Here is a 230686-nt window from a genome sequence, read left to right on the forward strand (position 1 = left end):
AACTGAACAACAAAAATAAGCGCTTCATAGTGATATGATTGTAGTGAAATGCTGGCAAAAAAAAAGCCCGCAGAGGCGGGCTTTAGGTATTTCACTTAATACAATGTTTTATACACTGTAGTACATGTCAAACTCAACCGGGTGAGTTGTCATGTTAAGTTTGGTCACTTCTTCCATTTTCAGCTCGATGTAGGCATCGATCATGTCGTCAGACATTACGCCGCCGGCAGTCAGGAATTCACGGTCGTTATCCAGTGCTTCCAGGGCCATATCCAGTGAACTTGCCACAGTAGGAATTGCCAGTGCTTCTTCTGCTGGTAAGTCGTACAAGTCTTTATCCGCTGCATCACCAGGGTGGATTTTGTTTTTGATCCCGTCAAGGCCGGCCATCAACATAGCGGTAAACGCCAGGTAAGGGTTAGCTGTTGGGTCAGGGAAACGAACCTCGATACGACGAGCTTTATCGCTGGTTACGTATGGAATACGGATTGATGCAGAACGGTTACGGGCTGAGTATGCCAGCATAACCGGCGCTTCAAAGCCAGGAACCAAACGCTTGTAAGAGTTAGTAGAAGCGTTGGTAAATGCATTGATTGCACGCGCGTGCTTGATGATACCGCCAATGTAGTACAGCGCTTCTTCAGACAGGCCTGCATACTTGTCACCCGCAAAGATGTTTTTGCCATCTTTACCGATAGATTGGTGGCAATGCATACCAGAGCCATTGTCGCCAACCAGAGGCTTAGGCATAAAGGTTGCTGTTTGGCCGTAGGCGTGAGCAACGTTGTGCACAACATACTTGTAAATTTGAATTTCGTCGGCCTTTTCAACCATGGTGTTGAACTGGCAAGCAATTTCGTTTTGACCGGCAGTGGCAACTTCGTGGTGATGCGCTTCAATTACCAGGCCCATCTCTTCCATTACCAGACACATTGCAGCACGAATGTCATGCGCTGAGTCTACTGGTGGAACCGGGAAGTACCCGCCTTTCACACCAGGACGGTGACCCATGTTGCCGCCTTCGTAGTCGGCATTTGAGTTCCACTTCGCTTCAGCAGCATCAATCTTGTACATTGAGCCTGACATATCAGTGTGGAATTTGATGTCGTCAAACAGGAAAAACTCTGGCTCAGGACCAAATAGAACAGTGTCACCAATACCGGTAGATTTCAGATACTCTTCTGCGCGACGAGCGATAGAGCGAGGATCACGATCGTAGCCTTCCATGGTTGAAGGTTCTACGATATCACAGCGGATGTTAACCTGTGTTTCTTCAGCAAACGGGTCAACTACTGCAGTGGAAGGATCTGGCATCAGGATCATGTCTGATTCGTTAATTCCTTTCCAGCCAGCAATTGATGAACCATCGAACATTTTTCCTTCTTCAAAGAAATCGTCATCGACACAAGAAACAGGAATTGAAACGTGCTGCTCTTTACCCTTGGTATCAGTAAAGCGAAGATCAACAAACTTTGCTTCGCTTGATTTAATTAGTTCTAATGCCTTCTCAATTGACATCGTGTCCTCCAGGTTGTTTCGAAAATTGTGGATCGGTGTTCGACCCATCAGGTTAAAATTCTAAGCGATATTCATGCCAGCTACTTGTGACGGCTGAACAGCACAGAATTCCGAGTTGTCGTTATTATAAAAACCTGACTTTGCACTGTTATGGTGATTTTGTGTATTATTATGGTGCATTATCATGATTAAGGCGCCCTGTGTTGCCTTAGGCTATTCTTCCACCGTAGTGAGTCCTAATCAACCGATTAATTTTTTATTTAAACCTAAAAAACCTGCGCAAAGTCATTCGAATTTCTGTACAATCCGCGCTCATTTCCTTTTATCTGTACGAGAAAATTGCAGGGCCTGCCTGCTTTAGCCCATTGGCTAAGGCGTTAAAGCGCTCTGCGGGTTGACTATCAATGAATGTAACTGACATTAATAAGCTAAGAAATATCGCGATCATCGCGCACGTTGACCATGGTAAAACTACCCTGGTAGATAAGCTGCTGCAGCAGTCTGGTACCCTTGAGACCAGGGGCGAAGCACAAGAGCGCGTGATGGACTCTAACGATATTGAGAAAGAACGTGGTATTACCATACTAGCCAAAAACACGGCTATTAACTGGAATGACTACCGAATCAACATCGTGGACACGCCCGGGCACGCCGACTTTGGCGGTGAGGTAGAGCGGGTCATGTCAATGGCTGATTCTGTACTGCTGCTTGTTGATGCGCAGGAAGGTCCAATGCCACAAACCCGCTTTGTAACGCAAAAAGCGTTTGCGCAAGGCCTGAAACCTATTGTTGTTATCAACAAAATCGACAAGCCTGGTGCCCGCCCTGATTGGGTAATGGATCAGGTATTTGATTTGTTCGACAACCTCGGCGCCACCGACGACCAACTGGATTTTCAGGTGGTTTATGCGTCGGCTCTGAATGGTTGGGCGTCACTGGACGCTGATCAGAGTGGTGAGGATATGACGCCATTGTTCCAGATGATCGTGGATCAGGTTTCACCACCAGATGCAGACATCGACGGTGGCTTCCAAATGCAAATTTCGCAGCTCGATTACAACTCTTACGTTGGTGTAATCGGTGTTGGCCGTATCAAGCGTGGTAGCGTTAAGCTTAACCAGCAGGTCACTATCGTTGGTGCTGATGGCAAAAAACGCAACGGTAAAGTCGGTCTGGTGTATGGCTACCTCGGTTTGCAGCGCCATGAAGTTGAAAAGGCTAATGCAGGCGACATTATCGCTATCTCTGGCCTTGGCGAGCTTAAAATCTCTGACACCATCTGTGATGTAAACAACGTTGAAGCGTTGCCGCCACTGAGTGTCGACGAGCCGACCGTAACCATGACCTTCCAGGTTAATACGTCACCTTTTGCAGGTAAAGAAGGTAAGTACGTTACCTCACGTAACATCCTCGAACGTTTACAGGACGAATTAGTGCATAACGTTGCACTGCGTGTAGAAGAAACCGCCGATCCGGACAAATTCCGCGTGTCGGGCCGTGGTGAACTGCACTTAGGTATTCTGATTGAAAACATGCGTCGTGAAGGTTACGAACTGGCGGTATCCCGTCCGGAAGTTATCTTAAAAGAAGAGAACGGCCAAACCTTTGAACCCTTTGAAACACTGACCGTTGACTGTGAAGAGCAACATCAGGGTTCAATTATGGAACAACTTGGTTTGCGTAAAGCCGAGATGACCGACATGTCGCCAGACGGTAAAGGCCGTGTGCGTATCGACTTCGTGATCCCGAGTCGTGGTTTGATTGGTTTCCAGACTGAGTTCATGACCTTGACCTCAGGCTCAGGTTTGCTGTACCACTCATTTGATCATTACGGCCCGCATAAAGGCGGTATTATCGGCAAACGTAAAAACGGTGTGCTGATTGCCAATGCGAACGGTAAAGCCCTGACTAACGCGCTGTTTAACCTGCAAGAGCGTGGTCGTTTGTTTATCGGCCATGGTGTTGAAGTGTACGAAGGTATGGTTATCGGTATTCACAGCCGCGACAACGACCTGACTGTTAATGCGCTGAAAGGTAAGCAGCTGACTAACGTTCGCGCGTCAGGTACCGATGAAGCACAAACACTGGTACCACCAATCAGAATGTCACTCGAGCAGGCGCTTGAGTTTATTGATGACGATGAACTGGTAGAAGTTACCCCACAGAGCATTCGTATTCGTAAGAAGCTACTGACTGAGAACGATCGTAAGCGGGCATCACGCGCGCCGAAGTAATTCGCTGCTTGCCAGTGAAACGTTGAATTGTTCAAGTAAAAAGGCCGGTTGTTAACACAACCGGCCTTTTTTCTATTAAAATCGTCTTAGATAGCTTATTACTGAGCAGGTTATGTCACTACTGAATATTGTGGTCATAGATGATGATGAGATCACCTTGGAGCTTATCGTTAACTTTCTGGAGTCTGACCTTCAGTGTAACGTTGTGAGCTTTTCCAACAGCGCACTGGCGCGACAATTTTTGTTGCAGCAAACGATAGGTTCACTCGACCTGGTGATCAGTGATATGGTGATGCCGGATTTCGACGGACTGGCCTTGCTAAGGGAGTGCCGCAGTAATGGCCTGATGTTCCCTTTTGTGTTTATGACCGCGTACGAATCGCGACAAACAAAGTTGCTGGCCAGGCAGCTTGGCGCAGTGGCGTATTTGGTAAAACCGGTGATACGTAAAAAGCTGATAAGTTTAATCAAGCAACAAGTGCCAACCGTTTAAGCAGCGGTAAAAACCGCGTTAATTTAAAAGGTAGTTATTTTGAGTCAATTTGATAGCACCCCCGATCGCAGTGAGTTTTGGTCTTTTAAGTGGCAAAAATACGCCGGCCGCGAAGATATCATTCCCTGCTGGGTTGCCGACACCGAGTATCAGTGTGCAGCGCCGATTCTGGAGGCGCTGCGCAAACAAACCGACTATGGCGTGCTGGGCTATTCACTGCCAGCGCAGCATGAACCGGCCAACACCGCCGTTCAACGCTGGTTGAAAGACAAGCATGACTGGACTGTTAACAGCGACTGGATTGTCTGGAACCCAGGGGTTGTGCCTGCGTTTAATGTGGCGATAAAAGCATACGCTAAAGCGGGCGATAAAGTGTTAGTGCAATCGCCTAATTATCCGCCATTGTTAGCGGCGCCTGGCCTAAACCAGTGTGAAAGGGTGGATATCCCGACAATACTCGAGGGTGAACGTTGGACCATCGACTTCGATGCACTGGAGACAGCTGCAGCCGACCCGGCATGCAGTCTGATGATATTGTGTAACCCTATGAACCCGGTTGGCTCGGTAATGAGTCAGGCCGAGATAGACAAAATCAGTGACATTTGCGTGCGCCATAATGTTGCGCTGTGCTCTGATGAAATTCACTGCGATCTGATTTTGGATGAACACGCTAAACATATTCCCGCGGGCCGGGTTGAGCAGCTTGCCGAGCGCAGTGTAACGCTTATGGCAGCCAGTAAAACCTTTAACGTTGCAGGCCTGGGAACTTCCTTTGCGATAATACCGGATGCAACCATGCGTCGTCAGTTTATTCAGGCGGCAGCAGGGATTGTGCCCTGGGCAAATGTCATGGGGCTGGTGGCAACAGCTGCTGCATTTACCCGTTGCGATGACTGGTTGGCAGAACAAATCACGTATTTGCGCAGTAATCGCGACTATCTGATAGAACGCATCAATGCCATTGACGGGCTCAGGGTTGTGCCCTCGGCGGCCACCTTCCTGGCCTGGGTCGATGCCTCTGGCCTGGGCGTCAGCGATGTACAAAAATGGTGTGAAGAAAGGGGCGTCGGACCTTCACCGGGTCGCGACTTTGGCGCGCCGGCGTTTTTCCGCATAAACTTTGGCTGTAGCCGCGCCATGCTCACCGACATTCTTGACCGGCTCAGTCAGTAACGGGCTAAAGCAATGCTGTGGACAGGCAGGCTTGCCCGCAGCATTGTAATACCGCGCTGTTACGCCTCTTGTGCGGCTATTGTGCGCCGCACTGCGCGACGCGTTGGCGCAAGGCTTAACTGAATTTTTGCCAGCTAAGCCAGGCAATCAGAACAACCACTGCAATGCCAACAATGTTTGTAGGCCAATTGTTTTTAAGCCGACCAAGCTGGCGGTGCGTGTTCATCATATATAATAGCAGCAGCGCTATCACCGGCAAAAGCAAGCCATTTGCAGCCTGAGCAAATAAGATTGCCATGAGTGGCTTAATACCGCTAAGCGTCACCAGTACACCAATAACAATAATGCTCAACCATATCGCTTTAAACCAGCCACTGGTTAAATCCGCCGGTTTATTCAAAGCGCCACATACCGCATAAGCCGCGGCCAGTGGTGCGGTAATCGTGCTGGTTAAACCGGCAGCAAAAATACCCACCGCAAAAAACAGTTCAGCGTAACTGCCCAATAACGGGGCCAGCTGTTTGGCCAGGTTACCGGCATGCAGTGCTTCTGACTGGCCATAAAACGCCTGCATGGCGGTTGCCATAATAAACAACGTAATTAAGCCGCCAACGCCGACTGCCAGCGTCGACTGGCGTCTGTAGGCTGTTGCAGGTTGCGGCGTCTGACTTTCACTGCGTGCTATTAAGCTGGCGTGCAAAAACAGGTTATAGGGCACGATGGTTGTGCCAATGAGGGCTAAAATTGTGGTAAGACTGTCAGGCGATGCTACCGGATGCATGATCTGGCTGGCCATGGCCGCCCAGTCTGGATTACTCACCGCCAGCGTCACCACAAATACCAGTGCCATAACACCTACCAGGGAAACCAGTACCGACTCAATGAGATGATAGCGTCCGTGCCACAGTAACGCGATGGCAAGCAGACCCAGTACAACGCTCCAGCTGCCGGTACCCATAGCATATAAGCTATTTAAACCTATTGCGGCGCCGGTGAGGTTACCGGCTTCGTACGCCGCATTGCCGATGCCAATTGCACTGATAACCAGCAATGCCAATAGCCCGCGAGCCAGCGGATGACGAATACTCGAAGCAATGGCTTCACTCATACCGACTTTCGTTGCAAAGCCAAGTCGCACAGCCATGTCTTGCAAAACAATCGTCGCGATGACCGAAAACAGGAGTGCCCAGACCAGGTGGAAACCATAACTGGCGCCAGCCATACTGGCGGTTGATACTGTACCTGGGCCAATAAAGGCGGCGGCGATGATGAATCCGGATTTACTGCGGGCTTGGGCCATTGTGTACTCTGATCGTCGTGCAATGCTCAGCCTGATAACGTGCGCTGCTAATTGCTTTGAGTCTGTTATTATCGACAGGTACACTGAGTGTATTACGGCTGGGTGTTGTTTAACAACCCAAATCACCTACAGGAGCGAGCAATGTCAGGTAATGGTTATGACGATAACGAGCTGTCAATGGCCGGGGTATTATCAGCCCGGCCTTACCTTGAAGGGGTTATCTTTGCTGTTGCGGCCTGTCCTGAAATTCCCATGCCGGAAAAGTGGATGCCATGGGTGTTGCGTGCCGATTTAAACGTAGCGGTAAGCAAAGAACAAGCTGACCAGTTGGCAGACTTTTTAATGGGCCGGTTGCGCGCTGCACTCGATGCTATGCGTAAAGGTGAAAGCTTGTTACCTGCGGACTATGTAGAGCCGTCAGCGCCAGAGAAAGAGCCATCAGCAAGGCAGCAGGAGAACCTGAAAAATTGGCTTAAAGGCGTATTAACCGGACATCAGCAGCTTGAATCACAATGGCAGCAGGCGTGGAAATCCAATGAGGATGAGGCGCTTGATATGACCGACTTAGCCACTCGTTTAACGCGTTGCCTTAAACTATTCAGCACCTTAGCCAATCCTTCACTCACACTCAGTCAGGCGCCTGCAGATAAACGCCAGGCATTGGCGCAGGGCCTGCCTAAATTAGCTGCCAGTTTACCGGCGATGCTCAAAGAGTATGTTGCCATTAGCGGCGAGTTGGTGCAGGCATTACCTAATCAGTTTGAAGTGGTAGCCAAAGATGCCGCCAATGATCCTGAAGCTGGGGCAAACTAGCGGGAATTCAGCTTAGCGCTCTCTTTGCCGGTCCTGCAGTTGGTTGCGAACCTTGCCCACATAGCAGTCAAGTTCTTGCTTGGATTGATCGTAGGCGGTTTGCAATTCCTGCGAACCGGGCTGCTCCATCAACGCCTGAAAGGCAATGTCAGTTTTGTGCAATAATTCTTTTAACAGCTGATTATTGATGTCCATTTAAATTCCTTTTGTCGTGGCTCATAGTCCTTCAGAGCAAGTTCAGTTTAACGTCAAATGTGCAGCTGTACAGGAAAACTCAGTCGTTTTTTGCGTCGGTCGTCGTTTAAACGTTACCGACAAACTTAAGATCAGTCACTATACAAATTTTACCACTGCCAGCGCGATGACAAGCAGCAAAACGAGCACCGGGGCTTCGTTTAAAATACGGAAGTACCGGGCTGAATGGTTTATCCGATCGTTGGCAAATTGCTTCACCAGATACCATAAATAAAAATGGTAGCCATAAATGCCCGCCACTAACACTATTTTGACGTGTAACCAGGTCGATGCGGCAAACCATGCATAGCCGTAAGTGTAGATGAGCATTACGCCAAATACCAAGGTGAAGAGAGCGAAAGGTGTGACAAACAGCCACAGACGACGCTCCATCACCTTAAATTGAGCGCGCACAGCCTGACTGTCTGTTTCAGCGTGGTAAACAAAGAGTCGGGGTAAATAAAATATACCCGCGAACCAGGCCACCATAAAAAACAGATGGAAGGTTTTTAACCAGAGTATTGTCATGACATAGTTCGCTCTTTTTATTAAAACTGTGCGCGTTGCAGATAGCTTTGCAGTCTGTTCCAGGTGATTACACCGCATATCTCGTCGGGCTGATTGTCTTCATATATAAACACTGCACCAGAGCGGGTGCTTTTCAGTAGCTCGTAAACTTCTGCCAGGGTGGCCTGGGCAGATACACCGCTCATGGTTTGATAACTGATAGGATCGGCATGCCGGTCCAGGCTGACATCATAGTGGACCCAGGAATACTTGATGTCTAACTCAAACTTATTTTGCTGAATGACCGTCAGTGTTGGGGCATCGGCGAGCACTTTCTGCAATGCCGACTCCGGCGCATCATAGAACAATTTATAATCGGTATCCATGGCAGCCAATACACCGGTTTTTTCTAATGACTCACGAATAGACGTAATGGCATAGGGGAGCTTTTGAAAATCTAACTGCTGAATAAAGATAGAACGGTTACCTAAAAATTGTGTGGCCGTGACGTAGGCCGGCACAATCACCAGAATTGCCGGTAATATAATTTCCGGCCGGTAGGACAGTTCCATGACCGCCGACAGCGCGGCCAGTGGCGCATGTAATACGGCAGTGAGCATGCCTGCAATGCCAAGTAATGCAAAGCTGCTGGTAAAGTCATCAACCGGCAACCAATAGGATACGGGGAACAATAATACCGCCCCTGCCAGCATGCCAATCACCATCACCGGGCCAATGATGCCCCCTGGTATGCCCAATCCTATGGCACAAACGGCGAGTAAGAATTTCATCAGCAAAATAATCACTAACATAAGTACGCTGGGGTGCGATGAGAAAAGCGCGTTAATATCTTCAAAGCTGGCGCCTAATGCGTCGGGCATTAATGCGCCGCCCATCGCAGTCAGTAACCCGGCAAGCAATAACCGGTTAATCATGGATACCCGGCGAAAGGCAGTCATTATCGACATTAACAAGTGGTTAAATAGCGTGGCCAGCACCCCCAGCAGGCAGCCAAAGATGATCAGGTAGAGATACAGCCACTGGCTAAAGGAAGAAAACGAAAAGTACGCCAGCTCGTTGCCTTCACCAAATACAATCCGGGTAATCACCGAGCCGCAGGCCGCAGCCAGCATAACCGGCACAAATACGTGGATTTTATATTCCCGCAGCACCACTTCCATTACGAATATTACGGCTGCAAACGGGGTATTAAACGATGCAGAGATACCCGCTGCGATACCACATCCTGCTAAGGTTCTTATACTGTTCTGCGGCAGTTTCAGGAGTTGACCAAATAAGCTGCTGCCAGCTGCACCAAGATGGACAGACGGGCCTTCACGGCCGACAACGAAGCCGCCGGCGAGTGCAAACATACCGCCAAAAAACTGGTTGAATGTGGTTCGCCAGGGAATATGGCCGTAGTGTTGTTTTACCCGGTGGATAACAAACGGAATGCCCAGCCGGTAGTGTTTAAAACCGGTGATAAACGCAAACAATAAAATCAGTATAACCGCGGCCACAGGCATAATGAGCCAGATAAGAGTCTGACTGAGTCCAAAGGACGCCAGCATGGCAACCCCACTGTTTTGCAGCCAGTCGATACCCAATCTGAACAATACAATTAACAGCGCTGAGGTGACTCCGGCAAAAATGCCCAGCAGACATACCTGAATAGAGGTTCTTGGGTGGGCCAGTTCATGTCGCAGCGCGCGCAGGTGCATAGGAGAAAACAGCTCTGAAAAATTAGTTTAAATATTAACACAAGGTATTGGTTTGCAAAGCGTTGAGCAAGCTTTTCGCGGCAACTTTAGGAGGAATGATTGAATATTTGTGTTAAAACGGGCAAAGTGCGGTTTTTGGTCTCTTTGAAACGGTTATGCACTTATCTGAAATTCCTCAGCGTCTCGGCCAAACCCGAACCATCGTGTTGCTAGGGGCCAGTTTGCTGGGGATGTTGGTATTTGGTTTCATCCTGGCCAATGTTGAGCGCCAGCGTTTGCTCGACAAAACGGCCCATTTGAGTCATTCAGTGGCCAATTTACGTGCTGAAAATGAGCAGCTACAAACCGAGTCGAATCAACTTAAGGTCAAACTTGAGTTGGCACAATTGCGCAGCGAGCAGTTAAAGCAAGACGTAGTCAGGTTACAGGAAGACATTTTTAATCTTCAGACCGATAAAGCCTTTTACCAGCATGTGGTCGCGCCAGAGACTACCCAGGACGGCTTTTTTATTGACGGGCTTGAGTTATTTGCGACTGCAACCGAAGGTTACTACCGGATCACCATGGTATTGCTGCAGCAGCGCTCTGTGAGTGCAGTAGTTAAAGGAGAGCTGGCGATATCCGTAACCGGCAATGACAATGGCCAGCATAAAGTATTGTCTTCAGCCACCGACGGGATTTTACCTGAAGGCGATATGGCCTATGCCTTTAAATACTTTCAGCCGGTCACCTTGTACCTGCAGCTACCGCAGGGCTTCAGCCCCCAATCTATTACGTTATCAACGTCAGTGTTTCAATATAAACGTTTGCGCGGTGAGTATGAGCGCATCTATAGCTGGCAGGATATCCTTGTATCTTCATCATCATCATGATGTAAACCGGATTACATCCAGGCCGGTTTGTTAACCTCCACTTCGTGCAATATTTTTTGAACCAGCGGGGCAGCAACCTGTTCTGGCACAAAGGGGACCTTTACCTTACCGCTGGCTAATACAAATTCCAGCGTCACCAGTTTACGCTGGCGCATCAGTATGTTTTGTTTAATGATTATCTGTTGCGTCTTCGCCAGAGGGAAGCACCAATAGTCGATACCAATCGTTCCTTTGCGCACGTACACATACTGTTCATCGCTGCTGATACCCCAGCGCTTATAGTGCAGCACAGTGAGTGTGGCGCTAACGGCCATCAATAATACTGCCGGTAATACACCAATGTGCTGCAGATTAAAAATAAGCGAAGCGCTAACCGCCGCATTCAGCGGCAACAGCCAAAAAATGCACTGTCGCCACAGGTAACGGACATCAATAGGGTGAAAGTCTGCGTGTCTGACCTGCTGGGAAGCAAACACATCGCGGGTCAGTATGTCGGCCTCATCTACGGTTACCGACGGGATCAAGAGTTTATTGGTCGCTTTGAGTTCGTTTTGTACTTGCTGACCGGTAACATTTTGTTCAAAAAACAGGTTTACCCGTCCCAGGATCCGGTCCAGCCAATCCTGCTGTTGCCGGGCAATCTGCACTCGCGACTGCTTCATGCTTACTTCCTGGCGATTTAGCAGGCCACTACGGCGCACGTATTTATTGTCGTGCTTGCTCAGGGTATAGCCATAAAACATTAAAATGCTGCCAGCAATGGAAAACAACGCCATAAGGATGATCAGCAGCACAGCAATTAATAAGGTCATGACACCCACATACCACAGGGCTACCGCTTGCTCGCCGAGTAACGCTTCCACCTGGGGACGAAGGCGATTCATCTGACTGAAAATGAAGCTCGAAATTTGATCGTAAAACGGTGCAAGGGTGCCCAGCAATATCCACATGCGGTTATTGGTGATACCGTGCAACACCAGATCGCCGATGGTACGGCGGTTAAGCACCTCTCCTTCCTGGTTAGCATCAACTGGTGTAGCTGCTTGCGGCAATTCTTGCTGGCGGTTCGCCCGGGCCTGCATAATCGTCGTCTTGATATGGCGGGCGTACTCATCGGAGACACCAACAAACTGTGCCTCTTGCTTTGATGAACCAGCCGTGTCCAGGGTAACGATAAGCAGATCTTTCGGGCGAAAGTAAATCGGCTGGTCGAACTTTATATTCTGAATGCGTTCAAAGGGCAGATCGGTAAAGGTACGGTCGAAAACCCCCGAGCGGATAGAGATGCCCTGTGCCGTAATGCAAAACTGAAAAAACAAAAAGCGCAATACCGCGACAACAAGCAGTCCACACCCCAGCCCCAGCACAACCAGGGGCAGCCACTGAGAGTCCAGTAATTTATGTCCGCCGACCAGGTAAGCGGGTACAATGTAAATGGCGAAACTGACCGTGTGCTTTAGTTGAAACCATAAAAAGTGGATGACCGACCAGGGGGACACGCGACGCCAATCGCTGTTTTCTGCCTGAGAGACTTCTGAAGAGGTATGCATTTTAATCTCTGGTCAGGTCAGAATGGTCTAACACAAATTGTCTCAAGCGTTCAGCAACGTCTTTTGGCAGGCCCGGAATTGCCAGCGTGTGGTCGCTGCCGCCAGCGGAATACACCTTTAATGTTGCCAGACCAAAATAACGCTCAAAAGGCCCGCGCTGAATGTCGATATGTTGAATACGCAGCACCGGTTGGCAAATCACCTTTTTAAAAAATAAGCCTTTATAAAGAATAATATCCTGCTCGCGGATGGTATAAAAAATCAGCCGGTCAGCAAAAAAGTGGTAGCCAAAGCTCAGGCTACCAAGGATGAAGACGCCAAACGCGGCAACACTAACGCCAAACTCACCCTCAACAGGTAAGTCATACCAGGGCTGAAGGCGCACGCCAACGAGAATCACGGTGATAAGGAGTGTGAAAAACACGCAGAGACCGAGATTAAGTATGCGGTAACGGGGCGAGATGGGCTCGGCAGGCAGGCTCGCCAGACTCGGTAATTCGCTGCTCTGTAGTGGTAAATTAGTAACCATGTGATTGTCCCTGTCTGGCGTGTTTAACAGTGAATGTCTGCCTACTATAGCACCGTGGTACAGCGAGAAGTCCAGGTTTAAATTGTTACTTGTGTTGTCGTGATTGGGTGGACGTGATTTGACATATTAAAACCGTCAACGCATTCATTACAACGCCCGACAATATGCGTAACCGGGCAAGCATTTATAAGCGCAAGACGCTCTCCTTCCATTTGCGATAACGAGTGAGGAGAGCGTAACTATATCGGTAATTATCAGTGATCTAGTACTGATACTGGTAACCAATATTCCATTGCTTGGCATTTTGTGAGCTATCCACGGCCGCGATACTGCTACTCATATCATAATCGGCGTAGCCAATATTGACAGAGGAATTATCGTTGAAGAAGTGCGTGGCGCCGACAGAATACCCGTCAGCGTCACCGCTTAGGATGACACCAACATTGAAACTGGTTCTTTTGGTAAAGTAGAATTCGGCAGCAGCACTGATGGCATCATCATTATAATCTATGTCGTCGCCGTAAATAGTGGCGGTGGCACTAACGCTGATGTATTGCTCGGTACCCACCTGAGTGAAGTATTTGGTATTTAAGGTGCTGACGGCAGTATCTTCGTCGGTATTGAATGCAAAACCAAGGTAGTCGTTGTCTTTTAACGGTACAACATACTCTGCCGTAAAGGTGAACAGGGAGTTGTCGCCGTCAAAAAGGTCACTGGTACTGTCGAAAGACGTATTATATACCGACAGCTTAAAGTCCTGGGTGATAAAGTAACCCAGCCCAACGGTGACCTGGTCGTTATTATCATTAAAAGATGCACTGCCACTCACTACCCAGTCACTGAACAGGTATTCACCTCGTACCGCTTGTGAATCCGCATCATCGCTGGAGAGTACTGAGCCACTAACAAAACTCTGTTGGTTGATATACTGAAATTCTTTGTTAGGCCCCATGGTGGGACGCGGCGTAAAGTAATACGCTGCGTTAAGGCTCCAGGTATCGGTATTATTTTTTAATAATGTATCCTGCTGCTCAAATTCGCTATTCGTTGCAGAGTAACTGGCATTCAGAAATGTTTGATAGTTATCTGCGCCGGTTGCACTCATCGACACAATAGCACTGGCAATGGCGTAAAAAGTAATTCGCTTTTGCATAAAAGTTCCTTCTTAGGTAGAGGTGTAAAATCGCTGTGAATGTGGCCTGACATAAATGGTCGGGAGACCGTTATCACTAGGGTCTGTTGACGTTTTGTGTACAAATTTTGGTCTAAATGAAAGCATTTTAATCGCGAAACAGCCCTGCAGGCCTAGTGGTTCTAAGTCAAAGGGCTGTGACAAAGAGTAAAATGCTTTCATAACGACCCCTTCGGGCAGCGACTGTGTGCCATTTATACTGCGTTAACTGTTTTTGATTTAGACCCACTAGACCTGCAAACAGTTGTCTTGTCTAAATGGCACACAGACCGCTGCAAAAATGAACAGAAAACGTCAACAGACCCTAATATGTGCTTTGTATCACACAGGCCGATATACAAATACCCAAAGTTTGATCCAAGTGTAAGCAACTGTTTCATTCGTAACTTTTAGAAACTCTCAGGCTTATAAACGCGCTAAATAGCGTATTTAACCCTCTGCGGGTGGATTATTATCTTTGCTGCCAGCGTTTGCAGAGTGACGCAAACCGCCATGCCATACCCATACAAAGCTCGCATGCTAACGGGTACACAATAGTTGATGTATTTACTCAGGTATTAGATAATAGGGGCAATATCGGCCGAAATGTTTCGGTGTGTGTTTGAGGTGCTTATGTCTGTAGAAATGGCGTTACCAATCGACTTTTCGGATGCTGCTGCCAGTAAGGTGCGGGAGCTTGTGGAAGAAGAAGAAAACTCGAATTTGAAACTGCGGGTATATGTAACAGGCGGTGGCTGTTCGGGATTTCAGTACGGATTTACGTTCGATGAGAAGGTTAATGAAGGCGATATGGCCATTGAGAAAAACGATGTCACGCTGGTAGTTGATCCCATGAGCCTGCAGTATCTGGTAGGCGGCACGGTAGACTATGTTGATGGTCTTGAGGGATCGCGCTTTTTGGTGAATAACCCTAATGCCACGACCACCTGTGGTTGTGGAGCGAGCTTCAGCGTTTAATGTAACAGGTGAATACGATGAAACTTTACGGTTCGACAACCTCTCCCTTTGTACGTCGTATTCGGCTGTGTCTTACCGGTAAAGCATATGAGTTCGTTAATATGGATATCTTTTCCGGATCGGGACGCGAACTGCTAAGAGCAAAAAATCCCGCATTAAAAGTGCCAATGCTTGAAGATGACGGGCAGATGATATTTGACTCGCGGGTGATTCACCGCTATCTGCAAGATAAATTTAATCAGGCCCCGCTGAGCTGGGATGAGGAAAACCTGCTCACCCTGATTGATGCGGCCAACGACGCATTTGTGCAGCGAATGATGCTGATGCGTTCGGGTATAGCGCACGACGCAGACAAGCTTATCTTTACTTTACAGGATGAGCGCTTCAGTACGACGCTGTCGACATTAGAAAACAGCGTGCAACACGGCGGTTTTGAGCAGTGGAACTACCCGTCGATGTGTTTGTACTGCCTGCTCGACTGGGTGATATTCCGTGAGCTCTACAGCTTTGAGGAATACCCAAATCTACATGCTTTCTGGCATGCACATCAAAATACGACCAACGTTGCTGAGACAGATCCCCGACAATAACAACCAGCGTTATCTGCAGTTATGTTATGCGTCATTACTTGCCGGGGCAACACTGGCTGATAGGGCTACCGGTAATGTTAGTAGCCTTTATCAAAGTCAAAAACATAGTTGAGCGGCGTGTCATTGAGCCATCGCTGTAAGTTGTCATGAAAAACCATCGCCACGTCTGACTCCTTTGAAATAGCCGCGGTATGCTGCGTCACGTAAGTATTAGGCAGTGTCCAGTAGGGGTGAGTGTCCGGCAATGGCTCCTCAATGAATACATCAAGAACCGCAGCGCGGATGTGCGCCTGAGTTAACGCCGCAATCAGTGCGTCGTCGTCAATAACAACCCCGCGTCCGGCGTTAATCAGCACACTGTGCTCAGGCATGGCAGCTAAAAAGGGCGCATCGATAAACTTGTGTGTGGCGGGTGTATCGGGTAATAAACTCACTACATAATCGCAGCGGCGCGCAAAGTCGAGTTTTTGGTGGGGGGTAAATACCGCGTCATATTCATTGCTAGCGTTACCGCTGCGATTAAGCCCGATAACCTGCATACCAAATACCTTTGCAGCGCTGGCAACTGACGAGGCAATGTGGCCAGCACCGGCTATGCCCAGTGTTTGTCCGGCCAGGGCGTTGTATTCGGGCGCTTGCCATTTGTTTTCGCCAGCGTCTTGCGCTTGCTTAAAGCCCGCTATATTGCGCGCAAAATAAAGCAGGTAGGCAAACACATATTCGCGCATTTGTTGGCCGAAGATACCTTTCACACCAGTGAGTTGATAGTCGCGCTTTGGCGCTCTTAACAGCGGGGCGTTGCCCGCCCAGGTCGACTGCGCCCATGCTACGTTATGACAGTCATTTATGACCTGTACCAGCAGATCCGGGTCTCCGAGCATGAGTTGGACCTGAGGAGTCTGGATATCTGCGGGTTGGTCGCTGCACCAACGTATCGACACACAATCGGGAAGCAGCGGTGTCAGCAGTCGTGCGTAGGTTTTACAATCGCGACTTAAAATAGCCAGTCGCCAGGGGCTGGTTGCGGGCTTCACCATAACAAACGCTTAGCATCTTTCATTAAACAATCTGTGCTTCAGAGCATATCATGATTATGGCGGCATGGCGCTGAGGCGAATTAATACAATGGGGCTGCTGTCAGCGCAAACACGCATTCACGTGTTTGCGCGCCGTGGGGTTAGCTTATGGCTGCAACGTCGTTTTTACCACTTTCTGCCTGGTAATCGGGATGGTCGCTGTAGCCCTCACGACCACCGCCATACCATTGACTCGGATCGTCAAAAGGCGCCAGCGGGTAATTGTGTTTAAAGCGGACAGGTAAATCAGGATTTGTGATCCAGGGGCGGCCAAAGGCTATCATGTCGGCATCACCGTCGGCGATCCGCTGTTCAGCCGTGTCTTTGTCATAGCCGCAATTACCGATCAACATACCATCGAATACATGTCTGAAATCTTTCAATGTCATGGGCTCACCACGTTCGTGAAAGCCAAATGCCAGGCCGTCCATGACATGTAAGTAACCTAACTTCAGTTCATTCAGTCGGGTGGCAACAAACATGTAGGTTTCACGGTAGTCATCGGCACCCATGTCATTGAAAACGCCGTTGGGCGATAATCGTACGCCAACGTTTTGTGCCGGCCAAACCGTAAGCACAGCTTGCAGTACCTCAGCAAAAAAACGATAGCGGTTTTCCAGGCTGCCACCGTAGTCATCGTCGCGCTGGTTGCTGCGGCTATCTAAGAACTGGTTAATGAGATACCCATTGGCGGCGTGCACCTCGATGCCGTCGAAGCCTGCTTCTTTAGCATTTACTGCTGCCTGACGATAATCCTCAACCGTCCGCTTGATATCCTCTGCGGTCATGGCCTTTGGCACTTCAAAGGCTTTTTTACCTGTACTCGTATGGATTTCACTGCCGTCACTGATGGCCACGGCGGAGGCCGACAACGGTAATTCGCCGTTATGAAAGTCACTATGGGAAGCACGGCCTGTATGCCACATTTGCAGGATCATTTTACTGCCGGCTTTGTGCACTCTGTCGGTGATACTACGCCAACCGGCGACCATTTCGTCAGTATAAATACCCGGGGCATCGACCCAGCCATTGCCTTCGGGCGAAATACTTGTGGCTTCACTGATCAGTAAACCCCCCGATGCGCGCTGGGTGTAGTAATCGCCCATAATCGTATTTGGCACGCGGTCTGGACCAGCGCGTCCACGAGTGAGAGGGGCGAGCACCATTCTGTTGTTAAGCTCAGTACCAGCCCAGTTAATAGTAGAAAAAAGATTCGATTCGGACACAGATACTCCTTGGGTTGCCTTGGTTACGGCGTCGTTGTTAATTATCCGGCGTAAGATACGCATAAAAGCCGCATTTAGATTGTTGGCGTGTTGCCATTGAATACAGGAGAAATGGGGGTGGCTACGTCGAATTCAATAAGAGTGTAAAAAGAGTGGTGACCACAGTGGCAACAATCAACGAGAGTTACAGGCTGCGAATATCTGGTATTGCGCTCAACCAGCCGGAATAAAACTACCTAAAACCACCGCCCGTTCGGCGCCGGTTACTGATGGCACATTGCCCGGAACCTGATGTAAATAAGCCCAGGCAAGCCAGGCAAAAGCGACGCCCTCTACCCATTGCGGGGGAAGCTTAAGCGCCGTTGTCGGAGCAACCGAAACAGAGGGTAACTGCCTGTCTAACCGGGTCATCAGACATTGATTAAAAGCACCACCTCCACAGACATAACACTCGTGTATAGCAGGTAAGGCATTAATGGCGTCGGCAATGGTGGTGGCGGTCAGGGCTAATATTGTGGCTTGCACATCAACTGGTTCGATAGGCGGGAATGCCGCCAGATGCTGCTGCAGCCATTTAAGATTAAAGTATTCTCGACCGGTGCTTTTGGGCCCCGTCTGGCTAAAATAGGGATCAGCCAGCAAAGTATTGAGCAACGGTTCATTTACCACACCCTGGCTCGCCCAGGTGCCCGATTCATCAAAGGGCTGGTTGCAATGCAACTGGCACCAGGCATCCATTAATACATTGCCAGGCCCGGTATCAAAGCCACTAATCAAGCCGCGATCGGTGCCCTGCAGTACGGTAATATTGGCGAATCCGCCAATATTAACAATCACCCGGTGGCGCCCTTCGGCGGCAAACTGTGCAGCATGAAACGCCGGTACCAGTGGCGCCCCCTGCCCACCAAAGGCGATATCTTTACGGCGAAAATCGGCTACCACATCAATGCCGGTGAGTGCCGCTATGGTGTGCGGGTCGCCGATTTGCAGTGTAAAGCCGGTGCTCCCCGTGGCAGACGGCGCTCCGTTAGGGTAGTGGCGAATAGTTTGGCCATGGGAGCCGATAGCCATAATGTCGGCGGGTGAAAGATGCTGTTCAAGCAATAATTTATTCACCGCATCGGCAAATGTTGTTGCCACCAGGCGGTCAGCCTGTCCCATCAGATTAATTTCATTTGGGGTTGTGTCACACAGCTGATGAAGCAAGGAGAGTAGTTCAGGCGGGTATGCAACGTGGGTTGCGGCAATTGGCGCGGTTGCCTGAGTGGTTATATCGGCGAGGATGGCATCCACGCCATCCATACTGGTGCCCGACATCACGCCAATAAAATAGGCCATGGCTTATTGCATGGCCAGCATAATGCGCCGCGAAGTGTTTAACTGTGCCATACGATGCTCTGCAATTTGCATAAAGGCTTCGCGCTGGCTTTCGTCGATAGGCAAGGCTTTGGGTAAGTCCACTGTGCGTGGGTTACGGTGCACGCCATCAACCAGGAACTCATAATGCACATGCGGACCCGACGCTAAACCAGTGCTGCCCAGGTAGCCTATGGTTTGTCCCTGCTTAACAATGTCGCCTTTTTTAACGGCGCGCTTGGTAAAGTGTAAATACTTAGTGGTGTACTTTTCACCGTGCTGAATAAATACATGGTGGCCGTTGTATTTGTCGTACGCAGACTTAATGACTTTACCATTACCCGCTGCCATCACCGGCGTGCCACGGGCGGCGACGTAATCGGTGCCGCGATGCGCTTTCCAGCGTTTTTGAACCGGGTGAAAGCGTGCTTTACTGAAATTTGAGCTAACGTATTTAAAATTAATCGGCGCACGCAGGAAACTCTTGCGCATACTGCGACCTTCCGGGGTGTAATAGTTGCCGTCACTATGCTGGATAGCCTGAAACTGTTCACCCTGATTGATAAACTCGGCCGCGACGATATCACCATAACCGACAAACTCGCCGTCAATGTAGCGCTCTTCGAAGACCACATTAAAGGTATCACCGGCTCTGATTTCCATTGCAAAGTCGATATCCCAGCCAAAAATGCCGGCCAGATGCATTATCTGGTTATCGGTTAACCCTGCGGTAATGCCTGCATTCCAAAAGCTCGACGTGATTTCGCCCTGGGCAAAATTATGACGCACTTCCACAGGCTTGCTGTCGATACGGGAAATCAGCGATAAGTTGTCTTTCGCGGGCTCAATATAGAGGGTGTCGGTGGGCGAAAGCGCATAGCGAAGACCGAAAAACTGGTTGTCCACCACGTTAAGGTCGAGCTTGTCTCCCGGTAACAGTGTTACCAGGGTTTTTGCCTGTTCACCGGCGTGACTAACGGCATAGGTATCTTTTGCACTGAGGCCGGCCCGTTTGAAAATTTTTGCCAGTGTGTCGCCACTTTTAACCGTAAAGGTTTGCCACAAAGGCTCATCGTCGTAGACAAACTCCTTGGTGGTTTCCGGCACAGTCAGCGACAAGGGATATCGCTTGCCCGTTTCCAGAATAAGAGATTCAGTATGACGCGACGCTTCCACCTTTTCAGAAGGAAGGGCAATCATTAAACCAATAAATGCACTGGCGGCAATCAGACCTATACGGTGCGGCCGCGGCATTTGCTTAAATAAATCAGTGAGTAACTGAGGATGCATATTCTTCTTCATAACATGCCGAGAATAGCGTTTTCATCACGGATATGCCAGCGTAATTGAGTGAATTCAGGGTAAAAATTGTCGCTTGAGGGCAATTTTTGGCTGCCTTTGCGTGATAAAACAGATAAAGGGTTTAAATAGACCCCTAGCGGGCGTAAAATGCCCGCCCAGAACCGAAGTTAGATGGAAACCAATGAAATGAGTGACTGGCAAGCAGCGCTGGCTGAAATTAAACGGGGGGCCGATGAAATTTTGCCCGAAGACGCCCTGATCGAAAAACTAAAATCAGGCAAACCACTGACCATTAAAGCCGGCTTTGATCCTACCGCGCCAGATTTACACCTGGGCCATACTGTCTTGATCAATAAACTGCGTGCCTTTCAGCAGCTCGGTCATAAAGTGGTATTTTTGATCGGCGACTTTACCGGCCTTATTGGCGATCCAACGGGTAAAAATGTTACCCGTAAGCCGCTGACTCAGGAGCAGGTCATGGCCAATGCCCAGACCTATCAGGATCAGGTGTTTAAAATTCTCGACGCCGATAAAACCGAGATCCGGTTTAATTCTGAGTGGATGAATAAGCTGGGTGCAGCCGGCATGATTAAACTTGCTGCCAGCCAGACTGTAGCAAGAATGCTCGAGCGTGATGATTTTAAAAAGCGCTATAACAATGGCCAGCCCATTGCGATCCATGAATTTTTGTATCCTCTGGTACAAGGGTGGGACTCCGTCGCTCTGAAAGCCGACGTAGAACTGGGCGGCACCGACCAGCGTTTTAACCTTTTAATGGGCCGTGAACTGCAAAAAGAGCAGGGTCAGGCGCAACAAGTTGTGTTGATGATGCCATTACTGGAAGGCCTTGATGGCGTGCAGAAGATGTCGAAGTCACTGAACAACTACATTGGTATCACCGATGCACCCAATGATATGTTCGGTAAAATCATGTCGATTTCTGACGAGTTGATGTGGCGTTATTTCGATTTGTTAAGCTTTAAGCCACTGGAAGAGATTGCCCGCTTAAAAGCGCAGATGGCTGAAGGCGCTAATCCGCGTGATATCAAAATTAGTTTGGCAAAAGAAATCATTGCGCGCTTTCACAGCGAAGATGACGCCGAAGCAGCACACCAGGACTTTATTCAACGGTTTCAGAAAAACGCCATTCCTGATGAAATGCCCGAAGTGACCATTACCCTGACTGACGGTGAAATTGCCATTGGTAACCTGCTCAAAACAGCCGGTTTAGTGGGGTCAACGTCTGACGCGTTGCGAATGATTAAGCAAGGCGCGGTAAAAATTAACGGCGAAAAGGTTACCGATACCCGTATGGTGTTAACCGAAAAAGGAGGCAGTGTGTATCAGGTGGGAAAACGTAAGTTTGCCCGCATTACACTCGCCTGAAAATAACACCCGGGGGCATAACTGCTGAGCACTTAAAAAGCAACCAGCATGTTTGCCTAATCACTATCAACTAATCCAAATCAGCAAGCGCGGTTTGGGTTAGCTGATGTCGTCAAACCGCAGTAGCATTTCCGCCGCCACGCATTCGCAGGATTGCACACAGGCGGGACATTCATAGCCTTCATAGAGCGCCGCATGTTGCCACTTGTTGGGATGTTCTTTAATCAGGCGGCCGCCATTTTTACTGAAATACCGAAAGGCGCTGTTGCCGGGGCTAGCCAGCCATATGTGGGCCAACCCTGCGGTACTCCCTTGTTGTCTGGTGCTGTCGACAGCACATTTAAGCAGTGTTGAGCCTATGCCATAACCTTGCATAGCCGGGTCGACCGTGTTGCATTTAAAGTAGCACACCGTCGCCGGGTCGACCTGCCAGGCTGTTGGCGTGCTCCATTTATCGATATCCCATTGGCCTTGTGCGAAGGTCAGTCTGAAACCAACCATACGGTCATTATGAAACGCGGCAATGCTGGCATTAACACCGTCTTTTAAGCCCCGCTCATAATACTCTGTGAGATTATGCTGATTCAGATAGCCATCACCCTGCACACGGTTACCCAGCGCTAATACCTCGGCAAAATGTGCCGGTGTCAGCGCCGTGTACTGAATGTCGGCGTTACTTTTTTTTGCCACCCAGATCAATTCCTTTTAAATGTACATCAAGTGCGTCCAGTGAGATTCGAATCTCCAGCACGGATTGCCACAAGCTGTAGAGCAAAAAGATCAGGCTGGCGGCAAATAACCAGTTCCCTGCGTTCTGGTAAGAAAGGTAGATAGCCAGCATCGATAACACGCACAAGAAAAAACTGAATACGCCGGTTTCCTGCATTCGCTTTATGTAATGAATACGTTTTCGCAGATTTTTTATTTGCGCCTGGGTGTTTTCATTGTTTTCGCCATTATCGAAATGGCGGATCAATGACGCAAGGGTAAGAAACCGGTTGGTGTAAGCCAGTAGCAATAAAGAAATCGCCGGGAACAACATGGCCGGCGTGGCAATATCTATAGTCATAAAGTAGTCAGTGCTGCAACAATGGCGACAATGATGCCGCGAAATCATCCTTGTGTCTACGCCAGTAGTAATGCTTAAGGCTTGATACTGGCATTGCGCTTGCAACCTTTGGTAACGTCGAAATAGTCAGGCGGTAAACCACGGCACCAATGCGCCCGCGAGCGCGTTGAGCGCGGCGCAACCGCGTGGTGTGATGATAAATCACTTTGGCTGTGCATCATCCGCGTGCTGTGGACTGGATTGACGGTACTGGTTGACTTTGTGGCAAAGCGAGTCGATTGCACCGGTTATGCGCAGCGTAAAGCGATGTAAGGCATTACCATTAGCGGTAATCAGTGGTGCCGTTATCACTTCGCGGTGGCCCGCCCAAAACTGCTCTAACGCCGGGACTTCCTGGTCGCTGGCGGCAATTAATAGTTGTGGTTGACGCAGCAATACCTGCTTAACAGACACTTCCGGGTAGTCAATCGGCGAGTCATTAAAGATATTGCTGGCACCACAGACACTGAGCACATGATTAGCCCAGGCCCCCTGGCCAATGGTCATCAGTGGTTGGCTCCACATGTAGTAAAAGACATTAACCCTGCTTTGTTCACTGTATTGCTGACGGGTTTGTTGCAGGCTGTGCAGAAAATCAGTGGTTAATCGCTGCGCCAGAGCCGATTTACCGAGCAGTTCTGCGACGTCGTTTATTTCGGTTGCGATATCTTCCAACGATTGTGGTTGTGAGACATAAACCTTTATGCCAAGGCTTTTTAAGCGGGCGATATCCTGCGGTTTATTACCGCCGCCCCAGGCCAGCACTAAATCGGGCTCCAGCGCCAGTAAAGCACTAAAGTCAACGCCCTGATAATCGGCCACTATAGGTAATGAGATGTTTTCGTCGGGATAGTTACTGTAGGCGCTAACCCCTACCAGCTGCTGCTCTGACTGGAGACTGTATACCCACTCTGTGAGATGCGGTGACAAGGTAACAATACGCTGACCGGCATTCACCGATAGCGGTATGCATACCAGCAAGAAACACCAATTCCATGGCCTCGCCAGTAAATAGTTAAATAATTTCATAGTTTTAACTGCCAAAATACTAACAGCAACAAGGTTAGTAAGGTAACCAGTAGCCAGGTAGCACGATTGATAGCCCTTAGGGTAAAAGTGAGGTCAGATAAACGCACCTGACGAGCGCCGCCAACGCGGGTATGACGGTATGTAATGTTGTCATAAATTGCCGGTCCGCCAAGGGTGATCCCCATACCGCCGCCAAACAAAGCCAGTAATAACGACGTAAGGTCGCGTTGCCTGGCTTGCCAACAGGCCCGGATTGCGTCCAGCGGCGATGTGCAAAGCACGAGCAGTATTGCGCCCACACAATAAGGCGGCACAATCAAACACTGGGTTAACCAATAGGCGGGGAGGCTGAAATACTTATTGCCGATGTTTTTGCGATGCCACTGCCAGCGAAATTCGAGCAATAACCGATAGCTCAGGGCTGCCAGCGGGCCAAGCAGAAAATACCAAAACAGGACGCCGATAAACTGCTGCAAAAAGCGCAGTAAATAGGCTTCGATGGCAGCCTTGGCAATACCAATGTCCGACAATCTGGTGGTTTGCCGGGCAACAAGTTGATTCAGGCGTTCCCGCGCCAGTATTTTTTTGTTATTGCTCAACGCTGCGATGACACTTTTATACTGTCGTCTGACCGGATAAAAGTTGAGGCAGATAAATAAAATTACGGCGTCAAAAAACCACTGGTAATAAGCCACACTGATGATGAGCGCAAGGACAATAAGAAAGGGAACCGTCAGTACCAGTATGCCCAGCGAACCACTAATATAATGTTGTAATGCCGGCGAGCTGGCTGTCGGGCGCACTTTCTTCGCCAGATTGATGACCAGCAGGCGATATAAGGTGAGGGGATGCACCTGCGCCGAAATACGCCACACGCGGTCGGTGATGATCACAATCAATGCGATCATCACTGTCAGCGTCAGTGCGGGCGGCAACGTAAAAGTGTTCATCAACGGAGCAATAGTGTCTGATGTTATTTGGTATCTGCCAGTTGAGCAATCATATTGATGACCAGTTCAGCTGAATTTTTAGCGGCTTTTTCCAGATAGGCAGTAAATGACACCGTTGAGGTTTTGCCTGCAATGTCTGACAACGACCGAATCACCAGGCACGGTGTACTGAGCATAAAGCAAGTTTGTGCGATTGCAGCACCTTCCATTTCCACAGCACTCATTGACGGAAACTGCTCGCGCAGTTTCGCTGCGGCATCGTCGGAGCCAATGAAGGAGTCTCCGGTGCAAATCAAGCCGCGTTTAGTGACAACATGGAGTGCATTATTGGCGGCGGTTTCTGCGGCGTTAATGAGGCTTTCGTCACATTGGTAAACGGCAGGCATCCCGGCAACCTGACCGGGTTCGTAACCAAAATGGGTGATATCAACGTCATGATGGGCGATGGTGTCGCCAATCACCAAATCACCAATATTCAGGCGTTTGTCAAAACCACCCGCTGAGCCAGTATTAACCACGTAGTCAGGCGCATAATGGTTGATTAACATCGTGCTGGCCACGGCTGCAGCCACTTTACCAATACCACACTTTACCACGACAACATCGACGCCATGTAAGGCGCCCGAATAAAATGTCAGGTGGCCCCGTTGCTCGGTGCTCATGTCGCTGAGTGACTCTTTAAGTAGCGCAATTTCCTGATCCATTGCACCCAGAATACCAATTTTCATAGTTTGCCTTTATATCAAAGTGAGAGCAGCAGTACGTTAATGCGCAGCTGTTAGCGCATTAAGTCTACCTAAAACTGACGAAAGTGTAATATGAATGACTACCGGGGTATACATGCCGACACATGAAAAAGCGCAGACATGCTGCGCTTTATCGGCTGGTGTCATTAGTAGCTGCCTATACCGCTGACCGTATCAGGCGGCAACCTGCTCGCTACTGGGCTGGCGACTGGAGCGCACCGGCCGGGTAGGGCGTTTAGGCGCCGGCGGATTCATCTTGCTGGCTGCCACGCGGGCTTGTTGCTTTCGCAAGGGGATAAGCTTGGTTTCGATACACTCTTTTACCTCTTCAATAGAATATCCCGATTTCACCTTAAAGCGAGCGTGGGGGATACCTGCGGCATCTAGGGCACCGGAGACAAACCAGTCACGTTGGGTTTTGTAACCTTCTTTACCTTGCTTGTGCACCAGATCAATAGCTAACACGGGGGTCATGTCATCGCGCCGGCATAATACAAAGTCCAGCTGCTTACCTCCGGCACGCATCAGTGCCTGCCTGGCCTGACGTTTATTAGTGCTGTCACGTACTGCCAGCAAATCGTTTAAGCGTACGCGAGGCATGATTCGAAATTCACGGCCAACCGCCTGTTCGAGCAGGTTAATAAACGAATGCTCTACCTGCGTAAATAATTGAGGTTTCTTTCGGAAAGGAAAGCTCACACCGTGATCAGAAAGCTTAAGCGCACCGACGGTTACAACGATCAGTAACATGAATAATACAATGGCTAGTTCCATAATCTTCCTCAACACTTGATTAACTGTCCGGTTGTCAAATTTATGACGCAACCGAATTGGATTTATCTTTGTGGAAGAAATTGCAAGGAAGGTGCCAATTACTCGCTGGTGGCTGGCGTGTGATCCTGTTTGCTTAATACCAGAATATCGACTTGGGCGCCGTTATCATCGGGTGACACAACGATTCTTACGTTTTGCTTTGGGTTGAGCAGCAGGACCCGTTCGTTAGGGGTATCCTGACGGGATAATTCGGGCATTTGTGTAAGGTAGTAGCTGACCAGTGCAGCAGGGCTGGTAGAGACGAAATACACTAATGAAGCCGGCAATTCGATGTCAAAATGCTGACACTGTTTTGCCGCCTCGTGCACGACCACGTCGTGAAACTGCCCCGGGCAAGTACTCATTTTGGGCTGCATGGTGGGGGCCGTAGTGGCCTGAGCATGTAAAGATGTTGCTATACTCATGCATGCCAGCATAGCGCACAGCGTTGATCGTAAGCGCATATTCATCGTCAGTAGCGTCGTAATATTCATTTACTCACTATAGGGGAGGCGTTGAAGTGGCGCAATTGCCGTGCTACAGATTAAAGTATGCAAACACCGAAGCAGGTATAAAAAACGGAGCCTGTTGGCTCCGTTTAACATGAATCATGATGACCGGGTTTAAACGCCCATGTAGTCGAGAATGCCGTCTGCGGCTTTACGACCTTCATCGATAGCGGTAACTACCAGATCGCTTCCTCGAACCATATCACCCCCGGCAAAAATTTTCGGGTTAGAGGTTTGATAAGCGAACTTACCTTTAGCAGGTGCTCTGACCCGGCCTTTTTCGTCAAGAATAATACCGTAGTCAGCAAACCATGGCGCCGGACTTGGCTGAAAACCAAAGGCAATAATAACGGCGTCGGCTTCGAGGACAAACTCAGAGTCTTCGACCACTACCGGGCGACGACGTCCTGCTGCATCCGGCTCACCCATTTCGGTGCGCACCAGTTTGACACCTACCGCTTTACCGGTTTCGTCGACGGCGATGTCTAACGGTTGCACGTTGAATTCAAATTCAACCCCTTCCTCGCGCGCATTAACCACTTCCCGACGAGAACCGGGCATGCTTTGCTCATCACGACGGTAGGCACAGGTAACACTGGTGGCATTCTGACGGATCGAGGTGCGTACGCAGTCCATGGTGGTATCACCACCACCGAGCACTACCACCTTCTTGCCTTTCATATCAATGAAATCAGCCGCGTCTTTCTCCAGTCCCATTACTCTGTTGGTATTAGAGATCAGGAATGGCAGCGCTTCGTAAACACCCTTTGCGCCTTCATTATCAAAGCCGCCTTTCATAGATTTGTATGTGCCCATACCCAGGAACACCGCATCATACTGATCAACCACTTCCTGAAAATCGAGATCTTTACCCACTTCGGTATTCAGGACAAACTCAATACCCATTTCAGTAAAGATTTCACGACGCAGTTTTATGACGTCTTTTTCCAGTTTAAAAGACGGGATCCCAAAGGTCAGCAATCCGCCGATTTCTTCATACTTGTCATACACCACCGGTTTGACCCCATTACGGACTAAAACGTCTGCACAGGCCAGGCCTGCAGGGCCAGCGCCGATGATGGCGACTTTCTTATCGGTCCAGGTAACACCGCTCATATCCGGGCGCCAGCCCATCTTAAAGGCCGTGTCGGTAATGTGTTTTTCGATGGAGCCAATGGTTACCGCACCAAAGTCATCATTGAGTGTACAATCGCCTTCACATAAGCGGTCTTGCGGACAAACCCGGCCACACACCTCCGGCAGGCTATTGGTTTTATGCGACAACTCGGCCGCTTCAATAAACTTGCCTTCGTTAGCCAGGGCTAACCACTGTGGAATATAGTTGTGTACCGGACATTTCCACTCACAATAAGGATTTCCGCAATCCAGGCAGCGGTCAGCCTGACCCTCCGCCTGTGAATTGGTTAACGGATGATAGATTTCTGCAAATCCGGCTTTACGATCACTGATCGGCTTTTTCGGCGGATCAATTCTCTCTACATCAACAAATTGATAAACATTCTTTGCCATTATTCTTTCACCTCTCTATTGCGCCTGGACGCGGAGTTCCGCGCTGGAACGACTGATATGGCCCAACAGATTTTTAACATCGCTGGTTTTTGGCTTAACCAGCTTAAAGCGGTTCAGTGAACCTGCGAAGTCGTGCAATATATCTAATGCAAACTGACTGCCGGTTTCTTCGTAGTGTTGATTGATCAGACCACGTAAATGCTCTGCCAAAATGACTTTGTCATCAATATCCAACACTTCAACTAACTCTGAGTTCACGCGGCTGCTCAAATCGCCCTGTTCATCGTACAGATAAGCAAAGCCACCGGTCATACCGGCGCCAAAGTTAATTCCTACCGGTCCAAGCACGGCGACAATACCGCCGGTCATGTATTCACAACCGTTATCACCGACACCTTCGACAACAGCAATAGCGCCAGAGTTTCTGACCCCAAAACGTTCACCGGCACGGCCCGCCGCAAACAGCTTACCGCCCGTGGCACCATATAAACAGGTGTTACCCATAATGGCACTCTCGTGACCGTTAAATTCGCCATTGCGCGGTGGGTAGATTACCAGCTTACCGCCAGTCATGCCTTTACCCACGTAGTCATTGGCATCGCCTTCAATGCGCATATTAAGGCCGCCGGCATTCCACACGCCAAAGCTTTGCCCGGCAGTACCGGTGAAGCTTACCGTGATCGGCATTTCTTCCATGTCGTGGTTACCGTAATGCTTGGCAATTTCGCCCGACAATAAAGCACCCACAGAGCGGTCTGTATTGCGAATGGGGTAGCTAAGGTTAATACCACAGCCTTTAACGACCGCTTCTTTGGCATCTTTTAGCATTTTCGCGTTCAATACGCCCTTATCCAGCGGCGCATTGGTTGTCTCGCTACAAAACAGCAGGGTGTGCTTGCCAGCAACCGGCTTCGCCAGGATAGGTGACAAATCCAGCTTGTTTTGTTTAGCGGTCTGACCGTCGAGTAATTCCAGCAATTCGGTGCGACCCACCAGCTCGTCAAATTTACGCACGCCCATTGAGGCCATGATTTCGCGAACTTCCTGAGCCACGAATTTGAAGTAATTCATAACCATTTCAGGCAGACCGATAAAGTAGTCGCTACGCAGTTTTTCGTCTTGCGTTGCCACGCCGGTAGCACAGTTATTGAGGTGGCAAATACGCAGGTATTTACAACCCAACGCAACCATTGGACCAGTACCAAAGCCAAAGCTTTCAGCACCTAAAATCCCGGCTTTAACCACATCCAGTCCTGTTTTCAGGCCGCCGTCGGTTTGTACCCGAACCTTATGACGCAGACCGTTTTCAACCAGTGCCTGCTGAGTTTCAGACAAGCCAAGTTCAAAGGGGCTACCGGCATATTTTACCGAGGTAAGCGGGCTTGCGCCTGTGCCGCCGTCATAGCCAGATATGGTGATTAAATCGGCATAGGCTTTCGCAACGCCTGTGGCAATGGTACCAACACCGGGCTCCGACACTAATTTCACTGAGATCAGTGCGGTCGGATTAACTTGTTTCAGGTCGAAAATCAGCTGAGCTAAATCTTCAATCGAGTAAATATCATGGTGTGGAGGCGGAGAAATAAGGGTTACTCCAGGCACCGAGAAGCGCAGCTGGGCAATATACTTATTAACCTTATCGCCGGGTAACTGACCGCCCTCACCGGGTTTCGCACCCTGCGCCACTTTAATTTGAATCACGTTTGCATTCACCAGGTAATGCGGCGTGACACCAAAGCGGCCCGACGCGACCTGTTTGATTTTCGAGTTGCGCTCGGTGTTGAATCGCTTCGGATCCTCACCACCTTCACCTGAGTTAGACTTACCACCCAAACGGTTCATCGCAATGGCCAGCGCTTCGTGCGCTTCCGGACTCAGTGCACCAATTGACATCGCAGCGGTATCAAACCGTGTATACAGGTGTTCTGGCCCTTCTACTTCGCTGATGTCAATCGCTTCCGCGCCGGCTTTAATGCCCATTAAATCGCGTAAATGTGCTGGCGGGCGCTCGTTAACTAACGCTGCAAATTGCTGATAATCTGAGTATTCACCCGACACCACCGCTTTTTGCAGGGTTTTGACGACATCCGGGTTGTAAGCGTGGTACTCACCATCATGGACATACTTAAGCAGGCCACCATGAGAAATATTCTTACGTTTAAGCCAGGCAACGCGTGCCAGGTTAACCGTGTCTTGCTGGAAGTCTTCAAATGAAGCACCCTGCAACCGTGATGTGACGTTTTTAAAGCACAGTTCCATTACGTCATGACTAATACCGATGGCTTCAAACAACTTGGCGCTGCGATAGCTCGCCACAGTGCTGATCCCCATCTTAGACATGATTTTATACAGGCCTTTGTTAATCCCTTTACGGTAGTTCAGCATGGCTTGCATAGGCGTAATATCTAAGTCGCCTTTTTCACATAGCTGTTCAATCGTTTCGTAGGCCAGGAAAGGATAAACCGCCGTTGCCCCTAATCCTATGAGTACTGCAAAGTGATGCGGGTCGCGGGCTGAGGCTGTTTCGATAACGATGTTAGCATCGCACCTTAACTGCTGATCAACTAAACGACGGTGTACAGCACCAACCGCCATGGCAGCCGGCACAGGCAATTTATTTTGCTTAATATTGCGATCGGATAACACAACAAACGCCGCGCGTTTTTGTTTTACCAGATATTCAACTTCGTGACAGATGCGCTCAATCGCTTTTTTGAGGCCTTCATCCGGGGCATATTGCAGATCAACCACCTCTGAGTAATAGTGCTCAGGGTTGTATTCACGCAATTGCTTGAGATCGGTGTACATCAGTATCGGCGACTGGAACAGAACCCGGTTAGCATAGCCACTGGTTTCGCTGAATACGTTTTGCTCTCGTCCTATACAGGTCGCCAGCGACATCACGTGATTTTCGCGCAATGGATCAATCGGCGGGTTTGTGACCTGCGCAAACTGCTGGCGGAAATAGTCATATAAAGTACGATGTTTGGATGACATAACCGCCATAGGCGTGTCGTCACCCATTGAGCCAACGGCTTCCTGACCGTCTTTACCCAACACTTTAATAACCTGATGAATTTCTTCGTAACTATAGCCAAAGAGCTTGTGATAAACCGACATAGTGTTGTCGTCGAACACGCGCTGTCCAATCAGAGACGCATCGAGCTTTTCAATGGGCGTTAACGAGCGAATATTTTTCTCAATCCACTCGTGGTAAGGATGGCGATCTTTAAGGTCGTCATCTATTTCAGTGGAGCGCCATATTTTGCCGTTATAGGTATCTACTGCGAGCATTTCGCCCGGACCTACGCGACCTTTTTCGACCACATCTTCTGGCTGGTAATCCCAAATACCTACTTCTGAGGCAAGCGTAATAAAGCCATTTTTGGTGATCACATAACGGGCAGGACGTAAGCCGTTACGGTCAAGGTTACACGCCACGTGGCGACCGTTGGTCATTACGATACCCGCCGGGCCATCCCAGGGTTCCATGTGCATTGAGTTAAACTCATAAAAGGCACGTAATTTTGGATCCATAGTGGCATTGTTTTGATACGCTGGCGGCACTAACAAACGCATGGCGCGGAATAAATCCATACCACCGGCCAAAAATAGCTCCAGCATATTATCCAGTGACGATGAGTCTGAACCTTCTGTGTTCACATAAGGGGCCGCATCTTTTAAATCAGGGATCAGTGGTGTGGCAAACTTGCCCGTACGCGCCAATGCCCAGTCGCGGTTACCTTTAATGGTGTTAATTTCACCGTTGTGAGCAAGGTAGCGGAAAGGTTGTGCCAGTGGCCACTTAGGTAGCGTGTTGGTTGAAAAGCGCTGGTGGAAAACACAAATGCTGCTTTTCATATTCTCATCTGCCAGATCTTTATAAAAAGTCGGCAGATCCTTAGGCATTACTAAGCCTTTATAGATCGTCACCAGCGCTGACAGACACGCAACGTAAAATTCTTTGTCTTCAGCAAGACGCTTTTCGACCCGGCGACGCACCATGAATAAACGACGTTCGAGATCGCGTTTACGCCACCCCGGCGGTGCATTAACAAAGACCTGTTCAATTTGTGGGACGCCGGTTAATGCCAGTTCACCCAGCACATCATGGTTTACCGGGACTTCGCGCCAGCCAACCACTTCCAGGGTTTCTTTTTCTAACTCTTCATTCACGACATCGCGGGCTGCTTGTGCCAGTTTCTCGTCCTGATTAAGAAAAATCATACCCACCGCGTATTTCTTGCTCAGATTCCAGCCGTGTTGTTCTGCAATCAGGCGGAAGAAAGCGTCGGGTTTTTGCAACAGCAAACCACAGCCGTCACCGGTTTTGCCATCTGCGGCAATGCCGCCACGATGTTGCATACGGTCGAGGCCTTCTATGGCTGTAGTAACCAGCGAGTGGCTTGCTTTGCCCTCTATATGGGCAATCAAACCAAATCCACAGTTATCCCGTGAATCATTGGGATTATATAAACTCATCTCTTAACTCCTTAAACCTTGACTGGGTAAGGTATGCGCTGTTCTGAACACCAGAGGAGGCGTTTTACAGCGACGTTGCTACGCGTAATAAACTGAAAAAATTATGAAAATCAGTTTGCGCTGGTTTGTCGTTAATTATTATTAGTGGATACCAGTCATATACCGCATTTTTATGCACTATTGCCAAGCGGGCCGTACAAAATACCCATATTAATGGGTAAAATCAATCGGAAAGTGAAAGCCAGGTCGGTGCAAATCGTATACTATCTTTTATTTTTATAAAAAACAGATGGTTATCTATTTCGTCCAGTGGTCAAAAAATCAAAAAAAATCACTCTCTAGAGGAATTCTACGGCGGAGCGTGATGACGGAGATTAAACTTAAGTTGCATAAAAAGTCGATAATAGTGGGTACTTACCCATTTTTGATCAACTGTTTCGAACTTTACTCTTCGGTCTGAAATTAACCAGCTAAATAAATAACCTGTACTACATTACATCAAAATTGATGCATAAACACTCAACAATTTACCTCAACCCATAGCGGGTTTTCCAGCATATCACCTATTAAATCAATAAATACAGCAAAAACCCAGCCCCAACTTGGTGGCACAGCACTCTGCTAACCGATGACGGCGTTTAAGTCCGGCAGTAGCAAAAGACACCGTCGCGGACTGTAGGTTATTGGTTAGTGGCCGGGCTGATATTAGACGTGTTAATCGCTTATTGTGGTGAGATCATTTTCGCTAACATAAAAGTTGTGGGTACTTAACCACTGTTGTGCTGTTTGGAATGACGTAAAGTGCTGCAGCTCAAATGCACCAGGAGCATTTTTGAGCATTTTGTTTAGCTGGTATTCCTTTAACATATTATCACTGTAAACATGCGCTGCACATACCAACTGGTGCTCAGCGCACCAGCCCGCGAGCTCTTTTATTACAGGTTCAATCTCGGGCGTACCCAGCACCCATTGGTCCAAGTACACCATGTGAGCCCAGGGTTTATTGCTAAGTGGTAAGGCTGCCACCATAAACTCACGGTTATAAGCCGTAGCGATCCGCCCATTCCAAATGCCGTGAACTCTGGCGTGCAGTATATTGCCAGTTGTCCAGAGTCTGTAACCACCGTTTGTTGTCATCAGTTGCGTAAAGAGAGAGTTGATTTACTTGTCTATTAGTATAACTCAGATACAGAAAATACATAAAAAATAGTCATCAATAACAGCGCATAAGCGTTATATATTACAAGCGGGAGCAGTAAACCAGGCATTAAAGCGCTGCCGACATTTATTTTCCTGATGGGCAAGACCTGTTAGGATGTTGGCACATTTATCTGAAGTATTTTTGCTATGCACCCTGAAACTCCTAACGATTCCTGGGCAATTCGTTTTGCTCAGTTTATCCAGCGCTTTGGCACTATAAAAGTCAGTGTTCTGTTTGTTTTACTCACCCTTGCATTTACTGTTGGCGGCTCTTACGTGATTCGTCTCAGCCTGGGAAGCGATATACAGCCTGATGACTTTATCAGTGCGGTAATCCTTACGATGTTATCAGCCCCCTGGGTGCTATATTTTTTTAGTGAGTTAGTTAAACATTTAGAAAATTCGCGCACTAATCTTAAAGAAGTTGTCACGCAGTTAGAGCACCTGCGTGAGGAAGATGTTTTTTTAAACCGTGAATTGCAAAATAACATTCGCCAACTCAACCATGAAATTGAACAGCGCAAGCACGCCCAGGCAGAGCGCGAAACCGTATTTAAAGAGCTCGAAAAAGAAATTCAGGATAAATCCGAAAAAGAAGCTCAGGCGCGCCGGCTGTCAACGTTATTGCGTTCAATCATCGATGCCTCACCTGATTTAATTTACTACCGTAATGAAGAAGGCCGGTTTGCAGGGTGTAACCGTGTAGCCGAGCAACTCACCGGAATGTCTGAGAAAGAGTTGCTCGGACTGACCCCGCACGACGTTTATGAAGAGGAGTTGGCTCGCCAGGTAGTGGCCAGCGATCATGAAGTACTTGAAACGAATGCCAGTATCACCGACGAACTGTGGCTGCGTTTTGCCGATGGCCGTCGACGCTTTTTTGAAATGCGCCGGGTACCGTTTTTTGACAATGAAGGAAACCGGCTCGGGTTGTTAGCCTTTGGTCGGGACATGACCGAGCGCAAGCAGGCAGAAAATGCTGCAGCCAAAGCCAGCACTGATAAAACCCGTTTTATTGCCACCATTAGCCATGAGTTGCGTACGCCGCTCAATGGTATTGTTGGCTTGAGTCGCATGCTGCGCGATACCGAACTTAACGAAGAGCAATGGAGTTGGGTAAGTACTATCTACGCCAGCGCCATAACTCTGGGTAATATTTTTAATGACATCATTGACTTAGATAAGCTCGATCGTGACAAACTGGAATTGTCACTTAAAACGGTTTCTCTACGGGATTTCACCGAAGAGCTTAGTTCTATTATCCAATTGCTAGCGCGCGATAAATCGCTAGAGTTGATTACCAATATTGTCGAACCGCTGCCTAAACAAGTAGAAGTGGACGGTACGCGGTTACGCCAAATTCTGTGGAATATTCTGTTCAACGCGGTGAAATTTACCCAAAAAGGGCATGTATCACTGACCGTGTCAGCAAGCCGACCAGATAATGATATCTCCCTGGTGACCTATGTGATTGAGGACACCGGGGTGGGGATTCCCGACAGTGAAATAGAAAAGATCTTTGCCATGTATTACCAGGTGGATCACCCTGATCATCAGTCGGCAACCGGCACCGGTATAGGTCTGGCTATTTGTAAACAAATGGTGGATCTCATGCACGGTGATATCCGAGTCGAAAGTGAACAAGGCCACGGCACGCGGTTTATTGTGGAATTGCCATTGCAAATTTCCAAACGCCCTATGCAGGTTGCACAGTTGCAGGTGACCGACCTCAATATTTTGCTGGTCGAGGACATCGAACTGAACGTGATGGTTGCCAAAGCCCTGCTAGAAAAGCTTGGTCAGCACGTTGATGTGGCCATGACCGGTCAGGAGGCCATAGATAAGGCCAGGCAGCAAACCTACGATCTTATTTTACTCGATATCCAACTGCCGGATATGAACGGTTTTGAAGTTGCTGCGACGTTGCACGAGGAAGATCTGGTCATGCAAACGCCGATTGTGGCGTTGACCGCGAATGTAATCAAAAAGCGTGAAGAATATCTGCAAAACGGCATGGATGATGTCATTGCCAAGCCGGTCAAGAAGAGCCGGGTTGTTGAAGTACTCAATCTGCTCTTTGCTGAGCCCGAATTACAGGCATCTGATGAAAAAGTCCCCCAGGCAACGCAAAGCAAAAAGCTCGACTCCACTAAAGTGCTGACTAACATCCTCGACATGGATCTGCTGCAAATGCTGGTTGATACCATTGGCGAAGATATGGTTAGAGCCAGTGTTAAAGTGTTCCACGAGAAAATGCCAGAGTACATGGAAATTCTGCAGCTCAGTTTAAGTGCCGATGAAAAGTCAGAAGTGTGCGCCCAGGCCCACAAAATTAAAGGCGCTGCCAGCTCGGTTGGTCTGGCACGTGTCCAACGCATTGCGAATCAGATACAGCAAGGCGATCATCCGGCGTGGTGGCAAAATGTGCATGACTGGGTAGAAGAGCTGCAAATGGCGGTTCCCCATGATATGGAAAAACTCCACGACTGGCTTAATGAGCAAACCATCGACGACTAATCATCTTGCTGGCTGATAAATGCGTGACAGCCGCATAGACAATAAGCATAGTCGTTAGGGTACGTAATTCACTATGGTTGCCGCGCTGGCGGGGTAAGCGGTGGGTGGTTGTCAGATGGCTCAGCAAAAAGGTATTGAAGCGTTAGTGCTCAATCGCGATATTACATGTTTTGCTGGTGCTGTTTGATGACCGAGTCGAGCCATTCTCTGGCGTCTTCCCGGCCGTCGAAAAAGGCAACCTCGTGGCCGTCCATTTGATACAAAGCGTTGAACTGATGGCGTGATAACTTAGGTGAATTGACGTTTTCGAACACAATGGCTGTGGCGACGCGGCCTAACCTAATCTCTTTTTGTACTTGTTTGCGAAGCAGTGCGAAAGCTTCGGGCACATACACTGCTTCACCTTCAAAGTTGGCCAGAACTGCCCAGGGCGAACCATACATTGCCTGGATTTGCTGCATCAAACGTGCCTCGGTCAATTGTAATGATTCGGCGTTCCATGGTCCTTTGCCGCGTAAATGCACAATGCGTCCGTCGACTGAAACCAGTAATGTGCCGTGTTGTTTAAACTTTCTTGCCATATGCTTCCCTTGGCGCGCAGCAGACCGCGTTAACTGTTTCAACTGTGCAGCGTAAACCTAAGGTAAGACAGAGTAAACCGTTAGAGGATATAAAGAAAGTGATCAGCGCAGTCAAATCAGCGCTGACCACGTTGAACGCTAAATCTGCGGGGCAGGGATATGTACCCGACCTTCCATAAGTATACGTGCACTGCGGCTCATTACCGCTTTGGTGGCCGTCCATTTGCCATGCATGTGCAGCGCTTCGGCGCCAACACTTAAGGTGCCTGACGGATGGCCAAACACCACACTTTGCCGGTCAACCCCGCCGGCCGCCTCATTGACCAGGGTGCCGGGGATCGCGGCAGCGGTGGCAATGGCAACGGCGGCGGTGCCCATCATGGCGTGATGCAGTTTACCCATGGACAGGGCTCTTACCAGCATGTCCATGTCATCAATACCAATTGCTTTGCCACTCGATGAGGTATACGCCCGTGGCGGCGCAACAAAGGCTATCTTGGGCGTATGCTGGCGGGCCGCAGCCTCACTTAACTGCTTGATCAGGCCCATTTTGAGCGCGCCGTAGGCACGTAAAGACTCAAACCGGGCCAGGGCCACGGGATCGCTGTTAATGTCGTCCTGTAACTCTGTGCCGGTGTAGCCAATATCGGCGGCGTTGACAAAAATAGTGGGAATACCGGCGTTGATCATAGTGGCCTTAAGCCGGCCGAACTCGGGTACGTCCAGATCATCCACCAGATTGCCGGTAGGGAACATGTCACCTTCACCGTCGGCCGGATCCATAAACTCGACCTTTACTTCAGCGGCCGGGAAAGTGACCCCGTCTAAGTCAAAGTTACCGGTTTCCTGTACCACGCCATTGGTAATGGGGACATGCACGTTAATGGCTTTGCCGATATTCACCTGCCATATCCGCACAACCACTTCACCGTTGTTAGGGATCCGCAGACTATCCACCAGCCCGTTATTAACGGCAAATGCGCCCACGGCAGCGGTTAAATTACCGCAATTGCCGCTGTAGTCTATATAGGGTTTATCGATGGATACCTGGCCAAATAAGTAGTCGACATCGTAGCCGCGACGTTTACTTTTGCTAACGATAACCGCTTTACTGGTACTGGATGTCGCACCGCCCATACCATCAGTGTGTTTAGCGTAGGGATCAGGACTGCCAATCACACGCAGCAACATGGCGTCGCGATAGGCGCCGGGTTGCTGCGCGGCAAGGGGTAAGTCGGTCAGATTAAAAAAAACGCCTTTACTGGTTCCGCCGCGCATGTAGGTGGCCGGAATTTGAATTTGTGGTGCAAACGCCATAATGTTTCTCTGCAAGATGTCAGTTTGATCATCGTGGGGCGCAATGCCCCACATAATGTTGCCTAGTGAGCCTCCGCCTCAAGAAAATCCTGGGCAAAGCGCTGTAATACACCGCCGGCGGCATAAATTGATACTTCTTCGAAGGTATCCAAACGGCAGGTAACCGGCACCTCAAGGGTGTCACCATTGGTACGATGAATCACCAGCGTCAGGATATTGCCCGGTGTGTGTTCGCCGACCACGTCATAGGTTTCAGTGCCATCAAGTTCAAGGGTTTTACGGGTGGTTCCCGCTTGAAACTCTAACGGCAGTACCCCCATACCAATTAAGTTGGTGCGGTGTATACGCTCAAAGCCCTCGGCGACTATCGCTTCGACACCAGCAAGGCGCACGCCCTTCGCCGCCCAGTCGCGGGACGAACCCTGACCGTAATCGGCTCCGGCAACAATGATCAGCGGTTGTTTACGCTGCATATAGGTTTCTATTGCTTCCCACATGCGAGTTGCCTTGCCCTCGGGCTCAATGCGTGCCAGTGAGCCTTGTTTAACCTGACCGTTCTCGACCACCATTTCGTTGTACACTTTCGGATTAGCCAGCGTGGCGCGCTGTGCTGTGAGATGATCACCGCGGTGCGTGGCATAGGAGTTAAAGTCTTCTTCAGGCACGCCCATTTTGGTCAGGTACTCTCCGGCTGCACTGCTGGCCATAATGGCATTTGACGGCGACAGGTGATCGGTAGTGATGTTGTCGCCTAATATCGCCAGCGGCCGCATGCCGGTAAGCGTTCGCTCAGCGGCTAAGGCACCTTCCCAATAGGGTGGGCGCCGAATGTAAGTACTCATTTCACGCCACTTATACAGCGGGTCGATGTGCTCGCCATAGTCCACCGACAGATCAAACATGGGTTCATACACTTTATTAAACTGCTCAGGTTTAACCGAAGCTTTGACCACTGCGTCGATTTCTTCATCTGATGGCCAGATATCTTTAAGTGTGACCGGCTCGCCATCGGCATCATAGCCAAGAATATCTTTTTCGATATCAAAGCGCACTGTACCGGCAATCGCGTACGCCACGACCAGCGGTGGTGAAGCTAAAAAGGCTTGTTTAGCATACGGGTGAATGCGGCCATCGAAGTTACGGTTGCCCGACAACACCGCGGTGGCGTAAAGATCGCGGTCGATGATTTCCTGTTGTATAGCAGGGTCCAAAGCGCCGCTCATACCATTACAGGTGGTACAGGCAAAGGCCACCACACCAAAGCCTAACTGCTCTAGTTCGGCCAATAACTGTGACTCTTCGAGGTAGAGTTTGACAACTTTAGAGCCCGGCGCGAGGGAGGTTTTCACCCAGGGCTTACGCACCAGCCCCTTTTTATTGGCATTGCGCGCTAACAACCCGGCGGCGATTACGTTGCGCGGGTTACTGGTGTTGGTACAACTGGTAATGGCTGCGATAATCACAGCACCATCGGGCATTAAGTCACCGTCTTGCTGCCATTGTCCTGCTATGCCGCGGCTGGCCAGTTCACTGGTGGCAAGTCGGGCATGGGGATTCGAAGGGCCGGCCATATTGCGGGTCACGCTGGATAAATCAAAGGTCAGTACGCGCTCGTATTCGGCTTTTGTCAGGGTATCAGCCCACAGGCCAGCCTGTTTGGCGTAGGTTTCCACCAGCTCGACCTGTTCGGCGGTGCGTCCGGTCAGCGTCAGGTAATCGAGGGTTTGTTGATCGATATAAAACATCGCTGCAGTGGCACCATATTCGGGTGTCATATTTGATATCGTTGCGCGATCGCCGAGGGTTAAATGTGATGCCCCCTCACCATAAAATTCCAGGTAAGCTGATACCACGCGCGCTGCGCGTAAAAACTCGGTCAGCGCCAGCACAATATCGGTAGCGGTAATGCCTGGCTGTGGCTTACCGGTGAGTTCAACGCCGACAATATGCGGCAGGCGCATGTAGGAGGCCCGGCCCAGCATAACGCTTTCAGCTTCAAGACCGCCAACACCAACGGCAATCACGCCCAGCGCATCAACATGCGGGGTGTGGCTGTCGGTACCCACCAGGGTATCGGGAAAGGCGACCCCATCTTTGGCATGTATTACCGGCGACATCTTTTCCAGGTTGATCTGGTGCATGATGCCATTACCCGGCGGGATCACATCGACGTTTTTAAAAGCGGTCTTGGTCCAGTTAATAAAATGGAAACGGTCGTCGTTACGACGGTCTTCAATAGCGCGGTTTTTTTCAAAGGCGTCTGGCTCGAATCCGGCGTGTTCAACTGCCAGTGAATGATCGACGATTAACTGCGTTGGTACCACCGGATTCACCTTCGCCGGGTCGCCGCCTTTGGCGGCAATGGCATCGCGCAGTCCCGCTAAGTCGACCAGGGCGGTTTGGCCTAAGATATCGTGACATACCACCCGCGCCGGATACCAGGGAAAATCTATGTCGCGTTTGCGCTCAATAAGCTGTTTCAGCGCGTCGGTTAACTGTTCTGGTGGGCAGCGGCGAACCAGGTTTTCAGCGTGCACTCGTGACGTATACGGCAGGGTATCGAAAGCGCCCGCCTGGATATCGTCAACAGCGGCCCGGGCATCGAAGTAATCTAGCGATGTGCCTGTCAGGTGGGTACGGTACTGGGAATTCATTGTGGTCCTCTTAGCATATCAGCATGATGGATAGGCTTGTGCCCGCTGCTTCGTGAGTAACAAAGCAGCGAGGCGATTAGTCGCGCTCTGTGATGGGCGGTACCGGGCGTATATCTTCGCCGGTATACTCAGCCGAGGGCCGGATAATGCGGTTGTCAGCGCGCTGTTCCATAACGTGGGCGGCCCAGCCGGTCAGACGTGACATCACGAAGATAGGCGTAAACAGCTTAGTGGGTATGCCCATAAAGTGATAAGCCGATGCATGGAAAAAGTCGGCGTTACAAAACAGCTTTTTCTCGCGCCACATCACTTCTTCGCAGCGCACGGAAACCGGATATAACACCGTATCGCCCACATCAGCTGCCAGTTTCTCAGACCAGCCTTTAATGATTTCGTTACGCGGATCCGACTCTGAGTATATCGCGTGACCGAAGCCCATGATCTTCTCTTTGCGTGCCAGTTTACCCAACATTTCTGTTTCGGCATGCTCAGGAGAGGTGAAGCTTTCAATCAGTTCCATGGCTGCTTCGTTGGCGCCGCCATGCAAAGGGCCACGTAAAGAGCCAATGGCACCGGTGATGCACGAATGCATGTCCGATAATGTTGACGCACAGACACGCGCAGTAAAGGTTGAGGCGTTAAATTCATGCTCCGCGTACAAAATTAACGACACGTGCATCACCTGTTCATGCAGTGCGCTGGGCTTTTTACCGTGCAGCATATGCAGAAAGTGCGCGCCGATGGAGTCATCATCGGTATCAACATCGATTTTTACTCCATCGTGGGAAAACCGGTACCAGTAGCAAATGATACTGGGGAAACACGCCAGCATGCGGTCGGTAATCTGCTGCTGCTCGCTGAAGTCGTTTTCCATTTCGAGGTTACCCAGCATGGAGCAACCGGTACGCATGACATCCATGGGGTGGGCATCAGCAGGAATGCGTTCGAGCACATCGGTTAGTGCCTGGGGGAGCTTACGCAGGCTTTTTAGTTTGCTTTTATAGGCGTCCAGCTCCGATTGGTTTGGTAACTTGCCTTTTAATATCAGGTACGCGACTTCTTCAAACTGGCAGGTGTTGGCCAGATCTTTGACATCGTAACCACGGTAGGTCAGGCCCGAGCCTGAAACTCCGACAGTAGATAATGCGGTTTTACCTGCTACCTGACCACGTAAACCAGCACCGCTGAGTACTTTAGCCATCGTTTATCTCCTAATAAAATATGTGTAGGGTATGTTTTTATTGTGTTGGCTCAGCCATCTGAGCCACTTTCCCGGCTGAGCTACTTGTTTTTACCCTCAGCAAACAAGGCATCGAGTTTTTTCTCGTAATCGTGATAGCCGAGGTAGTCATAGAGTTCCATACGGGTTTGCATCGTATCCACAACGGCTTTTTGGTCACCGTTTTCAAGTATTGATGTGTAGACCATTTCAGCCGCCTTGTTCATGGCTCTGAAGGCACTTAGCGGATACAGCACCATGGCCGCGCCCCATTCGCCCAACTGCTGCGTATTCCATAATTCGGTCTGGCCAAATTCGGTAATGTTGGCCAGAACAGGAACGTCCAGCGCCTGCGCAAAGGCGCGGTAGTGTTGTTCGGTTTGAACCGCTTCTGCGAAAATCCCATCAGCCCCGGCAGCAACGTAGGCCTTCGCCCGCTCAATGGCACTTTCCAAACCTTCCTGTGCAAAGGCGTCGGTGCGGGCCATGATAAAAAAGTCCGGATCGGTACGCGCATCAACTGCTGATTTTATGCGGTCGACCATTTCGTCGGTGGACACAATTTCTTTATTGGGGCGGTGGCCACAGCGTTTTTGTGCCACCTGATCTTCCATATGCACTGCCGCGGCGCCGGCTTTTTCCATGTCTTTGATGGTTTTGGCAATATTAAAGGCGCCGCCCCAACCCGTATCGATATCGACCAGTAAGGGGAGATCGCAGGCTGACGTTATACGCTGTACATCAACAATGACATCGTTAAGCGAGGTCATGCCCAAATCGGGCAAACCATAAGAGGCGTTAGCCACGCCGCCACCGGAGAGGTAAATGGCTTTGTGGCCAATTTTCTTAGCCATCATCGCGCTATAAGCATTGATGGTGCCTACGATTTGCAACGGTTGATTGTCGGCTAACGCCTGACGAAACTTTTTACCTGGGCTCATAACTGTTCTCTCGGCTTAGGGTTGGTTATTGCAATTTGCTTTCGATATTGTTCTTGGAGTAAAGGATGTGACGTCGCATGAGCATTTCGGCCAGTTCTTCGTCGCGGTTGGCGATTGCCTGAGCTATGTGCTTGTGCTCATCAAAGGCTGTGGTGACCCGTGGACCGGCCATGCCCAGCTGTACGCGGTACATCCGGATTAAATGATAGATACCGTTGACCAGCACCTCGATAAGATGCTGGTTCTTGCTGCCTAAAATAATCCGGTAATGAAAATCCAGATCACCGGCTTCCTGATAGTAAGACTCGCCACCTTTGACGGTTTGAAAATGACTGTTCAATAGCGCCTGAAGGGCAGCAATATCGTCATTACTCATGTTCTTGGCTGCCAGACGCGCGGCCATGCCTTCCAGGGCCTCGCGCACCTGATAAAGCTGAATAAGGCCTTCCGGTGTCAGTGATACCACGCGCGCGCCAATGTTGGCTTTACGTTCAACCAGATGACACGCCTCCAGGCGATTTATGGATTCACGAATTACTGCCCGGCTCACCTGATATTTTGTCGACAGTTCGGTTTCGCTGAGTTTACTCCCGGCCGCAATTGTGCCCTCAACGATATCGCTGCGTAGCTGCAGGAATGTCTTGTCTGCACTGGTAACTGCCAGTTCTGTAAAGGCTGCAATAGTCACTATCATCGACTCACTTGTAGTGGTAATGTCGACAATGTAGGCATTTTTATTGAGATTGTCAACGTCAGGAAGCGTGTATTGTCGACAACTCTGGGGTGGGTGAATTTTACCGTGCAGCGCATCGCGGGTTCTGAAACCGCGCGCAGCGTAGTCTGCGCGCCATATGGCACGCTACTCAGTGTAGCCAAAGACGGAACGCCTGGCAGAGATATGCCACCAAAGTATTAGATAGCCAGGTGGTAACAAGACATCCGCTGCCGGGGCTGGCACGCAGGCCCTGTGTTGACAGCGCCTGTTAAGACAAGTGTGTTGTTATGCGCGAGCAAATTACACGTTTAAAAGGTGACCGCTGCTAATAAATTTCAAAGGCGCGTACGACTTTGGCGACGCCATCGACGTGACGGGCAATATCCACTGCGGCGGTGGCTTCCTGGTTTGTTACCAGGCCCATTAAAAACACTTCGGAATCTTCAACGATAATGGTGATCTGCGATCCAGGTACGTTGTCAGAGGCAAGTATTTTGGTGCGAATTTTAGTCGCCAGCCATTTATCATGCAGCACACTGGTTGCGGGGATTGGTTTACCCACACGAATCTGATTGTGGATTTTGCGAATATAATCCACGCTGTTAACCAATGATTCTGCTTGCTGAATGGTTGTCTGGTCTGGTGCTTGCCCCGTTAACAGCGCCACGCGGTTATACAGAGTAATCTCAATATTGCTATTGGCACTTATTTTTTCGTCCTGGCTAATCAGGCCAGCCGCTTTGCGCCGCGCATTAAAATCATCTAACTGGGTACCGGCCGTGCGCCTATCATTAGACACCGATACTGCAGTCGCGCCCACCGCACCTACGGCCACCACAGCGCAGCCTGACAGGCCATTGAGCAATGCCAGGGTTAGGAGGGCAACAATACTACGTTTAATGTACTTAATAGACATCAGGGTCGTGGGCCGGAAATAAGCTATCATCAATACACTCACATAAACTGTGGATAACCAGTAAATGCACTTCCTGTATACGCGCCGTGCGGCTTGAAGGCACGCGTATTTCTACATCATGTTCACTCAGGAAACCCGCCATTTCGCCGCCGTCATGGCCGGTAAGAGCCACAATCGTCATATCTCTGGAGAGCGCTGCTTCCATTGCGTTAATAACGTTGCGCGAGTTTCCGCTGGTGGAAATGGCCAGCAACACATCACCGGGTTGGCCAAGTGCCCGGACTTGTTTAGAAAACACCTCGTCATAATGATAATCGTTGGCAATCGACGTTAATGTGGACGTATCTGTGGTAATGGCAATGGCCGGTAAGCTCGGTCGGTCACGTTCAAAACGGTTGAGCATTTCTGACGAGAAATGCTGTGCATCGCCGGCGGAGCCGCCGTTGCCGCAGCTGAGTATCTTATTACCTCTGATCAGCGCTTCCACCATCATGCTGGCCGCTTTATCAATTGCCGGTGGCAACATTTCTGAGGCGGCAATTTTGGTCTGAATACTTTCGGTAAAATGTGCTTTTATATTTTCTATCATTAACGTTGTGTCAATCTTATCTGTGCAGGGTGTGACAGCGAAAGATACGCTGATGCTTTTAGTGCGCTACAGTAGCAAAATGGGGGTGTCACACGCCAATGTTTTTTATCCATTCGATACGATTATCGTCAATTACAACGGCATCAAGGCGCATTGGGGCCATCGTTGGATTAATTTTGTGCTCTTTCAGATAGCGTTCTAACGCATGGCCCATGCGACGTATTTTGGCGGCATTGATCGTTTCTGCAGCGACGCCATGACTATCGCTACGTCGGTATTTTACTTCGACACAAACCCAGGTGTTATGTTCCCGCATAATGAGATCAATCTCACAACCTCGATAGCTAATGTTTCTGGCCTCAAAGCGCAGGCCGGCGTTACGTAAAAACTGTTCAGCGCGACGTTCCTGAGATGTCCCTATCCAGCGCGCCACGAGCGCTTACTCAGCAATAAGGGTAATGCGCTCTTGTGATACCACCGCTTCAGGTAGCCTGCGCACGATTTCCTTATCCTTATTAACACTGAGACTACCGGTTAAGCCCTGATACTCTAGCTGGGGTAACCCTACCAGGCTGTTAAGCCGTGGAATTAAATTATACGCATCGACACCAAACGCAAATAGCCGTTGTAACGAAGTAGGCCGCTGCGGCCATAACTGTTCTGCCTGCTGCGCCAGAGCGGGCGCCGGGTTGTCTGGTAGTACCCAGGGCATATCTAAAAAATGCAAATTCTCCAGGTCGCGCCACTGATTGCGCGACTGGGCGTAATCGACAGAACGAGACGTCGCGAAAACCGGTACCCTGACGCCGCTGAATGGGCTCAGGCTGGCTTCGATGACAGGATTCACCAGTTCTGTCTGTTCTGGTGACGTAAAAACCACAATCGCATCAATATCACGGCGATTACGCGGCAGGTCATAGAGTGTCTCGTTGGCAAAGCTTTGGATTTCTTTTATGCGGTCTTTACTCTGCGCTACGTCAAGCGCCTCCAGAATACCATCGCGTAGCGACGCATTGTCGCTATAGGTCACCTTGGTTGGCGCACTGTGTTGACGCGCGGCCAAACCGCTTGTTAAACGTTGCCATTGCTCCATGAAGGCATCCTGCATACGCTGATGCAGACTATTGGTCGAGGCTACCAGTATGGGAGAGCGATGCCCTTGTAAAAAGACCCGGTTGGCCAGTTGTCTGGCTTCATCTTCGGGCGCCAGTGCATAGTAAATCTGGCTGCTGTAGCGGGCTGGCAACAACTCAACAGGCTGCTTGGGAGAGTCACCCAGCACAGGCTTATCGGAAGACGCAGCCAGCGCCGTATTTATTACCGAAGGGCGATTAAGTGTCAGGATCTGCGCCGATGCTGGCAGTTGGGATAAGAGCGCATCAACATTTTCTTTTAACAACGGGCCAATAATCCAGTCTGCTGAAGAGGACTTTTCAATGAGCTCAGCAGTGGTTGCGGTATTGGTATCAATAAACTGCAGCTGCGCCGGCGCTACGTCTTTTATACGGCTGGTTTCGCCAAAGTAAGCTGCCAGTATGCCTTCTTTAATCGCCATTCCGGTTACCTGCAGGCGTCCGCTGAGCGGCAGCATAACAACGATGTTATCGCGTTTGCCGGGCTCCAGCTTTTCGGGATGGTTGAGGTTATCCGGCCAGTTAGCGACTAACGGATGGCCTCTGAACACCTGTTGAAACTGCGCCAGTTGCTGTGATAACTGGTCTGGATTAAAACCATAGTCGAGAATCAGTTGTCGCAAAGAGACATAAGGCGCTAGTTGGCTGTGTTGAGCTGAGCTGGCAAGCTGCTCCGGAGAGCTTTGGTTTACCCAGGCCCAGGCTTGTGCGATATTGTCGGGTGCGTTCGGGTCGCTCATTAGCAGGGCGTTGGCGGCCTCAATCCACTCACCTAAGCGGGCATATTCCAGTGCCATCAGGCGATACTGCTGTTGCTGTAAATCTGGCTCAGTTGTGGTGACAGACTGCAATAACCGGAGTCGTTGCTGACTGCCCACTTTATTGTCGTTTTGGTAAAGCTCTGCCAGTAACAGGTTGTACCGATTGCGTTGTGAGGGCGTACCGAGGGAACCGCGAATAGTAAATAAAATTTGCCTGGCCTGCGCCAGTTGGCCCAGTTCTGCATAGCTTTGTGCTGCTTTTAGCAGTAAATCGTTGCGCGCATCACGCTCTTCGCCTTGTTGCCAGACACGTTGTGCCTCGGCAAGCCATTGTTCTGGTTGTAATGAGGGGGCTTGCTGGCTGGTAGTTTCCTGGTTTTGCGTGGGTGTAGCGACTGGCAAAGACGAGGTTTTCGGCGTAGAGCCGCAGCCGCCCAGAAGCAGCAGGGTAAATGTTCCAACGAGTAACCAGACTTGTTTTCGCGTCATAATTTCCAGCTTGATTTGTATCATTACCACAGAGCATTTAGTGTATCGCACTGAAAGGTAAAAGCCATCGTTAGGTTAAAAATCTGTACTTACGGCGAGTGCATCGGGGTGAGAGAAAGTGATGCGTCCCCTCACACTGCACAAAATGGCAACGCTTAGACCGATTTAATAGCGCTAATGGTGACAAGCGATTTGCGTGCTACGCACAAACAGGTATATTGACAACCCGAAACAGTTCACGGAATTAACGGCTATGACATCCGCTCCACTTTATATCGTGCCAACCCCAATAGGCAATCTGCAGGATATTACGCAGCGCGCGCTGACGGTGCTTAACGAAGTGCACTGGATAGCAGCTGAAGATACCAGGCATAGCCAAAAACTGCTGCAACACTTTAGTATTCAGGCCAAAACGCTGTCGCTGCATGATCACAACGAAGAAAAACGCACCGAGATGCTGTGTAAAAAATTACAGGCCGGCGAATCAGTGGCGTTAATCAGTGATGCGGGAACACCGCTTATCAGCGATCCGGGGTTTGTACTGGTGCGTGCTTGCCGTGCACAAAACATCGATGTAATCGCATTACCCGGCCCGTGCGCGGCGATCACCGCCCTGAGTGCCTCGGGGCTTTCCACTGACCGGTTTATTTTTGAAGGCTTTTTACCGGTTAAAACCCAGGCGCGCAAAACCATCCTGGAAACCTTGCTGGATCGTAGCTGCACCAGCGTATTTTACGAAGCGCCACGGCGCATAGTGGATACCGTTACCGATATCAAGGAGACGCTGGGTGACGACCGCCAGTTGGTGCTTGCTAAAGAACTCACCAAAACCTTTGAGCGCTATATTTGTGACACGCCGGATGGGGTGCTGGCCTGGCTGCGAGCAGATCCTGTCCATCAAAAAGGCGAGTTTGTGCTGATGGTTAGCGGCGCGCCGCGACAAACCGACGCGCTGCCTGCCGATGCCATGGCCTTGCTTAAACGGTTAAAACAGGATTTACCGCTAAAAAAAGCCGCTGCTATTGTTGCAGATCATTATCAGCTCAAGAAAAACGCTTTGTACCAGGCAGGATTAGCTTTAGACTAATTTAGCCAACAGGCGTGATGCAAGAGACATCATAGGAGTTTGCGTTGCCTGGGACCTCATTGACGATGAAGTCTCTGGCAGACGTAATAACCATCACATTTTCTCTGCGGTTGAAATTCACTTATTTCACCTTCATGGTGATAGTTCAGGTACATAGTATTGCTAAGTGGGGAACTGCGCATGCGTGAAAGAACGCTGAATATCGATATGGATCATGGCAACTGGATGGTTAACATCATCAATGAGCATGACGACAATGGCGTATACGAACTGGTGTCGCCGGCAAAATCAGCACCGGTGCATATACATGATGAGCACCTCAGTGGCTTTGAATACAGCATTACCGGTAAAGCAAATAGCCCCTTTACTATTCGATTAGATGACACGGTATTAGCCGAAGGAAAAATCAGCGCCAGCGGCATAAGCCGGGGACGCGGCGTGATATAACAGCTCAGGCAAGGCTAACCGGGTTTTAAACCGCAGCGATCTGTCCAGGTAACAGCCGTGGCAGGGCACGTCCTATGACCTTCAGAATCCGTATGGCAGAGCGTGACGTTGCGGGTAAACTGACAAAACGACGAGTCGGGAGCCGTTTTAATAGCAGTTCCCACAAATGGATTGTTAAAACTGCCATGGCCGCCGCCTTCTGTGGCTGTAGTGGTATCCGGCTCACTCTTTTCGCGAAGAAGTTCTGTTAAACAACTGGATATACCGCCATCCGTTAAATCAGTGGCGTTGCCGCCGAATAATTCACCGTACTGAAACCCGTCAATTTTAGTGAAAGCTTTGTGTAACGTTAAATTAAAAAGAGGGTGAACTGTGTTGGCGGGATTATTAGCGAAGTTGACGTTAAATGCGATCCGGTTGTCGAAACTGTCACCCCACAGCGCAAGTAAATTATGCTGTGCATACTGCGAAATAACACTACTGTCTGCTTTGAATTCAGCGCGTAAGCGGGTGGCTAGTTTATGTTTTATCTCTCTTTCATGGCCCAAATTTTTAAAATAATACGCAGGGTGGCTGGCGCAACTGTCATGCGGTGTATCATTCTGACTAGCTGTGCCGTAAGGCATTTCACTCACTCTGGATTGCGCAAGCTCAGCGCTTTCTGCTGATACTTTATTCACTGCTTGCTCCAGATCCGCATAAAACTCGAAATACTTGTCTATTAAGACGCGCTCATCAGGTAAAACACGGGAAGGTACAACGCTTACAACAGGCAGGTTTTGTGCATCAATACGGGTGGTTACCTCGAACTTAAAGACTTTTTTGTTGCTATGCACAGGAACGAATATAGTTTTACTGACCGGGTCACACATTGATTCCGCGGGACTTTTACTATCGGTTTTACAATCATTGTCCGGCGCATTTTCGGTGGCTATCTTAGTGGCAGCCTGAAAATCACAATTGTCACATGCATAGGCTTTATGTTGAACCTGATTGCTATTTTTAGGCTCAGAGGCAACAGTGGAAGGGCTAACAAGCCACAATAAGAGGGTAGAGTAGTATATTACTCGATTTGTCATGGTTGATAATCCTTTATCAGTGACGGCGGCTTTATTACCACCAGGCTTTGTTGACGTTATCATTGGTGACCGGGATATGCCACTCATAACGCAGTGAAGCCCAAATGAGTCATTCATATATTGATGCGCACCTGCTGTAAAGCTCTACAGGCGCGCTGCATAATATTAACTATTTATGCGACAGGTCTTAATCTGGCTCAGGATAACCGTGACTTAAAGTCGCTGTAGTTAAACTCGCGGATAAGTTCAAACTCACCATCTTGCCGTAAAATGCCAATGGCAGGGTGCTGAACACCGTTGAAAAACGTGGTTTTTACCATGGTGTAATGCATCATATCTTCAAACTGCAGTTTGTCGCCCACCTGTAAAGGTTTTGCAAAACTGTAGGTATCAATGACATCGCCGGCCAGGCAGGAATTACCGCCTAACTTGATATCAAACCCCAGTTCGCCCGGCTCACCGCCGCCTACAATGGCTGGTCGGTAGGGCATTTCTAACACATCAGGCATATGCGCCGTGGCGGAGATATCCAAAATGGCAATAGGACCCTGGTTGTCAACGATATCGACGACTTCGGCGATTAGCGGGCCGGTTTGCCATGCCACCGCCGAGCCGGGTTCTAATATGATATCCAGATTGGGGTACTTGGCTTTAAAAGCCGCCAGGGTACTAATTAAATGCTCTACGTCATAACCTTTGCGGGTCATTAAATGACCGCCGCCCAGGTTAAGCCATTTCAACTGGCTCAGCCATTGTCCGAAGCGTTTTTCGATGGCTTCCAGTGTACGGGCAGTGGCAAAAGAGTCGCATTCGCACAGATTGTGGCAATGAAAGCCATCAATACCGGTCAAATCAACGCCGTTGAGTTCACTGGCCCGGATACCCAGTCTTGAGCCTGGGGCCGCAGGGTCGTACAGCGGTGTATCTGCTTCCTGGTGCTCCGGGTTAATACGCAGACCCAGTGACACCCCTGGCAAATCCTCGTGGTAGCGTTGCCACTGGCCAATGCTGTTAAAGGACAGGTGATTAACCAGGCCCGCTAACTCGGCAATTTCCTGTGGCTTGTAAGCCGGCGCGTAGGCGTGAACTTCTTTGCCCATTTCGCTGGCGAGTTTAGCTTCCCATACAGAGCTGGCTGTCGCGCCATGTAAGTACTGGCCGATAATGTCAAAACACGACCACATGGAAAAGCCCTTCAGAGCCAGAATAATCCGCGCCCCGGATCGAGCCTGAACGTCTTTCATTAAGCGCAGGTTTTCAACTAACCGGGCTTCTTCCAGTACATAGCACGGCGATGGAATATCCGTGCGTTGGGTTAAATCAGTCACGCCTGCTCTCCTGCCTAACGGCTAAATGGGCTCTTATCGCATTCCAGCACATGCCATGGTAAACCATGCTTGTTAAGCTCATCCATAAACGGGTCTGGATCGAATTGCTCCATGTTCCATACGCCCGGTTGCTTCCATTTGCCCTGTAACATCATCATTGCGCCAATCATGGCCGGTACTCCGGTGGTGTAAGACACCGCCTGAGCGCCGACTTCTTCATTACATACGGCGTGATCGCAGTTGTTGTAAATGAAGATGGTTTTTTCTTTACCGTCTTTAATACCGGTAATGTAAGTGCCAATACAGGTCATGCCGGTATAACCTTCCGCCAGTGACCCCGGGTTTGGCAATACGGCTTTTAAAAACTCCAGCGGCACGATTTGCTGGCCCTGAAACTCAACCGGCTCAATGCTTGTCATACCAATGCCTTCGAGCACTTTCAGGTGGTTAAGATAGGCATCGCCAAAGGTCATCCAGAAACGTGCGCGTTTAAGGGTTGGAAAATGCTTAACAATGGATTCCAACTCTTCGTGGAACATCAGGTACGATGCGCGAACGCCAATGTTCTGATAATCCAAATCTTCACGCACACTTAGCGGATCGGTTTCTTTCCATTCGCCATTTTCCCAGTAGCGGCCGCGCTGGGTAATTTCGCGGATGTTGATTTCCGGATTGAAGTTGGTCGCAAAGGCCTGGCCGTGATCGCCACCATTACAGTCAACGATGTCCAGATAATGAATTTCATCAAAGTAATGCTTGGCGGCATAGGCGGTATAAACGTTGGTTACGCCCGGATCAAAACCACTGCCCAGCAGCGCCATAATGCCAGCATCTTTAAACTTATCCTGATATGCCCACTGCCAGGAATACTCAAACTTGGCAACGTCTTTTGGCTCGTAATTGGCGGTGTCCAGATAATCGGTTTGCGTGGCCAGACAGGCGTCCATTATCGGTAAATCCTGATACGGTAACGCCAGGTTAATGACCAAATCGGGTTTAACCTCATTGATCAATGCCTCAACGTCTTTGGCATTGTCGGCATCTACGGCATAAACCGCTTTAACCCGGTCGGCGCCGACTTCTTTTTGCAGTGCTTCGCACTTGGATACGGTGCGGCTGGCAAGATATATTTCGTCAAAATATTCAGGCAGGCGGGCACACTTTTTAATCGTTACAGCGGCCACGCCACCGGCACCAATAATCAGAACACGAGACATATTTTTTATCCCTTTTAATAAGATTTAAAATTTGCGTTGAATGCTAACAGACGGCGTAAAATTGGCAAGCAAAGTTACATGCTGAAAACATAAAGGATAGTGCATTAGCAGGGGCTTGCATGAATAACACTGGCGGTTATTTCTCTACCAACGGAGGGGCCAGGATAACCTGTTGATTTTTTCGGTAATACGGGTAAACCACGGAGCGTTCCGGGCGGTTGGGTTCGCACAGCGTAATGACGATGGCATCCTGGGCTTGTTTTTCGTTGATCTCAATTTGTGCGGCATACACCAATGTGGCATATGCGTCATTGTCGGTAATGTTATCGATGATCCGCCATTGCAGGTGCTCCAGGATTTGCATCTCACCCGGATTCTCTACCCCGTAGTCTTCACTGAATAAGCAACCAATACGACCATTTTCGTAGATTGCGGCAAAGGGATAAAAGGTGTTTTCTACCCTGAGCAGGGTTTTGCAAAGTACCAGAGAACGGTCAATTAGCAACTGACTTGGACGTGAAAAAACAATATGGCCATCACTCATAGAAGCTCCCGGTTAGTTACTTTTAAATTGAAACGTCAAATGTTGCCTGCAGGATCAGAACGACTGCCTTGTAAACCACCTGTATGCAAAATGACGATGTTGTCACCCGGAGTAAAAAAGCCGTCTTCCAAAAGGTGTTTTACGGCGTAAAACACCTTGCCGGAATAAACAGGCTCAACTGCCAACTCATGCTCCTTTAATAGCTCATCACAAAAGGATGTTAAAGCAGGTGAACGCCTGGCGTATCCACCGTGATGAAACTGATGCAATATTTGCCATTGTGTGGCAGGTAACATGCTATTTTGCTGGTGGCGCGTTGAAAAATCGGGTAAAAACTGCGCAACCAGATCCTCAAGATACCCAACCCCGTTAAGAACTGCAATACCCAGTGCAGACTGGTGTGGTGCGAGGCCGCTAACGATCCCTGCCATGGTTGCGCCGCTGGCGACCGGGGTAATGATGGTATTAAAGGGGTGGGGAGAAATTTCCGCCAGCAGTTGCCGAACGCCTGACAGCGCCGACAATTGGCTGCCACCCTCAGGTATAATCAAAGCCCCGGGGGCATCCTGTTGCAAAGTGGCCAGGTAGTCGGGATCGTGACGACGATGATATTCTGCCTTGGTGACATACCTGATGGTTGCCTGCCAGGTCGCTAAATCGGTTAGCATTGGCGTCGGATTAGCCTGGTAATTGCCGCGCACAATCGCTGTAAAAGCAATGTCTAACTGCCGGCAGCACCAGCCAAGCGCATGCAAGTGATTAGAATAGCCTCCACCAAAACTTATAATGTGGCGTTTTGATGCTGGTCGCTCATGCAAAAATGTATGCAGGACGTCGCTCAGTTTGCGCCATTTATTACCCGATATAATGGGATGGATGAGATCATCACGCTTGATCCACATTGAGACTTTGTTAGCGCCTGGCCAATCCGGGGTAAATGCCGTGAGTGGAGAAGGCAGATTTAATCCCAGGCGCGCAGGCAAATTATCACAAGACATATTGAAGAGCAGTCACATAACAGTTTGATAGGCAGCAGATTAGGGGGGATGGGAGCAAAACGCAATTGCAGTGATCACTAATAGCATCATACCGGTATAAATGATCATATCACTCAGGTAATCAGGACAATGTTAAATAAACTGCTATCGACATCCGCTGCTGCTTTGCTGTTAAGTGTTGCTATGCCAGCCAGCGCTGCTGTTCCGTCATTGGTGACCGATGCGGTACCCAATGCACAACTGGCCGGTCAGGCCCGCTACTCTTATTTATTCTGGGATGTATACGACGCGGCATTGTACGCGCCGCAGGGACGCTGGCATCAGACCCGGCCGTTTGCGCTGACACTGACTTATCTGCGCGATTTTGACGGTGCTGAAATTGCCGAGCGCTCGGTCAAAGAAATGCGCGCCCAAGGGTTCAGCGATAACGAAAGTTTACAGCGCTGGCAAAAAGCGATGACAGAGTTGTTTCCCGATGTCTCCGAAAACGACACTATCGCCGGCGTTGCGACTGCCGCAGGCACGTCGCGGTTTTACTTCAATGGTGAGTTTCTGGGTGAAATAGAGGAGCAGGCTTTTACCGAATGGTTTTTCAACATCTGGCTAGGTCCGAAGACCACTGAGCCGGATTTCAGAGCTAAACTACTTAATCTCAAGGAGGCCTCATGAGCCGCATAGCACTAGTATTGTTGGGTATTTTATTGTTGGGCGGGTGCAGCGCATCCATTGATGGTTCAAGCTATACCAGCCAAACCCCGGCGTTATCGCTGGAACAATTTTTTGACGGCAAGGTAAAAGCGTGGGGCATAGTGCAAAATCGCTCTGGTGATGTCGTTCAGCGGTTTACGGTGGATATACAAGGCCGAATGGATGGCGATACACTGATACTGGATGAAACATTTCACTACGAGGTGGGCGACGGCCCCGATAAGCGGGTTTGGCGTATTACGCCAACCGGTAACGGTGAATATGATGGTGCTGCCGGTGATATACTTGGCACCGCCAAGGGCGTATCCTATGGCAATGCGTTCAATTTTCGCTACGAGATGGATTTACCGGTGGATGATACCACCTATCAGGTCGCCTTCGACGATTGGTTCTGGGCATTTGAAGACGGCACGTTAATGAATCGCTCGTACGTTAAGAAGTTTGGACTGGTAATGGCGGAAGTGACTATTTTTATGCAACAACAGCCATAAACTAACAACTCAACATGACTCAGGGATGTAATGAATGACCATATTTATACTGTGCTTACTGCTCGTTTGCGTAATGCCGTTTCTGGCTAAGATCCCCCTTGCCTGGGCAATGCAACAACAAGACGGGTATGATAACCACCATCCGCGTGCGCAGCAGCAGGCGCTGACAGGCTTCGGCGCCCGCGCGAATGCTGCACATTATAACTGTTTTGAGGCTATCACCTATTTTGCGCCCGCGGCATTAACCGTGCTGGCACTGTCATCAATTGGCGCACTGCACATGTGGTTAGCGGTTGCCTTTGTTGTGCTCAGAGTGATTTATCTGTTTTGCTACTGGTATGACATCGACAAGGTACGTAGCCTTTGCTTTATTGGCGGGCTCGGCATTAGCGTAGCGCTGTTTTTATCGGTTTTGTAACAGCACGTTGGTAAATTTTAGTCTTCTCTGTGGTGACGAGGGAAACGCCGTGACCGGGGATAGGGGGTAAAGTTATGAATAGCGCCATTTGCCACTTTTTGTTGAGTGCGTTGCCAATACTCCGGTGTCATCAGATCACCATGGAGCGCTTTCAGCATTGCCTTAAACGGGCGCTTACCCACTATGAAGTGTTCAAACTGTTCGGGGAATACGTCATTGGGTGCCACCGACAGAGTATCTAAGGCATAGGGGTCATCGCTCACCGGCAACCGACGGAAGTGACGTTCGTGCATCAGGCAGATTTCATCGTAATCATAAAAAATAACGCGGCCGTTGCGGGTAATACCAAAGTTTTTATGCAGCATGTCGCCGGGAAAAATATTCGCCAGTGCAATTTGTTTAATACAGGTACCTAAATCGTCGATAGCGTCCTGCAGTTTTTGCGGATCGGTCTCCTGCTGTAGGAAGATATTCAGCGGTGTCATTTTCCGCTCAATGTAGAGGTGTTTGATAATCAGCTCGTCGGCGGTTAGCTCAATACTGCTCGCGCAGGTTTCCTGCAGCTCATTGAGCAATTCGCTGCCAACGCGCGCAAGCGGCAGGCGAAAATTAACATATTCATGGGTGTCTGCCATACGGCCAACGCGGTCTGACATCTTAACCAGCTTGTAGCGGTCAACCACGTGTTCGCGGGTTATTTTTTTGCTCTCGCCAAATTCGTCTTTAATGATCTTAAACACCACCCCATAAGATGGCAGGTGAAATACCATCATGACTAAACCGCGGATCCCCGGTGCGACTTCAAACATATCGTCAGACTGAGCCAGGTGGGTTAAAAAGTTACGATAAAACGCCGTTTTGCCGTGTTTGTAGTGGCCCAGCGCTATAAACAGTTCAAACACTTTTTTGTTAGGCATTAGTTCATGTAAAAACGCCACCAGTTCGCTGGGATACTGGGTGTCGGTCATAAAGTAACTGCGCGCAAAGCCAAAAATAATACTCAGATCATGGCGTTGGGTGAGCAATGCATCTACAAACAACTGATGTGTGTCGTTGGTATGTAATGCAATGACGAAAGGCAGCGTACGGGTTGGCATACAGATCCGCCCAATCAGGTATGCTGCCTGACCACGGTAGAATACTGATTTGAGCATTTCAACGGCGGCAACACTGGCCAGTGCAGAGTTGCTCAGACGCTGTCGCAAGGCCTTGTCCAAGCGCTGCATATCCCGCTCGCGATCTTCAAAGTCAATTTTGAAGCGGTAGCAGGAAAATATGGACTCGTACATTTCCCTCACGGTGGTTGTGGTGTCAAAACTGTGGATCACTTTGTGGCGATCCTGACCTGCCAGAAAACAGCGGCTGGAGAGCACAAACATGACATCATTGTTGATGGACTTATGCCGAAAAACCTTACCTATTACCGAATTGTAAAACGTCTCAGCCAGTTCGTACTGGGGGTGGTTTTCAATAAGTGCCGCATACGCTTTTTTAAGCTGGTGCCAGAAATCGGCATCGTTGCGGTGTACCATAATTTGTTCGTAGAGTTCGGCAACGGCGTCTGCAAGGCTTTGTTCATACAACGTAATGCGCTCTTTTGAGGCTGCCAGTACGTGTTGCCACTGACCCTTTTCAAACCGCTCCTTGGCACCCCGGGTAACACGGCTAAACCAACGATAATTTTTGTCAAAGCTGATCATTATCTGGTAGGCCATTTTTTTTACTTGTGCCTGGTCTGCCACGGTATTAACCCTGTTCTTTGCTCGTGCTAATACGATAGCACAGACGAATCTGCGCGCTAGGCAGTTTGCCGTGACATTGACATAAATCAGTATGAATGATCGTGCTCTGGCTTACACTCAGCACGGTACACAGGAGGAACACATGAACAAAGTAGCACACGGTATATCAATTGGTATTGAGCGAATCGATAACACTTTATATGTGTCGATGAAGGCCATCGGTAAACTGACCCACCGCGACTATGAAGCCTTCACCCCCCTGCTGGAGGGGGCTCTGGCGAGTATCGCATCACCGCAAATCAGGCTGCTATTTGATGCCACCGAGTTTACCGGCTGGGAAATGCGAGCGGCCTGGGATGACTTCAAAATAGGTTTGCGTCACGGCAGCGAATTCAGCAAGGTAGCGATAGTCGGCCAGGAAAACTGGCAGGCGCTGATGGCCGCCATTGGCAACTGGTTTGTCAGTGGTGAAGTTGTTTTCTTTACCGACACCCAGTTGGCACTTAACTGGTTGTGTGAATAATCTGACAGCCTGGTTGCAGTGATGCCTGTAGCTAAGGGTAATCGATGCCCCGACGCGGGCAACACACGCGCGTGGGTGGCCAGTATATTACCGGGCCTGACGGCGCACCGCGCCTTTTACCGTTAAGTTGTGCAAATTAATTGTATTCGCTGCTGATTTTTCGGCAGAATAGCGACAAATTATAATAGTGACCGTGAGGTGAGCGACTCACCCTGCGAGCAATCATCATCATGAGGGAAACAATGGCGTCGCCGAAATTTCACAATACGTTAAGACAATATCACCGGTGGGTGGGTTTTTTTCTGGCCGGTATTATGGCTGTTTATGCACTAAGTGGTGTATTGCTCATTTTTCGTAAAACCGATTTTCTGAAGTTTGAACAGGCGTCATACCGTCAGTTGGAATCCGGACTGAGCGGCAAAGCCCTGGGCGAACAGCTGCGAATTCGGGGCTTTGAAGTGGAAGAGGACACCGACGGAGTGATTACTTTCGCCCAGGGCCGCTACAACAAGCAAAGTGGCGAAGCGATGGTGCTTAACAAGGATTATCCGTTTCCATTAAATAGAATGGTTAAGTTACACAAAGCCACTACCAGTAGTCCGTTGTTTATTATGAATATCGCCTTTGGCGTAGGCTTGTTATTCTTTGTTGTGTCTGCCTTTTTAATGTTTTTACCCCGTGCTTTACCGTTTAAAAACGGCCTTAAAATAGCGGGGGTAGGGTTTGTGTTTGCGGTACTGGTCGTGTTGTTCGGCAGTTAAGCGCATGTTGCCTGGCCCCGGCTTAATTGTGGTGCGATTGATGAATAGCGAATCCTGCAACACTCTATGGGGCTGTTGTACCCAGAAGTATCAATGGCAAAGATGGCGCTGGAAGTAGCGGCCTTTGTCGTGATATTATGCGCGACCAAAATAAAGATTCCCGCCCGTAGATGGCAAGGGAACGGTCTTAAAATTGTGCAATGGCTGTTGACATATAGACGTCTATACGGCAAATTGACCACATGAAGACGATAATGAGCACCACCGGCATGATTATTACCACCTCTTTGAGGGCGGTCGCTGGCTAGTGCGCGTAAGCAAACAGACATCGAAAGCCCGCCCTGACAAGAGCGGGTTTTTTTTTGCGATAAAAAAACGAGGGGCGGTTAGCCCACAACCAATGCAGTCAAGGAGCATTCAATGAAAGTCTTAAAGTTTGGTGGTTCATCTCTGGCCGATGCACAGCGTTATTTGCGAGTGACTGAGATTAGCCTGACGACCCACCAGGCAAACGGCGCCGCTGTTGTGTTGTCGGCTCCGAAAGGCGTGACGAACGCGTTGGGCGAACTGTGTGAACAAGCGGCTGCAGGTGAAGATTACCTGCCGTTGTTCGAACAGTTAAATGACAAACTGACCGGCATTGCCAGCGAATTAAATTCTCAGCTTGAAGGCTTTGCCTATGAGCCTCTCAGCCAGTTTATTGATACCCGCTTAGCCGATCTTAAAAAGCAATTGCAGGGCATTGCGTTACTGGGGTGCTCTCCTGATCCCGTGACAGCCGGTATTATGAGCCTGGGCGAATATGTCAGCGTTAACTTGTTCAGTGCTATTTTAACTGCAAAAGGAATCGCTAATCAGGTGCTCGACCCCGTCGACTACGTGATTGCCGATGGCAACTATCTCGACAGTATTGCCGATGTAGCCTTAAGTAAGGCGAACTTCAGCGAAGTGGTCACTGACGGCAGTGCATTATTGATTATGCCAGGCTTTGTGGCGGCCAACGAACTGGGCGAAAAAGTCACCCTGGGCCGCAATGGGTCAGATTACTCTGCGGCCATCCTCGCGGCCTGTATAGATGCAGAGTGCTGTGAAATATGGACCGATGTGGATGGTGTGTATAACGCCGATCCAAATCAGGTTGAAGGCGCTGTATTACTCGACAAACTAACCTACCAGGAAGCCATGGAGTTGTCCTATTTCGGGGCGAAAGTATTGCACCCGAAAACCATCGGCCCCATTGCGCAGCATCATATTCCGTGCTTAATTCGTAACACCTTAAATCCCAGTGCGCCGGGCACATTAATCAGTAATGAAGCCAGTACTACCTGGACCAGTGTTAAAGGTATTTCGCAGCTCGATAACATTACCATGTTCAATGTTGCCGGACCGGGAATGAAAGGCATGGTGGGCATGGCCAGTCGCGTTTTTGAAGTCATGTCCAATGCGCATATATCGATTAGCCTGATCACTCAGTCAAGCTCTGAATACTCCATTAGTTTTTGTATATCCAGCAAAGACGCTTCGCGCGCCCTGACATTACTTGAAGATGCCTTTGTATTAGAACTTCAGAATCAGTTGCTTGACCCGATTGAAGTTCGCCACGAACTCGCCATCGTGACCCTGGTAGGGGATGGCATGCGCCACACCAAAGGGTTGGCAGCGCGCTTCTTCAACTCGCTGGCGCAGGCGCGGGTGAATAATATTGCAATCGCGCAGGGCTCATCAGAGCGGTCTATTTCGACTGTGATAGAAGCCAAACGCGCTAAAAAAGCGGTTAAGGTTATTCACCAGAACTTCTTCTCTGATTTGCATACCATCGACATTTTCCTGGTCGGTTGTGGTGTGGTAGGCGCTGAGTTACTGGCGCAAATAGCCAAGCAGCAGCCAACCTTGTTAGCACGCAATATTCAGGTGCGGGTCTACGGTATTGCGAACAGCCGTAAATTATTACTCGACGCTCAGGGTGTTGACGTTGATGGTGACTGGAAGTCGCTGCTGGCTGAGGCTAACGAAACGTTTTCTGTTGAGCGCTTAAATGAATTTGTGAACAGCAATGCACTGGTTAACCCGGTGATTGTCGACTGTACCAGCAACGCCAGTATCGCCAGCCAGTATGTGGACATGATGGAGAACGGCTTCCACGTGGTAACACCCAATAAAAAAGCTAATACCGACAGCCTGGCCTATTACAAAAAGTTGCGAAAAACGGCGCTGCAAACCAATCGTCAGTATTTGTATGAGACCACCGTTGGTGCTGGCTTACCGGTTATTGATAACCTGCAAAAGCTATTTATTGCAGGCGACGTACTGCATCGTTTTGAAGGTATCTTGTCGGGCAGCTTGTCGTATGTGTTTGGTAAGCTTGAAGAAGGGCTGTCATTATCAGAGGCCACCAATACGGCCAAGAAAAACGGCTTTACAGAGCCAGATCCGCGCGATGATTTAAGCGGTATGGACGTGGCAAGAAAGCTACTAATTATGGCCCGCGAGGCGGATCTAGAGTTAGAGCTTGATGATATCGAGATCGAATCCGTTCTGCCTGCAGGGTTTGCCGAAGACTGTGATGTTGCCAGTTTTATGGAGCAATTGCCTCAACTGGATGATGATTTTGCAGCCCGTGTTGAAAGTGCTGCCGCAGAAGGTAAAGTATTACGCTACATTGGTGCCATTGAAGGCGATAAGTGTAAAGTCACCATCCAGGCTGTGCCTAAGTCGCACCCGTTAGCGGCGGTAAAAGACGGTGAAAATGCGCTGGCGATTCATAGTGATTACTATACGCCTATCCCTTATGTAATTCGTGGTTATGGTGCTGGCGCTACCGTAACGGCCGCAGGCGTGTTTGCAGATATTCTGCGTACCATGCCCTGGAAGCAAAACGTGCATTAAACCGGTTCAGAGATTAGATAAATGAAAACAACCAGAGCATATGCACCCGCATCAATTGGCAATATCAGCCTCGGTTTTGATGTGCTGGGCGCAGCCCTACAACCCCTGGATGGCAGTTTGCTGGGGGACGAAGTCATTATCAGCGATGCTGATGAATTTGGTTTAACGGTAGCCGGCGTTTTTGCCCATAAGCTACCGGCCAATCCCGACGAAAACATCGTTACCGATTGCTATCGCTATTTTTCCAAAGCGATGCTGGCGAAAGGGCTTAACATCACGCCCATCCATATTACATTATTAAAGTCACTGCCGATTGGCAGTGGTCTTGGCTCAAGCGCCAGCTCTATTGTGGCGGCGTTTCACGGCTTAAATGAGCACTTTGGTCAGCCCTTTGATCAGACCACCATGCTGACTATGATGGGCGAGCTGGAAGGGCAGATAAGTGGCAGTATTCACTATGATAATGTGGCGCCCTGTTACCTTGGTGGTATGACGTTGATGACTGGCCAGGACGATCCGGTTACTGTCTCGTTACCGGTGGTGAAAAGCTGGTACTGGGTAACCTGTTATTCTGGGATCAGTGTGTCGACCTCAGCGGCACGGAATATATTGCCCAATGCTGTGCCACTCAAAGATACCCTCACCTTTGGTCGTCAGTTAGGCATATTTGTACATGCCCTGCATACGGATGACTACGCGATGGCTGCCAGTGTGATGCAGGACGTCATTGCCGAGCCTTATCGTAAGTCGCTGTTGCCTGCGTTTGATGAAGCGCGCGATTACAGTATGGCAAACGGGGCGCTGGCGTTTGGTATTTCAGGCTCCGGGCCAACCGTGTTTGCGGTGTGTGATGACTACCGTCAGGCGAATGATATTTCAAACTGGCTGAGTGAACACTATATTCAAAATGAAGATGGATTTAGCCATGTATGCCGAATTCCCGCCCAAGGGGCCGGTTCTCAGCAGGAACAAGAGTAAGGTAGAAAATACGTGCAATTGGTAAATTTAAAAGACGCAAGCGAACAGGTTTCCTTTGCGCAAGCGGTAAAACAAGGGCTCGGACGTAATCAGGGGTTGTTTTTTCCCACAGACATTCCCAAACTTGACAACATTGATGAGCTGTTGGCAATGCCGTTTGTGGAGCGCTCAACAGCCATTCTGTCGGCTTTTATTGGCGATGAGCTGGGCACCGAAACCGTTGCTGAGATTGTTAAAGAGGCCTTTACGTTTCCGGCCAAGGTTGAGCAGGTTAATGATAAAACCTTTTGTCTGGAGCTGTTTCATGGCCCGACACTGGCGTTCAAGGACTTTGGCGGACGCTTTATGGCCCAGTGCCTGGTACGCATCAGCGATGGCGCGCCAATCACCATTTTAACCGCGACCTCTGGCGACACCGGTGCGGCCGTGGCCCATGCCTTCCACGGATTGGATAACATCAATGTAGTGATATTATTCCCGAAAGGGAAAATCAGCCAGTTACAGCAAAAACTGTTTACCACCCTTGGCGACAACATTCACACTGTGGCCATCGAAAGTGACTTCGATGCGTGTCAGAGCATGGTAAAACAGGCGTTTGACGATGTTGATGTGCGTGAAGGGCTGCATTTAAACTCGGCAAACTCCATTAACATCAGTCGCTTATTGGCGCAGGTGTGTTACTACTTTGAAGCCGTTGCCCAATTACCGGCTGACAAGCGCGATAAAGCCGTATTTTCGGTGCCAAGTGGCAACTTTGGTAACCTCACCGCGGGCATGATTGCCAAAGCTATGGGACTGCCGATTAAGCGTTTTATCGCTGCCACCAATCTTAACGACACCGTGCCCCGCTATCTTAAAACCGGCGAGTGGGCACCAAAGTCGACCATTGCCACCATGTCCAACGCTATGGATGTGAGCCAGCCGAACAACTGGCCGCGTATCGAAGCACTGGTAGAGCGCGGCTATATTGATAAATCAATATTACGTGGTGAGTCGGTTGATGAAGAGTATACCCAACTGGCCATGCGTCAGTTATTGAAAGAAGGTTATACCAGTGAGCCACATGCTGCGATTGCGTTTCGTGCTGTCAGCCATGATTTGAAAGACGACGAAGTGGGGGTGTTTTTGGGCACTGCCCATCCGGCTAAGTTCAGAGAAACGGTGGAAAACGTGCTGGGAACGCCGTTGAATCTGCCTAAAGCGCTGGCCGACTGTGCCAATATGGATAGTCTGGAGACAGAGTTAGATGCCGACTACGCCACCTTAAAAGCACACATGTTTGCGCAGTTGAAAGGCGAATAAATAATGGCTGACTGGCAGTCTGTGTTAGGCGCACAAAAAGAAGCCGACTATTTTGTGCAACTGATGGCCAGAATTAAAGCCGAGCGGGAGGCGGGTAAAGTGATTTATCCGCCTCAGGCCGATGTGTTTAATGCCCTTAAACTGACACCACTGGCGTCGGTAAAGGTTGTGATACTTGGTCAGGATCCTTATCACGGGCCCGATCAGGCCCACGGTTTGTGCTTTTCGGTGCAACAGGGGGTAAAGACACCACCGTCGCTGGTTAACATTTACAAGGAGTTAGCCCAGGATATCCCAGACTTCACGGTTCCGTCTCACGGAAACCTGACAAGTTGGGCGGAGCAGGGGGTGTTACTGCTTAATACGGTTTTAACAGTTGAGCAGGGCGCAGCTCACAGCCATGCTAAATGGGGATGGCAGACATTCACCGACGCAGTCATTGATGCCGTCAACCAGCATCAGCAAGGTGTGGTGTTTTTATTGTGGGGCAGCCATGCGCAAAAGAAAGGTCAGGCTATCGATACCGCGCGCCATCATGTGTTAACTGCACCGCATCCGTCGCCGTTATCGGCGCACCGCGGGTTTCTCGGCTGTCAGCATTTTAGTCGAACCAATGAGCTGCTGGTAGCGCAAAATAAATCACCTATAAACTGGCAGGTTTAAAGGTTTAACACGCCCGGTCTCGCCACTGATGGCCAATACACGCATGGTTACCAGGATAGCAGCGTTGGTCGGCGTGGAATTATGGGCTAAAGCTGCACAACAACCCTTGCCGCAGCACATAGACGGCTCTCAACAGCAGGTTAGCATATCAACGATGCAGCACTAGCCCTCGCCTGATAGACAAATACCAATACAGACACCCATTAATACTGCACCTACGGTAAGGCGAAGCTTGCTGTCACATACATTGGTTGCTGCTATGAACTCACGGCGCGCAGACCAACAAAGCGCTATTTCTTCAACAGACGCTGTTTTTCCTGTCGCTTAAACAAAAACGACCATATCAATGATATGGTCGTATGTAGGTTTAGCGTGCGCTTTCTTCTAAAGCCAGGTCAAAACTCATGTCGATATCAGCGAGTTCCTTTTCGAGCTCATACCGGTCTTTTATTGCCTCGATTTCTCTCCACTTACGTTTCTTACTTTTCGTTTTGGTAGATTTTTCGTCTAGATTAAGCATTGCAAATAGATCTGAAGTATCCACGGAGATCTCCTTGTTATTACCGCTAACTACACTGTCAGTGTGTCAATATTGACCCCTGACATTTTTTGTATCACAGCTATCGTTAGATTAAAATAGTTTTGTTTACTTTTAATTAACAATTTGTGACGCTGCGATGACAATCCGTGGTGTTCTATATTTAGCAAGGAAGCCGGTAATAAGGCTTCCCCCTATTTGCACATTATTGGCTCAGGTAATCACCAGTAATGTTTATTTTGGTGCATTGGCCTGTTTAAAGCGGTTGATCAATTGTTGGGTAGAGCTATCGAAGGTTTCAACTTCTGCTTCGCCTTGAATCCCGGCTAACACTTGATTTCCAAGCACTTTACCTAATTCTACGCCCCATTGATCGAACGAATTAACTTGCCAGATTACACCTTGTACGAACACCTTATGTTCATACATTGCAACCAGCGCGCCAAGTGTGTACGGATCGAGCTTTTCAAATAAAATGGTGTTGCTTGGCTTATTGCCTGGCATGGTTTTATGCTGCGCTAAACGAGCACGCTCGTCGTCCTCGAGTCCTTTGTCGGCCAGATCGGCATAACAATCCTCAAAGGTTTTTCCTTGCATCAGCGCCTGCGCCTGACCAAAACAGTTTGAAGCCAGCATTGCATGGTGAGTATCGTTCTGATTTGGCACGTTAAGCGGCATCAGAAAATCTATTGGAATAACGCCATGACCCTGGTGAATCAACTGGTGAAAACTGTGCTGGCCATTGGTGCCTTCACTGCCCCAAATGATCGGGCCGGTTTCATAGTTAATGGCATCACCGCTCTGGGTAACCATTTTACCGTTACTTTCCATGTCCAGTTGCTGTACATAGGCTGGCAGGCCACGCAGATAATGATAGTAAGGCAGTAATACATGAGACTGAGCGCCAAAGAAATTGCGGTACCAAATACCCAGCATGGCCAGAATAACCGGCAGGTTTTTTTCGTTAGGGGCGGTTTTAAAATGCTCATCCATGGCATAAGCACCGTCCAACAGGCTTTTAAAGTTTTTGAATCCGAGTGCCAGTGAAATGGGCAAGCCGATGGCGGACCATAGCGAATAACGGCCGCCAACCCAATCCCACATTGGGAAAATGTTTTCTTCTGCAATGCCAAATTCCGTGGCTGCTTTAACATTGGATGACACGGCTACGAAATGCTTAGCAATATCGGTCTGAGTACCACCTGACTTTAAAAACCAGTCTTTGGCGGTCAGGGTGTTTTGTAATGTTTCCTGAGTAGAAAAAGACTTAGATGACATTACAATTAAGGTGTCTTCGTGATCGAGGCCGGATAATACGTCAGTAATGTGGCAGCCGTCGACGTTGGCTACAAAGTGCACTTTTACTGCGTTTTGTTGGTAGGGCTTGAGCGCCTCAGTCATAATTTTGGGGCCAAGGAAAGAACCGCCAATACCAATGGCGACCACGTGTTTTATAGCTTTACCGGTATAGCCTTTATGTTCACCACTGTGAATTAGCTGGGTAAACGCTTCTATTTTTTCCAGTGTTGCCAGGACTTCTGGCATAACATCTTCACCGTCAACCATGACCGGCTTGCCGGAAAAGTTACGCAACGCTGTATGCAGTACTGCCCGGCCTTCGGTTTGGTTGATTGTTTCACCGTTAAACATGGCGTCACGGTGAGCGGCAACGCCACGTGCATCAGCCAGATCGAACAGTGCTTTTAAGGTATCGTCTGTCACACGGTTTTTAGAAAAATCAACGAACAGGCCACAGGCTTCGGCGTTCATGGTTGCGGCGCGCGTCTGGTCGCTGGCAAACCAGTTGCGCATGTGTTCTTGTCCTACCAACTGAGCTAAAGATTCCAGCGTTTGCCACTGGTCTGATTCCGTGAGTGTTGTCATGGTTATTTCCTACAAACGTAAACCCTGAAGTAAGTAAAGGTGAGCCTTATGACTGCGCGCAACATGGGAGTGTCATCACGCCGTCAATCAGTCATCACCTTTACAATGCTTCGTTAATTGAGCGATTGATTACTGTTATACAATGTTAATATTGTATTATAAATTGGCAAGCTTGTCTTTTAACATTGTTTCCAGTTTAACCTGGTCAGCAGCAAAGTTTCTGATCCCTTCAGCCAGCTTTTCGGTGGCCATTGCGTCTTCATTCATTTCCCAGCGGAACCCGGCTTCGGTAAGTTTTTCACCCGGTTGTGAGGTGGCACCACCGTCGGTCAGCTTGGCTGACAATTCGCCGCTGGTGTTGGCAAGTTCTTCAAGCAGTTGCGGGCTGATAGTTAAGCGATCACAACCGGCTAACTCGGTAATCTCGCCGATGTTACGGAAGCTGGCCCCCATAACGATAGTTTTATAGCCGTGCTCTTTGTAGTAATTATAGATACTGGTTACTGAGACAACGCCTGGATCTTCATTGGCCGGATAGCTTTCCTTGCCGGTGCTCTTTTTATACCAATCAAGAATACGACCCACAAATGGTGAAATTAGAAACGCTCCGGCCTCGGCACATGCACGTGCCTGAGCAAAGCTGAACAGCAATGTCAGGTTACAGTTTATGCCTTCTTTTTCGAGGGCTTCGGCAGCGCGAATACCTTCCCAGGTTGAGGCAATCTTAATCAGGATCTTAGACTTATCGATACCTGCATCGGCATACAGTTTTACCAGTTTATGCGCTTTCTCAATTGTGGCCGCGGTATCGAATGATAAGCGCGCATCCACCTCAGTAGAGATACGGCCCGGAATACTACCGGAAATCTCTTTACCGATAGCAACAGCAAGCTTGTCAGAGGCATCAGTCAGTTGTTGATCTGCATCATCAGACTGTTGTGCTGCCCAGCTTACTGCATCGTCAATCAGCGTGGCATATTGTGGCAGACTCGCTGCTTTAAGCAGCAATGATGGGTTAGTGGTTGCATCGACCGGTTGATATTTTTTGATGGCATCAATATCGCCAGTGTCGGCAACAACAGTGGTAATTTTCTTAAGAGATTCTAACTGATTACTCATGGTATTTTCTATCCTGAATTGGTTGTGGCTGTCACCGTTGTATGGGTGAAAAGCCGATTACAGATGCACTGTAGGGCGCACTCAATATTGATTTGTTATTAATGTGTTTAATGCCAGTGTATAACAAACTTCGTGATAGTTTAACCACCGCCTAAAGACAAGACAGGCTATTTCGTATGCCGTGTATTTTTCATAAACCTAAACCCAAAAATGTGAACAAAAGTCTGGCTGATGGAACAGAAAAATTGAACCGCCTAATCGTTTTTTGTCGACTGATTGACGTAAGAACAAGTGATATACTTCTGCCAAAGTTAAGGAGTTCGCATGTTAGTAGTTGTTTCACCCGCAAAAAATTTAGATTTTGAATCAAGTATTCCGGTTAAAGACTATTCCCAACCACGGTTAATCGACGAAGCTGCGAAGCTCGCCGGGGAATGCAAGTCGTTAACCCCGGCCCAGCTTGGCTCATTAATGAAGATTAGCGATAAACTGGCCACACTTAATGCAGAGCGTTTTGACGCATTCAGCGTCCCTTTTACGCCAGACAATGCGCGCCAGGCCTTATTTGCGTTTAATGGCGATGTATACACCGGACTCGACGCGCATACACTGAGTGAGCCGGATATCCATTATGCCCAGCAGCACCTGCGAATTTTGTCCGGATTGTACGGCGTTCTGCGCCCCCTTGATCTCATGCAGGCTTACCGCCTCGAAATGGGCACTAAATTAGACAATTCGCGGGGTAAAAACCTTTACGAATACTGGGGCGATCTGATTACCGACACGTTAAACAATGCATTATCTGAGCAGGGCGATAACGTACTGGTTAACCTCGCTTCAAATGAGTATTTTAAGGCCGTCAAAAAAGCCAGACTGAACGGCATGATCGTGACCCCCGTCTTTAAAGATTGCAAGAACGGTCAATACAAGATAATCAGTTTTTATGCCAAAAAGGCGCGCGGCCTGATGGCAAGGTATATCATTCAACACCAGGTGCAGGACGTTGCCGGTTTAACAGCGTTTGATTGCGCTGGCTACTACTTTAGCGAAGAGCAAAGCAGCGCAACAGAGCTGGTATTTTTGCGCGACGAGCAATAATTGTCTTTAAACCCAGCAATCGAACGTCGCAGCAGGCAATGCGCCTGCTGCAAAGCCTGCTTCCATAGCCAATGCAACACAGCGGCGGTATTTAACTCGCGCTCGGACAGCAGTGCTGCTTGTTGTCGTCGCGTCCCGCTTTAATCTGTGGGCCAAAGCAAACAAACTACTACGCATAAATTCCTCCAGCTCAATTAGCGACCCCGGGCAGTTTTATTGTTTATATTACGCTGTTATCGCCTATAGTAGTGGCCATTGGTAAAATGTTAATACGAGCATTCAGTTTGATTTTGAACTGAGGGCCATGTTTATTTCCGGCTTTTTCGTTACAATCGGGGCAGGTGAAAATATCAATAACTTGTTCGGCCCGGCGATGCTTATTGTGTTATTTCTGGTTATTCTGATATTAGGGGCTGTCGATCTTTGCTGTGCATTTTTGCAGCAGTTTGTGTGTCATTTAGACAAGGCAGGTGTTTGCAGGTCTAGTGGGCCTAAATCAAAAACACCTAACGCAGTATAAATGACACACAAGCGCTGCCCGAAGGGGTCGTCATGGAAGCATTTTACTCTTTGTCACAGACCTTTGACTTAGAACCACTAGGTCTGCATGTCTGTTTCGCGATTAAAATGTTTCCATTTAGACCAAAAAGCGTGCAACAAAGATCAACAGCCCCTAGTACATTTGCTATTGTTGATCGCCTTAGGTGCCTTATTTAAGTTAAACTTGGCTGAGTTGATGATCGCCTCCAGTGCATGCATTTTAGGGCCCGCTGCGGGGACTGCTCTGGCTGCAGGGCAAGGGTAGCGTCGTCTTATCTCACCGGCTATGCTGGCGAGGAGCCTGGGGTACGCCATCGCCACTATTACTGGTATTGGAGTAACATAAGTTTTGTTTTGGGCCATTGCGTATTGAACAAAGTGTCAGCCCAAGTACGATAAAACTAATAACTGGTGGTATGTGTCCACTACTTTACACGTTTAGGAATTAATTAGATGTCTATCGAGATAAAGCCGCTTGATGTGGCGAGTCGGGGTAAATGCCCTGACGAGTTTACTTTTGGTGCAACGTTTTCAGACCATATGTTTACCCAGGAATATCGGGTGGGCAAAGGCTGGCACAAGGCAGAAGTAACCCCTTATCATGCCTTAAGCTTAGACCCTTCAGCAGCGGTGTTGCATTATAGCCAGGAAATTTTTGAAGGTCTGAAGGCTTATCGTAATGCTAACGGCAACATCAATTTATTTCGCCCATTGCAAAACTGTCGCCGCTTTAACCGCAGCGCTGAACGTATGGTAATGCCAACCGTTGATGAAGATTTTCATCTCGATGCAATCAAAGCATTAATTAAACTCGACCATGCCTTTGTACCCGATAAACCGGGTGCATCTATGTATATCCGCCCGACCATGATTGCGACCAGCCCTAAATTGGGATTGGGTGCAAGTAACAGCTACATGCATTTTATTATAACCGGCCCCGCTGGAGCATATTTTCAGGGCGGCTTTAACCCTATTTCTGTTTGTATTGCTAACAAATACCGCCGGGCCGTAGCCGGCGGAGTGGGTGAAGCCAAAACCGGTGGCAACTACGCCGCAAGCCTGTATGCCTCAGAAGAAGCCGCTAAAAAAGGCTATTCGCAGGTATTGTGGCTGGATGCTGTCGAAGGCCGCTATATTGAAGAAGTGGGCGCGATGAACATTTGTTTTGTATATGACGGCAAAACCATTGTTACGCCCTCACTGAGTGGCAGCATTTTACCTGGCATAACCCGCAAATCGATTTTGCAACTGGCGCCAACCTTAGGTTATGAGGTTAGCGAGCAGCGCCTCGACGTTAACCAGATTGTCGACGATATTAAGAGCGGTAAAATTACCGAATGTTTTGGCTGTGGCACCGCCGCGGTAATTTCGCCGGTAGGGTCTCTGTGCTACCTGGACGAAGACTATGTTATTAATAACAATCAGACTGGCCCTGTGTCTAAACATTTGTACGATCAGTTAACCGGTATTCAATACGGCACCATTGCTGACCCCTTTGACTGGGTTATAGAAGTCCCGGTGAAGTAAGTGGTATTACATGGATAAGAGGGTGCTATAACCGGCTATAAAGCAAAGTTTGCTTTATGATGGATTGGTTAATAGCACTGAATTGACGTGTGGTAAGGCTTAACCATTAATAACTTTAAAAATTACAGGCTCTTTATGCGCTCACCATTAATCACAACAATACGTTACAACGCAGCTGTTAGCAGCCTGCGTAATGTGCTCGTGGTGACTATTTCAGCGCACGGGGGCCCCTGCTCGATTTAATCAGCGATTAAACCAAACAAACCCCCGTACGAAAGTCCGGGGGTTTTTTGTTATTAGGGAGAAACAAAATGACCGGCGCCGAAACCATTCTCGATTTTTGACACTAAAACTTTCTGGCAGCATTCCGGTTGAAAACCTGCTCATGCTTATTACTTCGCCGGGAGAGTGCATTGTTATTTCGATACTTCTTAGCACAGAGCTTTGCGGTTTTGACTGGCAGTTATATACGCTTTTCGGCCGTTGATGCTGTGAGTTTGCTGAGACCAAAACGCGCTGTTATGAGACGTTTACTTTTTCACAAGGCAAGTATAGTGTAAGACTTAGCGCTATTTGGATGATTCATAATAAAAGGACTTTTGTTAAAGATGAGAAACTTACTCACAATTCTGCTTTTATTAATACCTACAACAGTTCTGGCGTCAGATAAAGATTATCAACTGCATATTCACGTTCACTATCAGAAAGATTCTGATTCATGGAAAGTTAACTATGAGCTGCCTATTGCTGTCGAACATGTTGCTTTTAGCAGGCGAAGCAATTTTGATCGCAAAAAGCTTTACCAAATTGATGAATCAAAGTTTAAGTGGGATCAAAAAGGCGATGTGCTTTTAATTCGCAGTGTGGATGGTAAAAAGTTTACCTCCCTGAGTATTCACTTTTCCTCTTATTACGATTTTATCCAAAAAGATTATACGCATAACATTAGGTACACTGATGGCAGTGTGTTGCTGTATACCAACCATTTAGCTTTAGGCGCTAATATAATTGAAGACAAATCTGTGAGTCCTATTGGTGCATCATTTAAAGGTATAAAGTTTCACTTTTATAGCCCGAATCAAAATATCGTGTTTTTAGGACAAAGTTTTAAAGATAGGGCTAATTGGAGCCTTGAAGGCGAAGGTACTTATATTTATTTCGGCAATATACAGCCAATTGAAAACGCTAATATGATTGCTATTGTTGATCCTGCATTACCAAGCTGGGCATGGGATCAGACTCAGCAATACTTCCCTAAGCTTTTTGACTATTACAAAGCTAAAACTGGGCAAGCCTTAAACTTTAAACCAGTTGTATTCTTTAATTATGATCAAGTGGATGGCGACTATTCAAATTATAGTGGTGGTACATTGAATGGGCTTGTTCAACTGACTATTAATGGTCAACGCTGGAGCTCGGAGAATAAAGGAAAGTTTAATAAGCTATTTCACTTTTTAGCTCACGAAGCGGCTCACTTTTGGAATGGTCAAATGTTCACCGTTGAAGATCAAAAACACTCTTGGATGCATGAAGGTGGCGCAGATACATTTGCAAACTTTGCAATGATGGAATTCGGATTAATGAGCTATGAACAAATGGTTCAGAAGTTTGAAGATGCAGCCAACAATTGCTTCTTAAACAAAGGCGATGAGTCGTTAGAGCAATCAGCAAAGCTTTGGCGCTATCGTAATTATTACGATTGCGGTTCAGTTATGGGGCTGGCAAGTCACGTGGCTGTTAAAGCAAAGGACTCGAGTAAAACAGTTTTTGATGTTTGGAAGAATGTATTTGATGCAAATATTAAAGATAGAACTTATAGCCAACAGGAGTATTTCGTTGCATTAAACAATCTAACTAAATCAAAAGAACTATCTGAAGCGTTTGAAAAGTTTAGCAGTAATAGTAATTTAGATAACCAAACGGAAGTTGCTTCTTGGTTTGAGCGTTCAGAAATATCAACTCAATACACAGAAAGTTACTCAGCTTCAGTAATTCGGCACTGGGGGGTGCAGGTTATGCGAAACCTGATGAGCTCGCACTGCAATAAGCGGATCAGTTTTAGTAGCTATGATGACTTTTTAATCACTTACCCTATTGAAGGTTGTAAATCATTTGAGCAGAGTATGGAAATCCAGTTTGTAGATGGATTAGAGATTTTTAATAACGGAATAAATGCATATAGTTTGTTTAAGGATAAGTGTGAAAATGGTGAAACGGTAACATTACAAGATAGAGAAAAAGTTACTGTTGCTGAGTTGAAGTGTTTAGAGCCGGTGCAAGATTTGAAGCCGTATATGAAGTTGCAAGCTCAATTATAGTAAGCAGAACTGAGTGTGCGGTTGTTGTCTAAAGCTGCCCGTCAGCGCTCGATGTTAGTCAGCTCCGTACGTAAAGCGGCCGTTGGCTCATTCAGAATTTAATGGCATCTATGAGCGATAAGCAGACGTCAGATAGTTAGCCAAGGAATAGTCCGCAAAAGACTGTTAGTTCAATCGATGGTTGAATATAGACTGCTGATTAGTGCCAAATTCGGCCACTCAGGTATAAAACGTTGCTACCCAAAAATCATTTAGAGCTAATGCTCATAATACTTGCAGTAAAAACTTACTTGCCCCAATTTTTATAATGAGTCAGAAATTGAATGGTGAAAGGTCGCTCGCCAGCCACACATAGCCATCACGCTATCGAGTCGCGACGGCATTGCCCTGGCGTTATTCCAAATCTTTTTTTAAAAATCTTACACAAATAACTGATATCTCTGACACCAACTTCATCTGCGAGTCGCGCAAGGTCATGGCCAGAATGGGTCAATCGCCAGTAGACATGTTGTAAACGTAACTCTTGCCAATAATTACGCGCGGAAACACCGAGCTTTTGCTGAAATAAGCGATCTAATTGACGTCGACTAATGCCAATGAGCGCAGCAACCTGTTCTACGGTTATTGTCTGTTCTAAGTTTTCTTGCATCAAAGAAGCCGCTCTATCCATATGACGATTCCTGTATAGTCCTTGCTCTGACGATTTCAGGCGGTGTTGCATACTGCGATTTTCATCAACCAGCATATCCGCTAAGCCTTTTTCTGCTCTCGTCTGACCAACATGGTTTTGCAAAATTACCACTGCAAGATCGATAGCTGCGCTTCCACCTGTACAACTGATCAGCTTGCGATCAAAATGATACAGCTGTTCATCTCTTACGACTACTTTTGGGTAAGTCGCTTTGAATTCACTATGATGTCGCCAATGAACCACGACTTGATGACGATTTAGTAGCCCCAACTCCGCAAGGGTAAAGCAAGCGTTATCGATGCTTACAATTGGTATTCTTTTTGCGGCAACGGTTCGAATAAAAGAGCGATAATAAGCTGCCTGTTGCTGTGATTCAATCGCAGTGCGACTACCAAAGAACACCACATAGTCAAAATTCCCAAGCTGAACCTCACAAAGTTCGAGTTCTACATTGATTGGGATCCCACTACTAGAAACAACTAATCCCTTGGTGTGAGATGAAATTTTCCATGAACAATACCGCTGTTGACTGTTATCGGCTTCATCTGCTGAAAAACGGAGTTTATCCAAGAAGCCACCAAACGGCAGCATGTTAAAATTATTTAGAGGTATCAATAGAAAGCGGACACCATTTTCACCGTTCATTTGTCGCGCATCCTTTGTCTAAATAGTCGCAATTTTTGTCCATATAATACCATAAATAATATTAAAGCTGAGAGATACTAATACCAATTCAGTCTCTCAATTATCTGGTGAGTTATGACGTTCGAAATTTGGTGTGTATTTGCTTTATCTGCTCTAGGGCTTGCTTGTGTACCAGGCCCCAACTCACTATTGGCACTGAGTCATGGTGCTCAATATGGTTATAAAAAAACAATTTGGACGATATGTGGAGGTATTAGTGGCTTCTTCATATTGATCACGATAGCAATGCTCGGATTAGGCACGCTACTAGAGACCAATCCTGAACTAATGATTGGTCTTCAATGGCTGGGAGCATTATACCTCGCATGGTTAGGTTTCAATTTGTTTTTCGCGTCTTCAAGTAGCATAGAGCAAACAACAAGGGGTTCTACTTTGCCTAAAGACCTATTTAAACAAGGCTATTTGGCAGCATTGTCTAACCCGAAAGTCTTGCTATTTTTTACTGCATTTTTAGCTCAGTTTATAAACCCAGACGAGGCATTTATTCCGCAGTTTCTGGTGATAACAGTGAGCTTTCTTTGCATCGAGTTCGCCGTAGAGTTTAGCGTGGCGAGATTAGCTTATAGGGTTAAAACGCTACTTTTGGACAATGGGCGAATTTTTAATCAGTGTTGTGGTGCGCTATTCTTGCTATTAGCTGTAATGGCTATTGTGAATAGCAAAGCTGTTTTTTGGGGGGATTAGCTTTATCTATTGGTGTCAATGTCCGAATTACGTCTTGAGTTCACACACAAAGCAGCCCGTGATGAGCTTTTAGCCAAGACGTCCGCTTATGACCAAAATCAGAAGTAGAAAATAACATCGTTGAACGTCCGCTGCTTGTCTAAAGCTGCCCGTCATTTCAAGTCCCAACCTCCAAGAAAAAGAGTCATATCAGATACGAGTCACTACAATTTATCTAACGTCCAGGCGAGGTGGGCGATAGCTAAGCACCCAATACAATAACGCAGCGGGCTATGCGCCCGCTGCGTAGCAATGGTGAGCGTAAACCTGATTAAGGTTTCAGGTGCTCAATAAAGAAGTTGGTTTTCATGGTTTGCAGGTGCAACGTGGTGCCTTCGCCTTCATAAATACCGTGGCTACGATTAGGGTAGGCCATAAATTCAAATTGCTTATTGTGTTTTACCAGCTCGTTTATCAGCGCCTCAGTGCCCTGGTAGTGCACGTTGTCATCGCCGGTGCCATGCACCAGTAAGAGTTCGCCCTGCAAATCTTTAGCAAAGGTAATGGGCGATGTTTGCTCATAACTTGCCGGATCGGTTTTAGGATTACCTGAGTAGCGTTCCTGATAGATGGTGTCGTAATAGCGAATATCGGCTACCGGCGCTTGCGAAACCCCTACATGAAACTTATCGCCATGGCGGAATAGCAAGTTCAACGTTGAACTACCGCCACCAGAGTGACCCCATACACCCACACGGCTGCTGTCGATTTGTGGCCAGCGTTTGGCAATCGCATCAAGGGCATCGGCCTGGTCGCGCACGGTAACACTGCCGATTTTCTTATAAATGGATTTACGCCAGTCGCGGCCTTTCGGTGCGCGGGTACCGCGGTTATCTACCGACACCATAATGAAGCCCTTCTGGGTCATCATACTGTTCCACAGGTAGCTTCTGCCGCTGTAGCTGTCCTGCACCGTAGAGCCCCAGGGTTCACCGTAAACGTAAAATATCACCGGGTATTTTTTGCTGCTGTCCATATCCGGTGGAAACATGATCCAACCATCCAGAACTACCCCGTCACGCGCTTCAACCTGGAAGAACTCATGTTCAGGTAATGCCTCTTTTGCCAGCTTTTCCTTTAATGCCTGGTTTGACGTAAGCTGGGTGACCGTCACATGCCCCTCGGTTTTAATGATCTGGCTGCTTGCAGGCTGATTAAAGCGGCTGTGGGTATGCATGGCATAACTGGCATCTTTTGACATTTTATAGCGGTTGTTACCGGCAAATTCTGCCGGTGTTACCCGCTTGGGCGGGCTGCTGCCATCCAGTGAGGTTCTGAATAAAAAGCGCTGTTCGGGGTGTTCCGGGGCGGCGGTAAAGTACAGGCTGTTGGTGTTTTCATTTAACGTAATCATATCGACCACGTCATAATCGCCCGGGGTTAAATCTACAATCGATGTACCATCGCGGGAAATACGATACAGGTGACGCCAGCCATCGCGCTCGCTGTGCCAGATAAAGTGACTGCCATCCTGTTGCCATTCGGCCTGGTAATACCATTCTAAAAAGGCGTCATCGTGATCGGTGTATATGGTTTTAAGCTGGTTATTTTGCCAGTCGAACAGTCGCAGGGTGTTGGTGTTTTGTGGCCGGTTAACATCCTGGATCAGCACCGCGTCGCTGGTGCCTGCCCAACTGATACGCGGTATGTAGCGGTCGCGATTATCACCGGGCAGGTTTGCCCAGCGGGTTTGTTGATCGCTGAGCGCGACAACGCCCACCCGAACGGCTGAATTTTGCTCACCGGCCTTGGGGTAAGGAAACTTAGTCAACGTCGGGTAGAGTGAATCGGTGTTGTTGATCATGGTGAAAAACTTCACGCCGGAGGAGTCGAGCTGCCAGTAAGCGATACTGCTGCTATCGGGGCTCCAGCGAAATCCATCAGTAATGGTAAATTCCTCTTCATACACCCAGTCAAAGTTACCGTTAATCAGGGTGTCACTGCCATCGCTGGTCAGCGCGGTAACAGCCTTGTTGCCTAAGGTTTCCACATAAATATTGTTGTCCCGCACGTAAGCAACTTTCTGGCTGTCGGGGCTGAACTTGGCAAACATCAAACTGGTGGGCGCTGGCGAGTCGCCGCCCAGTTGGTAGAGCTTATTGCTGGTTAAGTTCAGTACCCAGTAATCACCCCGCGTGCGATAGCGCCATACCTTTTGTGCCTGGGTGAATATCAGTGCCCACTGGCCATCATCAGACCACTGATAGTCGTCGATGCTGAGTGGTTCTTCAGCGCCTTCAGGGGTTAGCTGTTCGAGGCTGATAAGTACCTTGCGGCCACTGCCATCCGGTTGGTAAAACACGATGTCACTGCCAGTAATACCCTGCTCAGCATCGCTGCTGTCAGTGCTGTCGGTGGTACGGTTTTCCAGTACGGTATAACCACTGCCATCGTCGAGCCAGCGAAAATACGGTGCCCGTTCAGCGCTGAATTCGTTGTTGGTGTAAATGCGCTCAAGTGACAGGGTGGGAGTAGGAGGTTCGCTGTTATCCGGAGCCGGTGCACAGCCAGAGAGGGCGATAAGGCCAATCGCTGCCAGCCAGGAGTGAGAGATTTTTAACATAAGTTCCGTCGTTTTTTATTGTTCATGTAGTTTTGGAGTTTACTTAATCATGAAGCTCGCGCCAACGCTATTGCAAGACTTTAGTGACCCGGTAGCACTACTTAACGGCAGAATCTGTGATGTCAGAAAGGGAAGGGAGGCTGTGCAGCGAATGGCCGGTGCACTGCATTTGCGCTATGCACCGGTAATCATGAGTATTAGTCGACGAACATTTTTTGTTTAAAAGTGAGTGTCTCTGCGGTATCGCCACGTCTTACTTCAATGTTAAAGCGGTAAGTTTCGTCGTTGCGGAAACTAAATACCGCAAGGTAGTAAATGGCGTCACCCTCCTGGACCTTTTTGAAGGTGAGTGGTTTTTCAGTGCCGAGCAGGTTAGTCGCGGTGCCCTGCATACTGACAGTTTGCGCCTTCTGCGTGTCACTGTCGAGCACCGATATATTAACCAAAGCATTGTATTTACTGCGCACGATGCCGTACTGACGAGCGATATCTGCACTAAAAAAAGTTGAGTTAACAACAATGTAGTGTACGTCCCACTCACCAAGCTGTACTTTCTGTTCAGCACTGGCCTGCCAACTACATAGCAGTAAAAGCGGCGCCAGAAAGCCTGTCAGAAGTAGCTGTTGAAAGTTGTATTTACGCATTGTTAACCCCTTTTTTAACCTTACTTATTAGTAATACGGCAGAAAGTCGCGTAAGACCAGTTGCAGAGCCTGTAGCGCAATAATCGCCACCAGTACCGAAAGGTCGAGCCCGCCAAGCGGCGGTATAACGCGACGTATGGGCGCTAAAAACGGCTCCGTTAGTTGTTGCATGACCAGTTCAATAGGGTTGCGCCCTTGCGATACCCAGCTTAAGACCGCGCGCAGGATCAACACCCAGAATACCAGGGTGAGAAACTCTTTTACCACGTCCAGCGCACCGATAATCAGCAGACCGAGCGGGTTAATAGTGCCGCCAAACAGCAGGTTCAAAGTCAGGTATTTACCAACGGCAACCAGGAGCGCGAGCACCAGGGTAGCAACGTCGAAAGCGCCAATCGACGGAATAATCCGGCGCATCGGAGCAATAATAGGATGCGTGGCTTTAACCACAAACTGGCTAAAGGGATTATAAAAATCAGCTTTGGCCATTTGCAGCCAAAACCGCAATAACACAACCATCAAATATAAGTTAAAGACCGTTGTTATTAAGAAAACCGTGGCGCTCATTGTGTGTTCCTATACTAAAATAAATTGGCCATTTCGTCGGCGCGGGCAACCGCGGCCTGCATTGCTTTTGCAACAATGCCCTGTAAATCGCTATCGATTAATGAATTCACTGCCGCGGCGGTTGTGCCGCCTTTGGACGTTACCTGCGCGCGTAATTCGCTCAATTCAAGCTGCGGGTTTTCGCATACCATTTGGGCGGCACCGAGCATTGCCTGTTGCACCAGCTGGCGGGAATCCTGCTGGTTAAAGCCCATGGCCATACATTCTTCCTGCATTGCCTGTAAAAACAGGAAAAAGTAAGCCGGGCTGCTGCCTGCTGCGGCAATGACGCCATTGATATCATCTTCTTTTTCAACCCACAGGGTTTTGCCTACAGCGCCCATTACGCCGGTAACGTAATCGCGATCGCTGTCGCTAACATCCGCGTTAGCGTATAGACCTGACATGCCCTGACCCAGTAAGCTGGGCGTATTGGGCATAATTCTGACCAGCGGGTATTTGCCGCCTAACATCTCCTGCAGACGCGCAACCGGCAAGCCCGCCGCAATTGACATGAACAACTTGCCCGATAAGTCGATGCTCTGATCGAAGGCGGCGCATACATCTTCCATCATTTGCGGTTTAACCGACAACACAATGGCATCAGCAAATGCAATAGCTTCGTCGTTCGATTGGGTTACTTTGATCCCCAGCTCTTCTTGCAGTGCATCCAGTTTTGGCCGCGAGCGGTTACTGGCAATGATCAATTCTTTGGGGTATCCGGAAGACACCAGACCGGCGACGATACTGCGGGTCATATTGCCCGCGCCAATGAATGCTAATTTACGATGTTGCATGAGTCTCCTTAGTAACAGGGTTATGTTTATTGTCGTGCACCAAAAATGGCGGTGCCGATACGGACCATGGTCGAACCATACTCAATGGCCGCTTGCATATCATTGCTCATCCCAACTGACAGGGTATCGACAGTGTCGACCTTACTGGCTAAGTCGTTAAACAATGTCTGCAATGTTGCCAGCGTTTTGTGCTGTGCATCCGGCGATGTATTATTCGCCGGTATAGCCATGAGTCCGCGTAACGTTAACTTTGGCATGTTAACAATCTCTTCTACAAGGTCTGGCAAATCCTTGGGCGTAATGCCCGATTTGCTCTCTTCCTCATCAATATTCAACTGAATGCACACGTTAAGCGGCGGCATGTCTGCCGGTCGCTGTTCGTTGAGTCGACGCGCTATTTTTAGCCGGTCAACAGATTGCACCCAATCGAAATGTTCCGCCACAATTTTTGTCTTATTAGACTGTATGGGGCCAATCATATGCCATTCAATGTCTGTCAGCGTGTTTAGGGTTTGTATTTTACTGACACCTTCCTGAATATAGTTTTCGCCAAACATTCGTTGTCCGGCTTCATACGCTAGCTTTATATCTGATACGGGTTTGGTCTTGCTAACCGCCAGCAATTGTACAGAATGCTCAGGACGTTTAGCATACACAGTGGCTTTATGGATGAGTTGTCGTGTGTTTATCAGTCGATCTGCTATTGTTTGCATTAATAGTTACTTACCTAATATTGGAGAAGTCACGCCGTGGATATTACCGAACTTTTGGCTTTCAGTGTCAAGAATAACGCATCAGACCTTCACTTGTCTGCCGGGCTGCCGCCTATTATTCGTGTAGACGGCGAGATGCGCAAACTCAATGTAGACCCGCTCGATCATAAACAGGTGCATGCCCTGATTTATGAAATCATGAACGACAAGCAGCGCAAAGAATACGAAGAAAACCTCGAAACCGATTTTTCTTTTGAAGTAAAAGATTTATCCCGCTTTCGGGTAAACGCCTTTGTCCAAAACAGGGGCGCAGCGGCGGTGTTAAGGACTATCCCGAGTAAGGTGCTGACACTTGATGACTTAGGCGCGCCGCCGATATTCAAAGAAATTATAAATCAGCCCACGGGCATCGTGCTGGTGACCGGTGCAACGGGGTCGGGTAAAAGTACCACGTTGGCGGCGATGGTCGATCATATCAATGCCCACAAACGAGAGCATATTCTGACTATTGAAGATCCTATCGAATTTGTGCATGAGAATAAGCTCAGCGTACTTAACCAGCGTGAAGTGCATCGCGATACGCACAGTTTCTCTAATGCGTTGCGCTCAGCGCTGCGGGAAGATCCCGACGTTATACTGGTGGGTGAACTGCGGGATCTGGAAACCATTCGTCTGGCGATATCCGCCGCTGAAACCGGTCACTTGGTGTTTGGTACGCTGCATACCAATTCGGCACCCAAAACGATTGACCGTATCATTGATGTGTTTCCGGCCGAGGAAAAAGCCATGGTACGCTCAATGTTATCTGAGTCGCTACGGGCGGTTATTTCGCAAACACTGCTTAAAAAGGTCGGCGGAGGCAGGGTGGCTGCCCACGAAATCATGGTCGGTATCCCGGCTATTCGTAACCTTATTCGTGAAGACAAAGTGCCACAAATGTACTCGGTGATTCAAACCGGCCAGGCCCATGGTATGCAAACCATGGATCAGTGTTTACAACGGCTTGTAGCCTCTGGTGTGATATCACAGCAGGACGCCATGGCGAAGATGGTTGATAAACAACGTCCGGGCTTTTAACGCGTATTGCAAAGGAGAACACTATGCTTGATCAACTGCTGCAAACCATGGTCGATCGTGACGCGTCCGATTTATTTGTGACCTCGTGCTTTGCCGTTAGCGCCAAAATTAATGGCAAACTGACACCGCTCAACGACGCGCCGTTAACCGACGCCGGCGCACTTGATTTGGTGCATGAGGCAATGAACGATAAACAGCGTGATGAGTTTCACACCACTAAAGAGTGTAATTTTGCGATTGCCCGCGACGGTATAGGCCGCTTTCGGTGCAGCGCCTTCTGGCAGCGCGATCAGGCAGGCATGGTAATACGCCGCATTGTGACGCAAATTCCCAATGCTGACGATCTCGGCCTGCCTCCGGTACTAAAAGACATTATTATGTCAAAGCGCGGGCTGGTGCTGTTTGTAGGGGGCACCGGTACCGGTAAGTCGACCTCACTGGCGGCGCTTATTGGCCATCGCAATACTCACTCACACGGCCATATTCTGACTATCGAGGATCCGATTGAGTTTGTGCATGAGCACAAAAACTGTGTGGTGACCCAGCGCGAGGTGGGTATTGATACCCAGTCTTTCGATGATGCTCTGAAAAGCTCACTGCGTCAGGCTCCCGATGTTATTCTGATTGGTGAAATACGTTCCATGGAGACCATGGAGTATGCCATGTCGTTTGCCGATACGGGGCATTTATGTGTGGCAACGTTGCACGCCAACAATGCTAACCAGGCCATTGAACGTATCATGCACCTGGCACCCAAAGATCAACATGACAAGCTGCGGTTTGATTTGAGTCTGAACATTCGTGCCATTGTTGCCCAGCAGTTAGTGCCAACCGTTGATGGCAAAGGCCGGGTCGCGGCGATTGAAATTCTGCTTAATTCGCCGTTAATTCGCGACCTTATTCAGCGTAACGAAATTGGCAGCCTCAAAGAAGCCATGGATAAAGGCCGCGAGCAGGGCATGCAAACCTTTGACCGAGCCTTGTTCGATTTGTACAAAAGTGGCCAGATTAACCTTGAGCAGGCGTTACATCACGCCGACTCACCCAATGATCTTCGCTTAATGGTGAAGCTTGATGCCAACAACACGGAAAGTGATGGCCTTGGCTCCTTGTCCGGGGTATCGATTGATATGGATTAACCTGTGATTCGGTTAAAATCCGGCGTTGGCCCTTTTGTTATTCAGCAATATCATGATGCCCTGACAGAGCAGGGAATAGGCTGTGTGCTGCGCAATCAGTTTATCAGTGGGGCAGCTGGTGAATTACCGGTTCAGGATCTCGAGCCGGAACTGTGGCTGCTTAACGTTGACGATGCAAGGCAGGCTGAGGCGGTATGGCAATCTCTACAGGCCGACTCACAGGCTGTGGCGTGGGTCTGTGAGGGGTGTCAGGAGTATCAGGACGCCGAATTTAATATCTGCTGGAACTGCCAACAACCCAGGTAACCCGTTGCTGACATTGGTGTGTCAAATCGCTTTTTATAACAGCGGTCAGGGGGTACCGAGGCAGTGTGATGTGTTTAACGGGCGTTAATTTGCTTGGCAGAGGGAAACACTTAAGCCCAGAGGTTTTCAAACCAACTGGTAAAAATTAAACAGGCAGAAACACTGTCCACTTTGCCTTTGGTCAGCTTTTTATAGCCGCCCAGTTCAAACAGCATGGCCCGGGCGTCGGCGGTGCTTAGCCTTTCATCCCAGGTTTCTACCGGCGTTTTGAATCGTCCATGCAGGCGGTTGGCAAATTTTTGTGCCCGTTCGGTCATGGTTTGCGATGTGCCGTCCATATTTAAGGGTAAGCCCACAACCACCACGTGCGGCTGCCATTCATCATACAGGGCCTGGATCTGTTGCCAGTCAGGAATACCGTCGCGGGCTTTTAACGCCTCCAGCGGGGCGGCAGTGCCAGTGACTTCCTGACCGATTGCCACGCCGATACTTTTGGTACCAAAATCAAATGCCAGCACGGTGCGCTGACCGGCTTCAGGCATGTCCCACCTCGGGCGCAAGCTGCCATACATCAACGCCAAGGCTATTAACGGCCAGTTGCCAGCGCTGGTGGATAGGCGTGTCGAACAATATCTTTGGATCAGCCTCGATGGTTAGCCACGAGTTTTGCTGAATTTCCTGCTCAAGCTGGCCGGCGCTCCACCCAGCGTAACCGAGTGTAATTATGGCCTGCTCAGGCCCCCGGTGGTTGCCCAAAGCACTTAATATGTCTTTTGATGTCGTGACCATGATTTCCGAAGTAAGGCCCAGACTGGAACTCCAGCCCGGCTGCGGACTATGCAAAATAAATCCTCGCTCCTGACTGACGGGACCGCCCGCCAATACCACTTGCTGGCCTTTTTCTTCGTCGACTTGCGCGTCTTCGTCGGCTTGTTCCAACAATTCTTTAAGGGTCATATTAGTCGGTTGATTAACCACCAACCCCATTGCGCCATCATCATTATGTTCGCAAATGTAGGTCAGGCTTCTGGAAAAAAACGGGTCTTGCATTGACGGCATGGCAATCAAAAAATGATTCGCCAGACTTTTAAGTTCTGTCATGTGTTTTACCTCGTTTAACTGCCCTGGGCAGGGCCAACCGATTAGTTAAGTTTAGCTTCAATAGCGTCAAATAACTCTCCCATAATATTAATGTCGAAGGCCGCTTCGATCTCACGAACACAAGTAGGGCTGGTCACGTTAATTTCGGTAATACGGTCACCGATGACATCCAGACCCACAAACATTAGTCCTTGTTTGACCAGCGTCGGCGCGATTTGTTCAGCCAGCTGGCGATCGCTGTCGCTGATAGGCTGCGGTCGCCCCGTGCCGCCGGCGGCTAAATTACCGCGCGTTTCACCCGCCGAAGGTAAGCGCGCCAGACAATACGGCATGACTTTGCCATCCACTATCAGTATGCGCTTGTCACCGTCTGCTATGGCCGGCAGATAGGCCTGAACCATCATATGAGACTGGCCATTATCCGTGAGGGTTTCAATGATTACGCCAAGGTTAGTGCCGTCTTCCCCCACTCTGAAAATAGACGCGCCGCCCATGCCATCAAGGGGCTTGCAAATAACATCGCGGTGCTTAGCATGAAACGCTCTGACTAACTGAGCGTTGCGCGTAACCAGGGTGTCGGGAATCAACTCCGGGAAATAAGCAGTAAAGAGTTTTTCATTATAATCGCGCAGGCTTTGCGGTTTATTGACGACCAGTGCGCCATCTCTTTCTGCCAGATCAAGAATATGGGTCGCGTACAGGAATTCGCTGTCGAAGGGCGGATCCTTGCGCATTAGAATAACGTCTAACTCACCGAGAATGTAAGTTTGCTGCTCGCCAAGCGTATAGAAGTCTGTGGCGTTATCGCGCACCTCTACCGTTTGGCCAAGTGCTTTAGCGATACCATTGTCGATATACAGATCCTTGAGCTCAAGGTAGATAAGGGTGGCACCACGTCGCTGGGCTTCCAGCATCATGGCAAAACTGGTGTCTTTCTTCGGTTTAATATGGGCAATGGGGTCCATCACCACACCAACAGTATAGGTCATAAGGTGTTCTCTCGTTCGCTCTAACGTTAAAGTGGTGGCGCGTTGCGTGCATTTCAAGCGGTGCTCGTCACAACGGCCGGTAAATGGCGCGTCGTGACGCTGTCACAACAATGATGCACTGCGTTAAATTAAATATCGCCAAACGTGGCTTGCAATATAGACAGACCGGATAGCGCGGCAGTTTCTGTGCGTAAAATTCGAGGACCCAGCGAACAAGCGGTAAAACCCGTTTCCTGAGACTGGTGAACTTCTGCATCGCTGAGGCCCCCTTCCGGGCCAATCAGCAAGCGGTATCCTTTATTGTTTCCGGCCAGCTGGGTAAGACGCTGCTGACTGCCGGGCGCCAACACTAAACGGGTTTGTTGGGTGGAGTCTGATAGCCAATCCTGCAGCGACAACACCGGGTGAAGCGTTGGCAGGGTATTGCGCCCGCATTGCTCACATGCCCCCTGGATTATTTTTTGCCATTGCTGAAATTTCTTTTGCCAGCGTTTCTCATCCAGTTTTACCGGACAACGTTCAGTAATGAGCGGCGTGATATCCGTGGCACCCAGTTCTGTGGCTTTTTGTAATACCCAGTCCATTCTGTCGCCCTTGGAAATGCCCTGTCCTAAATGCAAGGGCAACGATGACTGGGGATCAATAGCGAGCTTGGAATCAACTTCAATAACCACCTGCCGACGCTGAGCAAGTATGACGGTAGCAGAATACTCGTTACCATCGCCGTTAAATAACACAACAGGATGACCGTTTTTTAAACGCAGTACATTGGCAACATGGTGCGCGGTGTCGGCATGCAAAGTGATTTCACTGTCTACAGCGATAGTGTCGGCATGATAAAGGCGTGGAATACGCATAGGATCTCGTTACCAAAACAAAATGGAGGCTAGTGTAGCCTTCATTATGCGGCAAATTCAACTGGCGGGTGAGTAAAACCCGGTTCCGATAATGGTGGCTTGCTTATGGCTTGGCTGAGACAGAGGTATCTGCGGATTGCGATTGGTTGGCTAAGGCAGTCTGAGCGCGACGAGCGTGCACGGTGTGTTTGCCTTTATCGCCTTTTAGCGAATAAGCCAAAATAAGCGCAACGATAGCAAAGAGACAACTAAGTAGTAACATTTTCTGTTCCTTAAAAAAGTCTGCTGGCAGAGAGTAGCTTCGGCAATATGCCCGAACTGACGGTGTGCTTAAGCATACTTAAAGATATGAATGAATAGCCCCAAATACCTATTGATAAGCGTTACTGCGACGCTGTACAAATAAGGGGGAGGGGCGGACTATCGAGCCAAATGGCGTGTTATACCAGTAAAAAGTATGCGAGCTTTGCTCGTTTCACCGGCGGGATAACACCATCTGAATGCAGCTAACATGTTAAACGTCACCGTCAATTGCGCATAGTTTACGCGACATTTATGACAGAACGATGAAAATTCGACGAGGCAGAGCAATTTTGTTGCGTCATAATACGTAACGCTGGTACCTTACAAATAGTTAAATAGTAAAGGAACTGGCTTATGTTAACCCAAGAAAACATTGAGATGTATGTGAATACCTATGCGATACCCTGGGGTATCAACATCGCAATGGCGCTGATTATTTTTGTCATCGGGCGCATTGCCGTAGGCGTGATCATTTCTATGTTTGGCAAGCTCATGTCGAAGTCAAAATACGACGACATGCTGATAGAGTTTTTGAAGTCTATCTTAAATGCCGTACTCATGTTGTTTGTCATCGTAGCCTCACTTGATGAGCTCGGCGTTGATACCACATCATTAGTGGCGATTCTCGGTGCTGCCGGCCTGGCAATTGGTTTGTCGTTGCAGGACTCTCTGAAAAACTTCGCCGCCGGAGTCATGTTACTGGTCTTCAAGCCATTTAAGGCTGGCGACTACGTTGAAGCCGCAGGCGTTGCCGGTACAGTGAAAAAGATTGGTATTTTTACCAGTTCAATGACTACGCCTGACAACAAAGAAATTATCGTTCCCAACGGTAAAATCTACGGCGACAATATTATTAATTATTCTGCCATGGCAACCCGTCGTGTTGATATGGTGTTTGGTATTGGCTATGGCGATGACTTACGTAAAGCCAAAACCTTACTGGAGCAGATGGTAAAGGATGAAGAACGTATTCTGGCAGAGCCGGCTCCGGTTGTCGCGGTTGCCTCTTTAGGTGATTCCAGTGTTAACTTCACGGTTCGTCCGTGGGTGAAAAAAGAAGACTACTTTGCCGTGCTCTGGTCGTTTACCGAAAACGTCAAGTTACGTTTTGATGAAGAAGGTATTTCAATTCCGTTTCCGCAAATGGATGTTCATTTGTTTAAAGAAGATGACGAAGACGAAAAGGAGCATAAAGCTACTAAATAGCTTTTGTGTGAAGCTTTTAAGTGTCATTAAAAATCCCGGCGTTGGCCGGGATTTTTGCGTTTAAACAAGGCACTGGGTTTTAGCGCTGGCAGTTTGCCTTGCTGTTACTTGCGTTATAATCGGTCATGGCAGCTGGCATATTGGCCTGCAGCTTTTTAATCCGGCTCTGTGGTGCCGGGTGAGTCGATAACAGTTCTGGCGGTCGGTTGCCATCACTGGCCGCTTCCATGTTTTGCCATAAATCTACCGACTGGCGTGGATCAAATCCTGCCATGGCCATCAGTTGCAGGCCAATCAGGTCAGCTTCAGACTCGTGAGCCCGGCTAAACGGTAACTGCACACCTACCTGCATTCCAAGCCCTAAGCCGGTCATAATGGCCTGGTTGTAGGGAACTTCATTGGCGGCAAGGATTTGATTGACCACTTGCGAGCCGGTATCGATAAGCGTACTTTGCGACATCCGCTCATTACCGTGCTGAGCAATAACGTGGCCAATTTCATGACCAACTACGGCGGCCAGCTGATGCTGGTTTTTGGCGACATTTAATAAGCCGGTATAAACGCCTATTTTCCCGCCAGGCAGCGCGAACGCATTGACCTGTTCATCATCAAACACGACGATTTCCCAGTTACCTCCGTAAACCCCTTGTGGCACAAAAGGAAGCAGCGTTTCGGCAACACACTGAACATATTCGTTTCTGGCAGGCTGCTCAGACACTGGCGTTTCGGATTTCATGCTGTCGAAGGCCTGACTGCCCATTTGGTCAAGTTGCGAACTACTGAACAAAAGCAGTTGGTTGCGGCCGGTAGGCGAGGTCGCGCAAGCCGTTAATCCAGAGATAACCAGCAGAGCAGCAGTGATGTATGCGGGTGCCTTCATATAGTCTTATCCTCTTCCATTTTTTGTTCGCCCATCTTTTTGAGCGTCATATTACTGTCATGGCTGCGCCATGAAAATGTCATAAGGCTTACTTAGCCTTGTCATTTTACGCATAACTAGTGCTTTGTATGGTAGGCGAATTACCTCGACAAGCATAGTTCATTTAACAACAAGAAAGGAAATTCAATGGCAACGTCAAGATTTAAATTAAGCCTTTTGGCGCTGGGTATGGCTGGCTTACTGACCGGTTGTAGCCTTGATGGTGATGATGGCGCAGACGGCGCTGATGGCCCTCAGGGACAACAGGGTGAGAGCGGAGCACCGGGTACCGATGGTCTGGATGCTAATCGCGGCGTAAAGTTATCGGTGATTGGCCGGGCGTCTCTTGAGGCCGAAGGGGCGGCAGAAATTGTGCAATTTGACGCCGCAACCAACACGGTTTATGTCACCAACAGCGATGCGAATACCGTCGCTATGGTAGATATCAGTGGTCTGACCGATGAAGCGTTAAGCAGCCCCATTACCGATCTTAATTTAACCGTGGGCACAGAAATTACCCTCGCTGGCGAAGTCGCCGGGGTTGCCCTGGATGGTCTCACCAGCATTGCATTGTCTGGCGACCTGCTTGCAGTTGCAGTCCCTGCACAGAGCAAAAATGATAATGGCTTTATCCTGTTTTACAGCGGTGTTTCATCTATGTCGCCGGTATTTTTAAAAGCCGTCGAGGTCGGTAATCTGCCCGATATGGTGACCTTTACACCTGATGGCAGCAAAGTACTGGTGGCCAATGAAGGCGAGCCCAGCGGCGATTACACGATTGATCCGGAGGGTTCGGTGGCCGTTATTGAGGTAACGGATAACATGCCAGCTGATACTGCCACTGTACTTGATTTTACCGCCTATAACTCTGAAAAGGCCCGGTTGATGGCGATGGGGATGCATTTTCCTAACCCCGCCGGTCGCACTATTAACGGTCAGTTAATCAGTACTACGGTGGCCCAGGATTTAGAGCCGGAATACATAACCGCCAGTAACACCATGGCCTATATTACGTTACAGGAAAACAACGGCGTTGCGGTACTTGACCTGACAAGCATGGAAATGGATATCGTTGGCCTTGGGTTTAAAAACTGGGCAGGGCTTAATATCGATGTTCAGGAAGACGGCGAAGTGGGTTTTGGTCAGTATGAAGGGCTTTACGGCGTGTATATGCCAGATACCATTACTCACTACAGCTGGAAAGGGGCAGACTTTCTGTTAACTGCTAACGAGGGGGATGCCCGTGAGTATTTCATTTCTGATGATATGACCGAAGCTGAGTGTACCGCTGCCGGTGGTCAGGACTTTGATGATGGCGAGTGTCTGGCGTTTACCGAAGAAGTGAAAGTGAAAGACCTGGTTGCGGCTCCCGGCTCACTGCTTGAAGCGTTGCAAATGAATGGCGAAGCCGATGATCTGCGGGTAACCAACGCATTGGGCGATGCCGATGGTGATGGCGAATATGACTCGGCTTACAGTTATGGTGCGCGCTCGTTTACCATTTGGGATCAAAACGGCCTGGTGGTGTTTGACTCCGGTGATGATTTTGAACGGATTACCGCCTCATTGTTCGGCGCCGCTTTCAACAACGGCGACGATGAAAACGAAGGCGATTCGCGTTCTGAAAATAAAGGACCAGAGCCGGAAGCTCTGACCATCGGGCAGGTCGGCGAGCGTACCTATGCGTTTATCGGTCTTGAGCGTATGGGCGGGATATTTGTGTATGATATCACCAATCCATATGATGCGTTTTTCGTCGAGTACATTAACAACCGCGACCTTACTGAAGGCCTTGAAGTGGGCGATGCCATTGGCGACCTGGCCCCGGAAAGTCTGTTGTTTGTAGCGGCAGAAGACAGTGTGACAGGGCAGCCGATGTTAATTGTAGGCAACGAAGTGAGCGGCACCGTGGCGGTCTATTCGGTGTCACAGCTGTAAGTCATATTGATTGAGTAAAACTGAAAACCGGCAATTTGCCGGTTTTTTATCAACTGTTTAGCACTGAAATAGTAATGATGCGCTGCGCATTATGGCTTAGCGTTATCTGCCACTGATAGGCTCATGGCACGCGCTGTGTTACCTCATACTGATACTGCATGCTCACACAAGATTCCAGCAACTGAATGCACGCAAAGCGCCTGAGTGCACTGCGTCATGACTTTTATCGCATAAACGTTTAAGCTTAGGCAAACTCATTGGACCTGTATTGCTCGTTGCCGGAGCAAGCAGAGTTGTAACGCAGAGATTAGATAAAAATGAATGCAAACGTAGTGTTAAGTGGTGTTGGATTATGGACCCCGCCCAATAAAATTAGTAACGAAGAACTGGTTGCCAGTTATAACGCCTGGGCCGAAGCATTTAACAATGAACATCAGGCACAAATTGATGCCGGGGAAATCACAGCAAAACCTTTTTCGAGCGCCGACTTTATCGAAAAAGCATCCGGTATTAAGAGCCGCTACATATACCAAAAAGAGGGCGCACTGGATATTACGCGCATGCGACCGCTGATCCCCGAGCGCGGCGAAGATGAACTCTCCAATCAGGCTGAGATTGCCATTGAAGCCGCCAAACTGGCTCTCGCCGACGCCAATAAAACCGCGGCCGACGTTGATGCGGTGATTGTTGCCTGTGCGTATACGCAGCGCTCTTACCCGGCGATTGCAATCGAAGTGCAGTCTGCGCTGGGTATTGATGGCTTTGGTTTCGACATGCTGGTGGCGTGTTCTGCTGCGACATTTGGCATGCACCGGGCATGGGAAATGGTTGCCTCAGGTAACGCCAGGTGTGTGTTGGTGATTAATCCTGAATTGGTGTCACCGCAGGTAAATTATACCGACCGGGACAGCCATTTTATTTTTGGCGATGTCGCCACCGCAACGGTGTTGGAAAGTGCTGAAACCGTTACTACTGATACCAGCTTTGATATTTTAAGTACCCAGGCAAAAACGGTTTTCTCCAATAATATCCGCTCGAATTTTGGCTACATGAGTCACGCCAATGACAGCGATCCCTTTGGCCCCGACAAGTTGTTTCACCAAGCCGGCCGTAAAGTGTTTAAAGAAGTGTGTCCCATGGCGGCCGAGCATATTAGCGGTCACCTGGCGCGACATGGCTTAACCGCGGAAAACGTTAGGCGCTGGTGGCTTCACCAGGCGAACATCAATATGAACCTGTTAATTTGTAAGAAGCTACTTGGCCGGGATGCGTCGGCCGATGAGGCACCTATTGTCCTCGATGAGTATGCGAATACCGCGTCGGCAGGTTCAGTGATTGCCTTTGCCTTACATCATCAGGATTTAGCGCAGGATGACGTTGGTGTTATCTGCTCTTTCGGTGCCGGGTATTCCATTGGGAGTTTGCTGGTCCGCAAAAGATAATGGCATGGGCCCGCTGTTTATGATAATAAATCATCATAAATAATTGATGTGCAGCGCATTACTGTTTTGCCGGTCCTACGCTGACGACATGCGCGCCCAGGGTATTGAGACAATAAATGATTGCAAACATCGGCTACGGCCTGAATAGTATTGGTTACCTGATTTTGTTACTGCTGCTATTTACGGTGCGTAAGCCGGGTTTAGCAAAGTATATGCTCAGCTTAGCGACGTTAGTCACATTGCTCTGGTCGCTGAGCTTTGTCTCGTATCTAAGCGGTCCGCTCGGAGTGTTGCATCTGCTGCAGGCCGATACCCTGAAACAGGGCGTTTGGATATTGTTTCTGGCCAGTTGTCTGAAATACGACTTTGACAATATCTGGCAAGTGTTACGTCAGCCAGCGACCATTGCCGCCCTGGCCGTGCCGGTCTTCGCCTTGTTACTGCCCTGGCTGGTAAAACTGGATGTCACCTGGCATTTCCTGTTGCAAACTCTCATCGCACTTGAAGTGCTTATTTTACTGGAAGTGCTCTACCGTCAGGTGGGCGATAACCAGTGGGCCTACAAACCGCTGGCGCTTTATCTGGGCGCCACCCAGTTGTTTGAATTTGTTTCCTATGCCAATGCCACCATGATTGCCCAGGTGGAACCAGGTTTTATTGCGGCGAGAGGCTACATCTATTTGTTAATGTTGCCCTTTTTAGTCATTGCTACACGGCGCATTAAGCATTGGGGAATGAATATCTTTATTTCCCGCGATGTGGTGCTGCACAGTTCTTTGTTATTAGTGGCTGGCGTGTATTTATTTGTGATGGCAGCGACAGGATATGTCATCAACTATCTGGGCTGGGACTGGAGTTTTACCGTACAGATCGTCTTAGTGGTATTGTCACTGGTATTATTGGTGACCTTGTTTTTGTCCAACAGTTTTCGCACCAGCGTTAAGATTTTTATCACCAAACACTTTTTCGCTAACCAATTTGACTATCGTCTGGAGTGGGTGAAATTAACCAATATACTCGCCAATAACGACCAGTCTTTACCAAGCGTCTATGATGCGGCGCTAGAGGGAGTAATTGGCGCCATCAATTACGACAGTGGCGCCTTGGTTAAAAAGCAGGGCGCGAACTTTACCGTGGTTAGCAGTCAGTACTTTATCTCTGAGGACGAAACACAAGAGGTGCTGAAGCCGCTATGGGAATTTTGTGATAAAACCGGCCTGCTTATCGACCTTAGCGAATATCAAACCAAGCCCTATAATTACGAGGGATTAACGCTGCCTCGATCGTTTTTTGAACAAACTGATATTCAACTGGTGATCCCGTTTGTCAGCGAGAATAAAATGTGGGGCGTGGCGTTATTAAGGGCTGTCGATCGCCCCCGGATCTCCCTGGACTGGGAGGTACGAGAATATTTGAACGCCGTGACCAACCAAATTGCTAACTTTATTTATTTGCATGAAGCGGCACAATCACTGGCCGAAAATGCACAGTTTGCTGCGTTTAACCGCATGGCGGCGTTTGTTTTGCACGATCTGAAAAATGTTATGGCACAAATTGATTTAATACTGTGCAATGCTGAACAGCATAAAGCCAATCCGGAGTTCATTGACGATACTTTTGAAACGCTTCATTATACCAAAGCCCGTATGGATAAAATGTTACGGCAGTTAACCGAAAAGCAGATTGAAGAGAGTCGCTCTGATGCCAGCCATACGCTGTCAGATTTGATTACCCAGGTGATTGAAAAAAGATGCCAGTCGATGCTGCCCATTCCGCAATTAATGGTGACGGAGCAAACCAGTGTTGTTGTCGATCAGGATAAGTTAACCAATGTGATGTATCATCTGCTCAGCAACGCGCAACAGGCGACCCCTGATAATGGCAGTATTGACGTGACGCTGCTGATAGATTCTGAGCGCCAGCATCAACTGGTTTTTATTGAGGATGATGGTTGCGGCATGAGTGAAGAATTCATTAAGCACCGCTTATTCAAACCCTTTGATACCACCAAAGGGAACGCCGGAATGGGGATTGGTGCGTATGATGCCAAAGCGTACATGGAATCGATCGGCGGGTATTTAAAGGTACAAAGCCAGCCTGGAGTGGGTAGCTGTTTTACATTAGGGTTTCCCATTAAATAACAATAATGAAGCCGGATTAAAGTGGATAAAATATGACTGATACCATCTTGGTAGTTGACGATGATTTAGGTATTCAAAAGCAATTAAAGTGGAGCTTAACTGACTACAATATTGTTTTTGCAGATGACCGCACATCAGCAGTGGCCCAGTTACGTCGTTTTGAACCCAAAGTCGTGACACTCGATTTAGGGCTGCCCCCCGATCCGGCTAACGCATCTGAAGGGCTTAAAACACTTGAAGAAATTTTAGCGTTAGCGCCAAACACCAAAGTCATCGTGGTAACAGGCAATAATGATAAGCAGAATGCGCTTAAAGCCATCGATATTGGCGCCTATGATTTTTATCAAAAACCCATCGACTCAGACACGATTAAGCTCTTGGTCAATCGTGCGTTAAATCTGGCTAAACTGGAAGATCAGAACCGAATTTTGGCCAGAACCCGGCCTGCTATGGGGCGCATTATTGGCAATAGCGATGCGATTCAAACGGTAATGCGCCGGGCAGAAAAAATAGCTGGTACGGATATCAGTACACTCCTATTGGGTGAAAGTGGTACGGGGAAAGAAGTGTTCGCTCGTTCTATACATGAACACAGCCCGCGCAAAGACAAGCCATTTGTGGCAATCAACTGTGCTTCAATACCGGAAAACCTGCTTGAGAGTGAGTTGTTCGGCTATGAAAAAGGCGCATTTACCGGTGCGAATAAAACCACCGTGGGAAAAATCGAAACAGCCCAGGGCGGTACCTTATTTCTAGACGAAATCGGCGACATGCCCGTTGGTTTGCAAGCTAAAATGTTGCGGTTTTTGCAGGAGCGGGTGATAGAGCGCGTCGGTGGAAGAAGCGAAATTCCTGTGGATATCCGCGTAATTTGCGCCACCCACAGAGATCTACAGGCCATGGTGGCAGACGAAACCTTTAGGGAAGACTTGTTTTACCGCATTGGCGAAATTCCGATTAATATTCCGCCGTTGCGTGACCGCGATCAGGACATTATTTTGTTGGGCAGAACCTTCCTCAACGAGTACCGCGAGTCATTTAACGCCAAAGCGAAAAGCTTTAGCGAAAGCGCGATTAAAGCCATGCTGGCACATCGCTGGCCGGGCAACATCCGGGAGCTTCAAAATAAGCTCAAATCGGCGGTCATTATGGCCGAGGGGGCGTTGATTCAGCCTGAAGATCTGGGGTTGGCAGAACCATCTGAAGAGCTGGAGAATGAAATTTTGAATCTCCGTGAAGTCAGAGAGTCAGCCGAAAGCAAAGCGATCCGCAAGGCATATCAGCGGGCCGATAAAAATATCTCCAGAACCGCCGAGTTATTGGGCGTGACGCGGCCAACCCTGTATTCGTTAATCGAAAAGTACCACCTGGAAGATCTTAAAACCGGGCAGTAATTACCATGTACTGCATAGTGCAGTGATTCGTTGCCGCCAAGGCTGTATTCAGCTTGGCGGTGGCTACAGTGTTACCCGTTTGGCTGATTAGAGCTCGCCACTCCTGACGCCCAGGCTATCTGCGTGCGCCCCTTTGGTGCCTTCTTATCCTGCGTTAACCCAAAGCACAGCCCAATGCATGGCATGGTCCGCTGCTTTTCAAAAACGCCATTGCAGTGCAACGGCCAGCCTTATAATTTACTATCAATACTCGAGAAATGCTGAATCCATAGCCGTATTAACCGCGATTTGGCCATGCCACTTTGTGCTGACATTTCTGTAAGCTGCTCGATACACTGCTGGGTTAAGGTAAACGTGGCACGATGCATAGGTGAGTTCGCTGGCTTATCGATAGCGGCGAGCTGACTGGCCTTCAGTGGCGCCACATTACCTGTCGCATAATCCAGCGCTTCGTCTATGAAGTCATCAGCACTGACTTGCTGACCAGTGCTACGTTCAGCCGACTGCGTGGAGCGAGACAGATTGATCAGACTCATGTTGTTCTCCCTTGCCGCGGGCAAGAAGTTCTTCAATTATACTGCGAATTTCGACAGCCGCTTTACCCTTGGATTCACTTTCTAAGACCGAGCGGCCTGATTCTTCGGAGTCGTCATACATATTGCGACTAAATGTGACCGAATTCAGCACTGGCACTTCAAACGAACGGCACACTTCTTTGGCTTCGAGTATGCGCGGCGCCAGTGACGGCAACGACGGACACTGGGTGATAACAAACGCGGCATTCATGCGTGGGTTAACCATTTTACATGTCGATAACACATCTTCCATGTGCGGCACTGTTTTTAAGTCGCGGCGCTTAGGGCGCAGGGGGATCAGAATATGGTCGGCAACGGCCATCGAGGAGCGTAGCGCCAGGTTATCCTGGCCACCGCAGTCAATGACCACATAATCATAACGCTCTTTCAGGCTTAATAATTCGTTGCGTATTTTGCCATAAAGCTGAATACAGGTAATCGACGGAAGCTCGTCATTGCTGCTGCGTTCCTGTGCCCAGTCGGACGTGGTGCGCTGCGGGTCGCAATCTACCATTAGCACGCTGGCCTTCTTTTCGCAGCGCAAATAGACTGCGATATTTTGTGCCAGACAGCTTTTGCCGCTGCCGCCCTTTTCACCACCAACTAATATCATCATTGTTCAATCCTCATTAAGTAATCGCAATTACGTAATAAAAAAGTGAACTTACTGTGGCTCAACACGCTTACCCCTAAGGTAAACAGCGCCTGCCAACAGTGTTCGGTAACCCCGCTATCTTATCTGTCGACGTAGACCGGAGGCTTTGCGTAACCTACCTTTCGGTGAGGCTTGCCTTTTTCATGTACTGCAAGGATGCATCATGCATCACGGCTAAATTTGTTATAAAGCATAGAGTAATCGTTGGTGCAGGGCTATTCATCGCAGGCATCGTTATTCATATTAAGGGATTTTAAATAATACCCTTAGCCAACTCAGACTTTTATAAAAGGGATTAAAATAAAGGTCTTTAATTGCTTTTTTGAATTACCCTGATTAATTTATTTAACTGGCTGTCTGCCCGGTGCGCGTTATACTGATTACAACTTTTCAAGGAGATAGTTATGACACACCCTGTAGATAAACCTTCGTTTGAAGGCAAAAAAGTTCCTGACGTTACCTTTGCTATTCGCGACGGTGAGCAGTGGATAGAGCGCACCAGCAGCGACATTTTTGCTGGTAAAACTGTGGTGGTATTTTCGTTACCGGGCGCGTTTACGCCAACCTGTTCATCCACGCATTTACCGCGTTACAACGAATTGGCCGACACCTTTAAAGAACATGGCGTTGATGAAATTGTCTGTGTATCGGTGAATGATACCTTTGTAATGAATGCCTGGGCGGCAGATCAGGAATCAGATAATGTGTCGCTGGTGCCTGATGGAAACGGTGAGTTTACCGACGGCATGGGTATGCTGGTCGACAAAGCCGATCTGGGATTTGGTAAGCGCAGCTGGCGCTATTCCATGCTGGTAAAAGACGGTGTGGTAGAAAAAATGTTTATAGAGCCAAATAAGCCAGGCGACCCGTTTGAGGTATCTGACGCTGACACTATGCTCAGTTACATTGCACCGAATGCGGTGAAGCGCGAACCGGTAAGTCTTTTCACCAAACCCGGCTGCCCGTATTGTGCAAAAGCTAAAGCATTGTTGCAAAGCAAAGGGTATAAGTACGAAGAGATCGTGCTCGGTCAGGGCGCAACGCTGACTTCACTGAAAGCCATGAGTGGCCGAGAGACTGTTCCTCAGGTATTTATTGGCGGCAAGCACATCGGTGGCAGCGACGATCTCGAAGCGTTCTTTTCATAACAGCAAATATCAGTGCCAGTGTGAGCGAAGTGGTCTGCCAACTGTTGAAAACAGCCAGAACTGACACAACCATTAATAAACAACGGTCTGCAGCGCAGGCCGTTTTTTTTGTGAATAACCGTTTTTACTCTCACTTCATCGTGATTGCCCTCGTTATCCTGACAATTTTTTGTCATAGTCAGTGACTTATCAAATAGGGGGACGACATGACAAAACGAATAATGATGTTGATTTTATGCAGTATAGGCATCTTTGAAGCCGCTGCCGCACTGACCGTTGATGAACAAAAAATGGTGGCTGTGATCGACGCCAACCAACCACAGGCTATGAGCATGCTGGAAAAGAGCGTCAATATTAACAGCGGCACAATGAATTTTGCCGGCGTTAAAAAAGTGGCCAGCCTGCTCACCCCTGAGTTCGAGTCATTAGGCTTTGATGTGTGGTTTGAAGATGGTAGTGCGTTTAATCGCGCCGGTCACCTGGTTGCCAAAATTGAGGGTGGCACAGGACCTAAGTTGTTGCTGATAGGCCATCTTGATACCGTTTTTGAGCCTGACAGCCCGTTTCAGAGCTTTACTCGTGTGGATGAAAAGCACATTAAAGGCCCGGGTGTTGCTGATATGAAAGGCGGTAATCAGATCATGTTGGAAGCGCTCAAAGCCCTGCATGCGGTGGGTAAGTTATCATCCATGAATATTCTGGTGGTGCTGACCGGCGATGAAGAGCTCAGTGGTCGGCCTTTGGCCCTTTCCAAAAAAGCGCTGGTTGATGGTGCTAAATGGGCGGATGTTGCATTAGGTTTTGAAAACGGCGACGGTAACCCACAAACCGCCAATATCTCCCGTCGGGGATCGGTTGACTGGACGCTCACCGTCACCGGTACCCCAGCGCATTCCTCTCAGGTATTCAAACCGCAAGTGGGCGCCGGTGCAATTTATGAGGCCGCCAGAATTCTCACCCAGTTTTATGAAGAGTTAAGAAGTGAGCGCTTGCTTACATTTAACCCCGGAAGAATTATGGGTGGTACACAGGTAACTCATGATAAAGGCACAAACAGTGGTACGACGTTCGGCAAAAACAATGTGGTAGCCGAGCATGCAATTGTGACCGGCGATATTCGCGCACTGTCGTTAGAACAGCTCACGCGGGTAAAGCATAAAATGCGCGCTATAGTTGAACAAAATCTGCCACAAACCAAGGCGACTCTGGAAGTCGGCGAGGGCTATCCGCCACTCGCGCCGAAAGCCGGCAACAAGGAGTTACTGAGTCTGTACAGCGCTGTCAGTGCGGATCTGGGGCAGGGGGAGGTCACTGCTGTCAACCCCTTAAATGCAGGGGCTGCCGATGTCTCATTCACCTCTGAATATGTGGATATGGCCCTTGATGGTCTGGGCATGAGCGGCTCTGCCGGTCATACGGTTAATGAAACGGCTGTTGTCAGCGCGCTGGCCTCACAGGCTAAACGTGCGGCAATTTTGATGTCGCGCCTGCATGAGCAAGCCGGCACAGGCAAGCCCTGATATTGCAATTAACTGCTAAGGTCGCCATAGTAGGCGACCTTTAAACGGTGGGAAGGAGTAATTTGTTTGTTGTCGGTAATTAAACACATTTCCTGGTTGCTACTGGCGGCGTTGTCTTACGATGCCGCTGCGCAGACCCAGTTTGATTTAAACCAGTCTTTTAAAGCGCTGTATAGCGCAGAGCTTGGCACCACTCGAAAATGCCTGGATAGCGCGCCAAATCGCTATGCAGTGTGTTCCGAAGCGCTGCGCGGCGAAGGCAATGCTCCCTTTATATTATTCCATGGTGAAAACAGCCCTATTGTGGTGCTCACCCATGGTCTGAGCGACTCGCCGTTTTATGTAAGTGCTATCGCCAGCGAACTCTACGATTCGGGCTATACGGTAATTGCCCCCTTATTACCGGGACACGGCTTAAAAAATGCCAGTGACGATATGCAGGATGAACAGCTGGCAGAGCGCTGGCAGGCCCATCTTAGCGACGTTATCGGGCTGGCACGAGATTATACCGGGCAGGTTACGCTCGGCGGTTTCTCTACCGGTGGCGCGCTGTCGGTGGATTACTACCTGAAGCATCCTGACCATGTAAACGGCCTGCTGCTATTCTCCGGCGCGTTGGCACTAAACAGTAATGTGGAAGCCTTGTCGCGCATCTGGGGGGTAAAGACCCTGGCCAAATGGCTCGACGGTGATTATCAGACTGCCGGTCCCAATCCGCAAAAGTATCCGAACGTTGCCAGTTTCGCCGGTCTCGAGTTGATGGATGTTATTCGTGCTATCCGTGAACGGCTGGAAGCGGGCACAACGATCAAGGTTCCCCTGTTTATTGCTCATTCCCAGGTCGATCAGACCACCCCCATAGAAGGGGTTATTGACTTGTTAAGTTATGTGGATGCAGATAATACCTTTTATGTCATTGATGCTGAGCACCGGCTTTGCCATGCTGATCTGGTGGTAAACCGCTTGCTGCTGGAAAAGATGAACTTTAACAAAAACCGCGCCGATCTCAGTGAGACCTGCGCGGTGCCGCAGGTAAACCCTCAGTTTTTCCCGATGGCCCGCGCCTTGCGCGGCTTTGTTGAGTTCGCGTTGTGAGTATTCATGAGCGGGACAACTGGCGGCGCTTAATGAGATAAAAACCGGCCGGTATGACCAGCAGTGACAGGATCAGCGCGCTGGCCATGCCGCCCACCATGGGCGCCGCAATACGGCTCATAATTTCAGAGCCGGTACCGCTGCCCCACATTACCGGCATCAAGCCAATCATAACCGTCAGGACGGTCATCAATACAGGACGCACCCGTTGTAACGCACCGGCCTCGACCGCGGCATCCAGTTGTTCGATGTTGTTAACGCCGGCACTGTTACTGTTGAGGTAAATAACCATAATGACGCCAATTTCCACCGCCACACCGGCCAGGGCAATAAAGCCCACACCGACTGCCACAGAAAGGTTGTATTGCAGCGCATAAAGCAGCCAGATACCGCCAGTTAAAGCCAGAGGTAAGGTACCAAGGACAAGTGCGACATCGCTAAACCGCCTGAAACTCATAAACAATAAAAACACAATGACAGCCATTGTCAGCGGCACCACAAAGGTGAGCTTTTGCATGGCCCGCTGCAGATATTCATACTGACCTGCCCACTGCAAAGTGTAGCCAACAGGTAAGTCTAACTCTTTATCAAGCAGTGCCCGAGCCTGATTAACATAGCTTTCAATATCGATACCGCTGACATCAATAAAGGTATAGCCGGTGAGCTGGGCGTTCTCACTTTTAAGGGCGGGGGGCCCATCGGCAATACTTATCTCGGTGACATCGCCCAGGGTAAGACGTTCGCCACGGGGCGTAACAAAAGGTAAGCTTGCCAGCGCCTCGGGATTATTCCGATACTGCTGAGGGTAGCGCAGGTTAACGCTGTAACGGGCGATACCTTCTACCGTGCTGGTAACATTTTTACCGCCTACGGCATTACTGATCACCTGCTGGATATCAGCCACCGTCATGCCGTAACGTCCCAGCGCCTGGCGATTAATATCAATTTGCATATAGCGGGCGCCGGCCACGCGTTCAGCATAGACCGACTCTGTGCCATCAAGGGGGCTCAGCAGTTTTTCTATTCTGGCACCAATAGCTTCAATTTGTTTAACATCGGCGCCTGAAACCTTAATCCCCAGAGGGGTTTTAATGCCAGTGGCCAGCATATCAATGCGGGTTTGTATGGGCATTACCCAGGCATTGGTTAAACCGGGAAAAGAAACAATCTGGTTCAGTTCATCACGCAGGGCCTGACTGGTCATGCCGTCGCGCCAGGCCGATTTGGGCTTAAGCTGAATGAAGGTTTCAATCATAGTCAGCGGCGCAGGATCGGTGGCAGTTTCTGCCCGGCCAACTTTACCAAACACGGTGTCGACTTCTGGCAGGGTGGCAATGAGCTTGTCAGTTTGCTGCAGAATTTGTCGCGCTTCACCAATGGATATCCCCGCGTAGGTGGTAGGCATATACATCAGATCGCCTTCGTCCAGCGGCGGCATAAACTCACTTCCCAGCTTTGACAACGGATAGTATCCCGCCGCGGTAATGAGCAGCGCGAACATTAAGGTACTTTTGGGAAAGCGCAGCACCAGCTTTAAAGCTGGTCTGTAAACGGCCTGGGCAGCACGGTTAATCGGGTTACGCTGCTCCGCGATCACCTTACCTTTAATGACATAGCCAATCAGCACCGGAATAAGGGTGATTGCTAACCCGGCAGCGGCGGCCATGGCGAAGGTTTTGGTATAGGCTAACGGGGCAAACATTCGCCCCTCCTGCGCTTCGAGAATAAATACCGGTAAAAAACTCACCGTAATGATCAATAAACTGAAAAACAAGGCTGGCCCTACTTCATTGGCGGCTCGACTGACCAGCTCCCAGCGGTCGGCGTCGGGTTCAGCCTGTTCCAAATGTTTATGAAAATTCTCAATCATCACTATGGCGCCATCGGTCATCGCACCAATCGCGATGGCGATACCGCCAAGCGACATAATATTGGCATTAATGCCCTGCCAGTGCATCAGTAAAAAGGCACTCAGTATGCCCAATGGTAATGTCACCAGAGCCACGATGGCGCTGCGCAGGTGCAGTAAAAATAGCCCACAGATTAGCGCGACAAGGAGCAACTCTTCGACCAGCTTTTGCCATAAATTGTCGATGGCACTGGTGATGAGGTTAGAGCGGTCGTACACCGGCGTAATCACAACGCCCGGTGGCAAGCCGGCTTTTAACGTTTCAAGCTTTGCCTTAACGCCATCGATGGTGCGTTGGGCATTCTCGTTGTGCCGCATCACGATAATACCGCCTACGGTTTCGCCTTTACCGTTGAGCTCTGCAATGCCGCGCCGCGGAGCCGGGCCGGTTCTGACTTCTGCCACGTCGGCAAGGGTAACCGGTGTGCCATCGGCGGAAACCGCCAGCGCAATCTGGCGTATATCGTCCAGGGTCTCAATATAGCCCGTTACGGTGACCATATATTCGGCCTCAGCCATTTCAATGACAGACGCCCCCACTTCCTGATTACTTTGTTTAATAGCCTGCTCAAGCTGCGCCAAAGTCAGGTTAAAGGCATCCATAGCAAGGGGGTCAACCACAATCTGATATTGTTTTTTCATGCCGCCCACAGTGGCAACTTCGGCTACACCCGCCACCGACTGTAATGCAAACTTGAGATACCAGTCCTGGATGCTGGTGAGATCGGCAATGTTATGCTGGCCACTGGGGTCACTCAGGGCGTACATGTAGACCCAGCCAACACCGGTCGCGTCGGGGCCTAAGCGAGGCTGAGCCGAAGCCGGCAAGCCCGGCGCAACCTGTGATAAATACTCCAGTACCCGTGAGCGTGCCCAGTACATGTCGGTATCATCATCAAAAAGCACATACACATAGGAGTCGCCAAAAAAGGAAAAGCCGCGCACGGTATGGGCACCCGGCACCGACAGCATGGCTGATGTCAACGGATAGGTAACCTGTTGTTCTACCACAGAGGGAGCCTGTCCGGGGTAGCTGGTTTGAATAATGACCTGTACATCGGATAAATCCGGGATAGCATCGACCGGCGTTTGTTTTACCGACCAAATACCAGCGCCGGTGAGCATAATGGCGGCGAGCATCACCAGAACCCGGTTATGCAGTGACCAGTTAATAATGTGGGCAATCATAATCGACTCCGGCTAGTGATGGGCGTCGTGGTTCATGTCTTGTGACATGTCCATGACCGGCTCTGCAGGTGATTCGATGTGGGTTATCACAAAGTCATCACCGCGGATTTCAAACGTAAAGCGGATCGATTGACCGGGGGTTAACGCCGGTGTCGATGCGGCGGGCACAGGGTTCGCCAGCGCCTCACTCAGCACAAAGTCCATGGTGGCCGGTCCACGCCCCCATTTTTCGATAGGCCCGCGGGAAATGTTAATGATGTTACTGTTTGCCATGACTTCATTAATCACGCCCTCTACGGTGGCTGACTGCGCTGATGACTGAATGCTGTCGCGGTCAATATCAGTTATCCGCGCCATGCCATCAGTGCGGGTTAACTCGGCTCTGAGGGTCATGCCGGCAGATAACTCACTGCTATCAATGCTGTCTGCCAGGGCGAAATCCATGGTCATTGCCGGCCAGTTCCATGCGTCGACCGGCGGGTGTTGCGCCGTAACGGTACCGGCGCTGGTATCCACCGCGTCGACAGTCACGGTCAGCCATTGAGAATCGTCCGTTGCAGAGGGGGTGATGCGGTCTAAATCGGCGTCAATGGCACTTTCAGAATCTATCAGGAATAAGCCATTGGTTACGACCTCGTCGCCGGCTGACAGGCCAGCGGTGATTTCTGCAAACTCTGGTGTTAATCGTCCAACAGTGACGCTGGCCGAACGATACTTGCCATCGCCCAGGGCCAATACTACCCGGGTGTTAGAGGCCGTGCGAATTAATGCTGAGCGGGGAACGCTCAGCACAGGTTGCCCGGTGCTGGTGGCAAACCGCACGGCAGCGAACATATCCGGCTTTAGCATAGAATCGCTGTTGGCCAGCGCCAGACGCACTTTAAGCGTTCGGGTGCGGGCATTGAGCTGCGGGTAGATAAAGTCGACCCTGGCGGTAAGCTGCCGCTCAGGATATGCCGAAACGGAAACATTGACTTCATCGCCTTCACTGATCGCTGAGGCAAAACGTTGCGGCACATCAGCGTGAAGCCAGACATCTTCGAGGCTGGCAATTTCCATCATGGTGGTGCCCGGCTGCACGTAAAATCCAGGACGAACATTAAGGTTCGTCACAAAGCCAGTTTGCGGTGCCTTGAATGCCACCCGCTGCATGACCTGCTCTTTGCTATTAAGTTGCTCAATCAGTGCGTCAGGAAATTGCAATGCGCTTAACCGCGTTCTGGCAGCATTGATTAATGACTGGCTGCCGCGCGCTCTGGCGAGCAGATATTCTTCCTGCGCATTCACCAGTTCAGGTGAATACAAGGTATAGAGGGTGTCGCCGCGGGTAACCGCCTGGCCATCGTTGGTGATTGCCAGTGTTTCTATCCAGCCGCTAACCCTGGGGTGAATGTGTATAAGTTTATCCTCGGCAAGCTCAATAACACCGGTTGCGCTAATCGATTGTGTGAGAGGGCGGTGCTCAGCGCGGCTGGTTGTCACCCCCAGACTTTGCTCGATTGCCGCAGACACCGATACCGTTCCCGGCAATTGAGAGGCGTCAGACTGGTTGGCATATACCGGCACTAAATCCATTCCCATTGGCGATTTACCCGGCTTATCACGACGAAAGCTCGCATCCATTGGGGCAACCCAGTAGAGAATTTCATCCTCACTGGCAGCGGCGCTTTGTGCCGGTGCGGATGGCTGGGCAGCCGGCAGCAGCCAATAACCGGCCGCAAGGCCGCCTATCAGGGTAATAATCGGTAGAATAAAACGACTCATAGTGCGGCCCCTGTGTCATTGATGGTGGGTGAAAGATAAAAGTCCAAATCGCTCATTAGTGTGGCCATATCGCCTTGTAAAGAAAGCAGCTTCATGCGGTCATCAATGAGCGCTAACTGGCTTTGCAAAACATCCGAAAAGTCGCCGTTGGCGCTGGTATAAGCATTAAGTGCGGCGTCATAGTGTTGCTGACGCAATGGCAGCAGCTCATACTGATAGCGCTCAAGGCGGGAATGCAAAATGGGATAGCGAGCGTACAGCTGTCTTACCTTGCTTAAAAGTTGCTGAATCACAAGCCTCTTTTCGGTTTCCAGACTGGCGGTGGATGAAATGGTTGCGCTCAGCGCTGCGTTTTTGACGCGCCGGGAAAAAAGCGGGATGTCAACGCTCACGCCCAGCGATAAAAAATCGGCACGCGACATATTATCGGGATCGTCCTGGCGGTAGGCGTAGCTGGCATTGACTTCCCATTGCGGCTCAAAGGATTCAGCGACCTGCTGCTGTTTGATTTTTTGCACGTCAATATCGGCATTCTGCGCCATCACCTGCGGATGTTGCAGCAGGCGCTCAATCAGGTGCTGCTGCGTTGGTTGGGCCAAAGACTGGGCAATGTATTCCTCTAACCACTGATGATCTGCCGGGCCAGGCGCAGAATGAGAAAGTTGTGCCAGCATCGATTCGGGTAACCAATTACTCAGGCTGGCAATGGCCGCCTGCTGTTTTGCCTGCACCGACTCAAGGCGATCGGCTAATTCTGTCAGTAATAACTCCATACTGAGCACGTTATACTGGCTGGCGCCGGATGAGCTGGCGTAGCTATTTTCGATGGCGCTGGTGAGTTGTTCAAGCAGCGTGGATTGTTGCCGGATTAAACTGGCACTGCGCTGTAACACAATGAGATTGATCCACACCCGCGTGATATCGCGACTCACTTCGGCGGCACGTTGGGCCCGCAGCGCCGGCTGCCTGGTGGCACTAGCTTGCAGCGCTTGTTGTTGCAGGGCAACAGAGTTGCCGCGCGGCAGTCGCTGACTCACGCCTACTTTAAGCTGCGTCATGGCTTGCTCATTTAAGGCAAAGCCATCGCTGGGAACATTGACCAAACCCAGTGACACGCGCGGATCCGGCAGGGGCTGCACGGCGTCACGCTGAGCACGTATCGCTTGCTCGTTTTGACGGCTTTGTTGCAGGGCAAAGTCGTGGGCCAGTGCAGCCTCAATGAGTTGAGGTAGTTGTGGTTTGGCCGGCGTTGCGCCTGCCAGATTAACCGACCAACAAAGGCTAATTATACCCGCCAAACAGGTAATTGAAGGTAGCTTCATACGTGCTCCGAATCATCATAATTTGGGTGTAATACACCCGCTTTCAGGCCGTCAGGCCCGCTTTAATCAGGTTTAGATGATGCGTGTTATCGGAGGGCGAAATAATGACGTATTATGGCCACGTACCGCCATGGACTGGCGGCCGGTAATGGCCTTGCTGATGACAGGCCCGGCAGCATTTGAAGTAACTACAGGCAGGTAGATGTTGATTTGCGAACTGTTGTGATCACACTGACAGCCTGCGGACTGACAGGATAACTCAGTACAAGCAGCGTGATCGGAGGCACTGTCCTGACAGCAACTATGTGTTGTGGCCTCTGTGGTGTGGCTGGCATTGTTTTGCTGGTGCATCATGCAATCAGCCTTGGTGGCATGCTCAGGCTGTGTTTGCATGGTTACAGGCATAGTCATCGCCGCCGTTTGCCCGGATACAGGCAGCAGCGTCACTATGCATAACAATACGTAACAAAACAGTCGTTTCACCAACACATTCTCATATCAAACGTAACCAATCACTAAAGTAGTATACGGTAATCAGACCCGACAGTGAACTGAGAACTTTCAGGGCAAGCTTAATAACAGGTCAATAGCAGGTCGTTACAATAAAAACGCCGGTGATGACCGGCGTTTTTTATGTGCGAAGTATGTTGCCATTGCATTTTATTGATGGGCTAGCGCAATGCCCTTGGTGGGCTAGTGCGTTGCGGCGTAGGCTTCAACCTCAGACCATACGCGCAAAAAGTTTTCGCCCAGCAATTTTGCAATACTGGCTTCGTCGTAGCCCCGGTCTAACAAGCCCTGAACCAGGGAGGGGTATGACGACACATCTTTTAAGCCGATGGGCAGGGAATCGCCTACGCCATCGTAGTCTGAGCCTATCCCTACATGGTCGATACCTATTAAGCCGACAACATGGTCGATATGATCAAGTACATCTGCCAGGGTGGAGTACGGATAAGGGTTTTCACGGCTGTACGTCTCGGCAAAGTTTGCCGCTTCATCACTGTCGGCGCCAAACTCCTTAATGATGGCATTTTGCTGTTTGGTGCGGTTATCACTCCACATACGGGCTTCTTTGGTAACAAAACCTGAACCAAAGTTAATCATGACCACACCGCCGTTTTCACCCAGTTTGGTTAACATCGCATCGGTCATATTGCGCTCGAACCCCGGCGTAAAGGTTCGCAGTGAGGAGTGGGAGGCGATAACCGGCGTCTTGGTCAGCTCGATGACCTGATAAAACGCATCGTCTGAGACGTGGGAAATATCAATTAACATACCGATGTTATTCATTTCCGTGACCAGCTCTTTACCAAAATCACTTAAACCATTCCACTTACGGCGAATATCGTAAGATGAATCGCTAATGTGGTTGGCACGTGAGTGGGCCAGCGTAATATAGCGAATACCCCTTTCAAAGAAGATTTCCAGGTTTGCCATATCGCCTTGAATCGGTGAGCCGTTTTCCATACCCATAGGAAGAGAAATCAGACCGGCAGCAAACTGGTTACGCACATCAGCAGGGCTTTTAGCAATCGCAAATTTGTCGGGAGCGCGGGCAACGATTGCCTCAACAGAGTCGATGAGCGTGTGCGCCAGCTGGGTTGACTCGGGAGAATTATCTAAACTGGCTGGTACGTATACCGACATAAAGGGCGCATTTAAGCCGCCGCTTACTGCCCGGGGATAATCAAAATCACCACCGTCAGTGGCTTTGGTTACATCCACCCACTTGTTGTGCACGCGGTAAGGTACATCAATGTGGCCATCCACAATAATATAGCGCTGGGCGATATCCTGTGCAACGGTGAGGCCTTTAGGGGGCGTCGGTTGTGATGACGTAGACTGACAACCGCTAAGTAAAGCCAGTGCGGTAAAAGTGCCCGTAATGAGGGTGTGTTTCATGGTGTTAATCCCTGTTGTTTATTATTTATTGCTGAGTGGTTTCACGGCAAACCATGCCGGCCATAACGGCTGTTTGGGTAATCTTTATCATAAAACCTATCACGATTTTAAACATTACTCACGCGCTGAAAGCGCTTGCCCAACATGTTTCAAGGTGCGCCCGGTAAATTGCTGATATAGCACACAATGCAACCTGTGTAGACGGGGTTTCGGCCAGACGCTGTAAATGTATGTCAAAGCTATGCAGTAACGCGCCTATCCCTTCAAACCGACCTTACGCCTACTTTATCACTGTTGTTGGTGGTTGGTTAAGATTGACCGGGCACGGCTGGACGAGGCTAGCTAAATACGACATACTGGCCGCCGGCTGTTTGGCATTTGACCGCTTACGCGGTTTTTTAATGGGGCGTCAGGGGCGAGATTATTGCCTGTCCCTTGAAATTACCTGCCAGCACCCTATTAATTAATGACACTGGGAGGGGGGATTAATACAACCCATCCCCAAAACTTAAAATTGAATTGAGATAGTACTTATGGCAATGAACTTTGTACCGCTGGATAAAAATAAACATAAAGACCTTAAAGTAGCGGTAGATCCTGCTTTTCCATACGCTAAAAATACGCACCTGGCAGCCGCATCAATTCGCGAATTTGCCCAATTAGCCAGTGCGATGCCTTTAGTGATCATTCAGGATCCAAAAACGAACAACCACCACGTGGTAGCGATGTTAGGTATGGAGCCGGGCAAAAACCTGTTCCTGCAAAATGACAAGTGGGATGCCCCTCATGTGCCAATGAATATCGTTCGTTATCCGTTTGATGTTCGCCCTGACGGTGAAAAACTGGGTGTTTATGTTGACGAAAACAGTGATTTACTTAAAGACGACGGCCAGCCGTTATTTACCGAAGAAGGTGAACCCACTGAGTTTTTAAATAATCGTCAGAGACTGCTGGGTGATTTAGCCAATAGTGAAATGCTGACTCAAAAATTTGTCGCCAAAGTAGTAGAGTTGGAGTTACTTGAATCAATGCAACTTCGCTTACAATACGCTAACGGCGAAGGTCGCAACGTTGGTGGTATTATGACCATTAACGAGAAGAAGCTGTTCGAACTCTCTGACGAGCAGGTATTAGAACTGCATAAAGCCGGTTTCATGGGCGCAATTTATGCACTAATGATGTCGTTAGGCCAATTGAATCGCTTGATTGAGTTGTCGAATAAGTCTGACAATCCTATCAAGTCTATGCAGATGGAGCCTGCGCCTGCAGAGCAACCAGAACAAGCACCGGCGCAATAAGCGCTACGCTTAAGTCATTATAAGGGTGGGCGTCAGCCCACCTCTTATATAGCTCCCGCACTACTTACACACCATGCCATGGCAATCACCCTTTCAGATCTCTCAGTAAGACTCACAGACTCCTTTACCGCCGACTTTGCGCCCCTGCGCCTTGAGCCGGGTGAACATACGGTTATTACCGGTATTAACGGCAGTGGTAAGTCGATACTGGCCGCTGTAATAGCGGGGCAGGGAAAAGTCGTGCACGGTGAGCGCCACATTGATGGCACCGTAGGCTGGGTAAGTATCGCGCAACAACAAGCCATTGTCGCCGCTGAGCGGCGAAAAGATGATGCCGACATATTAGATATTGTGCCGACACCGAGCTGTGCGCGTGAGATTATACTGCAGGGCATTAATACACCGTCTGAAAAGCAGCACAGTGAAGTGCAGCGGTTAAGCAAAATTTTTGGTATCCAGCATTTACTGGAGCGTGACTTTATCGCACTCTCTAGTGGCGAAACACGCAAGGTGTTGCTGGTACAGCAGTTATTGGGCAAACCCGATTGGCTGGTACTGGATGAGCCCTTTGATGGGTTGGACGCGCAAACGGCCGAACGTTTTTCGATTCTGCTTGATGACATTAAGCAGGATTGCACCATTATAATGGTGGTGAATCGCCAGAGCGAAATACCACAGTGGGCGCAACGGCTGCTGTTTTTATCGGCAGGCCAAATTGGCTGGCAAATACGCGCCAGGCAACTGAACGCTGATGCGCTTCAGCCGCTGCGGCAAATTTTACATATTCAGCAAAACGTTACGTCCTTACCAGAGCAGGATGCAACCAGCAAAGCGCCTGCGTTATCAGAGCCGAATGCGCCGCTGGTCAGGCTGCGTAGCGGGCGGGTAGCCTGGGGCGATGATATCATTTTTGAAAAGCTCGACTGGACAATTATGCCCGGCGAGCACTGGCAGGTAACAGGGCCAAATGGCTCAGGTAAAACCTGCCTGCTAACACTCATTACGGGCGATAACCCCCAGTGCTACAGTAACGATCTCAATGTGTTTGGTTTTCAACGCGGCAGTGGCGAAAGTATCTGGCAAATCAAACAGCACCTGGGCATTGTGTCTAATAGTCTGCACCTGCAATACCGGGTAAATTGTTCGGCCATTGATGTTGTCTGCTCCGGCTTTTACGATAGCATCGGTTTATATCAATCGCCCACCCGGCAGCAACGAACACTCGCCTTACAGTGGCTTGAAACCATCGCGTTAGCGTCAGAAGCACACAGCCCTTTTCAGTCATTGTCATATGGCGACCAACGATTATTGTTAATTGCCCGTGCGATGGTAAAGCATCCCAGCCTGCTTATTCTGGATGAACCCTGCAACGGACTCGATGATATCAATCGGCATAAAGTACTGGCGATGATGGAACTGCTGGCCAGAAGCGGCCACACCACTTTGCTCTATGTTAACCATCACAGCGAAGACACCATTGCGTCAATCTCGCGATGTCTTGATATGCGCGACTACCGCCCAACGAGCTAATTCAGTGAGAACTTTTTAGAATTAAATGAAGTAAGCTCCTGCACTTTTAATCTATGAAAGCCTGACCCGTCCATAGCCAATCCATTTTCCTTTACGTAATCAGTCACTTCGGCTGAACTCTACAGCTGTCTGTTATTGACGACTCTGTCGGGCGTTGCCTGGCTGACTATTTTAGCTTGACAGTGGGAAGGAAAGGTACCTAAACTGTCAAAAGTGGGTAAAAGTGGCAAATAGTGGATCAAACTATCAACGTTTTGCAGTTCAGATCTCATAAAACACGAATAATAAGATCAAAATACAGAAGGCTAGGGGAATGTTCCGCGGCGCTAACGCAATCAATCTGGATTCGAAAGGGAGACTGGCTATTCCGACAAAGCATCGGCAGCCCCTTCTGGATGATTGTGCCGGACAGCTGATCTGCACGATTGATACCCAACAAAGCTGTTTGCTGCTTTACCCGCTTCCCGAATGGGAAGAGATTGAATTAAAACTCAGTCGATTCTCCAGCACCATCGAACAGGAGCGGCGCAAATTAAGACTGCTGCTTGGTTACGCAACTGACTGCGAAATTGATAAAAGCGGTCGCGTTCTTATACCTGTCCCCTTACGAAATCATGCCAAATTAGACAAAGAAGTGATGCTGGTTGGACAGCTGACCCGCTTTGAAATCTGGGATGCTGCGACCTGGGCACGTCAAATTGATGAAGATATGCAAATTGAGCGCAGTGGCGGATTTGAACTGACCGAACGATTACAGGACTTCGTATTATGAATGAGGCATTTGCACATACGTCTGTGCTGCTGGCTGAATGCCTCGACGGCCTGGCAATAAAACCGGATGGTATATACATCGACGCCACCTTTGGTCGCGGCGGGCATTCTGCTGAAATACTGGCGGCGCTGGGCGAGAAAGGCCGGTTAATTGCCTTTGACCGCGATCCTCAGGCCATCGAGTCGGCCCGGCGCTTTGCTGACGATAGCCGTTTTGAAATTGTTCACTCTGCCTTTGGCGATATGGAAGAAGTCATCGGCACGATGGGACTCAGCGGCCAAATCGATGGCGTGTTGATGGACCTTGGGGTGTCATCGCCACAACTTGACGACGCGCAGCGTGGTTTTAGTTTTTTGCGCGATGGGCCGTTGGATATGCGCATGGATACCTCCCGTGGACAAAGCGCCGCGCAGTGGCTGGCCAATGCCGACGAGCAGGATATTACCCAGGTCATCAAAGAGTTTGGTGAAGAAAAATTTGGTAAACGCATTGCCCACGCGATTGTCGAGTACCGCCAACAGCAACCACTGACCCGCACCAGTGAATTGGTGGCTATTATTGACCAGGCCGTGCCGGTAAAAGACAAATACAAGCACCCGGCAACCCGCACTTTTCAGGGTATTCGTATTTATATTAATGCCGAACTGGAGCAACTGCGGGTGGGTTTAAAAGCCGCTACCACCATACTGCGTCCGGGCGGACGAATGGCGATTATCTCTTTTCACTCACTTGAGGATCGCCTGGTTAAACGTTTTATGAAAGAGCAGAGTAAGGGCAAAAGCTACCCGCCGGGGTTTCCGGTTACCCAGGCTCAGATTGACGAAGATAAGGTGCTTACCTTAATTGGCAAAGCCATCAAGGCCGGCGCTGACGAACTTAAACAAAATGTGCGATCCCGAAGCGCGGTGCTCAGGGTGGCAGAAAAACGATGACCGGCTCGACCACGAATTTTAATTTACTGCTCATACTGGTTACCGACTTGACCCGCCACAAACTGCGGGTTTTATTGTTTATAGCGGTTATCGCCAGTGCGCTGGCTGTGATCCTTGGTACACACCATAATCGCCAGCAAAATATTGCGCTGGAACAGTTAATGCGCGACAAAGACCAACTCGATATTGAATGGCGCAATCTGGTGCTTGAGCAACGGGCGCTGACTGAACACAATCGTATTGAAGCGATGGTCAAAAAAGAGCTTGATATGCATCGTCCCGGTGTCAATGACGAAGTGGTGGTGCGGATAAAATGACCTCCATAGCGGCAAAACCAACCAAAACCCAGGGCGCTGGCGCGAAAATGAATAATCGTCCGGGCCCTATGCAGTGGCGCTTTTTTTTAGTGCTGGGCATCATTGTGCTGGTGTTTGTCGTGCTTACTCTACGCACTGCCTTCATTCAGGTTATTGCGCCGGATGCGTTGATTGAACAGGGCGACAGTCGCACCTTACGAACACGAAATACACCCACCTACAGAGGGCTCATTACCGATCGCAACGGTGTTGAGCTGGCTGTCAGCGTACCGGTTCGGGCTATTTGGGCCGATCCTAAAATTATTCACGAACAAAACGGTTTGTCGCAAGCACGCCGTTGGCTGGCATTGTCTGAAGTGATTGGTCAGGACGTTGACGAACTGATGAGCAAGGTGCAAAACCCGGGGCGCAGGTTTGTTTATCTGCAGCGTCAGGTGTCACCGGCGATGGCTGATTATGTTGAAAAGCTCGATATTCCGGGTGTGTTTCTGCGCAAGGAGTCACGTCGTTATTACCCAACCGGCGAAGTTGCTGCGCAGCTTATCGGTATCACCAATGTTGATGATCAGGGCATTGAAGGCCTTGAGAAATTGTATGACGACTGGTTAACCGGCGAGCCGGGTACGCGTAAAATACGTCGTGATGCCAAAGGACGGCAGGTTGAAGTACTGGAAACCAAAGACGGCGAGGCAGCCGGCAACTTAACCCTGACAATTGACCAACGTATTCAGGCGCTGGCATACCGGCAAATCAAAGAGGCCATGTTGTACTACCAGGCCAGCTCAGCGTCGGCCATCGTGCTGGATGTAAAAAGTGGTGACATCCTGGCAATGGTTAATGCGCCGTCGTTTAACCCCAACGATCGCAACGACATATCTCCACGCCGGATGCGTAACCGTGTGATTACTGATGCCTTTGAGCCCGGTAGTTCACTTAAACCCATGGCGGTGCTAAGTGCACTGGAGTTTGGCGCAGTTGAGATGGGCGACATCATTGACACCTCCCCTGGGTGGATGCGTCTGGGTGGCAGCTTAGTTAAAGATTTTCGCAACTACGGCGAACTTAGCCTGGCAGGCATAATTCAGCATTCCAGTAATATGGGGACGTCTAAGTTAGCGCTGTCTGTACCCAAGCAATTTCTTTTGGACACCTATTACAACATGGGGCTGATGTCCGATACCGGCACCAATATTCCAGGCGAAAGTAGCGGTATTTTTCATGAACGCAGCCGCTGGTCAGACTTTGAACTGGCCACGCTGTCGTTTGGTTACGGGATTTCAGTCACCACAGCTCAGCTCGCTCGCATGTACGCCACTATTGCTTCAGGTGGCATTAAGCGGCCTCTTAATATAGTCAAAATGACCGACAACAGTACCTATAAGCCCGGTGAAGAAAGGGTGATCAGCGAAAAGAATGCGCGGGCGATTATGGCCATGATGGAAACGGTTACTCAGGACGGAGGTTCTGGTGTTAAAGCACGGATCCCTGGCTATCGGGTAGCCGGTAAAACAGGTACCAGCCGCAAAGCTGTGGCCGGTGGTTACGGTGAGGAGTACGTGAATATTTTTGCCGGTATTGCGCCGCTGAATGATCCCCAGGTTGTTACCGTGGTGCTCATCAACGAGCCGGGTGGCGACTTATATCACGCCGGCGATACCGCAGCGCCAGTGTTCTCTGAGATCATGGGCGGCGCATTACAGTTACTGAACATTGCACCCGATGATCGCCAGATTAGTGCGACACAGGTTATAGAGAGAACAACTGATGGTGGTTAATGCGTTTATACAAAGCCTGCAGGGTTTACTCATTAAGTTTGGTGTCAATGCACCGGATATCCGCGTGCAAGGGTTAACGCTCGATAGCCGTGAAGTGAGTCCTAAATTGGTTTTTGTTGCCGTTAAAGGGCACAGCCGCGATGGCCGTGACTTTATTCCTCAGGCCATCAGTCTTGGTGCCAGAGCGATTTTGGCTGAGGCCGATGAGGCCAGCCAGCATGGTGAAATTGAGATGCGCGAGCAAACCGTCATTATTTATATGTGGGGGTTATCAGACTTACTGTCGTCGCTAGCTGCGGCCTTTTACGATTACCCGGCCAATAAACTGGCAACTATCGCGGTAACAGGCACCAATGGTAAAACATCGGTGGTGCAACTGATCACGCAAATGAAGCATTTGCTGGGTCATCGGACTGCCTCTATTGGTACCTTAGGCAGCGGTATTTACCGCGACGAGGCCCACTATGCGCCGCCGGTAAATGGCAATACCACGCCCGACGCCATTTCAATGCAATATCTGCTGGCTGAGTTTGTTCAGCAGCAGGTTCACCAGGTGGCCTTTGAAGCTTCCTCCCATGCATTGGTGCAAAACCGCTTAAAACAAATTAATACCGATATTGCCGTATTTACCAACCTCAGCCGTGACCACCTTGATTACCATGGCAGTATGGAAGCTTATGCCAAGGCAAAACTGAAATTACTTGAGCTGCCCGGCCTTCACACTGTGGTACTCAATTACAATGATCAGGCGAGTCAGGACTGGGCCAGTAACACCGGCAAAGGTGTACAACAGGTGTGGACCGCAGTATTGCCGGAACCCGCCCGAACTTTACCAGAAGGTCGCTATTGTTTTGCCACAAATGTGCAATACCATGCCAATGGTTGTCAGTTTCGCCTGGCCACGTCGTGGGGAACCACCGTGGTGCAAACTAACCTGTTAGGCCATTTCAACATCGCCAATTTAATGAGTGCCACCGCCGCGCTGCTCAGTCAGGGCGAGCGTTTTGACAATGTGGTGAAGACCATTGAGCAGGTTCAGGCCGTAGCGGGGCGTCTCGAAGTTTTTGAATTTAAAGAACACGCCAATGTGGTGGTGGATTATGCCCATACACCCGACGCGCTAACCCAGGCGTTAAAAGCATTGCGCCTGCATACCGATGGCAAGCTGTGGTGCGTGTTTGGCTGTGGCGGCGACCGTGATAAGGGTAAGCGCCCACTGATGGCACAGGCGGCTGAACAAGGCGCTGATGCGCTGGTTATCACCACCGACAACAGTCGCTCAGAAGCCCCTGAGACCATTGCCGCAGATATCCGTGGCGGCTTAAACCCTGCAACGCTGGTTAAGGATATTCCGGATCGTGAGCAAGCGATCCGATATTGCCTTGAGCATGCAGGCGCAAATGATCTAATTTTGCTGGCCGGTAAAGGCCATGAGAACTACCAGATTATTGGTGACCAAAGAATTAACTATAACGAACGGGAAGTGATTGCCCGTTTGCAGCAGGAGTGCAGCAAATGATTTCAACAACTCTGGCCTGGATTGCGCAACAAGTAAACGGACGCTTAGAGGGCGAAGATGCGCCCATTAGTGCGGTGAGCACGGATACGCGTACCCTGGACGCCGGTGCATTGTATCTGGCCTTAAAAGGGGCAAATTTTGATGGCCACCAATTTGTTGAAGCCGCCGAAAAGGCAGGCGCTAAAGCGATTTTAGCCAGTGATCCGGTTACCTCAGCATTGCCCGTTATCTACGTAGAAGATACTAAACAAGCCCTTGGCCAGTTAGGCGCCGCAGTAAAAAGGGAAGTGAATCCTAAAACCATTGCGATTACCGGCAGTAGCGGTAAAACCACCGTCAAGGAAATGTGCGCAGCGATATTAGCCCGGCGCGGAAATGTGCTGGCCACAGCGGGTAACTTTAACAACGACATCGGCGTGCCGCTCACGTTACTTCGTTTAACACCTGAGCATGAGTATGCGGTTGTTGAGCTGGGCGCCAATCATTTAGGTGAGATAGCTTATACCACAGGGCTCACCAAGCCTGATGTTGCGACCATTGTAAATGCCGCGGCGGCCCACCTTGAAGGATTCGGTAGCTTGCTTGGCGTGGCCAGAGCGAAAAGTGAAATATTTAAAGGGCTGGGCAAAAAGGGGCTGGCGATTGTTAATGAAGACAGCCAGTTCGCTGACTTCTGGCTCGGAAAACTCAAGCATCAGCCGGTGCAAACTTTTGCGCCGGACAGCCAAAACCCGGCAGCGGGCTTTTATGCTACGGATATCTCCATTGACTTAAATGGTTGCGCAGAATTTGCTTTGCATTCAGTGCGCGGCACTACTGATATTCGCTTGGTTATACCTGGTATGCATAACGTCGGGAATGCGCTTGTGGCAGCCGCCTTAACCATGGCGGTTGGGGCAACCTTAGAGGATGTAAAATACGGTTTATTATCAATGCAGCAGGTTAGTGGCCGGCTGAAAGTGGTACCGCTGACTGAGCAGGTTCGTATTCTCGATGACAGTTACAATGCCAACGTTGGTTCGGTAAAAGCCGCTATCGATACATTAGCCAGTTTTGCCGGGCGCCGGGTACTGGTACTCGGTGATATGGCGGAATTGGGCGAAAAAGCCCGTTTTTATCATGAACAAGTAGGTCAGTATGCCCGTGAAAAATCTATCGATTGCCTGTACACCGTGGGTGTTCTGAGTCAAAGTGCGACAACCGCCTTTGGCGATAATGGCTATCACTTTAGTGAACTGGACGCCCTAATTGCAGCACTGGAAGCGGATTTTGCTCACGAACAATGCGATCTGACCTTATTAGTGAAAGGCTCCCGCAGTGCCAGAATGGAACGCGTCATTACTGCACTGGAGGAATCGCCGTTGGGAAAGCTTAATCGTCGGCGGGAGAGAATAGCATGTTAATTTGGCTCGCCGACTGGCTTACCCAGTTCGAAACCGGCTTCAACGTGTTCTCTTATTTAACCATGAGAGCGATTTTGAGCACGTTGACAGCATTGCTTATTGCGATTGTGATTGGTCCCAAAATGATCCGCTGGCTGCAAATGATGCAAATTGGCCAGACCATCCGTAATGACGGACCCGAGTCGCATCTGGCCAAATCTGGTACACCCACCATGGGCGGGTTATTAATACTGGCCGCCATTGTAATCAGTGTTTTACTGTGGGCCGATTTAACCAATCGTTATGTGCTGGTGACCCTGTTTGTGGTGGTAACTTTCGGCATTATCGGTTTTGTGGATGACTACCGCAAAGTAGTGCGCAAAGACTCCAAGGGCCTGATTGCCAGATGGAAGTATTTCTGGCAGTCGCTGATTGCATTATCGGTGGCATTCTATTTGTTCAGTACCGCTCAAACCGTTGAGGAAACCGCACTGTTGGTGCCCTTCTTTAAAGAAGTGTTACCGCAGTTAGGCATTTTGTATATCGCCATCGTGTACTTTGCGCTGGTAGGCACCAGCAATGCGGTCAATCTTACCGATGGGTTGGACGGCCTGGCGATAGTGCCGACCATACTGGTTGCCGGTGCGTTTGCCATTTTTGCCTACGTGACAGGCCATGCGAACTTTTCGGGGTATCTTAATATTCCGCATATTCCACTTACCAGCGAACTGGTTATCGTGTGTACGGCGATTGTTGGTGCCGGACTGGGTTTCCTCTGGTTTAACACTTATCCGGCAATGGTGTTTATGGGCGATGTCGGCTCTCTGGCGCTCGGCGGCACGTTGGGCGTGCTGGCAGTGTTAGTCAGGCAGGAAATTGTGCTGATCATCATGGGCGGGGTATTTGTTATGGAAACCTTGTCGGTGATTATGCAGGTCGGCTCCTACAAACTGCGAGGCGAGCGGATATTCCGCATGGCACCGATTCATCATCACTATGAACTCAAGGGATGGCCGGAGCCACGGGTGATTGTGCGCTTTTGGATTATTTCTTTGATTCTGGTGTTAATTGGCTTGGCCACACTGAAGCTACGGTAATGACGAATATGTTAAGTAAACACGCACAGAATTACGTGGTTGCCGGTTTGGGTAAAACCGGACTTGCCTGTGCGCGTTACTTTTCCCGTCATAACAAGGCCTTTAGAATATGGGACACACGCACCGGTTATGCAGTGCCTGAGACGGTGCAGCAAGAATTTAAGGTGCCCATTCATTGCGGTGCGGTAACGAATGACTATTGGACCGATGTGGATGTATTGGTACTGAGTCCGGGAATTGCGCCCGACTCGCCTGCGGTAAAGGCGGCAAAAGCATGTGGTGTTGAGGTTATCGGCGACATTGAATTATTTGCCAGAGCGGTGACTCACCCGGTGCTGGGCATTACCGGCTCAAACGGAAAAACCACCGTGACACTGCTCACCGCGCATATTATCAATGCGCTGGGGATTAAGGCGGTTGCGGCGGGGAATGTGGGGTTACCGGCGCTGGATTCACTGACGCTGGAAAACGACATCACCGTTCTTGAGCTATCCAGCTTTCAGTTAGAAACCACCGCGTCGCTGAAATTGGCGGCGGCAACCTTGTTAAACCTCTCTGCCGATCACCTTGACCGTCATCATACGCTCAGCGCCTATGCAGCAGCCAAGCAACGTATATTCAATGACTGCGCAGTGGCGGTAGTGAATCGTCAGGACGGCGCAACTCGTCCGCAACAGCCCGTCTCGCGCCTGATTGAAACCGGCCTTTGTGCCAGCGCAACAGACTTTGGCTGGAACAGTGAAAATGCCGTGATTACTTATAACGGGCAGCACCTCTTAGCACTAAGCGATACAGCCCTGGTAGGGCTTCACAATGTGTTGAATATTCAGACGGCGCTGGCACTGGTTAGTGTGGTCGGTGGTGACATTGCTGATGCCGCTGAAGCGGTAAAAACCTTTAAACCCGCGCCCCATCGCTGCACTAAAATTGCAGAAGTGAAGGGGGTCAGTTTTATTGATGACTCTAAGGCAACCAATATTGGCGCCACACAGGCAGCCCTTGAGGGATTAACCAATACGCTCAACGGACGCCTAATCCTGATCGCCGGTGGCGATGCGAAAGGGGCAGATTTAAGGGCATTAACATCCACCCTGGCAGACTATGTCGATACCGTTATTGCCATTGGCAAGGACGGCTATATTCTCAGCCAGATAGCCACCGAGGGTTATTATGTTGAAAGTCTTGAAGCAGCAGTGACTAAGGCGTTTGCGTTAGCGCAGCCGGGAGATACCGTGCTGCTGTCACCGGCCTGCGCCAGTCTTGATATGTTTACCAGCTACCAACATCGGGCCGAGGTATTTTATCAGGCCGTTAAGGAGCTGGCAGCATGATAAACGTGGCGACTCATCTGTCTGGCCTATTTGCGGCCCGGCATGACCGGGCGGCAACCAGTGCACCGGCTTTTGATGGCAGTATTGTGTTAGTGTCGTTTGCACTGATGGCAATCGGTCTGGTGATCGTTACATCGGCGTCTATGCCGGTGGCTGAACGACTATATGATAATCCCTTTTATTTCGCCATTCGCCACGGGATTTACATAATCGGCGCTGTAATCGCCTCGATGGTGGTGGTGCAGTTGCCCATGAGGTTTTGGCGGACATTCAGTCCATACATGCTGCTTGCGGCAATCGGTTTACTGGTAGCGGTACTGGTGATTGGTCGCAATGTTAACGGCAGCACCCGCTGGCTGGCGATAGGGCCCATCACAATTCAGGCGGCTGAACCGGCGAAGTTATTCTTTTTCTGTTATCTGGCGGGTTATTTGGTTCGCCGCTATGACGAAGTCACCGAAAATCTCAAAGGGTTTATTAAACCGCTGGTGGTGTTTTTCCTACTGGCATTACTGCTACTTGCCCAGCCTGATTTGGGCACCGTAGTTGTGATGCTGGCAACCACTATGGGCTTGCTGTTTTTAGCCGGTGCCAAGCTATGGCAGTTTTTTGCTTTATTATTTGCGGGCATTCTGGCGGTTGTGGCACTGATTGTCGATTCAGAGTATCGCCTGGCGCGGGTGACGTCATTCTGGGACCCCTGGGCTGATCCCTTCGGTAGCGGTTACCAGCTCACTCAATCTTTAATGGCTTACGGGCGTGGCAACTGGTTTGGGCAGGGACTTGGCAACAGTTTGCAAAAACTTGAATTTCTGCCTGAGGCACATACCGACTTTGTCATGGCGATACTTGCCGAAGAGCTCGGTTTTAGCGGTGTTGTGGCAGTGCTGTTGCTGATGCTGTGGCTGGTAGTACGGGCACTGCAAATAGGCAATAAAGCGTTAACTCATGAACGGGCCTTTGATGGCTTCCTCGCATACTCTATTGGCATTTGGTTCAGCTTTCAAACCGCTGTGAACGTCGGTGCCAGTGCTGGAATTCTACCCACAAAAGGGTTAACGCTGCCGTTAGTCAGCTATGGCGGCTCCAGCCTGATCATTATGGCAGCGACGGTGTCTATCTTGTTGCGCATTGATTTTGAATTGCGCGTATCTGGCGTTCAGGCACTGGATAAAGGCAATAAAAGTGACGGCAAAGCGCGGGTAAGAGCGGCGCTTAAATCGGCAAAGGACGCAGGCAATGCTACTTCAGGAGGGCAGCAAAATGACTAAACGCTGCCTGATTATGGCCGGGGGTACCGGTGGGCACATATTTCCCGGCATTGCTGTTGCGAAGGAATTGTCGGCACGGGGCTGGCACATTGACTGGCTGGGTACTGCCGAACGAATGGAAGCAACCGTAGTCCCCGAACATGGTTATCCGATTCATTTTTGCCCGGTAAAAGGCCTGCGTGGTAAAGGCCTGGCCAGCCGGGTATCCGGCGTCTGGGCATTAATACGTTCCTTGCTGGTAGCGCGCAAATTACTGCGTGCCATCAAGCCGGACATTGTGATTGGTATGGGCGGTTATGCCAGTGGACCCGGTGGTTTGGCTGCCTGGAGTCTGGGCATACCGTTAATGGTGCACGAGCAAAACGCAATTCCCGGCATGACCAATAAATGGTTGGCCAGGGTCGCCACTACAATCATGTTGGGATTTGCTGGCGCGGCGCCTTATTTTGGTCGGTCGGCAAAAAAATGTCAGGTAGTCGGGAATCCTGTGCGCGCGGATATTCTGGCCATAAAGCCTAAAACTACGGTTAGCTTACCCTTAAATATGCTGGTGATAGGCGGCAGTCTGGGAGCTCGCCCGCTTAATGAGCAATTGCCCGTTCTGTGTAAAGACATAGCAAACCTTAATATACGGCATCAGTGCGGTAAAGGTAATGCCGCCTCTGTGCGCCAGGCTTATGGCGATAAGAACGTCGAGGTGACTGAGTTTATCGACGATATGGCGCAGGCCTATGAATGGGCTGATTGTATTGTTTGCCGCGCTGGTGCGTTAACCGTGGCTGAAGTGGCGGGGGCAGGAAAACCTGCCATCTTTGTACCCTTACCTCATGCTGTGGACGATCATCAAACCATTAACGCGCGCTTTCTGGCCGATCAAAATGCCGCCAAACTGGTTGCACAATCGGCACTTAACCAGCAGTTATTACCCGTTTTGACAAACTGGCTGGAAAATCCTGATGAGTGTGTCAGGATGGCCGCCAATGCAAAACAGCTCGCTCCACACAATGCGGCACAGTTGCTGGCTGACGCCTGCGAATCGATAACAGAGAGATTGCAATAATATGGTATTGGAAACGCCTTTTCAGAGCCCCCAAATGCGCAAAGTGACGCGGATCTTTTTCGTCGGGATTGGCGGTGCTGGTATGGGTGGAATTGCTGAAGTCCTGCTTAATGAAGGCTACAACATCGCCGGTTCAGATATCCAGACCGGCGCAATGACAGAACGCTTAACCCAGCTCGGCGCAGATATCGCCATTGGCCATCATGCCGACAATGTCGCCGGTGCCAATGTGGTGGTGGTCTCCAGTGCAATCAACGAGGCCAACCCGGAAATTCAGTTTGCCCGTGAGCAACGTATTCCGATTATTCGGCGCGCCGAAATGCTCGCCGAACTCATGCGTTTTCGTCACGGTATTGCAGTGGCAGGCACTCACGGTAAAACTACTACGACAAGCTTAATTGCAACCATTTTTGCTGAAGCCGAACGTGACCCTACTTTTGTCATTGGCGGGCTGCTAAACAGCGCCGGCACCAATGCACGCCTGGGCAGCAGCCGTTATTTAATTGCTGAAGCCGATGAGAGCGATGCGTCATTTTTACACCTGCAACCGATGATGAGTGTAGTCACCAATATCGAAGCTGATCACATGGAAACCTATGGCGGTGATTTCAGCAAAATGACCGATACCTACATAGAGTTTTTGCACAACCTGCCATTTTACGGCCAGGCGGTAGTGTGTGGTGACGACCCGGTGGTACGTGAGTTAATTCCCAGAATTGGTCGCAGTGTACTGACCTACGGGCTGAATGCTGAAAATGATGTATACGCAACGGATATTGCCTTTCGTTTTGGCCAGACCAGCTTTACCGTGCACCGGCCGCAGCGACCGCCATTACCGGTCGTGCTCAATCAAACGGGAAAGCACAATGTGCTCAATGCACTGGCCGCAATCACGGTGGCAAGTGAAGAAGACATCGAGGATCAGGCGATACAGGATGCGCTGCAAAGCTTTGGCGGTATTGGTCGTCGTTTTGAAATACTGGGTAAATTCGATACCAGTGCGGGTGATGTGACACTGGTGGATGATTATGGCCATCACCCGACTGAAGTGGCAGCAACGATTGCCGCGGCCCGATCAAACTGGCCAGACAATCGCCTGGTAATGGTTTACCAGCCTCACCGGTTTACCCGCACCCGCGATTTGTATGAAGACTTTGTTGAAGTGCTATCACAGGTGGATTGTTTGTTGTTGCTCGACGTTTACGCGGCCAGTGAGCAACCTATCGAAGGTGCCGATAGCCGCTCATTGGCGCGGTCAATCCGCGCTCGCGGTCAGCTTGAGCCCGTCTATGTGAGTAACCATGATGAACTGCCGGCAATTTTAGCCAATCAACTGCGTCAGGGCGACATCGTGCTCACTCAGGGAGCGGGCAATGTCGGTCAATTAGCGAAACGACTGGCCAACGGCGGCCTCGTACCAGATCAAATGCATAAGGGGAACCTATGACCTTTACTTGCTATAGTGCCGGGGAATACGGCCGGGTTGCTGTCATGTATGGCGGTGACTCTGCAGAAAGAGAGGTCTCTTTGCGCTCTGGTGAAGCGGTGCTCAACGCACTGTTGTCGGCCGGCGTCGATGCTATTGGTTTCGACCCTGCTAAAGAGCAACTAACTGAATTAATTAATAAAAAAGTTGACCGCGTGCTCATCATGTTGCATGGTCGTGGTGGTGAGGATGGTGCCATGCAGGGCGCCTTACAATTGCTCAGGATCCCTTACACCGGAAGCGGTGTTTTGGGCTCTGCACTGGCTATGGACAAAATTCACAGCAAGCAAATCTGGCAGTGTTTACAACTGCCAACAGCGAAATATGAAATTGCTGTGAAAAGTCGCTTTGAAGCTGGATCATGCGGCGCTATAATGGATAAATTAGGGGGAAAAGTCATGGTTAAGCCCGCTCGGGAAGGTTCGAGCATCGGCATGGCCAAAGTGACTAGCGCTAAACAACTCGCGACTGCAATACAGGACGCTTTTAATTATGATAATCAAGTCCTGTTAGAGCAGTATATCGAAGGCCCGGAATTTACCGTTGCAGTTGTGCAGGGTAAGGCGTTGCCGTCGATCCGCATGTCAACCCCGCATATATTTTATGACTACTCGGCGAAGTACCAGGATGATACTACCGAGTATTATTGCCCAAGCGGTTTGTCAGATAAAGACGAGCAGCGCCTGGCATTACTTTGTACAAAGGCATTTGACGCGTTGTCAGCCAGTGGCTGGGGACGGGTGGACGTGATGCAGGATAAGCTAACCGGCGAATTCTTTTTATTAGAGGCGAATACAGTGCCTGGTATGACAGAAAAGAGTTTGGTGCCCAAGGCGGCCGCCGCCGCGAACGTTAGTTTTTCGCAGCTGGTGCTGGCTATTCTGGCAACGAGTATGGAGTAATGCGCCATGTCAGCTGACCAGCGTCAGGCGCCATGGGGCGGCATTGCATTTTTAGCCGTGGTGGTCGTGCTGCTAGGCATTGGTAGTGTACTGACCTTCCAGTGGATGCAGGATGAGCAACAGGCACCAGTGCAGGTTATTGATTTTTCTGGGCAGTTTGAACAATTAGACGTTTTACGACTCGAACGGTTAATCAGGCGTTCGCAACCCGGCAGTTTTTTTGCACTGGATGTGAATGAGATCCACCAATTGTTGGAGCAACAGGCTTGGGTTTATCGGGCGTCGGTGCGCAAACAATGGCCTAACCGGCTGAAAGTTTATCTGGTAGAGCAAACGCCCGTAGCCAGGTGGAACGAAGATTTAATATTGAACCCCTACGGCGAGAGTTTTAACGCCGAAGGTAAAGTACTTGGATTGCCGCAGTTATTTGGTCCGGGTGGCAGCGAGAGAACCGCGCTGGAAGGGTTCAATGCGATGCAGAAACTGCTTCGCAACCGGGATCTTGTAATCAAAGAGTTGTCGTTAAGTGAACGCTATGCGTGGCAAGTGCAGCTGGACAACGGGGTTGAAATAAACCTGGGACGTCAGGAGTTTATTGACCGTCTGCAGCGTTTTGTAGATGTTTATCCATTGTTGGAAGAACAACCCAGGGCGATAAGTTATGTAGACTTGCGATACGACACAGGGCTAGCCGTAGGCTGGCAACCTGATACAGACAATAACCAGAACAAAAGTTAAAAAAGAGATTAGTAATTTATGTCCAAACCGGCAGAACGTAATTTGATTGTAGGGCTCGATATCGGCACCAGCCGGGTCAAAGCAGTCCTCGGCGAGTTACTTGACGATGATCAAATTAGTATCGTGGGGGTTGGGACGCATGCTGCCAAAGGTATGGATAAAGGCGGCGTTAATGACCTTAACCTGGTGGTTAAGTCGGTCCAGAGTGCTGTGAATGAAATGGAACTCATGGCCGATTGTCAGGTTTCGTCAGTGTTTATGTCTATTTCAGGGCGACATGTAAAGTGTCAGAACGAAAGTGGCATGGTACCGATTAATAATCAGGAAGTGACGCAGGAAGACGTCGACAATGTGATTCATGCAGCACGCTCGGTACCCATCGCCGCTGAACGCAGGTTACTGCATGTGCTGCCGCAGGAATTTACCATTGACGTCCAGGAAGGCATTAAAAACCCTATCGGTATGTCAGGGGTTCGTATGGAAGCTGAAGCGCACATAATCACCTGCGCTGATGACATGGCCAAAAATTTAGTGAAGTGCATTGAGCGGTGCGAGTTACATGCCGATCAATTAATCTTTTCAGCGTTGGCGTCAAGTTATGCCGTGCTGACCGATGACGAGCGTGAACTGGGCGTTTGTGTGGTGGATATTGGTGCTGGCACCATTGATATCGTTATTTTTACTGATGGTGCAATTCGTCACACTGCGGTTATTCCGTTAGCGGGTAATCAGATTACCAGCGACATAGCGAAGATTTTCAGAACGCCAATCAGCAATGCCGAAGAAATTAAAGTTAACTATGCCTGTGCGCTAAAAGACATGGTTAGCATGGAAGAAAGTATTGAAGTGCCAAGTGTAGGTGGTCGCCCGGCAAGGGTAATGTCACGTCACACTCTGGCAGAGGTCATAGAACCTCGGTATCAGGAATTGTTTGAACTGATACACAAAGAAATTAAAGCCAGTGGCTTCGAAGAGCAGATTGCAGCCGGATTAGTACTATCCGGCGGCACTGCCAAAATGGAAGGCGCGGTAGAGTTTGCAGAAGAAATTTTCCAAATGCCGGTGCGAGTTGGTAATCCGCTTAACATAGTTGGGTTATCTGAATATACCGATGACGCGAGTTTTGCGACTGCGGTAGGATTGCTTCAGTATGGAAAAATGCAAGTCGACAATAAGAAGACCAGTAAGCAACGCACAGGCGATAGCTTGTTTAAACGCGTACAAAGCTGGTTCAAAGGTGAATTTTAATTTATAGGGGGCGCTTGGATTTACATACAAACAGCATGGATTGCTAATAATGTTGTGTAAATCGAAGTGTTAGAAGACGTACAAAACCGGAGAGTAAGTATGTTTGAATTGATGGATAGCCACGGTGAAGAAGCCGTAATCAAAGTCATCGGCGTCGGTGGCGGCGGTGGCAATGCAGTTGAGCACATGGTGTCTCAAAGCATTGAAGGCGTAGAGTTTATTGCAGTGAATACCGATGCGCAGGTATTACGCAGTTCATCGGCAGATGTCACATTGCAGATTGGCTCAAATGTTACCAAAGGATTAGGCGCTGGCGCCGATCCCAACAAAGGGCGAGAAGCTGCGCAGGAAGATCGCGAAACCATTCGTCAGGCGCTTGAAGGCGCGGACATGATATTTATTACCGCAGGTATGGGCGGTGGTACGGGTACAGGTGCTGCACCAGAGGTAGCGAAGATTGCCCGTGAAATGGGAATTTTAACGGTGGCCGTTGTTACTAAGCCGTTCCCGTTCGAAGGTAAAAAGCGTACTGATTTTGCTAACCAGGGCACCGAGGAACTGGCCAACAACGTTGACTCGTTGATTACCATTCCGAACGAAAAACTACTTAAAGTGATGGGTCCCGGCACTCCACTGCTGCAGGCATTCAGCGCGGCAAATGATGTGTTACGTGGGGCTGTGCAGGGTATCGCTGAGCTAATCACGCGACCAGGTTTGATCAACGTTGACTTTGCCGACGTAAGAACAGTGATGTCCGAGATGGGTAAAGCCATGATGGGCAGCGGTGCTGCGTCGGGGCCGGATCGAGCCGAGGAAGCCGCCGAAGCAGCTATCGCCAGTCCGTTACTGGAAGATATCGATTTGTCTGGAGCGCGCGGGATTTTAGTGAATATCACTGCTGGTCCTGATTTTGCCATTGATGAATTTGAGACGGTTGGTAATGCGGTCAAAGCGTTTGCGTCAGAGAATGCGACGGTCGTAGTTGGTACTGTTATTGATATGGATATGACCGATGAGTTGCGTGTAACCGTTGTGGCGACAGGTATTGGCGCTGAACGTAAGCCTGATATCTCATTAGTGAGCACTGAAGGTTCACGGTTAAGCACCTCTGCTCGTGAGTTCCAGTCCAGTAGCGAAAGTCGCTCAGTGGGCGGTACTGATGGCAATCAGGCACTTAAGGCAGATGAGAATGCACAGCCAGGCAACGATCTGGAATATCTGGACATTCCCGCTTTCCTGCGCAAACAGGCAGATTAAGTACTCAAGGTGCTTACGGTAAAGGTTAATTTACACTGGCCGCATACTTGACGAGATTGCTGGTTGTATTTTAACCAGTTATTTTGACAAGTAAGTACTGGCTAACTATAATGCTCGGCCGATTTAGGTTAGGTTTTTGATGACCCATGATTAGACAACGCACAATTAAACATGCTGTCCAGGAAACTGGGATAGGATTGCATAAAGGAGATAAGGTCACCATGACTCTCCGGCCAGCGCCTGCGAATACGGGAATCGTGTTTCGGCGTATCGACCTTGATCCTTATGTAGATATTCACTCGCGTGCGAACGCGGTGGGTAACACGATGTTGTGTACGTGTTTAAATAATGATGACGGTGTGAGCATTCACACCGTAGAGCATTTGGCTTCAGCCCTGGCCGGCCTGGGTATTGATAACATTATCGTTGAAGTAAACAGTAACGAATTGCCAATTATGGATGGCAGCGCCAGCCCGTTTGTATTTTTACTGCAATCAGCCGGTATAGAAGAGCTCAATGCGCCGAAACGTTTTATCAGGATGACAAAAACGGTACGCGTTGAAGACGGCGATAAGTGGGCAGAGCTACGTCCTCATAATGGCTTTCGGGTTGATTTTGAAATCGATTTTGAACATCCGGTAATTAGCCAGACGCGTCAGCACATGGTGATGGATTTCGATTCGTGTTCGTATGTAAACGAAGTCAGTCGTGCTCGTACGTTTGGATTTATGCGCGACCTTGAATACATGAATGCTAATAATCTGGCCCTCGGTGGCAGTATGGAAAACGCCGTCGCATTAGATGACTATCGCGTGCTTAATCCAGAGGGACTGCGCTACGACGATGAGTTTTTAAAGCATAAAATACTCGATGCAATTGGCGATCTGTATTTAGGTGGTCATAGCATTATTGGTGAACTGGCTGCGTATAAAACCGGTCATGGACTCAATAATAAATTACTCAATGCGGTGTTGGAACGCCAGGACTGCTGGGAATATATTACCTATGAGTCGCAGGATGAAGCACCGATTCGTTACGCACAACCAGCTTTAGTATGAACAGATTAGTATAAAAAGCCGCCCTCGTGGCGGCTTTTTGTTGTTCAATGGGTGTAAATGCCGCTAGAATAGCGGCAAGCTCGTGTTGAATATAATAATGATTAAATCACGTATGCAAGGCAGTTTGCCAAGCTACTAAGAACAGGCAATGAACCTTACAGTAACATTTATCAGTAAAAACAAACGCTTCAGGCGCACAATGAGTGTCCGCTCTATTGTCAGTCTGACCGTGTTATCTTCATTGTTTGTTCTTATTTCAAGTCGTTCTACTGACTCCTCAGTTGAAGATCTCGCCCGTGTTAAAATCGCGCAAAATGTATTAGCTGCTGAGCAACAGGAAGTGGAGTCGTTGAAAGCGGCGACCAGTGAACAGGTTAAAGCGCTAACGCAACAACTAAGTGTTATGCAAGGGATGTTGGATAATATCGATGCAAAAACATTGGTGCTGGCAAAAGCAATTGGCATCGACGAGCAGTCAATCATGGATTTCGGGCTGGCCTCTGACACGGTTGCCAGACAACTCGAACAGGAAGAACAGCGGCTATTAACGCCGATAGATAAATTAGGTCGTGAGTTGACGCATAAAGCACAACAACTGGCGGCACTTGAAAGATTGGTTACCGGGCACCATATAGACTCACAGGTGAGTTTATCAGGGCGCCCGATAGAGACGGGATGGTTATCATCCTACTATGGCATACGCAAAGACCCGTTTACGGGCGAACCTGCTATGCACAGTGGATTAGATTTTGCCGGTGAAACAGGCGACGATGTGGTCGCCACGGCAGCTGGAATTGTGACTTGGTCTGGCGAGCGCTATGGCTATGGCAATCTCATAGAGATTGAACATGGCGACGGTTTAGTGACGCGTTACGGCCATAATCAAACTCTGTTAGTGAAAAAAGGCGATCTGGTGACGAAAGGCCAGGCGATAGCACTAATGGGGAGTACGGGACGTTCAACAGGCGCGCATGTACATTATGAAGTCATAAAAGCCGGCAAAAAAGTCGATCCACTTTCTTACGTATACAAAAAGTAACGTAGGCCTCTATTTACGCCAATCAAATGTTACGCGACAAACATCCCTGCGGTGCAAGGATGTTTGTTATTTATAAAATCACAGCAGTGGAAATACCAACATAATGTTTGCAAGCATCCTCAGAAAAGTTTTTGGCAGTCGTAACGACCGACTATTAAAAAAATTACAAAAGCACGTCAATGCCATCAATGCATTGGAGGCGGAGTATGAGGCGCTTGATGATGCTGGGATCAAGCAAAAAACGGCAGAGTTTAAACAACGTCTGCAGGACGGCGCCACGCTCGACGATATCCTGATCGAAGCATTTGCGATAGTGCGCGAAGCAAGTAAACGTGTTTACGGTATGCGCCACTTTGACGTGCAGATGTTAGGTGGCCAGGTATTACACTCAGGTAAAATAGCCGAGATGCGTACCGGTGAAGGTAAAACACTGACGTCTACTCTGCCCACTTATCTTAATGCCCTGACCGGCCGTGGTGTTCACGTTATTACGGTGAACGATTACCTTGCCAAGCGGGATGCAAACTGGAGCCGTGATTTATTTGAGTTTCTGGGCCTGACTGTTGGCTGTAATGTGCCCGGCATGGCGCCAGCGCAAAAGCGTGAGGCCTATCTGGCTGATGTGACTTACGGAACCAACAATGAATTCGGTTTCGACTATTTACGCGACAACATGGCGTTTAGTCCGCAGGACCGTGTTCAGCGCGAACTGTATTATGCGGTGATCGATGAAGTTGACTCCATTCTGATTGATGAAGCGCGGACGCCGCTCATTATATCCGGTGCGGCCGAAGATAGCTCTGAACTCTATTTACGCATCAACAAAATTATTCCGGAGTTAGTACGTCAGGATAAAGAAGACGAAGAAGATAATTTTGGTGATGGCGACTACACAATCGATGAAAAAGCCAAACAGATCCACCTTACCGAAAACGGTCAGATTCACGTTGAGGAAATTTTAAAGCGCGAGGGTTTGCTACCGCAGGAAGAGTCACTGTTTGATGCCGGCAATATCTCATTACTGCACCACGTCAATGCCGCATTGCGGGCGCATAAGCTGTTTACCAAGGATGTCGATTACATCGTTAAAGAAAACGACATCGTTATTGTCGATGAGCATACCGGCCGTACCATGGAAGGCCGTCGCTGGTCAGAAGGTTTACACCAGGCCGTTGAAGCGAAAGAAGGCGTTAAGATTCAGAATGAGAATCAAACGCTGGCTTCCATTACTTTCCAGAATTATTTCCGCCTGTACGAAAAGCTTTCGGGTATGACCGGTACCGCCGATACTGAAGCCTTCGAATTCAATCATATTTACAGTCTAGAAACAGTCGTGATCCCGACTAACCGGGAAATGGTGCGTGATGATAAAGCCGATCTGATTTATCTGACAGCGCAGGAAAAGTACGAGGCAATTGTCGAAGACATTCGCCGCTGTGTTAAACGCGGCCAGCCAACGCTGGTGGGCACGGTTTCGATTGAAAACTCTGAGCTGCTGTCGAGCGTGCTTAAAAAGAACAAAATCCCCCATAAAGTACTTAATGCAAAATTCCATGCTCAGGAAGCCGATATCGTTGCCCAGGCAGGTCGTCCCGGCGCGGTAACCATCGCCACCAATATGGCTGGTCGCGGGACGGATATCGTCCTGGGTGGTAACTGGCAGGCAGAGGTCGAGAAAATTGAGTCGCCGACCGAAGCGCAAATACAGAAAATCAAAGAGCAGTGGGAAAAAGACCACGCGACAGTCCTTAGTGCCGGTGGCCTGCATATTATAGGTACCGAGCGTCACGAATCACGCCGTATTGATAATCAGTTACGGGGTCGTGCAGGCCGTCAGGGCGATCCAGGCTCGTCACGTTTTTACTTATCACTGGATGATGCGTTAATGCGCATTTTCGCTTCAGAAAAAATGGCCAGTATGATGAAACGTCTGGGCATGGAAAAAGGCGAAGCCATCGAACACCCCTGGGTTACCCGCGCTATCGAGAATGCCCAGCGTAAAGTCGAAGGGCGTAACTTTGATATTCGTAAGCAACTGCTTGAGTATGATGATGTGGCCAACGATCAGCGTAAAGTGATCTATGAGCAACGTAATGAATTACTCGACGAAGGTGATATCAGTCAAACTATTCAGGCGATCCGCGAAGACGTGATTCAAGGTGTGGTGGATGAATACATTCCACCTCAGTCACTGGAAGAAATGTGGGATGTCGCAGGTTTAGAGCAGCGTCTTAAAGCGGATTTCGCCGTGTCTGCGCCGGTCCAGGAATGGCTTGATAACGACGATAAGCTTTACGAAGAAAAGCTGCGCGAGAAAATTCTGGACGAATTAAACAAGGCTTATAAAGCGAAAGAAGCCATGGTGGGTGAGCAGGTGCTGCGTCAGTTTGAAAAAGCGGTGATGCTACAAAACTTAGACAGTAGCTGGAAAGAGCATTTAGCCGCCATGGATCACTTAAGACAAGGTATTCACCTGCGCGGTTATGCGCAGAAAAACCCTAAACAGGAATACAAGCGTGAAGCGTTTGAGCTATTTTCCAATATGCTTGAAGCGCTGAAGCTGGAAGTGATTACCATTCTTAGCCGTGTTCAGGTGCGTGCTGAGTCGGATGTTGAGAAAGTTGAAGAGCAGCGCCGTCAGGCCGACGAAGTGCCAAAGAACTTCCAGCATGCCGAATCAGAAAGCGACCCGGCTGCGGAAGCGAACGGCCGGCAAACTGAAGTTCGTAATGGCCCTAAAGTAGGTCGCAACGATCCGTGCCCCTGTGGTTCGGGTAAAAAATACAAGCAGTGTCACGGTAAATTAAAGTAACCGAACTTTTTTAATGTCAGGCCGGCTGCACAGCATGCCTGTGCATGCCGGCTTTGTTCTATCCGGAATGAGATAATGGATACCAAGGTAAACTATATTGATGTGGCAGTGGGTGTGATTCTGCGCGATCAAAAAACCTACGTCTGTTTGCGCCCAACGGATAAACACCAGGGCGGCAAGTGGGAGTTTCCGGGCGGTAAGATAGAAGCCGGTGAAGCGGCTGAACTGGCGCTGGCCCGTGAGTTAATGGAAGAGGTAGCCATAACGGTTACCCAGGCACAGCCACTGACAACCATTGAACATGATTACGGTGACAAGTGTGTGCGGCTCTTTGTCTTTGCGGTCACCGGGTTTGATGGCGAGCCTACCGGTGCTGAAGGGCAGTCAGGTAAGTGGCTGCCGTTAGCCGACATAGACATAGCGGATTTCCCGGCAGCTAACCGGGAAATCATCGAACAATTGCGTACCACTTTTCGATAAATTAAAAACGATAACGTTTCAGCTTATTTTGCATACCTGCGATTTCATCAACCAGCTCGGTACACTTTTGTGCAACCTGCTGCGCATATTGATAATTTTCAGCACCAACGCTTTGAATCCGGCTTAAGCGTTGGGCAACCTGCTCACTGATGGTGGCCTGATTACCGGCCATATTACTGGCTTGCTGGTTGAGCTCAGTAATAGTGGCAACTGCTTGCAATGATTGCTCTAACGACTGTCCTGCTTGTTGAGTGGTCGCCACTGTTGCATATGCATTGTCTTTGTTTTTCTGCATATTCTCTGTCGCGTCACGACTACCTTGTTGAAGCCGTTCTATCATGACCCTGATTTCCTCTGTCGAAGACTGCGTGCGGCTGGCCAGTGATCGCACTTCATCGGCGACAACGGCAAAGCCGCGTCCCTGCTCGCCGGCTCTGGCCGCTTCGATAGCCGCGTTCAGCGCCAGCAGGTTAGTTTGCTCAGCGATATTGCGTATTACATCCATCACGCCGCTTATTTGCTCACTGGCGTGAGCCAGCTCACTGATGACTTGTACTGAGGTATCGATATCCCGGGCCTGGGCCTCTATATCTTTAATGGTCGCAGTCAGCACACCGACACTTTTGCGGGTGTCAGAATCAGCCGCGCCGGCAGCATCATTGGATTGATGCAGATGTTCGGTTACCGCCTGGGTATTTCGCTGCAGGGTGGCCAGCGCCTCGCCAATGGCATCGGTTTCCTGGGTTAAGGCAGAAACCGTGGAACTAGACTGGCTGGCTGTTGCACTTAACTGGCGTGACTGCTCATGCATAGTCTCCGTGGCACTGCTGACGCCTTGCAGGGTATCCTGAAGCTGCGACAACAATGCATTGAAGGCTCCGGCCATTTGGCCAAATTCATCACTGCGCCTGGCGTCGAAACGAAAAGTCAGATCACCGTCACCCGATGCAAGGCTTTTAACTACGGTGATAAACTCATTCAATGGTTTGCCAACAATGTAGTTAATCAGGAAATACAGAGTCGCAAGAAGAGCACCACTGGCCAGGATGATTTTAGCCAGCACGGTCAATAAGGCGGTCGTCACTAACGCTGATTGTTCATCATTAGATGCCACCAGAATGATCGTGTATCCCCAGGAGGTAAACGGCACTTCGGTAACTTCCCACTCATCGCCAGGGGCGTTTAGAATTTGCCCGGCTTGTTCGCTAGAAATATGCGCAGAATGCATACGCAGGTTGCCTTTACTGTCTTTGATGGCAACAAAACCGTCGTCAAGCAACCGGCTCTGGGCAATCGCTTGCTCCAGCACATTGAGATCGGCAGAATAGCCGACGTACCATATGCCAATGACCTGCTGGTTCGCATCAAACATAGGTTCATAACCGGTAATATAAGGACTGCCAAGTATATCAACAGCGCCATAATAGGGCTCTGCGTTTCGGATCCTGGCCATGGCTTTGCCTTGTGGCGCCAGCTTGGTGCCAATGGCACGTTCACCATTATTGATAACATTGGTGCTGACGCGGATAAAATCATTGCCTGTTTTGCTGAATAAGGTGGCGGTGCCTCCCATTACGCTGGTTAAACCATCAACAAGACTAAAGTCATTGGCCTGGGGTTTCTCGCCCAGGAAAAGCTGCTTCGCGGGGATTTGCTTAACCTGTATCTCGTTGCCCTGGGACGGAATACCCAGCTCATTGCCTCGTTGTTTGAGCAGTTTCATACTGCTTACTACGCGTTCGTGCATTAACGCGTCGGTGACGGTGAGAATATTGCTAAGGCGGTCGGCCGTTTGTTGTTTCTGTGCAGCGATTTGCTCCGAAATCGCTGATGACGAGGATAGCGTGGTAATGATGGCTGTGATGATCGAAAAGCCTGTAATGATCACCGCAATGGCAATAAAAAATTTACGTTGAATTGACATAGTAACTCCGACAAGTACTCCCAACTGCGCAGTTCAAAGGCTCGCTACCGGATAGGCCAGCCAGCTTTGATTCAAAGATAACTGGCATAGCACCCATTATCCCTGTTAAAGAAGCTTAGAATAAAATCGCTAAACGGCTAGTTTTTCGACGATTAATTAATGCGGGGAAAATATCGCTCAGACAAACGCGCTGAGTAATGAATTAAGATAGCGTCTGCCATGAGGCGTGACCTGCCAGTGAGTCTCTGATTGCGTTAACAGGCCCTGCGCGATTGCTTTATTAAGTGCCTGCGTCTGTTCACGGGTGAGGCTGGTGCCGGTATAGGCATTGAAATCGACGATGGGGCAGGGCTCTACCAGGCGAAACCGATTCATAAAAAACTCGAATGCCAAATCCTCAGAGGCCACATTGCTGGCTGTATCAAGGTAGGCACGGTCAAGCGTCATATAACCGCGCGGATGTTTTACTTTTACTGTTCGGGAGATAGTGCCATTGTGTGTATTAGTGATCTTACCGTGCGCACCACAACCAATACCGAGGTAATCGCCAAAGCGCCAATAGTTGAGGTTATGCTGGCATTGGAATTGCGCTTTACTGTAGCCGGAAATTTCATACTGCTGGTAACCGGCAGCGGTCAATAACTTATGCCCCTGAGACTGAATTTCCCACAGAATGTCGTCGTCGGGCAGGGTTGGCGGCTTTGAATAAAAAGGCGTATTGGGCTCAATGGTTAATTGATACCAGGATAAATGCGCTGGCTGCTGGCTAATGGCTTCGTTGAGGTCGTTCAGGGCATTGTCGATAGATTGGTCGGGCAGGCCATGCATCAGGTCGATATTAAAACTGGTGACGCCGCTTTGCTTTGCTTGTTCAATAGCAAAATGGGCCTGATGGGGATCGTGGATCCGCCCCAAAGTAGTCAGGTGTTTAGCCTCAAAGCTTTGCACGCCAATCGAAAACCGATTTACCCCTGCCTCCACATAACCTTTAAAGCGCGCCGCTTCGATGGTGCCGGGGTTGGCTTCAAGGGTAATTTCGGCATCCGCTGCAAAAGGCACGCGCTGGCGTGCCTCAGCAAGTAAGTAGGCAATACTGTCGGGGCTGAACAGGCTCGGCGTGCCACCGCCTATAAAAACCGTCTCAACCTTGCGGTCGCCGGTAAGTCTGGCATCCTCGGTTAAGTCTGCCAGCAAATGAGCAATATATTCCCGCTCGGGTAAGCCTTGCTTTAGTGTATGGGAGTTAAAATCACAGTAAGGGCATTTCTGAACACACCACGGAATGTGAATGTACAACCCCAGCGGTGGATTACGCATAGGATTGGGAAAGCTGCTTCAACAGACTCTGCATGGCCTGGCCACGATGACTGACGCTGTTCTTCTGGCTTTTCTCAAGCTCCGCTGCGGTACATTTAAATGCGTCGACATAAAATACCGGATCGTAACCAAAACCGCCTTCACCGTGGCGTTGACGGGTAATGCTGCCCTGCCACCGACCTTCACTAATAAGCGGAATAGGGTCGTCGCCATGGCGCATCATGACCAGTACGCACTGAAAATGGGCCTCGCGAGCTTGCTCGTCATCACCTAAAGCTGCTAACAAGTGGTCAATATTATCACTGTCTGTCGCGTTTGCGCTGGCGTAGCGGGCAGAGTAAATGCCCGGCGCGCCGTTTAACGCGTTCACCACCAGGCCAGAGTCATCGGCAATGGCCGGTAATCCGGTCTCGCGAGCCGCATGACGGGCTTTAATAATGGCGTTTTCAACAAAGGTCGTTCCGGTTTCGGGCACACTGGCTACGTTAAAATCACTTTGTGGCAGCACTTCAATATTAAGCGGTGCAAACAAACTGGCAAACTCTTTTACTTTACCGGCATTACCGGTAGCCAGCACAATCTTATGCGGGAAACTCATGGTCGTTACCTTTTCTTTTTGGCGGTTTTTGCTTTGCCTTTTTTGGCAGACTTTTTACCGGGCTTTTTCTTTTTAGACGTCGCAGCAGGGGCTTTGTGTTGCGGCCGCAAGCCCTCAATAACACGGGCTTTCATCGGCTCACCGGTATAGCGGGCAACTTTGGCTATCATTTCAAAATCATGGGCTTCGACTAAGGAAATGGCCGTGCCTTTAGCGCCTGCCCGACCGGTTCGACCAATGCGGTGAACGTAAATGTCTGCTTTACGCGGCATATCAAAGTTAATAACGTGACTTACGTTAGGTACGTCGATACCGCGGGCGGCGACATCCGTGGCAATCAGAATGGATACCTTGCCGGTTTTAAAGCTGGCCAGCGCTGCAATACGCTTATCCTGCGGCATTTCGCCTTGCAAATAGCATACGTCGATACCGGCGCTTTGCAGTCGCTCTCTGAGCCACTGCAAGCGTTCCCGGGTTTTAACAAACACCACGGCGCTAGTGATTTGCTCCTGTAGTATCCGCTCCAGCAGCGCTAATTTATGCTCGAGATGGTCTGCCAGGTGATACCACTGAAGTATTTTTGCTTTTTCGCGGCGCGGTGGTTCAGCCTCGATGATGGCAGGTTCATTGAGCAGTTCCTTGGCAAAATTACGCACGCCGGCGCCTTCGAGTGTGGCCGAAAACAGCATATTTTGTTTGCGCCAGCGGGCCTCAGAGGCAATTTGATTAACGATGCCGGAAAAGCCCATATCTAGCATGCGATCGGCTTCATCGAGGATCAGGCACTCTATGTCGCGGCAGTCGGCTGATTCCTGGTCGATATGTTCAAACAGCCGGCCAGGTGTAGCAACCAGTATGTCGAGGTTCTGACTCAGGGTGTCTTTATCGGTACCATAATTAATGCCGCCGGTGATCACGCCGCATATCAGATCGGCAAATTGCGTCAGGGCCACGGCTTGTTCATAAACCTGCAGCGCCAGCTCCCGTGTTGGCGTTAAGATTAAAATTCGTGTGGCACCGGGCTGCTGACGCGGAAAGTCGAGTAAAAACTGACACGCCGGTAACAGGAAACCTAAGGTTTTACCGGTGCCTGTTGGGGCCGATGCCAGAATATCTCTCCCTTCCATTGCCGGGGGGATCACCATAGTCTGAATAGTCGTCGGGCGGGTCAGGCCCATTTCGGCCAATGCCTGACACAAGGTCTCATCGAGTTCTAACTGTTCGAATGTCATAAAAAAAGGTCTTTCAAAGGAATGGCGCTATTGTAGCATTAATTCTGTGAAACGCGCGGTTATGTGCTTACCTGGCTGATTTGTTCGAGACGCTGTTGGGTTAATTGTTCTTTTATCCCGGGTCCCTTAAACCCTGCGCTGATTATCTGCTGGACATCCACGGCCTGGGCGGCAGCCAATGCGGCCTTTATAACACTGAGATAACGGCTGGCGTCTTCGGCATAAACTATGGGGAGCAGCGTTAGCAGGCGCTCCAGGCGTTCAGGGCGTCGCCAGGCATCGCAGACATTAAAAAGGTTCAGTAACCACTCGCTGTCGGTGCAGTATTGTGCCACGTCGCCGATAAACTGCGCCGCCAGTTGAGCGTTGTCAGCGGCCTGATTAGGGACCTTTAGTCGGGTTTGCAGGGCCTGAATATCCTGTTGCGGTAATGCAAAGAGTAAGCTTGCCCAACGCGTTTCTAATGATTGCGCTGAGTCAGCGGCGCGTTGCAACATAGCAGCGCGCTCACTGTCCTGGCGCAGCGGACTGAGCTCTGGCATCCAGGCGGACAACGCCCCGCTCTGCTGGAGGATATCGAAATAGATCTGTGGCGATCTTTCCATCAGGCTGCGCCGGGTTTCCTGCCATACCCGTTCAGGACTGAGTGCAAGAATATCCGCCGTGGCACTCATGCGCTGCATTAATGTCATTGTAGCCGGCGCCACGCTGAAACCGAGGTACGCGTACCGGGCGGCAAATCGTGCGACGCGGAATATACGCAGGGGATCTTCGCTGAATGCGTCTGAAACATGCCGTAATACGCGGTCAGCGAGATCAATTGCGCCATTGAAAGGATCGATCAACTCACCATTACTATCCTGCGCCATGGCGTTAATTGTAAGATCCCGACGCTGCAAATCTTCTTCAAGTGTGACATGTGGACTGGCATTGCAGGTAAACCCGCCGTAGCCACTGCCGGTTTTCCGCTCCGTTCGGGCTAATGCATACTCTTCCTGGGTTTTAGGATGTAAAAACACCGGAAAGTCTTTGCCTACCTGGGTATATCCCTGGGCGATTAACTGGTCTGCCGTGGCGCCTACCACCACCCAATCGCGATCGGTTACCGGGCGCTTCAGTAAGCTATCACGCACTGCGCCACCCACCAGATAAACCTGCATAACTTATTACCCACCTGCATTAATTCAACAGTCGGTATTATGCCCGACTAGCGCACTGAAAACACGGGGTTGTTGACTTAAATCAGTAGTCTGATAGTTTACCTGACATATGGAAATACCACTCGGTAAGTCATGTTTTTACAATATTTTGGATTAACGGATCATCCGTTTTCTATCGCGCCCAATCCGGATTACCTGTATATGAGTCCGCGCCATAAAGAAGCGTTGGCGCATTTGACGTTTGGTTTACGGGAAAGTGGCGGTTTCGTTATGCTCACCGGTGAAGTAGGCACCGGCAAAACCACCGTTTCGCGCAAGTTATTGCAGCAATTGCCTGACTCAACGCAAGTGGCAATGATTTTAAACCCTACGTTGTCGGCCATTGAGCTGCTCGCCACAGTATGCGATGAACTAAACCTCGATTACGATCCACAGCAGGCCAGTCTTAAATATTTTACTGACATGATTTTAAAAAAGCTGGCCGCTAATCACAGCGCCGGCAAGAACACGGTACTCATGATTGATGAAGCCCAGCATTTATTGCCTGAGGTGTTGGAGCAACTGCGTCTGCTCACCAATTTAGAAACCAACCGCGAAAAATTGTTGAAGATCGTGCTGATTGGGCAGCCTGAGCTACAACAATTACTCAAGCGCAATGAACTGCGTCAGTTGGCACAGCGCATTACGGCCCGCTACCACCTGTTACCGCTTAATGCCGATGAGGTGAAAGCCTATGTGAACCACCGTTTGAGTGTGGCAAATGGCGATATCAGCGTATTCAGTAAAGCCACTGTTCGGGCTATGTACCGGGTTACAGCGGGTATTCCCCGGGTGATTAATTTACTCTGTGACCGCGCGATGACACTGGCGTTTACTCAGCAACAACCGGTTGTTAAGCGACACTTGTTTATAGCGGCGGCGCAGCAAATTCTGGGTGATGATATTGTAGAACAACGGCTGCGCGGCCCGCGCACTATGATTTACGCCGCTATTTTTTGCTCGGCCTTAATTGGTGGTTACCTGTGGGGGAGCGCATGACCCGCATAATTGCCATTGAGCAGGCTGAACCAGGCATGATGATTGTGCGTGTGACCGCGCAAAATGGCCCGGTAAAAATCAATAAGTCAGGTTTGATTTCAAGCCCGGCAATGATTCAGGGGTTAATTGAAATGGGCGTACAGGAAATTGAGTACGACCCGGATCAAACGGTGGAAATATGTCAGGAAATACCGCTGTCGACCACCGAGCAAACGCCCACCCAGGCACTTTTGCGCGGCCAGTTTGATACCCGCGCGCAAAAAACCGATAGTGCCATTAGCGATCAGTTTAATCGCAGTTTGTTTTTACCGTCGGTTAGTGGCTTGCCGGGCTGGTGGCAGCGCGGCGTGAAACCCGCTGTGCTGGCCATTGTTATGGCCCTTGGCGGGGCAGCAACAGGGTATGCACTAGCGCTGTTGCCAGAGGTCTTATCGCAAGCACTGACTCCGACCGAGTCAACGCGGTATCCAACACCAGCGACCCGGATTAACAGCGCGCCCTCACCTGCAGCCAGCGTTGACAATACGCCTGCGCAGACTAATGAAAAGATAGCGACAGCGCCTCAGCGTCAGCAGCAGGATGTCAGTGAGAGTGAGTTACCGGCCGGCCCTCAGACGTCGCCAAATCGCCAGGACAACCCCGTCAATACCGCCGAAAATGGTGTTTCGCCGTCGGCCCCGGTGGCTGATGAATTAGCTGCAACTACCGGCACACAAATTAACGCCGAGGCTCCCGAAAAAGACGTGGCGGTGTCGCCGGAACTGATGGCACGATTTAACAAAGTGATGTCGGATCTCGAGCAGCAAGAGGAGCGTGGTGAGCCTATCAATAATGACACAGTAGTGAATATTCATGACGATATTCAGCGTGTTGATCAACTGCCTGCACGGTTACTCACCCGTTTGCCTTCGATGGATTTCAGTGCCCACATGTACGCGTCGCGGCCGGCCGATCGCTGGTTACGGGTGAATGGTGAGGATAAGAGTGAAGGAGACTGGATTAGCGATCGCGTACAGATAGTCAATATTGAAGCGCAACGGGTTATCCTGCGTTTTGAGGGTGAAGTGTTTGCGATGGCGGCGCTAACCGACTGGTAATCGTTATGGGTGGCTCAGAGCTGGTCTGAGGTTGTCACCCTCAGGCCATTCAGGCCAGCCCCTGTGCCCATAGCAGGCAGCGCCGCAAGGCGCTGAAGTATACTCACCAGTACGACTGTTACCCTGTCCTCGTACCACTTACAGGCCCTAGTTATCCACCTGATTAATAAAAACTTCTGAGAAAAACTTCGGCAGGTTAATAGAGAACTCATCGGGACCAATGCTCGACTCAATCTCATCGTTACTTTTGGCTAAATCAATGCGTTTGATTTCCTGAAAATTACCGCTGTTAATACTGTAAAAGGTCATTACCTGAGGGTGCAGCAAACTTGCCGGATTCTTGCGACTGATAATGCCCAGTTTACCGCTTTGCAGTTTTACCAAGGAGCCAATAGGGTACACACCTAACACGCCGATAAGTCGGTTTACTAATGACTGATCAAGGCCTTTGTTCTGTGCCAGGGACTTCAGTACTTTACTATTGGGATAGGCTTTGCCAAAGGGAGCTGGCATACCAAGCTGTGAATACTCATCTACAACGGCCGCTATTTGCGCCAGGGGATGAATCTCATCGCCCTTTAAACCGTGCGGATAGCCAGTGCCGTCCAACCGTTCATGGTGCTGACTGATGATAGTGCTGATGACTTGGGGTATGTCACTATTGCCCTGCAACACCGCAAGCGATTCATCAATATGAGTTTGGTAAATCAAGGCATCTGTTGTGCTTAACTGGGCAAACGGAATACACAGCTCGCGGGGGATTTTTGCCATGCCGGTGTCCATAAGCAGTCCGGCGAGACTTGCATGTTCTACCGCTTCTTTGTCGAAGCCGGCGGCCTCGGCCAGAATCGCCATATAAATACTGCAGTTCAATGAATGCTCCAGCAGTAAATCATTGCCGCGCTGAACCATCGACAGACATACCGTTGCGGCCTGGTTTTCCAATACACCGTCAATAATATGTTCGGTCAGGGCTGTCAGCTTATTAACATCGGCGTCTTTTCCACTGCCTAGTTGTTGCAGAAAACGTTGCTGCACCGACTTGGCCTTATTAAACAGCGATTGGGCAGACTCGAGTCCGTCAGAATTTATCGCTTCTTTAGAATCGGCAGATGGCGCGGCTGGCGCACTTTTGGGGACCGGGGGGGCTGGCGTCTCAAGTGGCTCTGGTGCTGCGCCTTTTGAGGTATCAATTTCAACAAAATCGACGCCTTTGGCAATCAGCTTGTCAATGACCAAAGCGGAGCGAACCACGCCTTTTGAACGAACCTTGACCTTATTCTTGTCATCGATAACTCGATTAACATACATACCGGGTTTTAATTCGTCGATAGCAATTCGCTGAAGCATTTCCTCTCCATGATATGAATAAAACCTTTTGTAGCTATATGTAACTAAAGAAGGATTAGCGTTTTAGGACTGATACGCATAACTATAGCCTAAGTTGGCCCGGATGAAATGAATTTTCGATTAGCCGCTCACTTATTGTAAGCGGCTACACCCAGGCGGCGCATTGGCATGTTACAGCCAGGCAGGTTGTTTGGCTTCAAATTCTGCTATGTTGCGGTCTAGTTCCAGTGTCTGACCAATGGCATCGAGGCCTTTTATCAGGTTGTTCTTATGATGCTCTGCAATCTCAAACGGAATGGTTATTGCCCCTACAGATAATGTTTGAGCAGGCAAATCGATGGTAATTTCAGCGTTGGCATCGTTGGTAACAGCATCGAACAACTGATCCATTTGCTTGCTTGGCAAGGCAATAGGCAGCAGCTGATTGTTCATGCAATTGCCATAAAAAATATCGGCAAAACTGGTCGCAATCACTGCCTTGAAACCATAATCAGTTAATGCCCAGGGCGCGTGCTCACGACTGGAGCCGCAACCAAAATTTTCGCGGCATAACAGTATGCTGGCACCGGCATAGTCGGGTTTGTTGAGGACAAACTCAGGGTTAGGCTCTTTTTCTTGTAAGTCTAAGTAGCGCCAATCGTGAAACAGGTGCTTACCAAAGCCAGCGCGGCTGACACTGGTTAAAAACTGTTTAGGAATGATTTGGTCGGTGTCAACATTGGCCTGATCCAGCGGGCATGCAGTGCCGGTAAGAGTTGAGATACCTGTGGTCGTCTGGGTCATAAATTACTCCTGAAAATCTCTGACGTCGGCAAAGCTGCCACGTAACGCGGCGGCGGCGGCCATGGCCGGACTGACCAGGTGAGTTCTTGCCCCGCGGCCCTGACGGCCTTCGAAGTTGCGGTTACTGGTTGAGGCACAGCGATCGCCTGCCGTTAACAGGTCGTCATTCATACCCAGACACATAGAGCATCCGGGCAAGCGCCATTCAAAGCCCGCTTCTTTAAAAATCACATCGAGCTGCTCCGCTTCGGCCTGACGTTTAACGGCGGCAGAACCGGGTACCACCATTGCTGTTACATTGGCGGCCACTTTGCCTTGTTTGGCTATTTTCGCCGCTGCACGCAAGTCTTCAATACGGCTATTCGTGCATGAACCAATAAATACGTGAGACACTTTTACATCAGCCAGTTTATCACCAGCGTTCAGCCCCATATATTGCAATGCCTTGCGGGCAGACTCCTGCTCCACACTATCGGTAAAGTCTTCCGGGCCCGGAATGGGGTCGGTTACACCAATTACCTGACCCGGGTTGGTGCCCCAGGTCACTTGTGGCGCGATATCTTTCGCTTCAAGTTCTACCACGGTATCAAAAGTTGCATCGGCATCGGAGTACAAAGTTTGCCAGTAGGCGAGTGCAGCATCCCAGTCACTGCCCTGTGGGGCAAATTCGCGACCTTTGAGGTAATCGAAAGTGGTTTGGTCGGGGGCGATTAAACCTGCTTTGGCGCCAGCTTCTATGCTCATGTTACAGATAGTCATACGTTCTTCCATCGATAAGGCTTCGATGGCGTCACCACAATATTCGATCACATGGGCGGTTGCCCCAGCGTGGCCAATCTTACCAATGATGGCAAGAATGATGTCTTTTGCCGTGGTACCCACTGCCAGCTTGCCATTGACTTTAATTTGCATAGTTTTAGCGCGGCTTTGCTTGAGTGTTTGCGTGGCCAGCACGTGCTCCACCTGAGACGTACCGATACCAAACGCGAGAGCACCAAAAGCGCCGTGGGTGGCAGTGTGCGAGTCACCGCAGACTACCGTCATGCCGGGTAAAATCAGGCCCAGTTCCGGGCCCATGACGTGGACAATCCCTTGCTTTTGGTGGCCAACAGGGTACAACTTAATACCGTGTGCCTCACAGTTTTCTGCCAGGGTTTGCAACTGCAGCTTATTTTGCGGTCCACAGGCATCGAGTGCCAGGCTACGCGTGGAAATACTGTGATCCATGGTGGCAAACGTGCGATCAGGGCGGCGCACTTTGCGGCCCTTTTCGTTGAGCCCGGAAAATGCCTGGGGGCTGGTCACTTCGTGGATCAAGTGGCGGTCGATGTAGATCAGGCTGTCGTCACCGATTTGATCGATAACGTGGGCCTGCCAGACTTTGTCATATAAGGTTTTAGCCATGAATTATTACTCCTGACCTAAAATTGCATTAACGATAGCGTCACCAACCTGAGCGGTGGTTGCAGCCTGATGGCGCAGCTCCGCCGGTAATAATTCACCGGTAAGGGTGCCCGCTTCAAGGACGTTGACCACGGCCTGATCGATGGCATCGGCTGCGTCGGTCAGATTGAGGCTGAACCGCAGCATCATCGACGCAGATAAAATTTGTGCAATAGGATTAGCAATCCCCTGACCGGCAATATCCGGCGCCGAGCCACCGGCCGGCTCATACATGCCGAAACCGTCTTCGTTTAAACTTGCTGAAGGCAGCAAGCCCATCGAACCGGTGATCATCGCACATTCGTCAGAGATAATATCGCCAAACAGGTTGGAACACAGCATCACGTCAAAATGGGCCGGATCCTTTATCAGCTGCATTGTGGCGTTATCGATGTAGATATGTTCCAGAGTCACCTCAGGATAGTCCTTAGCGACTTCTTCGGTGACTTCGCGCCACAACCTGCTGCACACCAGCACATTGGCCTTATCTACAGAAGTAACGCGCTTAGAACGCTTCATGGCCGCTTCAAATGCACTCACCGCTATACGGCGTATTTCTTTTTTGCTGTAACGCATGGTATCAAAAGCGTACTCAGCTTCGCCTTCGCCTTCCCGGCCTTTGGGTTGACCAAAGTAGATGCCGCTGGTTAATTCACGCACCACCAGTACATCGACACCGCTGGCGGCTATATCGGCACGCAGCGGCGAGAGTGCTTCAAGACCTGCGTAAATTTTAGCCGGGCGTAAGTTGCTGAATAAATCAAAATGGCTGCGCAGGGTTAGCAAAGCCGCTCGCTCCGGACGCTGTTCCAACGGCAGGGTATCCCATTTGGGGCCGCCAATTGAACCGAACAAAATCGCGTCAGCCTGTTCACACCCTTGCAGTGTTTTGGCGGGCAGTGCTTCGCCTTCGGTATCGATGGCATAGCCTCCGACCGGGAAGTCAGTGCGATTAAATGACACCGCGAACTTTTGTTCAATAGCATCTAATACTTTGTTGGCTTCCTGCATGACTTCGGGGCCGATACCGTCTCCGGCGAGTACGGCTATGTTAAACTGGCTCATTTATACTCCTGCTAAGCGTTCTTGTTGGTTCTTTTGCTGATCAATCTGATCGGCCAGATAGGTATTATTCAGTACAAAAATTAAGGCTTTTACGCCGGCTTCAACGATGTCCGTGGCAAGCCCGATACCATGGAAACGGCGGCCTTTATATTCTGTGATAACGCTTACCGATGCCAGGGCATCAGCGCCTTCACCTTTTGAATCGAGTTTAAAGTCGACCACTTCCAAATCCGTATGACCAAGCATGGCCATGATGGCTTTATAGGATGCATCCACCGGTCCGTTACCGGTTTCAGAGCGAGTGGTAAGCATATCACCAATCTTTAATTGCACGGTGGCACTGGGGATAATTTCTTTACCCGATGTCGCATGCAGATACGTTAACTGATAGTGGGCCTGATCGTGTTTTTGCTGGTCGAAAAACAGCAGGGCTTCCAAATCATAGTCGTAAACCTGACCTTTTTTGTCGGCTAACTGCAAAAAGGCAGTATAAATGGCTTCCAGGTCGTAATCACTTTCCTTATAGCCCAGCTCATGCAGACGATGCTTTATTACATGTCGTCCTGAGCGGGAGGTCAGGTTCAGGTTGTTTTTGTTGATGCCAACACTTTCAGGCGTCATGATCTCGTAAGTATTTTGCGCTTTTAAGACACCATCCTGGTGAATACCAGAAGAGTGACTAAAAGCATTGGCCCCGACGATGGCTTTATTCGCCTGTACCGGCATATTACATAGCTGACTCACCAGCTTAGATGTGCGGCTGATTTCGCTACTGTTAATATTGGTATGCAGGCCATACAACGCCTGACGGGTTTGTAAGATCATGGCGATTTCTTCTAACGAGCTGTTGCCGGCCCGTTCGCCGATACCATTGATGGTACATTCTACCTGGCGAGCGCCGTTTTCTATCGCGGCTAAAGAGTTGGCGACAGCCAGACCCAGGTCGTTATGGCAGTGCACCGAAATAGTCGCCTTGTCGATATTCGGTACCCGTTCGAACAGCTGCTTAATAATTCCGCCAAACTCCGTAGGCGTAGTATAACCCACCGTATCGGGAATATTGACCGTCGTGGCGCCTGCGGCAATAACTGACTCGACCATGCGTGCCAGGTAACCAATTTCAGTGCGCCCGGCATCTTCACAGGAAAACTCCACGTCGTCAGTATAGCCGCGGGCTCGTTTTACTGCGGCGACAGCCATTTCCACTACATCATCCTGAGACTTCTTCAGCTTGCTGCTGACATGGATATCGGAGGTGGCAATAAATGTATGAATACGAAACTGATCAGCAACTTTCAGCGCTTCGCCGCAGGCATCAATGTCGGCGGGCAAAGCGCGCGACAAGCCGGCGATGGTGGAGTTTTTGATTTCACGGGCAATCATTTGCACCGATTTGAAATCACCGGGTGAAGAAACCGGAAAACCCGCTTCAATAATATCAACGCCGAGACGTTCGAGAGCCAGTGCGATTTGCAGTTTTTCTTTGGCACTTAAACTGGCTGGCAAAGCTTGTTCGCCGTCACGCAAGGTCGTATCAAATATTTTTACCTGATTCGTCATGGCTGTCTCTCGTTATTGTAGTTAAAAAAAAACCCGTGCTAGGCACGGGTTTTGTGTATTGATTCGCTGGTCGCAATCTACCCGTGCAGTCTTGCTGCCATAAGGAGTAGAAGAGATAGTAAATAGGTACTGTATTGCGTATTAGGCATTATAACTTACCGTGATTTTTTTACAGTTGCGACCTTTGATGGCGGTAAATGTACAGGCTGGGCCTGATAAGGTCAACTATTGTTTAAGATTATTGGTATAAATATTAGTTATAAATTACGGTATCGCGCAAAAAATAGGATAAAACTCCTCATTTTGAACAAATTCGTGCGCTACAAATTCAGCAAGGGTAGGTTTGTGGCCTGATATATTTCTTTTAACCAGTACGTAAATCGTTACCTGTCTGTGCAGCAAGGGTGAGCAGTTGCTAGCGAATAACCGGTTTCTTTGCCTGGGTAAAACGAGACCAGTCAAGCGTACTCACCAGCAGTATTTCGCGTAATGGCAGGGTTCGGGGCATTGTCTTACCTTTGTGATTCCAGCTATGCCCGCAGCAGGCGGCTGTAACAATGGTTTTCGACGGTTTTAACAGGGTGAGTTTAAAATGGTTTGATCTCTGGTAACGCGCCGGGTTTTCAACCGGGGTGCCGCTGAAGTCAAACCATCCCAGTTTGTTCACATGCAGTGTTTGGTTTTCGGGTTGAATGCGGTCAATGGAATCGAGTTCAATATGTTCATTATCAAACTCCTGCACCCGTACGGGTACAACCAGGCCAACTTTGGCATGTTCGCTATACCATTTCAGGGTTGCTGCAGGTTTGTCATTGCGTGCCGGGCTTTTGGCAGCCTGTTTGGCCTGCCAGCTGGCATTGTGCTCATCCAGTGTTAAAGGTACTGAGCCCTGGGCAAGAAACCGCGCGGTGCGCTTTACATGATAACTGAGTCCGGCTATGCGCCGGCGCAGCAGATTTAACTGAGAAGGGCCTTGTTGAGCCAGTAAGCTCAGCTCGCGTTCGTATAACGCGTTACACAGCTCGGCAATGGTGCGTTGTGAGGCATCAGACTCAAGCGCGTTGAAAAAGTCTGATTGATGAGACGCGGGTTCAGTAAACTGCGTCATTGGCGCACACTACAGGCATGCATTATTGATGTGTTGGTAGCACGTCAGGAGCGTAAAAAACAATGGCGGGCACAAGCCCGCCATCATCTGTTACTGACCTTTGATTTCGCTACGGCCGTTGTAGGCAACTTTACCCGCCAGTGCTTCTTCGATGCGCAGCAACTGGTTGTATTTTGCAACACGGTCTGAACGACACAGCGAGCCGGTCTTAATCTGTCCTGCTGCGGTACCCACTGCTAAGTCGGCAATGGTCGCGTCTTCTGTTTCACCTGAACGGTGGGAAATTACCGCGGTAAAACCGGCGTCTTTAGCCATTTTGATCGCTTCCAGCGTCTCGGTAAGTGAACCAATCTGGTTAAACTTAATGAGGATGGAGTTACCGATACCGTTCTCGGTGCCGCGCTTGAGGATTTTGGTGTTAGTAACAAACAGGTCGTCGCCAACCAGCTGCACTTTATCGCCAATTTTCTTGGTCAGGCTGGCCCAGCCATCCCAGTCGCTTTCATCAAGACCGTCTTCAATCGACACGATTGGATATTGCTCTGCCAGCTCGGCCAGGTAATCACCAAAGGCTTCAGAATCGAAGCTCTTGCCTTCGCCAGACAGCACGTATTTGCCGTCTTTGTAGAATTCAGACGCCGCGCAATCAAGTGCCAGAGTGATGTCTTCGTTCATCTTATAACCGGCTTTTTCTACCGCTTCTACGATGACGGCAAGGGCTTCAGCATTAGAGCTTAAGTCCGGCGCAAAACCACCTTCGTCACCAACTGCCGTGTTGAGGCCTTTTGCACCCAGTACTTTTTTCAGGTTATGGAAGATTTCCGCGCCCATACGCAAGGCTTCTTTAAAGCTCTTGGCGCCAACAGGTTGTACCATGAATTCCTGAATATCCACGTTGTTATCTGCATGCTCACCACCGTTGATGATGTTCATCATCGGCACTGGCATAGAGTACTGTCCCGGGGTGCCATTTAAGTCGGCGATGTGTTCGTATAAGGCAACGCCTTTTTCTGTTGCAGCGGCTTTGGCTACCGCTAAAGAAACTGCCAGAATCGCATTGGCGCCGAGGTTTTCTTTGTTTTCAGTGCCATCGAGGTCGATCATCGCTTTATCGATATCGGCCTGGGCAACTGGATCGAGTCCGGTTAATGCTGGCGCGATGGTATCGTTGATAGCGGCAACGGCTTTGAGTACACCTTTACCCAGGTATCGGCCTTTATCGCCGTCGCGCAGTTCAAGGGCTTCACGAGAGCCAGTAGAAGCACCGGATGGCGCACAAGCGCGACCCATTACACCTGAGTCTAAGTATACGTCTGCTTCGACCGTGGGGTTACCACGTGAGTCCAGAATTTCACGTCCAATGATACGCGAGATCTTCGCCATATTTTCTTCCTCAACAAGTAATTGTGGCACTGCGGGAGTAACAGTGCCGGGTTTTAAATTAATGATTTTCTTTTTGATAGGTTTGCGCCGCAGCGACGAAACCGGTAAATAACGGATGGCCATCACGCGGGGTTGACGTAAACTCCGGGTGGAACTGGCCTGCAACAAACCAAGGATGATCCGGTAATTCAATGACTTCAACAAGTCGTTTGTCAGTGGACAAACCACTTACCCTGAGGCCGGCGGCTTCAATTTGATCGCGCAGGTTATTGTTGACTTCGTAACGGTGGCGGTGGCGCTCATAAATTTCTGCGTTACCGTAGGCTTCAAACACCTTACTGCCTTCAATTAAGTGACACAGCTGACTGCCTAAACGCATGGTACCGCCTAAATCTGATGACTCGTCACGCACTTCGGTGCTGCCGTCAGACTCAAGCCATTCAGTGATTAGGCCAACTACCGGGTAAGGCGTATCCGGATCGAATTCGGTGCTGTTTGCGTTTTCCATACCTACAACATTGCGGGCAAATTCGATTAATGCAACCTGCATTCCCAGGCAAATGCCTAAGTAAGGTACGTTGTTTTCGCGGGCATAACGGGCGGCGGCGATTTTACCTTCGATACCGCGCTCACCAAAACCACCGGGTACCAGAATCGCGTCGAGGTCTTCTAACACCTGTTCGCCTTTAGATTCGATATCCTGAGAGTCGATATAGTGAATATTTACTGTCAGGCGATTTTTAAGCCCGGCGTGCTTGAGCGCTTCGTTTACCGATTTATAGGCATCAGGTAGTTCCACGTACTTACCTACCATGCCAATGTTGACTTCACCGACCGGGTTAGATTCGGCGTATAACACCTGTTCCCACTCGGTGAGATCAGCGGCCGGGCAATCCAGTCGGAAGCGATCAACAACCAATTGATCAAGACTCTGTGCTTTGAGCGCGGCGGGAATACGGTAAATACTGTCGACGTCTTTTAATGAGATAACGGCTTTTTCAGCAACATTGGTAAACAGCGCAATTTTAGAGCGCTCTGAGGCGGGCATTGCGCCCACCGAGCGACACACTAAAATATCGGGTTGAATACCAATTGAGCGCAATTCTTTTACACTGTGCTGGGTTGGCTTGGTTTTAAGCTCGCCCGAAGCTGGCATGTAAGGCACCAGGGTGAGGTGCATAAACATCGCATGTTCGCGACCCACTTCAGTACCCAGCTGACGAATTGCTTCGATGAAAGGTTGTGATTCGATGTCACCCACTGTGCCACCGACTTCGACAATCGCCACGTCAAAGCCCTGCGCACCTTCGACCACGCGCCGTTTGATTTCGTTGGTGATATGCGGAATGACCTGGATAGTTGCGCCCAGATAGTCGCCACGGCGTTCGCGGCGCAATACCTCTTCATAAACCCGTCCGGTGGTAAAGTTATTGCGCTTGGTCATACGGGTGCGAATAAACCGCTCGTAATGACCCAGGTCGAGATCGGTTTCTGCACCATCATCAGTTACAAAAACCTCACCATGCTGAATAGGGCTCATGGTGCCCGGATCGACGTTGATATACGGATCCAGTTTGAGCATGGTCACAGTGAGACCGCGAGCTTCAAGGATGGCGGCAAGCGATGCAGCCGCTATGCCTTTACCAAGCGATGAAACCACACCACCGGTGACGAAAATATAGTTTGTCATGCGAAACCTAAGACGTTGGGTTGTTTATATGGGTAATAGGTTGTTTTTTAACAACACTGTAGACGGCGCAACAGTATACCCAATAAGGGGGCTGCACACAATTATATACGCTTACCAATTGAAACCAAATTTGAGGGTGAAATTTTTAGGGCAGTTTTTGTCGCGGGCCAGGCCGGGGTTTGGTGCGTTCTATCCGGTCCCGGTAACAAAATGCCAGGGCTACCTTGCGTTTGCCATTAACGCAGCCCCTGTTTATACAAGGTGGCTGCGCGGCGGGCCGTTTTGTCTTTAATTAATAACCAGCTTTACAACATCTTTTTCAGTTCATAGATGAAGGCCAGGGCCTGCTTGGGCGTCAGATCGTCCGGGTCCACCGCGGTTATCGCCTGTTCCAGCGCAGACGGGGCAGGTGCAAACAGGGTCGCTTGCGCTGGTTGGCTGGCCGAGCTGGTGCTTGTTGCATGCTGGCTTTCTGCATTGGAATGGCTTTCGAGGTTATGTAAACACTGCTTGGCCGCGGTAATTACCGCCTTGGGCACCCCCGCGAGCTGGGCTACCTGCAGGCCATAGCTTTTGCTCGCAGCGCCGCTTTCTACAGTGTGCATAAAGCGAATGGTATCATCGTGCTCTACCGCCCCAAGGTGCAGATTCTGAGCGCCACTTAATGACTCGGCAAGCTCGGTCAGTTCAAAATAATGGGTTGCGAATAAGGTGAATGCCTGTAACTGGTTAGCCAGATATTCGGCACAGGCCCAGGCCAGTGACAAGCCATCGTAGGTACTGGTACCGCGGCCAATCTCATCCATCAGCACCAGCGAGTGTGGTGTCGCGTTGTGCAAAATATTCGCCGTTTCGGTCATTTCTACCATAAACGTTGAACGGCCCGAGGCCAGATCGTCAGAGGCGCCAATACGGGTGAATATCTTGTCGACAGGGCCTATTTCGGCCTGCTCTGCGGGCACATAACTGCCAATATAGGCGAGCAATACGATCAGCGCCGTCTGGCGCATGAAGGTGGATTTACCGCCCATGTTGGGGCCGGTAATAATCATAGTGCGCTGCGACTGCGTCATGGTCAGCGGGTTAGGAATAAAGGGCTCACTCATCACGTATTCAACCACCGGGTGCCGGCCCTGCTGGTAGCTTACGCCCGGTTCCTCCACCAACGTTGGCGGATGATATTCAAGTGTTTCGGCCCGCTCTGCCAGGGTTACCATAACGTCGAGTTTGGCCAGCGCAGCCGCTGAGGCTATCAGGGCGTCAAGATGGGGAGCAACCAGCTCAAACAGTTCATCGTAGAGGCGTTTTTCCAGCGCCAGCGCGCGGCTTTGACTGGTGAGTACTTTGTCTTCGTGCTCTTTTAGTTCAGGCGTAATGTAGCGCTCGGTGTTTTTTAACGTTTGGCGGCGAATGTAGCTGGCCGGGACCAGTGCGCTGTTGGCACGGGAAACCTCAATAAAAAAGCCATGGACTTTGTTATAACCCACTTTGAGCGTGGCAATGCCGGTTTGCTCACGTTCCCGCAGTTCCATTTGTCGTAAAAACTCTGTTGCGCCGTCGGATAAGTCACGCAGTTCATCCAGTTCACTGCTATAGCCGGGTGCAATAACGCCGCCATCGCGGATGACGACTGGCGGGTTGTCGATAATCGCGCTATCAAGCAACGTGGCCAGGTCGGGAAATTCATTGATCAGCGTGCGCAATTGACTCAGCAACGGGGCGTTATACGCCTGCAAGGCGGACTGTAATGCCGGCAAACTGTTTAATGCATTGCGCAGGCGGGCAAAGTCGCGTGGCCGCGCAGAGCGCAGCGCCAGCCGGGCCATAATACGTTCAATATCACCAATGTATTTGAGCTGTGCAGTTAAGGCCGGATAATCGCCGGTAAGCAACTCTGCAATGGCGGTTTGGCGGTTGGTGAGTTCTTCGCGATCGGTTATCGGGGCGTGCAAAAAGCGTTGCAGCAAGCGACTGCCCATGGCGGTCGCGGTATTATCCAGTACGGCGAACAAGGTATGCTCGGTGCCACCTGACAGGTTATGGGTGAGTTCGAGGTTGCGTCGCGTGGCGGCGTCAAGCTGAACTTTGGTCGACTGTTGCTCCAGACTGATAGCTCTGATATGCGGTAACGCGGTGCGCTGGGTATCTTTAACATACTGCAGGATACAGCCAGCTGCTCCCACGCCCAGGGTCACATTAGCTAAGCCAAAACCACTTAATTCGCGGGTGCCAAACTGATCATTTAACTGTTGCTGAGCGGTCTGCTGATCAAACTCCCATTCAGGACGCCGACGCAAACCTTTTATGTGATCTATTTTTGTCAGCCATTCGAACCCTTCCGGATAAAGTAGTTCTGCCGGTCGCAGACGCTGTAACTCGGCGCTTAGCATGTCGGTGCCCTGAAACTCGCTGACTAAAAAGCGACCGCTGGTAATATCCAGCCAGGCGATGCCAAACTGCTCTTTATGACCAACTACAGCAGCCAGTACGTTATCCTGGCGTTCATCTAACAAGGCTTCGTCGGTCACGGTTCCCGGGGTAACAATACGCTGGACCTGACGCTCTACCGGCCCTTTGCTGGTGGCCGGATCGCCCACTTGCTCACAAATCGCTACTGACTCGCCCATTTTTACCAGCCGGGCAAGATAGCTGTCTACGGCATGGTAAGGCACACCGGCCATTGGAATAGGGTCACCGCCGGATTTGCCGCGGGCCGTCAACGAAATATCGAGTAACTCGGCCGCCCGTTTGGCATCATCATAAAACAACTCATAAAAGTCGCCCATGCGGTAAAACAGTAAAATATTGGGGTGCTGCGCCTTAATATTCAGATATTGGCGCATCATCGGAGTGTGTGATTCCAAGAATGCCTCAGCTTGCTGGTTGCTTGCGATTAGTGAACAGACCACGGCATAATACCGCTTTTATATACTGAATGTATTATTGCTATGAGTCAGCCATTTTCAACTGTTTCACACTCACAACTTGATTTAAATGGATTATCTGCACAGATTTTAGCCGTGGGTGATGCCTTGCGCGCTAAACAGTGGACGCTCACCACCGCTGAGTCCTGCACCGGCGGCGGGATTGCCTATGCACTGACATCTGTGGCCGGCAGTTCTGATTGGTTCAAACAAGGCTGGGTGACTTATGCGAATGAGGCAAAACAGCATTTGGTTAATGTAAGCAAAGATTCGTTAACCGCCTATGGCGCGGTGTCGGCTCAGGTGGTGACCGAAATGGCCATCGGTGCGGCGCATAATGCAGGTGCCCAGTGCGCGGTCGCGGTTAGCGGTGTGGCGGGCCCGGGCGGCGGTTCAGAGGCGAAACCGGTGGGCACCGTGTGGTTTGGCTTTACGATAAATGGCAACAGCGACGCACTGGTTAAGCAATTTGCCGGAGACAGGGCTGCAGTACGAAACCAATCAATAGAATTTGCTGTATCAACACTGCACCAGAGACTCGTTGCAGTTTAAAATGAGTGTGTTGAAATAGAGAAAAGATAAAATGCATATTGCACTGTATAACTATACAGTATAGTATGACGTCATTAATTCGCGTATCACAAGTTGATGTGCAGTGTAGCTGCCAACGTTTTTATGTAGTGATTACGCAGACAGTAAAAAATAACGAGGACACATCGGTGGACGACAATAAATCTAAAGCGTTAACAGCAGCAGTCGGTCAAATTGAAAAGCAATTTGGTAAAGGCGCTATTATGCGTTTGGGCGACAATAAAGCAATGGATATCGAGTCTATATCTACCGGTTCATTAACCATAGACATTGCGCTGGGTATAGGCGGATTGCCCTGTGGCCGGGTGGTGGAAATTTATGGTCCTGAGTCATCGGGTAAAACCACCCTTACTTTGCAGGTTATCGCTGAAGCACAAAAAGTGGGTAAAACCTGTGCCTTCGTTGATGCCGAACATGCCCTTGACCCGATTTACGCTGAGAAATTAGGCGTAAACATTGATGACTTGCTGGTGTCGCAACCTGATACCGGTGAGCAGGCACTTGAGATTTGCGACATGCTGGTGCGTTCTGGCGCTGTTGATGTGGTGATTGTTGACTCTGTTGCAGCGTTGACCCCCAAAGCTGAAATCGAAGGTGATATGGGCGATTCACACGTTGGTTTGCAAGCACGCTTAATGTCTCAGGCACTGCGTAAGTTAACGGCAAATATTAAACGCTCAAATACGCTTTGCATATTCATTAACCAAATCCGGATGAAGATTGGTGTAATGTTTGGTTCGCCAGAGACCACCACTGGCGGTAACGCCCTTAAGTTCTACTCATCTGTTCGATTAGATATTCGCCGTATTGGCGCAATCAAAGAGGGCGATGAGGTAGTCGGTAACGAAACCCGCGTTAAAGTAGTTAAAAATAAGGTGGCTCCGCCCTTTAAACAAGCTGAGTTCCAGATTATGTATGGTCAGGGAATTTGCAAAGAAGCTGAATTGATTGACCTGGGTGTTAAGCAGAAATTGGTGGATAAAGCCGGTGCGTGGTATAGCTACAACGGTGATCGAATTGGCCAGGGTAAAGCTAACGTCGTGAAGTTTTTACAAGAGAACACTGATATTGCAAAGGATATTGAGCAGAAGATCCGCGCAGAATTATTGTTAACCAAAAAAGTTAAGCCAGAGGACGTTGAATCAGAGGAAGTGCTTTAACGTTAGCTGCCACGGTTTCAACTATCCGTTGGAAACTCCCCCTATAAGCCTTCTTATAGTTTGCCCATCCTTTAGGATGGGCTTTTTTTTGGATAGCAAAAACGCTTTAACAGTTATACTTTATCGTCGATGCCGGGCATGGCATCGCGCCAACTCTGAGGCACCTTGCCCTGTAACAGATATGAATAAGCCAGCAGCTCTGCAATGACATAATAAAGCGATTCAGGGATAGACTGGCCCAAATCAAGGGTGGTTAAAAATTCACTGAGGTATGGATCCTCATGAATAAGAACACCGTTTTCTTTGGCGCTGGCAATAATCGCTTCAGCCAGATCGCCATAGCCTTTGGCAACAATCGTGGGCGCCTGGGATGGTTCGGCTTCATTATATTTAATACCAACAGCGCGTTTACTTTTCTTGCTCATGCCCGTGTTTCCAGCAGTTGGAAGGGTTTGCTTGCGAGTGTATCAGGGATTTTTCCGAGCTGTACTTTATGCTCTTGAACCTCAAGCCCAAGTTGCGAAAAGCGTTTTAACAAAAATGGCAAAGTGAGACCCACTTTTTCAAGCAATTGTTGGTTTGAGGTATAAATATCCAAAAAAATTTGCTCTGATTTAATTTTAACTTTTGACAGCAATTCTCCCTGTTCACCAATATTCAGCTTCATGGTTAAATTCCAGGTCGCGTTTTCATCTGCTTGCTCGTTATCCTCTTTTTTGTCTTTTTCCCGGCGGATGAGTAATTCTGATGACTGATGGTGTTGATGTAATGCCGGTAACACATAGAAAAATGAATCCTGACCTTGCAACGTTTGGTCTAAATTCGCGAGTTTTGCACTTTGGTGACCAGCAAGTAGCCCTTTAAGCTGTTTGAGTAAATTTTGCTGACTGTCCAGCTGAGCAAACTCCCGTATTTGACGACCACTAAGACTAGCGAGTAAACCGGGCCGGGGTGCGCCTGAAGAGCCGGCAGTATTTTTTGCGCGGCTTAACAGTTGTTCCAGATCAGCGTGCTGACTGAAATGTCGGCCGAGCAGTGATACTTGCAGCACCTGTAGCAACCCACTCATAAACGAATGACCCGCCGGCGGTGTGAGCAGGCTGCCCGGCGATTGCAGCCAAGCTGCTGACGTCATTAACTGCTTAATGGCTGCACTGACTTGCTGGGTATCGGCCACGGGTAATTTTGAAATGGTGCCGGCTTCACCGGTTAAATTGCTGGCGGTAAAGGCATTGTCTGCGGCGCCGGTGGCAGACTTACTGTGAAAATCGAGCTGTAACTGCGCGATCACCGCGTGTAGCGCTTTAGACGACGTCTCTGCGCCGGCGTTGATGGTGCCTTTTGTCACCGACGCCGCGGCCGCATTATTGACTGCAGGCGAGCCTTTGTCTGACTGGCAAGCGGCCTGATTTTTGGGAGACTCGCTGGGGGGCTTTATTGTGGCTGCGCTGGTATCACTGGCAGCGTTGCCTGTGTTAGCAATTTTTTGTAATGCACCGACTAAACTGGCGACATTAGGCGACTGTGAATGGGTGTTAACAACATTGAGTCGATTGGCTGTGCCAATGAATAATGAAAGGGCGGACTTTAATTCAGGTGATAACCCGGCAATTTTCAACTGAGCCAAACTTGCTGTTGCCTGTTCAGGTTTTAAAGTGGCGGCGTCGGCGGTCGTTTTTGCTACTGTTTTAGCTGCTAAGCCGTCCTGTAAGGTGACATTGTCGTTGGTCAATGTCTGTGCCGCTGAGCCCGCAGCTTTAGATTGGGAGTAATTGAGCTCGGTTCGGGGCAGTTTGTCACCGGATAATGCCTGTGAATTAAGTTGCTTAACCATTTGCTGATTGATATTTGGCAGCGCATTGAGTAATGATTTTGACGGTGCGGTATCAACTGCCATCACCTGAGCACGGCTGCCAGCGAGCAGTAAGGTGTCACCTTTTAACGTTACTGACATTGGCGTCATCTGGCTAAAGCGCTGTAACTGCCCAGCGGATTTGGCGGGTAAATGACCGTCAGCCCATTGGCTTAACGATTTTATATCAGCTGCAATCCCCTGGGCGAGAATGGCTTTCAGCGCAGCGTGAATTGCCGGCGATGAAGATGGCAGTTGGCCTTTCAACATTGTACCAGCCGCCGCAGAGGGAGCATTACCGGATGCACCGGGAGACGATTGCAGAGTAACTGCGGCTTGCCATTCTGCGCGGTTCGATGCAAGCGGGGTTAAGGTTAAAGTCGCCGTCGCAGGTAAGCTTAAGCTGGCAAGCAAGGCGGTGATACCTGCCTTAGTGGCTGAGGCCTGGGACACTGATGAGCCTTGCGATGTATTGGTCATGGCAATATCGATCATTTGTTTACCACTCCCATCCAGTGAACCAATACGAAGATGGACGGTATTATTATTGAAGCTCACGATCTCGGCGGGCAAAGAAAGCGGCGTTCGGTGGGCCTGGGCTAAAACAGTAACCAGCGATTGTATCTGAGTTTTGCTTAACGGTTGGCTAAGTGACTCCGGACTTAACTTAATCAGCGTTGGCAACACGTTGTTTAAAGTTGACTGAGACAACAGTGTTTTTAGTTCTACTGTGGTTTGCTGGCTAACCTGTACCGGTGTCGACAGCGGCAGTTTCATTAACAACAAACTGTCAGCCGATGAAGTCGTGACAGCCGGTGAGACCTGAACGGTTTGCCTTTGCGGCGTTTGCAACGCAGAGGTTTGCCGCGCAGTCTGGGCATTAGCAGTGACATTAGTCACTGGCTGCAATGGCATCGCTACGCGGTTAACGTCTAACTGCCTGGCCGGCGCCGCAGGCAGGTCACTCGCGCGAGGGCCGGAGGCGGTGTTGGATGAGGGTGGTGTGGGTTGTGAAGGTTGCATGCAGTTGTTATCGGCCATGGAGTCTGAGAGTTAAGTATAATGTGAATCTGAGCGGAATTTGAATTGGATCAGAAAAATGCCGATCACATTCACAGGTAAGATGCGTCGAGGCACAGTTATGGTAGAATGCGGCGATTTTAATTCGACATTGTTAACCAGTTCATTTTAACGGGATTTCTTGTGGCGGGACTCAAAGCCGACAATCTGACCTGCATAAAACGTGACAGGGTGCTTTTCAGCGGTCTTTCCTTGTCGCTGAAACCGGGTACGTTGTTACATTTGCGTGGCCCAAACGGCGCGGGGAAAACCAGTTTACTGCGTATTTTAAGTGGTTTGTCGACGCCGGAATCTGGTCAACTGTATTTTGACAATGCGTCTTTGCATGCTGGTTGGGAGCCGTTGCACCAGCAACTCATTTATATTGGTCACAAGGCCGGCGTCAATGGCGCACTCACGGCGCTGGAAAACCTCAGATTTTGGAGTGCCCAGCACCACAGCGACTTTGACACTGACCATTGTTTAACCGTACTGGCCAGACTCGGGTTGGTGGGCTTAGAAGATGTGCCGGTGAAAATGCTCTCGGCAGGTCAGCAACGTCGGGTAGCCCTGGCGCGTCTATGGTTAAAAAAGGCGATCTATTGGATTCTGGATGAGCCGTTCACCGCGCTGGACGCCGAGGGGATTAATATCCTCGAACAACACATGCAAAACCATGTGAGCAATGGTGGCGCCATTATTACCACGTCTCATCAACCCCTGTCGGATTCTGCGGGGCCGTTTACAGAGTTATATCTGGAATACAATATATGAGTGGTTTGTACGAAGGCATATTTAAACGGGATATGGCACTGGCTTTTCGGCAACGCTCGGAACTTGCACAACCATTAATGTTCTTAACCATGGTGATCACGCTTTTCCCGCTCGGCATTGGGCCTGGCCCGGCCACTCTGCAAAAAATTGGCCCCGGGGTTATTTGGATCGCCGCCATACTATCTTCATTGTTAGCGATGGAGCGTTTATTCCGGGATGATTTTTGGGACGGCTCACTGGAACAATATATGCTCAGTGGGCAGCCAATGTGGGCGGTAAGTGCGGTCAAGGTCGCCGCGCACTGGCTGGTGAGTTTTATACCCCTGGTGGTATTATCCCCGTTGCTTGCGTTGTTTTTAAATTTGACCGTCGATATGTATGTGGCATTAATGCTTTCCCTGTTACTGGGAACCCCCTTGTTATCTTTGGTCGGCGCGATAGCGGTGGGCTTAACGGTGGGATTGCAGCGTGGCGGTGTACTGTTAGCGTTGTTATTAATACCGGTGTTTATTCCGTTGCTGATTTTTGCCACGTCGGCAGTAGATTCTGCCGCACTGCAATTACCTTATCGGGCACAACTTGCTATGATTGGCGCCATGTTATTAGTTGCTACCGCAACCGCCCCCTTTGCTATTGCTTATGCACTTAAAGTGAGTCAAAACTAATGTGGAAGTGGTTACATCCCTACGCAAAACCTGAACGTGCTTATCAACTCTGCCAGAGACTGGAGCCTTACCTGTGGTGGCCGGGCATGCTGGCGTTGCTGGTTGGGTGTATCTGGGGATTAGCTTTTGCACCGCAGGATTATCAGCAGGGTGATTCCTTCCGGATTATCTATATTCATGTGCCCAGCGCTATTTTGTCGATGAGTACTTATGTGGTCATGGCGGTCGCCGCGCTGGTTGGAATTGTCTGGCAATGGCGCACGGCCTTTATGGCAATGATAGCCATGGCACCGGTCGGTGCGGTGGTCACCTTTATCGCGTTGTTTACCGGCGCTGCCTGGGGTAAACCCATGTGGGGAACCTGGTGGGTGTGGGATGCACGGTTAACCTCAGAATTGATTTTACTGTTTTTATACCTTGGCGTAATTGCCTTGTACGGCGCCTTTGAAGATAAACAGCAAGCGGGCAAAGCCGCGGGTGTTATGGCCATGGTCGGGGTGGTTAACATACCTGTTATCCATTATTCGGTTGAATGGTGGAACACGCTTCACCAGGGGGCCACAATCAGTAAATTTGATAAGCCCTCGATTGCACCAGAAATGTTGTGGCCATTATTGATCGCTTTGCTGGGATTGGCCTTATTTATTGCAGCAGTAAGTGTAATGCGTATGAAAAATGAAATCATTCGGCGGGAGTATCACCGGCCCTGGGTTAAAGATCTGGCTGGGTCGGTGGGAGACTGATATGCAATTTGAAAGTTGGCAAGCATTTTTTCATATGGGGGGCTATGCCCTGTATGTGTGGCTGTCTTTTGGGGTATCTGTTATTGCGATGGCCTGGATTGTTATCGATAGCCGTATGTCACATAAACAATTGCTCAAAAAAGCACGTCAGGAGCAGGCGCGTCAGGCGCGTATCGCCGCCGCACGTCGTAATCAAATGGCGAATCCTGAGACTCAACAGGTAGGAAAGTAGTATGAATCCGAGAAGACAACGACGGCTAGCCGCAGTAGCTGGTGCAGGGTTACTGATAGTCGGTGCCGTAACACTGATGCTGTTTGCGCTGAATGACAATATTGATTTGTTTTATACCCCTTCTGAAATCGTTGAGGGTAAAGATGGTGTTAAACCGTCGGTCGGGCAGCGCTTACGTATTGGTGGCATGGTAGTACCCGGTTCGGTTTCCAGAGACAGTGAATCGCTGCAAGTGAGCTTTACACTGGTAGATACGGGCCCCGCGGTAGAAGTGCGTTATGCCGGTATTTTGCCTGACTTGTTTCGCGAGGGGCAGGGTATTGTCGCAACAGGCATGTTGGTGGACGCGAACGTGATAGAAGCCGAGGAAGTGCTTGCCAAACACGACGAAGAGTATATGCCGCCTGAGTTGGCTGAAAAAATGAAAGGCATCAAGCATGTCAAGCCTAACGAAGGAAACAACCAGTCGTGATCCCCGAGATAGGTAATATTGCTGTTGCGTTGGCGTTAGTCGCGTCAATTTTACTGGCCGTGTACCCTCTGTGGGGGGCTTACCGTGGACATGGGCCAATGATTGCAACGGCCAGGCCGCTGGCCATGAGTATGTTTGTTTTTACTGCAATCGCCTTTGGCTGCTTGATTTACGCATTTGTTACTGACGACTTTACGCTTAATTATGTCGCCCAACATTCAAATAGTCGTTTACCGGTTCATTACAAAGTCACCGCTGTGTGGGGCGGGCATGAAGGCTCCTTTCTGCTATGGGTGCTGATGCTGTCACTCTGGACAGTCGCCGTGGCGTTATTTAGCCGTGGTATACCGCAAATTATGATTGCCCGGGTGTTGTCGGTACTGGGCATGGTGTCTGTTGGCTTTTATCTGTTTATTTTGTTGACCTCAAATCCCTTCGACAGCATGTTGCCGTATTTCCCTGTGGATGGCCGTGATTTAAATCCCTTGTTGCAGGATTTTGGCATGATTATTCATCCGCCAATGCTGTATATGGGCTATGTGGGATTTTCTGTCGCGTTCGCGTTTGCTGTCTCGGCGCTGCTTTCAGGCCAGCTGGATTCAACCTGGGCTCGTTGGTCACGACCTTGGGTTATTGCAGCCTGGAGCTTTTTGTCGGTGGGTATCGCGTTGGGCAGTTGGTGGGCTTATTACGAATTAGGCTGGGGCGGCTGGTGGTTTTGGGACCCGGTAGAAAATGCCTCATTTATGCCGTGGCTGGTGGGGACGGCCTTAATGCATTCTCTGGCCGTGACCGAAAAGCGTAAGGTGTTTAAATCCTGGACGGTATTACTGGCTATTGCGGCGTTTTCACTGAGTTTATTAGGAACATTTTTAGTCCGCTCTGGTGTGATTGTATCGGTTCATTCATTTGCCAGCGATCCGGCCCGCGGCTTGTTTATCCTCGCCATTCTGGTGATACTCACCGGTGTTAGCCTGGTGCTGTATGCGCTGCGCGCTCAGCAACTAAAGAGTCCCGGCCGCTATCAGTTACTTTCCCGCGAAGTCATGCTCATGGGTAATAACGTGTTCCTGTGTGCGGCGACGCTGGTGGTGTTGCTTGGCACCTTACTCCCCCTGGTGCATAAGGAGTTGGGCTTAGGCTCTATCTCAATTGGAGCGCCTTTCTTCAATCAAATGTTTACCTGGTTGATTGTGCCTTTTGTGTTATGCATGGGGATTGGTCCGCTCATCCGCTGGAAGAATCAGCCTGCCAGACAAGTGCAAAAAACGCTGTTGTTGGCGTTTGGCCTGAGTGTCAGCGCCGGCATACTGATTAACTACAGCTACGATGCGCCTGCTTATATGGCGGCTTTAGGACTGGTATTAAGTGGCTGGGTACTGATCACGACAACTCTTGAAGTCTTGCAGCGGGTTGCTTCAATGGATGACAGTTTGTCGGTGACTGAGCGTTTGCGCCGTCTTACGCCGAGTCATTGGGGAATGATTTTAGGTCATCTTGGTTTTGCTGTAACCCTGATTGGCATCACCCTGGTGAGTAACTACGATGTGGAGCGCGACGTACGAATGAAACCGGGCCAATCGGTCACGTTATCTGGCTATGAGTTTGCATTCCGCGGTATTGAGCAGCGCAACGGGCCAAATTACACGGCAGACGTGGGCATCTTTGACGTGTATGAGTCCGGTGAGAAGCTTGTTCATCTGGAGCCCGAAAAACGTCTGTATCAGGTGCAGCGCATGCCCATGACAGAAGCCGGCATCCACACCACCTTACTGCGCGATCTGTTTATTGCCCTGGGCGAGCCACTCGACGACGGTGCCTGGGCAGTTCGTGTCTATATAAAACCTTTTGTTATCTGGATTTGGGCCGGCGCGGTGATCATGGCGCTAGGTGGCGTTTGCTCTATAACCGATAAACGCTACCGAATGGCTAAAGTCGCCAAAGCCGGCCGGTTCGGGCAACGACCAGCGACCACGGAGGCGCGGTTATGAAACGATTCATGATTTTCGGTATCCCGTTAATTGTCTTTTTACTGTTAGTGGTATTTTTATTCAGCGGTTTGTTTTCTGATCCCCGCGCGCTCGATTCGCAGGTGGAAGGCAAGCCCGTGCCAGCGTTTCAATTGCCCGACTTAATGGCGCCTGAGGTAACCTATACTCCGGATGTATTCAAAGGGCAGGTGACCTTGCTCAATGTGTGGGGAGTGTGGTGCGTCACTTGTGCCGTTGAATTACCTTATCTGACTGAACTGGTCGAGCAACACAATGTGAATATCGTTGGCTTATATTTTGATCAGGATCTGGATCCTGAGTTTGGTACCAAAACGGTACAACGGGTGCAACAAGAGGTGCGTGAGATTACCGACCGGTTTGGTAATCCCTATCAGTTTCATATTTTTGATGTGTACCGTGACACCGCCTTGGATTTAGGCGTGACGGGCGCGCCTGAACATTTCTTAATTGACCATAACGGCATTATTCGGATGCATCATATTGGCGATATTAACGAGCGTGTGTGGGCAAATAAAATCGGGCCGCTGTATGGCCAATTAACCGATGAACTGGCCAAATCGCGGAGCGCTGAATGAGAATACTGTTAATTACGGTCTTATTGATAGTTGCCGGCAGTGCTGTTGCTACCGAAGATAGTTACGAATTTGACACGCCGCAGCAACGACAGTCATTTTTATCGCTCACAGCAGAGCTGCGCTGTCCGATGTGTCAGAATCAAAATATCGCCGATTCTGATGCTATGATTGCGCATGACATGCGACGCAAAGTGTATAACCTGATCAAGCAAGGTAAAACTAACGATGAGGTTATTGCGTACATGAAATCCCGCTACGGAGATTTTATTCATTATCAGCCGCCGGTTACGCCGGTCACGGTTTGGTTATGGCTGACGCCTTTGCTGTTTGCTGCGCTTGCCATTGCAGTGGTTATTTGGCGTCGTAAATCGACGCCGCCACAAGACATGGCAACGAAGCTGGCGGCAGCAGAAAAAATGCTGGAGCAAAATAAATAATGACCTGGATGTTTTTTGCGACAGTTTTTGTATTGGTGGTCTTACTGTTTTTAGCCGTTGTGTTGCCATGGCTTCGCGCCCGTGGACCACAGGAGAACCTGACACAAGCCAATATCGCGGTGGTAAAACAACGCCTGACAGAGCTACAACGGGAAGTTGAAGAAGGCATACTCAGCGAGCAGGATATGCGCCAGGCCAGTGATGAAATCAAAATATCACTGGTTGAAGAGCAATATGCCCAGGTTGATCAGCAAAGCCCTGCAACCCTGGCACTTTGTATTGGTGCCGCGCTGGCTTTAGCGGTAGGTGGCTGGGCCTATTACCAGGCAAGTAACCTGACAAGATTGAGTGATGCTCAGGCGGCGCTGAATGCATTGCCGCAACTGAGTGCCAAACTTGCTGAGGGGGCAGGAGAAAACTTCACCTCAGAGGATTTTCAGCAGTTGACCCTGGCGATACGTAAACGATTACAAAATGACCCGGATGATGGCCAGGGCTGGATGTATCTGGGTCGCGTCTGGATGGCGCTGGGGCAAACGCAGGAGGCCTACAGTGCACTTGAAAAGGCTCTGCACTATGCGCCAGACGACGCTGACGTGCGCATGACCTACGCCCGGGCGCTAATGGGCAGCGATGACAAAGAGCAACTGCAAAATGCGCAGCGTTTGCTTAGCCGCTTAGTGACCGAACAACCGGACAATAATAATCTGACATTAATGTTGGCGGTTGTTGCAGGCAGACTGGGTGACCAGGCGCAGCTGGCCAGCAACCTGGCCCGTCTTGAGGGTAAGTTGCCAGCCGATAATCCGCTTAGTATACAGCTAAGGGAGCGCCTGGCGGCCTTGCAGGGCGATGCAACTACCGCAGCAGCAGACAGCGCCGAGCCGTTAACCGGGTTTACGCTGACCATCTCGGTAGATGAAACACTGGCTGCCAGTGTCCCTGAAGATGCGTTTTTATTTGTGTTTGCACAGGATGCCAACGGCGATAATAAAATGCCGGCGGCTGTGGTGCGGATGCCGTTAAAAGAGATGCCATTAACAGTGACCTTAAGCAATGAAAATGCGATGACGCCAACTTATTCGTTGAATCAGCTTTCAGCGGTACGGATTGTGGCAAGAGTCTCGGCGGATCAGCAGGCACCGGCGCAAACAGGTGATTTGGAAGGGGTAATCAATGCGCCGGTAGTGACCGGGCAACTGAGTGAATTAGAGATTGTGATTAACAAGGAATTGATGTGACGATATTTACCCGCCGTTTGGCGTTTGTTATTTTTTCTATTGGTTTGTCAGTGCTGACAGGCTGCGCCAGCAACTCTGCCAAAGAGCAGGCCAGTGCCAACGACGCTGCTCAGCAAACCGGTTATTCGGATCCGCGCGATCCATTAGAGCCAGTCAACCGATTGGTATGGGATTTTAACTGGGAAGTACTGGATAAGTTATTACTCAGGCCGGTGACTAAAGCCTACGTTACTGTGGTGCCTGGCTTTGCCAGAACGGGGTTGTCTAATGCGGTAGAAAACTTAGCGGAGCCGAGCTATGTGGTCAATAACCTGTTGCAGGGTAAAATTGGCCCGTCGTTTGATAGCTTTACCCGCTTTGCAATTAATTCTACTGTTGGCGTGGTTGGGCTTTTTGATGTCGCCGGGGCTATGGGTTTGCAACGACAGGAAGAAGAGTTTGGCGAAGTGTTGGGTAAGTGGGGCGTAGGTACCGGCCCCTTTTTAATGCTGCCGGCCCGTGGTCCCAACGATCCGCGAACCTTTACCGGTGACGTTGTCGATAATCTGTATTTTCCGATGACATTGATGACAGGTAACCTGAACGTGCTGCGTTTTACGGTGGGTGCACTGGAAAGCCGGGCGCAGCTACTGGGTCAGGAAGGTCAGATCGAAAATGCGGTAGATGACTATCAGCAGGTTAAAAATATTTACTTTCAAAACCTCGAGTTCAGGGTAACTGACGGTAAAAACCTTGATAGTCAGCCCGATGAAAAAGAATCCGAAGACTTCGAAGAGTTTGATTCAATGTTTGATGATATTGATTTGGACGCTGAAACCAGCGACGGTAATTAAACCGTCCATGAAGCAAAAAAGGTCAGGCAATCATCCCTGACCTTTTTTGTTGGCTAAGAGGTGTAGCCCTGGGGATTGTTCGATTGCCAGTGCCAGGCGTCGCGGCACATATCTTCTAAGCTTTTCTGGGCATTCCAGTTAAGCTCGGTGGCCGCCTTGGTAGGGTCGGCATAGCATGCCGCGATATCGCCAGAGCGGCGTGGCGCAATTTTGTAGCTAATGGGTTTGCCGCAGGCTTTTTCAAAGGCGTTAATCATTTCAAGCACCGAATAGCCCTGACCAGTCCCCAGGTTATAAACATCCAGCCCCATGCTCAGCGACAAGCGCTCAATGGCTTTTATATGACCATCGGCAAGATCTTCGACATGAATATAATCGCGCACGCCGGTTCCGTCAGCGGTGTCATAATCATCACCAAATACTGCCAGTTGTTCGAGTTTGCCGGAAGCAACCTGAGAGATATATGGCATTAGGTTATTGGGAATACCGTTGGGATCTTCACCTATTTGCCCTGACGGATGAGCGCCGACGGGGTTAAAGTATCGAAGTATTACGATGTTCCAGTTTTCATCAGAGCTGTGCAGATCTGTCAGTACGTTTTCGACCATCAATTTAGACATGCCGTAAGGATTAGTGGGATGGCCGGTAGACATATTTTCGCGCAGCGGCAAGGATACCGGATCACCATAGACAGTGGCCGAAGAGCTGAAAACGATATTTTTAACCCCATGCTGCGCCATTACCTGACACAGGTTTATTGACCCATACACGTTGTTCTCATAATAATTCAACGGTTTTTGTACTGATTCTCCAACCGCTTTCAGACCAGCGAAATGAATAACCGCATCGATAGAATGCTGTGCAAATACACTATTGAGTTGCGTGTCATTACGAATGTCACCTTCTACAAAAGTGACTGACTTGCCGGTGAGGGCCGATACTCTGCGTAATGACTCTTCCGATGCATTACAGAGATTGTCAAACACGATGACCTGATAGTTGGCCTCGAGCAGTTGTAAGACAGTGTGACTGCCAATGTAGCCGGCACCACCGGTGACTAAAATTGTTTTCATTCATGTTCCTTGTCATCTTTAGGGGCTAAATATTTTGCACTGAGTGAATATTGTACCGGCTTGACGAGCAGTGGGTACAGCAGAAATACCAGCAATGCCCACAGCAACGCGGTCCAGTCATTGGCCGTGCGAAGCAGTAACGCGAATGCCGGTACAATAACAACAAGTTTAAGAATATTCAGTAAGGTTTTTTCTGGCACGGAGAGCTTTTTGGCAGCACGCTCAAGGCGCTGCATTCTCTGCGCGAGGGGTAACCCTTCAAGCTCAGGGATGTTGCGAGTCGAAAAATAGAATTTCATAAAGTGCTCTTAAAAAAAACCGCCGGCAAATGACTTTACGGCGGTTATTGTATGGCAATCTACCAGTGCTTAAAACACACTAATACTGACTCTCTATGCCTTATCCTCAATACCTGCTTTTTCCCAGAATCGGGATTTCACACTTAACAGACCAATTACAATGGCAATCGCGATGCAAAATAGCGCGATTTGAAGGTAAAGGTTAGGCATTTCCTGCAAGTTTTCAGGGTCAAAGTTGCCGGAAAGCAGACCTGAAATGACGTTACCAATAGAGTAGGTCAGTACAAATACGCCCATCATCTGGCCGGCAAAACGCTTCGGCGATAGTTTACTTACTGCACTGAGTGCCACAGGGCTGAGGCAAAGTTCACCCACAGTGTGAAGGAAGTACGTTGTTACCAGCCACATCGGTGCAACCTTAAGGCCTTGTGCAGCGTATTGAGAGGCCAGGAACATCACCAGGAAGCCTGATGCCATAATAACAATACCAATGGCACACTTGATGGTATAGGACGGATCAATCATACGTTTGGCAAGGTTGATCCAGAGTGCAGCAAAAAACGGAGAAAGAATAATAATAAACAGTGAGTTAGACAGTTGAAACCACACTGTCGGTATTGCATCCATACCAAACCATGATGTCAGCAGCGAACCACTTTCCAGCACACGGTCGGTATAATTCTGTGCAAAGAGATTGAGTGATGAGCCTGCTTGCTCAAAACCAGACCAGAAGCATGCAGAAGCTACACAAACTAAAAACAGTGCCCACATACGCTGCTTTTCATTGTCGCTCAATTCACCTTTAAAGTAGATAAGGCCGAAATAGACAAAGAAAATAATGGTGAAGATAATTGCCACTTTTTGTGCAAGGGCCACAGGCTCGATAACGATAGTGCCCATGTGAGCCAAAATGGTAACCATGATTGCCGCTGCGACAACAGCCAATACGCCTGTCCAGGCGCGCTGTTTGGCAGCGCCCACATAGGGGTTTGCTGGCGCAACGGACTCTTCAGATAGCGAGTGGTTGCTAAAGTAATATTGAATAAGGCCAAGCGCCATACCCACAGCCGCGGCGCCAAATGCATAATGCCAGCCCCAGCTTTCCTGTAGGTAACCTGTTACCAGGTAAGCAATCAAAGAGCCGATGTTAATGCCCATATAATACAGCGCATAGCCACTGTCTCGTCGGCTGTCACGGTCACTGTACTGCTGGCCGACCATTGCGGAAATATTTGGTTTAAGTAGTCCGGTACCCGTTGCCACAAGAATCAAACCCACAAAGAATAAACTTTGCAAATCGATAGCAAGCACTACGTGCCCGGCAAAGATGATGATACCGCCGTACCAGACGGCTTTTTTACCACCAATCAGGCGATCAGCCAGCCACCCTCCGGGCAGGCCAAGGAAATACACCGCGCCGGTGTATAGGCCGTAAATTGCCCCTGCCGTGGCTACTGTCAGGCCAAGGCCTTGAGTCTGCAGGCTGGCTGTCATAAAAAGTACTAGCAGGGCACGCATGCCGTAATAACTCATGCGCTCCCACATTTCGGTAAAAAACAAGGTCTGTAGACCCTTTGGATGGCCAAAGAAGCTGGTGTCGTTAGATATTTTTGTTGTCACAACAGAGTTCCATATAGTTTTTATTTGAATGTTTTATGTCGATGCTGGGTTTACCGGTTGCGATAAATACATCGAATGCTTTGTTTATACTAGAGGATGATACCAGACACAAGCCACCTGTGATGATGGCCGTGTATGACATCCCGGGTCAGTATCAAAGCTCTTTTATGGTTGCCACGACGATACGTCCTGCTATAAGCACCATCGTTAATAAGACGCCCAATAAAACAAGGTTATAGAGTGTTTTAGGATATTTTGCGTCATCAGGTAGCCGCGGAGACTCAATAGTCACCAAATGCAGAATTTGTTGATAGGTTTCCACCCGGGCGTTTTCGAGTGTCATTAATGAGGCAGAATAAGCCTGCAGCGATAGCTCCATCTGAACCTTAAGGTTAGAATATTGCGCCATCAACTGGTTGATTGAGCGATTGTTACCATCGGCATGGACGTCATTGATTTTATTTTTCTGGCTGGCTATTTGTTCCTTGATAGCGCGTATTTGGCGTTTTAGCGATATCACCTGTGAGGCGGACTCGGACATGATACTTGACATGGTATTGAGCTCAGCTTCTTTTTGCGCGAGGGTCGCTTCTAAAGAAAACGCAATTTGCTGAAACGCGGCGCCTTCTGCATTTGGGTCGAGTACATTGTATTTTGACTGAAAATCTAACAGAGCAAGCTTACTGTCCTGAAGCTTTTGCTGAACAATATCGTGTTCTCTTTGCGCAAACGATAAACGCGATTTTGCCAAATCATTACTGATCTCATTGATAAACCATTCCGCGCGGTTAACAATGGTCTGGTTAATGAGTTGCGCATAGCTTGCTTCAAAGGCCCGTGCAGACAACTCTATAATGCCTGACGCCGAATCAATAACGACCTGGGTATTATCCTGATAGAATTCAAGGAAGTCCTCGTCGCTATGATTTTCCGGTAAGCGGCTAAATACATCACCCACATCTGACATGTAGTGTTCCCGAAGGGCGATGGTCTGGTCCAGGTAATGCAGCATATCCGCTGAACGGATAAACGATACCACTAACTGGCTGTCATTTGATGAGGAAACTCCGGTGACACCTGACATAAGCATTGATGAGGGGTCAAAATTATTGGCGCTATCAGACGACTTAACCACCAACTGACTGACACTCTCGTATTTTGGGGCCGCCAAAAGCATTAAGTACATTGCATAAAGCAACCATGGAATAACGATAAGAAGCGCCGGCCGTCTGGCCACCTGGCTGGAAACTTTGTTTATTACATTATTATTCATTAAGTTCTTCATTCCATATAAACGCTGATAGCTTCTTCAAGATCACTGTAAAATTGTAACTGACCGTCTTTGAGTAATATCGCCGAGGTACAAAACTCTCTGATTTGGTCCATTTCGTGACTGACCATGATCAAACCTGCTTGTTTGGCTTTTACTTCCAGGGTCTCACGTGCTTTGCGACGAAACTTAGGATCGCCCACCGACGTTGCCTCGTCTATCAGGTAGATATCAAAGTTAATGTTTACGCAGCAGGCAAAGACTAACCTGGCCCGCATACCCGAGGAATAAGTTCTCACCGGTAAATCGAAGCGTTCACCAATCTCAGCAAAATCTTGTACCGCTTCTTCGTATGAATTTAAATTTGCGACATTATTAATGCGTCCAATAAAGCGCGTGTTTTCTCTGCCTGTCATGAGCGGATGAATACCAGTGGCGAGGGCGACTGGCCAGGACATCGACTTATTGGTATAGACATAACCTTTGTCGGGATATTCACTTTTAGCCAGCATTCTAAACAGGGTTGATTTACCAGAACCATTTTTGCCTAAAATGGCGACATTGTCTTCAGTTGGGAAATCAAAGTTTATGTTTTTAAATATAAACTGTCTGCCTATTTTACTAGGGTATGACTTGGTCAGATTGATTAGCCGTATGGTCATCGTGAAAGCAAGCCTTTCCAGGTAATGTGGTATAGCGATACAGCAAAGAACGTCACAACCAGTGTAAATTCTAATGGATAAGCAAAGGATATGCCTTCATCGCCATAAGACTCATAGCACGCATACCTCGCTAGCTCAATGATATGCACCAGCGGGTTCCACGTAAACCAGTGCCAGTATTCTTTCGGGATATCCTGCAGACTAAAAAACACGCAGGAAATAAAAAATAATGGGCGGGTAAATATATTGATGACCTTTTTGACTTCCGGGTGATAGGTCATGGCGATGCCAAATAAACAGCTCATGCTAAACGTCATTAGCCACAGCAAATGAAAAAGCGTTAGTAACAACAGCGCGTCATGCACTTCAAAGGTTAAATCGAGCAGGTACAGCGCAACTATCGACAGCACTACAACAATGGCTTTGATTGCATATTCAATAAAGACACTAACCAGTAGGCCAGCGATAGGCTGCACCTGACGAAATGCATACAGGGGTTTATTCTTGGTAAACGCGTTCGCCACTTTATTTAACGGCGTAATAAATGACTGAATGGTTATCATGCCTACCATCATAAAAATCATGATGGGCACACCGTGGACATCGCTGCTACTGATTACACTTCGAATGTAGGCCAGGCCAAAAACCAATAGAAAGGGTTCAACAAACGCCCACGCCAAGCCTAACTTGTCATTAAACTGAGATTGGAGTTCCCGCAGAAAGAGGGCAAAACAAACGGTTCGCCACACTTTCAGCTGCTCTGTGAATGAAATTTTGAGCGGCGCAGACATTATCTTTAGTTTATCGCTACGTTAGCAGCAACCGCAATCTGATAGATGATTTGCGTGATGTCTTTTACAGCCTGCAGGGTTTTCGCATCAATTTGAGGTAACACAATGACCTGGTCGCCGGCTGCGATATCCGAGTCGTCAGAGGCATCATAAAAGTCGACCATGCCATTTGCGCGGATTACCAATATCCGCTCATCGTTGGCGCGTTCACTAAAGCCTCCAGCCCAGGCCACATAATCCGTGATTTTTGCATCAGGATTGAACACCACTGACTGGGGCATTAACACTTCACCACCTACATGCACCAGATCGGTTTTGGCCGGAATAACAATAGTATCGTTCTCTTCAAGCAGAATATTTGCCACACTGCTTTTGTCGGCAATAATGACCTTGCCTAAGGGTTTAATCTGACGGGCCCGCGCCACAAAGTCAGACACCAACTGCGCTTCCTGTACCCGTATTGAGCCTTCACCTGTAGAACGCACCGGCGCCGTGTAAACGCTTCGCTCTAACCTGTCGAGTGCCTGGTCGATAATCATCTGTTGCTGTTCTGCGACACTTTCACGTAAAATATACACGCTTTTAAAATTGGCCAGGGCCGGATCGACCTCGATATTACTGAGTACCTGGTGCAGCCGTGCGCCTTTGCTCACCATGACTCTGGAGGCACCGCGAAAACTGCCGGTAATATTGATTGGGTACACCTGCTGCTCATGGTCATTTTTAAATTCCACATGATCGCCGGATTTCAGGACAAAATTGCCAAAATTATTCAGTGAAGTGTAACGGGCAAAGTGGGCGCCGTCGCGCAGCCCACTAATGGAAACGTGACTTATAAAATCACCGGGGCGCGCATAATCTACCAATGCATTACCGCTTAAATCCTCAGGCATGAGCTCAAACGTAAAACTATTACGGGCGCCTTCGCTTACTGTGATCGTGGGACCAATCGGATGGATCAAAAGCACATCTCTGTCCTGGAATGACACCGTCGGAATTTCGCCATTGGTTATAAAATCGTATAAATCAAACGATTCGATTACCTTGCCATTGCGTATTAAGTCAATCTGGCGAAAACTGCCGCGCAGAAAATCTATGCCTCCAGCGCGTTTAAGAAAATACAGCGGGCTGTCGGTCGCTTGCCCTGCATATTGTCCCGGTCTTAGCACCGGCCCGGAAACATAGACCGATACTGGCGTGGCGGTTAACAGGTTAACGTAAACATTGACGTCGTTGGTATACACCTGCTTAATTGTTTGGGTAACCACCTGGTTAACATTGCTTGCTGGAACATTGAGTAGGTTTATCGGCCCGAGCTTGGGGATAAATATATTGCCCTGGCTGTCCACAGTGGCCACATCAGAATAGTCAACGGCTCCCCACATCCATATTGAGATCTGATCGCCCGGTGCCACCAGGTAGTTTTCGTTGATTGCATTGGCGCGTTCTGATTCAAAGCCGCCAACGAACAAGTTTGCTGCAAACGGCGGGTTGTCCATTGTTTCCTGTAACGGGAATACCATTTCCATGGTTGGCTCTCCGGGCAACACCAAGCCGTTTCTGGGCTTGTTAGTGTATTGTCCGTTGGATGGCCGGGTGCCGGTTTGACTAGTCCCTGATAAACCCGGTATAGGAGACAGCTGCATGGGTTGATTACCGGTCATGCCCTGCGCATTTGCAGCATTATTATTTGCTCCCCGCTGCTGCAGCTGTTGTTGGGCTTGTTGAATTTGCTCAGCGGTTTGGGCAGAGGCAATTGTGATCATGGCGAACTGTAAAACGACGGCAAACCATAAAAAAATGCGCATATTATTCTTTAGCCTTTATTTATTATTGAACGCGGGAGGATACTAAAGCAGGGTAGAGCAGCCAGTACGAGTCGTAATGGCATACAGGACGGACCTCCTGAGCGCCAGACAGGTTGGACCTGGCTAAGCGGTGACATTTGGCACCCATTGCTGACATATAACTAGCCGACACCTGATACTCTTTTCCATCAATAACTAACGGCTTATTGCTGACTACATTGAGTTCCGGTATGGCCATTGCATAGTTTGAATTGGCGGATGCCGTTTTTTGCTCGTTAAATTGTCCGGTAACACTGGTATAGCTCTGATTAACTAGCGGCAGATTAGACTTGACGTTTTGCGGTTGTGACACGCACCCAAGCAAACTCAACACAGTAGTTAACAATGCGAAGCTTGAAATTACTTTTCTCATTGTTCAACGAAATACGTCCATTTATGATGGCAATTAGCATAACATAACCGAAAAAAAAGGCATGCACAGATTTATCAGGCTAAGACTGAAAGGTTAAAAAGTGAAGTTTTAGCGTAAATAGTAGCCGAATGAATTTAATTTGATGGTTGGGGCTAGTCAGTAGTGCAGATGTTTATTATCATTAGTAAGAATTTAGCTATCTCTCCACAAAACTTAGCATAGCTGTCATGATTAATCGTAACTATAAAAATAATATTAATGGAGTCAGTAATTTAATGGATGGTCCGTTTTACAGCGTAGGCACCAGTGCACCAGTAGGCGCCTTCTGTGGAGATAAATAAGGCATGATGAGTTATCTTCAGTTAGTTCCGTTGTTAACGGCGTTTGTTGTTGCGCTCGTTTTACTGGTTGTTATGACTCCCCTTGCACACCAGTTTGGACTGGTTGATCAGCCCTCCTATCGTAAGCGTCACAATGGCCTGGTCCCTCTGACCGGCGGCGTAGCGATATTTGTAGCGGTTTTAGTTGCCAGTGTTCTCACTGACGTGTGGATGAAAAACAACCCGCTGTTTTTTACTGCTTCTTCTTTTATTGTGCTGCTAGGTATGCTGGACGATCGGTTTGATCTCAGTGCTAAAGGGCGTCTGGTATGTCAGTTCGGCGTAGCGTCAATCATGGCGTGGAGCGCACAAAACTATATTACATCACTGGGTGATATTTTTGGTTTTGGTTCGGTGTATCTCGGTCTGGCAGGCTATTTTTTCACGCTCATATGCGTTGTAGGGGTTATCAACGCGATTAATATGATTGATGGCATTGATGGTTTAGCCGGTGGTATGAGTCTTGTGGTATTAGTTAGCGTAGTGAGTTTGCTATTGCTGTCTGGCAATGGGGCAGCCATCATGGAACCACTGGTTATCATAGCGGCAATTGTCCCGTTTCTGGCGTTTAATCTCAGTCTGAAAGGATTTAAAGGCAACAAGATCTTCATGGGTGACGCAGGCAGCATGTTTGTCGGCTTAACGATAGTCTGGTTGCTGGTTGATCATACCCAGGGTGAAAACGCGTCGTTGCGACCCATCACGGGTGTCTGGTTGATAGGTCTGCCGTTAATGGATATGGCGGCGATTATGTTTCGCCGTGCCTGCAAAGGTCAGTCTGTATTGCGGCCTGATACCAAGCATCTGCATAATATCTTTATGCGAGCCGGTTTTAGTCCTCGACGCTCATTGGTAGCAATCTTGTTAATGGGCGCTGCTTACTGCGTAATTGGTATTTTAGGGGAAGTGTACAAAGTACCTGATTATATTATGTTCTGGGGGTTCATGGCATTACTCGTTGTGTACAGTACAGCAATCATGAATATATGGAAAATCATTCGTTTCGTGCGTGATACCAAACGAACGTTATTTCAGAACTAAATAAGCAACAAAGATGCAATTTTATTTTAGAATCCGTTACACTGCGGCACATTCTAGCTAAGCGGATGTTCTTTTGACGCCAAATTTTTCAATTAAGCATAGCCGCTATATCGTGCATGAAGTACCCGCTATCGTAGCGATGGCTGTCTACGGTCAGGACCGTGAAGAATGGGTCGCACAAGCAATAAGTAGTATCCGGCAACAGACCTACACTGATTTTTTGTATGTAATCGTTATTGACGGCGAAATTCCCCAGTCGATGTATGATTTGATCATGCAGCACGGCGCCGATGATGAGAGGCTCGTTATTGTCCAGGGAACGGTTAATCGTGGGTTGTCTTCGTGCATGAACTTCGCCATCGATTGGTCTTTGTCCTTAAAACCACAGTATTTTTTTCGCATGGATGCGGATGATGTCTCTGAAGTTAACCGACTCGAAAAACAAATTAATTACCTGGATAAGCATTTACATGTGTCAATTCTGGGCACCGGGTTGGTTGAAATTAATGAGCAAAACCAGAAAGTCGGGGCGCGGGTAATGCCGCAGACCAATCGTCAGATCAAACGTCTGTTGCCTCGCCGTTGTACCATTAATCACCCAACTGTTTGCATTCGTTACAATGTATTCACCGATGGCTACCGCTATAACGATTCGTTGCGTAACACGCAGGATTATTTTTTGTGGATCGAACTGGCGTCAAAAGGGTATATCTTTTGTAATCTCAAAGATAAGTTACTCAGATTTCGCCGGGTAAACGATTTTTATAAGCGCCGCGGACTGATCAAATCGTTAAATGAATTTCGCGCCAGAATTCGCGCTATGTGTGAACTGAGACGCCTTACCCCTTACAATTTGTTTTATGCGTGTTTTGTACTGGGATTGCGTATGATGCCTTCAGGTATTATAAAGATGGCGTATAAGCTCGATCGCCACATACTGGAAAAAATTGTCAAACATTGAATTTTGCAGCCATAATTACGCTGTTTCATCCGGAACAGAGCCCCCTTCTTAATAATATCGACCTGCTTTGCCAGGCCGGATGGACAGTGGTTATCGTCGATAATTCCCCTGATTCACATCAGCATTGGTTTAGCGCCAACATCCATTATCTGCAGTTTGCCGACAATGCAGGCATTGCTGCGGCTCAAAACAGTGGTTTAAAGCTGGCGCAACAATTGCAAAGTGACTTTGCGATGCTGCTGGATCAGGACAGCGAATTAAATGAAAGCTTCATAGCTGCGCTGATGATGCGAACACAAAAAGCTTGCAGACAATTTAATCAACTTGCCGCTTATGGTCCGACAATTGTCAGTCAGTTTGATCACCGGGCAGTGAAAGCCGGGTTTCAAAAACCCATAAAAAGCGATGACGGCTTTTTGATTTGCCGGCAAATTATTGCTTCGGGCATGACTATCCCGCTATCGGTAATAAATGATATTGGCCTGATGGAAGAAGGGCTATTTATTGATGGTGTTGATCACGAATGGTGTTGGCGGGCACAACAAAAAGGCTATGTTGTAGTATGCGACAGCGAGACTTCGCTCTTGCACCGCCAGGGAGAGGAGCGCAAGCGATTGCTGGGCATTACATTTAAGATAGGCCAGCCGCTGCGCCTGTACTACCAGTATCGAAATATTTTGGTGTTGTTAAGACGTGCTTATGTGCCGCTTTACTGGAAAGCGCGAAATTTAATTGCGTTACCGGTTCGTTGGCTGGTGAATCGCTTTTTTGTGGCGGATTCAACGCTGCGGGGACGCTATATCAGTGCCGGTATAAAGGATGGCTTACGTGCCCGCACCGGGCGCTACAAAACTGATAAATGATTTGTATTGAGCCCGGTGCGTCATGATGCTTTAATAAATAGATTTTAAACTACAAAAACCTGTGCGCATTGCAGGAAGTGCTTAGTCATAGAGGGAAGTAAATAATGAAGGTAACAGTCTTCGGAATTGGTTATGTAGGCTTGGTGCAGGCTGCCGTTTTGGCAGAAGTTGGCCACGAAGTTGTTTGTGTGGATGTTGATCAAGCTAAAGTAGATAACCTGAAAAACGGCATTATTCCGATTTACGAGCCAGGCTTAACACCGCTGGTAACCAGCAATTATGAAGGCGGTCGGGTCGATTTCACCACCGATGCTAAAGCTGGCGTAGAACACGGTGAGCTGATATTTATTGCGGTAGGCACGCCGCCCGATGAGGATGGATCAGCTGATTTGAAATATGTGCTGGCGGTAGCCGAAACCATCGCAACACATATGCAATCGCACAAAATTATTATTAATAAGTCTACGGTACCGGTTGGCACCGCCGATCGTGTCAATGCGAAAGTAGCCGAAACGTTAGAAGGGCTCAATAAGACATTGACTTTTGATGTAGTGTCGAACCCTGAATTTTTAAAAGAAGGTGCCGCTGTTAACGACTGTATGCGCCCCGATCGGATCATCATTGGCACAGAAAGTGACTCCGCAGAGAAAAAACTACGCGAGCTTTATTCACCCTTTAACCGCAACCATGACAAAGTCATCGTTATGGATATTCGCTCTGCTGAATTAACAAAATATGCAGCGAATTGTATGCTGGCAACAAAAATTAGCTTTATGAACGAAATGGCTAACCTTGCTGAGTGTTTTGGCGCTGACATTGAAAACGTGCGACGTGGTATAGGCTCAGACCCTCGTATTGGCTATCAGTTTATCTATCCGGGCTGTGGTTACGGCGGCTCATGTTTCCCCAAAGATGTGCAAGCGCTCATTCGCAGTGCAAATCAGGTCGGGTATAAAGCCAAAGTGTTAGAGTCTGTCGAGTCTGTCAACTATGCTCAAAAAGAGAAGTTATTCGAATATATCAATCGTCATTTTGACGGTGATATAGCCGGTAAAACCGTTGCATTATGGGGACTTTCATTCAAGCCCAATACCGATGACATGCGCGAAGCGTCAAGTCGGGTATTAATGGAGTTATTATGGGGGCAAGGCGTAACCGTACAGGCCTACGACCCTGAAGCAATGGAAGAAACTCAACGAATATATGGTAGCCGCCCGGATCTTAAACTGGTTGGGACAAAAGAGGCTGCGCTGGAGAACGCCGACTTTTTAGTCGTATGTACTGAATGGCAGTCATTCCGAGCGCCGGACTTCGAACTCATCAAAGAGAAACTTTCTATCCCGCTGATTTTTGATGGCAGAAACCTATATGATCCGAAAATCATTTCGGAATACGGATTGCATTATTACGCAATAGGTCGAGGACTTTCAATTAAAGGACATAAATAATGAGTCAGGTAAAAAAAGCCGTTATCCCTGTAGCCGGCCTTGGCACCAGGATGCTTCCTGCAACCAAAGCCATTCCCAAAGAGATGCTGCCGGTTGTTGATAAACCATTAATTCAGTACGTGGTGAATGAATGCGTACAGGCAGGGCTAAAAGAAATCATACTGGTCACTCACGCCAGTAAGAACAGTATCGAGAATCACTTTGATACCTCATTTGAGCTGGAAACTACCCTGGAACAACGTGTTAAACGACAGTTACTGGAAGAGGTTCAGGCTATTTGTCCTAAGGACGTTACCATCATGCACGTTCGCCAGGGCGCAGCAAAAGGCTTGGGACATGCGATTATGTGTGCCCACCCTATGGTAGGCGACGATCCGTTTGCTGTGGTGTTACCCGATGTCATTATTGATGATTACGCCAGCAACCTTAAAAAGGACAATTTGGCTGATATGGTGGCGCGCTTTAATACCAACCGGGTCAGTCAGGTTATGGTAGAGCAGGTACCACAGGAAAGTATTTCCAAGTTCGGTATTGTTGATCTGGAAGGCGCGGAAATTAAGCCCGGCGAATCAGCGAAGATTTACGATATGGTTGAAAAGCCACCGTTGGACGAAGCACCGTCTGACCTGGCTGTGGTCGGCCGGTATGTATTATCCCACGAAATCTGGCCATTACTGGAGTACACACCGCCTGGTGCAGGGGGCGAAATTCAGCTGACAGATGCCATCACGTCATTGATGAAAGTTGAACAGGTTGATGCATATTACATGAAAGGCAGAAGCCATGATTGCGGTAGTAAGCTTGGTTATATGAAAGCCAACGTAGAATATGCGTTGCGTCACCCAACCTTAGGGGAAGACTTCAAAGCTTACCTTGCGTCACTTAACGGTTAGTCAACCAAGAAGTAAGCGACACGCATAAGCGAAAAAGGCCACTTTACAGTGGCCTTTTTGATGAGTGCTTACAATAAATGGGAGCGCTTATTTAAGGTGCTTAACCAGCCCTTGCACTACCTTACCACTACCGGCAACTATCTCACCTTTAAAGAGCGGGTCATTATTACCGCTAAAATCGGTAACCAGACCACCGGATTCACGCACGAGTAGTTCACCGGCAGCAATATCCCAGGGCTTTATTCCTCGCTCCCAGTAGCCATCATGGCGTCCGGCAGCAACATAGGCTAAATCGAGGGCGGCGCTACCAGCACGACGAATATCGCCGCAGTCATGGAAGATTTTATTTAAACGTACTGCGTAGTCGGCGTATTGGCTTTTATCTTTAAAAGGCAGGCCGGTAGCTAATACTGTTTGCGATAAGTCGCGGGCCTTACTGGCGCGGATTCGGTAACCATTGAGCTGGGCACCCTGGCCGCGGGATGCAGAAAATAGCTCACCGCGGATAGGGTCAAATACTACACCCTGATCCAAACGGCCTTTGTGCAGCAGTGCAATTGATACGGCAAAATGGGGGATGCCTTTGATAAAATTGGTGGTGCCATCCAGCGGATCGATGATCCATTGAAACTCTGCGTTATCGCCCTGAGTCTCGCCGCTTTCTTCACCTAAAAAGCTGTGATCAGGATAAGACTGCTTAATCTTGTGAATAATCGCCATCTCGGCTTCTTTATCGATTTGCGTAACGAAGTCGTTACTGCCTTTAACTTCTTTAACTAAGTCGGCACGATTTTCGAAACCGCGTAAGATAATAGAGCCAGCCACGCGCGCAGCGCGCACCGCAATGTTGAGCATCGGATGCATAACAAACCACCAATTGTAAAAGATCAAAAAATAAACGCGGCGGATTTTAACAGGTCTAAGCACTAATGCAACGTTAAGTGTAGTGGGCAGTTAACTTGGCCGGTGTGAAGATGTAAGCTGTATGCTACACTCTGCGCCACTTCCACAACTACATCATATATACAGCATGCTAGAAAACATTCGTATTGTACTTGTTAATACTTCCCACACCGGGAATATTGGTTCTACTGCCAGGGCAATGAAAACCATGGGGCTGAGTAATTTATACTTAGTTGATCCGGTTTCTGAGCCGGATGGAAAATCCAGCGCGCTGGCTGCCGGTGCCGGGGATGTGCTGGCTAAGGCTAAGATTGTCAGTAAGCTAGAAGAGGCTGTTGCAGGCTGCGGTTTAGTGGTAGGTACTTCGGCGCGCTCCAGAACCCTGAGTTGGCCGATGCTGGAGCCACGTGGCTGTGGCGAAAAGCTCATAAAAGAAGTGAGCAATTACCCGGTTGCGTTAGTCTTCGGACGGGAAAACAACGGCTTAACCAATGAAGAACTTCAGCAGTGTCACTTTCATGTGTGTATACCGGCTAACCCTGATTACAGCTCGCTGAATCTGGCCGCCGCAGTACAAACGTTATGCTATGAAATTCGTATGGCTTACCTGAATCAGGACTCTTACGAAACTGAAGAAGCAGAATACCCGCTAAATGACGACATTGAACGCTTTTACGTGCACCTTGAGTCGACACTGAGCAAAGTGCAGTTTATCAATCCCAGTCATCCGGGCATTGTCATGACGCGCTTACGTCGCTTATTTAACCGCGCGCGTCCTGAGTCGCAAGAGCTTAATATCCTGCGTGGTATACTGGCGTCAATCGATAAGTCGGTAGAGAAGTAACCCATGTTTCGCCGTGTACGAGAAGATATCGCCGCTGTGTTTCACCGTGATCCGGCGGCCCGCAATACGTTTGAAGTACTGACCAATTATCCGGGGCTGCATGCTGTGTGGCTGCACCGGATTAGTCATAAGCTTTGGCGGCTGCAGCTAAAGTGGCTGGCCCGTTCACTTTCGACTTTTAATCGTTGGTTAACCGGCATTGAGATCCACCCCGGGGCCACAATAGGGCGGCGTTTTTTTATCGATCATGGCATGGGAGTAGTGATTGGTGAAACGGCGCAGATTGGCGATGATGTTACCATTTATCATGGGGTAACTCTCGGCGGTACGACCTGGCAGGCAGGAAAACGCCATCCCACGCTGAAAAATAACGTTGTAGTGGGCGCAGGAGCCAAAGTGCTGGGGCCTATTGAAATAGGTGAAGGCGCTAAAATCGGCAGTAACTCGGTAGTGGTAAAGGACGCGCCGGCCGGCTCCACCGTATTGGGTATACCCGGTCGTATCATACAGGCCGTGAACCCCACCAGAGATGCCACCAATAAGCGTCATGCAATCGCCAAAATTTACGGTTTTGACGCCTATGCCGTGGCGGTTGATAACCCCGATCCCGTGGCAAATGCGATGGGCATAATGGTTGAACATATTCATGCGATGGAAGGCAGGGTTGAAGAGCTTTGCCAGGTTATTCAAAAAATGGGCGGTGAGGTCAGTACGGAGTGCTTCAGTTCAATGACCGCCGAAGACTTTGCCGGCACAGGCATTTCTCCGGTTGTGCCAACCCATAAGGGTAGCCATGACGAATTTGACCCACAGATATAAGCGCCGTTGAATACCTGAGCAAACGCCAGGGTTTAATACTTGACCAAAATACTCGGGTATGGAACAATTTTAGATAGATATACACAACTGTCCGAATTTAGCTGAGCTGACTATGAAACTTACCTCCAAAGGTCGATACGCCGTTACTGCTATGCTCGATGTGGCGCTGCATTCCCAGCAGGGCCCGGTGTCGCTGGCTGATATCTCTGCGCGTCAGGAAATTTCGCTGTCTTATTTGGAGCAGCTGTTTTCGCGGTTGCGCAAGGATAAGCTGGTGATTAGCGTACGTGGTCCCGGCGGTGGTTACCAACTGGGGCGTGACGCACACAAGATTGCTATTGGTCATGTAATTCGTGCCGTGGATGAGTCTGTCGACGCCACCCGCTGTCAGGGGCAGGGTGATTGTCAGGCCGGTGAGCGTTGTCTGACGCATAGTTTGTGGCAAGATCTCAGCGACCGTATCAGCCACTTTCTTGATGGCATAACCTTAGGTGAGCTAATGGCTAAAGGCGATGTGCAGGCAGTGGCAGGTCGCCAGGACAAACACACAAATAATAGCCTGGAAGGCAAAATTCAAGTCAGCATACAACTGTAATATTATGAATAATCGCTCCACAGTCTATCTTGATTACGCCTCAACGACCCCGGTTGACCCCCAGGTCGCTGACGGTATGGCTGCCTGTATGACGATGGAAGGTAACTTTGGTAATCCGGCATCGCGCTCTCACCGGTTTGGCTGGATGGCTGAAGAATCGGTTGATATCGCCAGAAATCAAATTGCTGATTTGGTTAACTGTGATCCGCGCGAGATCGTGTTTACGTCTGGTGCCACTGAGTCTGATAACGCGGCAATAAAGGGCGTTGTAGAAGCGTCCGATGTGGATACACCGCACATCATTACCGCCTGTACCGAACATAAAGCTGTGCTTGATACCTGCGAATATCTGGCGAAAAAAGGCGCCGCAATTACCTATTTAACACCAGATCCCCAGGGCTTAATTAGTGCCCAACAAGTGGCTGATGCGATCACCGCCGATACTGTTCTAGTCAGTATTATGCATGTGAACAACGAAATTGGTGTCGTGCAGGACATTGCGGCAATCGGCGAGGTTTGCCGGGCACACAAAGTACCTTTTCACGTTGATGCCGCGCAGAGCCTGGGCAAGTTACCCATTAATCTGGCTGAACTACCGGTCGAATTAATGTCGTTTTCTGCCCACAAATGCTACGGACCTAAAGGAATCGGCGCGCTGTACGTACGACGCCGCCCCAGCACGCCAATCACGGCGCAAATACATGGCGGCGGCCATGAGCGCGGCATGCGCTCCGGCACATTACCGACCCACCAAATCGTCGGTTTTGGCCTGGCGTGTGAACTGGCCGGTCACAAAATGGACCAGGAAAGCGCCCGGCTGCGCGGTTATACCGAGCAACTGTGGCGGCAACTGGCGATGTTGGGAGATGTGCATTTAAATGGCGATCTGAATCATCGCGTACCGGGTATTATTAATATCAGTATAGGCGGTGTCGATGGAGAGAGCCTGGTGATGGGCCTGCATGACATTGCACTATCAACTGGTTCAGCATGCACCTCGGCGAGTATGGCACCCTCGTATGTGCTCACCGCGTTAGGCCGCAGTGATGAACTGGCGCACGCGGGTTTGCGTTTTTCGGTAGGGCGCTACACTACAGCCGAGGATATTGAGCATACGATAAAACGTGTGTCAGAAGTCACGCACACACTGCGTCAGGCCCGCGCGACGGGATAATCGGCGTCCGGGGAAACACGGCAATTCACAAGGTGCCGTGCTGCGATTGCAGTTTGTCTGATAATAAGGCAAGATCGCGCCCCCGACGGTAGTACCCGACAAATAAGAGTCGTGCCCGACAAAACCAGGATAAATAAGGTCCGGGCAGTCATCTCAGCACTCACAGCATACATTTAAGATCATCAGTGAATAGTTGAGTGAAATACTCAGGTATTATATAATACAGTTAATTTGTAGTATTGCGTGGAAGTAAAAACGCACCTACGTAAATGTTCAATATAAGTGAGATGAGTCAATGAGCGAGCAAATCGAACAGGCATTATCGAAAAAATACGAGGCGGGTTTCTATTCGGAAATCGAGTCTGACACCTTCGAAAATGGTCTGGACGAGTCCATAATCCACCGTATATCAGCAATGAAAAATGAACCGGAATGGATGCTGGAATGGCGCCTTAAAGCCTATCGTTCATGGTTGGAAATGGAAGAGCCGGACTGGGCTCACGTGGACTATCCCAAAGTAGATTATCAATCGATTTCGTACTATTCGTCGCCAAAAAGTATGAAGGATAAGCCTAAATCACTCGACGAAGTCGATCCGGATTTGATCGATGTCTACAACAAGCTCGGTATCCCGCTGCATGAGCAGGAAATGCTCGCAGGCGTTGCGGTGGACGCCGTGTTTGATTCGGTGTCAGTGGTAACTACCTTCAGGCAGAAGCTCGAAGATGCCGGGGTTATTTTCTGCCCGATATCAGAAGCGATTCAAAAGTATCCTGAGCTGGTCAAAAAATACATTGGCTCAGTTGTACCGCGTACCGACAATTTCTTTGCCGCCCTCAACAGCGCCGTGTTTACTGACGGCTCGTTTGTATATATTCCTAAGGGCGTGCGCTGCCCGATGGAGCTATCCACCTACTTCCGCATTAACGAACAAAATACCGGTCAGTTTGAACGTACGTTGATCATTGCTGATGAAGGCAGTCACGTAAGTTACCTCGAAGGTTGCACCGCGCCGCAGCGCGACGAAAATCAGCTGCACGCAGCAGTGGTTGAGCTGGTTGCCATGGACAATGCCAACATCAAGTATTCGACCGTGCAAAACTGGTATCCGGGCGATGAGAACGGTAAAGGTGGTATTTATAACTTTGTTACCAAACGCGGCATTTGTCACGACAGCGCTAAAATTTCCTGGACTCAGGTAGAAACCGGTTCTGCTGTGACCTGGAAGTATCCAAGCTGCGTATTAAAAGGGGATAACAGTGTCGGCGAGTTTTATTCGGTGGCTCTGACCCGCGGTCATCAACAGGCTGATACCGGCACCAAGATGATTCATTTGGGTAAAAACACCCGCTCTACGATAATTTCCAAAGGCATATCCGCTGCAACCAGCAACAATGCCTATCGCGGGCTGGTGCAAATGGGGCCGAAAGCGGATGGCGCACGTAACTTCACCCAGTGTGATTCGTTGCTGATAGGTGATAAGTGTGGTGCGCATACGTTTCCTTATATCGAAAGCCGCAACCCGTCGGCAATAGTTGAACATGAGGCGACGACCTCAAAAGTCAGCGACGAACAAATGTTTCTGTGCCAACAGCGCGGGCTCGATGCCGAGAAAGCGGTATCCATGATTGTAAATGGCTTCTGTAAAGAGGTCTTTAAAGAGTTACCAATGGAATTTGCCGTCGAAGCCGGCAAGTTACTTGAAATCAGTTTAGAAGGTTCTGTGGGGTAAATACGTTAATGTTATCTATCGATAATTTGCACGCCAGTGTTGAAGATAAAACAATTATTAAAGGGCTTAATCTGGAAGTAAAACCAGGTGAAGTCCATGCCATCATGGGGCCAAATGGTGCGGGTAAAAGTACGCTTGGTTACGTGTTGTCAGGCCGTGAAGGTTATGAAGTAACAGGCGGTAGCGCCACGCTCAATGGTAAAAATTTACTCGAACTCGAAGTTGAAGAGCGCGCCCGTGAAGGCCTGTTTCTGGCGTTTCAATACCCTGTAGAAATTCCGGGTGTAAGTAATATGGAGTTCCTCAAAGAATCTGTTAATGCGCTGCGGGAACATCGCGGTGAAGAACCATTAACCGCCGCAGAGTTTTTGAAAAAAGCCAAAGCAGCGTGTAAGCAGGTTCAGTTGCCGCTTGACTTTTTAAAGCGGGGCGTCAATGAAGGCTTCTCTGGTGGTGAGAAAAAGCGTAACGAAATCATGCAAATGATTTTGTTAGAACCAAGCCTGTGTATTCTGGATGAGTCAGACTCCGGTCTTGATGTTGATGCTTTGCAAGTGGTGGCAGAAGGCGTAAACAGCCAGCGTGATGGTCAGCGCAGCTTTGTTGTGGTGACCCATTACCAGCGTCTGCTCGACTACATCAAGCCTGACTTCGTACATATTCTGGCCGATGGTGAAATTGTTAAAAGTGGCGATGCATCGCTGGCCCTGGAAGTAGAAAAATCAGGTTATGCCTTTCTCGGTAAGGCGTACGAGGAGGAAGATGCATGAGCCATTGGCTGTCTGAGGTAATCGCAGCGGGGCAAACGCGTCAGGACTGGCTTGCGCCACAGCGGCAACTGGCACTGGCCGAACTCGATAAAGTTCGCTGGCCGGTGCGGCGTCAGGAAGACTGGCGTTTTACGCCGTTAGTACCGGTTGAGAAACGCAGTGTGGCGATGTCGACGCCGTCGGACACGTCGGTAGCAGGCCCCAGAATTGATGATTTAACAGCCATTGAGCTGGTGTTTAGTGGTAATACACTATTGACCGATATCACTGCGTTGTCACTCCCTGACGGTGTAGAGATTGTTACCTTTGCCACCGCGAATGCGGCGCAGCAAGAGATCATCAAAACTCAATTCAATAAAGTAAAACCGACTAAACATTTGTTTGGCCAGGTGAATGATGCCTTGCTTGCTGACGGCGTGTTTATCACGTTTGCAGCAGGTCATTCAGTAACAACACCTGTGCGCATAACGCAACTGGCGAATAATCAGGGCGATCAACACATGCGGGTGCTGGTGCATGTGCAGGAGGGGGCCCGCGCTACCCTTTTTGAAGACGGCCATGGCAGTACCAATAGTTTTAATACTGCGTTCAGCGAATTTGTCATTGATGACAATGCCTACCTGGAGCATTATCGACTGGCGATGTATACCGGCGAGGCGATGCATGTCGGTGGTTGCCATTTCAGATTAGGGCAAAAATCCGAGCTCAACAGTACCCTTGTGGGGTATGGCAGTCAGTTATCACGGCTGGATGTTGACGTTGAATATGCCGGTGAATTTGCCAATGCTAAACTCAATGCCATGTATCTGCTGGCAGAAGGCGAGCTGTTTGACCTGCACACTACCATTGAACACGCGGTACCGAACTGCACCACAGAAGAAAACGCCCGCGGCATTGTAGGCGATCGCGCAAAGGCAGTCTTTAACGGTCGTATCCATATTCACCGTGACGCCCAGAAAACCCTCGCAGAGCTTAACAACCGTAATTTGTTGCTGTCACGCCGGGCTATCATTAACACCAAGCCAGAACTTGAAATCTACGCCGATGATGTGAAATGTGCCCATGGCGCGACAGTCGCTGAGATTGACGATACCGCGTTATACTATTTACTCGCCCGCGGTATTAAACGTAGTCAGGCTTTGATTATGCTCAACTTTGGTTTTATTCAGGAGCTGATCAGACAAATGCCTAATCAGAGTATTTCGGCATGGTTACTTGCGCAACTACATGACCGCTTTGTCGGCATGGAGGTCAAATGAGCTTCGACGTTGCGGCCATTCGTCAGCAATTCCCCATTCTGTCACAACAAATAGACGGCAAACCGCTGGTTTATTTAGACAACGCTGCCACAACCCAGAAGCCGCAAGCTGTTATTGATGCACTGGTAGACTTTTATACAAAATGTAACGCCAATGTGCACCGCGGCGCGCATCATCTGTCGGATGAAGCAACCAGACGCTATGAACGCGCCCGTGAGCAGGTTGCAGGCTTTATCAATGCCGGTAGCCGTGAAGAAGTCATTTGGACCAGCGGTACTACCGAAGGCATTAATTTGGTGGCCAGAGGATTAGCTGAACGTTTGCAGGCCGGTGATGAAGTGGTTGTTACCGAAATGGAGCATCACGCAAATCTGGTAACCTGGCAACAGGCCTGTCTGCACAGTGGTGCGACCCTGCGTATTGCGCCGATTTTTGATAACGGCGAGCTGGACATTGAAACCTTTAAGGCGTCACTGGGGCCGAACACCCGCATGGTGGCGTTCCCTCACGTTTCTAACGCGTTGGGTACCGTTAACCCGGTTAAAGAACTAACCGCCATGGCGAAAGCCTATGGGGCGCTGGTATTAGTTGACGGCGCTCAGGGCATAGCCCATGGAGGTGTCGACGTACAGGCGCTGGGCTGTGATTTTTATGCGTTTTCGGGACACAAACTATTTGGCCCTACCGGTATAGGCGTGTTGTGGGGCAAAAAAGCCGTGCTCGAAGACTGGCCTGTGTGGTTAACCGGCGGCGAGATGATTGCCGATGTTACTTATCAGGAAGCAACCTGGGGTGTGTTGCCGAACCGTCTCGAAGCCGGCACGCCTAATATTGCCGGAGCAATAGGACTGGGCGCTGCGGTAGACTGGTTCAATACACTCGATTTAGCCGCGGTCCAGGCGCACGAGTCCCTGCTGATTGAATCTGCTATGGAGCAGGCGTCGCAAATAGCAGGCATGCGTCTGATTGGTACGGCCCCCAAAAAGGTCGGTATTTTAAGTTTTGTAATGGAAAAGGCGCATCCGGCCGACATCGGCTTTATCCTCGATCGTCAGGGCATTGCTATTCGCACAGGTGATAACTGCGCACAACCGCTCATGAATCGCCTTGGCATTAACGGTACTGCGCGCGCGTCGTTTTCGTTATATAACACACTCGATGAAGTGTCAGCATTCTTTGCGGGTTTACGCAAAGCCCAGACAATGTTGGGTTAGGAGAGATTAATAATGACCGTAGAAACATTTGTACCCAGTCAGGATGTAGTGACCTTAACGCCGAATGCCATAAAGCATTTTGAAGGCAAGCTTAAAAATCATCCGGACAAGATTATTCGTTTATCAACGAAAGTGAGCGGATGCACCGGCTATGCCTATGTACTTGACTTTGCTGATGCCAGCGAAGATGGCGACGAAGTAATGAGTGTTTCCGATAAGCTTACCGTTGCGGTCGCTAAAGATGCTGTGTCACTGCTCAAGAACACTGAAATTGATTATGTTCAGGAAGGTGTTAACGGCGTTATTAAATACTTCAACCCCAACGTGGTAGACGAATGCGGTTGTGGTGAAAGCTTTAACATCGGATAACCCACGCTATGAAGCAAAAAATGGTCGTGACCGAACGCGAGGTAAAATCGCGTAAAGTCCCCTCTGGTGAAACAGTCATTATTCCCGATGGTGAATTTGTTAATATAACCCAGGATCTTGGTGGCAACTACACGGTAACCTGGCGTGGCAATATGCTGCGTATTGACGGTACCGATGCTGATGCCATTGGTCGTAAACCGCAGACCCTTGATTTTACTGCCCCTAGTGACAACACTATTGATGAGAGTCAGGTCTGGCAGGCGCTCGAAACGATTTACGATCCGGAAATCCCGATTAACCTGGTATCACTTGGCTTGATTTACTCGGTTAACATCGAACCCGATACACAGACCGTCAATATTGATATGACCCTCACAGCCCCCGGCTGCGGAATGGGGCCGGTACTGGTAGGTGACGTAGAATATCGTGTTGGCCTGGTACCCAATGTGCAGGATGTTAAGGTAGAACTGGTCTTCGATCCGCCGTGGTCGCGGGATAAAATGAGCGAAGAAGCACAGCTTGAAGCTGGCCTGTTTTTTTAATTAAATGACCGCCGTTTTATAAATAAGAGAGAGTTTCATGCAGCTACCTTCGAGTCAGGAAATCGTTGAAGATCTGGAGTTTTTTGATGATTGGGAACAACGTTATCAGTACATCATAGATTTAGGTAAAGCACTGCCCCGCCTTGATGACACCGATAAAACGCCGGAACGTTTAGTGAAAGGCTGTCAAAGCAGCGTTTGGCTGGTTTCTGCAATGGATGGTGACAAACTCCACTTTGAAGTAGACAGCGATGCCGTGATTGTACACGGTCTGTTGGCGCTTGTGATGGCGGCATACAATGATAAAACCCCTGATGAGATCATCGCTTTTGACATTGACGGCTACTTTAATGCGCTTGATTTAGAGCGTCATATTACGCCTACTCGTGGGAATGGATTACGTGCTATAGTTGGTAAAATTCAGAATTTGGCGGCACAATATCGCTAATTTCAGGTATTCGTGGTATTTGCTGACCGTAATTATTAAGATTTTTTGATAATTGCTCTTTAGCCCCTAGGCAATAAGGCAAAGATTGCCTATAATTCGCGGCCAAAATTTTACAATTATAACCGGAGACAGAAGATGGCTCTAGAGCGTACTTTCTCAATCATTAAGCCTGATGCCGTAGCAAAAAACGTTATCGGTGCTATTTACAACCGTTTTGAATCAGCCGGTCTGCGCATCGTAGCGTCTAAAATGGTTCACATGAGCAAAGAACAAGCCGAAGGTTTTTATGCTGAACATAAAGAACGTCCGTTTTTTGGTGCGTTAGTTGATTTCATGACGTCTGGTCCGGTAATGGTTCAGGTGCTTGAAGGCGAAAATGCCGTGGTTAAAAACCGTGAAATTATGGGCGCAACTAACCCATCTGAGGCGGCAGCCGGCACACTGCGTGCTGACTACGCGGTTTCTATCGATGAGAATGCGGTTCACGGTTCAGACGCACCAGAGTCTGCAGCGCGCGAAATCGCGTACTTTTTCTCTGAAGAAGAGATTTGCCCACGCACTCGCTAAGCGAAACGCCAACGCAATGAATAAAAGGGAGCCTCGGCTCCCTTTTGTGTCTGTGAATGAATATCGGTTTCATGGTATTCTATGCGCGTTTTAAACCCGAATTTCGTTAAGATGATACCTTTTTATGACCAAAACAAATTTATTAAACTTTAATCGGCAGGGATTGCGTAACTATTTCGCAGAGATAGGTGAAAAACCATTCCGTGCCGATCAGGTCATGAAATGGATCTATCAGCATGGCGTTGACAATTTCGAACAGATGACCAATATCAACAAAAACTTACGGGCTAAGTTGATAGAGTTGTGCGAAGTTAAAGCGCCAGAGATTGCTTACCATCAACAGGCTACCGACGGTACCATTAAATTTGCGTTGGTGCTGGAAGGCGGTCAGGAAGTTGAAACGGTATGGATCCCTGAGGCGGACCGGGCTACCTTGTGCGTTTCGTCGCAGGTTGGCTGTGCACTGGAGTGCACTTTTTGCTCCACCGCGCAGCAAGGCTTTAACCGCAATTTAACCGTCAGCGAAATTATCGGTCAGGTGTGGCGCGTAGCAACCACCTTAGGCTTGTCCAATGATACTTCCCAACGTCCGGTGACCAATGTCGTAATGATGGGCATGGGCGAGCCGTTGCTCAACTTAAAAAATGTTGTGCCCGCCATGGACATCATGATGGATGATTTTGGTTTTGGCTTGTCCAAACGACGGGTGACACTGAGTACCTCGGGCGTAGTGCCGGCGCTGGATATGCTGGGCGATCAAATTGACGTCGCGCTGGCCATTTCGTTACATGCCTCCAACGACACCTTGCGTAACGAAATCGTACCGATCAATAAAAAATACAACATTGAGACCTTTTTGGCCGGCGTACGTCGCTACTTGAGTAAGTCCAAGGCCAACCAGGGCAAAGTAACCGTTGAATACGTAATGCTAAATCAGATTAACGACTCAACGGAGCAAGCCCATGAGCTGGCTAAAGTAATGAAAGACACCCCGTGCAAGATTAACCTTATACCGTTTAATCCGTATCCGGGCTCACCGTATACCTGCTCGAGTAATTCGCGCATTGACCGTTTTGCCAAAGTACTGATGGAATACGGTTATACAGTGATAGTCAGAAAGACCCGTGGTGATGATATCGATGCGGCCTGTGGGCAGTTAGTGGGTGATGTGGTCGACCGCACCAAAAGAATGTTAAAAAAACAGATGAAGGGCGAGCAAATTTCGGTAAAAATGTCACAATAATCGTTAGATGATAATAACTAAGCCGAAAAACAAGAAGGTAAGCGCTACCGATGAGAATATGTTTAGTACTTTGCTTGGTTTTACTCGCAGGTTGTGTCAGTGAAAATCAGTCTGGCACCTTTGGTAATTCCTTTGACCAGGAAGAAGCTGCACAAACCCGTGTCTCGCTAGGACTGACTTACTTAAAAAATGGCAACTATTCGCAGGCCAAACAGAACCTCGATAAAGCACTGACATTCGCTCCGAGGTCAGCCAGTACCCACTATGGTCTGGCGTACTACTATCAGGTAGTGGGCGAGGTAGAACGGGCCGCTGAATCTTATGAAACGGCAATGCAACTGGCACCCGAAGATGCGGATATTGCCAATAGTTACGGTGCATTTCTTTGCCAGAACGGTCGCTACGATCAGGCCAAACAGTTTTTCCTACAGGCGGTAAACGCCGAACAATATGCCAACTCTGCTCAAACCTATGAAAACATGGCGCTGTGCGCACAAAGTCAGGGTAAGGGGGAAGATGCGATTCAGTATCTCAATAATGCGCTAAAACATCAGCCAGGCCGCGCTAAAACCTTGTTTATACTCACCGAAATGTATGTGGCCACAGAGCAGTTCGAGTTAGCTTCCCAGACATTAAAGAGATACGAAAAAGTAGCGCGTGTTTCGCCCGACTCGTTATGGATGGCCATCGAAATTGCCACCGGGCAGGGCGATTTAGCGACCGCGGCTAACTATGGCGATATGTTATTGAGTATGTATCCCGACAGCGCCCTGGCTAAGCTCTACATCGAGCGGCAAAAAAAGCTGCCTCAGCCAGTCATCAAAAAGAAGTCAAAGCCCCAGGCGGTCGTAACGCCGGTCGGCAGTGAGCGTTCGTCAGCCTCGTCGGTAACGCCGACTTCGCAAGCGATCGCGCAGCCTCTACAGTCATCGGCTGACACCTCGCTACAAAACAGCGCAACCAGTGTCAGCGCAGTGCCAGAATCGCCTTCTGAACCACAACCGGCTTTTCATATTGTTCAGCCAGGAGAAAACCTTTATCGGATATCCGTTAAATACAATATAAAATTAAAAACGTTAAAACAGTGGAACGATCTGGATGAAAACGGGTCAGTTAAAATTGGCATGAAGTTGTGGTTGGCGCCGCCAGCATCACAATCTAACTAGTGTAGGTAAATAATGGACAAAGAGCATCACCTAGAGGCTGATGAACAGCATGTGCCTGCCACACCCAGTCCCGGGCAGGTATTACGGGAAGCGCGCGAACAGCAGGAACTTACTCAACAGGCGATCGCTGACAAACTCTATTTAAAGGTTGGTATCATTGACGATATCGAACAAAACCGCATCGACGAACAAACGTCCATTACCTTTATAAAAGGCTATGTCCGGCTGTATGCAAAAACGCTGGGACTCAACCAGCAAGAAATGATCACGGTATTTGAGCAGTATCACACCACACCCAAACCCCCTGCCAAATTACAAAGCTTTTCCAGGCGGGTCGCGAAACAGGCGCACGATGATCGCTGGATGATGGTGACTTACGGCATCGCCCTGATAATCATCGCAGGCATTGTGATTTGGTGGTATCAACAGTCCGCTAATGACACTGAAGAGGCGACAACCACAACCGGGTTAACCAGTCAGCAAACACCGGCGGCTATGACACCAACCGAATCAGACGACAGTCTGACGGTTGAGGCTGCGCCGCAACGTCCACGGGATGAGCTGGCCGACAACCAGCCACAAGAGAGTATCAACGCAGCCAATACGCTACCGCAAAGCCTTGACGACAGTGTCAATGCTGTACCTGCTCAGCTGGCAACGGAACAGGCTGAATCAGTCGCAGATACTGGCGCTGACACGCAGATCCCACCGGTGACGACAGCGTCTGAGTCACCGGCTGTGAGTGAGGCAGAGCCGGTAGAGTCTGACAACTATACTGCCACAGCCGGGCAGAGTGACACCAGCTCGTTACAAAGTGCTGACCTGCCTTCGGAGGCCGTGGTAGACCTTATTTTTACATTTAATGGTGAATGTTGGGTAAATCTGACTGACGCTACCGGTGAGGCCATTGCCTATGGTATCAAGGCTTCAGGGTACGTTATGCGCGTGAGCGGTATTCCGCCCTTTGAAGTCACTCTGGGCGCTCCGAGTGTTGTCGAAATAGAGTATGACGGTGACGTCGTTGACATGTCAGGTTTTGACCCAACACGTACCGCGAAGTTTTTGTTACCGAGACAGGAACAATAATGTTTGCTGAAAACCCTATCAAACGCAGAAAATCCACCCGCATTAATGTGGGGAATGTGCCCATTGGTGATGGCGCGCCTATTGCTGTGCAATCGATGACCAACACCCAAACAACGGATGTTGCCGCCACAGTCGCGCAAATAAACCGGATTGTTGGTGTGGGCGGCGAGATTGTGCGCGTATCTGTACCTACCATGGACGCCGCTGAAGCATTTAAACAAATTCGTCAGCAAGTCAGTGTGCCATTAATTGCTGATATTCATTTTGATTACCGTATTGCTTTGAAAGTGGCCGAATATGGCGTGGATTGTTTGCGTATTAATCCGGGGAATATTGGCAATTTAGAGCGGGTAAAAGCGGTGGTCGACTGTGCTCGCGATAAAAACATCCCGATCCGGATTGGCGTCAACGGTGGTTCACTGGAGCGTGATTTGCAGGAGAAGTACGGCGAGCCAACACCGCAAGCGTTGCTTGAATCGGCTATGCGTCACGTGGATATTCTCGACAAGCTCAATTTTGACCAGTTCAAGGTGTCGGTGAAAGCCTCCGATGTGTTTTTAGCGGTGGACGCTTATCGCTTATTAGCAAAAGAAATAGACCAACCCCTGCATTTGGGTATTACTGAAGCAGGTGGCCAGCGGGCCGGTGCGGTGAAAAGTGCCGTAGGGCTTGGGATGCTGCTCGCTGAGGGCATTGGTGATACCTTGCGGGTTTCTTTGGCCGCCGATCCGGTAGAAGAGATTAAAGTCGGTTTTGATATTTTAAAATCGCTGCGCATACGCTCCCGGGGCATTAACTTTATTGCCTGTCCGAGCTGTTCGCGTCAGGAATTTGATGTGATAGCCACGGTAAACGCGCTGGAGCAGCGTTTAGAAGATGTGCTTACCCCGATGGACGTGTCGATTATAGGCTGCGTGGTCAATGGACCGGGAGAAGCTGAGGTGTCCGATCTTGGTCTTACCGGCGCCCGAAATATGAGCGGCTTTTACCTCGACGGAAAACGCCAGAAAGAACGCCTTGCCAATGATGACTTAGTCGAGCAGCTTGAGAAACGCATCAGAGCGAAAGCCGCGCTGCTTAATTCCGCTAATTCTATCCCCGTGGTAGAGAAGTAACTCGGCGCAATTATCACGCGCAGTAAAGAGTTTGTTGTTTAGTATTAAAGCCCCTATAATGCGGGGCTTTTAAATAGGCTTGAGAGAGAACCGGTGGCAAAAACAATCCAGGCTATTCGCGGTATGAATGACTGCCTGCCGACAGAGTCGGCCAAATGGCAACAGGTCGAGGCGGTAATTCGACAGGTTGTAGCCAGCTATGGTTACCAGGAAATCCGTACTCCGATCGTCGAAAGTACCGATCTGTTCAAGCGCTCTATCGGTGAAGTGACCGATATCGTTGAAAAAGAAATGTATACCTTTGCCGACCGTAACGGCGACAGCTTAACTCTGCGCCCGGAAGGTACCGCCAGTGCTGTGCGCGCTGGTAACGAGCATGGTCTCATTTATAATCAGCAGCAGCGTTTGTGGTACATGGGGCCAATGTTCCGGCACGAAAGACCGCAAAAGGGCCGTTACCGACAGTTTCACCAGTTTGGGGTTGAAACCTACGGACTGGAAAGCGCCGATATTGATGCGGAAGTGATTTTGCTGTCGGCAAGACTATGGAAACTGTTTGGTATCGAAGACGCAGTGACACTGCAAATTAACTCATTAGGCTCTAATGAAGCGCGCCAGAATTATAAACAGGCGTTAGTCACATATTTGATGGCACACCAGTCGCAGTTGGATGAAGATTCGTTGCGTCGTCTTGAGTCAAATCCGCTGCGAGTGCTGGACAGTAAAAACCCTCAGGTACAAGCATTAGTGAAAGACGCGCCGTCATTATTTGACTATCTTGATGACGATTCCAAAGCACATTTTGACCTGTTGTGTCAGCTACTCGACGACGCCGGCATTCGCTATGAAATCAATCCCCGTTTGGTCAGAGGTCTGGATTATTACAACCGCACCGTCTTTGAATGGGTTACCGATAGTTTAGGTGCGCAGGGCACTGTGTGTGCAGGCGGCCGTTACGACGGACTGGTTGAACAGCTCGGTGGCAAAGCGTCGCCCGGTGTTGGCTTTGCGCTAGGCCTGGAACGCCTGGTGTTACTCCTTGATACCTTACAGAAAATAGATCAGGACATGCCGGCTGCCGATATTTACGTGACCGCTTTAGGCGATGATACCAGAGCCTTCGCCAGTAAAGTGGCAGAGTCGTTACGGGATACCGATAAGCAGTGGCGGGTTATGCTGCATTGCGGCGGTGGCAATCTGAAAAAACAGTTAAAGCGCGCCGATAAAGCAGGCGCCAGCGTAGCACTGCTGATTGGCAGTGAGGAAATGGCTAACCAACAAGTCACCATTAAGCCTCTGCGCGGTAACGGCGAGCAATCGACAGTGGCCTGCAATGAATTGGCTGAAGCATTATTTAGCGTGTTATAACAATAACGCGCAAGGATTTTCAAACGAGGTTTTAATATGGAACAATTCGCGACAGAAGACCAACAAGTAGAAGCGATTAAACGATTTTGGTCTGAACATGGCACATCTTTAATTATGGGCGCCGTCCTGGGCCTGGCCGGATTGTTCGGCTGGCAGTATTACACGGATTCACAAATCAGTGCCAAGGAAACGGCATCGCAGTCCTACCAGTCGGCACTTGAAGCGTTGATTAACGAAGAGAACCGTGAGCCAATAGAAGCGGTAATGAACTCAGATGAGGTCGACGGTTATGCGAATATTGCGGCGCTGCTGGCGGCCAAGCAAGCGGTCGATGATGGTGAGCTGGATGCAGCGGCGAACTATCTGCAAAAGGTTGTGTCACAGAACACAGATGACAGTCTTAAGCATGTCGCCACAGTTAGGCTGGCACGCGTTCAACTAGCGCAACAGAAACAAGAACAAGCTTTGGCTACCATTGAGTCGGTCACTGATGAAGCTTTCAGTGCTCAGGTGGAAGAAATAAAAGGTGATATTTTTAGCGCGCAGGGGAACTTTGATAAGGCTCGCATGGCCTACTCCACTGCTCTGGAAAAAAACATGAATAATCGATTACTGCAATTGAAACTTGATAACCTTGCAGTTAGCGCAGGATAGGGAATGACATCTATTACTCGAAACATCTCACAGCAATCGCAACTGTGTGGCCGTATGTTTAAACAGGTCGTTTTGGCCGCCGCGTTAACAGCGTTGAGCGGCTGTACAACCGTCACCGACTGGTTTGCTGACGACGACGAAATTAAAATAAGACGCATCCCCGCCATTGTAAATCAGGTAACGCCAAAGGTTATCTGGAACTACAGTATAGGCGACGGGGTGGATGAATATTTTTCACGCTTACAACCGGCATATGCTGACAACACTATCTATGCGGCTGAGCGTCACGGCAAAGTGGTAGCCCTTGAACCCGATAGTGGGGATGTAAAATGGCAGCGCAATTTTGCTATTTTCCGGAACGAGTCTTTCTTTGACGGCATTGCCAATATCTGGCGCAGTGGCACTTCAGCAAAAATCAGCGCCATGGCGGCCGGTTACGACAAGGTATTTGTCGGTTCTGAAAATGGCAAGCTGCTGGCCCTTGATGGCCAGACCGGCGAAACGGTCTGGGAAGCCTCAGTTGCGGGTGAAATTTTAGCACCGCCGGCAATGGATGAAGGTATTCTGGTGGTTAACACCGGTGCCGGTGTATTGTTCGGTTTTGATGCGCAAACAGGTGAACAACTTTGGCGCAGTGAAACAGACGTGCCGCCACTGAGTTTGCGCGGCATATCAGCGCCGGCAGCAAGCAATGGCGGAACGTTGATTGGCACGCCGACGGGCAAATTGCAGGTCAATATTCTTACCACCGGCATCCCGGCCTGGGAAACGGCCATTACCGCGCCTTCAGGAGCCACCGAACTGGAACGTATTATCGATGTTGACTCCTCACCGGTGCTGTACGGTTCGACGGTGTATATCGTTTCTTATGATGGCACGTTGGCCGCGCTTGAGTTGCGCAGTGGGCGTATTTTATGGAAACGTGAATATGGTTCATACCGTGATTTAGCGGTGACTTCTGAACGTATTTACGTGGTGGATACCCGTTCGAATGTCTTTGCCTTAGACCGTCGTAATGGCATTGAAATTTGGTCACAAGGTGGCTTAAGACAACGCCACTTAACGGCACCAGTGGTAATGGGTGAACACGTTGTAGTGGGTGATCGGTGGGGGCTGTTACACTGGCTGAACACTGAAGATGGCACCCTGGCTGCGCGTTATGACCTGGGTGGTGACGATGAAGACGAAGCTATCTATGCTGCGCCGATTAAAGTCGATGATATGATTGTGACAATTACGCGTGATGGTGACATCGCTGCGTTAACGGCGCAGTAATTGCCGCCTAGTCACTGAATTTTCCGACATATTCCGATATACTCATACGGCCGCGCGATAGCGCGGCCGTATGTTTTTTTTAACTTAAAGGAACACCGCTATGTTGCCTGTCGTGGCATTAGTTGGACGACCCAATGTGGGTAAGTCGACACTGTTTAACCGTTTAACCCATACCCGTGACGCCCTGGTTGCTGATTTTCCCGGCCTGACGCGCGACCGGCAATATGGGCAGGCTAACTATGAACAGCGCCATTTTATTGTGGTCGATACCGGCGGTATCACCGGTGATGAAGAAGGTATCGATACCTTGATGGCAAAGCAGTCGTTGCAAGCCATTGACGAAGCTGATGTGGTGTTTTTTATGGTTGATGCCCGCGCGGGACTGTTACCGGCTGATCAACTTATTGCCGATCATCTGCGCAAAACCGACAAACAGGTGCTATTGGTCGCCAACAAGGTCGATGGCATCGACGGTGACAGCGAAAGTGCCGAGTTTTATTCGCTAGGTCTGGGCAATGTACATCAGATTGCCGCTGCCCACGGCCGAGGCGTGGCAAAACTGTTGCAGGACGCCTTAACGCCATTAGCTGCAGAGTTTCCGGCGATGGATGTCGATACCTCAGTGTCTGAACAAGACGAACCCGATGCCGATGAACAACTTGCAAGACTGCAGAGTTTACCCATTAAGCTCGCTATTGTGGGTAAGCCTAATGTTGGTAAATCCACCCTGACGAATCGCATATTGGGAGAGGACAGGGTGGTTGTGTTTGATATGCCGGGTACCACGCGGGACAGTGTCTATATTCCGTTAGAGCGTGATGAGCGCGAATATGTACTTATCGATACCGCAGGCGTTCGTAAACGCAAAAAAATCTCCGAAGCGGTGGAAAAGTTTTCCATCGTAAAAACCCTGAAAGCCATCGAAGAAGCTAACGTGGTGTTGTTGGTCATTGACGCGCGGGAAGGTATTACCGATCAGGATCTTAGTTTGCTGGGCTTTGTGCTCAATTCTGGCCGCTCGTTGGTGCTGGCAGTGAATAAATGGGATGGCCTGGATACCGATGTTAAAGATGAGATCAAGCGCGAGTTAGACAGACGTCTTGGTTTTATTGACTTCGCGCGCTTGCATTTTATTTCGGCCTTGCACGGTTCTGGCGTTGGCAACTTATTTGATTCGGTGAATGAAGCTTATCGTAGTGCCACCAAGCGGATAAACACCTCTATGCTCACGCAGATCATGGAAATGGCCCAGGACGACCATCAGCCACCTCTGGTGCGCGGTCGCCGGGTGAAAATGAAGTACGCGCATGCTGGCGGCTATAACCCACCGGTTATCGTTGTGCATGGCAACCAGGTACAGGATTTACCGAGTTCGTATAAGCGCTATTTAATCAATTACTTCCGCAAAGCATTGGATATCATGGGTACGCCTATTAAGGTCGAATTTCGTGAAGGGGCTAACCCTTTTGAGGGTAAAAAGAATCAACTTACCCTCGCGCAACAGCGTAAGCGTCGACGCATGATGTCCTATCACAATAAAAAGTAAACTTATAAAGCGAGCCGGAGTTCCTTCATCAGAGGGGACTCTGGTGGTACCTTGATCTTTTTAAGTGCCGCTCTTACCAGCTCGTCGCCTACTCTGGCCGGAAAGGTCGTGCTGATTTTGACAAATTTATCTTCCAGCTGAAAAACATAGATACTGGCATACAGTGATTCACCGCTGTCACTTTCAGCCACCATCTCTGACATTAGCCCCTGCTCAGGCGGCGACGATTCATGAATAAAAGGTGTCTGGTGCTGCTTTATATCTATGCTCATCTCGCGTGCCGAGGCTGTTTCCCGTGCCTCGTTGATGGCATCTGTCAGTTCTTTACTCAGGCGCTCATCAGTTTGGCCGTCGAGTACAGACAGTACCGGATAAATCGTGATGTCAAGCACCGCTTCTGTGAAGTTTGGGTGCAGGTAACGCGCTAAAACCCCTTTAAAGGGATCAGGGTACAGATATTGCCGGGATAGCTCGAATTCATTCAGGCTCTCAGGCAAGACCAGCTGGTTGGTATAGTCGCTGGCGCCCATGGCCTGATACAAATAAGGTGTTGTAAAGATTTGTTGTTTCTCGGCGTGTTGCCACCAGTGCAAGATAATCTGTTCGACGTCTTTGGGGGTCACCGCACCGCGATGCTGATATTGCACTAAATGACTATCCAGCTGCATACCCCGCCATTCAACAGAAAACTCTGTATAGCTTTGCCGCGCCTGCGCATCGTCCGGCGCTGAGGAGATTTGATTGGCAATGAGTAACTCATAGTCGTACTGGCTCAACGAAGGGCTTAATTCGGTAAACAACGACAATTGCTCCAGCGCCGTCAGAAAGTCATTGGCGGCTATTCCGTCATTTTTGCATTCGGCTTTGGTTGGTTGCGCGGCCTGGCACTGCCTGGCAGTTGCGTCACTGATGTACGAAGAAAATACGTTAACCGGCAGGTTAAAAGGCGTTTCAGCCGGCGCAGTTAAAAATGCTTCGTTTGCTGTTGACGCCACAGGAACGGGCTGCTGAGTTGCTGTGCAGGCTGTTAACGCGGTAACGAGCAACACACAGTTTAATTGTCGAAGGGACTTAATCAATCAACGATACCTTGGATGAAAAATAAAATTTACCGTGGTAAGCGCCGCGCCACCCGTTCAGGTGGTTAACTGCTATTGAGCAGGCTTTGCTCTTACACCGGTTACTACACTAATAATTTCGCCATCTTCAACACGACTGGTTATCTCGTCGTGGGCTGAGACCGATTCAATTCGGGTTATAGCCTGTTGGTCTTTAAGCGTTACTGAATAACCACGGGATAAGGTGGCTAACGGACTCACAGACTGTAACAAGTGCGCTAGTGTAGCAAGGTTATGTCTGTTCGTCTCTAACCGCCGCTGCATAACACTGACAAGTCGTTGGTGTAATTGTTCCCGCTGATTTTTAATGGCATCCAGCCGCAGCGCCGGATGTTGACGGGCGAGTTTGTGTTCAATGCGTTGTAATCGCGATTCCGCAGCGGCCAGTTTCGACCTGGTCAGGCTAACCAGTCGCTGAGTAAGCAGATCGATGTGCTGTCCTTGTTGCTGCAACATAACGGCAGGGTGCCTGGCGTTTAACCGCTGGTTGAGCACCGCATGGCGGTGAACGCCGGTTTGAATCTGCTGTTTGAGCCTGTCCGTGAGACGTTGCCGCAGTTGCGCGATATGTTTCATTGCCTCACGCTGATCTATCGATAAAAGCTCGGCGGCTGCCGACGGCGTTGGTGCTCGCAGGTCGGCGACAAAGTCAGCAATGGTGACATCAACCTCATGACCGACTGCACTGACAATGGGTAATGTTGAGGCGGCAATTTCACGCGCCAGGGTTTCGTCGTTAAAACACCACAAATCTTCCAGTGAGCCCCCACCACGGGTGAGCAGAATAACATCTACTTCGCGACGTTGGTTAGCCAGCCACAGGTTATGTGTCAGCTGTTTTGCTGCCTGTTCCCCCTGAACCATGGACGGATAGATAATGACTTCAGTCGCCGGACTACGCCGCTGTAACACGCTCAGCACATCGTGCAGCGCTGCTCCTTGCGCCGAGGTGATCACCCCAATACGGGTAATTTGTTGCGGTAAGGCTTGTTTGCGGCCGGGATCAAACAGGCCTTCAGCCTGGAGTTTATATTTGAGCTGCTCAAACGCCAGCTTTAACTGACCTTCTCCTTCGGCTTGTAAGGTTTCTACCACTAACTGATAGTCACCGCGTGCCTCGTAAATACCCACGCTGGCTCTGACCAGCACTTTATCCCCCTCACGAGGTGCAGTGCGCACTGCGCGGTTTGCCGAACGGAACATGGCGGCCCGTACCTGCGCTTTGTCATCTTTGAGCGTGAAATACCAGTGACCAGAGGCAGCCCGGGTCATGTTGGAAATCTCAGCACTCAGCCACACTAAACCCACTTCACTGGTTAAAATGTTACGCGCCAGTCGATTTAATGTTGAAACACTGTGAACTTTTTGCCCCTCAGGAGCGGAAAATGCAGTCATCGAATGAAAAAACCTCAGCTTTAATGCAAATACAGTTTACCTGAAACTGAAAAAACACTACAATTGCGCCGCAATTAAACCTCTACTATACAGGTGTTTTGCATGCTAAGAATCGCTCAAGAAGCGCTAACCTTTGACGATGTTCTCTTGGTTCCGGCGCACTCCACTGTGCTACCGCACACGGCAAGCTTACAAACCCGACTGACCCGCAAGGTCAATCTTAATATTCCTATGGTATCAGCTTCTATGGATACTGTAACGGAAGCTCGTTTAGCAATCGCGCTGGCTCAGGAAGGCGGCATCGGTTTTGTGCACAAGAATATGACACCTGAAGAACAGGCTAATCACGTTCGCGAAGTTAAAAAATACGAAAGCGGTGTGGTGTCTGATCCGGTGACTGTGTCAGAAAACCACAGTTTAGGCCAGGTGCTGGCCTTAAGTAAGAAGATGGGCTATTCGGGCTTCCCGGTGACCGACGGTGACAACAATCTTATTGGTATTGTTACCGGCCGCGATTTACGTTTTGAAAAACGTTTGGATCTGCCGGTTGGCCAGGTGATGACCCCCAAAGAGCGTTTGGTAACAGTAAAAGAAGGCGCCAGCTCCGATGAGGTGCTCGAACTTATGCATGAGCACCGGATTGAGAAAATACTGGTGGTCGATGACGCCTTTAAACTGTCGGGACTGATCACAGTTAAAGATTTCCAAAAAGCCGAAAATAAACCCAATGCCTGTAAAGATTCGTTAGGGCGTCTGCGGGTCGGAGCAGCAGTGGGGGTTGGCCCGGGTACCGACGAACGTATTGCGTTGTTGGTTGAAGCCGGTGTCGATGTGTTACTGATTGATACGTCGCACGGTCATTCACAGGGTGTTATCGATCGCGTTAAAGCCACGCGTGAGGCTTATCCTGACTTACAAATTATTGCCGGCAATGTGGCCACCGCAGATGGTGCCTTAGCACTGGCGGATGCGGGCGCCGACGGCATTAAAGTCGGTATTGGTCCGGGCTCAATTTGTACCACGCGGATCGTAACAGGCTGCGGTGTACCGCAAATCACCGCGATATCTGATGCTGTTGAAGCGTTAAAAGATCGTGACATTCCGGTTATCGCCGACGGTGGCATTCGTTTCTCTGGCGACATCGCCAAGGCGCTGGTTGCCGGTGCAAGCTGCGTGATGGTCGGCTCAATGCTGGCCGGTACTGAGGAAGCACCGGGAGAGGTAGAGCTGTTTCAGGGACGCTATTACAAGTCGTATCGTGGAATGGGCTCGCTTGGCGCAATGAACCAGCGCAATGGTTCATCGGACCGTTATTTCCAGGCCAGTGATAACGCCGAAAAACTGGTACCGGAAGGTATCGAAGGCCGGGTTGCTTACAAAGGCCCTATCGCCACAATCATCCACCAACAAATGGGTGGTTTGCGTTCGGCAATGGGCTTAACCGGTTGCGCCACGATAAAAGAACTGAACACCAAACCACAGTTTGTAAGGGTCACCTCAGCGGGCATGGGCGAGTCGCACGTGCACGACGTGAGCATTACCAAAGAAGCGCCAAACTACCGTTTAGGCTAAACTATCCAACAGATTTAGTTGTAATACACAGGCTGGTTACCGACCAGCCTGATTGTTTTTTATTTAAAGGCAAATAGCATGACACAAAATATCCATGACCATCGCATTCTTATTTTGGACTTTGGTTCTCAGTACACGCAGCTTATTGCCCGCCGGGTTCGTGAGCTGGGTGTGTATTGTGAACTTTGGGCATGGGATGTCAGCGAAGAACAAATCAAATCATTCAATCCGCAAGGCATTATTTTATCCGGGGGCCCGGAATCGGTGACAGAAGCGAACTCACCACGAGCCCCTGAGTATGTGTTTAATGCCGGCGTACCGGTGCTCGGCGTGTGTTACGGCATGCAAACCATGGCCGCGCAATTGGGCGGACAGGTGCAGGGCTCAGACAAACGTGAGTTTGGCTATGCCCAGGTTGAAGTGGTTAAAAGTAATCCTCTGCTGGATAAAATTGAAGATCATATCAGCGCTGAAGGTAATGCATTGCTGGATGTGTGGATGAGCCACGGCGATAAGGTAATTGCTATTCCCGAAGGCTTTGAAACGGTTGCCTTAACACCATCCTGCCCTCACGCGGCGATGGTGCATCCTGAAAAGCAATTCTACGGTGTGCAGTTCCACCCCGAAGTTACCCATACCCGCCAGGGAATGCGTATTCTGTCGCAATTTGTGATGGATATCTGTGGGTGCGAAAAGCTTTGGACGCCGGATGCGATTATCGAAGACGCGATAGCGCGTATTAAAGCGAAAGTCGGTGATGATGAAGTGATCCTCGGCCTGTCCGGCGGCGTCGACTCCTCGGTCGTGGCGATGCTGATCCACCGTGCAATTGGCGATAAGCTGACCTGCGTGTTTGTGGATAATGGCTTACTGCGCTTAAACGAAGGCGAACAGGTCATGGATATGTTCGGCGATCATTTCGGTTTGAACATCATTAAAATCGATGCTGAAGAGCGTTTCCTGGCACGCCTTGAAGGTATTGAAGATCCGGAGCTAAAGCGTAAAGCTATTGGCAATGAGTTTGTCGCCGTGTTCGATGAAGAAGCCAGTAAACTGGTGAATGCCAAATGGCTGGCGCAAGGCACCATTTATCCTGATGTGATTGAGTCAGCCGGCTCGGCAACAGGCAAGGCGCACGTGATTAAGTCTCACCACAATGTGGGCGGTCTGCCAGAAGACATGAAAATGGGGCTGGTGGAGCCGCTACGCGAATTGTTTAAAGATGAAGTGCGTAAGATTGGTCTGGAACTCGGATTGCCCTACGACATGCTGTACCGCCATCCGTTCCCGGGACCAGGTCTTGGTGTGCGGGTGTTAGGTGAAATCAAAAAAGAATACTGCGATTTATTGCGCCGCGCCGATGCCATTTTTATCGAAGAACTGCACAACGCCGAGTTGTATCATAAAGTCAGCCAGGCCTTTACGGTATTTTTACCGGTCAGATCAGTGGGCGTGATGGGCGATGCCCGTAAGTATGACTGGGTAGTGTCACTCAGAGCGGTAGAAACCATCGACTTTATGACCGCGCACTGGGCTCATTTGCCGTATGAATTCCTCGGTAAAGTCTCTAACCGCATCATCAACGAAATCGACGGTATCTCCCGGGTAGTTTACGATATTTCCGGCAAACCGCCGGCCACCATTGAGTGGGAATAAGATACCACGACACAGTCGATTGATTCTCGATGACTAAGCCAGCAGTTCTGCTGGCTTTTTTTATTCTGGCAACGGGCTTTCACAAAACTGTCACATTGGCACGTTTAAATGTGCGTTTTGCCATGCTTAGGAATGCTTCACGTTGCTGACATGGCATGACCCACACGAGTACTAAGGCTCGTAGACATACCTATCGGAGACACAAATGATACGATTTTCCAGTATCAATCGTCTTATCATGACACCTGTACTGGCCATTATTACGGTGCTGGTACTGCTCAATGCTGCGTCGTTGACGATTGCGTTTTCATTAATCAACAATATTGCCATTGTTGAGCAAACTAACGTGGTTCAGGAAAGGCAGATAAATGAGGCCCTCAACGAGTTTAAAACCCAGGTGCAGGAATGGAAGAATGTGCTCCTGCGCGGCCGTAACGAAGAAGACCGCCTCAAGTACTGGCAACGTTTTAAGCAGCGGGAGGAAAGTGTTCAGCAGCAGCTAGATAGCATGCTGCAAAATAGTCAGTTGAGCGGCCCGGTTAGCGAACTCATAGAACGGTTTCTCTCCGCTCACCACAAGATGGGGGTGAAGTATCGTGATGGCTATGCGGCTTTTGTGTCAGCGGGCTTCGACCCGACCGTGGGTGACAGTTATGTGCGCGGTATTGACCGGGAACCGGCTAAGTTGTTGCAACAAACCGCAGACAACATTGCGGCAAACACCCGGACTGCCAAACAACAGGTATCGACAAATACTTCCCGGTTGTTGTGGCTTATATTGTCGTCGTCAGTGTTGCTGAGCGTGTTGTGTATTGTTTACCTGGTATTTAACCTACGTCGCAATATTGTTAAGCCTACCCGGGAAATCGCTCAATGTCTTAAGAGCATGGAACAAAAAGCCTACGATTACCAACTGACCTATCACAGCGAGCACGAGTTGGGCCTGGTAGCCAGCGCAACGCGTCACCTGCAAAGTAAGCTGCAGGATACGGTGGGATTGTTGTCTGAAGCGTAAGGACAAATGCAACGATCACAGGAGTTGTTAACTGATGTCAGTACAACCATTGATCGGGGGGCGAGGGAGCAGCATGAGTCGTCAGAGTCGCTGTCTACCGCAAATCACAAGCTGGATGAAATTGTCAAAAGTCTGGTTGCTATTACAACCCAGGTTTCCGTCGCATCAAACAATTCACAGCAACAGGCCAATGAGTGCTACACCACATTCGAAAGAGCCAACCAGGGCTTTGCGGAGCTGGCTAAAACCGTCACTTCGGCCAGCCAGATAGTTAACGAGCTGCAGGCTCGCAGTGCCAGTATCTTAACGGTCGTCAATGTCATCAACGAGATTGCCGATCAAACGAATTTACTCGCTCTGAATGCGGCAATTGAGGCCGCCCGGGCGGGTGAACACGGACGCGGTTTCGCCGTGGTGGCAGATGAAGTGCGCGCGCTCGCGGCCAAAACGCAGCAGTCTACCCAAGAGATCAACGCGATTTTAAGCGCGTTTGAGGGCGACGCCACAAAGGCCGTAACGGCCATGAAAAGCGGTCAGGCGCACGCCAGTGAAAATGCCAGCAACGCCCAACATGCGCTAACTCTGCTCAATGAGCTGGTGACTTACATCGAAGAGACGCAAAGTGTGGTGGCCACGTTAAACGATGCCGCAAACGATCAGTCAGACATTCATCATCAACTCAATGAGGTGATTGCTAATGTGATGCGCTCTGCAGAAAATTATCACAGCCTGTCGCGAAGTAATGACATCTCCAACGCCATGGGCGTGATGACAAAAAATGTCACTGCGGTGGTCTCTGCACTGAGCCGATAGCCGAAAATCGCTGTACAATACTTATCACATTGACACATTGCGCGCCGGGCCAGAAAGCACTGCCCGGTGCCGCGCGGCGAGGTAGATTTGACAGAGGTTCCACCGTTAGTTTTTCATCCAATTTACAGTCAACTGGAATTGCCTTACCGGCATCGCTTTCCGATAGAAAAGTATCAGGGAATATATGACGCGCTGCGCCTGCAGGGCGTACCGGCAGACACATTTGTGCAGCCAAAACCGGTATTGGTAAATCAGCTGCTGGCCCATTACGACAGCGATTATGTTAATGCCTTACTGCACGGAACCCTGGCCAAACAGGCTATGCGCCGGATTGGGTTTCCCTGGTCTGAGCAATTAATAAAACGCAGTTTAACCGCGGTGGGGGGCACTATTACCACGGCCAGACTTGCCATTCAGCACGGCCTGGCGCTGAATCTTACGGGCGGTTATCATCATGCCGCCGGCGATTTTGGCGCCGGATTTTGTTTGTTCAACGACCTGTATCTCGCGGCAAAAACAATGCTGAATGAACCCGGTATCGATTCGGTGCTGATCATTGATTTGGATGTGCATCAGGGCGATGGTACTGCGCTGCTGGCCGAAAACGATCCGTCAGTCATTACCCTGTCATTACACGGCGAGAAAAACTTCCCACACCGCAAACAACGCTCAGATATGGATTTTCCGTTGCCTAAAGGGCTCGGCGATGATGATTATATGAATGTATTGGATGAGGCGCTCACCACGGCCCGACGCTTGTATTCGCCGGATGCTGTTATCTACGATGCCGGCGTCGATGTGCATGAGCATGACGACCTTGGGCTGCTCAATATTTCAACTCAGGGGGTGTTGGCCCGCGATAGCATGGTTTTTAACTGGTGCAAGGCCCGCGATTTGCCGGTCGCCGCGGTAATCGGGGGCGGCTACCAGCGCGATATTGACGCGTTGGTGGCCGTGCATTTACAGCTCTACCGGGCGGCGGGCGTCATTGACTAATGTCCCCCTGAAGCGGGCTAAAACGAGGTCAGCTGAAAACCAATTCCGATGCGATTCTGGCGGCGATTGTAATCTATCAGGCTGTCGCCATAGCCATTAAAGTACTGCAAGGCGAGCTCATAACGCGGCGATAGTGGATAGCTTAATGATAGCTCTACACTGCCGCGATTATTATCCCACGACAGATTGTTGCGTAACCGGGTGAGCAATCCCCAGCGACCAAAACGGGTGCCGTAGCCAATTTCAATGCGGCCGTAATAGTCATTAATATTGGGATTGTCGTCGCCGGTGGGATCGTCGGGTGAGGTTTTCGCGTCTTCCGGGATGCGATACCAGGTTCTGAGATAGTAAATGTCATCGGCATCGCTGAACAAATTCGTCAGCATGATACGGTTCCAACTGCGTGAACGTTCCTCACTTTGACCATTGGACATGTGATTAAAGCCTAATTGCAGCGCGTTAAAGTCGATGCCCAGTATCTTTATGCCGGTATTCCACTGGTAGAATATTTCTGGCTCGTAATTGGTCTCACGAAAGGGCTTGGAAACCTCATTATTATACAGTTGCCAAAAAGAGGTCAGGGTAAAACCAAAATACACGCCCTCAACCGATTCTGTGCGGGTATACAGAGGCAATTTAATACTAATCTGAAACTTGGCCTCTTTGTTATCGACGTTGTCGGTGTTTAACCCGGCATTACCTAAAGCATTGGGGTTGTCGGTGTAGGTAAAAGGCAGAAAATAATTACGTTTGTACTGGGTAATGGCAAAGGCATTCCCTAACAGTTGTTTGTCTGCTTCGAATCGGCGACTAAACACACTGGGTCGGGCGATTAACCCGCCTTGTCGTGTGGTGGTGGCGTGTGCCTGAGTGTCTTGCTTATCATCACCAGGTTGTTCTGCGGCGATGACAAAATTCGTTGTGGCGAACACGAATAAGATGCCTGATAAAATCCGGCTACTGGCCTTGAGCGGCAAAATCAATGGTAAGTCCTTCATAAGCGGCGACGAGCTCCAGCGGTGATTCGGCGATGTTGATGTACTGGTTGCAATGTTCAATCACCGCGTCGATGTCTTCATCCGTGCGGCTTGGGTCATGACTGTAGAGAGCAAGTCGTTTGGCGTTACATGCCATTGCCAGCTTGACAGCTTCTTCGGCAACGGAGTGTCCCCAACCACTTTTTTCCGGCATATCGCTGAGCATGTACTGCGCATCGTGAATAATGAGATCAGCATTGCGCGCAAAATCAACAAAGGCCAGAAAGTCGGTGTCTTTTTTATAAGGCGGATAGAGTTCGTTGTCGGTAATGTAAGCAACCTTGTAGCCATTTTCGGCGATGGCGTAGGCACTGCCTTTTCCAGGGTGATTCATCGGCAGCCGGCTAATGGTTGCACCGTTTAGTTTCCAGTGTTCAACGTTTGCCGGTTGCGGGTTAATTGAAATCTTAGCGGCCAATGCAGAAAAAGGCACCGGAAACACCGAGCCCTGCATTTGCTTAATAATGGCATCGTCTTCCGGCAGGTTGGTTTGCCCCGGGGTGATATTGATCTCCCGGCCAGACTGATAGATCGGGGCAAAAAAAGGAAAGCCCTGAATATGATCCCAGTGGTTGTGCGTTAGCAGTATGTTCACCGGGGTGTCCTTTTTAATCAGCTTATCGCCGAGTAAACGGATACCGGTGCCCGCATCAAGGACGATGTCGGTACCGTCACTTAGCTCGATATGCACGCACGCAGTATTGCCGCCATAGCGCACGTATTGCGCGCCCGGTGTTGGAATGGAACCTCTCACACCATAGAAGGCTAACTGCATGCTGAATCCTTGCTGACGCCGGTGTAAACCGGCACTACTTACAATGCGCCAATAAATGCCGCCGCTTCAGATAAGTTTAATAGAGTTTTTTCGCCCGTGCGGCGATTTTTGTACTCAATTTGTTGATTATCTAAATTACGTTCGCCAATGACGATGCTATGCGGCACGCCAACTAATTCCATGTCTTTAAACATCACGCCCGGGCGTTCTTTGCGATCATCAAACAACACATCAACCCCGCTTGCGACTAACTCGGCGTATAGTGCCTCCGCGGCTTCCTGAATGCGCTGTGACTTATGCATGTTCATCGGGATCAGGGCAATTTTAAACGGCGCGATGGGATCCGGCCAAATGATGCCGTGTTCATCATGGTTTTGTTCAATTGCCGCAGCAACGATGCGTGAAACACCAATGCCATAGCAACCCATGCTCAAAATTTCGTGCTTGCCGGTTTCGTTCAGCACACCACAATTCATGGCTTTGGAATATTTATCGCCCAGCTGGAATATATGTCCTACCTCAATACCGCGCTTGATTTCGATGCTGCCTTTGCCATCCGGCGACGGATCACCGGCTTCAATGTTACGCAGATCAGCAGCGCTAATCGATGCATCCTTCAGGGCCGCTGCCGCAACGTAGTCGGCAATCACCGGCACACTAACATCAGCCAGGTTAACCGCATCACTGCCTGTGCCCAGTACTGCTTTAAAGGTGTCTTCACTGGCGATTACCAAAGGTGCGGCAACATCTGTTAATTTTTCTGCCTTAATATCATTGAGGCTGTGCGCCGCTGACAACACCAACAACACCCATTCAGGGGCATCGTCGTTTTCTTCGTTGCTTTCGGCTTTAACCAGAATATATTGCAGCGCATCGACGGTCGCCGTGTCCAGCGGTAACGTCTCTGCCATCTCTACGTTGGCGGCGTAATCAGATTCACTGGAAAAGGCAATAGCGTCTTCGCCGGAGGCGGCTAATACATGGAATTCGTGGGAGACACTGCCACCAATTGAACCTGAGTCGGCAATTACCGCGCGGTAATCTAACTGCATGCGTTCGAAAATACTGCAGTAAGCTTTATACATGTCATCGTAAGTTTGCTGCAGCGATTCAGGCGTTAAATGAAAGCTATAGGCGTCTTTCATGGTGAATTCGCGGCCACGCATAACCCCAAACCGCGGGCGAACTTCGTCGCGGAATTTGGTTTGAATTTGATAAAGGTTGAGCGGTAGCTGCTTGTAGCTGCTGATTTCGTTGCTCACCAACGCGGTGATCACTTCTTCGTGCGTCGGGCCTAATACAAAATCGCGCTGGTGGCGGTCTTTAATGCGCAGCAGTTCCGGGCCGTATTCTTCCCAACGGCCTGATTCCTGCCACAAATCAGCAGGCTGCACTACCGGCATAAGCACTTCAACGGCACCGGCTTTGTTCATTTCTTCCCGAACAATATTGGCAACCTTGTTTAATACCCGCAGTCCGGTCGGTAGCCAGGTGTAAAGACCGGCAGCGAGTTTGCGGACCATACCGGCCCTGAGCATAAGCTGATGACTGATAATCTCAGCGTCAGCAGGTGTTTCTTTTTGTGTTGCTAATAAGTACTGACTAGTGCGCATTGGTTGCGTTTATCCGTTGAATGATTACAAAACCCACGTATTCTAGCAGCGTTAACTGCGCTTACATAGCCCTGTCGGGCAGTTGTTCTATTGCCGTCACCACGACCGTGGCATTTTTTACCTGCCAGTGAATATCACGGTCGTAAAAAATCACCCGGTAAGTCCTGGCATCGTTGTTTTCCCGTTGCCGGTAGGCCGGGCGCGGATCCTGACCCAGACACTGCACAATTAGCGCGCGCAGATCTTCGTGAGGTTGCTGCAACAGTTGTCTGGTTGCAGCAGGAGTAAACTCCACATGCCGAGCCGGCAGTGGATGCTGGTCTAGCAAGGTTGCCTTGGCATCGACAATACTGTCACTGTACGCCAGATAGGGTTTAACATCGATAATAGGCGTACCGTCGAGTAAATCAATGCCGCTAACATGGAGTTTTATTTTTCCATTGATATGCTCCACACCCAGATTACGCACGGCCGACATGCCAATTCCGTTAGGTCGAAAGGTGCTGCGCGAGGCAAAAACACCGAGCCGGCTATTGCCACCTAAGCGCGGCGCTCTGACTGTTGGCGTCCAGCCCTGATCGAGGTTTTCGTGGAATAAAAACAATAACCACAAATGCGAGTAGGTGGATATTTCGCGCCAACAATTGGGATCATTGAATTCAGGCTCAAATGCGACCGTACCCTGAGCGTTGACCAGTGATGGCTGACGGGGAATGGCAAACTTTTGCTTAAAAGGCGAGGATAACGTGCCAATCGGCGTTAACTGATAAGCCCTGGGCTCAGACATAGGTTGCAACACTTTCGTAGTAGACTGAAATAAAAATCACATAGTTAGTATGTATAGTAACGTCACTATCGCATTACTGGTAGTCCCTGGAATACTTTTCGCCCGCTGCTTAGCGGGCTTTTTTATTTGCGCGACAGAGTGTGCAACGACGAGCACAGATAACGACGTCGCCATACAGGCGTAGCGAAATTAGTGAGGGTCTACTCAGTTGCCGGTGCCTGTCTTAAAGGCATTGAGTTGTTTTTTAAGGTGAGCGCAACCTAACCGTTCCGTTGTTGCAATGTTATTTTGCGGGATGCTTTCCGGTTGATCATAATAAGCTAAAGCCTGTTCAATATCGGCTTCGCGAATAATATGCATGACCGGGTGCGGCGCACGGTTAGTGTAGTGGCTGGGGGCATCTGCAGACTCCCCGGCAAACAGGTAGTCAGGATGAAAACTGGCAAGCTGGTAAATGCCTTCATACTGCCAGTGTTCCAGCGATTGCTGGGCCATGTCCATGAGCAACAGGTAGTCATCGAAGGACGCCCAGCCAGCAGACAGGACGATGAGCGTCGTTGATGTGTCACTGTGTTGGTCAAGGTAGTGAAATTCTGCCTGTAGTGCGTGAAGGACGTCAGCCATGTCATGAAACGAAAGATCAACGTAGCGAATACTGTTGCGTTCTCTGACATGGCGGGCAAAGGGGCAAAAATTATGGCCGATAACCATGCTGTCCAGCCAGCGTTCCACCTGCTGGCAGGCTACCGACAGTGTATCGCTACTCATGAGTGAAATTTAACGTAAGACTCCAGCGTGTTTTCAATCAGGCTGGCAACTGTCATTGGACCAACGCCACCGGGAACCGGCGTTATCCAGCCCGCGCGCTCCTTGGCTTTATCAAACTCTACGTCGCCAACCAGGGTACCATCAGCCGTGCGGTTGATACCTACATCAATAACAATGGCGCCGGGTTTAATCCAGTCTCCGGGAATAAACGCGGGTTTGCCCACTGCCACAACAAGCAAATCTGCCCGGCTTACATGACTTTTTAAGTCCTGGGTGAATTTATGACAGGTGGTGACGGTACAACCTGCCAGCAACAACTCTAAAGACATCGGGCGACCGACAATATTGGATGCGCCTACGATTACCGCATCCATGCCTTTAACCGGGCGTTTGGTTGCTTCAATCATTGTCATAATGCCTTTCGGCGTGCACGGGCGCAGGGCCGGAATACGTTGCGCCAAACGGCCAATATTGTAAGGGTGAAAACCGTCTACATCTTTGTGCGGATGAATACGTTCGAGAATTTCCTCGGCATTGAGACCGGCCGGTAACGGCAATTGCACCAGAATACCGTCGATGGTGTTGTCGGTATTAAGCTCATCGATCAGCGACAGCAGTTTTTCCTGTGAGGTATCGGCTGGCAAATCGTAAGAACGGGATTCGAAACCCACCTCATCACAGGCTTTACGTTTATTGGAAACATACACTTGTGAAGCCGGATCACTACCGACTAAAACAACAGCCAGGCCAGGCTGTCTTTTTTTGGCTGCTTTGAGTGAATCGACATAAATGGCGACGTCACGTCGTACTTGCTTGGCAATAAGCTTGCCGTCAATCAGGTGCGCGGTCATAGGAGCTGCTTAATTGTTAAGATTACAGATAACAGTTTATTTTCCCATATTTGTGCTCAACATGGCAAAGCCCTGTGATAATTTATTTACATTAAAGCAAAAAATGCTGGTTTTTTTACCGACTTGCTGTCTTTCTGAGCATCCGCAAATTTTCGGTAAAAAAGTGTTTGACGAGGTAGGGGCAAGCCGGTAATATGCGCCCCCCGTAGCGGTAGTGAAGTTCACACCATTACGACAGTCGGTGAGTGGCGCAGCTTGGTAGCGCACTTGTTTTGGGTACAAGGGGTCGCAGGTTCAAATCCTGTCTCACCGACCACTTTTTGTTAGCGTAGATTCGCCGAGCGTCCGTAGCTCAGCTGGATAGAGCAACGGCCTTCTAAGCCGTGGGTCGCAGGTTCGAATCCTGCCGGATGCGCCACGCGAAACCGGCAAAGCAAAAAGAAGTAAAATAATAGATACCTTACCAGTACTATTTTTGTATACTTAAGTAACACCTCAGTGGTGGGCGTAGCTCAGTTGGTAGAGCCCCGGATTGTGATTCCGGTTGTCGTGGGTTCAAGTCCCATCGTCCACCCCATTTCTTTGCGGGAGTGGTGGAATTGGTAGACACGCTGGATTTAGGTTCCAGTGCTTCACGGCGTGAGAGTTCAAGTCTCTCCTTCCGCACCATTTCAGTAAAACCAAATACAGTCGGTGAGTGGCGCAGCTTGGTAGCGCACTTGTTTTGGGTACAAGGGGTCGCAGGTTCAAATCCTGTCTCACCGACCATTTCTTAGTTATACGTTTCGCATTACTTATTTGTTGTGTTAGTTCGTCGCTCAGGGCGATGCCGCACATACAGTGTGCAATCGTTTCGTTTTACGCCTTCTTTGATTGAATTTTAACTCAGCGTGCTTTCGTTAATATTGTCTGACGATATCCGGGTATAATCTGTTTATTCTGTTGGCGTTCAACCCGCCGAATCGCTAGTGCCGATCGTGGGGTTTCTCCATAAGCTTTGCCAGCACCTGCATTGTCGTTCGACAACATCGATATAGTACTCGCTCATACTGCGGCTTTTTTAAGCGTTTTAGGGTTTAATTGTTAATTCTTTAACAAGCGTATCCAGAAAGCGCTGATTTATGCTCGACTCTGATGATGTCAAACTGTATACTACTGCGTCTTTTTAAGGCAGCGCGTACATTTAAGCGCGATGAAACGACCTCTTACCCAGAGTAATATTCACTTATAAAAAGTGGCGGGCGAGAGGCTGGAATATAAAGCGTATTAGGCGCAAAGTTGAGGTAATACAATGCAAGTTTCAGTCGAGACGACTCAGGGTTTAGAACGCCGTCTTACTATTACTGTTCCTGCTGAGTCAGTAGATAACGCTGTTAAATCGCGTTTACAGCAATTAGCTAAAACTCAGCGTATTAACGGTTTCCGTCCAGGTAAAGTACCAGTAAGCGTAATTAAGAAACGTTATGGGCAAGCGGTTCGTCAGGAAGTGTCTGGCGACGTAATGCAACAGAATTTCTATCAGGCCATCGTGCAGGAAAAAATTAATCCTGCTGGTATGCCTGCCTTTGAACTGACCAAAGACAAAGACGGGGAAGACCTGGAATTTGTCGCGAAGTTTGAAGTATACCCAGAAGTAGAAGTTAAGGGTGTTTCTGACATCGAGTTAGAGAAGACGGTTGTTGAAATCAACGACGAAGATCTTGATAACATGCTTGAAACACTGCAAAAGCAACACGGCGAATGGAAAGAAGTACGTCGTAAAGCTCGCAAAGACGATCGTATCGTGATTGACTTTGTTGGCACGGTTGACGGTGAAGAATTCGAAGGCGGTAAAGCCGAAGACTTTACACTGGAGCTGGGTAAAGAGCGCATGATTCCAGGCTTTGAAAAGCCGTTAGTGGGTGCTAAGAAAGGTGAAGAAGTCATCGTTGATGTGACTTTCCCTGAAGACTATCACGCTGAAGCGTTGAAGGGTAAAGACGCCCAGTTCACTGTTAACGTGAAGAAGGTCGAAGGCCTGACGTTACCCACTGTCGACGAAGAGTTTGCTAAACTGTTTGGTATCGAAGACGGTGACGTTGAAGCGCTGAAAGCCGAAGTGCGTAAAAACATGGAGCGTGAGTTAAGCCAGACACTTAAAGCACAGCTTAAAGAAAACGTGATTTCTAAACTGATTGAGAAGAACGAAGTTGACTTACCTGCTGCTCTGGTTGATCAGGAAGTTAACGCATTACGTGAACAAGCTAAGCAGCGCTTTAGCCAGCAAGGTGGTGGCGCCAACATGCCGGAACTGCCAGCAGAGTTGTTCACTGACAATGCCAAGCGTCGTGTTAGTATTGGTTTACTGTTGGGTGAAATCATCAAGCAGCAAGAGCTGAAAGCAGACCAGGACAAAGTTGACAGCCTGATCGAAACTATGGCGTCTGCGTATGAAGACCCACAGGAAGTTGTAGATTATTACAAAAATAATCAGGAACTGATGCAACAAATGCAAAATGTTGCGCTCGAAGAACAAGCCATCGAGTGGGTTGTTAGTCAGGCCAAAACGACTGAAGTAAATAAAGCGTTTGACGAGGTTATGAACAAACAGGGTTAATTTTATAATCCAAGTTTGACTTATCCTACACGCAACTGTTTAAATGCTCGGTCTGGTCCGAGCATTTTTATTTCTGTAAGTACTTAAGGTAACGCATAATGCATAGCCCGTTTGATCCAATGAATGCCCTGGTCCCAATGGTTGTTGAGCAAACAGCCAAGGGCGAGCGTTCGTACGATATTTATTCTCGTCTACTGAAAGAAAACGTTATTTTCTTAGTTGGTCAGGTTGAAGATCACATGGCCAACCTTATCGTGGCACAAATGTTGTTTCTGGAAGCTGAAAACCCAGAAAAAGATATCTTCTTGTATATCAACTCTCCAGGTGGTTCAGTAACCGCAGGGATGGCGATTTATGACACGATGCGGTTCATTAAGCCTGACGTCAGCACTGTTTGTGTGGGACAGGCGGCCAGTATGGGGGCATTTTTGCTATCCGGTGGCGCCAAAGGTAAGCGTTATTGTTTACCCAATGCGCGCGTTATGATTCACCAGCCGCTAGGTGGTTTCCAGGGTCAGGCGTCTGACTTTGAAATTCACGCCAGAGAAATTCTCAGTATTAAAGAAAAGCTGAATCGGTTAATGGCCGAGCATACCGGTCAGGAGTACGAAAAAGTCGCACATGATACCGATCGTGATAACTTCTTAAGTGCTGCTGAAGCCAAAGATTACGGTATTATCGATCAGGTTTTAACCAATCGATCTGACGCATCGGCGACTAAGTAGTATAGTTATATAAAAACCCGGCGCTGTATGTTGAGTTGACCGGGCAGTGTAGAGGCAAGAATCTATGAGCGATAAACAAGGCAGCGATGGCGATAATAAACTTCTGTATTGCTCGTTTTGTGGAAAAAGCCAACACGAAGTAAGAAAACTCATCGCCGGACCTTCAGTGTTCATTTGCGATGAGTGTGTTGAGCTTTGCAATGATATTATCCGGGAAGAGATCAAAGAGATCTCACCGAATAAACAGAATCAAAACGCATTACCGAAGCCACATGAAATTCATGGTCATTTAAATGATTACGTCATCGGTCAGGACCATGCCAAAAAAGTACTTTCTGTAGCGGTTTATAATCACTACAAGCGCCTGCGTAATGGCGATGTCCACGACGGAGTTGAGTTAGGTAAAAGTAATATTTTGCTTATCGGCCCGACCGGTAGCGGTAAAACATTGCTGGCCGAGACGCTGGCCCGCTTGTTAGACGTACCTTTCACGATGGCTGATGCCACCACGTTAACCGAAGCCGGTTATGTGGGTGAAGACGTTGAGAATATCATTCAGAAGCTATTGCAAAAGTGTGATTACGACGTCGAAAAAGCGCAGCGCGGTATTGTATATATCGACGAAATAGACAAAATCAGTCGCAAGTCTGATAACCCGTCGATTACCCGTGATGTATCCGGTGAAGGTGTTCAGCAGGCATTGCTGAAGCTCATCGAGGGGACAGTCGCGTCGGTGCCGCCGCAAGGCGGTCGTAAACATCCGCAGCAGGAGTTTTTACAGGTTGATACCTCGAAAATTCTGTTTATCTGTGGTGGTGCTTTTGCCGGGCTGGACAAAGTCATTGAGCAGCGCTCTGCTGTTGGCAGTGGCATGGGCTTTGGTGCCGAGGTTAAGTCTAAAGACAACAAACTGGCGGTCTCTGATCTGTTTCGCAAGGTTGAGCCTGAAGATCTGGTGAAGTACGGACTGATCCCGGAATTCATCGGCCGCTTGCCGGTCGTCACCAGTCTTGAAGAACTGAACGAAGAAGCGCTTATTCAGATCTTAAAAGAACCTAAAAATGCCATCACCAAGCAGTACGGTGCATTGTTTGCAATGGAAGATACCGAACTTGAGTTTCGCGAAGATGCGCTATTTGCTATTGCCAAAAAAGCCATGGACCGCAAAACAGGGGCGCGGGGACTGCGTTCTATCGTTGAAGCCGTACTACTGGAAACAATGTACGAGTTGCCTTCCATGGACAACGTCTCTAAAGTCGTTATCGATGAAACAGTTATCAAAGGGGAATCGAAACCCATACTGATTTACGATAACTCAGACAAAAAAGCTGCCAGCGAATAAGCCACAACAAAAAAGGCCCTTTATTAAGGGTCTTTTTTATATCAAAAGTGCACACTTTTAGGCTATGGTTAACATAGTTACAGTAAAACTATTACAGGTTGATTGAACTTTGTCGGCCTATCCCCATATAAGACACACTAGTAGCAAAATTAGAGAAGAAGTATGACGTCAGAGCGAGAAAATCGCATCGAAATTCCTGTACTGGCCTTACGGGACGTGGTTGTTTACCCCCATATGGTCATACCTTTATTTGTCGGGCGAGAAAAATCCATTCGTTGCCTTGAAGCGGCCATGGATAGTGACAAACAAATTTTTTTAGTCGCGCAAAAAGATGCCGGGGTCGATGAACCCAATACCGATGATATCTACACCGTCGGCACTATCGCGACCATTCTTCAATTACTGAAATTACCCGACGGTACAGTCAAGGTATTGGTGGAGGGTAATGTCCGCGGCGAAGTCGCAGAATATACCCAAACTGAACCGTATTTTACCGCCAAAATCGACCGTACAACCGACGAAGAACTGCCGGAAAGTGAGCAAGAAGTACTGATCCGCTCGGCGGTTTCGCAGTTTGAAGGGTACGTAAAACTTAATAAAAAAATCCCGCCTGAAGTACTTACCTCGTTAAACGGTATCGACGATGCTGCCAGACTTGCTGATACCATGGCAGCGCACATGCCGTTAAAGCTTGTTGAAAAGCAAAAAGTACTCGAAATGAAGGGCGTGAACGAACGTCTTGAGTACCTGATGGCGCTTATGGAAGGCGAGATCGATCTGCTGCAGGTTGAAAAGAAAATCCGTACCCGCGTTAAAAAGCAGATGGAAAAGTCGCAGCGTGAGTACTATCTGAATGAGCAAATGAAAGCCATTCAAAAAGAACTCGGTGAGCTCGATGATGCGCCCGATGAATTTGAAGCATTAAGCAAAAAGATCGAAGATGCAAAAATGCCTGCCGAAGCGCAGGATAAAGCTAAGGCTGAGTTGCAGAAGCTGAAAATGATGTCGCCGATGTCGGCGGAAGCGACCGTCGTGCGAAGCTATATCGATTGGTTAACCAGTGTGCCCTGGCATAAGCGCTCAGCGGTGAAAAAAGATCTGGCCAAAGCGGAAGAAGTTTTGGATGCCGACCATTATGGTCTCGAAAAGGTCAAAGAACGCATTATCGAATATCTCGCCGTACAACAACGTGTGCGTAAATTGAAAGGCCCTATTTTGTGTCTGGTGGGCCCACCGGGAGTGGGTAAAACCTCATTGGGGCAGTCGGTAGCCAAAGCAACCGGTCGCAAATATGTACGGATGGCTCTTGGCGGGGTGCGCGACGAAGCCGAGATCCGCGGGCACCGACGCACTTATATTGGCTCTTTACCAGGTAAGCTGATTCAGAAAATGTCTAAGGTAGGGGTTAAAAACCCGCTGTTCCTGCTCGATGAAATCGACAAGATGTCGTCTGACATGCGTGGCGATCCGTCATCGGCATTGCTGGAAGTACTCGACCCGGAGCAAAACAGCAGCTTCAGTGACCATTACCTGGAAGTGGACTATGACTTATCGGATGTGATGTTTGTTGCAACATCCAATAGCATGAACATACCAGGACCTTTACTGGACCGGATGGAAGTGATTCGTTTGTCCGGGTATACCGAAGACGAAAAACTCAACATTGCGACACGTCATTTGATTGCAAAACAGATAGAGCGTAATGGCCTGAAGAAAAACGAGCTCGAAATTGATGACTCGGCCATTATCGGTATGATTCGATATTATACCCGAGAAGCTGGCGTACGCTCACTGGAGCGAGAGATTTCTAAGGTCTGCCGCAAGGCCGTTAAAGATATTCTGCTCAACAAAGCCACTAAAAAAGTGCTGGTTACCCAGGAAAACCTCAAAGACTACTTAGGGGTGCAGCGCTTTGACTATGGTAAAGCGGATAAGAACAATCAAATTGGTCAGGTAACCGGTCTGGCGTGGACACAGGTGGGTGGCGATCTGTTAACCATTGAGACCACCTCCGTGCCCGGAAAAGGCAAAATGACTTCCACGGGTTCACTCGGCGATGTCATGCAGGAGTCTATCTCTGCTGCGATGACCGTGGTGCGTTCGCGCGCTGAGAAGTTACGCATTAATGGCGACTTCTATGAGAAGCGGGATATTCATGTGCACGTGCCGGAAGGGGCAACGCCGAAGGATGGCCCGAGTGCTGGTATCGCGATGTGTACTGCGTTGGTGTCTTCGTTAACCGGAAATCCGGTTAAATGTGAAGTGGCAATGACCGGTGAAATTACCTTACGCGGAGAAGTATTAGCTATCGGCGGTCTTAAAGAGAAGCTTTTAGCAGCTCACCGGGGCGGTATAAAGACGGTTGTCATTCCCAAAGAAAACGAGCGCGATTTGGAAGAAATTCCAGACAATGTTAAACAAGATTTAGCCATTCACCCTGTGCAATGGATAGATGAAGTGCTGGATATTGCGTTGCAGGAACCGGTAGATAGCTTTAAACCGGTAGCGCTGGAGAGTTAATTCTGCACAATTGCACTCGCTATTTCTCAGCAATGGCGAGTGCTGCAGCCAATTTAGTTGCGCGATTGGTTGTTTTTTATTCATATGGTGTGACAAAAGCCGTTTTTTTTAACGTTGGGGGCTTCAAACTCCTAAAAGTTGTGATACCTTTACTGCTGTATTCGCTTGAAGCCTTGTCACTAAAGGGATGGCAGCGATTCAACTAAAAGTTAAAATATTGTAAAGCGAAGCTTGATGTTAATGTTCAAGCTTGCTATAACGTCTGTGCAATGAATTTAATTATTGCTTTGCGGACGAAAGCATAATAACAAACGAAGGGGATCTAATTGTGAACAAGTCTCAACTTATCGATAAAATTGCCGCTGGTGCAGATATTTCCAAAGCTGCTGCTGGGCGTGCACTTGACGCTTTCACTGACTCTGTAACAGATGCGCTGAAAGAAGGCGATCAAGTTGCTCTGGTTGGTTTTGGTACATTCTCTGTAAGAGAACGCTCTGCTCGTAGTGGTCGTAATCCTCAAACAGGTGAGACTATCGAAATTGCTGCAGCGAAAGTGCCTTCTTTCAAAGCAGGTAAAGCGCTGAAAGACGCTTGTAACTAAGCACAGATTTATGTTTTGAAAAGGCGATGGAACCTACCATCGCCTTTTTTATTGCTGTCACCAAAGGATTGGTAATACGGCATTCTATCCGGGTGAATGTTAAGCTATAATCCTCCCCTTATTTGTGCAGCCGTGTAAATGCGGGAACGTATTGTTTTGCGGTTGTAAGAGTTGTATGCAACGGAGTTAAAATCGAGTCATGCTAGAACGGATCAGAGAAGGGTCTCAGGGCCCATGGGCGATGGCGGTTATTGCCCTGATCGTATTAAGTTTTGTGTTTGCCGGCGTGAGCAGTTATGTCGGCTCAACCGGCACAACAGCGGCGGCAGAAGTGAACGGCGAAGCCATTAGTCAGCAGGACGTAGAGCGCGCCTACCAGTCACAACGGGCCCGTTTAGAGTCACAGTTTGGTGAAGGGGTAAGCGCATTATTCAGCGATGAAAATTATTTACGCGAATTCCGCATGAATGTGCTGGACCGTTTAATTGCTGATATGCTGGTTGAACAAAAGGCAGAAGAGCTGGGTTTACGTGTATCCGATCAGCAAATTCGCCAGGCAATCGTGGAGATGCCGGAGTTTCAGTCTGCCGGTAGTTTTGATAACGAACGGTATTTAATGTTACTGCGTCAAAATGGCTTCCAACCCAGTGATTTTCGCGATTATATGCGTCAGGAAATGACCCGTGAGCAGCTCGCCCGTGCTGTGTCAGCCAGTGACTTTAGCTTACCTCAGGAAGTAACGCTTGCACATCGTCTGCAAGGGCAAACCCGTGATGCCGAATACCTGATTGTCGACTCAGCACCTTTTGCCGCGAATATTGAGTTAAGCGACGAAGAAGTGGTGGAGTTTTATCAAAGCAATCTTGCTCGTTTCGATACTCAGGAAAAAGTGAATCTGGCATACGTTTTGTTGTCGATAGACCAACTTACTGATGGTGTCGAAGTCAGCGATGAGGAAATTGAGCAGGCGTATGAGGAAAATATTGGCCAGTATAAAACCACTGAAGAACGCCGTGTATCGCATATCCTGATTGAATTTGGTGATGATAAAGCGGCTGCTGAAGAGCAAGCCGAAGCACTGCTTGAGCAATTACAGCAAGGTCAGGACTTTGCAGAACTGGCGGCAGCGAACTCAGACGATACCTTCTCGGCAGAAAACGGTGGCGATCTTGATTTTATCACCCAGGGCATGATGGATCCGGCCTTTGATGAGGCTGCCTTTGATATTGCCAGTGTTGGTGATACATCGGAGTTGGTGGAAACTGATTTTGGTTATCACATTATTAAGCTAACCGATCTTAAGCCTGTGTCGGTGACCCCATTAAGTGAAGTCAGCGATGAAATTCGGGTGGATCTGGAAACCGATAAGGCCACCGATAAGTTTTACGCATTGCAATCAGAAATGGCTAACCTGGCCTTTGAAGTACCGGATACGCTGGAAGATGTTGCCGGTGCAGTCAATCGCCCCATCCAGGAAACTGGCCTGGTCACACAGGGTCAGGTAAAAGCGCCTCTGAATGTACCAGCGGTAACCAGTAAAATGTTTGATCCGGCATTTATTGCAGAAGGGCTGAACAGCGATATCATCGAAATCAGTGATGATCAGGTTGCGGTTGTGCGTGTTATTGGCCATGAGCCTCAGCGAACTCAGTCACTGGACGAAGTGCGTACCACTATCCTGGCTCAGCTTCGGGCGCAGAAAGCGCAAGAGGCGGCTGCTGCCTGGGCGCGCGGTATCGTAGAACAAATCAAGGCTGGTGAAGAGCCGGCGCTCACCGTTAATGATATGACCGTTGAGTGGCAGCAAAAGGAAGCGATTACCCGCAATAGCAGCGAACTTCCTCGGAACCTGGTTTCAACAGTGTTCACCTTGAGCACCACTGCGCCAAATAACATCGAAGTCAGCAATTTAAGTTCAGGTGATGTCGGTGTGGTTCGGTTAACGGCCGTTAATCAGCCTGAGGCCCTTCCTGAAGAGCAGCTGGAGAGTTTTAAACAGCAACTAACCGCTTCAAAAAGCCAGGCCAACTACCAAAGCTTTGTTGATGCGTTGCGTGCAGCGGCGGATGTCACTATCAATCTGTAATACCTGGTTTAACCACATTATTGATTGCTACTAAAAAACAGGTCTTCGGACCTGTTTTTTTATGTCTGTTGGATGTGACGCTCGGTTAATGAGTCAGCCAGTACATCAGAGTAAAAAATGCCGCAATGACGCAAGAAAACAGCAATATATATTTAAAGCCCTGTTTGCCGTCGGCCACGCTATAGTTATTGATGGTGAGATAGCCAAACCAAATAAGGCTGAGTATTAAAGGAATGAGGACAATTATTTTTATCATAAGCACAGCACCATTTTTAAATAACGTTTCATAAAGCATACGTTAAGTGTTTCCTTTGGGGGCAATAAGATCAAGAATTAATTGCTCCGGTGATGACTCATATAGCCTGCGGGTTATCACCAAAGCAGTTCAGGACCGACGGTATTCAAGGGCCTGCGCTGTAACGGGGGCAGCTGTGAATGTCTGCTGCGCTAAATAGAAGGTGCGTTGTCGGTGCAAAGATGATTTAAGGCTGGCTGATGACGCCTTAACGCACATCTCATTAATAGCAACAACGCCGTTTAACAGTGACGGTGATAAGGTAACTGTTAAGACAGGCTTTGGCGTTGTATGCAGCCACAACAAGGAGACGCCCAGAGCATTAATCAAGCGGGACAAAAAAAGGCCGCAAGCGGGTTGCAGCCTGAGGTTCGGTTATGCCCAAAGCGGGCATAAAGTAAGTACATACTTTCTTTACAGCCTTTATTCAAATAGTGATGTTTGCGTCTGCGTATAACATTGCTATCAGGCCGTTTTAGCCAGCTGATGAGACAGAATATAGCGCTTACGTTTTTTTGGCAGTAGTTTAGCGGAGTCCACTACCACCAGGCCGTCAACACAGTCACAAAAGTCCGGGTCGATGTTGAAATCCAGGAAAGCCACCCCGTCACGCTCACAAACTTCGGTGTATTGCTTGTAAAGCGTTGGCACGTTAACGCCCATATTCGCCAGCAAATGTTTTAGCTGGGTGAATTCTTTTTTGTAGTCTTCACCGTTAAACGAGGTGAGGTTTTCTGCTGCCACGTTAAAGGGAACCTTGGCGCTTGCCTGGCCAAAGCGGGCCGGAAAGTAGGTGGCATAAAACTGTACAATTAAATGTTTGGCGGGCTGCGGATAGCTGTCGCTTAAACTCACCGGACCAAACAGGTAGCGGTAGCCAGGATAGCGGTTTAAGAACGCACCGATGCCAATCCACAGGTAATCAAGACTGCGTTTACCCCAATAGCGCGGCTGAACAAAACTGCGTCCCAGTTCAAGGCCGTTCTCAAACAAAGCAGGATTATGATCCGCATAATTAAATAAGGTCGCCGAATACAGACCGGTAGGGTGATCGGGCTTGCTCAATATACGCGCATCACCAAATCGATAAGCGCCTACAATTTCTAAATCTGTCGCATCCCACAAAATCAGATGGTAGTAATGATTATCGTATTTATCGATATCACGCCGCTGCAATGTTCCTTCGCCAACCGCGCGAAATGCAATTTCCCGTAGCCGGCCAATTTCACGCATGATCACCGAGCTGCCCTGGTGGAGGTACAGGTAAATATGTTTGCCATCAGCGGTTTCACCAAGATGCTCACAGGCCCGTATTGCTCTGGAGAGCTCCTTACGGTCTTCAGGCATGGCAATAGCAGCCTGAGTCGTAAAAATACCCTTACGATTGCTGCCAATGCGATACAGATGACGCTTAAATAGCTTAACCTGATCAGTAAGGCAAATTGACAGTGAATGAAAGCTACTAAACGGAATTAACTCGCCAATCCGCATCGGAATAGACTTGCGGCGTTGCTTAAACATCTCGGTAACCAACAACGCGGTAGCCAGCGGTTTGTAGACCATGGAGACACCGTAAAACAGCGGTGAATTTTTAGCGTCAATAAAGATGGGTAAAATAGGCGATTTCGTGTAGCGGGCGATGCGCAAAAATCCGCTGTGCCACTGGGTATCACGTACGCCCTGGGGACGCAAGCGCGACACTTCGCCGGCAGGGAAAATCAATACCGCCCCTTCGGCGGCCAGGTGCTCATGGATCGCGGCTAAATGTTGTTTAGGTGTACCGCCCTGCATATTGTTGACCGGTAGCAACCTATCGCGCAGAGGCTCGATGGCCATCAGCATTTGATTGGCGACGACTTTTAAATCATGGCGAATTTCTGAAATAAGTTTGATTAAGGCTAAACCGTCAATCGAACCAATAGGGTGGTTGGCAATGATGACAACGCGACCAGAATCCGGAATGCGCTCCCGTTCGGTATCCCGCACCGATGTGCTGACATTAAAATAATCAAGCACCTGCTCGACGAAATCGATATCGTGATAATGTGGGTATGCCTGGCCAAAGTCGGCAATCTCCCGCTCATGCAGCAAATGACGCAATACAAAACGTAATGGCTTGTTAAGCAAGTTGTGTTTTGCAACGTGAGGATAGTACTCACTGAGTAATTCATCGACAGTAAACATAGCGGATACACTTAAAGAAATTTTACCCAACATTAGCAGCCGTTTATGACGAAATGCGCACAGTACTGTTGCAGTTCTTTGACAAATGCGGCAGTGCGCTTGGCTAAGCGGGGGATGGATATCTAACGCCAGGCAGTCCACACGTTCTGCCAAATGGCAGGCACAACCAATTTGCTGCGCTGCCTGATATTCGCTGCGCTGCTTAATACTCGCTGCGCTGCTTAGGCAGCACGATTCGGTTTCACTGCGTCGGCCAGCACCGCAATGTGAGTGCGCTGTTTGAGGTATTCATGAAAGTGCACTAAGGATAATTCGCCGTTACGGCTTTCAACCAGGGCCGAACAGTTTTC

203 protein-coding genes, 5 tRNA genes and 1 riboswitch (2 of these 209 cut by a window edge) are annotated in these 230686 nt (G+C 49.3%); of the genes, 111 read left to right on the top strand and 97 right to left on the bottom strand.

From position 1 onward, the window contains the following. Window positions 1-28, bottom strand: partial view of a DUF4124 domain-containing protein gene (locus tag OIK42_RS17365; protein ID WP_273642350.1) — the 5' end (the start) only. It extends 479 nt beyond the left edge of the window; the window shows 28 of its 507 coding nt (coding positions 1-28); the start codon lies at window positions 26-28; its stop codon lies off the left edge, out of view. An 80-nt stretch (window positions 29-108) separates the two neighbouring features. Beyond that, window positions 109-1518 (bottom strand): glutamate--ammonia ligase, encoded by a 1410-nt coding sequence (gene glnA / locus OIK42_RS17370; protein WP_273642351.1) that lies wholly within the window; start codon window positions 1516-1518, stop codon window positions 109-111. 404 nt (window positions 1519-1922) lie between these two features. Here glnA and typA point away from each other — a divergent pair, with 404 nt between their 5' ends. From typA to OIK42_RS17385, 3 genes are all read left to right on the top strand, one after another. Continuing rightward, window positions 1923-3752: a translational GTPase TypA gene (gene typA / locus OIK42_RS17375; RefSeq protein WP_273642352.1), complete on the top strand. Its 1830-nt coding sequence runs from the start codon at window positions 1923-1925 to the stop codon at window positions 3750-3752. Between the two features lie 112 nt (window positions 3753-3864). Continuing rightward, window positions 3865-4245, top strand: a complete 381-nt coding sequence (locus OIK42_RS17380) for a response regulator (RefSeq protein ID WP_273642353.1) — start codon at window positions 3865-3867, stop codon at window positions 4243-4245. Between the two features lie 36 nt (window positions 4246-4281). Beyond that, entirely contained in the window at window positions 4282-5418 is a 1137-nt protein-coding gene (locus OIK42_RS17385) for a MalY/PatB family protein (protein ID WP_273642665.1), read from the top strand. Window positions 5419-5533: 115 nt separating this feature from the next. Here the strand turns inward: OIK42_RS17385 and OIK42_RS17390 are convergent, their stop codons facing one another. After that, window positions 5534-6718: an Nramp family divalent metal transporter gene (locus OIK42_RS17390; RefSeq protein WP_273642354.1), complete on the bottom strand. Its 1185-nt coding sequence runs from the start codon at window positions 6716-6718 to the stop codon at window positions 5534-5536. Between the two features lie 141 nt (window positions 6719-6859). Here OIK42_RS17390 and OIK42_RS17395 point away from each other — a divergent pair, with 141 nt between their 5' ends. Next, window positions 6860-7531: a UPF0149 family protein gene (locus OIK42_RS17395; protein WP_273642356.1), complete on the top strand. Its 672-nt coding sequence runs from the start codon at window positions 6860-6862 to the stop codon at window positions 7529-7531. A 12-nt stretch (window positions 7532-7543) separates the two neighbouring features. Here OIK42_RS17395 and OIK42_RS17400 read toward each other — a convergent pair whose 3' ends face one another. The 3 genes from OIK42_RS17400 to OIK42_RS17410 form a co-directional block, all read right to left on the bottom strand. Then, on the bottom strand, window positions 7544-7726 hold the full coding sequence (locus OIK42_RS17400) for a hypothetical protein (RefSeq protein ID WP_273642357.1): 183 nt from the start codon (window positions 7724-7726) through the stop codon (window positions 7544-7546). Between the two features lie 138 nt (window positions 7727-7864). Next, window positions 7865-8293 carry a CopD family protein gene (locus tag OIK42_RS17405; RefSeq protein ID WP_273642358.1) on the bottom strand — a complete coding sequence of 143 codons (429 nt, stop codon included), beginning with the start codon at window positions 8291-8293 and terminating at the stop codon, window positions 7865-7867. A 20-nt stretch (window positions 8294-8313) separates the two neighbouring features. After that, complete coding sequence (locus OIK42_RS17410; protein WP_273642360.1) at window positions 8314-9993, bottom strand: chloride channel protein; 1680 nt, start codon at window positions 9991-9993, stop codon at window positions 8314-8316. A gap of 155 nt (window positions 9994-10148) precedes the next feature. Here OIK42_RS17410 and OIK42_RS17415 point away from each other — a divergent pair, with 155 nt between their 5' ends. Continuing rightward, on the top strand, window positions 10149-10865 hold the full coding sequence (locus tag OIK42_RS17415; protein ID WP_273642361.1) for a bZIP transcription factor: 717 nt from the start codon (window positions 10149-10151) through the stop codon (window positions 10863-10865). 11 nt (window positions 10866-10876) lie between these two features. Here the strand turns inward: OIK42_RS17415 and OIK42_RS17420 are convergent, their stop codons facing one another. The 3 genes from OIK42_RS17420 to OIK42_RS17430 form a co-directional block, all read right to left on the bottom strand. Next, entirely contained in the window at window positions 10877-12415 is a 1539-nt protein-coding gene (locus OIK42_RS17420; RefSeq protein ID WP_273642362.1) for a PH domain-containing protein, read from the bottom strand. Window position 12416: 1 nt separating this feature from the next. Then, the gene (locus OIK42_RS17425; protein WP_273642364.1) at window positions 12417-12944 is read right to left on the bottom strand and encodes a PH domain-containing protein; all 528 of its coding nucleotides are present in this window, start codon (window positions 12942-12944) and stop codon (window positions 12417-12419) included. A gap of 262 nt (window positions 12945-13206) precedes the next feature. Then, window positions 13207-14097 (bottom strand): putative porin, encoded by an 891-nt coding sequence (locus OIK42_RS17430; protein WP_273642365.1) that lies wholly within the window; start codon window positions 14095-14097, stop codon window positions 13207-13209. Window positions 14098-14748: 651 nt separating this feature from the next. Here OIK42_RS17430 and erpA point away from each other — a divergent pair. Beyond that, window positions 14749-15093 carry an iron-sulfur cluster insertion protein ErpA gene (gene erpA, locus OIK42_RS17435; protein ID WP_273642366.1) on the top strand — a complete coding sequence of 115 codons (345 nt, stop codon included), beginning with the start codon at window positions 14749-14751 and terminating at the stop codon, window positions 15091-15093. A gap of 17 nt (window positions 15094-15110) precedes the next feature. After that, entirely contained in the window at window positions 15111-15683 is a 573-nt protein-coding gene (locus OIK42_RS17440; RefSeq protein ID WP_273642367.1) for a glutathione S-transferase family protein, read from the top strand. A gap of 77 nt (window positions 15684-15760) precedes the next feature. Here OIK42_RS17440 and OIK42_RS17445 read toward each other — a convergent pair whose 3' ends face one another. The 4 genes from OIK42_RS17445 to OIK42_RS17460 form a co-directional block, all read right to left on the bottom strand. Beyond that, the gene (locus OIK42_RS17445; RefSeq protein WP_273642368.1) at window positions 15761-16720 is read right to left on the bottom strand and encodes a D-2-hydroxyacid dehydrogenase; all 960 of its coding nucleotides are present in this window, start codon (window positions 16718-16720) and stop codon (window positions 15761-15763) included. Window positions 16721-16860: 140 nt separating this feature from the next. Next, window positions 16861-17985 carry an alkene reductase gene (locus OIK42_RS17450; RefSeq protein ID WP_273642369.1) on the bottom strand — a complete coding sequence of 375 codons (1125 nt, stop codon included), beginning with the start codon at window positions 17983-17985 and terminating at the stop codon, window positions 16861-16863. 213 nt (window positions 17986-18198) lie between these two features. Next, a complete protein-coding gene (locus OIK42_RS17455) occupies window positions 18199-19323 on the bottom strand; it encodes an anhydro-N-acetylmuramic acid kinase (RefSeq protein ID WP_273642370.1) in 1125 nt (374 codons plus the stop codon). A gap of 3 nt (window positions 19324-19326) precedes the next feature. Then, window positions 19327-20643 (bottom strand): OapA family protein, encoded by a 1317-nt coding sequence (locus OIK42_RS17460; protein ID WP_273642371.1) that lies wholly within the window; start codon window positions 20641-20643, stop codon window positions 19327-19329. A gap of 186 nt (window positions 20644-20829) precedes the next feature. Here OIK42_RS17460 and tyrS point away from each other — a divergent pair, with 186 nt between their 5' ends. Next, the gene (gene tyrS / locus OIK42_RS17465; protein ID WP_273642372.1) at window positions 20830-22029 is read left to right on the top strand and encodes a tyrosine--tRNA ligase; all 1200 of its coding nucleotides are present in this window, start codon (window positions 20830-20832) and stop codon (window positions 22027-22029) included. A 99-nt stretch (window positions 22030-22128) separates the two neighbouring features. On the opposite strand, the gene OIK42_RS17470 is transcribed toward tyrS, so the two are convergent. The 10 genes from OIK42_RS17470 to OIK42_RS17515 all read right to left on the bottom strand — a co-directional run bounded on the left by OIK42_RS17470 (window position 22129) and on the right by OIK42_RS17515 (window position 34333). After that, window positions 22129-22719, bottom strand: a complete 591-nt coding sequence (locus OIK42_RS17470) for a GNAT family N-acetyltransferase (protein ID WP_273642373.1) — start codon at window positions 22717-22719, stop codon at window positions 22129-22131. Beyond that, window positions 22703-23098: a DUF2721 domain-containing protein gene (locus OIK42_RS17475; RefSeq protein WP_273642375.1), complete on the bottom strand. Its 396-nt coding sequence runs from the start codon at window positions 23096-23098 to the stop codon at window positions 22703-22705. The genes OIK42_RS17470 and OIK42_RS17475 overlap by 17 nt, the downstream gene beginning before the upstream one ends. 201 nt (window positions 23099-23299) lie before the next feature. Further along, window positions 23300-24166, bottom strand: coding sequence for a cobalamin-binding protein (locus OIK42_RS17480; protein WP_273642376.1), 867 nt, complete (start codon window positions 24164-24166; stop codon window positions 23300-23302). Continuing rightward, window positions 24163-25116: a cobalamin biosynthesis protein gene (locus OIK42_RS17485; RefSeq protein WP_273642377.1), complete on the bottom strand. Its 954-nt coding sequence runs from the start codon at window positions 25114-25116 to the stop codon at window positions 24163-24165. The genes OIK42_RS17480 and OIK42_RS17485 overlap by 4 nt, the downstream gene beginning before the upstream one ends. Before the next feature lie 23 nt (window positions 25117-25139). Beyond that, complete coding sequence (locus tag OIK42_RS17490) at window positions 25140-25844, bottom strand: 5'-methylthioadenosine/adenosylhomocysteine nucleosidase (RefSeq protein ID WP_273642379.1); 705 nt, start codon at window positions 25842-25844, stop codon at window positions 25140-25142. A gap of 192 nt (window positions 25845-26036) precedes the next feature. Further along, on the bottom strand, window positions 26037-26636 hold the full coding sequence (locus OIK42_RS17495; RefSeq protein ID WP_273642380.1) for a DUF2726 domain-containing protein: 600 nt from the start codon (window positions 26634-26636) through the stop codon (window positions 26037-26039). Window positions 26637-26734: 98 nt separating this feature from the next. Beyond that, complete coding sequence (locus tag OIK42_RS17500) at window positions 26735-27100, bottom strand: hypothetical protein (protein WP_273642381.1); 366 nt, start codon at window positions 27098-27100, stop codon at window positions 26735-26737. A gap of 198 nt (window positions 27101-27298) precedes the next feature. Further along, on the bottom strand, window positions 27299-28714 hold the full coding sequence (locus tag OIK42_RS17505; protein WP_273642382.1) for a glutamate synthase small subunit GltD family protein: 1416 nt from the start codon (window positions 28712-28714) through the stop codon (window positions 27299-27301). 15 nt (window positions 28715-28729) lie between these two features. Next, complete coding sequence (gltB, locus tag OIK42_RS17510; RefSeq protein ID WP_273642383.1) at window positions 28730-33196, bottom strand: glutamate synthase large subunit; 4467 nt, start codon at window positions 33194-33196, stop codon at window positions 28730-28732. 714 nt (window positions 33197-33910) lie between these two features. Further along, window positions 33911-34333: a hypothetical protein gene (locus OIK42_RS17515; RefSeq protein WP_273642384.1), complete on the bottom strand. Its 423-nt coding sequence runs from the start codon at window positions 34331-34333 to the stop codon at window positions 33911-33913. Window positions 34334-34543: 210 nt separating this feature from the next. Between OIK42_RS17515 and arcB the strand changes: the two genes are divergently transcribed. Continuing rightward, window positions 34544-36913 carry an aerobic respiration two-component sensor histidine kinase ArcB gene (gene arcB, locus OIK42_RS17520; protein WP_273642386.1) on the top strand — a complete coding sequence of 790 codons (2370 nt, stop codon included), beginning with the start codon at window positions 34544-34546 and terminating at the stop codon, window positions 36911-36913. Between the two features lie 161 nt (window positions 36914-37074). Here the strand turns inward: arcB and OIK42_RS17525 are convergent, their stop codons facing one another. The 10 genes from OIK42_RS17525 to OIK42_RS17570 form a co-directional block, all read right to left on the bottom strand. Further along, complete coding sequence (locus tag OIK42_RS17525) at window positions 37075-37494, bottom strand: hypothetical protein (RefSeq protein ID WP_273642388.1); 420 nt, start codon at window positions 37492-37494, stop codon at window positions 37075-37077. A gap of 138 nt (window positions 37495-37632) precedes the next feature. Then, complete coding sequence (gene prpF / locus OIK42_RS17530) at window positions 37633-38811, bottom strand: 2-methylaconitate cis-trans isomerase PrpF (RefSeq protein WP_273642390.1); 1179 nt, start codon at window positions 38809-38811, stop codon at window positions 37633-37635. Between the two features lie 62 nt (window positions 38812-38873). Next, window positions 38874-41465, bottom strand: coding sequence for a Fe/S-dependent 2-methylisocitrate dehydratase AcnD (acnD, locus tag OIK42_RS17535; RefSeq protein ID WP_273642391.1), 2592 nt, complete (start codon window positions 41463-41465; stop codon window positions 38874-38876). Window positions 41466-41541: 76 nt separating this feature from the next. Continuing rightward, window positions 41542-42666, bottom strand: coding sequence for a bifunctional 2-methylcitrate synthase/citrate synthase (gene prpC, locus OIK42_RS17540; protein WP_273642393.1), 1125 nt, complete (start codon window positions 42664-42666; stop codon window positions 41542-41544). A gap of 80 nt (window positions 42667-42746) precedes the next feature. Then, the gene (gene prpB / locus OIK42_RS17545; RefSeq protein WP_273642395.1) at window positions 42747-43625 is read right to left on the bottom strand and encodes a methylisocitrate lyase; all 879 of its coding nucleotides are present in this window, start codon (window positions 43623-43625) and stop codon (window positions 42747-42749) included. A gap of 25 nt (window positions 43626-43650) precedes the next feature. Continuing rightward, the gene (locus tag OIK42_RS17550) at window positions 43651-44319 is read right to left on the bottom strand and encodes a GntR family transcriptional regulator (protein WP_273642396.1); all 669 of its coding nucleotides are present in this window, start codon (window positions 44317-44319) and stop codon (window positions 43651-43653) included. Between the two features lie 346 nt (window positions 44320-44665). Continuing rightward, on the bottom strand, window positions 44666-45256 hold the full coding sequence (locus tag OIK42_RS17555; protein ID WP_273642397.1) for a BON domain-containing protein: 591 nt from the start codon (window positions 45254-45256) through the stop codon (window positions 44666-44668). Next, on the bottom strand, window positions 45246-45845 hold the full coding sequence (locus OIK42_RS17560; RefSeq protein WP_273642398.1) for a phosphoheptose isomerase: 600 nt from the start codon (window positions 45843-45845) through the stop codon (window positions 45246-45248). Before OIK42_RS17560 ends, OIK42_RS17555 begins: the two co-directional genes overlap by 11 nt. A gap of 88 nt (window positions 45846-45933) precedes the next feature. Beyond that, window positions 45934-46278 (bottom strand): YraN family protein, encoded by a 345-nt coding sequence (locus OIK42_RS17565; protein ID WP_273642399.1) that lies wholly within the window; start codon window positions 46276-46278, stop codon window positions 45934-45936. Window positions 46279-46284: 6 nt separating this feature from the next. Further along, a complete protein-coding gene (locus tag OIK42_RS17570) occupies window positions 46285-48228 on the bottom strand; it encodes a penicillin-binding protein activator (RefSeq protein ID WP_273642400.1) in 1944 nt (647 codons plus the stop codon). A gap of 253 nt (window positions 48229-48481) precedes the next feature. Here OIK42_RS17570 and rsmI point away from each other — a divergent pair, with 253 nt between their 5' ends. Both rsmI and OIK42_RS17580 read left to right on the top strand, forming a co-directional pair. Beyond that, window positions 48482-49315 carry a 16S rRNA (cytidine(1402)-2'-O)-methyltransferase gene (gene rsmI / locus OIK42_RS17575; RefSeq protein WP_273642401.1) on the top strand — a complete coding sequence of 278 codons (834 nt, stop codon included), beginning with the start codon at window positions 48482-48484 and terminating at the stop codon, window positions 49313-49315. A 180-nt stretch (window positions 49316-49495) separates the two neighbouring features. After that, window positions 49496-49762, top strand: coding sequence for a hypothetical protein (locus OIK42_RS17580; protein ID WP_273642403.1), 267 nt, complete (start codon window positions 49496-49498; stop codon window positions 49760-49762). 14 nt (window positions 49763-49776) lie between these two features. On the opposite strand, the gene OIK42_RS17585 is transcribed toward OIK42_RS17580, so the two are convergent. From OIK42_RS17585 to OIK42_RS17605, 5 genes are all read right to left on the bottom strand, one after another. Next, on the bottom strand, window positions 49777-50841 hold the full coding sequence (locus OIK42_RS17585) for a hypothetical protein (protein WP_273642404.1): 1065 nt from the start codon (window positions 50839-50841) through the stop codon (window positions 49777-49779). A 197-nt stretch (window positions 50842-51038) separates the two neighbouring features. Further along, on the bottom strand, window positions 51039-52169 hold the full coding sequence (nspC, locus tag OIK42_RS17590; protein ID WP_273642405.1) for a carboxynorspermidine decarboxylase: 1131 nt from the start codon (window positions 52167-52169) through the stop codon (window positions 51039-51041). A gap of 14 nt (window positions 52170-52183) precedes the next feature. Continuing rightward, window positions 52184-53386: a saccharopine dehydrogenase family protein gene (locus tag OIK42_RS17595; RefSeq protein WP_273642406.1), complete on the bottom strand. Its 1203-nt coding sequence runs from the start codon at window positions 53384-53386 to the stop codon at window positions 52184-52186. A gap of 136 nt (window positions 53387-53522) precedes the next feature. Next, entirely contained in the window at window positions 53523-53930 is a 408-nt protein-coding gene (locus OIK42_RS17600) for a hypothetical protein (RefSeq protein ID WP_273642407.1), read from the bottom strand. A 35-nt stretch (window positions 53931-53965) separates the two neighbouring features. Then, the gene (locus tag OIK42_RS17605) at window positions 53966-54928 is read right to left on the bottom strand and encodes a 1-aminocyclopropane-1-carboxylate deaminase/D-cysteine desulfhydrase (protein ID WP_273642408.1); all 963 of its coding nucleotides are present in this window, start codon (window positions 54926-54928) and stop codon (window positions 53966-53968) included. A 129-nt stretch (window positions 54929-55057) separates the two neighbouring features. Between OIK42_RS17605 and OIK42_RS17610 the strand changes: the two genes are divergently transcribed. The 3 genes from OIK42_RS17610 to OIK42_RS17620 are packed head-to-tail and all read left to right on the top strand — an operon-like array spanning window position 55058 to window position 56545. Beyond that, on the top strand, window positions 55058-55597 hold the full coding sequence (locus tag OIK42_RS17610) for a chalcone isomerase family protein (RefSeq protein WP_273642410.1): 540 nt from the start codon (window positions 55058-55060) through the stop codon (window positions 55595-55597). After that, complete coding sequence (locus OIK42_RS17615) at window positions 55594-56127, top strand: DUF3833 domain-containing protein (protein ID WP_273642411.1); 534 nt, start codon at window positions 55594-55596, stop codon at window positions 56125-56127. The genes OIK42_RS17610 and OIK42_RS17615 overlap by 4 nt, the downstream gene beginning before the upstream one ends. Before the next feature lie 34 nt (window positions 56128-56161). Beyond that, window positions 56162-56545 carry an MAPEG family protein gene (locus OIK42_RS17620; RefSeq protein ID WP_273642412.1) on the top strand — a complete coding sequence of 128 codons (384 nt, stop codon included), beginning with the start codon at window positions 56162-56164 and terminating at the stop codon, window positions 56543-56545. Window positions 56546-56562: 17 nt separating this feature from the next. Here OIK42_RS17620 and aceK read toward each other — a convergent pair whose 3' ends face one another. Further along, window positions 56563-58287 (bottom strand): bifunctional isocitrate dehydrogenase kinase/phosphatase, encoded by a 1725-nt coding sequence (gene aceK, locus OIK42_RS17625; protein WP_273642413.1) that lies wholly within the window; start codon window positions 58285-58287, stop codon window positions 56563-56565. A gap of 142 nt (window positions 58288-58429) precedes the next feature. On the opposite strand from aceK, the gene OIK42_RS17630 reads away from it, so the two are divergent. The 6 genes from OIK42_RS17630 (at window position 58430) to ung (ending at window position 65400) form a co-directional block, all read left to right on the top strand. Beyond that, window positions 58430-58810: a SpoIIAA family protein gene (locus OIK42_RS17630; protein WP_273642414.1), complete on the top strand. Its 381-nt coding sequence runs from the start codon at window positions 58430-58432 to the stop codon at window positions 58808-58810. Between the two features lie 242 nt (window positions 58811-59052). Beyond that, window positions 59053-59571 carry a PepSY domain-containing protein gene (locus OIK42_RS17635; protein ID WP_273642415.1) on the top strand — a complete coding sequence of 173 codons (519 nt, stop codon included), beginning with the start codon at window positions 59053-59055 and terminating at the stop codon, window positions 59569-59571. 420 nt (window positions 59572-59991) lie between these two features. Continuing rightward, a complete protein-coding gene (gene thrA / locus OIK42_RS17640) occupies window positions 59992-62457 on the top strand; it encodes a bifunctional aspartate kinase/homoserine dehydrogenase I (RefSeq protein ID WP_374211879.1) in 2466 nt (821 codons plus the stop codon). Between the two features lie 21 nt (window positions 62458-62478). Then, entirely contained in the window at window positions 62479-63435 is a 957-nt protein-coding gene (gene thrB / locus OIK42_RS17645) for a homoserine kinase (RefSeq protein WP_273642416.1), read from the top strand. A 12-nt stretch (window positions 63436-63447) separates the two neighbouring features. Then, entirely contained in the window at window positions 63448-64737 is a 1290-nt protein-coding gene (gene thrC / locus OIK42_RS17650) for a threonine synthase (protein WP_273642417.1), read from the top strand. Window positions 64738-64740: 3 nt separating this feature from the next. Further along, a complete protein-coding gene (ung, locus tag OIK42_RS17655; protein WP_273642418.1) occupies window positions 64741-65400 on the top strand; it encodes a uracil-DNA glycosylase in 660 nt (219 codons plus the stop codon). Window positions 65401-65767: 367 nt separating this feature from the next. Here the strand turns inward: ung and OIK42_RS17660 are convergent, their stop codons facing one another. From OIK42_RS17660 to tal, 3 genes are all read right to left on the bottom strand, one after another. Continuing rightward, a complete protein-coding gene (locus tag OIK42_RS17660; protein ID WP_273642419.1) occupies window positions 65768-65944 on the bottom strand; it encodes a DUF3545 family protein in 177 nt (58 codons plus the stop codon). 228 nt (window positions 65945-66172) lie between these two features. Further along, a complete protein-coding gene (pgi, locus tag OIK42_RS17665) occupies window positions 66173-67822 on the bottom strand; it encodes a glucose-6-phosphate isomerase (RefSeq protein ID WP_273642420.1) in 1650 nt (549 codons plus the stop codon). 156 nt (window positions 67823-67978) lie between these two features. Then, complete coding sequence (gene tal / locus OIK42_RS17670) at window positions 67979-68941, bottom strand: transaldolase (protein WP_273642421.1); 963 nt, start codon at window positions 68939-68941, stop codon at window positions 67979-67981. 324 nt (window positions 68942-69265) lie between these two features. On the opposite strand from tal, the gene yaaA reads away from it, so the two are divergent. From yaaA to OIK42_RS17685, 3 genes are all read left to right on the top strand, one after another. Next, window positions 69266-70039 (top strand): peroxide stress protein YaaA, encoded by a 774-nt coding sequence (gene yaaA / locus OIK42_RS17675; RefSeq protein ID WP_273642422.1) that lies wholly within the window; start codon window positions 69266-69268, stop codon window positions 70037-70039. A gap of 993 nt (window positions 70040-71032) precedes the next feature. Next, window positions 71033-72106 (top strand): branched-chain amino acid aminotransferase, encoded by a 1074-nt coding sequence (locus tag OIK42_RS17680; protein WP_273642423.1) that lies wholly within the window; start codon window positions 71033-71035, stop codon window positions 72104-72106. 608 nt (window positions 72107-72714) lie between these two features. Beyond that, window positions 72715-74424, top strand: coding sequence for a hypothetical protein (locus OIK42_RS17685; protein ID WP_273642424.1), 1710 nt, complete (start codon window positions 72715-72717; stop codon window positions 74422-74424). A 358-nt stretch (window positions 74425-74782) separates the two neighbouring features. Here the strand turns inward: OIK42_RS17685 and OIK42_RS17690 are convergent, their stop codons facing one another. Next, window positions 74783-75760 (bottom strand): GlxA family transcriptional regulator, encoded by a 978-nt coding sequence (locus tag OIK42_RS17690; protein WP_273642426.1) that lies wholly within the window; start codon window positions 75758-75760, stop codon window positions 74783-74785. Window positions 75761-75874: 114 nt separating this feature from the next. Between OIK42_RS17690 and OIK42_RS17695 the strand changes: the two genes are divergently transcribed. After that, window positions 75875-76504: a LysE family translocator gene (locus OIK42_RS17695; RefSeq protein ID WP_273642428.1), complete on the top strand. Its 630-nt coding sequence runs from the start codon at window positions 75875-75877 to the stop codon at window positions 76502-76504. 310 nt (window positions 76505-76814) lie between these two features. On the opposite strand, the gene OIK42_RS17700 is transcribed toward OIK42_RS17695, so the two are convergent. The 5 genes from OIK42_RS17700 to OIK42_RS17720 all read right to left on the bottom strand — a co-directional run bounded on the left by OIK42_RS17700 (window position 76815) and on the right by OIK42_RS17720 (window position 81866). After that, window positions 76815-79106: a S9 family peptidase gene (locus OIK42_RS17700; RefSeq protein ID WP_273642430.1), complete on the bottom strand. Its 2292-nt coding sequence runs from the start codon at window positions 79104-79106 to the stop codon at window positions 76815-76817. Window positions 79107-79303: 197 nt separating this feature from the next. Further along, entirely contained in the window at window positions 79304-79750 is a 447-nt protein-coding gene (locus OIK42_RS17705) for a DUF4426 domain-containing protein (RefSeq protein WP_273642432.1), read from the bottom strand. Window positions 79751-79777: 27 nt separating this feature from the next. After that, window positions 79778-80317: a YggT family protein gene (locus OIK42_RS17710; protein ID WP_273642433.1), complete on the bottom strand. Its 540-nt coding sequence runs from the start codon at window positions 80315-80317 to the stop codon at window positions 79778-79780. Window positions 80318-80331: 14 nt separating this feature from the next. Further along, window positions 80332-81153: a pyrroline-5-carboxylate reductase gene (gene proC, locus OIK42_RS17715; RefSeq protein WP_273642434.1), complete on the bottom strand. Its 822-nt coding sequence runs from the start codon at window positions 81151-81153 to the stop codon at window positions 80332-80334. A 26-nt stretch (window positions 81154-81179) separates the two neighbouring features. Further along, a complete protein-coding gene (locus OIK42_RS17720; RefSeq protein WP_273642435.1) occupies window positions 81180-81866 on the bottom strand; it encodes a YggS family pyridoxal phosphate-dependent enzyme in 687 nt (228 codons plus the stop codon). A gap of 36 nt (window positions 81867-81902) precedes the next feature. Here OIK42_RS17720 and OIK42_RS17725 point away from each other — a divergent pair, with 36 nt between their 5' ends. From OIK42_RS17725 to OIK42_RS17735, 3 genes are read left to right on the top strand one after another with little or no spacing between them, the layout of a single operon-like run. After that, on the top strand, window positions 81903-82943 hold the full coding sequence (locus tag OIK42_RS17725) for a type IV pilus twitching motility protein PilT (protein WP_273642436.1): 1041 nt from the start codon (window positions 81903-81905) through the stop codon (window positions 82941-82943). Window positions 82944-82966: 23 nt separating this feature from the next. Beyond that, window positions 82967-84082: a PilT/PilU family type 4a pilus ATPase gene (locus OIK42_RS17730; protein WP_273642437.1), complete on the top strand. Its 1116-nt coding sequence runs from the start codon at window positions 82967-82969 to the stop codon at window positions 84080-84082. A 3-nt stretch (window positions 84083-84085) separates the two neighbouring features. Continuing rightward, window positions 84086-84388, top strand: coding sequence for a putative signal transducing protein (locus OIK42_RS17735; protein ID WP_273642438.1), 303 nt, complete (start codon window positions 84086-84088; stop codon window positions 84386-84388). A 110-nt stretch (window positions 84389-84498) separates the two neighbouring features. Here the strand turns inward: OIK42_RS17735 and ruvX are convergent, their stop codons facing one another. The 5 genes from ruvX to OIK42_RS17760 form a co-directional block, all read right to left on the bottom strand. After that, window positions 84499-84930: a Holliday junction resolvase RuvX gene (gene ruvX / locus OIK42_RS17740; protein WP_273642439.1), complete on the bottom strand. Its 432-nt coding sequence runs from the start codon at window positions 84928-84930 to the stop codon at window positions 84499-84501. Continuing rightward, window positions 84923-85489, bottom strand: a complete 567-nt coding sequence (locus OIK42_RS17745; RefSeq protein ID WP_273642440.1) for a YqgE/AlgH family protein — start codon at window positions 85487-85489, stop codon at window positions 84923-84925. Before OIK42_RS17745 ends, ruvX begins: the two co-directional genes overlap by 8 nt. A gap of 41 nt (window positions 85490-85530) precedes the next feature. After that, a complete protein-coding gene (gshB, locus tag OIK42_RS17750) occupies window positions 85531-86478 on the bottom strand; it encodes a glutathione synthase (RefSeq protein WP_273642441.1) in 948 nt (315 codons plus the stop codon). A gap of 128 nt (window positions 86479-86606) precedes the next feature. Then, on the bottom strand, window positions 86607-87335 hold the full coding sequence (locus OIK42_RS17755; RefSeq protein ID WP_273642442.1) for a 16S rRNA (uracil(1498)-N(3))-methyltransferase: 729 nt from the start codon (window positions 87333-87335) through the stop codon (window positions 86607-86609). A 103-nt stretch (window positions 87336-87438) separates the two neighbouring features. After that, window positions 87439-87597 (bottom strand): hypothetical protein, encoded by a 159-nt coding sequence (locus OIK42_RS17760; RefSeq protein WP_273642443.1) that lies wholly within the window; start codon window positions 87595-87597, stop codon window positions 87439-87441. Between the two features lie 395 nt (window positions 87598-87992). Between OIK42_RS17760 and OIK42_RS17765 the strand changes: the two genes are divergently transcribed. Continuing rightward, window positions 87993-88844, top strand: a complete 852-nt coding sequence (locus tag OIK42_RS17765) for a mechanosensitive ion channel family protein (protein WP_273642444.1) — start codon at window positions 87993-87995, stop codon at window positions 88842-88844. Between the two features lie 79 nt (window positions 88845-88923). On the opposite strand, the gene OIK42_RS17770 is transcribed toward OIK42_RS17765, so the two are convergent. Then, window positions 88924-89724 (bottom strand): M48 family metallopeptidase, encoded by an 801-nt coding sequence (locus tag OIK42_RS17770; RefSeq protein ID WP_273642445.1) that lies wholly within the window; start codon window positions 89722-89724, stop codon window positions 88924-88926. A gap of 186 nt (window positions 89725-89910) precedes the next feature. On the opposite strand from OIK42_RS17770, the gene OIK42_RS17775 reads away from it, so the two are divergent. The 4 genes from OIK42_RS17775 (at window position 89911) to prsR (ending at window position 96678) form a co-directional block, all read left to right on the top strand. Beyond that, on the top strand, window positions 89911-91701 hold the full coding sequence (locus tag OIK42_RS17775; protein ID WP_273642446.1) for a choice-of-anchor I family protein: 1791 nt from the start codon (window positions 89911-89913) through the stop codon (window positions 91699-91701). Between the two features lie 317 nt (window positions 91702-92018). Further along, window positions 92019-93143 (top strand): beta-ketoacyl-ACP synthase III, encoded by a 1125-nt coding sequence (locus tag OIK42_RS17780; protein WP_273642447.1) that lies wholly within the window; start codon window positions 92019-92021, stop codon window positions 93141-93143. Window positions 93144-93259: 116 nt separating this feature from the next. Further along, complete coding sequence (prsK, locus tag OIK42_RS17785) at window positions 93260-95284, top strand: XrtA/PEP-CTERM system histidine kinase PrsK (protein WP_273642448.1); 2025 nt, start codon at window positions 93260-93262, stop codon at window positions 95282-95284. A gap of 32 nt (window positions 95285-95316) precedes the next feature. After that, on the top strand, window positions 95317-96678 hold the full coding sequence (gene prsR, locus OIK42_RS17790; RefSeq protein ID WP_273642449.1) for a PEP-CTERM-box response regulator transcription factor: 1362 nt from the start codon (window positions 95317-95319) through the stop codon (window positions 96676-96678). A 230-nt stretch (window positions 96679-96908) separates the two neighbouring features. On the opposite strand, the gene OIK42_RS17795 is transcribed toward prsR, so the two are convergent. Both OIK42_RS17795 and OIK42_RS17800 read right to left on the bottom strand, forming a co-directional pair. Continuing rightward, entirely contained in the window at window positions 96909-97214 is a 306-nt protein-coding gene (locus OIK42_RS17795; RefSeq protein ID WP_273642450.1) for a replication protein RepA, read from the bottom strand. Beyond that, the gene (locus tag OIK42_RS17800) at window positions 97174-97869 is read right to left on the bottom strand and encodes an AAA family ATPase (RefSeq protein WP_273642451.1); all 696 of its coding nucleotides are present in this window, start codon (window positions 97867-97869) and stop codon (window positions 97174-97176) included. The genes OIK42_RS17795 and OIK42_RS17800 overlap by 41 nt, the downstream gene beginning before the upstream one ends. A gap of 101 nt (window positions 97870-97970) precedes the next feature. Continuing rightward, window positions 97971-98055: riboswitch (cyclic di-GMP riboswitch) on the bottom strand. Window positions 98056-98312: 257 nt separating this feature from the next. Between OIK42_RS17800 and OIK42_RS17805 the strand changes: the two genes are divergently transcribed. From OIK42_RS17805 to OIK42_RS17815, 3 genes are all read left to right on the top strand, one after another. Further along, window positions 98313-99056, top strand: a complete 744-nt coding sequence (locus tag OIK42_RS17805; protein WP_273642452.1) for a glutathione peroxidase — start codon at window positions 98313-98315, stop codon at window positions 99054-99056. Between the two features lie 206 nt (window positions 99057-99262). After that, entirely contained in the window at window positions 99263-100576 is a 1314-nt protein-coding gene (locus OIK42_RS17810; protein WP_273642454.1) for a M20/M25/M40 family metallo-hydrolase, read from the top strand. Between the two features lie 66 nt (window positions 100577-100642). Further along, window positions 100643-101671, top strand: coding sequence for an alpha/beta hydrolase (locus tag OIK42_RS17815; RefSeq protein ID WP_273642455.1), 1029 nt, complete (start codon window positions 100643-100645; stop codon window positions 101669-101671). A 4-nt stretch (window positions 101672-101675) separates the two neighbouring features. Here the strand turns inward: OIK42_RS17815 and OIK42_RS17820 are convergent, their stop codons facing one another. The 5 genes from OIK42_RS17820 to OIK42_RS17840 all read right to left on the bottom strand — a co-directional run bounded on the left by OIK42_RS17820 (window position 101676) and on the right by OIK42_RS17840 (window position 109759). Continuing rightward, window positions 101676-104768 carry an efflux RND transporter permease subunit gene (locus OIK42_RS17820; RefSeq protein ID WP_273642456.1) on the bottom strand — a complete coding sequence of 1031 codons (3093 nt, stop codon included), beginning with the start codon at window positions 104766-104768 and terminating at the stop codon, window positions 101676-101678. A gap of 12 nt (window positions 104769-104780) precedes the next feature. Next, on the bottom strand, window positions 104781-106532 hold the full coding sequence (locus OIK42_RS17825; protein WP_273642458.1) for an efflux RND transporter periplasmic adaptor subunit: 1752 nt from the start codon (window positions 106530-106532) through the stop codon (window positions 104781-104783). Continuing rightward, the gene (locus OIK42_RS17830; RefSeq protein WP_273642459.1) at window positions 106529-107854 is read right to left on the bottom strand and encodes a TolC family protein; all 1326 of its coding nucleotides are present in this window, start codon (window positions 107852-107854) and stop codon (window positions 106529-106531) included. Before OIK42_RS17830 ends, OIK42_RS17825 begins: the two co-directional genes overlap by 4 nt. Before the next feature lie 72 nt (window positions 107855-107926). Next, window positions 107927-108337, bottom strand: coding sequence for a hypothetical protein (locus tag OIK42_RS17835; protein ID WP_273642460.1), 411 nt, complete (start codon window positions 108335-108337; stop codon window positions 107927-107929). 210 nt (window positions 108338-108547) lie between these two features. Beyond that, the gene (locus OIK42_RS17840) at window positions 108548-109759 is read right to left on the bottom strand and encodes a dipeptidase (protein ID WP_273642461.1); all 1212 of its coding nucleotides are present in this window, start codon (window positions 109757-109759) and stop codon (window positions 108548-108550) included. Window positions 109760-110292: 533 nt separating this feature from the next. Here OIK42_RS17840 and OIK42_RS17845 point away from each other — a divergent pair. The 21 genes from OIK42_RS17845 to mutT all read left to right on the top strand — a co-directional run bounded on the left by OIK42_RS17845 (window position 110293) and on the right by mutT (window position 135063). Further along, window positions 110293-111057 (top strand): SapC family protein, encoded by a 765-nt coding sequence (locus OIK42_RS17845; RefSeq protein WP_273642462.1) that lies wholly within the window; start codon window positions 110293-110295, stop codon window positions 111055-111057. 78 nt (window positions 111058-111135) lie between these two features. After that, window positions 111136-112587, top strand: coding sequence for a molybdate ABC transporter ATP-binding protein ModF (gene modF / locus OIK42_RS17850; RefSeq protein WP_273642463.1), 1452 nt, complete (start codon window positions 111136-111138; stop codon window positions 112585-112587). Between the two features lie 313 nt (window positions 112588-112900). Then, on the top strand, window positions 112901-113359 hold the full coding sequence (mraZ, locus tag OIK42_RS17855; RefSeq protein ID WP_273642464.1) for a division/cell wall cluster transcriptional repressor MraZ: 459 nt from the start codon (window positions 112901-112903) through the stop codon (window positions 113357-113359). Continuing rightward, complete coding sequence (rsmH, locus tag OIK42_RS17860) at window positions 113356-114291, top strand: 16S rRNA (cytosine(1402)-N(4))-methyltransferase RsmH (RefSeq protein WP_273642465.1); 936 nt, start codon at window positions 113356-113358, stop codon at window positions 114289-114291. The genes mraZ and rsmH overlap by 4 nt, the downstream gene beginning before the upstream one ends. Next, window positions 114288-114608: a cell division protein FtsL gene (gene ftsL / locus OIK42_RS17865; RefSeq protein ID WP_273642466.1), complete on the top strand. Its 321-nt coding sequence runs from the start codon at window positions 114288-114290 to the stop codon at window positions 114606-114608. Before rsmH ends, ftsL begins: the two co-directional genes overlap by 4 nt. Then, window positions 114605-116383, top strand: a complete 1779-nt coding sequence (locus tag OIK42_RS17870) for a penicillin-binding transpeptidase domain-containing protein (protein ID WP_273642467.1) — start codon at window positions 114605-114607, stop codon at window positions 116381-116383. Before ftsL ends, OIK42_RS17870 begins: the two co-directional genes overlap by 4 nt. Continuing rightward, window positions 116373-117902 (top strand): UDP-N-acetylmuramoyl-L-alanyl-D-glutamate--2,6-diaminopimelate ligase, encoded by a 1530-nt coding sequence (locus OIK42_RS17875; protein ID WP_273642468.1) that lies wholly within the window; start codon window positions 116373-116375, stop codon window positions 117900-117902. The genes OIK42_RS17870 and OIK42_RS17875 overlap by 11 nt, the downstream gene beginning before the upstream one ends. Next, window positions 117899-119305, top strand: coding sequence for a UDP-N-acetylmuramoyl-tripeptide--D-alanyl-D-alanine ligase (locus OIK42_RS17880; RefSeq protein ID WP_273642469.1), 1407 nt, complete (start codon window positions 117899-117901; stop codon window positions 119303-119305). The genes OIK42_RS17875 and OIK42_RS17880 overlap by 4 nt, the downstream gene beginning before the upstream one ends. Further along, window positions 119299-120381, top strand: a complete 1083-nt coding sequence (gene mraY, locus OIK42_RS17885) for a phospho-N-acetylmuramoyl-pentapeptide-transferase (protein WP_273642470.1) — start codon at window positions 119299-119301, stop codon at window positions 120379-120381. The genes OIK42_RS17880 and mraY overlap by 7 nt, the downstream gene beginning before the upstream one ends. After that, window positions 120381-121712 carry a UDP-N-acetylmuramoyl-L-alanine--D-glutamate ligase gene (murD, locus tag OIK42_RS17890; protein ID WP_273642472.1) on the top strand — a complete coding sequence of 444 codons (1332 nt, stop codon included), beginning with the start codon at window positions 120381-120383 and terminating at the stop codon, window positions 121710-121712. Before mraY ends, murD begins: the two co-directional genes overlap by 1 nt. Then, entirely contained in the window at window positions 121709-122983 is a 1275-nt protein-coding gene (gene ftsW / locus OIK42_RS17895) for a cell division protein FtsW (protein ID WP_273642473.1), read from the top strand. Before murD ends, ftsW begins: the two co-directional genes overlap by 4 nt. Continuing rightward, on the top strand, window positions 122976-124043 hold the full coding sequence (gene murG / locus OIK42_RS17900) for an undecaprenyldiphospho-muramoylpentapeptide beta-N-acetylglucosaminyltransferase (protein WP_273642474.1): 1068 nt from the start codon (window positions 122976-122978) through the stop codon (window positions 124041-124043). Before ftsW ends, murG begins: the two co-directional genes overlap by 8 nt. Before the next feature lies 1 nt (window position 124044). Next, complete coding sequence (gene murC / locus OIK42_RS17905) at window positions 124045-125490, top strand: UDP-N-acetylmuramate--L-alanine ligase (RefSeq protein ID WP_273642475.1); 1446 nt, start codon at window positions 124045-124047, stop codon at window positions 125488-125490. Next, window positions 125487-126431: a D-alanine--D-alanine ligase gene (locus tag OIK42_RS17910; RefSeq protein WP_273642476.1), complete on the top strand. Its 945-nt coding sequence runs from the start codon at window positions 125487-125489 to the stop codon at window positions 126429-126431. The genes murC and OIK42_RS17910 overlap by 4 nt, the downstream gene beginning before the upstream one ends. Window positions 126432-126437: 6 nt before the next feature. Further along, on the top strand, window positions 126438-127169 hold the full coding sequence (locus tag OIK42_RS17915; protein WP_273642477.1) for a cell division protein FtsQ/DivIB: 732 nt from the start codon (window positions 126438-126440) through the stop codon (window positions 127167-127169). 18 nt (window positions 127170-127187) lie between these two features. Next, entirely contained in the window at window positions 127188-128417 is a 1230-nt protein-coding gene (ftsA, locus tag OIK42_RS17920) for a cell division protein FtsA (RefSeq protein WP_273642478.1), read from the top strand. A gap of 99 nt (window positions 128418-128516) precedes the next feature. Next, window positions 128517-129674 carry a cell division protein FtsZ gene (gene ftsZ, locus OIK42_RS17925; protein WP_273642479.1) on the top strand — a complete coding sequence of 386 codons (1158 nt, stop codon included), beginning with the start codon at window positions 128517-128519 and terminating at the stop codon, window positions 129672-129674. A 146-nt stretch (window positions 129675-129820) separates the two neighbouring features. Further along, the gene (gene lpxC, locus OIK42_RS17930) at window positions 129821-130732 is read left to right on the top strand and encodes a UDP-3-O-acyl-N-acetylglucosamine deacetylase (protein WP_273642480.1); all 912 of its coding nucleotides are present in this window, start codon (window positions 129821-129823) and stop codon (window positions 130730-130732) included. A gap of 199 nt (window positions 130733-130931) precedes the next feature. Beyond that, a complete protein-coding gene (locus OIK42_RS17935; RefSeq protein ID WP_374211880.1) occupies window positions 130932-131771 on the top strand; it encodes a M23 family metallopeptidase in 840 nt (279 codons plus the stop codon). Between the two features lie 103 nt (window positions 131772-131874). Then, window positions 131875-134583 carry a preprotein translocase subunit SecA gene (gene secA / locus OIK42_RS17940; RefSeq protein WP_273642482.1) on the top strand — a complete coding sequence of 903 codons (2709 nt, stop codon included), beginning with the start codon at window positions 131875-131877 and terminating at the stop codon, window positions 134581-134583. A gap of 75 nt (window positions 134584-134658) precedes the next feature. After that, window positions 134659-135063 carry an 8-oxo-dGTP diphosphatase MutT gene (mutT, locus tag OIK42_RS17945; RefSeq protein WP_273642483.1) on the top strand — a complete coding sequence of 135 codons (405 nt, stop codon included), beginning with the start codon at window positions 134659-134661 and terminating at the stop codon, window positions 135061-135063. A 1-nt stretch (window position 135064) separates the two neighbouring features. Here mutT and OIK42_RS17950 read toward each other — a convergent pair whose 3' ends face one another. The 5 genes from OIK42_RS17950 to OIK42_RS17970 all read right to left on the bottom strand — a co-directional run bounded on the left by OIK42_RS17950 (window position 135065) and on the right by OIK42_RS17970 (window position 141294). Further along, window positions 135065-136987: a methyl-accepting chemotaxis protein gene (locus OIK42_RS17950; protein ID WP_273642485.1), complete on the bottom strand. Its 1923-nt coding sequence runs from the start codon at window positions 136985-136987 to the stop codon at window positions 135065-135067. A gap of 177 nt (window positions 136988-137164) precedes the next feature. Further along, window positions 137165-138304 (bottom strand): radical SAM family heme chaperone HemW, encoded by a 1140-nt coding sequence (gene hemW / locus OIK42_RS17955; protein ID WP_273642486.1) that lies wholly within the window; start codon window positions 138302-138304, stop codon window positions 137165-137167. Further along, window positions 138297-138902, bottom strand: coding sequence for an RdgB/HAM1 family non-canonical purine NTP pyrophosphatase (gene rdgB, locus OIK42_RS17960; RefSeq protein ID WP_273642487.1), 606 nt, complete (start codon window positions 138900-138902; stop codon window positions 138297-138299). The genes hemW and rdgB overlap by 8 nt, the downstream gene beginning before the upstream one ends. 5 nt (window positions 138903-138907) lie before the next feature. After that, on the bottom strand, window positions 138908-140134 hold the full coding sequence (gene srmB / locus OIK42_RS17965) for an ATP-dependent RNA helicase SrmB (protein WP_273642489.1): 1227 nt from the start codon (window positions 140132-140134) through the stop codon (window positions 138908-138910). A gap of 59 nt (window positions 140135-140193) precedes the next feature. Beyond that, window positions 140194-141294 carry a tRNA nucleotidyltransferase/poly(A) polymerase-related protein gene (locus OIK42_RS17970; RefSeq protein ID WP_273642490.1) on the bottom strand — a complete coding sequence of 367 codons (1101 nt, stop codon included), beginning with the start codon at window positions 141292-141294 and terminating at the stop codon, window positions 140194-140196. Between the two features lie 132 nt (window positions 141295-141426). Between OIK42_RS17970 and OIK42_RS17975 the strand changes: the two genes are divergently transcribed. Together OIK42_RS17975 and OIK42_RS17980 are read left to right on the top strand one after the other, a co-directional pair. Continuing rightward, window positions 141427-142332: an ExeA family protein gene (locus tag OIK42_RS17975; protein WP_273642491.1), complete on the top strand. Its 906-nt coding sequence runs from the start codon at window positions 141427-141429 to the stop codon at window positions 142330-142332. Next, complete coding sequence (locus OIK42_RS17980) at window positions 142329-143429, top strand: general secretion pathway protein GspB (RefSeq protein ID WP_273642492.1); 1101 nt, start codon at window positions 142329-142331, stop codon at window positions 143427-143429. The genes OIK42_RS17975 and OIK42_RS17980 overlap by 4 nt, the downstream gene beginning before the upstream one ends. 147 nt (window positions 143430-143576) lie before the next feature. Here OIK42_RS17980 and OIK42_RS17985 read toward each other — a convergent pair whose 3' ends face one another. From OIK42_RS17985 to mutS, 9 genes are all read right to left on the bottom strand, one after another. After that, complete coding sequence (locus tag OIK42_RS17985) at window positions 143577-144779, bottom strand: cyclic di-GMP phosphodiesterase (RefSeq protein WP_273642493.1); 1203 nt, start codon at window positions 144777-144779, stop codon at window positions 143577-143579. 171 nt (window positions 144780-144950) lie between these two features. Next, the gene (leuD, locus tag OIK42_RS17990) at window positions 144951-145562 is read right to left on the bottom strand and encodes a 3-isopropylmalate dehydratase small subunit (RefSeq protein ID WP_273642494.1); all 612 of its coding nucleotides are present in this window, start codon (window positions 145560-145562) and stop codon (window positions 144951-144953) included. A gap of 3 nt (window positions 145563-145565) precedes the next feature. Next, window positions 145566-146966, bottom strand: a complete 1401-nt coding sequence (gene leuC, locus OIK42_RS17995; protein WP_273642495.1) for a 3-isopropylmalate dehydratase large subunit — start codon at window positions 146964-146966, stop codon at window positions 145566-145568. Window positions 146967-146972: 6 nt separating this feature from the next. Further along, window positions 146973-148070: a 3-isopropylmalate dehydrogenase gene (gene leuB / locus OIK42_RS18000; RefSeq protein WP_273642496.1), complete on the bottom strand. Its 1098-nt coding sequence runs from the start codon at window positions 148068-148070 to the stop codon at window positions 146973-146975. Next, complete coding sequence (gene leuA, locus OIK42_RS18005; RefSeq protein ID WP_273642497.1) at window positions 148071-149630, bottom strand: 2-isopropylmalate synthase; 1560 nt, start codon at window positions 149628-149630, stop codon at window positions 148071-148073. Between the two features lie 415 nt (window positions 149631-150045). Beyond that, on the bottom strand, window positions 150046-150738 hold the full coding sequence (locus tag OIK42_RS18010; protein ID WP_273642498.1) for a hypothetical protein: 693 nt from the start codon (window positions 150736-150738) through the stop codon (window positions 150046-150048). Between the two features lie 90 nt (window positions 150739-150828). Continuing rightward, window positions 150829-152121 (bottom strand): phosphopyruvate hydratase, encoded by a 1293-nt coding sequence (gene eno, locus OIK42_RS18015; protein ID WP_273642500.1) that lies wholly within the window; start codon window positions 152119-152121, stop codon window positions 150829-150831. Window positions 152122-152179: 58 nt separating this feature from the next. Then, on the bottom strand, window positions 152180-153811 hold the full coding sequence (gene pyrG / locus OIK42_RS18020; RefSeq protein WP_273642502.1) for a CTP synthase: 1632 nt from the start codon (window positions 153809-153811) through the stop codon (window positions 152180-152182). Window positions 153812-154116: 305 nt separating this feature from the next. Continuing rightward, window positions 154117-156657, bottom strand: coding sequence for a DNA mismatch repair protein MutS (gene mutS / locus OIK42_RS18025; protein WP_273642667.1), 2541 nt, complete (start codon window positions 156655-156657; stop codon window positions 154117-154119). 102 nt (window positions 156658-156759) lie between these two features. Between mutS and OIK42_RS18030 the strand changes: the two genes are divergently transcribed. Both OIK42_RS18030 and recA read left to right on the top strand, forming a co-directional pair. Beyond that, entirely contained in the window at window positions 156760-157287 is a 528-nt protein-coding gene (locus OIK42_RS18030; protein WP_273642503.1) for a nicotinamide-nucleotide amidohydrolase family protein, read from the top strand. A gap of 167 nt (window positions 157288-157454) precedes the next feature. Continuing rightward, a complete protein-coding gene (gene recA / locus OIK42_RS18035) occupies window positions 157455-158486 on the top strand; it encodes a recombinase RecA (protein WP_273642504.1) in 1032 nt (343 codons plus the stop codon). 113 nt (window positions 158487-158599) lie between these two features. Here the strand turns inward: recA and OIK42_RS18040 are convergent, their stop codons facing one another. Both OIK42_RS18040 and OIK42_RS18045 read right to left on the bottom strand, forming a co-directional pair. After that, a complete protein-coding gene (locus OIK42_RS18040) occupies window positions 158600-158911 on the bottom strand; it encodes an EscU/YscU/HrcU family type III secretion system export apparatus switch protein (protein WP_273642506.1) in 312 nt (103 codons plus the stop codon). Then, complete coding sequence (locus OIK42_RS18045; RefSeq protein ID WP_273642507.1) at window positions 158908-161361, bottom strand: hypothetical protein; 2454 nt, start codon at window positions 161359-161361, stop codon at window positions 158908-158910. Before OIK42_RS18045 ends, OIK42_RS18040 begins: the two co-directional genes overlap by 4 nt. Before the next feature lie 180 nt (window positions 161362-161541). Here OIK42_RS18045 and ccmA point away from each other — a divergent pair, with 180 nt between their 5' ends. The 10 genes from ccmA to OIK42_RS18095 are packed head-to-tail and all read left to right on the top strand — an operon-like array spanning window position 161542 to window position 169381. Then, window positions 161542-162171, top strand: coding sequence for a cytochrome c biogenesis heme-transporting ATPase CcmA (gene ccmA / locus OIK42_RS18050; RefSeq protein WP_273642509.1), 630 nt, complete (start codon window positions 161542-161544; stop codon window positions 162169-162171). Then, window positions 162168-162836, top strand: coding sequence for a heme exporter protein CcmB (ccmB, locus tag OIK42_RS18055; protein ID WP_273642511.1), 669 nt, complete (start codon window positions 162168-162170; stop codon window positions 162834-162836). Before ccmA ends, ccmB begins: the two co-directional genes overlap by 4 nt. After that, window positions 162836-163579 (top strand): heme ABC transporter permease, encoded by a 744-nt coding sequence (locus OIK42_RS18060; RefSeq protein ID WP_273642512.1) that lies wholly within the window; start codon window positions 162836-162838, stop codon window positions 163577-163579. Before ccmB ends, OIK42_RS18060 begins: the two co-directional genes overlap by 1 nt. 1 nt (window position 163580) lies before the next feature. After that, window positions 163581-163811 (top strand): heme exporter protein CcmD, encoded by a 231-nt coding sequence (ccmD, locus tag OIK42_RS18065; RefSeq protein ID WP_273642513.1) that lies wholly within the window; start codon window positions 163581-163583, stop codon window positions 163809-163811. A gap of 1 nt (window position 163812) precedes the next feature. Further along, window positions 163813-164283, top strand: coding sequence for a cytochrome c maturation protein CcmE (ccmE, locus tag OIK42_RS18070; protein ID WP_273642514.1), 471 nt, complete (start codon window positions 163813-163815; stop codon window positions 164281-164283). Next, window positions 164280-166274, top strand: a complete 1995-nt coding sequence (locus OIK42_RS18075; RefSeq protein ID WP_273642516.1) for a heme lyase CcmF/NrfE family subunit — start codon at window positions 164280-164282, stop codon at window positions 166272-166274. Before ccmE ends, OIK42_RS18075 begins: the two co-directional genes overlap by 4 nt. Continuing rightward, window positions 166271-166870 carry a redoxin family protein gene (locus tag OIK42_RS18080; RefSeq protein WP_273642517.1) on the top strand — a complete coding sequence of 200 codons (600 nt, stop codon included), beginning with the start codon at window positions 166271-166273 and terminating at the stop codon, window positions 166868-166870. The genes OIK42_RS18075 and OIK42_RS18080 overlap by 4 nt, the downstream gene beginning before the upstream one ends. Further along, window positions 166867-167307, top strand: coding sequence for a cytochrome c-type biogenesis protein (locus OIK42_RS18085; RefSeq protein ID WP_273642518.1), 441 nt, complete (start codon window positions 166867-166869; stop codon window positions 167305-167307). Before OIK42_RS18080 ends, OIK42_RS18085 begins: the two co-directional genes overlap by 4 nt. Then, a complete protein-coding gene (ccmI, locus tag OIK42_RS18090) occupies window positions 167307-168548 on the top strand; it encodes a c-type cytochrome biogenesis protein CcmI (RefSeq protein ID WP_273642519.1) in 1242 nt (413 codons plus the stop codon). The genes OIK42_RS18085 and ccmI overlap by 1 nt, the downstream gene beginning before the upstream one ends. Further along, entirely contained in the window at window positions 168545-169381 is an 837-nt protein-coding gene (locus OIK42_RS18095) for an MlaA family lipoprotein (RefSeq protein WP_273642520.1), read from the top strand. The genes ccmI and OIK42_RS18095 overlap by 4 nt, the downstream gene beginning before the upstream one ends. 53 nt (window positions 169382-169434) lie before the next feature. Here the strand turns inward: OIK42_RS18095 and galE are convergent, their stop codons facing one another. The 8 genes from galE to OIK42_RS18135 all read right to left on the bottom strand — a co-directional run bounded on the left by galE (window position 169435) and on the right by OIK42_RS18135 (window position 177316). Continuing rightward, window positions 169435-170454, bottom strand: coding sequence for a UDP-glucose 4-epimerase GalE (galE, locus tag OIK42_RS18100; RefSeq protein ID WP_273642521.1), 1020 nt, complete (start codon window positions 170452-170454; stop codon window positions 169435-169437). Then, entirely contained in the window at window positions 170451-170753 is a 303-nt protein-coding gene (locus OIK42_RS18105; protein ID WP_273642522.1) for a DUF6170 family protein, read from the bottom strand. The genes galE and OIK42_RS18105 overlap by 4 nt, the downstream gene beginning before the upstream one ends. 93 nt (window positions 170754-170846) lie before the next feature. Beyond that, a complete protein-coding gene (locus OIK42_RS18110) occupies window positions 170847-172373 on the bottom strand; it encodes a peptide MFS transporter (RefSeq protein WP_273642523.1) in 1527 nt (508 codons plus the stop codon). A 154-nt stretch (window positions 172374-172527) separates the two neighbouring features. Beyond that, window positions 172528-173646: a KpsE/RkpR family capsule polysaccharide export protein gene (locus OIK42_RS18115; protein WP_273642524.1), complete on the bottom strand. Its 1119-nt coding sequence runs from the start codon at window positions 173644-173646 to the stop codon at window positions 172528-172530. 8 nt (window positions 173647-173654) lie between these two features. Beyond that, window positions 173655-174305, bottom strand: coding sequence for an ABC transporter ATP-binding protein (locus OIK42_RS18120; RefSeq protein ID WP_273642526.1), 651 nt, complete (start codon window positions 174303-174305; stop codon window positions 173655-173657). Beyond that, window positions 174302-175054: an ABC transporter permease gene (locus tag OIK42_RS18125; RefSeq protein ID WP_273642527.1), complete on the bottom strand. Its 753-nt coding sequence runs from the start codon at window positions 175052-175054 to the stop codon at window positions 174302-174304. Before OIK42_RS18125 ends, OIK42_RS18120 begins: the two co-directional genes overlap by 4 nt. Before the next feature lie 47 nt (window positions 175055-175101). Next, a complete protein-coding gene (locus OIK42_RS18130) occupies window positions 175102-176904 on the bottom strand; it encodes a polysaccharide biosynthesis/export family protein (protein ID WP_273642529.1) in 1803 nt (600 codons plus the stop codon). 22 nt (window positions 176905-176926) lie between these two features. Beyond that, window positions 176927-177316 (bottom strand): hypothetical protein, encoded by a 390-nt coding sequence (locus tag OIK42_RS18135; RefSeq protein ID WP_273642531.1) that lies wholly within the window; start codon window positions 177314-177316, stop codon window positions 176927-176929. A 344-nt stretch (window positions 177317-177660) separates the two neighbouring features. Here OIK42_RS18135 and wecA point away from each other — a divergent pair, with 344 nt between their 5' ends. From wecA to galU, 5 genes are all read left to right on the top strand, one after another. Continuing rightward, on the top strand, window positions 177661-178737 hold the full coding sequence (wecA, locus tag OIK42_RS18140; protein WP_273642532.1) for a UDP-N-acetylglucosamine--undecaprenyl-phosphate N-acetylglucosaminephosphotransferase: 1077 nt from the start codon (window positions 177661-177663) through the stop codon (window positions 178735-178737). A 73-nt stretch (window positions 178738-178810) separates the two neighbouring features. Next, entirely contained in the window at window positions 178811-179698 is an 888-nt protein-coding gene (locus OIK42_RS18145) for a glycosyltransferase (RefSeq protein WP_273642533.1), read from the top strand. Further along, window positions 179695-180561 carry a glycosyltransferase family 2 protein gene (locus tag OIK42_RS18150; protein WP_273642534.1) on the top strand — a complete coding sequence of 289 codons (867 nt, stop codon included), beginning with the start codon at window positions 179695-179697 and terminating at the stop codon, window positions 180559-180561. The genes OIK42_RS18145 and OIK42_RS18150 overlap by 4 nt, the downstream gene beginning before the upstream one ends. A 104-nt stretch (window positions 180562-180665) precedes the next feature. Then, complete coding sequence (locus tag OIK42_RS18155) at window positions 180666-182009, top strand: UDP-glucose dehydrogenase family protein (protein WP_273642535.1); 1344 nt, start codon at window positions 180666-180668, stop codon at window positions 182007-182009. Beyond that, entirely contained in the window at window positions 182009-182902 is an 894-nt protein-coding gene (gene galU / locus OIK42_RS18160; protein WP_273642536.1) for a UTP--glucose-1-phosphate uridylyltransferase GalU, read from the top strand. The genes OIK42_RS18155 and galU overlap by 1 nt, the downstream gene beginning before the upstream one ends. Window positions 182903-182989: 87 nt before the next feature. Here the strand turns inward: galU and suhB are convergent, their stop codons facing one another. Continuing rightward, entirely contained in the window at window positions 182990-183766 is a 777-nt protein-coding gene (gene suhB, locus OIK42_RS18165; protein WP_273642537.1) for an inositol-1-monophosphatase, read from the bottom strand. A gap of 166 nt (window positions 183767-183932) precedes the next feature. Here suhB and trmJ point away from each other — a divergent pair, with 166 nt between their 5' ends. From trmJ to der, 20 genes are all read left to right on the top strand, one after another. Continuing rightward, window positions 183933-184649, top strand: coding sequence for a tRNA (cytosine(32)/uridine(32)-2'-O)-methyltransferase TrmJ (gene trmJ / locus OIK42_RS18170; RefSeq protein WP_273642538.1), 717 nt, complete (start codon window positions 183933-183935; stop codon window positions 184647-184649). A 3-nt stretch (window positions 184650-184652) separates the two neighbouring features. Next, window positions 184653-185468, top strand: a complete 816-nt coding sequence (gene cysE, locus OIK42_RS18175; protein ID WP_273642540.1) for a serine O-acetyltransferase — start codon at window positions 184653-184655, stop codon at window positions 185466-185468. Between the two features lie 112 nt (window positions 185469-185580). Then, window positions 185581-186063 carry a Fe-S cluster assembly transcriptional regulator IscR gene (gene iscR, locus OIK42_RS18180; protein WP_273642541.1) on the top strand — a complete coding sequence of 161 codons (483 nt, stop codon included), beginning with the start codon at window positions 185581-185583 and terminating at the stop codon, window positions 186061-186063. 4 nt (window positions 186064-186067) lie between these two features. Further along, on the top strand, window positions 186068-187237 hold the full coding sequence (locus tag OIK42_RS18185) for an IscS subfamily cysteine desulfurase (protein ID WP_273642542.1): 1170 nt from the start codon (window positions 186068-186070) through the stop codon (window positions 187235-187237). Window positions 187238-187532: 295 nt separating this feature from the next. Further along, window positions 187533-188969, top strand: coding sequence for a Fe-S cluster assembly protein SufB (sufB, locus tag OIK42_RS18190; protein WP_273642543.1), 1437 nt, complete (start codon window positions 187533-187535; stop codon window positions 188967-188969). An 8-nt stretch (window positions 188970-188977) separates the two neighbouring features. Next, window positions 188978-189739 carry a Fe-S cluster assembly ATPase SufC gene (gene sufC / locus OIK42_RS18195; protein ID WP_273642544.1) on the top strand — a complete coding sequence of 254 codons (762 nt, stop codon included), beginning with the start codon at window positions 188978-188980 and terminating at the stop codon, window positions 189737-189739. Beyond that, entirely contained in the window at window positions 189736-190998 is a 1263-nt protein-coding gene (gene sufD / locus OIK42_RS18200; RefSeq protein ID WP_273642545.1) for a Fe-S cluster assembly protein SufD, read from the top strand. The genes sufC and sufD overlap by 4 nt, the downstream gene beginning before the upstream one ends. Continuing rightward, complete coding sequence (locus tag OIK42_RS18205; protein ID WP_273642546.1) at window positions 190995-192212, top strand: aminotransferase class V-fold PLP-dependent enzyme; 1218 nt, start codon at window positions 190995-190997, stop codon at window positions 192210-192212. The genes sufD and OIK42_RS18205 overlap by 4 nt, the downstream gene beginning before the upstream one ends. 12 nt (window positions 192213-192224) lie before the next feature. Beyond that, a complete protein-coding gene (locus OIK42_RS18210) occupies window positions 192225-192581 on the top strand; it encodes a HesB/IscA family protein (RefSeq protein WP_273642547.1) in 357 nt (118 codons plus the stop codon). Window positions 192582-192589: 8 nt separating this feature from the next. Then, on the top strand, window positions 192590-193123 hold the full coding sequence (gene sufT / locus OIK42_RS18215; RefSeq protein ID WP_273642548.1) for a putative Fe-S cluster assembly protein SufT: 534 nt from the start codon (window positions 192590-192592) through the stop codon (window positions 193121-193123). Between the two features lie 37 nt (window positions 193124-193160). Next, window positions 193161-193571, top strand: coding sequence for a SufE family protein (locus tag OIK42_RS18220; RefSeq protein WP_273642549.1), 411 nt, complete (start codon window positions 193161-193163; stop codon window positions 193569-193571). A 135-nt stretch (window positions 193572-193706) separates the two neighbouring features. Continuing rightward, a complete protein-coding gene (ndk, locus tag OIK42_RS18225) occupies window positions 193707-194138 on the top strand; it encodes a nucleoside-diphosphate kinase (protein ID WP_273642550.1) in 432 nt (143 codons plus the stop codon). A gap of 124 nt (window positions 194139-194262) precedes the next feature. Next, window positions 194263-195381, top strand: coding sequence for a dual-specificity RNA methyltransferase RlmN (gene rlmN, locus OIK42_RS18230; protein WP_273642551.1), 1119 nt, complete (start codon window positions 194263-194265; stop codon window positions 195379-195381). A gap of 74 nt (window positions 195382-195455) precedes the next feature. Then, on the top strand, window positions 195456-196547 hold the full coding sequence (pilW, locus tag OIK42_RS18235) for a type IV pilus biogenesis/stability protein PilW (protein WP_309568785.1): 1092 nt from the start codon (window positions 195456-195458) through the stop codon (window positions 196545-196547). 12 nt (window positions 196548-196559) lie between these two features. Continuing rightward, window positions 196560-197633 carry a RodZ domain-containing protein gene (locus OIK42_RS18240; RefSeq protein WP_273642554.1) on the top strand — a complete coding sequence of 358 codons (1074 nt, stop codon included), beginning with the start codon at window positions 196560-196562 and terminating at the stop codon, window positions 197631-197633. Then, entirely contained in the window at window positions 197633-198748 is a 1116-nt protein-coding gene (gene ispG / locus OIK42_RS18245) for a flavodoxin-dependent (E)-4-hydroxy-3-methylbut-2-enyl-diphosphate synthase (RefSeq protein ID WP_273642555.1), read from the top strand. Before OIK42_RS18240 ends, ispG begins: the two co-directional genes overlap by 1 nt. A gap of 93 nt (window positions 198749-198841) precedes the next feature. After that, the gene (hisS, locus tag OIK42_RS18250) at window positions 198842-200116 is read left to right on the top strand and encodes a histidine--tRNA ligase (protein WP_273642556.1); all 1275 of its coding nucleotides are present in this window, start codon (window positions 198842-198844) and stop codon (window positions 200114-200116) included. A gap of 36 nt (window positions 200117-200152) precedes the next feature. Then, complete coding sequence (locus tag OIK42_RS18255) at window positions 200153-200770, top strand: YfgM family protein (RefSeq protein WP_273642558.1); 618 nt, start codon at window positions 200153-200155, stop codon at window positions 200768-200770. Window positions 200771-200773: 3 nt separating this feature from the next. Beyond that, the gene (bamB, locus tag OIK42_RS18260) at window positions 200774-202045 is read left to right on the top strand and encodes an outer membrane protein assembly factor BamB (RefSeq protein WP_374211881.1); all 1272 of its coding nucleotides are present in this window, start codon (window positions 200774-200776) and stop codon (window positions 202043-202045) included. Between the two features lie 100 nt (window positions 202046-202145). Next, window positions 202146-203591, top strand: a complete 1446-nt coding sequence (gene der, locus OIK42_RS18265; protein ID WP_273642559.1) for a ribosome biogenesis GTPase Der — start codon at window positions 202146-202148, stop codon at window positions 203589-203591. Window positions 203592-203593: 2 nt separating this feature from the next. Here der and OIK42_RS18270 read toward each other — a convergent pair whose 3' ends face one another. Continuing rightward, window positions 203594-204586, bottom strand: coding sequence for a hypothetical protein (locus tag OIK42_RS18270; protein WP_273642560.1), 993 nt, complete (start codon window positions 204584-204586; stop codon window positions 203594-203596). Window positions 204587-204742: 156 nt separating this feature from the next. Further along, entirely contained in the window at window positions 204743-206104 is a 1362-nt protein-coding gene (xseA, locus tag OIK42_RS18275; protein ID WP_273642561.1) for an exodeoxyribonuclease VII large subunit, read from the bottom strand. A 102-nt stretch (window positions 206105-206206) separates the two neighbouring features. Here xseA and guaB point away from each other — a divergent pair, with 102 nt between their 5' ends. From guaB to OIK42_RS18300, 5 genes are all read left to right on the top strand, one after another. Further along, entirely contained in the window at window positions 206207-207676 is a 1470-nt protein-coding gene (gene guaB, locus OIK42_RS18280; protein WP_273642562.1) for an IMP dehydrogenase, read from the top strand. 78 nt (window positions 207677-207754) lie between these two features. Continuing rightward, on the top strand, window positions 207755-209332 hold the full coding sequence (gene guaA, locus OIK42_RS18285) for a glutamine-hydrolyzing GMP synthase (protein ID WP_273642564.1): 1578 nt from the start codon (window positions 207755-207757) through the stop codon (window positions 209330-209332). Window positions 209333-209537: 205 nt separating this feature from the next. Beyond that, window positions 209538-210347 carry a methyl-accepting chemotaxis protein gene (locus OIK42_RS18290; protein WP_273642565.1) on the top strand — a complete coding sequence of 270 codons (810 nt, stop codon included), beginning with the start codon at window positions 209538-209540 and terminating at the stop codon, window positions 210345-210347. A gap of 6 nt (window positions 210348-210353) precedes the next feature. Beyond that, window positions 210354-211160 carry a methyl-accepting chemotaxis protein gene (locus OIK42_RS18295; protein ID WP_273642566.1) on the top strand — a complete coding sequence of 269 codons (807 nt, stop codon included), beginning with the start codon at window positions 210354-210356 and terminating at the stop codon, window positions 211158-211160. Window positions 211161-211247: 87 nt separating this feature from the next. After that, the gene (locus OIK42_RS18300; protein WP_273642567.1) at window positions 211248-212156 is read left to right on the top strand and encodes a histone deacetylase family protein; all 909 of its coding nucleotides are present in this window, start codon (window positions 211248-211250) and stop codon (window positions 212154-212156) included. A gap of 17 nt (window positions 212157-212173) precedes the next feature. On the opposite strand, the gene OIK42_RS18305 is transcribed toward OIK42_RS18300, so the two are convergent. From OIK42_RS18305 to folD, 6 genes are all read right to left on the bottom strand, one after another. Then, complete coding sequence (locus OIK42_RS18305; protein ID WP_273642568.1) at window positions 212174-213154, bottom strand: phospholipase A; 981 nt, start codon at window positions 213152-213154, stop codon at window positions 212174-212176. Beyond that, window positions 213114-213968, bottom strand: coding sequence for an MBL fold metallo-hydrolase (locus tag OIK42_RS18310; RefSeq protein ID WP_273642569.1), 855 nt, complete (start codon window positions 213966-213968; stop codon window positions 213114-213116). Before OIK42_RS18310 ends, OIK42_RS18305 begins: the two co-directional genes overlap by 41 nt. Before the next feature lie 38 nt (window positions 213969-214006). Then, window positions 214007-215581, bottom strand: a complete 1575-nt coding sequence (locus tag OIK42_RS18315; RefSeq protein WP_273642570.1) for a proline--tRNA ligase — start codon at window positions 215579-215581, stop codon at window positions 214007-214009. Window positions 215582-215642: 61 nt separating this feature from the next. Continuing rightward, window positions 215643-216368 carry a tRNA (N6-threonylcarbamoyladenosine(37)-N6)-methyltransferase TrmO gene (tsaA, locus tag OIK42_RS18320; RefSeq protein WP_273642571.1) on the bottom strand — a complete coding sequence of 242 codons (726 nt, stop codon included), beginning with the start codon at window positions 216366-216368 and terminating at the stop codon, window positions 215643-215645. Between the two features lie 204 nt (window positions 216369-216572). Further along, on the bottom strand, window positions 216573-217136 hold the full coding sequence (locus OIK42_RS18325; RefSeq protein ID WP_273642572.1) for a DUF1415 domain-containing protein: 564 nt from the start codon (window positions 217134-217136) through the stop codon (window positions 216573-216575). Continuing rightward, the gene (gene folD / locus OIK42_RS18330; RefSeq protein ID WP_273642573.1) at window positions 217133-217987 is read right to left on the bottom strand and encodes a bifunctional methylenetetrahydrofolate dehydrogenase/methenyltetrahydrofolate cyclohydrolase FolD; all 855 of its coding nucleotides are present in this window, start codon (window positions 217985-217987) and stop codon (window positions 217133-217135) included. Before folD ends, OIK42_RS18325 begins: the two co-directional genes overlap by 4 nt. A gap of 239 nt (window positions 217988-218226) precedes the next feature. Here folD and OIK42_RS18335 point away from each other — a divergent pair. The 11 genes from OIK42_RS18335 (at window position 218227) to OIK42_RS18385 (ending at window position 227857) form a co-directional block, all read left to right on the top strand. Further along, window positions 218227-218303 (top strand) — tRNA-Pro (locus tag OIK42_RS18335). Between the two features lie 25 nt (window positions 218304-218328). Next, window positions 218329-218405 (top strand) — tRNA-Arg (locus OIK42_RS18340). Between the two features lie 83 nt (window positions 218406-218488). Beyond that, a tRNA-His gene (locus OIK42_RS18345) sits at window positions 218489-218564 on the top strand. 7 nt (window positions 218565-218571) lie between these two features. Then, a tRNA-Leu gene (locus OIK42_RS18350) sits at window positions 218572-218656 on the top strand. 22 nt (window positions 218657-218678) lie between these two features. Further along, window positions 218679-218755, top strand: a tRNA-Pro gene (locus OIK42_RS18355). A gap of 523 nt (window positions 218756-219278) precedes the next feature. Further along, on the top strand, window positions 219279-220583 hold the full coding sequence (tig, locus tag OIK42_RS18360) for a trigger factor (RefSeq protein ID WP_273642574.1): 1305 nt from the start codon (window positions 219279-219281) through the stop codon (window positions 220581-220583). 95 nt (window positions 220584-220678) lie between these two features. Beyond that, window positions 220679-221308, top strand: coding sequence for an ATP-dependent Clp endopeptidase proteolytic subunit ClpP (gene clpP, locus OIK42_RS18365; protein ID WP_273642669.1), 630 nt, complete (start codon window positions 220679-220681; stop codon window positions 221306-221308). A 64-nt stretch (window positions 221309-221372) separates the two neighbouring features. Continuing rightward, complete coding sequence (gene clpX, locus OIK42_RS18370; protein ID WP_273642575.1) at window positions 221373-222650, top strand: ATP-dependent protease ATP-binding subunit ClpX; 1278 nt, start codon at window positions 221373-221375, stop codon at window positions 222648-222650. A 162-nt stretch (window positions 222651-222812) separates the two neighbouring features. Continuing rightward, entirely contained in the window at window positions 222813-225170 is a 2358-nt protein-coding gene (gene lon, locus OIK42_RS18375) for an endopeptidase La (RefSeq protein ID WP_273642576.1), read from the top strand. Between the two features lie 328 nt (window positions 225171-225498). Then, window positions 225499-225771 carry a nucleoid-associated protein HU-beta gene (gene hupB, locus OIK42_RS18380; RefSeq protein WP_273642578.1) on the top strand — a complete coding sequence of 91 codons (273 nt, stop codon included), beginning with the start codon at window positions 225499-225501 and terminating at the stop codon, window positions 225769-225771. 199 nt (window positions 225772-225970) lie between these two features. Then, window positions 225971-227857: a SurA N-terminal domain-containing protein gene (locus OIK42_RS18385; RefSeq protein ID WP_273642579.1), complete on the top strand. Its 1887-nt coding sequence runs from the start codon at window positions 225971-225973 to the stop codon at window positions 227855-227857. Window positions 227858-227942: 85 nt separating this feature from the next. On the opposite strand, the gene OIK42_RS18390 is transcribed toward OIK42_RS18385, so the two are convergent. The 3 genes from OIK42_RS18390 to OIK42_RS18400 form a co-directional block, all read right to left on the bottom strand. Further along, entirely contained in the window at window positions 227943-228152 is a 210-nt protein-coding gene (locus OIK42_RS18390; RefSeq protein WP_273642672.1) for a hypothetical protein, read from the bottom strand. 465 nt (window positions 228153-228617) lie between these two features. Next, on the bottom strand, window positions 228618-230336 hold the full coding sequence (gene olsF / locus OIK42_RS18395) for a bifunctional ornithine lipid synthase OlsF (protein ID WP_273642580.1): 1719 nt from the start codon (window positions 230334-230336) through the stop codon (window positions 228618-228620). Between the two features lie 221 nt (window positions 230337-230557). Then, a protein-coding gene (locus tag OIK42_RS18400; protein WP_273642581.1) for a UDP-2,3-diacylglucosamine diphosphatase crosses the window boundary here: on the bottom strand, window positions 230558-230686 show its final stretch. It continues 672 nt past the right edge of the window; 129 of the gene's 801 nt are visible here — the last part of the coding sequence; its start codon lies off the right edge, out of view; the stop codon is at window positions 230558-230560.

This window comes from Alteromonas gilva (assembly GCF_028595265.1).
GTDB lineage: Bacteria > Pseudomonadota > Gammaproteobacteria > Enterobacterales > Alteromonadaceae > Alteromonas > Alteromonas gilva.

What these genes read in the sequence shown, in the direction of transcription:
- glnA (WP_273642351.1), bottom strand. Translation starts at nt 1,518, where the DNA reads ATGTCAATTGAGAAGGCATTAGAACTAATTAAATCAAGCGAAGCAAAG.
- typA (WP_273642352.1), top strand. Translation starts at nt 1,923, where the DNA reads ATGAATGTAACTGACATTAATAAGCTAAGAAATATCGCGATCATCGCG.
- OIK42_RS17380 (WP_273642353.1), top strand. Translation starts at nt 3,865, where the DNA reads ATGTCACTACTGAATATTGTGGTCATAGATGATGATGAGATCACCTTG.
- OIK42_RS17390 (WP_273642354.1), bottom strand. Translation starts at nt 6,718, where the DNA reads ATGGCCCAAGCCCGCAGTAAATCCGGATTCATCATCGCCGCCGCCTTT.
- OIK42_RS17395 (WP_273642356.1), top strand. Translation starts at nt 6,860, where the DNA reads ATGTCAGGTAATGGTTATGACGATAACGAGCTGTCAATGGCCGGGGTA.
- OIK42_RS17400 (WP_273642357.1), bottom strand. Translation starts at nt 7,726, where the DNA reads ATGGACATCAATAATCAGCTGTTAAAAGAATTATTGCACAAAACTGAC.
- OIK42_RS17405 (WP_273642358.1), bottom strand. Translation starts at nt 8,293, where the DNA reads ATGACAATACTCTGGTTAAAAACCTTCCATCTGTTTTTTATGGTGGCC.
- OIK42_RS17410 (WP_273642360.1), bottom strand. Translation starts at nt 9,993, where the DNA reads ATGCACCTGCGCGCGCTGCGACATGAACTGGCCCACCCAAGAACCTCT.
- OIK42_RS17415 (WP_273642361.1), top strand. Translation starts at nt 10,149, where the DNA reads ATGCACTTATCTGAAATTCCTCAGCGTCTCGGCCAAACCCGAACCATC.
- OIK42_RS17420 (WP_273642362.1), bottom strand. Translation starts at nt 12,415, where the DNA reads ATGCATACCTCTTCAGAAGTCTCTCAGGCAGAAAACAGCGATTGGCGT.
- OIK42_RS17425 (WP_273642364.1), bottom strand. Translation starts at nt 12,944, where the DNA reads ATGGTTACTAATTTACCACTACAGAGCAGCGAATTACCGAGTCTGGCG.
- OIK42_RS17430 (WP_273642365.1), bottom strand. Translation starts at nt 14,097, where the DNA reads ATGCAAAAGCGAATTACTTTTTACGCCATTGCCAGTGCTATTGTGTCG.
- erpA (WP_273642366.1), top strand. Translation starts at nt 14,749, where the DNA reads ATGTCTGTAGAAATGGCGTTACCAATCGACTTTTCGGATGCTGCTGCC.
- OIK42_RS17440 (WP_273642367.1), top strand. Translation starts at nt 15,111, where the DNA reads ATGAAACTTTACGGTTCGACAACCTCTCCCTTTGTACGTCGTATTCGG.
- OIK42_RS17445 (WP_273642368.1), bottom strand. Translation starts at nt 16,720, where the DNA reads ATGGTGAAGCCCGCAACCAGCCCCTGGCGACTGGCTATTTTAAGTCGC.
- OIK42_RS17455 (WP_273642370.1), bottom strand. Translation starts at nt 19,323, where the DNA reads ATGGCCTATTTTATTGGCGTGATGTCGGGCACCAGTATGGATGGCGTG.
- OIK42_RS17460 (WP_273642371.1), bottom strand. Translation starts at nt 20,643, where the DNA reads ATGAAGAAGAATATGCATCCTCAGTTACTCACTGATTTATTTAAGCAA.
- tyrS (WP_273642372.1), top strand. Translation starts at nt 20,830, where the DNA reads ATGAGTGACTGGCAAGCAGCGCTGGCTGAAATTAAACGGGGGGCCGAT.
- OIK42_RS17475 (WP_273642375.1), bottom strand. Translation starts at nt 23,098, where the DNA reads ATGACTATAGATATTGCCACGCCGGCCATGTTGTTCCCGGCGATTTCT.
- OIK42_RS17480 (WP_273642376.1), bottom strand. Translation starts at nt 24,166, where the DNA reads ATGAAATTATTTAACTATTTACTGGCGAGGCCATGGAATTGGTGTTTC.
- OIK42_RS17485 (WP_273642377.1), bottom strand. Translation starts at nt 25,116, where the DNA reads ATGAACACTTTTACGTTGCCGCCCGCACTGACGCTGACAGTGATGATC.
- OIK42_RS17490 (WP_273642379.1), bottom strand. Translation starts at nt 25,844, where the DNA reads ATGAAAATTGGTATTCTGGGTGCAATGGATCAGGAAATTGCGCTACTT.
- OIK42_RS17495 (WP_273642380.1), bottom strand. Translation starts at nt 26,636, where the DNA reads ATGGAACTAGCCATTGTATTATTCATGTTACTGATCGTTGTAACCGTC.
- OIK42_RS17500 (WP_273642381.1), bottom strand. Translation starts at nt 27,100, where the DNA reads ATGAGTATAGCAACATCTTTACATGCTCAGGCCACTACGGCCCCCACC.
- OIK42_RS17505 (WP_273642382.1), bottom strand. Translation starts at nt 28,714, where the DNA reads ATGGCAAAGAATGTTTATCAATTTGTTGATGTAGAGAGAATTGATCCG.
- gltB (WP_273642383.1), bottom strand. Translation starts at nt 33,196, where the DNA reads ATGAGTTTATATAATCCCAATGATTCACGGGATAACTGTGGATTTGGT.
- OIK42_RS17515 (WP_273642384.1), bottom strand. Translation starts at nt 34,333, where the DNA reads ATGACAACAAACGGTGGTTACAGACTCTGGACAACTGGCAATATACTG.
- arcB (WP_273642386.1), top strand. Translation starts at nt 34,544, where the DNA reads ATGCACCCTGAAACTCCTAACGATTCCTGGGCAATTCGTTTTGCTCAG.
- OIK42_RS17525 (WP_273642388.1), bottom strand. Translation starts at nt 37,494, where the DNA reads ATGGCAAGAAAGTTTAAACAACACGGCACATTACTGGTTTCAGTCGAC.
- prpF (WP_273642390.1), bottom strand. Translation starts at nt 38,811, where the DNA reads ATGGCGTTTGCACCACAAATTCAAATTCCGGCCACCTACATGCGCGGC.
- acnD (WP_273642391.1), bottom strand. Translation starts at nt 41,465, where the DNA reads ATGAATTCCCAGTACCGTACCCACCTGACAGGCACATCGCTAGATTAC.
- prpC (WP_273642393.1), bottom strand. Translation starts at nt 42,666, where the DNA reads ATGGCTAAAGTACTCAGCGGTGCTGGTTTACGTGGTCAGGTAGCAGGT.
- prpB (WP_273642395.1), bottom strand. Translation starts at nt 43,625, where the DNA reads ATGAGCCCAGGTAAAAAGTTTCGTCAGGCGTTAGCCGACAATCAACCG.
- OIK42_RS17550 (WP_273642396.1), bottom strand. Translation starts at nt 44,319, where the DNA reads ATGATAGTGACTATTGCAGCCTTTACAGAACTGGCAGTTACCAGTGCA.
- OIK42_RS17555 (WP_273642397.1), bottom strand. Translation starts at nt 45,256, where the DNA reads ATGTCTATTAAGTACATTAAACGTAGTATTGTTGCCCTCCTAACCCTG.
- OIK42_RS17560 (WP_273642398.1), bottom strand. Translation starts at nt 45,845, where the DNA reads ATGATAGAAAATATAAAAGCACATTTTACCGAAAGTATTCAGACCAAA.
- OIK42_RS17570 (WP_273642400.1), bottom strand. Translation starts at nt 48,228, where the DNA reads ATGACGCGAAAACAAGTCTGGTTACTCGTTGGAACATTTACCCTGCTG.
- rsmI (WP_273642401.1), top strand. Translation starts at nt 48,482, where the DNA reads ATGACATCCGCTCCACTTTATATCGTGCCAACCCCAATAGGCAATCTG.
- OIK42_RS17580 (WP_273642403.1), top strand. Translation starts at nt 49,496, where the DNA reads ATGCGTGAAAGAACGCTGAATATCGATATGGATCATGGCAACTGGATG.
- OIK42_RS17585 (WP_273642404.1), bottom strand. Translation starts at nt 50,841, where the DNA reads ATGACAAATCGAGTAATATACTACTCTACCCTCTTATTGTGGCTTGTT.
- OIK42_RS17595 (WP_273642406.1), bottom strand. Translation starts at nt 53,386, where the DNA reads ATGTCTCGTGTTCTGATTATTGGTGCCGGTGGCGTGGCCGCTGTAACG.
- OIK42_RS17600 (WP_273642407.1), bottom strand. Translation starts at nt 53,930, where the DNA reads ATGAGTGATGGCCATATTGTTTTTTCACGTCCAAGTCAGTTGCTAATT.
- OIK42_RS17605 (WP_273642408.1), bottom strand. Translation starts at nt 54,928, where the DNA reads ATGTCTTGTGATAATTTGCCTGCGCGCCTGGGATTAAATCTGCCTTCT.
- OIK42_RS17610 (WP_273642410.1), top strand. Translation starts at nt 55,058, where the DNA reads ATGTTAAATAAACTGCTATCGACATCCGCTGCTGCTTTGCTGTTAAGT.
- OIK42_RS17615 (WP_273642411.1), top strand. Translation starts at nt 55,594, where the DNA reads ATGAGCCGCATAGCACTAGTATTGTTGGGTATTTTATTGTTGGGCGGG.
- OIK42_RS17620 (WP_273642412.1), top strand. Translation starts at nt 56,162, where the DNA reads ATGACCATATTTATACTGTGCTTACTGCTCGTTTGCGTAATGCCGTTT.
- OIK42_RS17630 (WP_273642414.1), top strand. Translation starts at nt 58,430, where the DNA reads ATGAACAAAGTAGCACACGGTATATCAATTGGTATTGAGCGAATCGAT.
- OIK42_RS17635 (WP_273642415.1), top strand. Translation starts at nt 59,053, where the DNA reads ATGGCGTCGCCGAAATTTCACAATACGTTAAGACAATATCACCGGTGG.
- thrA (WP_374211879.1), top strand. Translation starts at nt 59,992, where the DNA reads ATGAAAGTCTTAAAGTTTGGTGGTTCATCTCTGGCCGATGCACAGCGT.
- thrB (WP_273642416.1), top strand. Translation starts at nt 62,479, where the DNA reads ATGAAAACAACCAGAGCATATGCACCCGCATCAATTGGCAATATCAGC.
- ung (WP_273642418.1), top strand. Translation starts at nt 64,741, where the DNA reads ATGGCTGACTGGCAGTCTGTGTTAGGCGCACAAAAAGAAGCCGACTAT.
- pgi (WP_273642420.1), bottom strand. Translation starts at nt 67,822, where the DNA reads ATGACAACACTCACGGAATCAGACCAGTGGCAAACGCTGGAATCTTTA.
- tal (WP_273642421.1), bottom strand. Translation starts at nt 68,941, where the DNA reads ATGAGTAATCAGTTAGAATCTCTTAAGAAAATTACCACTGTTGTTGCC.
- yaaA (WP_273642422.1), top strand. Translation starts at nt 69,266, where the DNA reads ATGTTAGTAGTTGTTTCACCCGCAAAAAATTTAGATTTTGAATCAAGT.
- OIK42_RS17680 (WP_273642423.1), top strand. Translation starts at nt 71,033, where the DNA reads ATGTCTATCGAGATAAAGCCGCTTGATGTGGCGAGTCGGGGTAAATGC.
- OIK42_RS17685 (WP_273642424.1), top strand. Translation starts at nt 72,715, where the DNA reads ATGAGAAACTTACTCACAATTCTGCTTTTATTAATACCTACAACAGTT.
- OIK42_RS17690 (WP_273642426.1), bottom strand. Translation starts at nt 75,760, where the DNA reads ATGAACGGTGAAAATGGTGTCCGCTTTCTATTGATACCTCTAAATAAT.
- OIK42_RS17695 (WP_273642428.1), top strand. Translation starts at nt 75,875, where the DNA reads ATGACGTTCGAAATTTGGTGTGTATTTGCTTTATCTGCTCTAGGGCTT.
- OIK42_RS17700 (WP_273642430.1), bottom strand. Translation starts at nt 79,106, where the DNA reads ATGTTAAAAATCTCTCACTCCTGGCTGGCAGCGATTGGCCTTATCGCC.
- OIK42_RS17705 (WP_273642432.1), bottom strand. Translation starts at nt 79,750, where the DNA reads ATGCGTAAATACAACTTTCAACAGCTACTTCTGACAGGCTTTCTGGCG.
- OIK42_RS17710 (WP_273642433.1), bottom strand. Translation starts at nt 80,317, where the DNA reads ATGAGCGCCACGGTTTTCTTAATAACAACGGTCTTTAACTTATATTTG.
- proC (WP_273642434.1), bottom strand. Translation starts at nt 81,153, where the DNA reads ATGCAACATCGTAAATTAGCATTCATTGGCGCGGGCAATATGACCCGC.
- OIK42_RS17720 (WP_273642435.1), bottom strand. Translation starts at nt 81,866, where the DNA reads ATGCAAACAATAGCAGATCGACTGATAAACACACGACAACTCATCCAT.
- OIK42_RS17730 (WP_273642437.1), top strand. Translation starts at nt 82,967, where the DNA reads ATGCTTGATCAACTGCTGCAAACCATGGTCGATCGTGACGCGTCCGAT.
- ruvX (WP_273642439.1), bottom strand. Translation starts at nt 84,930, where the DNA reads ATGCCTGAAGCCGGTCAGCGCACCGTGCTGGCATTTGATTTTGGTACC.
- OIK42_RS17745 (WP_273642440.1), bottom strand. Translation starts at nt 85,489, where the DNA reads ATGACAGAACTTAAAAGTCTGGCGAATCATTTTTTGATTGCCATGCCG.
- gshB (WP_273642441.1), bottom strand. Translation starts at nt 86,478, where the DNA reads ATGACCTATACTGTTGGTGTGGTGATGGACCCCATTGCCCATATTAAA.
- OIK42_RS17755 (WP_273642442.1), bottom strand. Translation starts at nt 87,335, where the DNA reads ATGCGTATTCCACGCCTTTATCATGCCGACACTATCGCTGTAGACAGT.
- OIK42_RS17760 (WP_273642443.1), bottom strand. Translation starts at nt 87,597, where the DNA reads ATGTTACTACTTAGTTGTCTCTTTGCTATCGTTGCGCTTATTTTGGCT.
- OIK42_RS17765 (WP_273642444.1), top strand. Translation starts at nt 87,993, where the DNA reads ATGTTAACCCAAGAAAACATTGAGATGTATGTGAATACCTATGCGATA.
- OIK42_RS17770 (WP_273642445.1), bottom strand. Translation starts at nt 89,724, where the DNA reads ATGAAGGCACCCGCATACATCACTGCTGCTCTGCTGGTTATCTCTGGA.
- OIK42_RS17775 (WP_273642446.1), top strand. Translation starts at nt 89,911, where the DNA reads ATGGCAACGTCAAGATTTAAATTAAGCCTTTTGGCGCTGGGTATGGCT.
- OIK42_RS17780 (WP_273642447.1), top strand. Translation starts at nt 92,019, where the DNA reads ATGAATGCAAACGTAGTGTTAAGTGGTGTTGGATTATGGACCCCGCCC.
- prsK (WP_273642448.1), top strand. Translation starts at nt 93,260, where the DNA reads ATGATTGCAAACATCGGCTACGGCCTGAATAGTATTGGTTACCTGATT.
- prsR (WP_273642449.1), top strand. Translation starts at nt 95,317, where the DNA reads ATGACTGATACCATCTTGGTAGTTGACGATGATTTAGGTATTCAAAAG.
- OIK42_RS17795 (WP_273642450.1), bottom strand. Translation starts at nt 97,214, where the DNA reads ATGAGTCTGATCAATCTGTCTCGCTCCACGCAGTCGGCTGAACGTAGC.
- OIK42_RS17800 (WP_273642451.1), bottom strand. Translation starts at nt 97,869, where the DNA reads ATGATGATATTAGTTGGTGGTGAAAAGGGCGGCAGCGGCAAAAGCTGT.
- OIK42_RS17805 (WP_273642452.1), top strand. Translation starts at nt 98,313, where the DNA reads ATGACACACCCTGTAGATAAACCTTCGTTTGAAGGCAAAAAAGTTCCT.
- OIK42_RS17810 (WP_273642454.1), top strand. Translation starts at nt 99,263, where the DNA reads ATGACAAAACGAATAATGATGTTGATTTTATGCAGTATAGGCATCTTT.
- OIK42_RS17820 (WP_273642456.1), bottom strand. Translation starts at nt 104,768, where the DNA reads ATGATTGCCCACATTATTAACTGGTCACTGCATAACCGGGTTCTGGTG.
- OIK42_RS17825 (WP_273642458.1), bottom strand. Translation starts at nt 106,532, where the DNA reads ATGAGTCGTTTTATTCTACCGATTATTACCCTGATAGGCGGCCTTGCG.
- OIK42_RS17830 (WP_273642459.1), bottom strand. Translation starts at nt 107,854, where the DNA reads ATGAAGCTACCTTCAATTACCTGTTTGGCGGGTATAATTAGCCTTTGT.
- OIK42_RS17840 (WP_273642461.1), bottom strand. Translation starts at nt 109,759, where the DNA reads ATGAAACACACCCTCATTACGGGCACTTTTACCGCACTGGCTTTACTT.
- OIK42_RS17845 (WP_273642462.1), top strand. Translation starts at nt 110,293, where the DNA reads ATGGCAATGAACTTTGTACCGCTGGATAAAAATAAACATAAAGACCTT.
- modF (WP_273642463.1), top strand. Translation starts at nt 111,136, where the DNA reads ATGGCAATCACCCTTTCAGATCTCTCAGTAAGACTCACAGACTCCTTT.
- mraZ (WP_273642464.1), top strand. Translation starts at nt 112,901, where the DNA reads ATGTTCCGCGGCGCTAACGCAATCAATCTGGATTCGAAAGGGAGACTG.
- rsmH (WP_273642465.1), top strand. Translation starts at nt 113,356, where the DNA reads ATGAATGAGGCATTTGCACATACGTCTGTGCTGCTGGCTGAATGCCTC.
- ftsL (WP_273642466.1), top strand. Translation starts at nt 114,288, where the DNA reads ATGACCGGCTCGACCACGAATTTTAATTTACTGCTCATACTGGTTACC.
- OIK42_RS17870 (WP_273642467.1), top strand. Translation starts at nt 114,605, where the DNA reads ATGACCTCCATAGCGGCAAAACCAACCAAAACCCAGGGCGCTGGCGCG.
- OIK42_RS17875 (WP_273642468.1), top strand. Translation starts at nt 116,373, where the DNA reads ATGGTGGTTAATGCGTTTATACAAAGCCTGCAGGGTTTACTCATTAAG.
- OIK42_RS17880 (WP_273642469.1), top strand. Translation starts at nt 117,899, where the DNA reads ATGATTTCAACAACTCTGGCCTGGATTGCGCAACAAGTAAACGGACGC.
- mraY (WP_273642470.1), top strand. Translation starts at nt 119,299, where the DNA reads ATGTTAATTTGGCTCGCCGACTGGCTTACCCAGTTCGAAACCGGCTTC.
- murD (WP_273642472.1), top strand. Translation starts at nt 120,381, where the DNA reads ATGACGAATATGTTAAGTAAACACGCACAGAATTACGTGGTTGCCGGT.
- ftsW (WP_273642473.1), top strand. Translation starts at nt 121,709, where the DNA reads ATGATAAACGTGGCGACTCATCTGTCTGGCCTATTTGCGGCCCGGCAT.
- murG (WP_273642474.1), top strand. Translation starts at nt 122,976, where the DNA reads ATGACTAAACGCTGCCTGATTATGGCCGGGGGTACCGGTGGGCACATA.
- murC (WP_273642475.1), top strand. Translation starts at nt 124,045, where the DNA reads ATGGTATTGGAAACGCCTTTTCAGAGCCCCCAAATGCGCAAAGTGACG.
- OIK42_RS17910 (WP_273642476.1), top strand. Translation starts at nt 125,487, where the DNA reads ATGACCTTTACTTGCTATAGTGCCGGGGAATACGGCCGGGTTGCTGTC.
- OIK42_RS17915 (WP_273642477.1), top strand. Translation starts at nt 126,438, where the DNA reads ATGTCAGCTGACCAGCGTCAGGCGCCATGGGGCGGCATTGCATTTTTA.
- ftsA (WP_273642478.1), top strand. Translation starts at nt 127,188, where the DNA reads ATGTCCAAACCGGCAGAACGTAATTTGATTGTAGGGCTCGATATCGGC.
- ftsZ (WP_273642479.1), top strand. Translation starts at nt 128,517, where the DNA reads ATGTTTGAATTGATGGATAGCCACGGTGAAGAAGCCGTAATCAAAGTC.
- lpxC (WP_273642480.1), top strand. Translation starts at nt 129,821, where the DNA reads ATGATTAGACAACGCACAATTAAACATGCTGTCCAGGAAACTGGGATA.
- OIK42_RS17935 (WP_374211880.1), top strand. Translation starts at nt 130,932, where the DNA reads ATGAGTGTCCGCTCTATTGTCAGTCTGACCGTGTTATCTTCATTGTTT.
- secA (WP_273642482.1), top strand. Translation starts at nt 131,875, where the DNA reads ATGTTTGCAAGCATCCTCAGAAAAGTTTTTGGCAGTCGTAACGACCGA.
- mutT (WP_273642483.1), top strand. Translation starts at nt 134,659, where the DNA reads ATGGATACCAAGGTAAACTATATTGATGTGGCAGTGGGTGTGATTCTG.
- OIK42_RS17950 (WP_273642485.1), bottom strand. Translation starts at nt 136,987, where the DNA reads ATGTCAATTCAACGTAAATTTTTTATTGCCATTGCGGTGATCATTACA.
- hemW (WP_273642486.1), bottom strand. Translation starts at nt 138,304, where the DNA reads ATGCGTAATCCACCGCTGGGGTTGTACATTCACATTCCGTGGTGTGTT.
- rdgB (WP_273642487.1), bottom strand. Translation starts at nt 138,902, where the DNA reads ATGAGTTTCCCGCATAAGATTGTGCTGGCTACCGGTAATGCCGGTAAA.
- srmB (WP_273642489.1), bottom strand. Translation starts at nt 140,134, where the DNA reads ATGACATTCGAACAGTTAGAACTCGATGAGACCTTGTGTCAGGCATTG.
- OIK42_RS17970 (WP_273642490.1), bottom strand. Translation starts at nt 141,294, where the DNA reads ATGCAGGTTTATCTGGTGGGTGGCGCAGTGCGTGATAGCTTACTGAAG.
- OIK42_RS17975 (WP_273642491.1), top strand. Translation starts at nt 141,427, where the DNA reads ATGTTTTTACAATATTTTGGATTAACGGATCATCCGTTTTCTATCGCG.
- OIK42_RS17980 (WP_273642492.1), top strand. Translation starts at nt 142,329, where the DNA reads ATGACCCGCATAATTGCCATTGAGCAGGCTGAACCAGGCATGATGATT.
- OIK42_RS17985 (WP_273642493.1), bottom strand. Translation starts at nt 144,779, where the DNA reads ATGCTTCAGCGAATTGCTATCGACGAATTAAAACCCGGTATGTATGTT.
- leuD (WP_273642494.1), bottom strand. Translation starts at nt 145,562, where the DNA reads ATGACCCAGACGACCACAGGTATCTCAACTCTTACCGGCACTGCATGC.
- leuC (WP_273642495.1), bottom strand. Translation starts at nt 146,966, where the DNA reads ATGGCTAAAACCTTATATGACAAAGTCTGGCAGGCCCACGTTATCGAT.
- leuB (WP_273642496.1), bottom strand. Translation starts at nt 148,070, where the DNA reads ATGAGCCAGTTTAACATAGCCGTACTCGCCGGAGACGGTATCGGCCCC.
- leuA (WP_273642497.1), bottom strand. Translation starts at nt 149,630, where the DNA reads ATGACGAATCAGGTAAAAATATTTGATACGACCTTGCGTGACGGCGAA.
- OIK42_RS18010 (WP_273642498.1), bottom strand. Translation starts at nt 150,738, where the DNA reads ATGACGCAGTTTACTGAACCCGCGTCTCATCAATCAGACTTTTTCAAC.
- eno (WP_273642500.1), bottom strand. Translation starts at nt 152,121, where the DNA reads ATGGCGAAGATCTCGCGTATCATTGGACGTGAAATTCTGGACTCACGT.
- pyrG (WP_273642502.1), bottom strand. Translation starts at nt 153,811, where the DNA reads ATGACAAACTATATTTTCGTCACCGGTGGTGTGGTTTCATCGCTTGGT.
- mutS (WP_273642667.1), bottom strand. Translation starts at nt 156,657, where the DNA reads ATGATGCGCCAATATCTGAATATTAAGGCGCAGCACCCCAATATTTTA.
- OIK42_RS18030 (WP_273642503.1), top strand. Translation starts at nt 156,760, where the DNA reads ATGAGTCAGCCATTTTCAACTGTTTCACACTCACAACTTGATTTAAAT.
- OIK42_RS18040 (WP_273642506.1), bottom strand. Translation starts at nt 158,911, where the DNA reads ATGAGCAAGAAAAGTAAACGCGCTGTTGGTATTAAATATAATGAAGCC.
- OIK42_RS18045 (WP_273642507.1), bottom strand. Translation starts at nt 161,361, where the DNA reads ATGCAACCTTCACAACCCACACCACCCTCATCCAACACCGCCTCCGGC.
- ccmB (WP_273642511.1), top strand. Translation starts at nt 162,168, where the DNA reads ATGAGTGGTTTGTACGAAGGCATATTTAAACGGGATATGGCACTGGCT.
- OIK42_RS18060 (WP_273642512.1), top strand. Translation starts at nt 162,836, where the DNA reads ATGTGGAAGTGGTTACATCCCTACGCAAAACCTGAACGTGCTTATCAA.
- ccmD (WP_273642513.1), top strand. Translation starts at nt 163,581, where the DNA reads ATGCAATTTGAAAGTTGGCAAGCATTTTTTCATATGGGGGGCTATGCC.
- ccmE (WP_273642514.1), top strand. Translation starts at nt 163,813, where the DNA reads ATGAATCCGAGAAGACAACGACGGCTAGCCGCAGTAGCTGGTGCAGGG.
- OIK42_RS18080 (WP_273642517.1), top strand. Translation starts at nt 166,271, where the DNA reads ATGAAACGATTCATGATTTTCGGTATCCCGTTAATTGTCTTTTTACTG.
- OIK42_RS18085 (WP_273642518.1), top strand. Translation starts at nt 166,867, where the DNA reads ATGAGAATACTGTTAATTACGGTCTTATTGATAGTTGCCGGCAGTGCT.
- ccmI (WP_273642519.1), top strand. Translation starts at nt 167,307, where the DNA reads ATGACCTGGATGTTTTTTGCGACAGTTTTTGTATTGGTGGTCTTACTG.
- galE (WP_273642521.1), bottom strand. Translation starts at nt 170,454, where the DNA reads ATGAAAACAATTTTAGTCACCGGTGGTGCCGGCTACATTGGCAGTCAC.
- OIK42_RS18105 (WP_273642522.1), bottom strand. Translation starts at nt 170,753, where the DNA reads ATGAAATTCTATTTTTCGACTCGCAACATCCCTGAGCTTGAAGGGTTA.
- OIK42_RS18115 (WP_273642524.1), bottom strand. Translation starts at nt 173,646, where the DNA reads ATGAATAATAATGTAATAAACAAAGTTTCCAGCCAGGTGGCCAGACGG.
- OIK42_RS18120 (WP_273642526.1), bottom strand. Translation starts at nt 174,305, where the DNA reads ATGACCATACGGCTAATCAATCTGACCAAGTCATACCCTAGTAAAATA.
- OIK42_RS18130 (WP_273642529.1), bottom strand. Translation starts at nt 176,904, where the DNA reads ATGCGCATTTTTTTATGGTTTGCCGTCGTTTTACAGTTCGCCATGATC.
- OIK42_RS18135 (WP_273642531.1), bottom strand. Translation starts at nt 177,316, where the DNA reads ATGAGAAAAGTAATTTCAAGCTTCGCATTGTTAACTACTGTGTTGAGT.
- wecA (WP_273642532.1), top strand. Translation starts at nt 177,661, where the DNA reads ATGATGAGTTATCTTCAGTTAGTTCCGTTGTTAACGGCGTTTGTTGTT.
- OIK42_RS18155 (WP_273642535.1), top strand. Translation starts at nt 180,666, where the DNA reads ATGAAGGTAACAGTCTTCGGAATTGGTTATGTAGGCTTGGTGCAGGCT.
- galU (WP_273642536.1), top strand. Translation starts at nt 182,009, where the DNA reads ATGAGTCAGGTAAAAAAAGCCGTTATCCCTGTAGCCGGCCTTGGCACC.
- suhB (WP_273642537.1), bottom strand. Translation starts at nt 183,766, where the DNA reads ATGCATCCGATGCTCAACATTGCGGTGCGCGCTGCGCGCGTGGCTGGC.
- trmJ (WP_273642538.1), top strand. Translation starts at nt 183,933, where the DNA reads ATGCTAGAAAACATTCGTATTGTACTTGTTAATACTTCCCACACCGGG.
- cysE (WP_273642540.1), top strand. Translation starts at nt 184,653, where the DNA reads ATGTTTCGCCGTGTACGAGAAGATATCGCCGCTGTGTTTCACCGTGAT.
- iscR (WP_273642541.1), top strand. Translation starts at nt 185,581, where the DNA reads ATGAAACTTACCTCCAAAGGTCGATACGCCGTTACTGCTATGCTCGAT.
- OIK42_RS18185 (WP_273642542.1), top strand. Translation starts at nt 186,068, where the DNA reads ATGAATAATCGCTCCACAGTCTATCTTGATTACGCCTCAACGACCCCG.
- sufB (WP_273642543.1), top strand. Translation starts at nt 187,533, where the DNA reads ATGAGCGAGCAAATCGAACAGGCATTATCGAAAAAATACGAGGCGGGT.
- sufC (WP_273642544.1), top strand. Translation starts at nt 188,978, where the DNA reads ATGTTATCTATCGATAATTTGCACGCCAGTGTTGAAGATAAAACAATT.
- sufD (WP_273642545.1), top strand. Translation starts at nt 189,736, where the DNA reads ATGAGCCATTGGCTGTCTGAGGTAATCGCAGCGGGGCAAACGCGTCAG.
- OIK42_RS18205 (WP_273642546.1), top strand. Translation starts at nt 190,995, where the DNA reads ATGAGCTTCGACGTTGCGGCCATTCGTCAGCAATTCCCCATTCTGTCA.
- OIK42_RS18210 (WP_273642547.1), top strand. Translation starts at nt 192,225, where the DNA reads ATGACCGTAGAAACATTTGTACCCAGTCAGGATGTAGTGACCTTAACG.
- sufT (WP_273642548.1), top strand. Translation starts at nt 192,590, where the DNA reads ATGAAGCAAAAAATGGTCGTGACCGAACGCGAGGTAAAATCGCGTAAA.
- OIK42_RS18220 (WP_273642549.1), top strand. Translation starts at nt 193,161, where the DNA reads ATGCAGCTACCTTCGAGTCAGGAAATCGTTGAAGATCTGGAGTTTTTT.
- ndk (WP_273642550.1), top strand. Translation starts at nt 193,707, where the DNA reads ATGGCTCTAGAGCGTACTTTCTCAATCATTAAGCCTGATGCCGTAGCA.
- rlmN (WP_273642551.1), top strand. Translation starts at nt 194,263, where the DNA reads ATGACCAAAACAAATTTATTAAACTTTAATCGGCAGGGATTGCGTAAC.
- OIK42_RS18240 (WP_273642554.1), top strand. Translation starts at nt 196,560, where the DNA reads ATGGACAAAGAGCATCACCTAGAGGCTGATGAACAGCATGTGCCTGCC.
- ispG (WP_273642555.1), top strand. Translation starts at nt 197,633, where the DNA reads ATGTTTGCTGAAAACCCTATCAAACGCAGAAAATCCACCCGCATTAAT.
- OIK42_RS18255 (WP_273642558.1), top strand. Translation starts at nt 200,153, where the DNA reads ATGGAACAATTCGCGACAGAAGACCAACAAGTAGAAGCGATTAAACGA.
- bamB (WP_374211881.1), top strand. Translation starts at nt 200,774, where the DNA reads ATGACATCTATTACTCGAAACATCTCACAGCAATCGCAACTGTGTGGC.
- der (WP_273642559.1), top strand. Translation starts at nt 202,146, where the DNA reads ATGTTGCCTGTCGTGGCATTAGTTGGACGACCCAATGTGGGTAAGTCG.
- xseA (WP_273642561.1), bottom strand. Translation starts at nt 206,104, where the DNA reads ATGACTGCATTTTCCGCTCCTGAGGGGCAAAAAGTTCACAGTGTTTCA.
- guaB (WP_273642562.1), top strand. Translation starts at nt 206,207, where the DNA reads ATGCTAAGAATCGCTCAAGAAGCGCTAACCTTTGACGATGTTCTCTTG.
- guaA (WP_273642564.1), top strand. Translation starts at nt 207,755, where the DNA reads ATGACACAAAATATCCATGACCATCGCATTCTTATTTTGGACTTTGGT.
- OIK42_RS18290 (WP_273642565.1), top strand. Translation starts at nt 209,538, where the DNA reads ATGATACGATTTTCCAGTATCAATCGTCTTATCATGACACCTGTACTG.
- OIK42_RS18295 (WP_273642566.1), top strand. Translation starts at nt 210,354, where the DNA reads ATGCAACGATCACAGGAGTTGTTAACTGATGTCAGTACAACCATTGAT.
- OIK42_RS18305 (WP_273642568.1), bottom strand. Translation starts at nt 213,154, where the DNA reads ATGAAGGACTTACCATTGATTTTGCCGCTCAAGGCCAGTAGCCGGATT.
- OIK42_RS18310 (WP_273642569.1), bottom strand. Translation starts at nt 213,968, where the DNA reads ATGCAGTTAGCCTTCTATGGTGTGAGAGGTTCCATTCCAACACCGGGC.
- OIK42_RS18315 (WP_273642570.1), bottom strand. Translation starts at nt 215,581, where the DNA reads ATGCGCACTAGTCAGTACTTATTAGCAACACAAAAAGAAACACCTGCT.
- tsaA (WP_273642571.1), bottom strand. Translation starts at nt 216,368, where the DNA reads ATGTCTGAGCCCAGGGCTTATCAGTTAACGCCGATTGGCACGTTATCC.
- OIK42_RS18325 (WP_273642572.1), bottom strand. Translation starts at nt 217,136, where the DNA reads ATGAGTAGCGATACACTGTCGGTAGCCTGCCAGCAGGTGGAACGCTGG.
- folD (WP_273642573.1), bottom strand. Translation starts at nt 217,987, where the DNA reads ATGACCGCGCACCTGATTGACGGCAAGCTTATTGCCAAGCAAGTACGA.
- tig (WP_273642574.1), top strand. Translation starts at nt 219,279, where the DNA reads ATGCAAGTTTCAGTCGAGACGACTCAGGGTTTAGAACGCCGTCTTACT.
- clpX (WP_273642575.1), top strand. Translation starts at nt 221,373, where the DNA reads ATGAGCGATAAACAAGGCAGCGATGGCGATAATAAACTTCTGTATTGC.
- lon (WP_273642576.1), top strand. Translation starts at nt 222,813, where the DNA reads ATGACGTCAGAGCGAGAAAATCGCATCGAAATTCCTGTACTGGCCTTA.
- OIK42_RS18385 (WP_273642579.1), top strand. Translation starts at nt 225,971, where the DNA reads ATGCTAGAACGGATCAGAGAAGGGTCTCAGGGCCCATGGGCGATGGCG.
- OIK42_RS18390 (WP_273642672.1), bottom strand. Translation starts at nt 228,152, where the DNA reads ATGCTTTATGAAACGTTATTTAAAAATGGTGCTGTGCTTATGATAAAA.
- olsF (WP_273642580.1), bottom strand. Translation starts at nt 230,336, where the DNA reads ATGTTTACTGTCGATGAATTACTCAGTGAGTACTATCCTCACGTTGCA.